The 227,978-nt window shown below is 61.9% G+C and carries 206 protein-coding genes and 4 pseudogenes (1 of these 210 running past the window's edge); 88 read left to right on the forward strand and 122 right to left on the reverse strand.

Annotation, left to right across the window (positions count from 1 at the left end; translation table 11 throughout):
• Positions 1-411: hypothetical protein (locus FQ755_RS37875; protein WP_222105803.1), on the forward strand; the 411-nt coding region annotated here is incomplete at its 5' end.
• Positions 412-608: 197 nt separating this feature from the next.
• Here FQ755_RS37875 and solA read toward each other — a convergent pair.
• Complete coding sequence (solA, locus tag FQ755_RS30295; RefSeq protein ID WP_222105804.1) at positions 609-1,781, reverse strand: N-methyl-L-tryptophan oxidase; 1,173 nt, start codon at positions 1,779-1,781, stop codon at positions 609-611.
• Positions 1,782-1,907: 126 nt separating this feature from the next.
• Between solA and FQ755_RS30300 the strand changes: the two genes are divergently transcribed.
• The 3 genes from FQ755_RS30300 (at position 1,908) to FQ755_RS30310 (ending at position 4,829) form a co-directional block, all read left to right on the forward strand.
• Positions 1,908-2,624, forward strand: coding sequence for a GntR family transcriptional regulator (locus FQ755_RS30300; protein ID WP_260858931.1), 717 nt, complete (start codon positions 1,908-1,910; stop codon positions 2,622-2,624).
• A 75-nt stretch (positions 2,625-2,699) separates the two neighbouring features.
• Positions 2,700-3,947 carry an MFS transporter gene (locus FQ755_RS30305; RefSeq protein WP_144159750.1) on the forward strand — a complete coding sequence of 416 codons (1,248 nt, stop codon included), beginning with the start codon at positions 2,700-2,702 and terminating at the stop codon, positions 3,945-3,947.
• Positions 3,948-3,962: 15 nt separating this feature from the next.
• Positions 3,963-4,829 carry an amidohydrolase family protein gene (locus FQ755_RS30310; RefSeq protein WP_144159753.1) on the forward strand — a complete coding sequence of 289 codons (867 nt, stop codon included), beginning with the start codon at positions 3,963-3,965 and terminating at the stop codon, positions 4,827-4,829.
• Between the two features lie 99 nt (positions 4,830-4,928).
• Here the strand turns inward: FQ755_RS30310 and FQ755_RS30315 are convergent, their stop codons facing one another.
• Both FQ755_RS30315 and FQ755_RS30320 read right to left on the reverse strand, forming a co-directional pair.
• On the reverse strand, positions 4,929-5,807 hold the full coding sequence (locus FQ755_RS30315) for a cytochrome c oxidase assembly protein (protein ID WP_144159756.1): 879 nt from the start codon (positions 5,805-5,807) through the stop codon (positions 4,929-4,931).
• 140 nt (positions 5,808-5,947) lie between these two features.
• On the reverse strand, positions 5,948-6,259 hold the full coding sequence (locus FQ755_RS30320; protein ID WP_186308698.1) for a hypothetical protein: 312 nt from the start codon (positions 6,257-6,259) through the stop codon (positions 5,948-5,950).
• 598 nt (positions 6,260-6,857) lie between these two features.
• Here FQ755_RS30320 and FQ755_RS30325 point away from each other — a divergent pair.
• The 3 genes from FQ755_RS30325 (at position 6,858) to flhC (ending at position 9,066) form a co-directional block, all read left to right on the forward strand.
• Complete coding sequence (locus FQ755_RS30325; RefSeq protein WP_144159762.1) at positions 6,858-7,388, forward strand: GNAT family N-acetyltransferase; 531 nt, start codon at positions 6,858-6,860, stop codon at positions 7,386-7,388.
• Positions 7,389-8,132: 744 nt separating this feature from the next.
• Positions 8,133-8,453 (forward strand): flagellar transcriptional regulator FlhD, encoded by a 321-nt coding sequence (gene flhD / locus FQ755_RS30330; RefSeq protein WP_144159765.1) that lies wholly within the window; start codon positions 8,133-8,135, stop codon positions 8,451-8,453.
• Between the two features lie 13 nt (positions 8,454-8,466).
• Positions 8,467-9,066: a flagellar transcriptional regulator FlhC gene (gene flhC / locus FQ755_RS30335; RefSeq protein ID WP_144159768.1), complete on the forward strand. Its 600-nt coding sequence runs from the start codon at positions 8,467-8,469 to the stop codon at positions 9,064-9,066.
• Between the two features lie 205 nt (positions 9,067-9,271).
• On the opposite strand, the gene FQ755_RS30340 is transcribed toward flhC, so the two are convergent.
• The 9 genes from FQ755_RS30340 to FQ755_RS30380 all read right to left on the reverse strand — a co-directional run bounded on the left by FQ755_RS30340 (position 9,272) and on the right by FQ755_RS30380 (position 22,025).
• Complete coding sequence (locus tag FQ755_RS30340; RefSeq protein ID WP_260858932.1) at positions 9,272-10,597, reverse strand: Nramp family divalent metal transporter; 1,326 nt, start codon at positions 10,595-10,597, stop codon at positions 9,272-9,274.
• A gap of 61 nt (positions 10,598-10,658) precedes the next feature.
• Complete coding sequence (locus FQ755_RS30345; protein WP_144159774.1) at positions 10,659-11,861, reverse strand: acyl-CoA dehydrogenase family protein; 1,203 nt, start codon at positions 11,859-11,861, stop codon at positions 10,659-10,661.
• 101 nt (positions 11,862-11,962) lie between these two features.
• Positions 11,963-12,619: a methionine ABC transporter permease gene (locus FQ755_RS30350; RefSeq protein ID WP_144159777.1), complete on the reverse strand. Its 657-nt coding sequence runs from the start codon at positions 12,617-12,619 to the stop codon at positions 11,963-11,965.
• Complete coding sequence (locus FQ755_RS30355) at positions 12,612-13,817, reverse strand: methionine ABC transporter ATP-binding protein (protein ID WP_144159780.1); 1,206 nt, start codon at positions 13,815-13,817, stop codon at positions 12,612-12,614. Before FQ755_RS30355 ends, FQ755_RS30350 begins: the two co-directional genes overlap by 8 nt.
• Positions 13,818-13,880: 63 nt before the next feature.
• Positions 13,881-14,729: a MetQ/NlpA family ABC transporter substrate-binding protein gene (locus FQ755_RS30360; RefSeq protein WP_144159783.1), complete on the reverse strand. Its 849-nt coding sequence runs from the start codon at positions 14,727-14,729 to the stop codon at positions 13,881-13,883.
• 328 nt (positions 14,730-15,057) lie between these two features.
• Positions 15,058-16,626, reverse strand: a complete 1,569-nt coding sequence (locus tag FQ755_RS30365) for an efflux transporter outer membrane subunit (RefSeq protein WP_144159786.1) — start codon at positions 16,624-16,626, stop codon at positions 15,058-15,060.
• A gap of 11 nt (positions 16,627-16,637) precedes the next feature.
• Entirely contained in the window at positions 16,638-19,823 is a 3,186-nt protein-coding gene (locus FQ755_RS30370; protein ID WP_144159789.1) for an efflux RND transporter permease subunit, read from the reverse strand.
• A 64-nt stretch (positions 19,824-19,887) separates the two neighbouring features.
• On the reverse strand, positions 19,888-21,108 hold the full coding sequence (locus FQ755_RS30375; protein ID WP_144159792.1) for an efflux RND transporter periplasmic adaptor subunit: 1,221 nt from the start codon (positions 21,106-21,108) through the stop codon (positions 19,888-19,890).
• Between the two features lie 50 nt (positions 21,109-21,158).
• The gene (locus FQ755_RS30380) at positions 21,159-22,025 is read right to left on the reverse strand and encodes an alpha/beta hydrolase (protein WP_144159795.1); all 867 of its coding nucleotides are present in this window, start codon (positions 22,023-22,025) and stop codon (positions 21,159-21,161) included.
• Between the two features lie 191 nt (positions 22,026-22,216).
• Here FQ755_RS30380 and FQ755_RS30385 point away from each other — a divergent pair, with 191 nt between their 5' ends.
• Both FQ755_RS30385 and FQ755_RS30390 read left to right on the forward strand, forming a co-directional pair.
• On the forward strand, positions 22,217-23,221 hold the full coding sequence (locus FQ755_RS30385; protein ID WP_144159797.1) for a LysR family transcriptional regulator: 1,005 nt from the start codon (positions 22,217-22,219) through the stop codon (positions 23,219-23,221).
• A 205-nt stretch (positions 23,222-23,426) separates the two neighbouring features.
• Complete coding sequence (locus FQ755_RS30390) at positions 23,427-23,729, forward strand: DUF4148 domain-containing protein (RefSeq protein ID WP_144159800.1); 303 nt, start codon at positions 23,427-23,429, stop codon at positions 23,727-23,729.
• A gap of 193 nt (positions 23,730-23,922) precedes the next feature.
• Here FQ755_RS30390 and FQ755_RS30395 read toward each other — a convergent pair whose 3' ends face one another.
• Complete coding sequence (locus tag FQ755_RS30395; RefSeq protein WP_144159805.1) at positions 23,923-24,993, reverse strand: purine-nucleoside phosphorylase; 1,071 nt, start codon at positions 24,991-24,993, stop codon at positions 23,923-23,925.
• A 213-nt stretch (positions 24,994-25,206) separates the two neighbouring features.
• Here FQ755_RS30395 and FQ755_RS30400 point away from each other — a divergent pair, with 213 nt between their 5' ends.
• Positions 25,207-26,187: an aldo/keto reductase gene (locus tag FQ755_RS30400; protein ID WP_144159808.1), complete on the forward strand. Its 981-nt coding sequence runs from the start codon at positions 25,207-25,209 to the stop codon at positions 26,185-26,187.
• A gap of 47 nt (positions 26,188-26,234) precedes the next feature.
• Here the strand turns inward: FQ755_RS30400 and FQ755_RS30405 are convergent, their stop codons facing one another.
• The 6 genes from FQ755_RS30405 to FQ755_RS30430 form a co-directional block, all read right to left on the reverse strand.
• Positions 26,235-27,170: a cation diffusion facilitator family transporter gene (locus FQ755_RS30405; protein ID WP_144159811.1), complete on the reverse strand. Its 936-nt coding sequence runs from the start codon at positions 27,168-27,170 to the stop codon at positions 26,235-26,237.
• Positions 27,171-28,235, reverse strand: coding sequence for a selenide, water dikinase SelD (selD, locus tag FQ755_RS30410; RefSeq protein WP_144159815.1), 1,065 nt, complete (start codon positions 28,233-28,235; stop codon positions 27,171-27,173).
• A gap of 139 nt (positions 28,236-28,374) precedes the next feature.
• On the reverse strand, positions 28,375-33,210 hold the full coding sequence (locus tag FQ755_RS30415; RefSeq protein WP_144159818.1) for an NAD-glutamate dehydrogenase: 4,836 nt from the start codon (positions 33,208-33,210) through the stop codon (positions 28,375-28,377).
• A 138-nt stretch (positions 33,211-33,348) separates the two neighbouring features.
• Positions 33,349-33,894, reverse strand: a complete 546-nt coding sequence (locus FQ755_RS30420; protein WP_144159821.1) for a DUF3455 domain-containing protein — start codon at positions 33,892-33,894, stop codon at positions 33,349-33,351.
• A gap of 156 nt (positions 33,895-34,050) precedes the next feature.
• Positions 34,051-34,833: an alpha/beta fold hydrolase gene (locus tag FQ755_RS30425; protein WP_144159824.1), complete on the reverse strand. Its 783-nt coding sequence runs from the start codon at positions 34,831-34,833 to the stop codon at positions 34,051-34,053.
• Positions 34,830-35,864 carry a M14 family zinc carboxypeptidase gene (locus tag FQ755_RS30430; protein ID WP_144159827.1) on the reverse strand — a complete coding sequence of 345 codons (1,035 nt, stop codon included), beginning with the start codon at positions 35,862-35,864 and terminating at the stop codon, positions 34,830-34,832. The genes FQ755_RS30425 and FQ755_RS30430 overlap by 4 nt, the downstream gene beginning before the upstream one ends.
• A gap of 277 nt (positions 35,865-36,141) precedes the next feature.
• Here FQ755_RS30430 and phnC point away from each other — a divergent pair, with 277 nt between their 5' ends.
• From phnC to phnE, 3 genes are all read left to right on the forward strand, one after another.
• On the forward strand, positions 36,142-37,044 hold the full coding sequence (phnC, locus tag FQ755_RS30435; RefSeq protein ID WP_144159830.1) for a phosphonate ABC transporter ATP-binding protein: 903 nt from the start codon (positions 36,142-36,144) through the stop codon (positions 37,042-37,044).
• Between the two features lie 74 nt (positions 37,045-37,118).
• Positions 37,119-38,084: a phosphonate ABC transporter substrate-binding protein gene (gene phnD / locus FQ755_RS30440; protein ID WP_144159833.1), complete on the forward strand. Its 966-nt coding sequence runs from the start codon at positions 37,119-37,121 to the stop codon at positions 38,082-38,084.
• Complete coding sequence (gene phnE / locus FQ755_RS30445) at positions 38,081-38,905, forward strand: phosphonate ABC transporter, permease protein PhnE (RefSeq protein WP_144159836.1); 825 nt, start codon at positions 38,081-38,083, stop codon at positions 38,903-38,905. The genes phnD and phnE overlap by 4 nt, the downstream gene beginning before the upstream one ends.
• 174 nt (positions 38,906-39,079) lie before the next feature.
• Here phnE and tssM read toward each other — a convergent pair whose 3' ends face one another.
• From tssM to tssH, 9 genes and pseudogenes are all read right to left on the reverse strand, one after another.
• Entirely contained in the window at positions 39,080-43,138 is a 4,059-nt protein-coding gene (gene tssM / locus FQ755_RS30450) for a type VI secretion system membrane subunit TssM (RefSeq protein ID WP_144159839.1), read from the reverse strand.
• A gap of 37 nt (positions 43,139-43,175) precedes the next feature.
• Complete coding sequence (gene tssL, locus FQ755_RS30455; RefSeq protein ID WP_144159842.1) at positions 43,176-44,474, reverse strand: type VI secretion system protein TssL, long form; 1,299 nt, start codon at positions 44,472-44,474, stop codon at positions 43,176-43,178.
• Between the two features lie 2 nt (positions 44,475-44,476).
• Entirely contained in the window at positions 44,477-44,758 is a 282-nt protein-coding gene (locus FQ755_RS30460; RefSeq protein WP_144159845.1) for a PAAR domain-containing protein, read from the reverse strand.
• Between the two features lie 23 nt (positions 44,759-44,781).
• On the reverse strand, positions 44,782-47,199 hold the full coding sequence (locus FQ755_RS30465) for a T6SS phospholipase effector Tle1-like catalytic domain-containing protein (RefSeq protein WP_144159848.1): 2,418 nt from the start codon (positions 47,197-47,199) through the stop codon (positions 44,782-44,784).
• Positions 47,196-47,729, reverse strand: a complete 534-nt coding sequence (locus FQ755_RS30470) for a DUF3304 domain-containing protein (protein WP_409937787.1) — start codon at positions 47,727-47,729, stop codon at positions 47,196-47,198. Before FQ755_RS30470 ends, FQ755_RS30465 begins: the two co-directional genes overlap by 4 nt.
• A 73-nt stretch (positions 47,730-47,802) precedes the next feature.
• The gene (locus FQ755_RS38405) at positions 47,803-48,873 is read right to left on the reverse strand and encodes a type VI secretion system Vgr family protein (protein WP_409937788.1); all 1,071 of its coding nucleotides are present in this window, start codon (positions 48,871-48,873) and stop codon (positions 47,803-47,805) included.
• Positions 48,874-48,885: 12 nt separating this feature from the next.
• Positions 48,886-50,091, reverse strand: a pseudogene (gene tssC / locus FQ755_RS38410) (type VI secretion system contractile sheath large subunit); the annotation flags it as partial.
• Positions 50,092-50,129: 38 nt separating this feature from the next.
• On the reverse strand, positions 50,130-50,666 hold the full coding sequence (gene tssB / locus FQ755_RS30480) for a type VI secretion system contractile sheath small subunit (protein ID WP_144159854.1): 537 nt from the start codon (positions 50,664-50,666) through the stop codon (positions 50,130-50,132).
• 96 nt (positions 50,667-50,762) lie between these two features.
• Positions 50,763-53,438, reverse strand: a complete 2,676-nt coding sequence (gene tssH / locus FQ755_RS30485) for a type VI secretion system ATPase TssH (protein ID WP_144159857.1) — start codon at positions 53,436-53,438, stop codon at positions 50,763-50,765.
• A gap of 303 nt (positions 53,439-53,741) precedes the next feature.
• On the opposite strand from tssH, the gene FQ755_RS30490 reads away from it, so the two are divergent.
• From FQ755_RS30490 to tssA, 6 genes are read left to right on the forward strand one after another with little or no spacing between them, the layout of a single operon-like run.
• On the forward strand, positions 53,742-54,395 hold the full coding sequence (locus FQ755_RS30490) for a TagK domain-containing protein (protein WP_144159860.1): 654 nt from the start codon (positions 53,742-53,744) through the stop codon (positions 54,393-54,395).
• Positions 54,392-55,252 (forward strand): type VI secretion system accessory protein TagJ, encoded by an 861-nt coding sequence (locus tag FQ755_RS30495; protein WP_144159863.1) that lies wholly within the window; start codon positions 54,392-54,394, stop codon positions 55,250-55,252. Before FQ755_RS30490 ends, FQ755_RS30495 begins: the two co-directional genes overlap by 4 nt.
• Positions 55,239-55,796, forward strand: a complete 558-nt coding sequence (gene tssE / locus FQ755_RS30500; RefSeq protein WP_144159866.1) for a type VI secretion system baseplate subunit TssE — start codon at positions 55,239-55,241, stop codon at positions 55,794-55,796. Before FQ755_RS30495 ends, tssE begins: the two co-directional genes overlap by 14 nt.
• Positions 55,797-55,838: 42 nt before the next feature.
• Complete coding sequence (tssF, locus tag FQ755_RS30505; protein WP_144159869.1) at positions 55,839-57,719, forward strand: type VI secretion system baseplate subunit TssF; 1,881 nt, start codon at positions 55,839-55,841, stop codon at positions 57,717-57,719.
• A complete protein-coding gene (gene tssG / locus FQ755_RS30510; RefSeq protein ID WP_144159872.1) occupies positions 57,719-58,762 on the forward strand; it encodes a type VI secretion system baseplate subunit TssG in 1,044 nt (347 codons plus the stop codon). Before tssF ends, tssG begins: the two co-directional genes overlap by 1 nt.
• A 15-nt stretch (positions 58,763-58,777) precedes the next feature.
• Positions 58,778-59,872, forward strand: a complete 1,095-nt coding sequence (gene tssA, locus FQ755_RS30515; RefSeq protein ID WP_144159875.1) for a type VI secretion system protein TssA — start codon at positions 58,778-58,780, stop codon at positions 59,870-59,872.
• Between the two features lie 199 nt (positions 59,873-60,071).
• Here the strand turns inward: tssA and FQ755_RS30520 are convergent, their stop codons facing one another.
• From FQ755_RS30520 to FQ755_RS30530, 3 genes are all read right to left on the reverse strand, one after another.
• Positions 60,072-60,425 (reverse strand): RcnB family protein, encoded by a 354-nt coding sequence (locus tag FQ755_RS30520; RefSeq protein WP_144159878.1) that lies wholly within the window; start codon positions 60,423-60,425, stop codon positions 60,072-60,074.
• A gap of 182 nt (positions 60,426-60,607) precedes the next feature.
• The gene (locus FQ755_RS30525; protein WP_144159881.1) at positions 60,608-61,801 is read right to left on the reverse strand and encodes a phytanoyl-CoA dioxygenase family protein; all 1,194 of its coding nucleotides are present in this window, start codon (positions 61,799-61,801) and stop codon (positions 60,608-60,610) included.
• A gap of 135 nt (positions 61,802-61,936) precedes the next feature.
• Positions 61,937-62,899, reverse strand: a complete 963-nt coding sequence (locus FQ755_RS30530) for a LysR family transcriptional regulator (RefSeq protein ID WP_144159884.1) — start codon at positions 62,897-62,899, stop codon at positions 61,937-61,939.
• 116 nt (positions 62,900-63,015) lie between these two features.
• Between FQ755_RS30530 and FQ755_RS30535 the strand changes: the two genes are divergently transcribed.
• Positions 63,016-63,873: an oxidoreductase gene (locus FQ755_RS30535; RefSeq protein ID WP_144159888.1), complete on the forward strand. Its 858-nt coding sequence runs from the start codon at positions 63,016-63,018 to the stop codon at positions 63,871-63,873.
• Positions 63,874-63,970: 97 nt separating this feature from the next.
• Here the strand turns inward: FQ755_RS30535 and metE are convergent, their stop codons facing one another.
• Positions 63,971-66,265: a 5-methyltetrahydropteroyltriglutamate--homocysteine S-methyltransferase gene (metE, locus tag FQ755_RS30540; RefSeq protein WP_144159891.1), complete on the reverse strand. Its 2,295-nt coding sequence runs from the start codon at positions 66,263-66,265 to the stop codon at positions 63,971-63,973.
• A 154-nt stretch (positions 66,266-66,419) separates the two neighbouring features.
• A complete protein-coding gene (locus tag FQ755_RS30545) occupies positions 66,420-67,259 on the reverse strand; it encodes a helix-turn-helix transcriptional regulator (RefSeq protein WP_144159894.1) in 840 nt (279 codons plus the stop codon).
• Positions 67,260-67,360: 101 nt separating this feature from the next.
• On the opposite strand from FQ755_RS30545, the gene FQ755_RS30550 reads away from it, so the two are divergent.
• Positions 67,361-68,254 (forward strand): SDR family oxidoreductase, encoded by an 894-nt coding sequence (locus tag FQ755_RS30550; protein ID WP_144159897.1) that lies wholly within the window; start codon positions 67,361-67,363, stop codon positions 68,252-68,254.
• An 18-nt stretch (positions 68,255-68,272) separates the two neighbouring features.
• On the opposite strand, the gene FQ755_RS30555 is transcribed toward FQ755_RS30550, so the two are convergent.
• From FQ755_RS30555 to FQ755_RS30620, 14 genes are all read right to left on the reverse strand, one after another.
• Entirely contained in the window at positions 68,273-68,605 is a 333-nt protein-coding gene (locus tag FQ755_RS30555; protein ID WP_144159900.1) for a DUF2322 family protein, read from the reverse strand.
• A gap of 70 nt (positions 68,606-68,675) precedes the next feature.
• Positions 68,676-68,963 (reverse strand): cupin domain-containing protein, encoded by a 288-nt coding sequence (locus FQ755_RS30560; protein WP_260858933.1) that lies wholly within the window; start codon positions 68,961-68,963, stop codon positions 68,676-68,678.
• A 339-nt stretch (positions 68,964-69,302) separates the two neighbouring features.
• Positions 69,303-69,599, reverse strand: coding sequence for a cupredoxin family copper-binding protein (locus FQ755_RS30565; RefSeq protein ID WP_260858955.1), 297 nt, complete (start codon positions 69,597-69,599; stop codon positions 69,303-69,305).
• A gap of 87 nt (positions 69,600-69,686) precedes the next feature.
• Positions 69,687-70,631 (reverse strand): metallophosphoesterase family protein, encoded by a 945-nt coding sequence (locus FQ755_RS30570; protein WP_144159906.1) that lies wholly within the window; start codon positions 70,629-70,631, stop codon positions 69,687-69,689.
• Between the two features lie 170 nt (positions 70,632-70,801).
• Positions 70,802-71,617 (reverse strand): anti-sigma factor family protein, encoded by an 816-nt coding sequence (locus tag FQ755_RS30575; protein WP_144159909.1) that lies wholly within the window; start codon positions 71,615-71,617, stop codon positions 70,802-70,804.
• A complete protein-coding gene (locus FQ755_RS30580; RefSeq protein WP_144159912.1) occupies positions 71,617-72,156 on the reverse strand; it encodes a sigma-70 family RNA polymerase sigma factor in 540 nt (179 codons plus the stop codon). The genes FQ755_RS30575 and FQ755_RS30580 overlap by 1 nt, the downstream gene beginning before the upstream one ends.
• Before the next feature lie 78 nt (positions 72,157-72,234).
• Entirely contained in the window at positions 72,235-72,807 is a 573-nt protein-coding gene (locus FQ755_RS30585) for a hypothetical protein (RefSeq protein ID WP_144159915.1), read from the reverse strand.
• A 235-nt stretch (positions 72,808-73,042) separates the two neighbouring features.
• On the reverse strand, positions 73,043-74,245 hold the full coding sequence (pcaF, locus tag FQ755_RS30590) for a 3-oxoadipyl-CoA thiolase (RefSeq protein WP_144159918.1): 1,203 nt from the start codon (positions 74,243-74,245) through the stop codon (positions 73,043-73,045).
• Between the two features lie 210 nt (positions 74,246-74,455).
• Complete coding sequence (gene denD / locus FQ755_RS30595; protein ID WP_144159921.1) at positions 74,456-75,436, reverse strand: D-erythronate dehydrogenase; 981 nt, start codon at positions 75,434-75,436, stop codon at positions 74,456-74,458.
• Positions 75,433-76,224, reverse strand: coding sequence for a 2-oxo-tetronate isomerase (gene otnI / locus FQ755_RS30600; RefSeq protein WP_144159924.1), 792 nt, complete (start codon positions 76,222-76,224; stop codon positions 75,433-75,435). Before otnI ends, denD begins: the two co-directional genes overlap by 4 nt.
• A gap of 63 nt (positions 76,225-76,287) precedes the next feature.
• Entirely contained in the window at positions 76,288-76,944 is a 657-nt protein-coding gene (locus tag FQ755_RS30605; RefSeq protein ID WP_144159927.1) for an aldolase, read from the reverse strand.
• Positions 76,941-78,272: a 3-oxo-tetronate kinase gene (otnK, locus tag FQ755_RS30610; protein ID WP_144159930.1), complete on the reverse strand. Its 1,332-nt coding sequence runs from the start codon at positions 78,270-78,272 to the stop codon at positions 76,941-76,943. Before otnK ends, FQ755_RS30605 begins: the two co-directional genes overlap by 4 nt.
• A gap of 11 nt (positions 78,273-78,283) precedes the next feature.
• On the reverse strand, positions 78,284-79,177 hold the full coding sequence (ltnD, locus tag FQ755_RS30615; protein WP_144159933.1) for an L-threonate dehydrogenase: 894 nt from the start codon (positions 79,175-79,177) through the stop codon (positions 78,284-78,286).
• Between the two features lie 118 nt (positions 79,178-79,295).
• The gene (locus FQ755_RS30620) at positions 79,296-80,000 is read right to left on the reverse strand and encodes a FadR/GntR family transcriptional regulator (RefSeq protein ID WP_144159936.1); all 705 of its coding nucleotides are present in this window, start codon (positions 79,998-80,000) and stop codon (positions 79,296-79,298) included.
• 270 nt (positions 80,001-80,270) lie between these two features.
• On the opposite strand from FQ755_RS30620, the gene FQ755_RS30625 reads away from it, so the two are divergent.
• Entirely contained in the window at positions 80,271-81,104 is an 834-nt protein-coding gene (locus tag FQ755_RS30625) for an IclR family transcriptional regulator (protein WP_144159939.1), read from the forward strand.
• A 29-nt stretch (positions 81,105-81,133) separates the two neighbouring features.
• On the opposite strand, the gene FQ755_RS30630 is transcribed toward FQ755_RS30625, so the two are convergent.
• The 4 genes from FQ755_RS30630 to phnF all read right to left on the reverse strand — a co-directional run bounded on the left by FQ755_RS30630 (position 81,134) and on the right by phnF (position 84,545).
• Positions 81,134-82,336: a M20 aminoacylase family protein gene (locus FQ755_RS30630; protein WP_144159942.1), complete on the reverse strand. Its 1,203-nt coding sequence runs from the start codon at positions 82,334-82,336 to the stop codon at positions 81,134-81,136.
• A 147-nt stretch (positions 82,337-82,483) separates the two neighbouring features.
• Positions 82,484-83,041 carry a phosphonate metabolism protein/1,5-bisphosphokinase (PRPP-forming) PhnN gene (gene phnN, locus FQ755_RS30635; RefSeq protein WP_144159945.1) on the reverse strand — a complete coding sequence of 186 codons (558 nt, stop codon included), beginning with the start codon at positions 83,039-83,041 and terminating at the stop codon, positions 82,484-82,486.
• A gap of 2 nt (positions 83,042-83,043) precedes the next feature.
• The gene (locus FQ755_RS30640) at positions 83,044-83,790 is read right to left on the reverse strand and encodes a DUF1045 domain-containing protein (RefSeq protein ID WP_144159948.1); all 747 of its coding nucleotides are present in this window, start codon (positions 83,788-83,790) and stop codon (positions 83,044-83,046) included.
• On the reverse strand, positions 83,787-84,545 hold the full coding sequence (gene phnF, locus FQ755_RS30645; protein ID WP_144159951.1) for a phosphonate metabolism transcriptional regulator PhnF: 759 nt from the start codon (positions 84,543-84,545) through the stop codon (positions 83,787-83,789). Before phnF ends, FQ755_RS30640 begins: the two co-directional genes overlap by 4 nt.
• A 178-nt stretch (positions 84,546-84,723) precedes the next feature.
• On the opposite strand from phnF, the gene phnG reads away from it, so the two are divergent.
• The 13 genes from phnG (at position 84,724) to FQ755_RS30710 (ending at position 97,288) form a co-directional block, all read left to right on the forward strand.
• Entirely contained in the window at positions 84,724-85,203 is a 480-nt protein-coding gene (gene phnG / locus FQ755_RS30650) for a phosphonate C-P lyase system protein PhnG (protein WP_144159954.1), read from the forward strand.
• 23 nt (positions 85,204-85,226) lie between these two features.
• Positions 85,227-85,853, forward strand: a complete 627-nt coding sequence (gene phnH, locus FQ755_RS30655; protein WP_144159957.1) for a phosphonate C-P lyase system protein PhnH — start codon at positions 85,227-85,229, stop codon at positions 85,851-85,853.
• On the forward strand, positions 85,853-87,064 hold the full coding sequence (locus FQ755_RS30660; protein ID WP_144159960.1) for a carbon-phosphorus lyase complex subunit PhnI: 1,212 nt from the start codon (positions 85,853-85,855) through the stop codon (positions 87,062-87,064). The genes phnH and FQ755_RS30660 overlap by 1 nt, the downstream gene beginning before the upstream one ends.
• Positions 87,061-87,987: an alpha-D-ribose 1-methylphosphonate 5-phosphate C-P-lyase PhnJ gene (locus FQ755_RS30665; RefSeq protein WP_144159963.1), complete on the forward strand. Its 927-nt coding sequence runs from the start codon at positions 87,061-87,063 to the stop codon at positions 87,985-87,987. Before FQ755_RS30660 ends, FQ755_RS30665 begins: the two co-directional genes overlap by 4 nt.
• Positions 87,984-88,766, forward strand: a complete 783-nt coding sequence (gene phnK, locus FQ755_RS30670; RefSeq protein ID WP_144159966.1) for a phosphonate C-P lyase system protein PhnK — start codon at positions 87,984-87,986, stop codon at positions 88,764-88,766. Before FQ755_RS30665 ends, phnK begins: the two co-directional genes overlap by 4 nt.
• 8 nt (positions 88,767-88,774) lie before the next feature.
• Positions 88,775-89,542 carry a phosphonate C-P lyase system protein PhnL gene (gene phnL / locus FQ755_RS30675; protein WP_144159969.1) on the forward strand — a complete coding sequence of 256 codons (768 nt, stop codon included), beginning with the start codon at positions 88,775-88,777 and terminating at the stop codon, positions 89,540-89,542.
• Positions 89,543-89,578: 36 nt separating this feature from the next.
• Positions 89,579-90,712 carry an alpha-D-ribose 1-methylphosphonate 5-triphosphate diphosphatase gene (locus tag FQ755_RS30680; RefSeq protein WP_144159972.1) on the forward strand — a complete coding sequence of 378 codons (1,134 nt, stop codon included), beginning with the start codon at positions 89,579-89,581 and terminating at the stop codon, positions 90,710-90,712.
• Between the two features lie 344 nt (positions 90,713-91,056).
• The gene (locus FQ755_RS30685) at positions 91,057-91,839 is read left to right on the forward strand and encodes an ABC transporter substrate-binding protein (RefSeq protein ID WP_144159975.1); all 783 of its coding nucleotides are present in this window, start codon (positions 91,057-91,059) and stop codon (positions 91,837-91,839) included.
• A gap of 315 nt (positions 91,840-92,154) precedes the next feature.
• Positions 92,155-93,270 carry a succinylglutamate desuccinylase/aspartoacylase family protein gene (locus tag FQ755_RS30690; protein WP_144159978.1) on the forward strand — a complete coding sequence of 372 codons (1,116 nt, stop codon included), beginning with the start codon at positions 92,155-92,157 and terminating at the stop codon, positions 93,268-93,270.
• A 436-nt stretch (positions 93,271-93,706) separates the two neighbouring features.
• Complete coding sequence (locus FQ755_RS30695; protein ID WP_144159981.1) at positions 93,707-94,864, forward strand: porin; 1,158 nt, start codon at positions 93,707-93,709, stop codon at positions 94,862-94,864.
• 221 nt (positions 94,865-95,085) lie between these two features.
• Entirely contained in the window at positions 95,086-95,481 is a 396-nt protein-coding gene (locus FQ755_RS30700) for a DUF6232 family protein (protein WP_144159984.1), read from the forward strand.
• Positions 95,482-95,613: 132 nt separating this feature from the next.
• Entirely contained in the window at positions 95,614-95,970 is a 357-nt protein-coding gene (locus FQ755_RS30705; protein WP_260858934.1) for a hypothetical protein, read from the forward strand.
• Positions 95,971-96,190: 220 nt separating this feature from the next.
• Positions 96,191-97,288, forward strand: a complete 1,098-nt coding sequence (locus FQ755_RS30710; RefSeq protein WP_144159987.1) for a hypothetical protein — start codon at positions 96,191-96,193, stop codon at positions 97,286-97,288.
• A 126-nt stretch (positions 97,289-97,414) separates the two neighbouring features.
• Here the strand turns inward: FQ755_RS30710 and FQ755_RS30715 are convergent, their stop codons facing one another.
• The gene (locus FQ755_RS30715; RefSeq protein ID WP_144159990.1) at positions 97,415-99,868 is read right to left on the reverse strand and encodes a glycogen/starch/alpha-glucan phosphorylase; all 2,454 of its coding nucleotides are present in this window, start codon (positions 99,866-99,868) and stop codon (positions 97,415-97,417) included.
• A gap of 769 nt (positions 99,869-100,637) precedes the next feature.
• On the opposite strand from FQ755_RS30715, the gene FQ755_RS30720 reads away from it, so the two are divergent.
• Positions 100,638-102,005: an MFS transporter gene (locus FQ755_RS30720; protein WP_144159993.1), complete on the forward strand. Its 1,368-nt coding sequence runs from the start codon at positions 100,638-100,640 to the stop codon at positions 102,003-102,005.
• A 99-nt stretch (positions 102,006-102,104) separates the two neighbouring features.
• On the opposite strand, the gene ltaE is transcribed toward FQ755_RS30720, so the two are convergent.
• The 3 genes from ltaE to FQ755_RS30735 all read right to left on the reverse strand — a co-directional run bounded on the left by ltaE (position 102,105) and on the right by FQ755_RS30735 (position 104,357).
• Positions 102,105-103,112 carry a low-specificity L-threonine aldolase gene (gene ltaE, locus FQ755_RS30725; RefSeq protein WP_144159996.1) on the reverse strand — a complete coding sequence of 336 codons (1,008 nt, stop codon included), beginning with the start codon at positions 103,110-103,112 and terminating at the stop codon, positions 102,105-102,107.
• A 156-nt stretch (positions 103,113-103,268) separates the two neighbouring features.
• Positions 103,269-104,000 carry a peptidoglycan DD-metalloendopeptidase family protein gene (locus FQ755_RS30730; protein ID WP_144159999.1) on the reverse strand — a complete coding sequence of 244 codons (732 nt, stop codon included), beginning with the start codon at positions 103,998-104,000 and terminating at the stop codon, positions 103,269-103,271.
• Between the two features lie 45 nt (positions 104,001-104,045).
• Entirely contained in the window at positions 104,046-104,357 is a 312-nt protein-coding gene (locus FQ755_RS30735) for a cupin domain-containing protein (RefSeq protein WP_144160002.1), read from the reverse strand.
• Positions 104,358-104,663: 306 nt separating this feature from the next.
• Between FQ755_RS30735 and FQ755_RS30740 the strand changes: the two genes are divergently transcribed.
• Both FQ755_RS30740 and FQ755_RS30745 read left to right on the forward strand, forming a co-directional pair.
• Entirely contained in the window at positions 104,664-104,984 is a 321-nt protein-coding gene (locus tag FQ755_RS30740) for a hypothetical protein (RefSeq protein ID WP_144160005.1), read from the forward strand.
• A 145-nt stretch (positions 104,985-105,129) separates the two neighbouring features.
• Entirely contained in the window at positions 105,130-105,867 is a 738-nt protein-coding gene (locus tag FQ755_RS30745) for a DUF2968 domain-containing protein (RefSeq protein WP_144160008.1), read from the forward strand.
• A gap of 124 nt (positions 105,868-105,991) precedes the next feature.
• Here the strand turns inward: FQ755_RS30745 and gndA are convergent, their stop codons facing one another.
• The 5 genes from gndA to FQ755_RS30770 form a co-directional block, all read right to left on the reverse strand.
• A complete protein-coding gene (gene gndA, locus FQ755_RS30750) occupies positions 105,992-107,398 on the reverse strand; it encodes an NADP-dependent phosphogluconate dehydrogenase (protein WP_144160011.1) in 1,407 nt (468 codons plus the stop codon).
• Between the two features lie 148 nt (positions 107,399-107,546).
• Complete coding sequence (locus FQ755_RS30755; RefSeq protein WP_144160014.1) at positions 107,547-108,161, reverse strand: DUF938 domain-containing protein; 615 nt, start codon at positions 108,159-108,161, stop codon at positions 107,547-107,549.
• Positions 108,162-108,332: 171 nt separating this feature from the next.
• On the reverse strand, positions 108,333-109,190 hold the full coding sequence (locus FQ755_RS30760) for an NAD-dependent protein deacetylase (protein ID WP_144160017.1): 858 nt from the start codon (positions 109,188-109,190) through the stop codon (positions 108,333-108,335).
• Positions 109,187-109,420, reverse strand: coding sequence for an oxidoreductase-like domain-containing protein (locus FQ755_RS30765; RefSeq protein ID WP_260858935.1), 234 nt, complete (start codon positions 109,418-109,420; stop codon positions 109,187-109,189). The genes FQ755_RS30760 and FQ755_RS30765 overlap by 4 nt, the downstream gene beginning before the upstream one ends.
• A gap of 92 nt (positions 109,421-109,512) precedes the next feature.
• Entirely contained in the window at positions 109,513-110,271 is a 759-nt protein-coding gene (locus FQ755_RS30770) for an SDR family oxidoreductase (protein ID WP_260858936.1), read from the reverse strand.
• A gap of 344 nt (positions 110,272-110,615) precedes the next feature.
• On the opposite strand from FQ755_RS30770, the gene FQ755_RS30775 reads away from it, so the two are divergent.
• The 4 genes from FQ755_RS30775 to FQ755_RS30790 are packed head-to-tail and all read left to right on the forward strand — an operon-like array spanning position 110,616 to position 114,799.
• The gene (locus FQ755_RS30775; RefSeq protein WP_144160023.1) at positions 110,616-112,967 is read left to right on the forward strand and encodes a TonB-dependent receptor; all 2,352 of its coding nucleotides are present in this window, start codon (positions 110,616-110,618) and stop codon (positions 112,965-112,967) included.
• Positions 112,968-113,017: 50 nt separating this feature from the next.
• The gene (locus FQ755_RS30780) at positions 113,018-113,632 is read left to right on the forward strand and encodes a MotA/TolQ/ExbB proton channel family protein (protein ID WP_144160026.1); all 615 of its coding nucleotides are present in this window, start codon (positions 113,018-113,020) and stop codon (positions 113,630-113,632) included.
• A complete protein-coding gene (locus FQ755_RS30785) occupies positions 113,629-114,027 on the forward strand; it encodes an ExbD/TolR family protein (protein ID WP_144160029.1) in 399 nt (132 codons plus the stop codon). The genes FQ755_RS30780 and FQ755_RS30785 overlap by 4 nt, the downstream gene beginning before the upstream one ends.
• A complete protein-coding gene (locus tag FQ755_RS30790; protein WP_144160032.1) occupies positions 114,020-114,799 on the forward strand; it encodes an energy transducer TonB in 780 nt (259 codons plus the stop codon). Before FQ755_RS30785 ends, FQ755_RS30790 begins: the two co-directional genes overlap by 8 nt.
• Before the next feature lie 20 nt (positions 114,800-114,819).
• Here the strand turns inward: FQ755_RS30790 and FQ755_RS30795 are convergent, their stop codons facing one another.
• Positions 114,820-116,229: a DUF2252 domain-containing protein gene (locus tag FQ755_RS30795; RefSeq protein WP_144160035.1), complete on the reverse strand. Its 1,410-nt coding sequence runs from the start codon at positions 116,227-116,229 to the stop codon at positions 114,820-114,822.
• Positions 116,230-116,450: 221 nt separating this feature from the next.
• Positions 116,451-117,827 carry a M23 family metallopeptidase gene (locus FQ755_RS30800; RefSeq protein ID WP_144160038.1) on the reverse strand — a complete coding sequence of 459 codons (1,377 nt, stop codon included), beginning with the start codon at positions 117,825-117,827 and terminating at the stop codon, positions 116,451-116,453.
• Positions 117,828-118,307: 480 nt separating this feature from the next.
• Here FQ755_RS30800 and FQ755_RS30805 point away from each other — a divergent pair, with 480 nt between their 5' ends.
• Positions 118,308-118,838 carry an outer membrane protein gene (locus FQ755_RS30805; RefSeq protein ID WP_144160041.1) on the forward strand — a complete coding sequence of 177 codons (531 nt, stop codon included), beginning with the start codon at positions 118,308-118,310 and terminating at the stop codon, positions 118,836-118,838.
• Between the two features lie 383 nt (positions 118,839-119,221).
• Here FQ755_RS30805 and FQ755_RS30810 read toward each other — a convergent pair whose 3' ends face one another.
• The 11 genes from FQ755_RS30810 to FQ755_RS30860 form a co-directional block, all read right to left on the reverse strand.
• On the reverse strand, positions 119,222-120,340 hold the full coding sequence (locus tag FQ755_RS30810; RefSeq protein WP_144160044.1) for a WzyE family oligosaccharide polymerase: 1,119 nt from the start codon (positions 120,338-120,340) through the stop codon (positions 119,222-119,224).
• Positions 120,341-120,689: 349 nt separating this feature from the next.
• Complete coding sequence (locus FQ755_RS30815) at positions 120,690-121,430, reverse strand: WecB/TagA/CpsF family glycosyltransferase (RefSeq protein ID WP_144160047.1); 741 nt, start codon at positions 121,428-121,430, stop codon at positions 120,690-120,692.
• Between the two features lie 32 nt (positions 121,431-121,462).
• Positions 121,463-122,155: a heparin lyase I family protein gene (locus tag FQ755_RS30820; protein ID WP_144160050.1), complete on the reverse strand. Its 693-nt coding sequence runs from the start codon at positions 122,153-122,155 to the stop codon at positions 121,463-121,465.
• 103 nt (positions 122,156-122,258) lie between these two features.
• Positions 122,259-123,449, reverse strand: a complete 1,191-nt coding sequence (locus FQ755_RS30825; protein ID WP_260858937.1) for a glycosyltransferase family 4 protein — start codon at positions 123,447-123,449, stop codon at positions 122,259-122,261.
• A gap of 9 nt (positions 123,450-123,458) precedes the next feature.
• Positions 123,459-124,775, reverse strand: coding sequence for a flippase (locus FQ755_RS30830; protein WP_144160053.1), 1,317 nt, complete (start codon positions 124,773-124,775; stop codon positions 123,459-123,461).
• A gap of 57 nt (positions 124,776-124,832) precedes the next feature.
• Positions 124,833-126,077 carry a UDP-N-acetyl-D-mannosamine dehydrogenase gene (wecC, locus tag FQ755_RS30835; protein WP_144160056.1) on the reverse strand — a complete coding sequence of 415 codons (1,245 nt, stop codon included), beginning with the start codon at positions 126,075-126,077 and terminating at the stop codon, positions 124,833-124,835.
• 79 nt (positions 126,078-126,156) lie between these two features.
• The gene (wecB, locus tag FQ755_RS30840; RefSeq protein ID WP_144160450.1) at positions 126,157-127,284 is read right to left on the reverse strand and encodes a non-hydrolyzing UDP-N-acetylglucosamine 2-epimerase; all 1,128 of its coding nucleotides are present in this window, start codon (positions 127,282-127,284) and stop codon (positions 126,157-126,159) included.
• A 125-nt stretch (positions 127,285-127,409) separates the two neighbouring features.
• Complete coding sequence (locus tag FQ755_RS30845) at positions 127,410-129,689, reverse strand: polysaccharide biosynthesis tyrosine autokinase (RefSeq protein ID WP_144160059.1); 2,280 nt, start codon at positions 129,687-129,689, stop codon at positions 127,410-127,412.
• 143 nt (positions 129,690-129,832) lie between these two features.
• On the reverse strand, positions 129,833-130,267 hold the full coding sequence (locus tag FQ755_RS30850) for a low molecular weight phosphotyrosine protein phosphatase (RefSeq protein WP_144160062.1): 435 nt from the start codon (positions 130,265-130,267) through the stop codon (positions 129,833-129,835).
• On the reverse strand, positions 130,264-131,406 hold the full coding sequence (locus FQ755_RS30855; RefSeq protein WP_144160065.1) for a polysaccharide biosynthesis/export family protein: 1,143 nt from the start codon (positions 131,404-131,406) through the stop codon (positions 130,264-130,266). The genes FQ755_RS30850 and FQ755_RS30855 overlap by 4 nt, the downstream gene beginning before the upstream one ends.
• 121 nt (positions 131,407-131,527) lie before the next feature.
• Entirely contained in the window at positions 131,528-132,943 is a 1,416-nt protein-coding gene (locus tag FQ755_RS30860; protein ID WP_144160068.1) for an undecaprenyl-phosphate glucose phosphotransferase, read from the reverse strand.
• A gap of 445 nt (positions 132,944-133,388) precedes the next feature.
• Between FQ755_RS30860 and shiA the strand changes: the two genes are divergently transcribed.
• The 3 genes from shiA to FQ755_RS30875 all read left to right on the forward strand — a co-directional run bounded on the left by shiA (position 133,389) and on the right by FQ755_RS30875 (position 136,659).
• Positions 133,389-134,708: a shikimate transporter gene (gene shiA, locus FQ755_RS30865; protein WP_144160073.1), complete on the forward strand. Its 1,320-nt coding sequence runs from the start codon at positions 133,389-133,391 to the stop codon at positions 134,706-134,708.
• 405 nt (positions 134,709-135,113) lie between these two features.
• Positions 135,114-136,517, forward strand: a complete 1,404-nt coding sequence (locus FQ755_RS30870) for an OFA family MFS transporter (RefSeq protein WP_144160076.1) — start codon at positions 135,114-135,116, stop codon at positions 136,515-136,517.
• Between the two features lie 10 nt (positions 136,518-136,527).
• Positions 136,528-136,659, forward strand: a complete 132-nt coding sequence (locus FQ755_RS30875) for an oxalate:formate antiporter (protein ID WP_144160079.1) — start codon at positions 136,528-136,530, stop codon at positions 136,657-136,659.
• Positions 136,660-136,707: 48 nt separating this feature from the next.
• On the opposite strand, the gene FQ755_RS30880 is transcribed toward FQ755_RS30875, so the two are convergent.
• From FQ755_RS30880 to FQ755_RS30940, 13 genes and pseudogenes are all read right to left on the reverse strand, one after another.
• On the reverse strand, positions 136,708-137,925 hold the full coding sequence (locus FQ755_RS30880) for a sensor histidine kinase (RefSeq protein ID WP_144160082.1): 1,218 nt from the start codon (positions 137,923-137,925) through the stop codon (positions 136,708-136,710).
• Positions 137,926-138,087: 162 nt separating this feature from the next.
• Complete coding sequence (locus FQ755_RS30885) at positions 138,088-138,513, reverse strand: DUF3830 family protein (RefSeq protein ID WP_144160085.1); 426 nt, start codon at positions 138,511-138,513, stop codon at positions 138,088-138,090.
• 157 nt (positions 138,514-138,670) lie between these two features.
• Positions 138,671-140,263 carry an aspartate:alanine exchanger family transporter gene (locus FQ755_RS30890; protein ID WP_144160088.1) on the reverse strand — a complete coding sequence of 531 codons (1,593 nt, stop codon included), beginning with the start codon at positions 140,261-140,263 and terminating at the stop codon, positions 138,671-138,673.
• A 273-nt stretch (positions 140,264-140,536) separates the two neighbouring features.
• Positions 140,537-141,298 carry an ABC transporter permease gene (locus FQ755_RS30895; protein ID WP_144160091.1) on the reverse strand — a complete coding sequence of 254 codons (762 nt, stop codon included), beginning with the start codon at positions 141,296-141,298 and terminating at the stop codon, positions 140,537-140,539.
• The gene (locus tag FQ755_RS30900; protein ID WP_144160094.1) at positions 141,295-142,221 is read right to left on the reverse strand and encodes an ABC transporter ATP-binding protein; all 927 of its coding nucleotides are present in this window, start codon (positions 142,219-142,221) and stop codon (positions 141,295-141,297) included. The genes FQ755_RS30895 and FQ755_RS30900 overlap by 4 nt, the downstream gene beginning before the upstream one ends.
• Positions 142,222-142,416: 195 nt before the next feature.
• Positions 142,417-142,959, reverse strand: a complete 543-nt coding sequence (locus tag FQ755_RS30905; RefSeq protein WP_186308700.1) for a PaaI family thioesterase — start codon at positions 142,957-142,959, stop codon at positions 142,417-142,419.
• Between the two features lie 93 nt (positions 142,960-143,052).
• A pseudogene (locus FQ755_RS38415) lies at positions 143,053-143,243 on the reverse strand (GNAT family N-acetyltransferase); the annotation flags it as partial.
• Positions 143,244-143,426: 183 nt separating this feature from the next.
• Positions 143,427-143,792 carry a response regulator gene (locus FQ755_RS30915; protein WP_144160100.1) on the reverse strand — a complete coding sequence of 122 codons (366 nt, stop codon included), beginning with the start codon at positions 143,790-143,792 and terminating at the stop codon, positions 143,427-143,429.
• A 21-nt stretch (positions 143,793-143,813) separates the two neighbouring features.
• On the reverse strand, positions 143,814-144,773 hold the full coding sequence (locus tag FQ755_RS30920) for a chemotaxis protein CheX (RefSeq protein WP_144160104.1): 960 nt from the start codon (positions 144,771-144,773) through the stop codon (positions 143,814-143,816).
• A gap of 38 nt (positions 144,774-144,811) precedes the next feature.
• Positions 144,812-145,351 (reverse strand): hypothetical protein, encoded by a 540-nt coding sequence (locus FQ755_RS30925; RefSeq protein WP_144160107.1) that lies wholly within the window; start codon positions 145,349-145,351, stop codon positions 144,812-144,814.
• A gap of 8 nt (positions 145,352-145,359) precedes the next feature.
• Positions 145,360-146,082, reverse strand: coding sequence for a methyl-accepting chemotaxis protein (locus FQ755_RS30930; protein ID WP_144160110.1), 723 nt, complete (start codon positions 146,080-146,082; stop codon positions 145,360-145,362).
• 61 nt (positions 146,083-146,143) lie between these two features.
• Positions 146,144-148,525: an ATP-binding protein gene (locus FQ755_RS30935; protein WP_144160113.1), complete on the reverse strand. Its 2,382-nt coding sequence runs from the start codon at positions 148,523-148,525 to the stop codon at positions 146,144-146,146.
• A 305-nt stretch (positions 148,526-148,830) separates the two neighbouring features.
• Positions 148,831-149,082: a hypothetical protein gene (locus FQ755_RS30940; protein WP_260858938.1), complete on the reverse strand. Its 252-nt coding sequence runs from the start codon at positions 149,080-149,082 to the stop codon at positions 148,831-148,833.
• A gap of 174 nt (positions 149,083-149,256) precedes the next feature.
• Here FQ755_RS30940 and FQ755_RS30945 point away from each other — a divergent pair, with 174 nt between their 5' ends.
• From FQ755_RS30945 to FQ755_RS30955, 3 genes are all read left to right on the forward strand, one after another.
• Positions 149,257-149,772, forward strand: coding sequence for an arsenate reductase ArsC (locus FQ755_RS30945; RefSeq protein WP_144160116.1), 516 nt, complete (start codon positions 149,257-149,259; stop codon positions 149,770-149,772).
• A 234-nt stretch (positions 149,773-150,006) separates the two neighbouring features.
• On the forward strand, positions 150,007-151,431 hold the full coding sequence (locus FQ755_RS30950) for an inorganic phosphate transporter (protein ID WP_144160119.1): 1,425 nt from the start codon (positions 150,007-150,009) through the stop codon (positions 151,429-151,431).
• A 70-nt stretch (positions 151,432-151,501) separates the two neighbouring features.
• On the forward strand, positions 151,502-152,509 hold the full coding sequence (locus tag FQ755_RS30955; RefSeq protein ID WP_144160122.1) for a flippase-like domain-containing protein: 1,008 nt from the start codon (positions 151,502-151,504) through the stop codon (positions 152,507-152,509).
• 14 nt (positions 152,510-152,523) lie between these two features.
• Here FQ755_RS30955 and FQ755_RS30960 read toward each other — a convergent pair whose 3' ends face one another.
• From FQ755_RS30960 to FQ755_RS30970, 3 genes are all read right to left on the reverse strand, one after another.
• Positions 152,524-153,273, reverse strand: coding sequence for a glycosyltransferase family 2 protein (locus FQ755_RS30960; protein ID WP_144160125.1), 750 nt, complete (start codon positions 153,271-153,273; stop codon positions 152,524-152,526).
• 169 nt (positions 153,274-153,442) lie between these two features.
• Positions 153,443-153,934, reverse strand: a complete 492-nt coding sequence (locus tag FQ755_RS30965) for a GNAT family N-acetyltransferase (RefSeq protein ID WP_144160128.1) — start codon at positions 153,932-153,934, stop codon at positions 153,443-153,445.
• Between the two features lie 22 nt (positions 153,935-153,956).
• On the reverse strand, positions 153,957-155,276 hold the full coding sequence (locus FQ755_RS30970; protein WP_144160131.1) for an Nramp family divalent metal transporter: 1,320 nt from the start codon (positions 155,274-155,276) through the stop codon (positions 153,957-153,959).
• Positions 155,277-155,478: 202 nt separating this feature from the next.
• On the opposite strand from FQ755_RS30970, the gene FQ755_RS30975 reads away from it, so the two are divergent.
• Positions 155,479-156,492, forward strand: a complete 1,014-nt coding sequence (locus FQ755_RS30975) for a beta-propeller fold lactonase family protein (protein ID WP_144160134.1) — start codon at positions 155,479-155,481, stop codon at positions 156,490-156,492.
• 51 nt (positions 156,493-156,543) lie between these two features.
• Entirely contained in the window at positions 156,544-157,560 is a 1,017-nt protein-coding gene (locus FQ755_RS30980) for a sterol desaturase family protein (RefSeq protein ID WP_144160137.1), read from the forward strand.
• Positions 157,561-157,634: 74 nt separating this feature from the next.
• Here the strand turns inward: FQ755_RS30980 and FQ755_RS30985 are convergent, their stop codons facing one another.
• Entirely contained in the window at positions 157,635-158,402 is a 768-nt protein-coding gene (locus tag FQ755_RS30985) for a hypothetical protein (protein WP_144160140.1), read from the reverse strand.
• A gap of 31 nt (positions 158,403-158,433) precedes the next feature.
• Positions 158,434-159,309: a hypothetical protein gene (locus tag FQ755_RS30990; RefSeq protein ID WP_144160143.1), complete on the reverse strand. Its 876-nt coding sequence runs from the start codon at positions 159,307-159,309 to the stop codon at positions 158,434-158,436.
• A gap of 490 nt (positions 159,310-159,799) precedes the next feature.
• Between FQ755_RS30990 and FQ755_RS30995 the strand changes: the two genes are divergently transcribed.
• Both FQ755_RS30995 and FQ755_RS31000 read left to right on the forward strand, forming a co-directional pair.
• The gene (locus FQ755_RS30995) at positions 159,800-161,884 is read left to right on the forward strand and encodes a putative bifunctional diguanylate cyclase/phosphodiesterase (protein WP_144160146.1); all 2,085 of its coding nucleotides are present in this window, start codon (positions 159,800-159,802) and stop codon (positions 161,882-161,884) included.
• On the forward strand, positions 161,881-162,657 hold the full coding sequence (locus tag FQ755_RS31000; RefSeq protein WP_144160149.1) for a hypothetical protein: 777 nt from the start codon (positions 161,881-161,883) through the stop codon (positions 162,655-162,657). The genes FQ755_RS30995 and FQ755_RS31000 overlap by 4 nt, the downstream gene beginning before the upstream one ends.
• A 257-nt stretch (positions 162,658-162,914) precedes the next feature.
• On the opposite strand, the pseudogene FQ755_RS31005 reads toward FQ755_RS31000, so the two are convergent.
• The 3 genes and pseudogenes from FQ755_RS31005 to FQ755_RS31015 all read right to left on the reverse strand — a co-directional run.
• Positions 162,915-163,313 (reverse strand): annotated as a pseudogene (locus tag FQ755_RS31005) (polymer-forming cytoskeletal protein); the annotation flags it as partial.
• Between the two features lie 54 nt (positions 163,314-163,367).
• Positions 163,368-163,736, reverse strand: a complete 369-nt coding sequence (locus FQ755_RS31010; RefSeq protein WP_144160155.1) for a hypothetical protein — start codon at positions 163,734-163,736, stop codon at positions 163,368-163,370.
• Positions 163,729-164,685, reverse strand: a complete 957-nt coding sequence (locus tag FQ755_RS31015; RefSeq protein ID WP_144160157.1) for a M23 family metallopeptidase — start codon at positions 164,683-164,685, stop codon at positions 163,729-163,731. The genes FQ755_RS31010 and FQ755_RS31015 overlap by 8 nt, the downstream gene beginning before the upstream one ends.
• Before the next feature lie 684 nt (positions 164,686-165,369).
• On the opposite strand from FQ755_RS31015, the gene FQ755_RS31020 reads away from it, so the two are divergent.
• Complete coding sequence (locus FQ755_RS31020; protein WP_144160160.1) at positions 165,370-166,662, forward strand: aspartate carbamoyltransferase; 1,293 nt, start codon at positions 165,370-165,372, stop codon at positions 166,660-166,662.
• A gap of 275 nt (positions 166,663-166,937) precedes the next feature.
• Here the strand turns inward: FQ755_RS31020 and FQ755_RS31025 are convergent, their stop codons facing one another.
• Complete coding sequence (locus FQ755_RS31025; protein WP_144160164.1) at positions 166,938-167,867, reverse strand: Gfo/Idh/MocA family protein; 930 nt, start codon at positions 167,865-167,867, stop codon at positions 166,938-166,940.
• 177 nt (positions 167,868-168,044) lie between these two features.
• Here FQ755_RS31025 and FQ755_RS31030 point away from each other — a divergent pair, with 177 nt between their 5' ends.
• On the forward strand, positions 168,045-169,787 hold the full coding sequence (locus FQ755_RS31030; protein ID WP_144160167.1) for an IlvD/Edd family dehydratase: 1,743 nt from the start codon (positions 168,045-168,047) through the stop codon (positions 169,785-169,787).
• Positions 169,788-169,926: 139 nt separating this feature from the next.
• Here FQ755_RS31030 and FQ755_RS31035 read toward each other — a convergent pair whose 3' ends face one another.
• Together FQ755_RS31035 and FQ755_RS37645 are read right to left on the reverse strand one after the other, a co-directional pair.
• Positions 169,927-170,109 (reverse strand): hypothetical protein, encoded by a 183-nt coding sequence (locus FQ755_RS31035; protein WP_144160170.1) that lies wholly within the window; start codon positions 170,107-170,109, stop codon positions 169,927-169,929.
• A gap of 137 nt (positions 170,110-170,246) precedes the next feature.
• Complete coding sequence (locus tag FQ755_RS37645) at positions 170,247-170,876, reverse strand: hypothetical protein (RefSeq protein ID WP_186308701.1); 630 nt, start codon at positions 170,874-170,876, stop codon at positions 170,247-170,249.
• Positions 170,877-171,746: 870 nt separating this feature from the next.
• On the opposite strand from FQ755_RS37645, the gene FQ755_RS31045 reads away from it, so the two are divergent.
• From FQ755_RS31045 to FQ755_RS37650, 6 genes are all read left to right on the forward strand, one after another.
• Complete coding sequence (locus tag FQ755_RS31045; RefSeq protein ID WP_144160173.1) at positions 171,747-172,454, forward strand: 2Fe-2S iron-sulfur cluster-binding protein; 708 nt, start codon at positions 171,747-171,749, stop codon at positions 172,452-172,454.
• Positions 172,455-172,466: 12 nt separating this feature from the next.
• Positions 172,467-173,468 carry an FAD binding domain-containing protein gene (locus FQ755_RS31050; protein WP_144160176.1) on the forward strand — a complete coding sequence of 334 codons (1,002 nt, stop codon included), beginning with the start codon at positions 172,467-172,469 and terminating at the stop codon, positions 173,466-173,468.
• Positions 173,465-175,708, forward strand: a complete 2,244-nt coding sequence (locus tag FQ755_RS31055) for a xanthine dehydrogenase family protein molybdopterin-binding subunit (protein ID WP_144160179.1) — start codon at positions 173,465-173,467, stop codon at positions 175,706-175,708. The genes FQ755_RS31050 and FQ755_RS31055 overlap by 4 nt, the downstream gene beginning before the upstream one ends.
• 139 nt (positions 175,709-175,847) lie before the next feature.
• Positions 175,848-176,435: an NTP transferase domain-containing protein gene (locus tag FQ755_RS31060; protein WP_144160182.1), complete on the forward strand. Its 588-nt coding sequence runs from the start codon at positions 175,848-175,850 to the stop codon at positions 176,433-176,435.
• Between the two features lie 194 nt (positions 176,436-176,629).
• On the forward strand, positions 176,630-177,352 hold the full coding sequence (locus tag FQ755_RS31065; RefSeq protein ID WP_144160185.1) for a PIG-L deacetylase family protein: 723 nt from the start codon (positions 176,630-176,632) through the stop codon (positions 177,350-177,352).
• 4 nt (positions 177,353-177,356) lie between these two features.
• Entirely contained in the window at positions 177,357-177,509 is a 153-nt protein-coding gene (locus FQ755_RS37650; RefSeq protein ID WP_186308703.1) for a hypothetical protein, read from the forward strand.
• 82 nt (positions 177,510-177,591) lie between these two features.
• On the opposite strand, the gene FQ755_RS31070 is transcribed toward FQ755_RS37650, so the two are convergent.
• The 3 genes from FQ755_RS31070 to aepX are packed head-to-tail and all read right to left on the reverse strand — an operon-like array spanning position 177,592 to position 181,531.
• Positions 177,592-178,656: a 2-aminoethylphosphonate aminotransferase gene (locus tag FQ755_RS31070; RefSeq protein ID WP_144160456.1), complete on the reverse strand. Its 1,065-nt coding sequence runs from the start codon at positions 178,654-178,656 to the stop codon at positions 177,592-177,594.
• Positions 178,656-179,831, reverse strand: coding sequence for a phosphonopyruvate decarboxylase (gene aepY / locus FQ755_RS31075; RefSeq protein WP_144160188.1), 1,176 nt, complete (start codon positions 179,829-179,831; stop codon positions 178,656-178,658). The genes FQ755_RS31070 and aepY overlap by 1 nt, the downstream gene beginning before the upstream one ends.
• Positions 179,828-181,531 carry a phosphoenolpyruvate mutase gene (aepX, locus tag FQ755_RS31080; RefSeq protein ID WP_144160191.1) on the reverse strand — a complete coding sequence of 568 codons (1,704 nt, stop codon included), beginning with the start codon at positions 181,529-181,531 and terminating at the stop codon, positions 179,828-179,830. Before aepX ends, aepY begins: the two co-directional genes overlap by 4 nt.
• Before the next feature lie 649 nt (positions 181,532-182,180).
• Here aepX and FQ755_RS31085 point away from each other — a divergent pair.
• Positions 182,181-183,722, forward strand: coding sequence for a methyl-accepting chemotaxis protein (locus tag FQ755_RS31085; protein ID WP_144160459.1), 1,542 nt, complete (start codon positions 182,181-182,183; stop codon positions 183,720-183,722).
• Between the two features lie 311 nt (positions 183,723-184,033).
• Positions 184,034-185,806 (forward strand): peptidoglycan D,D-transpeptidase FtsI family protein, encoded by a 1,773-nt coding sequence (locus tag FQ755_RS31090; RefSeq protein ID WP_144160194.1) that lies wholly within the window; start codon positions 184,034-184,036, stop codon positions 185,804-185,806.
• Between the two features lie 105 nt (positions 185,807-185,911).
• Here FQ755_RS31090 and FQ755_RS31095 read toward each other — a convergent pair whose 3' ends face one another.
• Positions 185,912-187,024 carry a lactonase family protein gene (locus FQ755_RS31095; RefSeq protein ID WP_144160197.1) on the reverse strand — a complete coding sequence of 371 codons (1,113 nt, stop codon included), beginning with the start codon at positions 187,022-187,024 and terminating at the stop codon, positions 185,912-185,914.
• A gap of 169 nt (positions 187,025-187,193) precedes the next feature.
• Between FQ755_RS31095 and FQ755_RS31100 the strand changes: the two genes are divergently transcribed.
• Positions 187,194-188,480: an MFS transporter gene (locus FQ755_RS31100; protein ID WP_260858939.1), complete on the forward strand. Its 1,287-nt coding sequence runs from the start codon at positions 187,194-187,196 to the stop codon at positions 188,478-188,480.
• 77 nt (positions 188,481-188,557) lie between these two features.
• Here the strand turns inward: FQ755_RS31100 and FQ755_RS31105 are convergent, their stop codons facing one another.
• From FQ755_RS31105 to FQ755_RS31125, 4 genes are all read right to left on the reverse strand, one after another.
• The gene (locus FQ755_RS31105; RefSeq protein WP_144160200.1) at positions 188,558-189,622 is read right to left on the reverse strand and encodes an Ldh family oxidoreductase; all 1,065 of its coding nucleotides are present in this window, start codon (positions 189,620-189,622) and stop codon (positions 188,558-188,560) included.
• A 114-nt stretch (positions 189,623-189,736) separates the two neighbouring features.
• Positions 189,737-190,651 carry a GntR family transcriptional regulator gene (locus FQ755_RS31110; RefSeq protein WP_260858940.1) on the reverse strand — a complete coding sequence of 305 codons (915 nt, stop codon included), beginning with the start codon at positions 190,649-190,651 and terminating at the stop codon, positions 189,737-189,739.
• 142 nt (positions 190,652-190,793) lie between these two features.
• Positions 190,794-191,624 (reverse strand): class I SAM-dependent methyltransferase, encoded by an 831-nt coding sequence (locus tag FQ755_RS31115; protein WP_144160203.1) that lies wholly within the window; start codon positions 191,622-191,624, stop codon positions 190,794-190,796.
• A 286-nt stretch (positions 191,625-191,910) separates the two neighbouring features.
• Entirely contained in the window at positions 191,911-192,198 is a 288-nt protein-coding gene (locus FQ755_RS31125) for a hypothetical protein (protein WP_144160206.1), read from the reverse strand.
• Between the two features lie 213 nt (positions 192,199-192,411).
• On the opposite strand from FQ755_RS31125, the gene FQ755_RS31130 reads away from it, so the two are divergent.
• The 4 genes from FQ755_RS31130 to FQ755_RS31145 all read left to right on the forward strand — a co-directional run bounded on the left by FQ755_RS31130 (position 192,412) and on the right by FQ755_RS31145 (position 196,023).
• Complete coding sequence (locus FQ755_RS31130) at positions 192,412-193,041, forward strand: TetR/AcrR family transcriptional regulator (protein WP_144160209.1); 630 nt, start codon at positions 192,412-192,414, stop codon at positions 193,039-193,041.
• Positions 193,042-193,121: 80 nt separating this feature from the next.
• Entirely contained in the window at positions 193,122-194,168 is a 1,047-nt protein-coding gene (locus FQ755_RS31135; RefSeq protein ID WP_144160212.1) for an aldo/keto reductase, read from the forward strand.
• Between the two features lie 11 nt (positions 194,169-194,179).
• Positions 194,180-195,043 carry an SDR family oxidoreductase gene (locus FQ755_RS31140; RefSeq protein ID WP_144160215.1) on the forward strand — a complete coding sequence of 288 codons (864 nt, stop codon included), beginning with the start codon at positions 194,180-194,182 and terminating at the stop codon, positions 195,041-195,043.
• Between the two features lie 158 nt (positions 195,044-195,201).
• Positions 195,202-196,023 (forward strand): alpha/beta fold hydrolase, encoded by an 822-nt coding sequence (locus FQ755_RS31145; protein ID WP_144160218.1) that lies wholly within the window; start codon positions 195,202-195,204, stop codon positions 196,021-196,023.
• Positions 196,024-196,068: 45 nt separating this feature from the next.
• Here the strand turns inward: FQ755_RS31145 and FQ755_RS31150 are convergent, their stop codons facing one another.
• Positions 196,069-196,968: a LysR family transcriptional regulator gene (locus FQ755_RS31150; RefSeq protein WP_144160221.1), complete on the reverse strand. Its 900-nt coding sequence runs from the start codon at positions 196,966-196,968 to the stop codon at positions 196,069-196,071.
• Between the two features lie 105 nt (positions 196,969-197,073).
• Between FQ755_RS31150 and FQ755_RS31155 the strand changes: the two genes are divergently transcribed.
• Together FQ755_RS31155 and FQ755_RS31160 are read left to right on the forward strand one after the other, a co-directional pair.
• Positions 197,074-197,607: a nuclear transport factor 2 family protein gene (locus tag FQ755_RS31155; RefSeq protein ID WP_144160224.1), complete on the forward strand. Its 534-nt coding sequence runs from the start codon at positions 197,074-197,076 to the stop codon at positions 197,605-197,607.
• A gap of 221 nt (positions 197,608-197,828) precedes the next feature.
• Entirely contained in the window at positions 197,829-198,470 is a 642-nt protein-coding gene (locus tag FQ755_RS31160; RefSeq protein WP_144160226.1) for a DsbA family oxidoreductase, read from the forward strand.
• 11 nt (positions 198,471-198,481) lie between these two features.
• Here FQ755_RS31160 and FQ755_RS31165 read toward each other — a convergent pair whose 3' ends face one another.
• Both FQ755_RS31165 and FQ755_RS31170 read right to left on the reverse strand, forming a co-directional pair.
• The gene (locus tag FQ755_RS31165) at positions 198,482-199,225 is read right to left on the reverse strand and encodes an SDR family oxidoreductase (protein ID WP_144160228.1); all 744 of its coding nucleotides are present in this window, start codon (positions 199,223-199,225) and stop codon (positions 198,482-198,484) included.
• A 269-nt stretch (positions 199,226-199,494) separates the two neighbouring features.
• Entirely contained in the window at positions 199,495-199,764 is a 270-nt protein-coding gene (locus tag FQ755_RS31170) for a hypothetical protein (protein WP_144160230.1), read from the reverse strand.
• On the opposite strand from FQ755_RS31170, the gene FQ755_RS31175 reads away from it, so the two are divergent.
• Together FQ755_RS31175 and FQ755_RS31180 are read left to right on the forward strand one after the other, a co-directional pair.
• Positions 199,754-200,083, forward strand: coding sequence for a hypothetical protein (locus FQ755_RS31175; protein WP_144160233.1), 330 nt, complete (start codon positions 199,754-199,756; stop codon positions 200,081-200,083). The genes FQ755_RS31170 and FQ755_RS31175 overlap by 11 nt on opposite strands.
• Positions 200,084-200,381: 298 nt before the next feature.
• Entirely contained in the window at positions 200,382-201,125 is a 744-nt protein-coding gene (locus tag FQ755_RS31180; RefSeq protein ID WP_144160236.1) for an SDR family NAD(P)-dependent oxidoreductase, read from the forward strand.
• Positions 201,126-201,130: 5 nt separating this feature from the next.
• On the opposite strand, the pseudogene FQ755_RS31185 reads toward FQ755_RS31180, so the two are convergent.
• A pseudogene (locus FQ755_RS31185) lies at positions 201,131-201,307 on the reverse strand (transposase); the annotation flags it as partial.
• An 18-nt stretch (positions 201,308-201,325) separates the two neighbouring features.
• Between FQ755_RS31185 and FQ755_RS38420 the strand changes: the two are divergent.
• Complete coding sequence (locus tag FQ755_RS38420) at positions 201,326-201,712, forward strand: GNAT family N-acetyltransferase (RefSeq protein WP_260858957.1); 387 nt, start codon at positions 201,326-201,328, stop codon at positions 201,710-201,712.
• Here FQ755_RS38420 and FQ755_RS31195 read toward each other — a convergent pair.
• The gene (locus FQ755_RS31195) at positions 201,705-202,199 is read right to left on the reverse strand and encodes a GNAT family N-acetyltransferase (protein ID WP_186308704.1); all 495 of its coding nucleotides are present in this window, start codon (positions 202,197-202,199) and stop codon (positions 201,705-201,707) included. The two genes, FQ755_RS38420 and FQ755_RS31195, sit on opposite strands and share 8 nt — an antisense overlap.
• A 16-nt stretch (positions 202,200-202,215) precedes the next feature.
• Entirely contained in the window at positions 202,216-202,590 is a 375-nt protein-coding gene (locus FQ755_RS31200) for a hypothetical protein (protein WP_222105805.1), read from the reverse strand.
• Between the two features lie 183 nt (positions 202,591-202,773).
• Here FQ755_RS31200 and FQ755_RS31205 point away from each other — a divergent pair, with 183 nt between their 5' ends.
• Positions 202,774-202,962: a helix-turn-helix domain-containing protein gene (locus FQ755_RS31205; RefSeq protein ID WP_260858941.1), complete on the forward strand. Its 189-nt coding sequence runs from the start codon at positions 202,774-202,776 to the stop codon at positions 202,960-202,962.
• A gap of 314 nt (positions 202,963-203,276) precedes the next feature.
• Here the strand turns inward: FQ755_RS31205 and FQ755_RS31210 are convergent, their stop codons facing one another.
• A complete protein-coding gene (locus FQ755_RS31210) occupies positions 203,277-203,945 on the reverse strand; it encodes a glutathione S-transferase family protein (RefSeq protein WP_222105806.1) in 669 nt (222 codons plus the stop codon).
• A gap of 163 nt (positions 203,946-204,108) precedes the next feature.
• On the reverse strand, positions 204,109-205,617 hold the full coding sequence (locus tag FQ755_RS31215; protein ID WP_144160248.1) for an MmgE/PrpD family protein: 1,509 nt from the start codon (positions 205,615-205,617) through the stop codon (positions 204,109-204,111).
• Between the two features lie 254 nt (positions 205,618-205,871).
• On the opposite strand from FQ755_RS31215, the gene FQ755_RS31220 reads away from it, so the two are divergent.
• Complete coding sequence (locus FQ755_RS31220; RefSeq protein WP_144160251.1) at positions 205,872-206,585, forward strand: GntR family transcriptional regulator; 714 nt, start codon at positions 205,872-205,874, stop codon at positions 206,583-206,585.
• A 48-nt stretch (positions 206,586-206,633) separates the two neighbouring features.
• Here FQ755_RS31220 and FQ755_RS31225 read toward each other — a convergent pair whose 3' ends face one another.
• Together FQ755_RS31225 and FQ755_RS31230 are read right to left on the reverse strand one after the other, a co-directional pair.
• Positions 206,634-207,824: a porin gene (locus FQ755_RS31225; protein WP_144160254.1), complete on the reverse strand. Its 1,191-nt coding sequence runs from the start codon at positions 207,822-207,824 to the stop codon at positions 206,634-206,636.
• Between the two features lie 905 nt (positions 207,825-208,729).
• A complete protein-coding gene (locus tag FQ755_RS31230) occupies positions 208,730-209,368 on the reverse strand; it encodes a winged helix-turn-helix transcriptional regulator (protein WP_260858942.1) in 639 nt (212 codons plus the stop codon).
• 166 nt (positions 209,369-209,534) lie between these two features.
• Here FQ755_RS31230 and FQ755_RS38425 point away from each other — a divergent pair, with 166 nt between their 5' ends.
• From FQ755_RS38425 to FQ755_RS31245, 4 genes are all read left to right on the forward strand, one after another.
• Positions 209,535-209,963, forward strand: a complete 429-nt coding sequence (locus FQ755_RS38425; protein WP_260858943.1) for an NmrA family NAD(P)-binding protein — start codon at positions 209,535-209,537, stop codon at positions 209,961-209,963.
• Positions 209,960-210,628 (forward strand): NmrA family NAD(P)-binding protein, encoded by a 669-nt coding sequence (locus FQ755_RS38430; RefSeq protein WP_260858944.1) that lies wholly within the window; start codon positions 209,960-209,962, stop codon positions 210,626-210,628. Before FQ755_RS38425 ends, FQ755_RS38430 begins: the two co-directional genes overlap by 4 nt.
• The gene (locus FQ755_RS31240) at positions 210,628-211,269 is read left to right on the forward strand and encodes a permease (protein WP_144160257.1); all 642 of its coding nucleotides are present in this window, start codon (positions 210,628-210,630) and stop codon (positions 211,267-211,269) included. Before FQ755_RS38430 ends, FQ755_RS31240 begins: the two co-directional genes overlap by 1 nt.
• Before the next feature lie 200 nt (positions 211,270-211,469).
• Positions 211,470-212,522 (forward strand): alpha/beta fold hydrolase, encoded by a 1,053-nt coding sequence (locus tag FQ755_RS31245; protein WP_260858945.1) that lies wholly within the window; start codon positions 211,470-211,472, stop codon positions 212,520-212,522.
• An 11-nt stretch (positions 212,523-212,533) separates the two neighbouring features.
• Here FQ755_RS31245 and FQ755_RS37655 read toward each other — a convergent pair whose 3' ends face one another.
• Positions 212,534-212,695 carry a hypothetical protein gene (locus FQ755_RS37655; RefSeq protein WP_186308705.1) on the reverse strand — a complete coding sequence of 54 codons (162 nt, stop codon included), beginning with the start codon at positions 212,693-212,695 and terminating at the stop codon, positions 212,534-212,536.
• An 8-nt stretch (positions 212,696-212,703) separates the two neighbouring features.
• The gene (locus FQ755_RS31250) at positions 212,704-213,651 is read right to left on the reverse strand and encodes a GlxA family transcriptional regulator (protein WP_144160265.1); all 948 of its coding nucleotides are present in this window, start codon (positions 213,649-213,651) and stop codon (positions 212,704-212,706) included.
• Positions 213,652-213,876: 225 nt separating this feature from the next.
• Between FQ755_RS31250 and FQ755_RS31255 the strand changes: the two genes are divergently transcribed.
• The 5 genes from FQ755_RS31255 to FQ755_RS31275 all read left to right on the forward strand — a co-directional run bounded on the left by FQ755_RS31255 (position 213,877) and on the right by FQ755_RS31275 (position 221,885).
• Positions 213,877-214,971 carry an alpha/beta fold hydrolase gene (locus FQ755_RS31255; protein WP_144160268.1) on the forward strand — a complete coding sequence of 365 codons (1,095 nt, stop codon included), beginning with the start codon at positions 213,877-213,879 and terminating at the stop codon, positions 214,969-214,971.
• A gap of 320 nt (positions 214,972-215,291) precedes the next feature.
• The gene (locus FQ755_RS31260) at positions 215,292-216,440 is read left to right on the forward strand and encodes an alpha/beta fold hydrolase (RefSeq protein WP_260858946.1); all 1,149 of its coding nucleotides are present in this window, start codon (positions 215,292-215,294) and stop codon (positions 216,438-216,440) included.
• Between the two features lie 72 nt (positions 216,441-216,512).
• Entirely contained in the window at positions 216,513-217,397 is an 885-nt protein-coding gene (locus FQ755_RS31265; RefSeq protein WP_144160271.1) for an NmrA family NAD(P)-binding protein, read from the forward strand.
• 251 nt (positions 217,398-217,648) lie between these two features.
• Complete coding sequence (gene dinB / locus FQ755_RS31270; protein WP_144160274.1) at positions 217,649-218,824, forward strand: DNA polymerase IV; 1,176 nt, start codon at positions 217,649-217,651, stop codon at positions 218,822-218,824.
• Between the two features lie 190 nt (positions 218,825-219,014).
• A complete protein-coding gene (locus tag FQ755_RS31275) occupies positions 219,015-221,885 on the forward strand; it encodes an EAL domain-containing protein (protein WP_144160277.1) in 2,871 nt (956 codons plus the stop codon).
• Positions 221,886-221,967: 82 nt separating this feature from the next.
• Here FQ755_RS31275 and FQ755_RS31280 read toward each other — a convergent pair whose 3' ends face one another.
• On the reverse strand, positions 221,968-223,059 hold the full coding sequence (locus FQ755_RS31280; protein WP_144160280.1) for a sensor domain-containing diguanylate cyclase: 1,092 nt from the start codon (positions 223,057-223,059) through the stop codon (positions 221,968-221,970).
• A 334-nt stretch (positions 223,060-223,393) separates the two neighbouring features.
• On the opposite strand from FQ755_RS31280, the gene FQ755_RS31285 reads away from it, so the two are divergent.
• Positions 223,394-223,651, forward strand: coding sequence for a DUF2866 domain-containing protein (locus FQ755_RS31285; RefSeq protein WP_144160283.1), 258 nt, complete (start codon positions 223,394-223,396; stop codon positions 223,649-223,651).
• Between the two features lie 73 nt (positions 223,652-223,724).
• On the opposite strand, the gene FQ755_RS31290 is transcribed toward FQ755_RS31285, so the two are convergent.
• The gene (locus tag FQ755_RS31290; protein ID WP_260858947.1) at positions 223,725-224,150 is read right to left on the reverse strand and encodes a GFA family protein; all 426 of its coding nucleotides are present in this window, start codon (positions 224,148-224,150) and stop codon (positions 223,725-223,727) included.
• Positions 224,151-224,328: 178 nt separating this feature from the next.
• On the opposite strand from FQ755_RS31290, the gene FQ755_RS31295 reads away from it, so the two are divergent.
• Entirely contained in the window at positions 224,329-225,240 is a 912-nt protein-coding gene (locus FQ755_RS31295) for a LysR substrate-binding domain-containing protein (protein WP_144160286.1), read from the forward strand.
• Positions 225,241-225,243: 3 nt separating this feature from the next.
• Here FQ755_RS31295 and FQ755_RS31300 read toward each other — a convergent pair whose 3' ends face one another.
• From FQ755_RS31300 to FQ755_RS37660, 3 genes are read right to left on the reverse strand one after another with little or no spacing between them, the layout of a single operon-like run.
• The gene (locus tag FQ755_RS31300; RefSeq protein ID WP_144160289.1) at positions 225,244-225,879 is read right to left on the reverse strand and encodes a 2-hydroxychromene-2-carboxylate isomerase; all 636 of its coding nucleotides are present in this window, start codon (positions 225,877-225,879) and stop codon (positions 225,244-225,246) included.
• 12 nt (positions 225,880-225,891) lie between these two features.
• Positions 225,892-226,731, reverse strand: coding sequence for a CmcJ/NvfI family oxidoreductase (locus tag FQ755_RS31305; RefSeq protein WP_144160292.1), 840 nt, complete (start codon positions 226,729-226,731; stop codon positions 225,892-225,894).
• Positions 226,715-226,942 carry a hypothetical protein gene (locus FQ755_RS37660; RefSeq protein ID WP_186308706.1) on the reverse strand — a complete coding sequence of 76 codons (228 nt, stop codon included), beginning with the start codon at positions 226,940-226,942 and terminating at the stop codon, positions 226,715-226,717. The genes FQ755_RS31305 and FQ755_RS37660 overlap by 17 nt, the downstream gene beginning before the upstream one ends.
• Before the next feature lie 101 nt (positions 226,943-227,043).
• Between FQ755_RS37660 and FQ755_RS31310 the strand changes: the two genes are divergently transcribed.
• Both FQ755_RS31310 and FQ755_RS31315 read left to right on the forward strand, forming a co-directional pair.
• The gene (locus FQ755_RS31310; RefSeq protein WP_144160295.1) at positions 227,044-227,313 is read left to right on the forward strand and encodes a hypothetical protein; all 270 of its coding nucleotides are present in this window, start codon (positions 227,044-227,046) and stop codon (positions 227,311-227,313) included.
• A gap of 187 nt (positions 227,314-227,500) precedes the next feature.
• Positions 227,501-227,978 carry the 5' portion of an oxidoreductase gene (locus tag FQ755_RS31315; RefSeq protein ID WP_144160299.1) on the forward strand. The gene runs 377 nt beyond the window's last position, so the window shows 478 of its 855 coding nt (coding positions 1-478); it begins with the start codon at positions 227,501-227,503; its stop codon lies off the right edge, out of view.

Consider the following 227,978-nt stretch of genomic DNA (forward strand, 5'->3'; position numbering starts at 1 on the left):
CGCGGGGCGCGCCCGGCGTTGGCCTCGCACTGGCCATTTCCGCCGTTCGCCTGTCTGCAGCTTCGGGCGACCGGCGCGACCTATATCATTCCCACCGCGATATCGCCGGTGTCGCGTGCGCTGATGTTCGCGGATAGCGTGAACACGGCGACTGGCGCGATCGCGACTAACTCGCTGCTGCGGGGCGCATTGCAACGGGCGAACGCACCGCGTGACAAATCAGTGCCGAGCGATGCGCAACTCGACGACCATGCGCTCGATCTGCCACTGCCCGGAACTGCAGGACCGTCACGCGCCGGTAGCCGGCGCTACATCTATGTGCGCGCAAAGTCATGCCGGTGGATGATGGGTGGGCGACGATCGGATCATGCAATCTGCACGCTACCTCGCTGTACGGTCATACCGAGATGAACGAAACGATTGGTAATCCTAAATAAGTATGCGCGCTACGCAGTCCGCAAATCAAAACGAGGCCTGCCGGCAGGTAATCGAATCAGACCGGAACGGTCTCGCCTGCAGCCTGGACCCGCGGACCTAAGGCACAGCGCGCGCGCCGCGCGCTCCAAGGTTAGAACAAGCGCAGCGCGAGCCCCCTTTCCCGCGCATCCTCAGGCAAAGCGGCTCAGCGAAAACGCCGACAGATCGATCTCGCTCGTACCTGTGAGGCAGCGCTGCGCCACCGCCTCACCGATCGCCGCCGAATGCTTGAAGCCGTGGCCGGAGCACGCCGACACCACCGTCACATTCCTGAGCGCGGGATGATCGTCGATGATGAAACCGTGATCAGGCGTGACCGTGTAAGTGCAGACCCGCGCCTTGGCCAGCTCCGGCGTCACGCCCGCGAAATTGCCCGCCACCTGCGCGCGATACATCTCATCCGCATCTGCCTGGCAGACCGAACGATCGAGTGTTTCGATCGACTCCAGCGGCGCATATTGCTCGGTCGCGATCTTCATGCTGCCTTCACCCGGAATCGGCGGAAAGCCATAACAGCTGTCGGTTTCCCGCGAACCATGAACGAGAATGAAGCTCGGCGACACGGCGGGGAAAATCACCGGCTCGGCCAGCTTGAACCAGAACAACGTCTGCCGGCAGACTTTCAGCAACCGGCTGAACGGCTCGCCTAACAGCTCAGCAGACCACATTCCGGCGCAGACAATCACTTTGCCGGCGACCAGCGTCCGATCGCCTGCCTGGATGCGAACCGCGTCGCCCTCCGGCTTCAATGCGGAAACTGTCGCGCCCGTCATCAAAGTCGCCCCGAGTGCCTGTGCGCCCGCCAGTTGCGTGGCGATACAGCGCTCCGGCCGCACGAAGCCGCCTTCGGGCTCGAAGTACCCCACCGCGCCATCACGGATCGGCCCGAATTGCGGGAAGCGCGCGCGAATCTGCGCCGACGTCAGAATCTCGTGATCGATGCCATAGGTACGTGCCAGCTCGATGGTGGTCGCCACGAAATCGGCCGCGCCATGCAGCGCCGGCGCCATCTCCGTCGACGACATCACGAGGACCCCGCACTGCTCGAACAAGGCTTCACCGCTTTGCGCTTCCAGCTCGCGCCAGATCTGCTGGGACCGGCGCACCAGCGGCACATACGCCGCGCCCTCGCCGACCGCCAGCCGCGTGATACGCGTGTCGCCGTGACTCGATCCCTGATCGTGCGGCGGAGCGAAACGGTCTATGCCAACGACTTTCGCGCCCGCTTTAGCGAGTTGATAAAGCGTCGCCGCGCCCATCGCGCCCAGCCCAACGACCGCAACATCGCATCGATCTTCAAGCACAGCAGCCCCCTTTATCCATTGACGATATTCGCGATCATACCTTCGTTCAGGGAAAACCCCGATCCTCAGCGAGTCCAATTCATACAATCATATATATGAATTTACGAGACCATCGAGCGCCTTACCGTGGACGACCGCATCCCCCGCTATCACCGTCTGCGCGACCAGTTGGCCGCGCGCATCGCCGCGCTCGAATGGCGGCCGCACGATCCACTGCCGACGGAACAGGAACTGGCGCTGGCGTATGGCCTCGCCGTGGGCACCGTGCGCAAGGCCGTCGATCTGCTTGAGCGCGAGGGACTCGTCGAACGCTTTCAGGGCCGCGGCACCTTCGTGCGCCGCGCGACCTTCGACCGGTCGCTGTTCCGCTTCTTTCGCTTTCAGTCGCCCACAGGCGAACGACGCGTCCCCGAGAGCCGCATTCTCGAACGCACGGTGACGAAAGCGCCCAAGGCAGTCGTGGCGCGCTTCAATCTGAAGACGGGCGCCAAGGCGATCCGGCTCGCGCGTTTGCGTCTGATCGACGACGCGCCCATCGTGGCCGAGCAGATCTGGCTGCCTTATGAGCCCTTCGTGGCGCTGGCCGATTGCCCGATCGAAGAATTCGGCGCGCTGCTCTATCCGTTTTACGAGCAACGCTGCGCGCGCGTGGTGGCGCGCGCCGACGAACGGCTGACAGTCGAAACCGCCGGCGAAACCGACATCGCGGCGCTGGGCGTGTCCGCGCACAGCCCGATCGTGGTCATCGAACGGGTGGCGTATGGCTACGACGGCATTCCGCTCGAATGGCGTCTGTCACGCGGCGCCGCGCAGCACTTCATGTACGAAATCGAAATTCGCTGAGCGTGCCGGAACGCAGTCGCGCAGTTTTTGGGGTTTAACCAGCAGCAGCGCCGCGATGCGGCGCGTGGAGTCCAGATGTTTTCCTGGTATAGCGAAGTATCGAAAGACGAGCGGCGCACCTTCTGGGCGTGCTTCGGCGGCTGGGCGCTCGATGCGCTCGACGTGCAGATGTTCAGCCTCGTGATCCCCGCAATCATCGCCGAATGGGGCATCAGCAAAACCCAGGCGGGGCTCGTCAGCGGTGTGACGCTGATCGCTTCGGCGCTGGGCGGCTGGATTTGCGGCGCGGCCGCGGACCGCTATGGCCGCGTGCGCACCTTGCAGATTACCGTGGCGTGGTTTTCCGTCTTTACGCTGCTGTCGGCCTTCGCGCAAAACTTTCCGGAATTCATTGTCCTGAAGGCCTTGCAGGGGTTTGGCTTTGGCGGCGAATGGGCAGCGGGCGCCGTCCTGATGGCCGAGACGATCCGCAACCAGCATCGCGGCAAAGCCATGGGCGCCGTGCAAAGCGCGTGGGCGATAGGCTGGGCCGCAGCCGTGCTGCTGTATGCGGGCGTGTTCTCGTTCCTGCCGCCTGCGATGGGCTGGCGCGTGATGTTCGCAGTCGGCATCGTGCCTGCCCTGCTTGTCATCTACATCCGGCGCAATATCAAGGAGCCCTTAGCACCCGCACCGAAGGTGAAGAAGGATACGGGCGCTATCGAACGCGTGCCGCTGCTGTCCATCTTTGCGCCGGACGTGCTGCGCATGACGTTGATCGGCGGTCTGCTCGGCGTCGGCGCGCATGGCGGGTATTCCGCGCTGACCACCTGGCTGCCCACCTTCCTGAAGACCGAACGGCACCTCTCCGTGCTCGGCACCGGCGGCTATCTGGCGGTGATCATCCTCGCCTTTTTCTGCGGCTGTCTGGCGGCGTCGGTCCTGCTCGATGCCATTGGACGGCGGCAGACCATCCTGCTGTTTTCGGTCTGCTGTGTGGCGACCGTGATCCTGTATGTGTTCCTGCCCATGTCGAACCAGGCAATGCTCGCGCTGGGTTTTCCGCTCGGCTTCTTTGCTGCCGGCATTCCGGCGAGCATGGGCGCGCTCTTCAACGAACTCTATCCGCGCGGCACACGTGGAACCGGCGTAGGCTTCTGCTACAACTTCGGACGCGTCGTCTCGTCGGGTTTCCCGGTTCTCGTCGGGCATCTCGCGAGCCGGTTTACGCTGGGCTTTGCGATTGGCATTTCCGCTGCCGTCGCCTATGCAATTGTTGCCCTGTCGATTTTCCTCTTGCCGGAAACGCGCGGACGTACCCTCACCGACGAACCCGCAGCCTGACGTCGACGAATGACCATGTCTAACGGCACGACCGCCTCGCCCAGCAACCTTCGTGGACACCCGGTCACAGGTATCGACGGCCACGCACACGTATTCGTGCGGGGCCTTTCGCTTGCCTCGGGACGGCGCTACGCGCCAGCCTACGAGGCCACGCTCGACGACTATCGCGCGATGCTCGCAAGCCTCGGGCTATCGCACGGCGTTCTGGTGCAGCCGAGTTTTCTCGGCACCGACAATCGCTTCCTGCTGTCGTGTCTCGACGCTTATCCCGCGCAATTGCGCGGCATTGTCGTCGTGGATCCGGCGCACGATCTCGTGCAGATCGACACGTGGCATGCGCGCGGTGTGGTGGGCGTGCGCGCCAATCTGATCGGCACGGCGCTACCGGACTTCGGCTCGCCGGCATGGGCCGCGTTTCTCGAACGTATGGTGGCGCTCGACTGGCATTTAGAAGTGCAGATCGAAGCGCATCGTCTGCCTGACATCGCCCCGGCTTTACTCCATAGCGGCGTGCGGATTGTCGTCGATCATTTCGGGCGTCTCGATCCCGCTCTCGGCCTCGATGATCCCGGCTTTGCCAGCCTGCTCTCGCTAGGCGCGACACGGCAGGTATGGGTGAAGGTGTCGGGCGCGTATCGCGTGAGTCCCGATCCGCATGATCCGGCGGCAGCCCTCGCCATCGCCACGCGCGCGTGGCCGGCGCTGCTGCGCGAATTCGGTGTCGAGCGTCTGGTGTGGGGCACGGACTGGCCGCATACGCAATTCGAAGACGTGCAGAACGCGCGTCTGACGCTCGATCATCTGCACGCCTTTGTGAACGAGCCGGAGCAGTTGCAGGCGGTGCTAGTCGATACCCCGGCGGCGCTGTTTCAGTTTGCGTAACGCGCAGCGCAGAAGATAACCAGCCACCACTTCCCGCTATTCCAGCCAGGCGACGGCGGTCGGCAGGACGATCTTCCGCATGAATGGCAATGCCTGGGCTTAACTTGCGGCCTTGGGCGAAGCCGCACCCGCCTCGCTCCTGACCGCGTTGCGCCGCGCCTTGGGCGGCACGCGGGACGGCAAAGTGGACAGGCGCATCACGTGCCGCAACGCCATCATCGCGCCAATCGCTTCGAGCACGCCGGCGGGCACCCACATGATCAGGCCGCCCAGGCTCTGATCCAGCGCGGGCGGCACGGAGGTGAAGGCCCGGCCGCATAGCGTGAAGATCGGATAAAGGTCCTGCGAGGAGAAGGTGATGATCGCGCCCACCAGAATCTGCGGCGTCATGGTGATGACCGGCGAAAGCACCCGCAGCCCCGGCCGGGTACGGCTCGGCGGACACGGACGGTGATCGAGCAGCATCCACCAATACAGCAGCCCGCTCACCGCCACCGACCAGTTCATGAACGTGTAGATGCGCCAGTCGAGCATGGCCACGAACTGAACCGACGGAATCAGCCAGAACACCACCGAAATAACGAAGGCCAACGAGATGAAGGCCGGATTCAGCACGACTGCTGCCAGAACCCGCGCGGGCTTCGTGCGCTGCCAGCGCCGCAGCGCGCTGCGCCAGCGCAGCGGCAAACCGGCGCGTAGCGCACTGCCCGGATAAGCGGCCATCAGGACCAGCGGCGCGAGATGATGCAGCACCAGATGCTGAAGCCGATGGACGAAGAACTGGTGCTCGGCGTAGTAATCGAGCCGGGTGTGCAGCGCAATATAGAAGAGCCCCAGCCCGATCCAGAACGCCGCCTGCCGGACCACGCTGATACGGATGCGGCGCGCGCCGCGCGCGAACAGCACCGCCACGGCGACGAAAACGGCGACGAGCACAAACGACGGCTCCCACGGATCAAGCAGGCTAATCAGCGACATGGCGAATTCGACGGTAACGGCAGGGCTGCGCGGGCCGATTCATGGCGCACATTCTCATGTGCCAGGATCGGGCCGAGCGACTTGCATGTTAGCAGGTGCCCGGCGAAGCGCCCGGCAAGGCAGCCGCCGACCGTGAAATCTTACTTCACCCGGCTAAATGGCGTGTCGCCCGCCATGGTCGGCAGGATGATCAGGTCGTGCTGTCTGTCGTAGGCGATGTCTTCCGTGTGGCCGCCCGTGTCGACTTCCAGCGAGCCGTTGCGGTACGAGGCCGAAATCACCGCCCCTTTCATGCCGCCGCCCGTGGTGTTGGCGATAATGAAACCGTCGTCGTTTCTCGTGATTTCGACGCTCTGGCTGGTCTTGGTACTCTGCCATTTGCCGACGAACTCGTCGCCTTCCTTGCTGCCGCAACCGCCGAGCACAAGAAGCGCCACGACGGCCCATATCACTGCACATCCCCGAATCATGAGGTCCCCCTCTGTTTTATGATCGTTCTATTCCCGTCGCGCGCCGCCGTGCGAGCACAAACATGTATTTCAATTGAATGAAAAATCAATGAAAAAGCAAATTGCATTCCAAACAATGTCCCGAATAATACCTAAAGACGACTCGACGTGGTTCACGCGAACCAATGAAATTTACTCATACAGCATATGCGCCACCCCGCTGCCAGGGCTGGGCATGTACACGCTGCGATCACAATAGTGCGCTAGCCCTGCTGGTCGCTGCGTGCTTCACCCATTGTTTCGACAAGGCGAAAAATGTCGCGAAAATTCTCAAATTTTTCTCAAACGAGATCGCTATGGGCAATTCAATGTGCTCTAATTTTTTAAAAATTAAAAATCCCCTTAACCTTGATGCATTTCGTAATCAGTCAACCTCTTGCGATGGTGGCCAATCGTTAGTGATCCTACATTTTATTGTGACTGATTGAAGGCGTGGTTGCCGCAGGCGCCGCGCGGCCTGCCAGCCAACATCGCCACACTCGAAGCGCCCCTCCGCTAACATACAAAACCCTGATAAAACGTCCGCTTTCGGAGACACCCCATGGACCGCGTCCCGCTGATCCGGCAACTCACTCCCACCGATCGCGACATATTCTTCCAGTTGCGCCTGCGCGCGCTGCAGGCGCATCCGGATGCATTCGCCCAGAGTCATCAGGAAGCGCTCGAGAAAGGTCCCCAGCAACACGACGCCATGCTGCAAGGCGGCGCGCACGCGGCGGACGGCAATTTCCTGCTTGGCGCCTTCATGGGGCAAGAACAGACGTTGACCGGCATGGTGGGACTCAAACGCCAGGAGCGGCTCAAGGAGCGCCACAAGGCCTCGGTCATCGGCATGTACGTCGCGCCCGAAGCGGCGGGGCGTGGTGTCGGGCGCGCGCTGCTCATCGACCTGCTTGCGCGCGCCGGCTGCGTGGAAGGGTTGCGGCAGATCCAGCTGGTGGTCGCGAGCCATAACGATGCGGCGCGCCATCTATATGAATCCGTCGGTTTTCGCTGCTACGGACGGGAAACCGGCGGCCTGTGCGTCGACGGAATGCTCAGCGATTCGGACCTGATGGCTCGGTTTATCTGACAACCGGGCGTTGTGCGCCCGCTACAAGGGCCGCCCAATATAGGGTTGTCATATCCGTCCATATAATAGAGGTCTCAGGTAAGGCAGCTTGTTGCGTCGTCCGGAAACATGCAGACGACACTGAAAATCCGCCAGACACTGCCCCTTCCGTCCCTAAATGCACCCTTGCACCCTCGTCTAGTCAACCAGGCGAGCTGACCATAGACGGACCCAACCTGTTACACGTTACATCTCACCCCGAATTTGTAACCGCACCTGTACCAAAGTGTTACAGCCGGATTTGTCCCCGCAAACGGCCTGGTGGGATGTATTTATTACTGAGATTTCTTCATTCTTTCTTTTGCCTTTCTATTCTAATTGCCTATTAGGGTTATCACAGGCAATCAAAGCGATTTCCTCATATCAATCGGTCAAAACGATCTTTCTCAAGCCCAGCGGGCGTCCGCGAGGGACAGGTGGGTGCCGCAAAGTCGTTGCGCGGCCTTGTATTACGGAACCATGAAAGAGTTACCGGAAAATGTTGTATTTTTGTGAGATATTTTTTTGAGAAGGTATTGATTTCCTGAAATGCACTTCATACAATTGCTTCCAAGGTGTTACGAGTTGTAACACCTTGTATCAAGAAGTCAGGACCGTACAAAGAAGTGAACGTAGCCGGAGGTCATCAGTGTCCGGCTAGGATACAAAAAGCATAACGGCGCAAAAAAGCCGATACAGCAATTCGGGGCTTCGGAAACACACAAAATGGACCGTAGCAGCGAGACGCGGGAATCTATCCGCGAGATCAATTTGTCTTACATCATGCTCGCGCAACGTATGTTGCGCGAGGACAAGCCGGTCGGGATGTTCCGCCTGGGCCTGTCGTCGGAACTGGCCGATTTGCTTGCCGGGCTGTCGCTCGCGCAAATCGTCAAACTGGCCTCTTCCGACCAGCTTCTGTGCTTCTTCCGTTTCAACGACCACGCCATGTTGTCAGCGTTGACGCAAACGACGAAGCACGCAGAAGTATCGCCGACTCATGCGGCTATCCTGTTGGCCGGCCAGCCAGCAGAGCAATTCGCTTAACGAGGTGACTGCGATGCTCAAGCGAAGCCTGACGGAAGACGCACAGGAAGTTTTTCGCGCCATTGCTCTGATCGAGCTCGGCGCGCGCATGCAGGTGCTCGAGAGCGAATTGACGCTGTCGCGCGACCGCATGATTCGCCTCTATCGTGAGGTGAAGGGCGTTTCGCCGCCCAAAGGCATGCTGCCGTTCTCGGCGGACTGGTACATGACGTGGCTGGCCAACATCCACGCCTCGCTGTTCTATAACACGTACCTGTTCCTGAAAAAGGAAGCACGTTGCACGCATCTGGACGCGCTGACGAAGGGTTACCGGCTCTATCTGGAACACTGCAAGCACAGTGAGACGGAACCGGTGCTGGATCTGACGCGTGCGTGGACGCTGGTGCGTTTCTTCGACGCCGATATCCTGCAACTGACGCCGTGCTGCCGTTGCACGGGCAAGTTCGTCGCTCACAAGCACGACTTGCAGCACAACGTCGTATGTGGCGCCTGCCAGCCGCCGTCGCGCGCCGGCAAGACCAAGAAAGCCGCCGCTGCGGCCAAGCTCGAAGCGCAAGAGGCCCTGGAGGCTCAAGAGGCGCTCGAAGCTACGCAGATCGCGCAAGCCGCCTGAGCCTGCGGTTGTTGGCCCGTGGCCGGCGTCGGCCCGCTGTCGTGCAGTCGGGCTCAAGCCGGTTCATCCAGTAGTTCTAGAAGTTCATTGCCCCGCAACATCGTGACCGCCAGAGGTTCTGCCAACCTCTGGTAGTGCGCCTTCCCTGTTTGCTCAAGCCCATCATGGCCTGCACTGTCGTGCCGTGCCCAGTTCCGGGCGGCGCTCAGCCGAGCCATCCTATGGTCTGCACCACCAGCCACAGGTTCGCGGCGGTAATCACGACAAACAGCGCCCACGCCAGCAACCGCGTCGGCAGTCGATTGGCGAATTCGCCCATCAGCGAGCGATCGTTGGTCATGCGGATCAGCGGATAGAGTGCGAACGGCAGTTGCAAACTCAGCACCACCTGGCTCGCCACCAGCAGCGTGCCGACCGCACCGTTGCCGAGCGTCTGCACGCCGATCAGCGCGGGAATCAGTGCCAGTGCGCGGGTGATGAAGCGGCGCTGCCAGCAGGGAATCTTCAGCTTTAAAAAGCCTTCCATGATCACTTGCCCGGCGACAGTGCCGGTGAACGTCGAGCTTTGCCCGGACGCGAGCAGCGTGATGGCGAACAGCACGGCCGCAAAACCGGTGCCGACGATCGGCGCCAGCAGCCGGTAAGCGTCCTCGATTTCGGTAACCTGGTTGTGCCCGGTGGCGTTGAACGCCGCCGCCGCGAGAATCAGGATCGCCGCGTTGATCAGCAGCGCGATCACCAGCGCGACGATCGTATCCAGCCGCGACAGGCTGATTGCCGACGCAATGCTGCGCGAGTCACGCTTGACGGCGCGCGTCTGCACGATCGACGAATGCAGATACAGGTTGTGCGGCATGACGGTGGCGCCGAGAATGCCGATCGACAGATAGAGCGGTTCGCGCGAATCGATGGCATGCCACGACGGCACGAGCCCCGCCATCACCGACGGCCAATGCGGATGCACGAGCACCAGCTGCACGATGTAACCCACGCCGATGGTGGCGATCAGGCCGAGAATGATCGCTTCGAGGTCGCGGAAATTTTTGCCCTTCAGGCCGAGCACGATCAGCGTATCGAACGCGGTCAGAATCACGCCGGTGGTCAGCGAGCACTTGAACAGCAGATGAAACGCGAGCGCGCCGCCCAGCACCTCGGCGAGGTCGCAGGCAATGATCGACACTTCAGCCAGCAGCCACTGCACGCGAGCGACGGCCGGCGAGTAACGGTTGCGCGACAGTTCCGCGAGATCCTGGCCGGTTGCAATGCCGAGCCGCATGCTCAGGCATTGCAGCGCCATCGCCGCCAGACTCGACAGCATCACCACGAACAGCAGGCTATAGCCGTAACGCGAGCCGGCTTCGATATCCGTGGCCCAGTTGCCCGGATCCATGTAGCCAATCGAAATCAGCAGGCCTGGGCCGGCGAACTGCAGAATGCGCTTCCATAACGGAGCGCCTTGCGAGACGGCGACTGTGCCCTGCACCTCGGATGGGCAGAACGGCGCGGTGGCGGTAGTCGGTAGATTGAACAAGCCGGTGACCTCTTGAGATAGACGTAGCAGCGGCGCCCAGCTCGGGGGGCCGCAGTCGACCTCAAGTGTACAAAGAAACGTCCGGCAATGTTCCATTCAACGCGTAACGACCGACGTCGCGCACGCGGTAGTCGAGCGGGTCGTGCAGCGTATGGACACGCGCATTGCGCCAGAAGCGGTCGAGTGCCAGCGGCGCATGAGTGGCGCGCGCCCCGCAGGCGTCGAACAGGTTCTGGCTGACATCGAGGGCTGCACGGTGCGCGAGAATCTTCGCTTCCGAAGTGGCGAGCGCCACATGGGCGCGTTCTTCGGCGGTGAGCGAAGCGCCTTTTTGCCAGGCGGCGTCGAGCGCCTGGGCGGCGCGCCCGGCCAAGGCCTCGGCGCCGATCGTCTGCAGACGCATCTCCCCAAAGCGTGCAATCAGGTAGGGGTCGTCGGTGGCTTTCTCGACGCCCGAGTTGATCCAGGGCTTGCCATTCTGCGTCACGTAGCGGCGCGCTTCTTCCAGCGCGCCCTGCGCAATGCCGACGAACAGGTTGACCAGCACCTGTTGCGCAACCAGCGTGCGTAATGTGGCGCGTGGCGTAGGCGGATTTTCGGAGCGGTGCAGGACCTCCTCCGCTTCGATCTTCACCTGCGCAAACGAGACGCTGCCGCTATCGGTTTGCCGCTGGCCGATCGGGTCCCAGTCCTCGTTCACCGTAATACCGTCGCGCGCGGTGGGCACCACCGCGAAAATCGGCTTACCGGTTTGCGGGTCGTGGGCCGAGACGGTCATCATCTGCGAGCCGCGCGTGCCGGAGCAAAAACCTTTCTGGCCGTTCAGGCGGAAACCGCCGTCCTGGGTTGCGCTCGCAATCAACCGCGTGTCGAGCGGATTGACGGCATTGCCCCACCACCAGCGCGCTTCGACCGTGCCGCGCAAATAGCGCGCCCGTTGCGCCTGATTGCCCCACAGGTCGACGCTCACCACCTGCAGACACTGAAAGCCGAGCAGATGCGCGAGCGCGCTATCGACACGGGCAATCGCGCGAATCGTTTCGTAGATCTGTGGCCACGCTGCGCCCGCGCCGCCGAATTCGCGCGGCACGGCGAGCGTAAGCAGACCGGCGTCCGCGATCCACTGCTTTTCCCTCGCGGCATGACCGCCTTCGCGATCGCGTTGCGCCGCGGTGGCGCGCAATGCTTCCAGCAGGCTCGACAGATCGCGCGGGGCCGCTGACGTCCGTGCGTCAAGCCCTGCGGGATGGCCCAACTCGTTCATGCAATCTCCAGATCAGCCGCGCTCGCAGCCAAGGCGAGCGTCATCGTGTCAGTATCGAATACGGCTGCATTATGCGCGTTTTCGTCGCGCAGATAGCCGGCTCACGCGCGGCGGCTGAGCCGCCGCACGAAGCGGTCGCCGACAAACTGCACGGCCGTCACGATGACGATCAGCAGGACGATGACCGTGACCATCACCGTGGTGTCGAAGCGTTGATAGCCGTAGCGGATGGCGAGATCGCCGAGGCCGCCGGCGCCCACCGCGCCCGCCATCGCCGACGAACCGATCATCGCCACCACGGTAATCGTAAAGCCGCCGAGAATCCCCGGCAGCGCTTCCGGCAGCAGCACATGCCAGATGATGTGGCGGCGCTGCGCGCCCATTGCCTGCGCAGCTTCGATCAGACCGCGATCCACCTCGCGCAGGCTCACCTCCGCGACGCGCGCAAAAAACGGAATGGCCGCGATGCTCAGCGGCACGATGGCCGCCCACACGCCGATCGTCGTCCCCACCAGCAAGCGCGTGAGCGGCAGCAACGCCACCAGCAAAATGATGAACGGCGTCGAACGGAACGCGTTGACCAGCGCGCCGAGCGTCGTGTTGATCGAACGTCGCTCGAAAATACCGCCGCGCGTGGTGGTCACCAGGACGAGCGCCAGCGGAATGCCGATCAGCGCGGCAATCACGGCGGACACGCCGACCATCACAAGCGTGTCGCGGATCGCCCCGGCGAGTTCGGAGAGCCACATGTCAGACATAACCGAGCACCTCGACGTAATTGGCATGCTGCCGGGCGCGGTCGACGAGCGCTGCGATTTGCGCATCGAGCGGCGCCGCGGCGGCGTCAGCGCCGTGTTGCGCGGCCGGCGTTGTTCCCACGCCCGAAGCAGCCCCGGGAATCTGCGCGGCCACCACCAGGCGCCCTTGCGCATGCCCCTGAATCCGGTCGATGCCACCGTGCACGAAGCTCACGCGACCGCCCGCCACGCTCAGCGCCTGCGCCAGCGCGCCGAGGTCCGGCTCGCGTTCATTCGTGCCGGTAAAGCGCACGTCGAGCAGCAACTGCGCCTCGCCGCCTTGCGTCAATTCATGTAACGGCTTGACGCGCGCGGCGAGATCCGCCGGCAGGTCGTGCACCAGCGTGCGCAATAGCGCGCGCGTTGCGTCGTGCTGCGGCGCGCCGAATACCTGCCAGACCGGCCCCGTCTCCACTACGCGGCCGCGCTCGATCACCGCCACCGTATCGCAGACTTCGCGGATCACTTCCATCTCGTGCGTGATCAGGATGACGGTCAGCCCAAGGCGGCGGTTGATATCGCGCAGCAGCGCCAGAATCGCCTGGGTCGTTTCGGGGTCGAGCGCCGAGGTGGCTTCGTCGCACAGCAGAATGTCGGGGTCGTGGACCAGCGCGCGAGCAATCCCCACACGCTGCTTTTGGCCGCCCGAAAGACTCGCCGGATAAGCGTTGCGCTTTTCGCTCAGTCCAACCAGATCGAGCAGCGCATCCACCTTGCGCTCGATGGCGGCCTTCGAGGCCCCCGCAATCTTCAGCGGCAAGCCGATGTTCTCGCGCACGGTCTTGGCCGAGAGCAGGTTGAAATGCTGAAACACCATGCCGGTGCGGCGCCGCAAGGCGACGAGGCGGCGTTCATCCAGCTCGCCCACGCTGATGCCGTTCACGCTGATCGTCCCGGAACTGGGTTTCTCCAGCCCGTTGACGAGCCGCAGCAAGGTGGATTTGCCCGCACCGCTGCGGCCGATAATGCCGAACACCTCGCCGCGCGCCACCTGCAACTGGATGTCGGCGAGCGCGGCAACGGCGCCCGGCGCATTGCCGAACACCTTGCCGATGCGGTCGAACACCACCGCCGGGCCTTGCGCCTCAGGCGACGCGGGCCGCGCCGACCACGCCGGCGCGGCCGCGATGAAACCGGGCGTATCGAATAGGGAGGGCATCGAATCCGTCCTTGTTAAAGCATCAGCGCCATCGTCGTGCCGACGAGCCGCAAGCTCATGCGGCTACCACGCGACCGCGTAGAGATTGCCGAACGCCTTGTCGAGCTCGGCGCGCACTTGCGGCGAATGCTGATAGATCGAAATGAACTTGAGGATGCGCGGATCGTTCGCGCTTTCCGGGCGCACCACAAACTGAATCGCAAAGATCTTGTTTTCGACGCCGTCGAACAGCAGCGCGCTATTCGGATCGGCGGTGCCGGCGAGCTTGATGAAGCTCGGATAACCCTCGGCGAGATCCACGTCGTCGAGCGAGCGCGCCAGTTGCGACGCTTCGAGCTGGACGATCTTCAGATGCTTTGGATTCTCGACAATGTCGAGCGGCGTCGCACGATAGTCGACCCCCGGCTTCAGCTTGATCAGCCCGGCACGCTGCAACAACTGCAGGCCACGGCCGCCGTTCACCGGATCGTTGGCAATTGCCACGGTGGCGCCGTCTTTCAGTTCTGCGAAACTTTTGACCTTCTTCGAATACAGGCCGATCTTCATGATGGTGCCGGGGGCAATTGCCACGAAGTTATAGCCGCCCTGCTTCTTCGCGTTCTCCAGAAACGGAATGTGCTGGAAATAATTAACGTCGATGTCCTTGTTGGCGAGCGCCGCGTTCGGCGTATTCCAGTCGGTGAATTCGATGATTTTGACGTCGAGCCCTTGCGCCTTCGCTTCGCGCGCCGCTTCCTGAAGCGCGCCGATCTGCGGCGTGGTGGCGATGCCGATTTTCAGCGTCGGCGTGTCGGCGGCAGCATTCGACGCCGCACCGGCGAACATCAGTGTCAATGCCACGGCGACGGCACCGCTCAGGCGCGCAAACGATGCCTGCGATTTCAGGCGCGCGATGGAATTGGAAAAACGCATGATGGACTCGTTCAATGAAGTGTTTGCGACACGCGAGCGAACGCCGCGGCATGCACGAATACACGCAGCAGGTCAGCAGCCGGCAGGATCAGAGCCGCACGCGCGGCCGGAAAGGCGTGATGCGCCGCTGGATTAGCGCGGACAACGGCACGGTTGACAGGTCATCGCCTCTCTCCAGATGAGGTGCGGACCATGATAGACGCCCCATAAGCGGCGGTCTACGAAGGGATTTTGCAAAGGAAATCGCGCCAGGCGATATACGAAAAGAAAAAGGGCCGAGCGCGCCGCTCAGCCCTTCTTCACACTACAACTACCGCGGCAATGGCCGTTACTGCTTCGCCACTTGCTGCGGCACATCCTTCACAGCGGCCGTGGTGGCCACTACGGCGGAAGCCGGCGCGGCCGCCACCGGCACAGCCGAAGCCGCGCCATCGGCACCCCAACCGCCGCCCAGCGCGCGAATCAGGTTGACCGTCGAGACCGCCTGCGTGCCCTCCAGATGGCTCGCCTGCAGCTGCGTCTGCAGCACTTGCCGCTGGCTGTCGATCACGTCCAGATAGCTCACCTGGCCTTCCGTGTACTGCGTCTGCGACAGATGCGAAGCGCGTTGCGATGCATTTACCGCGTCGTTCTGCGCCTGGATCTGATCGTCGAGCAGACGCAGGTCGGAGAGGTTGTCCTCGACTTCCTTGAACGCCACCAACACCTGCTGACGATACTGCGCCACGTCTTCGTCATACTTGCTGCGCGCCTGGGCCAGATTCGCCTTGCGACGCCCGCCGTCGAAGAGCGGCAAGGTCAGCGCCGTGCCGGCAAACGGTCCGAGCAGGAACGTCCGGCTCGACCACATGAACAGATCGCCCAGCGTGGCCGACTCGAACCCAGCCGCACCGGTAATATCGAGCTTCGGGAAGAATGCCGACTTCGCCAGCCCGACCCGCGCATTGGCCGCAGCCATGGCGCGCTCGGCAGCCGCCACGTCCGGGCGACGTTCGAGCAACGCCGACGGCAGACCCGGCGGCACGCGTGCCGTCACCGGCGCGAGCGGCGTTTCCGGGAACGAGAAGTTGGCCGGCGCCTTGCCGAGCAGAATCGCGAGGCTATGCTCGGAGGCCGCCCGTTGACGCGCCACGCCCACTGCATCGGCACGCGCGCTTGCCAGTTCGTTGCGGGCCTGCGCCAGATCCAGCTCGCTGATATCGCCTTCGGTAAAGCGACGCTGAATCAGCTTGAGCGTGTTTTCGCGCAACACCACCGTCTGACGATACAGGGTCTGGTCTTTATCGAGTTCGCGCAACTGGAAGTAGTTCTGCGCGACATCGGCCTGCAAGGCCAACTGCACCGAACGGAACAGCGCCTCGCTCTGCTGCGCATCCGCCTGGCTCGCATTCACATTCGAACCGACGCGGCCAAACAGATCCGCTTCGTACGACACGGTGCCGTCAGCGCGCCACAAAGTCGTGGTTTCCGAACCATTGCTCTGCGGCAGGAACTGCGAAGCCGACGACAAGGTCTCGCGCGTCGGGCCAAAACCCGCGTCGAACTTCGGGAACCAGTCGGAGCGTGCCGCCTTCAGCGACGCCCGCGACTCCTGTACGCGTGCCGCCGCTGCCTTCAGGTCCTGGTTGGCATCGGCTGCCTGCTGCTCCAGATCGTTGAGCGCGGGGTCGCCGAAAATGCGCCACCATTCGCCACGATGCACGTCGTCGGCAGGTTGTGCCTGCTTCCACGTACCCGCGTCTTGCGGCGCGATGACCGGGGCTTCCTTGAACGCCGCGGATGTGTCGACGTCCGGACGCTTATAGGTCGGCTCCACCGAGCAGGCTGCGAGCAGTGCGACCAGCAAACCGCTGGCTGCCGCCCGGCCCCACCCTGGTAATGATTCAAACCGTTTCATTGTTTTTCTCCTCAAGCATCCGTGACCGGCAACGCGTAGTGCGGCGAGTCTTTTTGCGCGACGTGAACCTTGCCGCCAGCCAGCGTGCGCAGCACCACATAAAACACAGGGGTCAGCATCAGGCCGAACAGCGTGACGCCGAGCATGCCGAAGAACACCGCGATCCCCATCGCATGACGCATTTCCGAACCGGCCCCGCTCGACAGCACCAGCGGCACCACACCCATGATGAAGGCGATCGACGTCATCAGAATCGGCCGCAAACGCATGCGGCTCGCTTCGATAGCCGCCGACAACGGCGTGTGGCCATCGTGTTCGAGCTCGCGGGCGAATTCGACGATCAGAATCGCGTTCTTCGAGGCGAGCCCCACCAGCACCATCAAGCCGATCTGCGTAAAGATGTTGTTGTCGCCATGCGTGAGCCATACGCCGGTCAACGCGGACAACAAGCTCATCGGCACGATCAGGATCACCGCGAGCGGCAGCGTCAGGCTTTCATACAACGCGGCCAGCACGAGGAACACCAGCAGCACGCTGATCGGGAACACCCACATGCCCGCATTGCCGGCTATGATCTGCTGATACGTCAGGTCGGTCCATTCGAGCTTCACGCCACGCGGCAAGGTTTCCGCCGCGACACGCTCGGCCGCGGCCTGCGCCTGGCCCGACGAGAAGCCCGGCGCCGGTCCACCGTTGATGTCGGCCGCGGTGTAGCCGTTGTAGCGCACCACCATTTCCGGACCGAAGGTCGGCGTCACCGTCACCAGCGAAGACAGCGGCACCATTTCGCCTGCGGCGTTACGCGTCTTCAGTTGGCCGATGTCGTCGGCACGTTGACGGAACGGCGCATCAGCCTGCACCCGCACCTGATACACACGGCCAAAGCGGTTGAAGTCGTTCACATACAGCGAGCCCAGATAGATCTGCATGGTGTCGAATACGTCCGTCACCGGCACACCTAGCTGCTTGGCCTTCACACGGTCCAGATCCACGTTGAGTTGCGGCACGTTGATCTGATAGCTGGAGAAGGTCGGTCCCAGTTCAGGCGTGGTGGCGGCCTTCTTGATGAAGGCTTCCGTCGCCTTGTTCAGTTCCGCGTAGCCCAGTGCACCGTGATCTTCCAGCTGCATCTTGAAGCCGCCCAGCGTCCCCAGACCCAGCACCGGCGGCGGCGGGAACACGGCCACGAACGAATCCTTGATCGCGCCATACTGCTGGTTCAATGCGCCGGCAATCGCACCGGCGGAAAGCGCCTTGTCACCACGCTCCTTGAACGGCTTGAGCGTGACGAACACGATGCCCGCGCTCGAACTATTGGTGAAGCCATTCACCGACAGGCCCGGAAACTCCACCGCGCTTTCGACACCCGGTTGCTTCAGCGCTATCGCGCTCATATCGCGGATCACCTTTTCGGTGCGGTCGAGCGAGGCGCCATTGGGCAACTGCGCAAACGCGATCAGGTATTCCTTGTCCTGCGCCGGCACGAAGCCGCCAGGCACGACGTGCGTGATCAACACCGTCGCGCCGAGCAGGATCGCGTAGATTGCGAGCATGCCGCCCTTACGGCGCAACACACCCTGCACGCCCTTGCCATACGAGGTCGAACCGCGATGGAACACCTTGTTGAAGCCGCGGAAGAAGCGACCAAACACGACGTTCATCGCCCGCGTCAGCCAGTCTTCCTTCGCGCCATGACCACGCAGCAGCATCGCAGACAACGCGGGCGACAGCGTCAGCGAGTTGAATGCCGAAATCACGGTCGAGATCGCGATGGTCACCGCGAACTGCTTGTAGAACTGGCCCGTAAGACCCGTCATGAACGCCAGCGGTACGAACACGGCCACCAGCGTCAGCGCGATGGCGATAATCGGTCCGCTCACTTCCTGCATGGCTTTGTACGTCGCATCGCGCGCACTTAGGCCGGCCTCGATATTGCGTTCGACGTTCTCCACCACCACGATCGCATCGTCCACCACGATCCCGATGGCGAGCACCATGCCGAACAGCGACAACGCGTTGATCGAGAAACCGAACGCCAGCAGCAGCGAAAACGTCCCCACGATCGACACCGGCACCGCAATCAGCGGAATGATCGACGCACGCCACGTCTGCAGGAACACGATCACCACGATCACCACCAGCGCAATCGCTTCGAGCAGCGTGTGAATCACCGCCTCGATACTGGAGCGCACGAACTGGGTCGGGTCATAGACGATCTGGTAGTTCACGCCCGCGGGCATGTCTTCCTTCAGCTCCTTCATCGTCGCGCGCACCTGGTCCGAGATCTGCAGCGAGTTCGCGCCCGGCGCCTGGTTGATGGCGAGCGCCACCGCCGACTTGTTGTCCAGCAGCGAACGCAGACCATATTCCGACGCAGCCAGCTCGATGCGGGCAATATCGCGCAGGTAAGTCACCGCGCCATCCGGCGCCGTCTTGACGACGATGTCGCCAAACTCGCCGGTAGTCTGCAGACGGCCACGCGCATTCACCGACAACTGCAACTGCGTGCCCGGCAGCGACGGCGACGAACCCACCTGACCGGCCGCTACCTGAATGTTCTGCTCGCGAATCGCGTTGACCACATCGGTGGCCGTCAGGCCGCGCTGCGCGACTTTCTGCGGATCGAGCCAGATACGCATGGCGTAGTCGCCGGAGCCCCACAACTGCACTTCGCCCACGCCCTGGATACGCTCCAGGCGGTCCTTGACGTTGAGCACTGCATAGTTGCGCAGATACGTCATGTCGTACTGGTTGTTCGGCGAGATCAGGTGGACCACCATCGTGAGCGTCGGCGAGCTCTTGATGGTCGTCACGCCGAGCCGCTGCACGTCGTCCGGCAGACGCGGCAGCGCCTGGTTGACGCGGTTCTGCACGAGCTGCGTCGCAAGGTCCGGATTGGTGCCGAGCTTGAAGGTGACCGTCAGTGTCAGGTTGCCGTCGCTATTCGCTTGCGACTGCATGTACAGCATGTTCTCGACGCCGTTGATCTGCTCTTCGAGCGGTGAGGCCACCGTTTCGGCGATCACCTTCGGGTTCGCGCCCGGATACTGCGCGTGCACCACCACCGAGGGCGGCACGACTTCGGGGTATTCGGAGATCGGCAGCTTGAAGAGCGAAATAATGCCCGCCAGCAGGATCAGGACCGATAGCACGCCCGCGAAGATCGGCCGGTCGATGAAGAATTTGGATATGTTCATGAGAGGCTCTTGAAATTAAAGCGCTGGGAAGCGGCGCGCAGAAAGCACCCGTTGAGCACGCAGCTCACGAGTTCTTCTGCGTCTTCGCATGTCCCTGCGTCTGTGCCACTGATGCGCTGTCCGCATCGTCGTCGCCGTTCATCGGCACGGCGTGCGCCCGCACGGTCTCGCCCGGACGCACACGCTGCGTACCGTTGACCACAATGCGATCGCCGCTTTGCAGGCCTGATTTGACAACGCGCAGATTGCCCTGCATCGAACCGAGCTGCACCTCGCGATAGACCACCTGGTCGCTCTTGTCGACCACGAACACGAACTTCTTGTCCTGGTCGGTGCCTACCGCCGCGTCGTCGATCAGCAGCGCCGCGTGTGGCGCGCTGCCGCTCACCTTGACGCGGGCATACAGGCCCGGAATCAGCGTGCCGTCCTGATTGTCGAAACGCGCGCGCACGCGGATCGTGCCGGACGAGGTATCGAGCTGGTTGTCGACCGAATCGATCACACCCGTGCGCGAATAGCCCGATTCATCGGCGAGGCCCAGTTGCACCGGCACCTTGGTGCCGTCTTTCTCGCGGCCGATGTATTGCAGATAGGTCTGCTCGTCCGCGTCGAACGAGGCGTAGATCGGCGAGACCGAGACCAGCGTCGTCAGCGGCGGCGAGTTTGCACCCGCGGACACGACGTTGCCCACCGTGATCTCGGCACGCGAGACGCGGCCCGATACCGGCGCGATCACCTTCGTATAGCCAAGGTTGATCTGCGCGCTTTCGAGCGCGGCTTGCGCGGCCTTGACATTGGCGCTCGCGCCGCGCGCGGCGTTCTGCTTTTCGTCGTAGTCGCGCTTGGCAATGGCGTTATCGCCGATCAGGCGTTGCGCGCGTTCCCAGTCGCTCTGCGTATAACCGGCCTGCGCCTGCGCGGCGGCCAGTTGCGCGGCAGTGCGGTCCACTTCCGCCTGATACGGGCGCGGATCGATCACGAACAGCGTGTCGCCCTTCTTGACGAGCGCCCCGTCCTTGAAATTCACCGAGACGATCGTGCCCGACACCTGCGGACGCACGGCCACCTTCTCGACCGCTTCGAGGCGGCCCGAATAGCTTTGCCAGTCGGTGATGGTCTTCTGGATGACAGCCGCCACGTCCACTTCCGGCACGGTGCTCGGCGCGGCCTGGGCGGGCGAGCTCGCATCGACGCGAATCGCGCCGAACGTACCCAGCCCCGCAATCACGACAACACTCAGAACAGCTAGCGCCAGACGATGGCGCTTGGTAGAGAAAATAGACATGAACGGCTCCCGTCTTTGTTAAGTTAGTTAGTTAATTGGATTGAAATGGCTTAGCGTTGAGCGCGCGCGTCGAAACGCCACTGAAAAAAGCGCACCGCTTCCTGCAGCGCGGCCGTGTGGTCGGCCAGCGCGGCGTGCGAGACGCTCGGATAACGCACCACCTGGGTCAGCACGCCGGCGCCGATCAGGTTGCTGGCATATTTCTCGGCTTCGACGTGCAGCACGTCGTTTTGCGCGGTGGCAATCAGCGTGGCGGGCAAACCCGCCAGACGCGACGCTTCCAGCGGTGCGGCATACGGATGCATGCGCTGCGAGGCTTGCGGCAGATACGCGCGATAGCAGGCGGCGCATTCCCTCGCGGTGATGTCGGAGCCGAGCCGCTGTTCGTCGCCGAGGCGCGTCAGGCTGGGGTCCAGCATCGGCCCGAACAGCGCCTGCGCGCTAATCCGCACATCGCCGCGATCGCGCGCGATAAAAGCGAGGCAATTGGCAATCTGGCCGCCCGCGTCGTGGCCGGCAAGGCCGATGTGCTTGACGTTGCCGCCGAACGCCCGCGCGCGCGTCTGCACCCACAGCGCGGCGCGATGCGCATCTTCGGGCGCGGCGGGAAACGGAAACTGCGGCGCGAGAGAATACCCCACCGACACCACCAGCGACGGTAAGTGCTCCGCGAAATAGCGCGCGGCGAAGTCCGCCTGATCGAGCGAGCCGCGCACGAAACCGCCGCCGTGAAAATAAAGCAGCACGGGCAAAGTGCCTTTACTGGCCGGCCGATACAGACGTAAGGTGATGTCCTGCGCGTGCCCCTCGATGGTCACGTCGGTTACTTCGAGCGACGCGCGCAACATTGGTGCATCCGCCACCTGAGCAAGGTCGGCAGGCACCAAAGAGGAGTACGGCGGTTTGACTGCATTCATATCGAACGGCGCAACACGCATGTAACTGGAATGGTGCGAATTGTGGGTTCGGCAGACTCCTAAATAAATGCCTATAATCCGGCAACACAATTCGGCGTGCCCAAACAATCGATTTCGCGCCCGGTCAATCGGGACTAATCCCTGCCTGTTCGATTGCGTTTGCGGGCCGCCCGCCCCTTTGGAGGTTAGCCATGGACCGTCTTCAGGCCATGCAGGTGTTCACTCGTGTCGTGGACACGAACAGCTTCACCCGCGCCGCGGAAACGCTCGATCTGCCGCGCGCCTCGGTCACCACCATCATCCAGAACCTCGAATCGTTTCTCGGCACGCGCCTCATGCACCGCACGACGCGGCGCCTGTCGCTGACGCCGGACGGGGCGGCTTACTACGAGCGCTGTGTGCGCATTCTCGCGGACGTCGAGGAGACCGAAGCCAGCTTCCAGAGCGGCAACAAGAAGCCGCACGGCAAGCTGCGCATCGACATGCCCGGCTCGATCGGCCGCCTGCTGGTGATTCCTTCCCTGTGTGAATTCCACACGCGCTACCCGGATATCGACCTGCAACTCGGCCTGACCGACCGCCCGGTCGATCTGCTGCAAGAGGGTGTCGACTGTGTGGTGCGGGTCGGCGCGCTGCAGGATTCGTCATTGGTGGCGCGCCGGATCGGCATTTTCGAAGGCGTGACCTGCGCCGCGCCCGCCTATCTGGAGAAGTACGGCACGCCGCACACGCTGGAAGATCTCGAGTCGCACAGCGCGGTAAATTATTTTTCGAGCCGCACCGGACGCGTGCTCGACTGGCAATTCATGGTGAACGGCAAGGAAGTCGAGGTGAAGATGAAGGGCACGATGTCGGTGAACGACGCGGACGCCTACGTCACCTGCGGCATCGAAGGCTTCGGCCTGATCCAGCCTCCGCTCTTCATGGTGCTGCCGCATCTGGAGTCGGGCCAGCTGGTTGAAGTGCTGCCCGAACATAAGCCGCTGCCCATGCCGATTTCGGCGGTGTATCCGCATAGCCGGCATTTGTCGCCGAAGGTGCGCGTGTTCGTCGACTGGATTGCGGAACTGTTCGACCGTTGCCCGTTGCTGAGCGGCCGCACCAGCCTCGACACGCCGTGCACGAAACGCACGTTCGAGCAGCGCGAATCCGCGCCGGCGCTCGATACGCCGGTGATGACGGAGTGGGTCGCCTGATCCGCCCCGCAATATCAGGCGGTTCTAACTAAAGTCTGAAGAAAGGCAACCGCGGCCGCTGTGCCGCGATTGCCCCGCGATTGTTCCGCTTCCCTGACAATTCATTTCGCTGATCGCAGATTTATCCGCCGGGCGGCGAAGTCTACATTTCACCCTGTCGCAGCGCTGCAAGGCGCCGCCGTTAAATCGACCGACAGGGTGAATCATGAAACGCAATTTCTTCGCAGCCGTTGTTCTCTCGCTGGCCGCCAGTGCGCCGGCTTTCGCGGGCGGTGGTGGTATTGGCCGCGCCGGCAGCTACGGTGGGCCGACCAACGTGGGGCCGAGCCAGGTCACGCGCGCGGAAGTCAGGGCGCAAATCGACACCGCTTACGAAAATGGTACGTTGCCCGCGCTGAACAAGCCCACCTATCCGAATCTGAGCCTCGAAGGCCAGCGCCAGGCTGCAAATTTCGCAGCGGACGGCAAGCCCGACGAAGGCGCCTCGCGTCTTGCGCGCGGCGAATAATCGAACGAGGCAGGAGCGCGATCATGAGCCCATCAGAACTCGATCACTGGAATAGCGACACCCCCGTGTGGATTCCGTTTCGGTCGACGCAGCGAACGCAGCAGCCCCAACGTTGAGCCAATGCGTTCGATGCAGGCAGCGAGCGGACGTGTCGCAGCGAACGTGTGCAGCCGACACGCCCGCTTGACGCGCCTCATTGCTGCGGCACGCCCTCACGCCACTGACTCCAGTGCGTCACGATCTGCTGCACCAGCGGATTGCCCGCCCGAAACAGATTGTCGATTGCAATCGTGAAGCCGCCTTGCGCCGCGTAGTTGAGCAGGTTGTCGACGCTCGTCTGACCTGCATACGGCCGGTCGAAGTCCGAGCCGGCGCGCAGCACCGCCACGCGGTTGAGGTCGACGCGATGCACGCTTGCCGCGCGCTTGAGCGCCTCATACGTCGCGTTGTCTTCCTGCTGAGTGGTGCAGTACACGCCTTTGCCGTCGGTCAGGAGCTTCGTCCAGTCGCGCGCACGCTCGCCGAGCAAGGTGCCGGACCACCATGTGTCGCCCGCGAGCGTATCGCATTGGATCACCGAAGGCGGCAAGTTGGCCGGCGCATAGCCGTAACGGGCGCGCGCGGCTTGCGCTTGCGCGCTGTCCGTCAACGTCGCGTTGCGCGACAGGGCAAACGCCGCATCGGCCAGTTGCGGATTCAGTTGAAACGCTTCCGTGCGATAGTCGAGCGGCGGCTTCTGCTGTGGATTTTGCGTGTTGATGCCAAGATAGCCCGTGTTCCAGTTGGGCGGAATTTCACGCGCGTCGATTTCCCACTGAATGCCGAAGTCCACCAGATACTTCGCCCACGCCGCCGAGCCCACCGTGCCACGCATCGGATCGATGCCGGCAATCCCGGCCACCATGAAATACGTGTGCCGCAAATCGAAGCGCGACGAAAACGTCAGCGCCATCAGTGACGCGGCCGCATTCGCGTGTCCCATGCCGGTCGTCATCACGCACACGTCCTGGCGGTTGCAGTGAACTACGGGATAATCGGGCGAGAGGCCGTCGACGGGAATGTCCTGCCACGGTCCGAGATGATCGAGCCAGACCTGTCCTTCCGGGCCGAACATGGAGACGATCATCACCTTGACCGGGCGGCCGTGTGAAGCGTCGGCGCCTGGTGTCGAGGCGGCGTCATCGGCCTGCGCCGGACCGGTGGAGACAGCGGTGCAAGCCGCGAACAGCAATGCGGTGCTTGCCGCGAGAATACGAGTCAGCATCGGTGTCCTTCCTTTGTTCTGGTATGCGGTTTGGGAGGGCTTTGTATAGAAGCGCGGACGCTGCCCATGCTTCAGCCCGTGAAGTCTGCGCCAATATCGAATATGCTTCAACACGGTATGCACACTGGCTCGCCGAGGCCATTGCATCGCACCCGATTGATTCTCGCTGACTCGCCTAATTGCAAAATCTGCCTTACTCACAGGAGCATGACCATGGACTATGTGAAACTCGGCCGCACCGGCCTCGACGTCTCCCGGCTTTGCCTCGGTTGCATGAGCTACGGCGCATCCGATCGCGGCACCCATGAATGGACCTTGAGCGAAAGCGACTCGCGCCCGTTCATCAAGCAGGCGCTCGATCACGGCATCAACTTCTTCGATACCGCCAACGTCTATTCCGACGGCACCAGCGAAGAGATTGTCGGCCGCGCGCTGAAAGATATGGCCAAGCGCGACGAGATCGTGCTGGCCACCAAGGTCCATGGCCGCATGCATGCCGGCCCGAATGGCATGGGCCTGTCGCGCAAGTCGATCATGGCGGAAATCGACGCCAGCCTGAAGCGTCTCGGCACCGACTACGTGGACCTGTATCAGATCCACCGCTGGGACTACACCACGCCGATCGAAGAAACCATGGAAGCGTTGCACGACGTGGTGAAGGCGGGCAAGGCGCGATATATCGGCGCCTCGTCCATGTATGCGTGGCAGTTTTCCAAGGCGCTGCATGTGGCAGAGCAGCACGGCTGGACCCGTTTCGTGACGATGCAGAATTACGTCAATCTGCTGTACCGCGAAGAAGAACGCGAGATGCTGCCGCTGTGCGAAAGCGAAGGCATCGGCGTGATTCCCTGGAGCCCGCTCGCGCGCGGCCGGCTGACGCGCGACTGGAACACCAGCAGCGCCCGTTCGGAGACCGACGAATTCGGCCGCACGCTGTATGCGCAAACCGAAGACGCGGACCGCCGCATCGTCGAACGGGTTGGCGAAATTGCCGCCAGCCGTGGCGTGCCGCGCGCTCAGGTTGCGTTGGCGTGGGTGCTGCAAAAGAGTGCGATCAGCGCGCCGATCGTCGGCGCAACCAAACTGCATCACCTCGATGACGCGGTTGCGGCGCTCTCGCTCAAGCTCAGCGAAGATGAAGTGAAACGGCTCGAAGAACTGTACGTGCCGCACGCGGTGACGGGTTTCAAGTAAGCGCTTCGCCGCCGCGCGCGATCGACGGGCCTCGTCAAGGCATCAAATCACAGATGTGAAGCGGCCCGTTGATCGTGCGGCACTTCCGGTTCGAAGAACACCCAGCGGACCTGCGGAAAGGTGGCCTGCAAATCCGCTTCCACCACGTTGATGGCGTCGACCATCGCGCGGCCGCTGGGATAATCGATCATCTCCGCCTGCACCGCGACCACCACGTCGCGGCCCCACTGGAGCGTGATCATATTGACGATGCTGCGGATTTCGCTGCGCGCGAGCAGATGCGCTTCGATGGCACGCCGCACTTCCGGGCCGGCCGATTCGCCGACGATCATCGACTTCACTTCGCGCGCCACCAGCCACGCAATCACCATCAGCAACAAACCGACGCCGATCGAACCCAACGCGTCGAAGGCCGGATTACCGGTGATCATCGTCAGCAGCACGGCGACAAAGGCAATCGCCAGACCCGCCAGGGCGGCGATATCCTCGCCCGCCACCACCAGCAGATCCGATTCGCGCGTTTCGCGAAACCAGCGCCACATGGTCTTGTCAGGATGCGTCTTGCGAATTTCCTTGAGCGCCCCGCTCAAGGAAAACGCTTCGAGCACCACCGAAACGCCCAGCACGGCCAGCGCCACATAGGCATGCGACAGGGCTTCGCGCGCAAACAGACGATGCACGCCCTCGTACACGGAAAACGCGCCGCCGACGAAGAACAGCAGCAAGGCCACCAGCAACGAATAGAAATTGATCTCACGGCCCGCGCCCATCGGATGCAGCGGACTGGGCGGCTTGCGCGCCTCGCGCAAGCCGAATAGCAGCAGGAGCTGGTTGCCGCAATCGGCGGTGGAGTGAATCGCTTCGGCAAACATCGAACCGGACTGCGTGAAGGCCGCCGCGGCGAACTTGCACACTGCGATTCCAAGGTTGGCGGCGAGCGCGTAAAAAATGGCCTTAGGCGATTCCTGGTTGTGCTCGGCCATTTACGCGACCTCGACACGCGGCGCGCCGTCGCGCATTTCACCGATCACCGTCGCTCTATCGAAACCGTCCGCGCGGAAAATCGCCAGCACGCCATCGACGGTATCCGGCGCGCAGGACACCAGCAGGCCGCCCGAGGTTTGCGGATCGGTCAGCAACGCCTGGGCCACCAAAGGCAGTCCATCGGCGAGACGGACGTTTTCGCCATAGGAAGCCCAATTGCGACCCGATGCTCCCGTGACCACACCCGCGGCGGCAAACGCTTCGACGCCCGCGAGCCACGGCAGATCCGCGTAACGCAGATGCGCGCTGAGTCCCGCGCCGCGCGCGAGTTCCAGCGTGTGGCCAAGCAGGCCGAAGCCGGTGACGTCGGTCAGCGCATGCACGCCGGCCAAGGCCGCGAGATCCGTACCAGGGCGATTGAGTTGGGTTGTGTTCGCAATCATCGCCGCGTAGCCCGCGTCGTCGAGCTGGTTTTTCTTCAGCGCCGCGGACAGCACGCCCACCCCCAGCGGTTTGCCGAGCACCAGCACGTCGCCGGCTTTAGCGGCCGCGTTACGCTTGATACGCTGCGGATGCACGAGGCCCAACGCGGCCAGGCCGTAAATCGGTTCGACGGAGTCGATCGAATGACCGCCCGCCACAGGGATGCCCGCCTGGGTGCAGACATCTTCGCCACCGCGCAACACGGCCGCGATCACATCGTGCGGCAATACGTTGATCGGCATGCCCACGATGGCGAGTGCGAGGATCGGCTTGCCGCCCATCGCGTAGACGTCGGAGAGCGCATTGGTGGCTGCGATACGGCCGAAATCGTATGGATCGTCGACGATCGGCATGAAGAAATCGGTGGTGGCGATAATCGCCTGCTCGTCGTTCAGACGGTAGACGGCGGCATCGTCGGCGGTTTCGGTCCCGACCAGCAGGTCGGGGAAAGCCGGCAACGGCACAGCGCGTTTGAGCAGGTCGGAGAGGACGCCGGGCGCAATCTTGCAGCCACAGCCGCCGCCGTGCGAGAGACTCGTGAGGCGCGGCACAGCAGGATTCGAAGCAACGTGATCGGTCATGGCGGTCGGGGCGCGGGAATCTGGCGCGCGTTAAGAGTGAAAGGCAATAGTCGGTATTATGGGCAATCCTGGGCCCAGACGTCCAACTGTCGCCGCGCCGTCCCGTCACGACGGCTGGCCGGCAGCCTTTCAGCAAACCTCAAGCCCGCTCCAGCAAGGTCATTTCTCCCACGATCACCAGCAGCACGGAGAGGCTCGCGCCGCCCGACGCGCGCAAATCCGCCAGCAGACGCGCATAGCGTTCGAGCGCCGCCACCCGTTGCTCGCGCCATGTTTCGATCAGTTCATCCGGCGACGCTCCGTCTGCCGCGCCCGTCAACACGCTCGTCGTCAAGGCCCGCTTTAGCCGCGCCAACTCGGTGAGCGCGGCCGCGCGGGCCAGCGTGTCCCAGTGCGTCGGCGTGGGCAGCGCATTGGCGCGCTCGCTGATCCAGCCGTCGTTGAGCAGCGTGCCGAGCGTGAAATACACGCCCGCGACCCGTTCGAGACTCTTGCTGCACGTAGCCGCCACCTCGGCGATATCGAGCATCGACGCGGATATCTCGCCGCTCGCCACGCGCACCGCCAGTTCGCTGTCCACGCCCGCGTCCACCAGAATGCGCTGTCGCTCCGACAAGGCTTCCAGATTTTCGGCCGGCAACAGCGCCGGCCATTGCGACGCCAGCCGCTGGGCGGCATCGCGACAACGCGTCAGCAGGTCCGGCACGTCATTGACCGCGCCGGAATGCAGTTGGCGCAGAAACCACAACGCCGCGCGCTCGACGAGCCGCGCCACCTCGACGAACATGCGCGCCTGCACGTCGTCGGCCACGCGGTTATCGAGGGCGTCGATGCTGCGCCACACGTCGTCGAGATCGAACACGTCGCGCGCCATGATGCAGGCCCGCACGATCTGGCCGGGCTGGGCGTCGGTCTCCTCCATCAGGCGGTGGATGAATTCGCAGCCCACCCGGTTGATCAGCGCGTTGGTCAGATACGTCGCAAGAATTTCGCGCCGCAGTGGATGGCGCTGCATCGGTTCTCGAAAGCGCTGCCGCAGCGGCTTCGGGAAATAGTCGATCAACATGCTGCTTACCAGCGGGTCTTCCGGCATGTCGGATTCGAGCAGCGCATCGTAAAGCCACATCTTGCTATAAGCCAGCAACACGGCTCGCTCCGGCGAGGTCAATCCCTGCTTCGCCGCCAGCCGTTCGGCGATTTCTTCGTCGGTGGGCAAAAACTCGATCACGCGATTCAGCCGCCCGGCCCGTTCGAGCCAGCGCATGAAGCGCGTCTCCGCATCGAACAGTTCGACGCTGTAGCGCCCGGCAATCGAAAGCGCCTGGGTCTGGTAGTAGTTGTCCTGCAACACCAGCAGACCGACTTCATCGGTCATGTCGGCGAGTAAGGCATTGCGCTGCTTCTCGGTCATCTCGCCGTCGGTCACCACGAGACCCAAAAGAATCTTGATGTTTACTTCGTGATCCGAACAATCGACCCCGGCTGAATTGTCGATTGCATCCGTGTTGATACGTCCACCGCGCAAGGCGAACTCGATGCGCCCCAGATGCGTGAGCCCGAGATTGCCGCCCTCCGCCACCACTTTGCAGCGCAGATCCGCGCCGTTCACGCGCAGCGCGTCGTTAGTGCGGTCGCCAACCTGCGCGTGCGTCTCGCGGCTCGCCTTGACGTAAGTGCCCACGCCGCCGTTGTAGAGCAGATCGACCGGCGCCTGCAAGATCGCGCGAATCAGTTCGTTCGGCGCGAGCGCGGCGGCGTTGATGCCGAGCACGGCCTGCATCGCCGCCGAAACCGGAATCGTCTTGGCCGTGCGTGGAAACACGCCACCGCCGGCGGAGATCAAGGCAGGGTCATAGTCCGCCCAACTCGAACGTTCGAGGACAAACAGGCGTCCGCGCTCCGCCAGACTGGCGACGGGATCGGGTTGCGGATCGAGAAAGATATGCCGATGATCGAACGCGGCCACCAGCCTGATATGCGGCGACAACAACATGCCATTGCCGAACACGTCGCCCGACATATCGCCAATCCCGACCACGGTAAAGTCCGTCGCCTGGGTGTCGACACCCATCTCGCGGAAATGCCGCTTCACCGACTCCCACGCGCCGCGCGCGGTAATGGCCATTTTTTTGTGGTCGTAGCCGACCGAACCGCCCGACGCAAACGCGTCGTCGAGCCAGAAGCCGTATTCCTGTGAAATGGCGTTAGCGTAGTCGGAGAACGTCGCTGTGCCTTTGTCCGCTGCGACCACCAGATAGGGGTCGTCGGGGTCGTGCCGCACGACGTCGGGCGGCGGCACGATTTCATTACCCACGCGGTTATCGGTCAGATCCAGCAGACCGCGCAGGAAGGTCTGATAGCAGTCGACACCCTCGCGCAGCCACGCTTCGCGCTCGCCAGGCGGCGGTGGATTCTTCACCACGAAACCGCCCTTAGAACCGACCGGCACGATCACCACGTTCTTCACCATCTGCGCTTTCATCAGGCCCAGCACTTCAGTGCGGAAATCTTCGCGCCGGTCGGACCAGCGCAAACCGCCGCGCGCCACCCGTCCGCCACGCAGATGCACGCCTTCGACGCGCGGCGAGTACACCCAGATCTCGAACATCGGCTTAGGCTCGGGCAAACCGGGCACATTGGCCGGATTGAACTTGAACGACAGGTACGGCTTCGGCCGCCCTGCCTGATCCAGCCGATAATAGTTGGTGCGTTCGGTGGCCTTGATGACGCCGAGAAACTGGCGCAGGATGCGGTCCTCGTCGAGATTCGGCACCTGGTCGAGCGCGGTGTCGATCCATTTAAGCAGCAGTCCTACACGAGCCTCGCGGCTCTCACCCACGGCCGGATCGAAGCGCGCCAGGAACAGTTCGACCAGCTTGCGGGCAATCGCCGGATTGCCCGTCAACGCGCGTTCGATATACGCGTCGCTGAAGGTGGAGCCGACCTGCCGCAGATATTTCGCGTAGGCGCGCAAAATCGTCACCTCGCGCGCGGCAAGCGGCGCCCGCAGCACGAGCCGGTTGAAGTCGTCGCTTTCGATCTCGCCGGTCCACACCTGCTCGAAGGCGTCTTCGAAGAAGCTCTTCACGCGTTCGATGTCGAACTCCGCGTCGTCCGCGAGTTCGAGACCGAAATCGTGAATCCACGCCGGGGTGGCATGGTGCGTTTCGATCAGATACGGCCGCTCTTCATCGACGCGCACGCCCAGATGCTCGAGCATCGGCAAACTGCGCGACAAGGCAATCGGTTGTCCCGCGCGATACACCTTGAAGCGAAATGCGCGCGGGCCGGATTCGATGGGCCGATACAGGTTCATCGCAATCCGCTCGCCGCCCTGCAGACGCTCGATCAGTTCGATATCGCGCACGGCCGTGCGGGCCGGATAATCGTCACGATAGCCGGCCGGAAACGAGTCCGCGTATTGCTGTAGCAGACGGTTGCCCTGCTCTTCGCCGAAGGCATCGAGCAGGGCGTCGGCGAGATCGTCCTGCCAGCGGCGGGTCACCTGCACGAGGCGCGCTTCGAGTTCGCGGGTGTCCACGTCGGGCATCGCGCCCGGTTCGGCATGGACGACGAAATGAATCCGCGCGAGAGGCGACTCGGATAGCAAAGGCGTAAATTCGACGCTGGCGCCGTTGAACGCTTCGGTCAACAGATGGGCGATGCGGCGCCGCAAGTCGGTGTTGTACTTGTCGCGCGGCACGAACACGAGACACGACACGAAGCGGTCGAAGCGATCGCGCCGCACGAATAGCCGCGTGCGCTGATGTTCCTGCAAACGCAATACGCCGAGCGCGATGTCGTAAAGCTGGTCCTCTTCGGCCTGGAACAATTCGTCGCGCGGATAGGTTTCGAGCACCGTCACCAGCGATTTCGCCAGATGCCCCTTCGGCAGGAAACCGGCGCGCCGCACGATGTTGGCGCACTTGCGGCGCACGATGGGAATTTCCGCCGCCGACACGAAATATGCCGTCGACGTATACAGGCCAATGAAACGCCGCTCGCCGATGGTCTTGCCATCCGCACCGGTCAGCTTGAGACCCACGTAGTCGAGATAACCGGGCCGATGCACGGTCGCGCGCGAGTTCGCCTTGGTCAGAAAAATCGGCGAGGCGCCGGTGATGATCTGCGCAGCGGCAGCCGGCAAGGGTGTGACGTCGGCCGCGCCGACCGGCCGCAACGCATCGCGCAGAATGCCGAGGCCCGATTCCGGCAGTGCCCGCAAACCGAAGCCCACGTCATGTGAAACCAGTTCGTAATCGCGCTGACCCAGAAACGTAAAGTGGTTATCCACCATCCATTCGAGGAAGGCCCGCGCTTCCGCACCGTCGACGCCGGTTTCGCTCGCCCGCATATCCTTGATCGTGGCGCGCGCAATCTCGACGATCTTCGGCCAGTCTTCCACCGCGGCGCGCACGTCGCCGAGCACTTTTGCGATATCGTCGCGTAACGCGTCGAGCCTGGCGGCGTCGCCGCAGCGGTCGACTTCGAAGTGAATGAACGAGGCCAGTTGCGATTGCGTGTCGCCGGTGTCTTCGGCGCCTTGCCCGACGCGCACGATACTGCCGTCGGCGCCGCGCCAGATGCGAAACACCGGATGCACCACCGAATGCAGCGCAAGGCCAAGACGGTTGACGGCCATCGACACCGAATCCACCAGGAACGGCATGTCGTCGTTGACGATCTCGATGACCGTGTGATCGGAATGCCAGCCGTGCTGTTCGAGGATCGGGTTATAGACGCGCAGCCGTTCGCTGCCAGGCACGAAACGCTGCGCCGTTTGCCAATGCGCGAGCGCGGCGCCATACAGGTCGGCGATCGCGCGGCTCTGCAGATCGTCGGTGTCGACGAAATCGTAGTAGCGCCGCAGAAAAGGTTCGACGATGGAGAATGCCGGCTGCGGCAATCGCCCACGCGCGAATTCGACGACGTCGTTCAGCAGGTGCGCAACGGATTCTTCGTTCTTCGCTTGCATGATCTCCTCCACAACGGGCGGCAATCGACTGCATCGTTAGAAGAGAATTATGCGCCCGATAGTTGAAAGTCAATGTGCATCCGCACATCGACTCTCAACCTGACGTGCTGCCAGGCGGCAGGCCTCCGCCGGATCGCCCTAGCCGAGGAACACGTATTCGGCGGTATACGGACTGCGGCCTTCCTGTCCCTCCTGCGTGCAAGCACCGGTGGGCGCGACGCCGCCGTGTGTGTTGAGGCGTTGCACATAATGCACGTTGGCGAGCATGCCAGGCCCCGCGGCGTTGGTGGCGCGCAGCAGCAGTTGCGGGATGCTGCCCGGCATGTCGGTGCTCGGCGCCTGTTGCAGAACCTGGCCGGTGATCTTGCTGCCATCCGCCGCAGCCCACGAGGGGCCGGCGCTATGCGTGACGATCAGTTCGCCCGATGCGTCGTACAGTTCCGCGCTCGGCGCCTTGAAAGACCACGACAACTGCCGGTTCGCATCGAGCTTGCACACGTAGATCTGCGTGCCGCTCGCCTTGAGCGCGGCGATTACATGGGTCGCTTCGCTGGGAGTCAGCGCCGCGGGCACCGCGCTCTGCGCGAACGCGCTGCCAGGCACGACAGCGGCGCAGACGAGCGCGAACGACGCGCCGCATAAAACGCGCGCCAGCGAGCGGCGCGAGGCAAAACGTGAAGACATGCAGGATCTCCTGGTGGGTCTGGATGAAGCGGAGTGTGCTCGGGGTGTCCTGTTACGGCCAGCGACGATGTTACGGGTATTGATCAAAGCGTGCAGCGCGGGGCAAAACACGCGGTTCACAGCGCGCGGTTCATAACACGCTTCACAACACGGGCTTCACAACATCTTCCCCGCGGCGTCCGGCGCATCCACCCGCGGCAACCATGCGGCTACCGCATTGCTGGTCCACTGCGGATCGTCGTGCGGCAAGTCGTGGCCGGCCCATGGATGCTGGAGATGCGCCGCGCCCCATGCCGCCGCCAGCCGCGCTGAGCAAACCGGGTTCACCAGCCGGTCCGCAGCCGACGACAGAATCAAGGTCGCGCAATGCGGCACGCTAGCGCCCGCATTAAAACGCGCCGCCGCCCATAACTGGCGCAGCGCATTGGCGCGGCTCACCGGTGCGCTTGCGCGAATCGCGCTCCATGCCGCGAGATCGTCCGCGCGTCCTGCAGGATTATTGCAGGTCAGGCGGTGGATGACGGCCTCCGCTTCGCGTCCGCTTCGCCAGTTGCGCGCCGCGCCCAGCAGCGCGAGCCACGCCTGCGGACGCAGCCGCTCGGTGATGCCGCTAAACGGCCGCATGCTCGTATTGATGAGCACCAGCCGTTCGATCTCGCCGGGATAGCGCTGCGCCCAGGCGGTAGCCACCATCCCTCCCAGCGACATCGCCAGCACCCTATAGGGACCCGGCACGCTGCTCTGCGATAACGCGAGCCGCACGAAACCCACCATCGACGCGACATCGGCAGGTGCACGTTGATCGACGAGCGCGCCGTTGCCCGGCAGGTCGAGTTGCAACAGGCTATCGGTCTCGACGGCGTCGTGCAGAATCGACGGAAAGCGGCCCCAGTGACGCGTTTCGCGTGTCAGCCCGCGCAACAGGACCCACGTGCTCATGCGCCGGCCGCCCGATACCAATGCTCGATGGCGTTCTGCAGCAATTGCTGACGGCGGCTGCCCTGTGGCAGCCAGCGCTGCGACGCAAACGCGGCGCGCGTGAGGAAATCGAGCAGATTCGCATGACGCCGCAAAACGCGCGCGGTGCGATGCGCTTTCACCGGATTGAACATGCCCTGGCGCGAAAACAGTTGGCGCGGATTCTTCTTGATCCACAACCATGAACCGAGTTCGAGCGTCATGGGCAGGAACACGTTTTCCGCTGGCGCGCGGTCGTATGCGCAGTCCCATAGATCGCCGTGCAGCAGATATTGATGACTCTGCGGCTCGAACGCATAACCGTGATGCGGATGCGCGCGCTCGAACATGGTCTTCAGCATGTACATTTCCGGCAGATGCGGCATCAGCTTGCGGGTGCGCGCATACGGAAACCAGATGCTGTCGCTCCAGCCATAGCCCGAGTGACAATCGAGCGCGAAACTCAACGGCCGCGAGGCCAGTTCGTTGTCCACCAGCTTCAGGAGCGCCGCGGCCTCGACCTCCATGGGTGCGCCGCGCCGTCCGCGATACCACGGCAGCCATGCGCCGAGGCGCTGGCCGCCCGCCAGCAGAGGCACGCGCGCGTCCGCATTCTGCGGAGCATTGCGCATCAGGTCGACGCCGTTCGGATTGGCGCGCGTCGCCGCCCACATGCCGCCTGGATTGCAGATGGGCATAAAGATCAGACGAATCGACTGTAACTGCCGCACCAGCAATTCGTCCCATTCGAGCCGCGACAGAAGCGAGCGCATGTAATCGAGCACGAGCTGCGTACCGATGCGCTCGAGCCCGTGAATGCCGCCGAAAAAGCCGATTGCCGGCGCCTGCGGGTCGCTCGAACCGATGCTCGCTGTCAGCACCGGAAAGGTCCTGCCGTGAACCCGCGCTTCGCACAGCGTGCGAATCTCGAAGTTGGCACTGCCGGCATCGAGAATCGCCTTTAAATCCTCGTACTCCGCAAAGCTGTCCGGTAGAAAGCTAAGAGCCTGCATGGTGACGCCGGGTGGATAAGCAAGGTTATTGGGGACGGCACGCGTGACTTCAGCAATATAGCCTGTCGCGGTACATATTAGATGACGACATGTGCATTCCACGGCTTGCGTCACACGACTGACATATTTCAGATCATTCAAGGCTCCGCGTTCCGGCACGCATTTTCATAAACATATAGTCGTCTAGACGTTGAGATACCTTCACTCAACCGTCACAGAGCGTTCCTAAAATGTCCCACACTTTCCGGCACTTGCTGGATGCCTCAACAGGACAAGCATGGAAGCAATCCGTATCGAGCGGTTGAGCAAGACGTTCAGCAACGGCCGCAAGGCGCTCGACGAAATCGATTTGCGCGTCGCGCCCGGCGAGATGGTGGCGCTGATCGGCGCGTCGGGCTCGGGTAAATCGACGCTGCTGCGGCACATTGCGGGCTTCGCCGTCTCCGATCCACAGCCGTCGCGGATTGCGATTCTGGGCCGGCCGATTCAGGAGAATGGCCGTCTCGTGCGTGAAGTACGGCGGATTCGTCGCGACATCGGCTTTGTGTTCCAGCAGTTCAACCTCGTCAACCGGCTTTCCGTCGAAGCCAACGTGCTGATCGGCGCGCTCGCACGGCTGCCGTTCTGGCGGCGCATCACCGGCCGTTTTCCTCGCAGCGAACGCGCGCTCTCGCTGGCGGCGCTCGGTGAAGTCGGCATTGCGGAACATGCGCGCGAACGCGCGGCGACGCTCTCCGGCGGCCAGCAGCAACGTGCGGCGCTGGCGCGTGCGCTGGTGCAGCGCGCCCGCATCGTGCTCGCCGACGAACCGATTGCCTCGCTGGATCCGGAATCGTCGCGACGCGTCATGGACATGCTGCGCAACCTGAACCGCGACCACGGCCTGACCGTGCTGGTCTCGCTGCATCAGGTGGACATCGCGATGCAATACTGCCCGCGCACCGTCGCCCTGCGGCGCGGCAAGGTCGTCTACGACGGACCGTCCGCCGCGCTCACGCCTGCCCTTCTGCAACAGCTTTACGGTGACGAAGCCCGAGAACTGCTGGAAGAACCCGCCAGCAGCGACGCCGCGCTGTCACCTCAGCAGGCCACCCCACCCGATCCCACGAATCCGGACACGGACGCGCCCAGCCCGCAACAACGTTACGCATTTGCCCTGGACCCGGCGCGCCTCGCCTGATCCGTGATTGCCCATATACGCCGCATCGCACTTCTATCTTCCGTCAGCCCTCTTAAGACTACTGGACCCATCCGATGAAATTCCTGCGCTCACTAATTGCCGGCGCGGCAGCGCTCGCCTGCGTCGCCGCCCATGCGGAAGGCCTCAACCTTGGCATCATCTCCACCGATTCATCCGCCGTGCTTTCGCAGCGCTGGCAACCGCTGGTCGACGACATGAGCAAGCAAACCGGCCTGCACGTCAAAGCCTTTTTCGCCACGGACTACGCCGGCATCATCGAAGGCATGCGCTTTAACAAGGTACAGGTCGGCTATTTCGGTAATGCTTCGGCGATGGAAGCCGTGGACCGCGCCAATGGCGAAGTGTTCGCCAAGGTCACGTATGCGAACGGCGACACCGGCTACAAGTCGGTGCTGATCACCAATGTCAACAGCCGCTTCAAGACGCTCGACGATGTATTCAAGAATACTAAGGATGTCACGCTCGGCTTCGGCGACCCGAACTCCACCTCGGGCACGCTGATTCCCGGCTACTATCTGTTCGCCAAACACAATACGCCGGTCAACACGTCGTTCAAGGCCGTCTTGCCGTCCAGCCACGAAGCGAACCTGCTGGCGGTCGTGAACAACAAGATTGACATTGCGACCAACAACACCGAGATGCTCGACACGCTGAAGAAAGATCATCCGGACAAGTTCGCGCAGGTGCGCGTGCTGTGGACCTCGCCGCTGATCGCAACCGATCCGCTGGTGTGGCGCAAGGATCTGCCGCAAGCCACCAAAGACAAGGTGCGCACGTTCTTCCTGAACTACGGCAAGACCGATCCGCACGAAAAGGCCGTGATGGCGGCGATTACCGGCTATAGCGGCTTCGCGCCGTCGTCGGATGCGCAGTTGCTGCCGATCCGCCAGATCGCCCTGTTCCAGCAGAAACAGAAGATCCAGGCCGACACGCATCTCTCGGACGACGATCGCAAGACCCAACTCGCCGCGCTCGATGCGAAGCTGAGCGCGCTGAACGCCGACACCTCGAAGCAATGAACGCCGCCGATCTGACTGCTGCCCGCCCTGCGTCCGCGTCGGCCGCGCCCGCAAGCGCCGACGTGGGCAAGCGAAGCTGGCTAACGCTGCTCGGCTGGATCGTCGTGATCGTCGTGCTGGGGGTCGGCTGGCACGGCGCGGATATGCGGCCGCTCGATTTGTGGTCGGATGCGGGCAACATGGGCCAGTTCGCCAAGGACTTCTTCCCGCCGAACTTCAGCGAATGGCGCACGTATGTGCACGAAATGTACGTGACGTTGTCGGTGGCGGTGTGGGGTACGGTGCTCTCGCTGGTGTGCGCCGTGCCGTGCGGGCTGATGTGTGCGCGCAATATGGCGCCGCAGTGGGTCGTGCAACCGGTGCGCCGCCTGATGGACGCCTGCCGCGCCATCAACGAAATGGTCTTCGCGATGCTGTTTATCGTCGCGGTCGGACTCGGACCGTTTGCCGGCGTGCTCGCGTTGTGGGTCCACACGACCGGCGTGCTGGCCAAGCTGTTTGCCGAGGCTGTCGAAGCCATCGATCCGCGCCCGGCCGAAGGCGTGCGCGCCACCGGCGCGACGAGTCTCGACGAGATCGTCTACGCGGTGCTGCCGCAAGTGCTGCCGTTGTGGATTTCCTACGCGCTGTATCGCTTCGAATCGAACGTGCGCTCGGCGATGGTGGTGGGCATGGTCGGCGCGGGTGGAATCGGCGTGGTGCTGTATGAGGCGATTCGTTCGTTCGACTACGCATCCACCTCGGCGGTGCTGATCATGGTGATCGCGGTGGTGACGGCTATCGATCTGGTTTCCGCGTGGCTGCGGGAGAAGGTGATCTGAGGGCTGTTTTTGCGACTCTGGCGAACCTCGTGAACGTATGCGGCTTCCATGATCCCGTCAGTGGTTGCCCAACTTTTCTCGACATTTTGCCAGTGCCAGCCGTCAAATACTTCGTTCCCCAGCCACACGCCACCTGCCGCTATGACCGGTAACCGCGCGCAGTCTTCGCCCTGCTCAGTGGAATGCGCCAGGAATCGAGGGCGCCGCCGGCAGCGGCGCGGGCGGCAATCCCGGTGGTGGGCCACTGTCGGCGAGACTGAACATGGCCATGGAACTCGGGCATTGAAACGCCCTCAACACGTCGCCGGTCAATGGATTAGCAATGCTGCCGGCACTCGCAATGTCGAGTACCGCCTTACGCCCATCGAAATCGAATTCGACGCGTGTGCGGCCCGGGGTCGCTGTATTGATCAGCGTCCCTTTGCTTAGCAGACGTAGCAGCGCCCACGGCCCGTCGGTTGCGATCGCCGAGGTTTCCGGCCGAATCCGCGGATTGGCCGTGATCTCTGCATGCGCACCTCCGCGTGGCCCGGGCCAAACTATGGAAAACGGCCGGACCGGGCCGTGCTGATACTGTTCGCTCTGACCGTCGATATCGAGCACCAGCCCGGTGATCGATGGATCGAGTTCAGGTATGGTGATATCGGCCTTCCATGCGAGCTTCGCTTGCCCCGGCCCCGTGAAGAACACATCGCGGATCGCCTTCGCGCGCTCGAACGGCACGAGACTGGGTCCCTGTACCGGTTCGGTTGCGCCCGGAAGCGTCCTGTAACGCCAGGGCTTCGCCGACGTATCCACGAAGGGCGCCAGCGTCTTCACAAAGAAGTCGTCGATCACGCCGCCCTGCGCGAATAGACGCGTGAAATCATCGGCGCTTACGTCCTGGCTGCTTCCCGAAGCAAAAGGATAGTTGCCATCGACCGTCAGCCGACACGCGTCGCCGATCGTCGCAACCATCTGTCGTGATAGCAGTTCGCCGATTCCCTGATTGACTTCCCGCGACCCCTGAATTGCCAGGTTTCTTATGACTTCGCGAAACGGAGCGGGCAATGTGTCAGCGGTCAGCTTCAGTTTCACTGCGGCATCGCTGGCCGGAGGCATGCTGTTGTTGGTCAGGGCGTTGTCGGCAACGGTCAATGCGGTGTAGTAGTCGTTCAACTGGCTTGTGAGGCTGTCCAGTTGAGGCGGACCGCTCTGTACGGCGGCCTGGCCGCCTGCCTGCGCTGCGGCCTGCACGTCGCCGCTGCCGGTGACCACCTCGCGCAGGGCCCCAAAGTGGTCATCGACCAGCTCACGCTCCAGACGCTCTTCGGCGCGGATGCCGAGCGCCTGATCGGTCTTCTGGCCCAGTTGACCCGCGGCCTTTTGCAGGAACGACTTGTCATCGACGGCAGCCGCGCGTGTCAGCGTGGTTTCTCTGACCGCCGCCCGCGCCAGCCGGGAAAGCGGCGAGTCGGGCGCCGCGAAGCTGCGTAAAACCTGCAGGTTAAACGCGAGACTCGTCCCCGTTACCGTCCGGACATCCGCCAGGAACGTGTCCCAGCGCTGCGCGTACTCGATCAGATACTGCCGACGGATTTCTCCGGTAAGCGGATCGTCGTCCAAACCGGCATCACTCGCGATTTCAGACGTTTTTTTTTGAGCATCGCCGAGCAGGCTATGACCCATGACCCACGCATCGTCGTCACGCGCCAACTGGACAAACTCCGGAAGGCGTTTGTCGAACAGATTGCGATAGCCGTCGTAGGTAAACAACCCCGGGATGCCGCGTGCCAGCGGTTCGCCACTGGCACGCGTGAAAACCGTGCCGGCCTGCGGCCCGACCGCACGCAGCAGGGTGAATTCCTCCGGCGCTTCCTTCAGCATGGCGGCCTTTGCACGCTCATAAAGGCGCTGGGTTGCGTTGTTCGTGTCGAGGAAAGCGCGGGCCTGCTGGATCAGGGCGTCATTCCTGACGAATGGCGACTGCACCACACGGTCGCCGGAGAACAGTTGCTGGACATGCTCGACCATCGAGGCGCGGCCACCGAACACCGATGCGCTGTCGGTCCTCGCCCAGTCCGATAACACCCATGCCTTGATTTCGTCCGCGTTGTACTTCGCCTTGTCCTGCAGCATCAGATACACGCGCAACGTCTGATAAGCGGTGTTCGCGTCCTTGCTGGCAACAGCATCGGAAAGGACGGCTTCCATGCGGCGCACGATCTGCGGAAGGAGCAGATTGTCTTCAAGCGCATCGTAGGTATGCCGGCTCTCAGCGGCTATGTCGGGGCCTACAAAGAGGCCGTACCGATACGCGCTGTCCGGCGCCGACAGATCGAGTCCGGAATATGTGGGCAGATAGCGGGCGTCGTTCAGCGTATCCGGCACGGCCTCGGGCTTCGGGGTTTTGTAAAGCTGCGCGACCTTGGCTGACAAAGCCTGCGTCTTGCGTGCAATGGCGTCGAGATACGCCCGGTTGTTCCCAAGGCTTACCCACACGCCCGTGGCAAGCCATGCAAACAGCAGCAGCAACAGAGCATGGCCAATCAGGCGCAGGAGACGGAAGCGGAATTCCCAGCGCAGGTTGGGCCGCACGAGATGCGCTTCACGAAAGATGACCTTGGTCAGCAGATCCTGCAGGAAGTAGCTCTGGTGGCCGGACGCAGTGGGCTGCGGCGCCTCGGGTTTGCGCTCCAGCGCACTCCATAGACGTTGCACGATCGTTCGCCGCTCAGCAACGACTGCACTGCCGGCCTGCGCCGCGCTGGTGAAATAGACACCACGCAGTGTGGCGTGCAGTTGCGTCGCGTCGTAGCGGGAATCGAGAAACACGCTGTCGATCAATTCGCCTAGTGGGCTAACCAGCGCTGCAAATTCCTCGTTCAGCGCCGCCAGCTTGCGGCGCTTTCCGGAATCGTATTCATCCTGCAGACGGGTGTTGACACCCTCGGCCAGACGCGTGGCAAGCAGCCCCAGTTCGGCCTGGCAGCGCGCGCGCAGTCCTTCTTTTGCGATGGTCTCCTTGCCGTAAGGCAGTGTGAAGCCCCACGTCTGCGAACGGCCTTCCCCCGTCAAGGACCCGAAGTATTCCCCGAATCCGCTGAGGCGGTCCATCTTCGTGACCACCAGATAGATCGGGAAGCGGATTCCAAGTTCGGTACGCAATTCGGCAAGACGTGCCCGCAGTGCGGCGGCTTCGGCGATGCGCTCGCGGTTGTCCTGGCTGACCAGCTCGGCCAGGTCCACGGTCAGGATAGCGCCATTGATCGGCGCGCGCGGACGGTGCTTGCGCAATAGCCGAAGGAAGCCCAACCATTCGGCGGTGTCGACCTCGCGAGCGAGTTCAGCCGCATCGACCCGTGGTGGTGCAGCCGCGGTCGTCTCTGTTGGCGTCCCGGCGTCGTCGGCTTTTTTGCCGGTGTCGACGGCGCCGCTTGCCGCGGCAACTGCGGCGCGGGCCGGCACATCTTGCTCGACGTCCAAGGATGTCGCACCGTGCCGCGTGTATCGCCCTGCCGTATCGATCAGCACCGCGTCGTTGGTCAACCACCAGTCGACATACCTGGTGCCGTCGGTTCCGCCGAGCTTGCTAATAGCCTGCTGCATCTGTTCTGCGACAGGAAACGCCAGGCCCGCATTCAGCACCGCCGTGGTCTTGCCCGCGCCTTTCGAGCCGATCGCCACATACCACGGCAGTTCGTACAGGTAACGCTTGCCCTGGAACAGGCGGCCAGGTCCACGTGCACCGGTGCGCATCGATTTCAACCGTGTCAACGCGCTGCTAACGATCCGGCTTATCTCTTTCATCTGCCCAGCAGCGGGCGATTCTTCCTGTTTGCCTCCAAATTCCAGCACTCGTGCGGCGAACTGCTCGTCGGTCCGCATCCGATGCCACAACCGGAAAATCCAGTAAATGGCAAACGCGCCCAGCACGACCGCAATCGCGATCGCACGCGTGAATTCTGCCTGGAAGGGTTGCGCGTGACCCAGCGAAAGCAGCGGCGCGGCGTACCAGATGAGCAGACAAAACAGCGCCACGAAGACAACGCCGGTCGACCAGCCCGCGAGCCATAGCAGCAAGCCCGCGAGAAGCATGGTGATCGTCAGCACACGCATGGCGATACTGGCGAGCGGCCTGAGGTCGCCGAACGCAACAAGCGGCCCGACAAACCAGATGACCAGACCGACGACGATCAACGCGATCAGTGCCAGAAACTGTCGCGACACCAGAAACGATAAAAACTTCTTCATTCTCAAATTCCGAAAGCCTGCGATTCCGCCTGAGCGGTCACTCTGCGACGTTGATCTCGACGCGCCGGTTTTGCGCGCGTCCCTGGGGCGTTTTGTTATCGGCGATCGGATCGCTGTCGCCTTTGCCGACGGCTTCGAGACGGTTGGCCGGCACGCCTGCGTCCTGTATCAGTTGCATCACCTGCGTCGCCCGCTCCTCCGACAGCGCCTGATTCGAATCGAACGTGCGACTCCGGATCGGGGTGTTATCGCTATGGCCTATGACGGTGACCTTGCCCGGAACCTTGACGATCTCGGCGGCGATCTTGTTGATGAGCGGCTGCATGGACGTATTCACGGTTGCCTTGCCTGGGACGAACATGTCATCGCCGTGGAAGGTCACTGCGCTGTGGTGCTCGTCTTCGTCGACGCTGACCGTGCCCGCCGCGATCTCGTCCTTGAGCAGTTCCTTCAGGTGCAGAACCGGCGGCGCAGGAGGCGGTGTCATGCGGGCGACATCCGCAATCTGCTTTTCCACGGCCGCGCTACCTGTTAACAGGTCGTATTTCGCGTAGCCGTACATCGCAAGCAGGATCAACAACAGCACGACGGCGCTGATCCAGACCGGGAAATCGTAAAACGGCCGGCTGCGGCCGCGCGTGTCGCCTTCCCAATGCGGAGAGAGCGCGGCAGGAACCGGGCCGCGCTGCGCCGTAATTTCGGAGTAGATGCGCTGGCGCACGGCGTCGTGCTTGCGATGACCGTCGGTCTCGTGGCGATAGCGCCCCATGAAACCGAGGCTCAGGATGCGGTAGATGACTTCGAGCAGGTCGATATGTTCCTTCGGATCGCTCATCAGGCGGCCGATCAGGAGGTATATCTTGTCGCCGCCCTGTCGGTCTTTGTGGAAGGTCGAAGCGAGTCCGTCTTTGATCCATTCAACGCCGCTTTCGCCGCTTTTCCCCCAGGCGGTCTGCGTGGCCGCTTCGTCGAGCGCCGTGCACAGGCAGTAGCTCGCGCCGAGCATGTGGTCGCGGCGGATGTTGGCCTGTTCGCATAGCTTCTCGAAGGTACGGACTTCCTGTTCGAGCAGGCTCCTCCATACGTTCGCGTCTTTCGACGGAAGGTTATCGGGCATATCGACGAGACCGCGCAGCAGAACACGCGACGCTTCCCGCAGCGGATTTTGCGCGGCCCTGACCATATCAAGCCGACGTTCGAAGTTCTCCGCGAGTATGAGAGGCTCTCGCGGAGACGCCTCGTTTTTCCGGATCAGCGCGTCGGGCAATGTCTCCGTGTTGTCTTCTGGGATCGGCGCCGTTTCCGCAGACCCCATCGATTTACGCATCGTCGTCATGGTTATCGCCCCACCTTTGCCGTTGACGCAGCAATAAGCCTGCAACCACACTCCGTGCGGTGACTATGCAAGGCTACTTGTCGCCCCCCAACGCTCAAGGTTGGATGTGCTTCAATGATCCTGTTGATTCCATGCGGACGGCCGTCCGGATACTGTTGCGGACAATCAACCAGATCATGCAGGCGGGCAATCTTCTTTCCGCCAATCTTGTGGGTATCCGAGCCGGTGATGATCCGGCCACCGTGATCGGTGAGGTCACCGACCACTGCTATGCTGATCGACATAATGTTCAGTTCAGGAAGGAAGGTCACAACTGCGGAAGACTATTGAAGTCCACCCGCACAGGTGGCGTGATGTTGAGAGAATCGTTGAGAGTCGACCATCCGGACGCAATGAAGGCACCCAGGTCCGCTTCCTCCTGCCCATCCCGCTGCGCGACAATCGAGGCAAAGTTGTCCTTCAACCCGGAGTGACGTACGCGCGTGTCTTTTCCTACGAAAAAGGTGCGCGCCCAGCCATATCCTCCGGGGACATATTCATGGAAATACGGCGCCCGAAACCATGCACGACTGTCGTGAACGTAGTCGTCCAGCAGCCTGATCGCCGCGGGCGCAAGCTTTTGTATGGCCTCGTTTGAGGTGTGCTCAAGCAGGAATGGCACCATCTGTGGCGGTGGCGTCAAGACAAAGTCGAGGACAGGCTGGTATGGCGCCACGGCGCCGAGAAGCTGGATGACGCGATCGCGGCCCCCCATCCAGACAGATTTCGAACCCTGTCTGGCGTGCTGCGCAACTCCCTTGCGGTCGACTGTCAGGTAGTAGGCATGGGCGTTCTGCTCTATCGACACCGACGGAGCACCTGCGAACGGCTTGACCGACGCAGCAACCGGGACCGACCAGGAGACCTGCCTGAGCGTGCGCTGCTGGGGCCGCAGATACGAAAGCAGCAGGCGGAATTCTTCGGCGGCTTCCAGCAGATCGGTCTTATCGTTCGTCATGATGTCCAGCGGGCCTTCTCCCGGGCGGCTATGCTTGCCTGGACCTGCGGTCGCCTCAAGAATCGCCTTGTCCTTCAATTTGATCTGGTCGCCGAGTTTCGCCGCCTGAACAGCGAAGGGATTGGCGAGTGCAGGAATGGCGGCCACGCTGAGCGCCGCAGCCTCCGCTGCGACCTTTCTTGCCTGAAGCGCAGCTTTCTCCTTCTGCAGCACACCAACCTGACTGGAGGCTGCCGCCTTGCTGGCGAGCTGGGTTTCCAGCCCGTACGGCGTGTACTTGTCTTCTCGCGCGGATTCGAAGAACGGCTGTGCAGTGACGTAGTTCTGCGGGTTGCCGATGTCGGCGCGCAACGTGCGCCACGCGAGCGACTGGGCCATACCCGTGCGAAGCGCGGTTTCGACGCCGTCTTCCGGTTTCAGACTGACCGAGCTGACTGTCGAAAGCCAGTCGTTGAAGGCTCTCGCCACGGTCGGCGACAGGGCGAAGTCTTTGACAAGGTCATCGCGACGACTAATTTCCGACTGCACCATCAGCGGAACTCCCGCCTTCAATGCCTCGATATACATGTTGTGCAAGGGGACCTGGCTTAGTTTGTCGCCTTCGCCTACGCCTTTTTCGCGTGACTTCCCTTCTTCCCCTTTTGCGTAGCCACCGCCGACGTCGGAGTGAACGCCTGGGTAAGCCACTTCGATGCGACGTGCTTCACCGCCCGGGTATTGATTACCTTCACGAATCGCATCGAGTGGAAAGCTCATGCGTTGTTCGTGGATCGAAAAAAAGTGGACGCATTTCTTCACCGAAGCGGGTACGTCCAGCGCGCCTTTGGCACACCACATCCAGTGGCCGTCCAGGTCGTTGACGCTGAGCGTGGCAGTAGCGGTGTCCGGAATGCCAACGGATGCCACGGTATCGAACAGCCCGAGGAAGTTGACCTTGTAGGGAATCGCCCCGGCGATCATGCCACCTTGAGCCCAGCTATTGATCAGACGGCTTACAAATACGCGCGCAGCCGCGGCTCCACGCGAGAAGCCGAAGACGTTGACCCACACTTGCCTGATCGAACGGTTGAGCTGTCCGCCCGGGGCGCTGTTCTTTTTCTGAACCGCGGAGAGTTCGTTATGCAGACGGGTCAGGATTGTCTGCGACCTGTGCCCGTAGTAGTACTTCGCGCCTCTCTGGACGCCATTGGCCGGAAGAGCGACAGGCGGAACTGCGGATGCCTCTCGCGCGAGATGGGCGAGTGTGCCATTGGAGGCAACCATTTCGTCGTCCATGGCTGCGCAAAGTTCGCGGGCATCAGGGTCTTGCATTAGAGGAGGACCTACCATCGCCTGATACAACGCGTTGATCAATCGTGTATAACCCCACGCTACACGCATGCCAAAGCCGTAGGCCACCGCCTTGCCTAGGGAAGTAAATTCCATTTCACCGATTTCAGGAAACGGGGTGCCGACACCGGGAATGTAGTATGGATACACACCTCGTGACATATCGAGTGGGCAAGCACGAAACAGCCTCGCAAGATTGGTATGCGTCGGCGCGTCCGCATTCCGCACGTCCCAGTTCATATTGTTGTTTGTGCCGTCGAAGAACAGATTAACGTGCAAAACTTGAGGGCAGCCCGGTGGGCCATCGTTCAATGCGCTTATACCGCGCGCACGTGCATTGCTGCTCTCGCTCAGGCGTCCTTGTTCATTGATAGCGTCTGGCCAACTGATAACACTCATTGTTCGGTCTCCGGATGATTACGTTGCGGGTCGAGGACGCCCTGCACAATGTACGGGTCGTGTTCGTCTGGCTTCTTTGGGACTTCCTGCTTATCCAGAATCTGCACGCGAATCCTGTCACCTGGCAGGAAGTGCACCCAGAAACCATAGGTGTGCGGGCCGTAAGGCGGTACGTCAGTCGTCGCCGTATACCATTGGCCTGGCGTTTTTCCGTCCTGGACCTTGTCAACCTTCCAACTGACGACAAGCTTCATTCCCGGACGCCAGTTGCGCGGGATGCCAATGCAGCACATTCCGCCACTTTCCGTTCGCTCTTCGCCTGTCCTCCTCGGAAGCATGTTTGCACCTCCCGCAGAAAGATCCTGGCCTTCATTTTCAATATCGAACCGGTCGACGTAGTAGTCGGTGTAATTGAATCCCTTTACGTCCGCCGGATTGCTCTCGTTCGCATCCGTGCAGCCACTCGTAGCAGCTAGCAGTACTGCGGCCGCGAGTCCGACAAGCAGGCTCTTCCACTGAGTCATCTTCATTGTTCGGTCTCCGGATGATTACGTTGCGGGTCGAGGATGCCCTGCACGATGTACGGGTCGTGTTCGTCCGGTTTTATCGGCCATGCCGGCTTGTCCTGAATCTGTACACGGATGCGGTCGCCGGGAAGAAAGTGCACCCAGAAACCATAGGTATCTCTTCCGTAACCCGCGTGATGCTGCCCAGATTCAATTGCGATAGCGCATGATCACTCGATAGCTGCACCTGGATCTTGCCCTTGGTGTCGTCCATCAGAAAATGATTGGCACGACCGCCGCCCAGCTCGCGCGAGCGGAAGCCCGACAAAGCCTGGTTATCCGGCAGCTTCCACGCAGGCATCTGGAACGCGTTAACGACCCGTCCGGTGATAATGGGCCGATCTGCATCACCGCGTAGGTGATCGACAATCACTTCCTGTCCGATGCGCGGCAAATGGGTCCCGCCAAAATCATTACCCTGCCACAGCGACGACACACGCAGCCAGCAGCTGGAGCGCTCGTCATTCTGCCCAATACGATCCCACGCGAACTGCACCTTCACGCGTCCACACGCGTCTGTCCAGATTTCCTGATTGGCAGGCCCCACCACGACGGCGGTCTCGGGGCCGTAAGCTCGCGGCTTCTCGATTGTGCGCGGCGACCGAAATGGCTCGTTGGCCGGCTGGATCACAAAGTTCGTCACGCAGCGATAGCGCTGGTTGTTATCTGCCGCGCCACGCGCCTGCGATTCCTCGTCGACGTTCTCAATCTCAAGGGTGCTCGAGACAACCAGATATTCCCGGTTCGCCACGCTCTGCGGGTAACGGGTCAGATTAAAGGTCTGGCCCGTTACGATCCCTCGCAGATTACCGGAACCGCTAGCACGCAGTCCCTGGCAACGAAATGCCTGCACGCGCACCCGCGCCAGAAAGTCAGCTTCCTGTTTTGGCCGGTTATGTTCACCAGAAAGGCCGGTAGCGCCGGCCTGGGGCTGCGCATAATCCGCCCATACGTAATGTTCCTGATTAGCGAACGCGGTATCGCGCGGATCCTCCTGTTTTGCACCCAGATCCGCGCGAGGCCACGTGTAGTCGTAATCGACGCTAGACACCGCGCCGGTCGTCAGGGCGTTTTTCACGATCAACGCGTGAATGTGTTCCTCGTCGATCCGGCGGCCGGTGAGGTAATGCGCGAAACGCGAGCAGGCGAACAGGTACGGCAGGCGGGCCGACAGATTCGCATTCGCAGTGGCATCCGCATCGGAGTACTCAGCAGGCTTTTGCATCGACTGCGCGCCGATGAAGGTTGCGTGATCGGTATTCTTGCGGTGAATCAGTGGGATGAAGCCATTGCGCGCTAGCTCTGCCTCGCGGCGATCAGAAATGGCGATTTCGGTCGGGCACTTCATGTCGACGCCACCGTCGTCGGTCGGGAACGTGTGGCACGGCAGGTTTTCAACCGTTCCGCCCGACTCCACGCCACGAATCAGCGTGCACCAGCCATATAGCTTGAACGAACGGTTGATGTTCACGCCCATGGCGTAGGCTGCGTTGGCCCACGCGAAACGGCGATGATCCGCACCGTTGGTCTCTTCCTCGAAATCGAATTCGTCGACCGGGTTGGTCTTCGCACCGTAGGGCAGGCGCGACAGGAAACGCGGCATTGCAAGACCCACGTAGCGTGCGTCTTCGGTGTTGCGCATCGAGTTCCACGGCGCGTATTCGAGGTTCTGCGCGAAAATCTTGGTCAGATCGCGCGGGTTGGCTAATTCCTGCCACGAGTCCATCTGCAGCACGGACGGCGACGCACCGGAAATGAACGGCGTGTGCGATGCGGCCGAGACCTTGGCGATGGAACCGAGCAGGTCGACATCCGGCGGCGTGTGATCGAAGTAATAGTCGGCCACGAGGCAACCATAAGGCTCACCGCCCAGCTGACCGTACTCTTCTTCATAAATCTGTTTGAAGAGCGGGCTTTGATCCCAGGCGGCGCCCTTGTAGCGCTTCATCGTGCGACGCAACTCTTCCTTCGAGACATCCATGAACCGGATCTTCAGCTTTTCGTCGGTCTCGGTGTTCGACACGAGGTGATGCAAACCGCGCCACGCTGACTCAAGTTTCTGGAAGTCGTCGTGATGCAGGATCAGATTGATCTGTTCCGACAGTTTGTGATCGATCTGGGCAATGATCGCTTCGATGCTCTTGTAAGCGTCATCGCTGATCGTGATCGACTGTTGCAGCGCCTGTTCGGCGAGCGTCTTCACCGCGAACTCGACGGCTTCGCGCGCCTGTTCGGTCTTCGGCTTGAATTCCTGTTCGAGAAGTTGCGTGAAATCGTTGTAGGTCTGCGTGCCCGCGGCCGCCACCTGTGCTTGCTGTTTTGCCATATTGGATTCCTTGTTGCGCGTGGATTCTGTGGGTTCGATCAGACGGTCCCGGTCACGTTCTCGATGTCGCCGGTCGCTTCCGGCTTCGGCGCCGCAGCGAGTGCCTTCAGCAGCGTCGGGTCTTGCAACAGCGTGTTCACCAGGCCTTCCGCGCCGGACTTACCGTCCATATAGGTCTGCAGATTGGCGAGCTGCGTGCGGGCCTCAAGCAGTTGGGCGAGAGAATCGACCTTGCGCGCGACGGCGGCCGGCGAAAAGTCCTCAATGCTCTCGAAGGTCATATCGACCATCAGATGACCGTCGCCGGACAACGTGTTGGGCACCGAAAACGCAACGCGCGGTTTGATTGCCTTCATGCGTTCATCGAAATTGTCGATATCGATGTCGAGGAACGTACGATCGGCCACTGGCGGCAGCGCCTCGGTCGGTTTGCCGGATAGATCAGCCAGCACGCCCATTACGAACGGCAACTCAATCTTCTTCTCGGAACCGTAAACCTCGACGTCGTATTCGATCTGAACCCGGGGGGCGCGATTGCGCCCGATGAATTTCTGCGAACTGCTGGAACTGGACATGCTTGAATCCTCGACCTGGAAAATGAAGTGGTTTAAGTTTTGATTGCGGCAATCCGCCTGTCAGAGCGTCTGGGGACCTCTTTGTAAAGAGTTAAATCAGGTGCTTGGCTTCACGAGAAAGTGGAGACGGGCGAGACCGTCGCGAGCTTCGTCAATGGCGTCGATCTCGATGCGTGAGAGCGGGGCTTTGCTGGCGAATGCGTCAAGCCACAATGCGGACAGCCGGGGCAGGACGTGCTGTTCGATGAATCCGATCAAAACCCGTGCGCCGGTCTCCTGGACCAGACAACGTCCGACAATGTGATCCATCACCGCGTCTGTATAGACGAGCGCAATGTCGTGGCCGTCCGCCATGCGTTTGACCACGCGGTCCAGATGCAGACGGACGATGCTCCCCAGCGTATCGGGCGCGAGGGGCAAATAGGGCACAACGGCAAGACGCCCGAGGAACGCGGCGGGAAATGCCTTGAGCAACTCCGGCGTCAGCGCGCTACGCAGACCCTCGCTATCCGGTGTCAACGCCGGATCGGCGCACATGCCGGCGGTCAACTCGGCTCCCACGTTGCTGGTTAGCAGGATCGTGGTGTTGCGGAAGTCGATGTAGCGGCCGTCGCCGTCTTCCATGTAGCCTTTGTCAAACACTTGGAAGAACATCTCGTGGATGTCCGGATGTGCCTTCTCGATCTCATCGAGCAGGACAACTGAATACGGACGACGACGCACGGCTTCGGTCAGCACCCCGCCTTCGCCATAGCCAACGTAACCGGGCGGCGCTCCTTTCAGGCCCGAGACCGTGTGCGCCTCCTGATACTCGCTCATGTTGATTGTGATCAGGTTCTGCTCGCCACCATAGAGTGCCTCGGCGAGCGCGAGCGCGGTCTCGGTCTTGCCGACTCCCGAAGGCCCCGCCAGCAGAAATACACCGACCGGTTTATGCGGATCCGTCAGCCCAGCGCGAGCGGTCTGCACACGTTCACAGATCTGGCGCAGTGCGGCCTGCTGCCCGATCACTCGATTTTCCAGCGTGGCCGGCAGCGACAGCACGGCTACCACTTCGTCCGTCACCATGCGGCCAACGGGAATCCCCGTCCAGTCGGAGACGATTGCGGCGACGATTGCCTCGTTGACTTCGGGGAAAATCAGCGGGGTATCCTGCGTGACTTGTGCCAGCGTCTGTTCCAGGCCGCGCAATGTCTCGAGCGCGGCGGTATCGACCGAGCCGGCATCTCCGGCTTCGCTCACGGCGACCGCTCGTGCGCGAAGCAGCGCATGAGCTGCCTCAGACTGGTTTCGCCAGCGCACCTCCAGTTGCTCGGCCTCGCCGGTCAGCGCCCCGATCCGCGCCTCGACTCTTTCAAGTGCCGACCCGGCGCCGACGCCAATACTGGCCTGGCGCCTCAATAGCTGCTGCTCGACCTGGGCAGCATGCAAACGCTGCCGCACGTTCTGCAACTCGCCAGGCGGCGCATGCTGTGACAGCGCAACGCGGGCGCACGCCGTATCCAGCAGGCTGATCGCCTTGTCGGGTAGCTGACGCGAGGGGATATAGCGATGCGATAACGTGACGGCCGCGCGGATCGCCTCGTCGAGGATCTCCACGCCATGATGTTGCGCAAACGTTTGACTGAGGCCTCGAACCATGTCGACTGCGGCCGCCTCTTCGGGCTCCATGACCTGCAGCACCTGGAAGCGCCGCGTGAGCGCTGGGTCCTTCTCGATATGACGCTTGTACTCGGCCCAGGTGGTTGCGCCGATCGTGCGCACCGTACCCCGTGCGAGCGCCGGCTTGAGCAGGTTAGCCGCGTCCCCCGTACCGGCCTGGCCGCCTGCGCCGATCAGCGTATGAATCTCATCCACAAAGAGGATAATCGGCACGGATGACTTCGCCGCTGTTTCGAGCACCCCCTTCAGCCTTGCTTCGAATTCCCCCTTCATACTGGCGCCCGCGAGCAGCGCGCCCACGTCGAGACTCATCAGGCGAACGTCTGCAAGCTTGGGCGGCACGTCGCCGTTTGCGATTGCCTGTGCGAGACCTTCGACCACGGCGGTTTTACCGACGCCAGCTTCTCCGGTTAAAAGTGGATTGTTCTGGCGGCGCCTCATGAGGACGTCAATCATCGTGCGGATTTCGAGTTCACGCCCCACCACCGGATCGATCTCCGCACTTCGCGCCCGCGCGGTCAGGTCGACGCAGTATTGTTCCAGCGACGAACCTTGGCCCGTTTTCGGCATTGCGCCCGATGCCTCCCCTGGTACTGCGGACGAAAGGTCGGTGCCGTCATAGGCGGACTCCACCGCTTCTGGCGAGCCATCGATCCATGCGGGTAACGACTCTTCCAGCGTGTCCGCCGGGATCCGCTGAAACGCTGGCGAAATACCAAGCAGGATGTGCCGCAGTTCAGGCGTCTTCACCAGCGCGGCGATCAACCAGGCGCCGCGCACACAACTGTCGTTGAAGCTGAGAGTAGCCAGCAGCCACGAGCGCTCAATCGCCGTTTCGATATGGTGAGAGAAGTCGCTGATCGAACTGGCTCCGGCGGGCAACGCTGCGAGCGCCCTCGCCATGTCCCGCTCGAGCACCGCCAGATCGATATCCAGGTGTCGCAGGATGCGATGGAGGTCGCTATCTGACAGTTGCAGCAACTGATGCAACCAGTGCACCAGTTCAACGTACGGATTGCCACGCAGCTTGCAGAAGGTGGTGGCGGACTCGACGCTCCTGAACAATGTACCGCTGAGTTTTCCGAATAATGCGTGCCGCTTGATACTCATGATTATTTATTTATAAGATATCGAAATGCCCTGGATGTTTGCAATCCATATTTTCCGATAAATATAAAGGGGCGCGATTGTTTTGTGAAGCCCTTTAAACAACGGGTTTCACAGAATAATTGGAGGATTTACTCTGCGAAATCTAGGAGTAGTCCTATTGTCGAAATTCGCGTAGGCACGCTAGGCGAAACCAAGCATTTACAGCCTCTCCAGACCGATTGAACAATCGGCGCTTTATGCTGATAATCACCTTGTTGTTCAAATCATCCAATCTCAAAAAATCGTCTTTATTGAGATATAACAATGAGCTGGAAACACAATTTTATGGAACCGCGCTGGGCAGAAAAGATTGCCAATGATTTTGAGATTGAGCGCAATCTCCGGCATGCCGGCATACACGACTTATCTTCGGGACAGAACATTTACCCGGATCAGGCCATCGAAAGGGAATTCCACGCAAAGTCTCACGCAGAAAGCGATGACGCCATATACGGGCTGATTGGCACCGATAGCATGGCGTCCGCCGGCAGGTCAGATGAAGCGCACCCGGACGACGTGATTGGATCGCTTCACAAGCAGTATTGGCGCGCGCTCAACGATCCGCTTGCGCCGCTGGGCGTCGATTGGGCGGTGCCGGTCAGCTCAGCCCATCGATCGCTCCCGGAATCGCAACGGGAAGAGCCGCACGAATGCGACTCGATCGAGACGCTGCTGTCGGGCGCTCGCGGTATTGACGACGCGTTCGGCGTGCTCGGAACCGGCGAAGCACTCGACGTGACCGCGGCTGCGTCCGCGCCGGAAATTCTGCTCCTCTTCGCTCCGCCTGAATTCAAGGCAGCGCCGTCCCGCCTGCCGCCAGCGCTTGCGCGCCGCGAACATCACGCAGTCGGCATCGACAGCCCGCTCACGACGCAAACCGTCTCCACCGTCTCAACAGATCTGGGTACTGACGCATGAACGGATCCATCCACACCCCCGTCGGCACGGCCTCAAAAATCTCGCTGGCGGCGCGTCTCGCCGAAACCGAAGCCAAGGTGCGCGCGTATCCGGCACGGGCTGAGCATCGCTGGGAACTGTTCCAGTTACTTTGCGTTATGGCGCAGTGGACACGTGCAATCCAGCAACTCCAGGTCTGCAGCCGGCAGCAACCCGACCAGGCTGCAATGGCTCACGCGTGTCGGGATCTGATTCGCGCCGAACGCTGGCGCAACAGGGTCTTTGGCGGTAGAGAGGCCCCCGGCTTTCTGTTTGAACCACCTGCCTGGATAGGCGGCATGCTCGACGCGCTACGGCTCACTGCAAGCGGCGACGAAGAAGCCGCCGACTGCGCGCGTGAAGCCGCACTGGACGCGGCGCCGCTAGTGCATGCAACAGCACCGCAAGCGCACGTGGAATGGATTGGTGACAGCGACACGCGTCTTGGGCCGGTATTCGAAATCATCACGGCAGGGCACTATCGCTGGCTGCCGCTCGCGGATATTGCCTCGTGGCATGTCGAGCGGCCCGCCACATTGCTCGAACTCGTCTGGACCCCCTGCACGCTGAAGTTGATCGACAGCACGACCGTGCGTGGCTTTACACCTGCGCGCTACCCAAGCCCGCCTCAGGACGACCAACTCGACGATGCGTTGAGGCTCGGTCACCGCACCGAGTGGCACGCGGTCGGGCACACCGCCGTCATAGGCATAGGGCAGAAAACCTGGGCGACCAGCGCCGGCGACTTCAGCATGTTCGAACTGGCGGCCGTCGACTTCACGCGCCCAGCAACTGCGTCGGCCAATACTTCCAAGGACGTCAGCAATGTCGACGGCTAAACAGAACCGGAGTTCTCATGCGGGCGTGCCGATCGCCGCTCCGCGCCGGGCCAACACTCATCTCCTGCCAACGTTGCTTGACCGGCTGCGCGACGACGCGCCGCAACGGCAAACCGAAGCGCCTGAAGAATATGCGGTCACGCGCACGCAAATGCGCGACATCCTGCAGCGCGATCTGGCCTTCCTGCTCAACACGACCAGCATCGAAGACCAGATAGACCGCGTGCGTTATCCCGAAGCCGCTGCGTCGACGATCAACTTCGGCGTGCCGGCATTGGCTGGTGCCTATATCGCTGCACGCAAATGGGTGGATATTGAACAGATCATCCGGCGTGCAATCCTCGAGTTCGAACCGCGCCTGATCCAGGATTCGCTCGCCGTCGTGCCGCTCGTCGGTAACGACGCGCGGAATCACTACAACCTGATGATGTTCGAGGTACACGGAATGATCCATATGGACCCGTACCCGCTCGAATTCCTGGTGCAAAGCTCGCTAGACCTGGAAACAAGCCGCATGAATGTGGCTCACGTGCGTGTGAACTAGCCCGCTTCAACCCTCTTGGCAAACCAGAATAAAGACCTCAGCATGGACCCGCGACTGCTCGACTACTACAACCAGGAACTGATTTACATGCGCGAGATGGCGGGCGAGTTCGCGCAGGCTCATCCGAAAATCGCCCGGCGCCTGGGCATGCAAACGGGAGAAGTTGCCGATCCGTATGTCGAGCGACTCATTGAGTCGTTCTGCTTCATGTCGGCACGCATGCAGATCAAACTCGACGCTGAATTTCCGCGGTTCACCGAACGGCTGCTTGAAGTCGTCTACCCGAACTACGTCGCCCCGACGCCTTCGATGGCCGTTGCGCGACTCTTTCCGAGCAGCAAGGAAGGCAAACTCACGGAGGGCTTTCGCCTTCCGCGGGGTTCGGCCTTCACCGCCCGCGTACCAGATGGCGAGCAGACGGCATGTCAGTTCCGCAGCGGTCAGGACGTCACTTTGTATCCGCTGGAAATCGTCGATGCCAGGCTCACCGGCATTCCGCCTGACGTACCGTCGCTTGACCGGTATGTGCCGGCGCACAGCCAGGTGCGCGGTGCATTACGTTTGCGTCTGCGAATGACCGGCGACGCCACCATTGCGGACCTGAAAAGTCTTGACCGCCTGCCGGTCTACCTTGCCGGCGACGAGCAGGTTGCATCGCATCTGTTCGAACTGCTGCACACCGCCAGCGTCGCATCCCTGACCGGCACGCCTGGCGAGATTGGCCGGGCACCACATGCGGTAACGTCGAACGCAGTGGCTCATGAAGGGCTCGATCCTGATCAGGGCCTGTTACCTCTCACGTGGTCGAGCTTCCATGGCCACAATTTGCTGCATGAGTATTTTGCGTGCCCCAGCCGGTTCTACTTCTTCGCGCTTACGGGTCTCCAGGCGGGCCTTGCGCGCGTCACCGGCAAGGAGGCCGAAATCATCGTCCTGCTCGACCGGGCGCCCGATGCGCTTGCACATCTCGTGGACGCGTCCCGCTTCGCGCTCTTCTGCACACCGGTCGTGAATCTGTTCCGGCAACGCACAGACCGCATTGAACTCTCGCAGAGCGACACGGAGTTCCACCTCGTGCCCGCCCGTCTCCATCCACTCGATTACGAGGTTTTCTCAGTCGAAACCATGTCGGGACAGGTGGCAGCAACGTCAGAGCAACTGCCTTTCCGCCCGTTGTATCAGACACTCAATAATGACGAGGGCAACTACGGACGCTATTTCTCGATTCGCCGCGAGCGTCGGCTGATGTCCGATTCCGCGCGCCGCTATGGTACGCGCACGCCCTATGTGGGTACGGAAACCTTCGTGTCCCTGGTGGATCAGAATGAAGCGCCGTACCCTGAGTCGATCCGCTATCTGTCTGTCGACGCATGGCTTACCAACCGTGACCTCCCCAACCTCGTGCCGCGCGACGGCAAAGACGACCTGAGCGTATCGGAATCCTCGCCGGTCGAAGGCATCGGACTGATCCGCGCACCCAGCGCGCCGAAACCGCCCTATGCCGAGCGTGAAATGGCCTGGCGTCTGATCCGCCAGTTGAACTTCAACTATCTGCCATTGGCAGACCTTGATCACCGTGAGGGCGGTCAGGGTCTACGTGATCTGCTACGTCTGTTCCTGACCGGTGAGGACGAAGCGCAGCAGCGCCAGGTCGAAAGTCTGGTGGGGGTGAAGACCCGACCGGTGACCCGGCGTCTTCCCGGTGGCGGACCGCTCGTATTCGGCCGCGGTATCGAATGCCTGCTAACGGTCGACGAAAGCGGCTTTTCCGGCACCAGCCCGTATCTATTCGGTCTGATTCTCGAGCATTTTCTCGCGCGGCACGTCTCGATCAATGTCTTTACCCAGACAGAACTGCAGTCGATGCAACGCGGGCAAGTGGCGCGCTGGCCGGTCCGGATGGGTGCAAGGGGGGCCACCTGATGGATCGTGCCGCATTTCCCGCCGCAATACACGATATCGCACTTTCGCCCGAATTCATTGAACGGCTGCGCGCTGAACCATGGCGATATGGTTTCCTGAGTTTGCTGCGGCGGCTCGGAGCCGATTCGCGCATGCCGCTAATCGGACGTGCGCAACGCCCGTTGGCAGAACCCTTTCGCCTGGGGCAGCAGCCGAGCCTGGCGTTTGCGCCCCGCGAAATCGCGGAAGTGGGAGAGATCAGCGGGCGTCTCAACGTCACACTGTTCGGCCTTGGCATGCTCGGTCCGAATGGGCCGTTGCCTATCCACGTCACGGAGATCGCGCGGGATCGTAAAGAGAGCCGCCGTGACAGCACGCTTGCCGATTTCCTTGATATTTTTCACCACCGATATCTGACACTTCTATACCGCGCCTGGTCGTCCTCGCAAGCGGCGGCCGGCATGGATCGCCCGGACGACGAACGCTTCTCGTTCTATATCGCAAGCCTGTTTGGACAAAACACCCATGAGATCGGGCGCAGCCGGCTACCCGCCCACGCCCGCATGTCCGCTTCGGCTCATCTGGTTCGTGAAGCGCGCAACCCGGATGGACTGCGAGCCACCCTCGCGCAGTTTTTCAGCGTACCGGTTGTGATCGACGAATACGTGTGGAACTGGATCGAAGTCGATCCCACCGAACACAGCAAGCTTGGCATGCCCGGTTCACCCTCGGTGATGTCCGAAGGCGCGATGCTCGGTGAGCAGGTGCCGGACCGCCAGCACAAGTTCCGGATTGTCATTGGTCCGCTAGATATCAACGAATATCTGCGTTTCACGCCGCAAGGCGATGACCTTCCACGGCTGGTGGAATGGGTGCGCGCCTTCGTCGGCTACGAATTCGCGTGGGAACTCGAACTGCGGATCAAGGCACAGAGCGCACCGCCTGCGGTAATCGGCGGGCCCGAACGGCTTGGCTGGTCCGGATGGCTCGGCCGCTCGCCTACCGGCGAACCGATTACTGGCATGCGCTTCGATCCCGAACAATACACGCTCATCAGACACTAGCTTTTTGACGAATCCATGAATGCGAAGAAACAGAACCCATCAAAATCTCGCCAGCAAGAGGCGCCCAGTCATGACTGGCTGGCGCCGATCAGCGCAGACGCGGCATGCGGAGCCGATCTTGAATACGACCCGGAATACGTTGTGCTGTCTGCGAGGACGGTGCAGCAACCGGACGCACAGTACGGCAATTTTGTGGGTTCGCCCGAACCCGTCGCCTGGGGCGATATTGATCGGGATTGCCGCAGGTTGATGCTGCGCAGCAAGGACATCCGGCTTGCCGTGCTGTTCACGCGCGCGAGGACGCGGTTAGCCGGGAGTGCCGGTTTCATGGAAGGTATGTCTTTACTGGCAAGCTGGCTCGACACGTATCCCGACGCGATCCATCCACAACTTGCAGTCGACGCGGATCGCGACGCCGCGCTAGAGATCCGGGCGAACGCGCTCCAGGCGTTGACCGACACGGATGGCCTCTTGTCCGACCTGCGTGAAATTCCGCTTGTAAAGTCGACCGCCACGCGCCTGCAGGTCCGCGACGTAGAACGCGCGTTTGCGAGACCGCGCGCGGCCGACGCACTTTCACACGATTCGGTAAGTCAACAACTGGACGACCTTCGCGCGCAAACGCCTGCCGTGCTAAGCGGATTTGATCGGGCACTCGCAAGCCTTGAAGCGATTGAGGGATGGTGCAAACAGCACCTCGATTCATTCGCGCCGGACCTGTCTGCCCTGAGCCGACTGCTGCGCCTGCTTGCGCGTCCAGCGGAAAGCGCTGCCGTGCCAAACGAAGTACTGGAGCACGCGGTCGTCGAGGACGCCGGCGTTACCGATGCGCACGCGTCATGCGACGACACGATCGTGGAACACATCGCCGTGGCATCCGAAATCCCTGAACCGGATCAGTTCACGCGAAGCACACGCGTGGCAAGCGATGATCGGCAGGCCGCGCTGCAACGCATACGCGAGGCGCGTCACTGGTTCGAAACCCACGAGCCTAGCAGCCCGATTCCCTTGCTGCTTAAACGGGCAGAACAGTTTGTCGGCAAACGATACGCAGAAATCGTGCGGGCCGTTCCCCTTGAACTGCTGGCGCAATGGGACGCAGAGATATAAGCCCGGATTGGAAAGATATCTTTTGGCTTGCGATCTATACGCGGTCGAGCGCCTTGCGCGCCCAAAGGTGCAAATGCGACGATCGAGACGAAGACGCGCCTGCGCGTTGGTAAGCACGCGCAGGCCGCGATGTCAGCAAACTTTAACCGCGTGTTCGGCGCGGAATCGGCTAAGGCCAACCAAAGCGCACCAAAGCCGCTTAATGCCCACTAAGCAGCACGCTTGCAATCACACCGGTCGCGACAGCAGCGAGAACATAATCGCCGTTCACGCCAACCCACTGATAGCCACGCGGCGGCGCTTGCAGGCCGTGTTCGTGCCAGTCGTCGACCACGTAATTGCGGTCGCGGTATTCCGCCGGCAGACGCTCGCCCTTGTGCCAGTCGCTGTGCGGAATCGGGCCGCCGTCACGGTGGACGTCGGCTTCACGCGGTGCACCCCTGCCGTGCGACGGCGAGCCGCCGCGATGGTCATCATGCTGTTGTGCGAATGCGGCAGCGGATGTGCCGAGCATCGAAACAATCACAAGCTGCGCGATGATTTTTGTTTTCATAGCTACGCCTCAAAGAAAATGGCTAGATGGCGGTTGCGTGGCCGAGGTGACATCTGATCGGCCGCACAGCGTGGTCTTTGCCCTGCGGCATGTAACAGACTAACGCCGGAAGATAATGGCACAAACACGCCTGCTTTGCCAAAAACGTTAAGGCGTCGCGTGACGATTCACCGCAAACGTCTTTAAGCCTCACGCCGCGCTTCCTGACGGCGAATCTCACTGATAAATGTGTCAGGCGTCCACGCGTCCCTGAGCGCGCGGCGAAAAAGTTGCTGTTGACTTTCAGGCGCGAGCCCACCGACCGGCGGATCGCGGTCCAGATTGGTAGGAAACGCATACCCCTGCGCGCACGACGCGATTACCGCATCGACCTCCGCCTCGCTAAAACGCTGCATGGCGACATTGCGCTGCAGAACCGGATACAGCGCCTCGCACATCTTCCGGCGATTTAACGATTCCATTGCCCGGCCGTATGCCGAAGAAATCTGCAACAGATTGGCCATGCGTTGAATCGACGCGGTCTGATTCGAGCCGGCCGCGTGGAAAAGCGCGGGATTGAAGAACAGCGCGTCGCCCTTTGCGAGCGGCAACTGCACATAATGGCTCTCGAAGTAAGCTCGAAAATCCTCGCGACGCCACGCCAGATAGCCTTCAGCATAGCGCTGCGAAAACGGCAGCAGCTTGGTCGGTCCACTGGCTACGGGCATATCGCTGTGCGCGACCGCCCCTTGCAACGTGAGAAACGGCGACATCGCATGCACATGCGCGGGATAACGTTCGGCCTGGGCCGCGGTCTGAAAGCCAAGGTGATAGTCCCTATGCGCCTGCTGCGCCGCGCCGCCCGGCCGCACGACGTTGACCTGGGACGTCACCTGGAAGTACGGACCTAGCCACGCCTCGGCCGCGGCAACCAGCCAGGCATTGGCGTAATAGCGGGCGAAGACTTCCGGCGCGCGCAGGCAGAGCTTTTCCTGCGCGTTCCAGATCCGGTCATTGGCGCCGGCCTTTGCAAAGTGGTCGCCCGCCACCGCGCCTGCTTCGCGCTCGTCGTGGATGATGGCCTCGAAAACTTTTGTCGCTTCGTCGATCGGCGTGGTGTCGGCGAACGCGTTCGCCAGCACCAGGACGCCTGCGCCATAGTTCAGCACGTCCGCCCACTCGGTCTGCAGATCGAGGCGGCGCGACGCGTCAGTGAGGGCGCCGCTAAGTTCGCGGCAGTCGTACACCGGAATATGTTGGCGTATTTCCGTAGCAAAGCGCAGATTTTCATCTTCCGCATACGCTTGCAGCACGGCCGCAAAATCGTCCAGCGAGCAGTCCTGCTCGCGATACCAACGGGTTTTTCGCGCACCGGCGCGCAGATCGTCGTAATTCATGGTGTCTCCTGTCGATCGAAATGCGCGCTTTGGCACCAGAACGCATTTTCCCGATCACGTGCAGCATGGGCGCTGCTATCGTCCATGAAGCATAACGCTCGACCGAGTCACTGCGCTACCATCGAATCCACTTATTCAGCGCGACCGCCGGGCGCCACGCGCGCTGCGCTCACCACGCAGTTCGGACGCCTCGAAGTAAAAGCGCTTGTTTCCCGCTACGCGTGCCACCATAAAGTCGATAAAAGTCCGCACCCGCAGAGGCTGTTCGGTGCGATGCCGATAGTAGATATAAAGCGCCTCGCGCTGCGTGAAATGCTGAACCAGCAACGGCACGAGTTGCCCGTTGCGGATATAGGTGGTTGCCGAGAAGCTGCCGAGTTGCCCCACCGCCAGTCCTGAGAGCACGGCCTGGGTTTCCGCGTCGGTATCGTTGATGCATAGAGTGGTCGCGATGTCGCGGTAGACGATCTCGTCACCGATCAGAAACTCCCAGGGCGCCTGCTTGCCCGTGTTGGCGCGCCGGTATCCCGTGCAACGGTGCTCCGCCAGTTCTTCGATGCTTTGTGGCGCGCCATATTGCTCGATATACGCCGGCGACGCGCAAACAATCAGCTGAATCGGCAAGAGCTTACGCGCAATCGTGCCGGCCGCCGGCGGCGAACCGCCGCGAAAACCGACGTCGGTGCGGTCGCCGATCAGATCGGTGAAAAGGTCGTCGAATTGCACATCCAGGTGAACGTCCGGGTACAAAGCCGAAAACTCGAGAAAAAACGGCCATAGAACAGCATGACTCAGGGCTCGTGGCGCGCTCACCCGCAGCGGCCCCGCCATCTCGTCTTTGGCGCGGCGGGTATCGGCAAGCGCCGAAGACAGGATGGCCAGCGCGGGCTGCACATTGTCCAGCAGCGCCCGCCCCTCCTCGGTCAGGCTCAGCTTACGCGTGGTTCGGTGGAATAGCCGGACGCCCAGTTCCTTTTCCAGTTGCATCACCGCGTGGCTCGCCGCCTGCGGCGAGATGCCCTGATCTACCGCTGCCTTGCGCAGGCTGCCGAGCGTCGCGGCGCGCACGAAGATGGTGATTGCGCGAACTTCATTCATGGGCGGCCCAATTCGCAAATAAAAGTTGCTTATCAGTCTAACAATCAGGGGCTAGTTTGTGTCAATCGGGGCTCCTATTATTCGTTCACGTTCAACCCCACTGCAGGAGAAACATCATGGTCAATGTCACGGACAACAGTTTCAAGCGGGTCTGGTTCATCACGGGCGCGTCGCGCGGCCTTGGCGCATTGATCGCCCAGGCCGCACTCGCCGACGGCAATGCCGTGGTCGCCGCCGGCCGCAACGTCGCGGCGATCCGCGAGCGCCTCGGCGATTCGCCGGCGTTGCTGCCAGTTGCGCTGGACGTCACCGACGATGCGCAGGCCAGGACCGCCGTCAAAGCCGCACTCGATAAATTCGGCCGTATCGACGTGCTGGTGAATAACGCGGGCTTCGGCTTGCTGGGCGCCATCGAGGAATCCAGCGACGCCGACGTGCGCCGCATGTACGACACCAATGTGTTCGGCCTGCTAAATATCACGCGGGCGGTTTTGCCGACGCTGCGCGCGCAGCGCTCGGGCCACGTGATCAATATGTCGTCGATCGGCGGCTATCGGGCGGTGGCGGGATTCGGCGCCTACAGTTCCACCAAATTTGCGGTCGAAGGGCTGACCGAGGCCTTGCGCGCCGAACTGGAACCGCTCGGCATCCATGCGACGGTCGTGGAGCCCGGCTACTTCCGGACCGATTTTCTGGACGCGTCGTCGTTGATGGTCGCAAAGGAAATCATCGCGGACTACGACGCAACCTCGGGCAATGTACGCCGCCGCGCCGTCGACCTGAACCACAATCAGCCGGGGAACCCCGAAAAGCTGGCGCAAGCCATGCTGCAACTGGTCGATGCGCCGACGCCTCCGCTGCGACTGCCGCTTGGCACCGACACGCTAAAGGCCATCGCCGAGAAAAATGCTTACGTGACGCGGGAAACGGAAACGTGGCAGGCGCTATCGGCATCCACCGACTTTGCGGCCTGAAAATATTCAGGCCACGTTGGCGGTCCATCTAAACTAATAGGAACAACAAAGCGCGTCATGTTTAATCATGACGCGCTTTGTTCGTCATCCGAAACAATCACGCAGACACGGCGTCGCGCTGCTCCACCCGCAGTTTCTGCCGCAATCTCCGCGCCGCTGTAATCATGTTGGTAAGCGCGGCTTCCGTCTCCGGCCAGCCGCGCGTCTTGAGGCCACAATCCGGGTTGACCCATAGGCGCTCGGCTGGAATCACCTCGCACGCGCGCTCCAGCAAGCGCTGCATCGTTTCGACAGCGGGCACGCGCGCCGAATGGGTATCGAACACGCCAGGGCCGATGCCGTTCGGATAGGCAAACGCGCCGAAGCCGTCGAGCAATTCCATCGAGGACCGCGACGTCTCAATTGTGATGACGTCCGCGTCGAGCGCGGCGATGGACGGCAGGATGTCGTTGAATTCCGAATAGCACATGTGCGTGTGGATCTGCGTCGCATCCGAGACGCCGCTCGATGCAATCCTGAACGCGCGCGTCGCCCAGTCCAGATACGTCGTCCATTCGGCCTTACGCAGGGGCAAACCCTCGCGAAACGCCGGCTCGTCGATCTGGATGATGCGAATACCGGCCTGCTCCAGATCGCGCACTTCATCGCGAATCACGAGCGCCAACTGCAGCGCCGTAGTCGAACGCGGCTGGTCGTCGCGCACGAACGACCATTCGAGCATCGTCACCGGACCGGTCAGCACGCCTTTCACCAGCCGGTGCGTCAGCGACTGCGCGTGGCAAGCGGTATCCACCGTCATCGGCTCGGGGCGAAACACGTCGCCGTAAATGATCGGCGGTTTCACGCACTGCGAGCCGTAGTTCTGCACCCAGCCGGTTTCGGTGATCGCGCAACCCCACAACTTTTCGGCGAAGAATTCGACCATGTCGTTGCGTTCCACCTCGCCGTGCACGAGCACGTCGAGTCCGAGCTCTTCCTGCTTGCGGATGACCGAGGCGGTCTCGGCACGCATGCGTTCGAGGTAATCGAGCGCGCGCAACTCGCCGCGCCGATACGCGGCGCGCGCCTGACGGATCGCCGTCGTTTGCGGGAATGAGCCGATCGTGGTGGTCGGCAGCAGCGGCAGTTGCAGCGAATGCCGCTGCACGCGGCTGCGGTCTTCGAACCGGCTCTTGCGGCTCGCCATCTCGTCCGTCACGGCCGCGATCTTTCTCTGCACGAGCACGTTCATCACCGCGTTCGAACTGCGCCGTGCGTCGAGCGCACGGTCCGCGGCCGCCAGTGCTGGCTCGGCTGCCGCAGGATCGCGCAATGCGAGGGCAATGGCGCCTAATTCGTCGAGCTTTTCGGTTGCGAAGGCGAGCCACGTTTTCACGTCCGTATCCAGACGCTTTTCCGGACCCAGCGAAACGGGGATGTGCAGAAACGAGCAGGACGGTGCAATCCACAGGTTTTCACCGCGCTCGGCGTGAAGCTGCCGCAGCGAGCCGGCGATTTCGCCGAGATTAGCGCGCCAGATATTACGCCCGTCGATGACACCCACCGACAGCACCTTGTCCATAGGCAGTATCTTCTGCCACGCATCGATTTGTTGAGGATCACGAATCAGATCGATATGCACGCCGTGCACCGGCAGCTTCGCAACCCGCGCTGCATGATCCGCAACGGTGTCGAAATACGTCGCCAGCAACACCTTGACGTCTGCCGCGCCCAGCACGTCGTACACGGCAGAAAACGCTTCGAGCCATTCATCGTCCAGATCGAGACACAACGCGGGTTCGTCAAACTGCACCCATTCGATACCGCGCCGCTGCAGCTTGTCGAGAATCCGCAGGTAACGGATTACGAGCTTCGGCAGCAGCGACAGGCGATCGAAACCCGGCGTATGGCTCTTGGACAGCCACAGATATGTGATGGGTCCGATCAGCACCGGCTTGACCGGCAGATTCAAAGCAAGCGCCTCGTCGATCTCGTCGAAAAACCACTCGACTCCGTCGTTGAAGGTCGTCTGCGGTCCCAACTCAGGCACCAGATAGTGATAGTTGGTATCGAACCACTTGGTCAGTTCCATCGCCGGCTGCGCCTTGTTGCCACGCGCCAGTTCGTAGTGCTGCGCGAGAGACAGCGCCATCGGCTCGAATTCGAACCGCTCGGGCAGCGCGCCAAGCAGCGCGGTCAGATTCAGCATCTGGTCGTAGTACGCGAAATCGCCGACTGTCACGAAGCTGAGGCGTGCCGCGCGCTGCTGTTCCCAATGACGAGCCCGCAATTCTCTGGCGACGCCGCGCAGATAAGCGTCATCGGACTCCCCGCGCCAGAACGACTCCTGAGCGAACTTGAGTTCGCGATGGGCGCCAATGCGCGGAAATCCATGAATGTGAGTGCGAGCCATAGCGGATCCTTGACTGAATGGCCCGTAGTGTGAAAGTCGCGCCATGATTCATCAAGCGACAAGTTTTCATTATTGTATGAGCCACATTCATGTCACGCGTCGCGGCGCGCGCTGGCTACCGCGATCATGCAACGGGTGGCCAGCCGCCGCGGCATCAAGGCGACGTAACGGCCTGCGTTTCGATCAATGACCGGACCCGCTCCACATCCTCCGGCGTCGCCGGGTTGTAAATCACCTGACTGAGATCGGGCCGGCCGTCGACGGCGAAATTCGAATATTCGAATGCAATCGTACCGGCAGTCGGATGCTTCAAATGCTTGACGCCCTCGCCGTGAGCACGCACGTCGTTGTCGCGCCACATCCGCTCGAATTCGGGGCTCACGCGGCACAGTTCGTCCACCAGCTCCGCGACCTGGCTCGTCGCCCCGGCGCGCGCCACGTCGACCCGAAAAGCACCCACGACAAAGCGCGCGGCCGCCTCCCAGTCCGGCTGCGCCGCGCGCACGCGAGGGTCGCAGAAGGCGATGCGCAGAACGTTGCGCTGGTCGGGCGGCAGCGCGCCATAGTCGGTTAGCGTGGCCGCCGCCGCGCGGTTCCACGCAACCACGTCCCACGTCGCGGTTTTTATCACGGCCGGGCTGAACGCCAGCGCGTCGAGCACGCGTTGCAGCCTCGGCGTTACGCCTTCCCTCGCCTTGTAGAGAACCTCGGGCGGCCGGCCGAGGCCGAGCAGGAACAGATGCTCGCGTTCGACATCCGTCAGCATCAAGGCGCGCGCAATGCGATCGAGGACGTCGGCGGAAGGCGCGCCACCCCGGCCCTGTTCGAGCCACGTGTACCACGTCGCGCTGACGTTGGCGCGCTGGGCCACTTCCTCGCGCCGCAGGCCAGGCGTGCGCCGGCGCGTCAGCTCGATGCCGAAAGCCGCTGGATCGAGTTTCGTGCGACGGTCTTTCAGATAGGTTCCAAGCGGATTGTCGTTTGCAGCCGGCATGCTGATCCTGTTAGTCGGTATACCCGTGTAACGTCACTACTTTACCCCGATAGATTATGCGCCGAGAGTAGCCTCCATTCATCGTCGATCCGGAGGATCTCATGCGTGTTTTTGTAACTGGGGCGACTGGCTTTGTCGGCTCTGCGGTGGTTGAGGAATTGATCGATGCGGGGCATCAGGTATTGGGATTGGCACGCTCCGACGCAACCGCGGCGTCGCTTGCCGCGGCAGGCGCCGAGGTGCAGCGCGGTTCGCTCGAAGAGCTCGACAGTCTGCGAACAGGCGTGCTCGCTGCGGACAGCGTCATCCATACGGCCTTTAATCACGACTTCACGAAGTTTGCCGAGAACTGCGAGACGGAACGGCGTGCCCTCGATGCGATCGGCGCTGCACTCGTGGGAACGCAGAAGCCGCTAATCGTCACCTCCGGGGTGGCATTGCTGACGCGCGGCCGTGTCTCGACCGAAACCGATGTGCGTGCGCCCGACCCAGCCTTTCCTCGCGCACCGGAAGAGGCGGCGCGCGCTCTCGCAGAGCGCGGCCTGCGAACCGCGACGGTACGCCTCGCACCCTCGGTGCATGGCGACGGCGATCATGGCTTTATTCCGCGGCTCATTGCGATTGCGCGCGAGAAAGGTGTGTCGGCTTATGTGGGCGAGGGGCTCAACCGTTGGCCGGCGGTTCATCGCTTCGACGCTGCCGTCGTCTACCGGTTGGCGCTTGAAAAATGCATCACAGGTGCCCGCTATCACGCCGTCGCGGAAGAAGGCGTGCCGTTCAGGCAGATTGCCGAACTGATCGGACAGCGGCTGAATGTACCGGTTGTCAGCAAACGTCCCGATGAAGTGGCCGGGCATTTCGGCTGGTTCGGCATGTTCGCGGCGATGGACGTGCCGAGCTCCAGCCAGTGGACCCGCGACACGCTGGACTGGCAGCCAGGCGGGCCGGATCTGCTAACGGATATCGGCCAGCCTGGGTATTACGCCGGCTCGTGAGACGCTAGCCGAGCGCGTTCAGGCCGCGGCGATGACGTCGATGCGCAGCGCCTCTGCCCCGGCCGCGATGGCAAGCAGGAGGTCGACGTTCGGGTGCGCGCCCGGACGGTTGCGCGCATCGGCGGTGTGCTCGGCGAACACGGCGAGGCCATGCTCGGCGGCTTTAGCGTCGAGCGTGCCGAAGCTCTGCTGCAGATAGTTGTACAGCGCAAGCGAGCCCTGCTTGCCCGGCTTGTTCTCGATGCTGGCCACCACGGCGCCCTTGCCGTCGATCAGCTCGATACGTTCGATGCCGTCGATGGCCGGCAGTTGCGCGAGATTGTCCCTGAATACGTTGCCTGGCTGGATCACTGAAAATACTCCGTCGGTTCTGAAAATGGCATGACGGGCGGTATTTTAGCGGATGGCGTATGAGGCTCGCTCAAATCTGAACGCCGCCCTCAGGACCAAAAAAGATCACCCAGGTGCGGAAATCCTCGCTGAACTGCTCGAATCGGTGCTCCACGTGAGCGGGTACGAACAACAAATCACCCGCGCTAAATGCGCATACCTGGTCCGCGCGGCGGAACATGCCCGATCCGGATGAGACGATATAGAGTTCATCGCGCGTATGCGGCGACTGATTGTCGACGCCGCGTGGCGCGTAGAGTTCGACCGAGAGATCGCCGCGCTCAAACAGAACGGCGAACGGCGCCGGCAGTTCGGCCAACGCGCGCGATGCTTCGCTTTCCGAAATACGCAGTACGTTGTTTGGAATACCCGTCATAGCAGAACCTCATTTTCTGAGCCCAATTTGCCGAACTTATTTTCGCTGATTTTGCATTCGTCCTAAAGCCCCACTTCCCACTGCGCCGTTTCACCGCGGCCGCCAATGCCCGCACGCCGCGCGAAGCAAAACTCTCCCGCCTTGCGCCCAACGTAACCGTCCCGGTGATGTCCCGCCTCAGCATCCGCGTACCGTCGCAGCCGGCGAACCTCACGCGCCAGGTTGCCCGGTGTAAAGCGTGGCGGCCGGTCCGCGCATGCTTAAGCTGACCGCGCGTTCCTTCTACTGCACGGTGACCGTCGCCTTCATGTTCGGGTGAATGCCGCAAAAAATCCGGTACACACCCGGCTTGTCGAATTTGAACTGATAGGTTTCGTTCTGATCGAGCGCGGCGGAGCGGAACAGCCCGGCATCGTTGACGACAGTATGCGGCTCGCCGTCGAGATTCTTCCAGGTCACCAGCGACCCGGCTTTGACCGTAAGCGCCATTGGCGAGAACATGAAGTTCTTAATCATAACGGCATTTGCTTGCCCGGCATAGACAAGTTGCCGGCTGGCGGACGCCGCCATCAGCAGCATGGCCGCAAGATTAACGACCAGCGTTTTTCTCATCGTATTCCTAATCATCATGATTTAACCTCTGTAACTTTCTTAAAGCGCGCGAAGTCAAACGAGTGTGGCGTCGTCCAGTGTCGCCTTGAGCGGATGCTGTGCGATCCTGATGCTGGTTACGCCCAGCATGCGCGGCAGTTGATCGCTTGCTACCGTCAACGGCATCGGTCCAGGCCCGTTGCCCGCGATGGGTTGCGGATACGCGGTGGATCGTGCCGTATGGAAAGTGATGTTGCCCTCCACCTTCGAGACGATCTGGTGGATATGTCCATTGAGCACCGTGACCGAGCCGAAGCGCTTCAGATAGCTCATCGCCTGACCGGCGTCGCCGGTGCCCCAACCCCACGGCTCGTAGATCGTCCACATCGGCATATGGGCGAATACGACGATCGGGGTACTCGACGAGCGGCCCTTCAGATCATCCTCAAGCCACGCAAGCTGCTCGTCGCCGAGGCCGCCCAGGCCGTTCGGCTTGAAGTGCATCACGTTCACGAGACCGATGAAATGCACGCCCTGGTGATCAAAGCTGTAATAGCCTTTATTGCCCGATGCCTGGCCGAAGCGGCTGAAGTATTCGGTGCCTGGGCCGTCGGTCACATCGTGTTCGCCGGGCACCGTATGTAATTCGGTGATGTTTAACCCCGACAGCAACTGGGCGGCGAGATCAAACTGCTCCGGTTTCGAAAGATGCGTAATGTCACCGGTGTGTATCGTCAGCGCGGGCTTGACCGGCATCGCATTAACGAAGTCGATGGTCTGCCTGAGCGTGCCGGCCACATCGGGATTAGCCTCCTTGTTAAAGCCGATGTGGGTATCGCTGATCTGGAGAAACAGCGGTACACCGGATATCGATGAGGAATTCTTATCACTGGCGGCGAGCGCCAGTTCGATCGGCGTGAGTATTCCGCCGGCAAGAACGAACACGGTGCCTACGCCGCCAAACGCGAGACATTTCAATGCGCGGCGACGTGACGAACCAGTTGGAAGATCTGACGACATGGTGACCTCACGAGAGAAGCTCAGCAGAGAGTCCACCGGACCATCCGGTGGAATTCCTGACTGGATTCAATGAGGAGACCGCAGCATCATCTGGTTTATTCCAGGCTTCACCGGCATTTTTCTATCGGGTAGGCCTTCGTTTGCAGCGCGACGAAGCCCTTCGATACGCGTTACGAAGCCGTATGCGCGCGCAGATTTGAAATGAAACCATTGAGCTCGCCTTCACCGGCATCGGTGATGACCCAGTAGTTCATCCCCGCAGCGCTCCAGTGGGCGAGGTGATAGCCCTGCCGCTCGTCGATGCGCACGACATTGCCGGCGTCGTTGCCGGGCCAGACGTACAGGTTGATCGGATGCAGCTTGTAGCGGTAGACCATCACCGCGACCGCGTGCCCGCTCACGTAATCGAGCCGGCCGCCCACCAGCGGATAGCCCTGCTGCGCGAGATCGATCACCGGCGGCGCAAAGTCGATCTTGCCGTCGAACCATGGCTTGACCGTATGACGATCCGTCGAAATCACGTCGTACAGGTGATCGAACTGCAACGAACGGACGTGACTGTCCACCAGTTCCTGCGTGAGCCGTGTATCGCCGGAGGGGACCGAAAGATAAAGCCCCGCGCTTGAGGCCAAGGCCACGAGACTCACCACCATCGCGCCGACCGGCGCCCAGCCAGGCAACCCGCGCGCGCCACCGGTACTGCCTGCGCCGCGTGTCGCGTCGAATCCGCCGAAGCGTTGGCCCACTCGCTGCCACAGCGAGCGCCGCATCGGCAGCGCGGCGCGGATGCGTTTTTCCAGTTCGGGCGGCGCATCCAGCCGCAAATCGCCCTGCCGCAACTGCGTGCTGACCTGACGCTGCTGCTCATAAGCACGCTTGCATTTCTCGCAGCTATCCAGATGACGCTCGAATTCGAGCGACTCAGACAAGCTCAGTTCCTCGTCGATATAGCCGGGCAGTAGTTCAAACGCCTGTTCGTGATCCATCACGCCTCCTGATCCGTCGGTGCGAGCAGAGCCGCGAGTTGCTGACGGCCGCGTCCGAGGCGGGACATCACCGTACCCATAGGAATCCCCACGATCGCGGCGATTTCCTTGTATGACAATTCTTCCAGTTCACGCAGCACCACCACCTCGCGGTATTCCAGCCGCAAACTGCGCAGCGCCTGATGCACCCGCTTACGGCTCTGATTGCGAATCAGCGTTGCTTCAGGGCTGTCGTCGTGACTCGCGTGACCGGTCTCGAGGCTATGCAGGTCTTCCTCGAATTCGGTGGTGTCCGCCGCGTACTCCCGGTTCTGCTGATGCCACGTATAAAACGTGTGACGGACGATGCTCAACAGCCAGGCGCGGGCATCCTCGCCCCGGAAGCCGCCGAAATAACGGAACGCGCGCAGATACGCCTCCTGGACGACGTCCTGGGCGTCCTGGTCGTTATGCGTCAGCCAACGCGCGACGTTGAAGGCCGAGTTCAGATGTGGCAAGACAAGCGCCTCGAAGCGCTTCGCAATGATTGGATCGGCCATTGTTGAATCCCTGCGGTACCCTCTTTCTGTGACCGACCTTGATAAGACCGCGCGCAGGGAGTTTTTATTCCCGAACTTTTAATCCTGCGGCGTAACCTGCACCGCGGCTGCCGACACGAACACGGCATGAACCATATCGCCGACCTTCACATCCTTGAGATTGAAGTCCGGCCCGACCTGCAAGGTCTGCGTCTGCGCGGCGCCGCGCAGCGTCACAAGGCGGTTCTTGTAGTCGATTTTCCGCACGGTGGCGAGCACCTCGATTTGCCGCGCCGTCTCGAAGCCACCCGAGGCCGGCGTGTAAACCTGCGTGTCGACCCGCGCGCGAATGCCGTTGTTGCCGCCGGTGACTTTATCGGCTCTGACCAGCAAGGCGTTTTTATACAGCACGTCGACCCGGTCGCCCACCTTGAGATTTTCGAAACCGGCCACCTGCTGGCTCACCATCACGTTGAGGACATTACCTGCGGGTCCCTGCAATGTCAGAGTACGCATGCCTGGATCGATACCGACGATCTCCGCCCTGACATGCTCCGGCTGCGCAGAGCCGACTAACCCGCGCGTGGCATCCGCGAGCGGGTTCTGTGACCACACAGGTTGAGCGGCGGCCACCGCCAACACCAGAACTGCTCCAATGTTCGCTGCTTTCATTGATGCGCTCCTTGAAATTATCAGATCCGACACGACGGCAAAGTAAATACTGAATGCCGATATGCAGCACCACTAAATAAAATCAATCTTGTGGACGAACACTCTTCGACTCACACCAGCGAAGTGATTGTACATGGCGGTCTGGAAACTGCGGGGCCGGATTCCGGACGACGGCCCCTAAAAAGAAAAAGCCCCATTCGCTGCCGAATGGGGCTTCGATGATTTCTTTACTGCATCAAACGCGTTCGATCGCCATCGCAATGCCCTGGCCCACGCCAATGCACATCGTGCACAAAGCGAAGCGTCCTTGCGTGCGCTGCAGTTGATACATGGCCGTGGTGACGAGCCGTGCACCGCTCATGCCAAGCGGGTGGCCAAGCGCGATGGCGCCGCCATTCGGATTCACACGCGCGTCGTCGTCCGCCACGCCGAGCGCGCGCAGCACTGCCAGCCCCTGCGAAGCAAACGCCTCGTTCAACTCGATCACATCAAATTGGTCGATGGTCATGTTCAGACGGGCCAGCAGCTTTTGCGTGGCCGGCGCCGGGCCAATGCCCATGACGCGCGGCGCGACGCCAGCGGTAGCGATGCCCAGCACGCGCGCGCGCGGCGTCAGACCGAAACGCTTCGCGCTCGCTTCATTGGCGAGCAGCAACGCGGCCGCGCCGTCGTTCACGCCCGAAGCGTTACCCGCCGTCACCGTGCCGTCCGCACGCACCACGCCCTTCAGTTTTGCCAACGCTTCGAGACTCGTTTCGCGCGGGTGTTCGTCTTGCGACACCACCAGCGGATCGCCCTTCTTTTGGGGGATCGTCACCGATACGATCTCCTGTGCGAGCGTGCCGTCGCGCTGCGCGCGCGCGGCCTTTTGCTGGCTGCGCAAGGCGAAGGCGTCCTGATCGGCACGGCTCACCTTGTAGTCGGTGGCGACGTTTTCACCCGTTTCCGGCATGGAGTCCACACCGTATAACTGTTTCATCAACGGATTGACGAAGCGCCAGCCAATTGTCGTGTCGAAGATGTCGGCCTGGCGCGAGAACGCGCTGGTCGCCTTGCCCATCACGAACGGTGCACGGCTCATACTTTCGACGCCGCCCGCCAGCATCAACGCCGCTTCACCCGATTTGATCGCGCGTGCGGCGATGCCCACGGCGTCCATGCCCGATCCGCACAACCGGTTGATCGTGGAACCCGGCACCCCTTCCGGCAAGCCCGCGAGCAGCAGCGACATGCGCGCCACGTTGCGGTTGTCCTCGCCGGCCTGGTTGGCGCAGCCGTAGATCACGTCGTCAATGGCACTCCAGTCCACTTCCTTGTTGCGCTCCATCAGCGCCTTGAGCGGCACCGCGCCCAGGTCGTCGGCGCGCACCGACGACAACGAACCCGCATAGCGGCCAATCGGCGTGCGAATCGCGTCGCACAGGAATGCTTCAGTCATAGGATGTCTCCAGTCGGATGCTGCGCCGCTTGCGCGCGTGGGCATGAACCATCGCGCGGTTTAAACGGCCCCAATAAACAGTTCGGTTGGCAGTTCAGATTGTTCATAATACGAACACTGGATCGTATAACGAACATTTAGCCATGATAATAGGCGTGGCGCGGAAAGCATGTCAAGTACGCGTAACCGCGCTCGCCGCGCCACGCGAGTTCAGACCGGCCGAAGATGCTCGTCCTCGATGTAGCTGCGAATCACGTCCGCAAAGCTCGCCTCGCCCTTCAGGCCCAGTTGTTCCGCGCGCGTGGTGTCCCACCGGCCCGGCCAACTGCCGACAATCTTCTCGAGAAACGCGTCCGGTTGCCACAAGATCCGTTTGACCGCGGCCTCGCCCGCGACCTCACGCAACGCGTCGACCATCTCATCGACGGTCACCGAAATACCCGGCAAATTCAGCGCACGCTGCTTGCCGAGCGCCGCGCCATCGAGTTCGAGCCCCGCGATCAGGCACGCAATCGCCCGGCGCGGCGACAACAGCCATAGACGCGTGCTGCCCGGCACCGGACAGATCGCCGTCTCGCCATTCAACGGCTCGCGCACAATTGCGCTCGCAAACGACGACGTCGCCGCATTTGGCTTGCCGGGCCGCACGCTAATGGTCGGCAAGCGCAACACACGTCCGTCGACGAAACCGCGCCGCGTGTAGTCGTTCAGCAGCAATTCCGCGATCGCCTTTTGCGTGCCATACGACGACTGCGGATTGAGCGCCGTGTCGTTGCGCACCACGTCCGGCATATCGCCGCCATACACCGCAACCGAACTGGTAAACACCACTCGCGGACGATGCCCGCGAATGCGGCAAGTTTCGAGCAGCAGACGCGACGCATCGAGATTGATGCGCATGCCAAGGTCGAAATCCGCTTCCGCCTGGCCGCTGACGATGGCAGCCAGATGGAAGATGGCCGAAGTCTGCGTATCGATTACGCGTTCGAGCACGCTGCGCTCGGCGATGTCGCCCACTTCGGCACGCACCCGGCTATCGGTAAAGCCAGTCGCCGCCATGACGTCCAGCAATACGAGTTCGGTAATGCGCTGTGGCTGGCCGCCCACGCCCTTCACTTCGCCGCGCGCCAGCAGTTCACGCGCGAGACGCTGGCCGAGAAAACCCGCGCCGCCGGTGATGAGTACTTTCATGCTGTTTTGTCCTTAAGCGTTTGCCTGAGCCAGCCCAATCCCGCCGACGTCCCCGCTCGCGGGCGATACTCGCAGCCAATCCAACCGTCGTAACCGAGCGAGTCGATCAGTTCGAACAGGTACGGGTAGTTCAGTTCGCCGAAATCCGGTTCGTGCCGCTCGGGCACACCCGCAATCTGGATATGGCCGATGCCCGCCATATCGCGTTTCAGCTTGACCGCCAGATCGCCCTCGACAATCTGGCAGTGGTAACAGTCGAACTGCACCTTCAGGTTCGGCGCGCCGACTTCCGCGCAGATCGACTGCGCGTCGTCCTGGCGATTGAGAAAGAAGCCGGGGAAATCGCGCGTGTTGATCGGCTCGATCACTACGGTGACGCCGTCGGCCTCGGCAGCTTTAGCGGCATGCGCCAGGTTCCGCAAATACACCTCGCGATGCCGCTCGCGCGATTGATCCGCGGCGATCAGCCCGGCCATCACGTGCAGCTTGCGATTGCCGAGCTGGCGCGTGTATTCGAGCGCGGTATCGATGCCGCGGCGAAACTCGTCTTCGCGGCCCGGCAACGAAGCGATGCCGCGCTCGCCCGCGCTCCAGTCGCCCGGCGGCGCGTTGAACAGCGCCTGCGTCAGGCCGTGCTCATTGAGCCGCGCCTTGATCTCGGCGGCCGGGAAGTCATAGGGGAACAGAAACTCTACGGCCTTGAAGCCGTCGTGCGCCGCAGCGGCAAAACGATCGAGAAAGGCGTGCTCGTTGTACATCATGGTCAGGTTGGCGGCGAAGCGAGGCATTGCGACAACTCCTTTTATAGTTACCGCTCGTTGAACATTGAACGGCCGGACGTGAAGCGCGCGCTACCAGCGCGCGCCAAACACCTTGCGTAACTCCTCCAGCGCGGCCGCGTCAAGCGGCGCGGGTCGCGGCTGCGTCATTAGCCATAGCCGCGCGGTCTCTTCAAGTTCTTCCAGTGCATAAGATGCATGCGCCACCGAGCGCTCCCATACCACAGGCCCAAGCCGCTCCAGCAACACGCCGCGCACGGTGTCCGCGAGCGCCGCGATCTGTTCCGCGACCTGCGGATCGCCTGGCGGCCGGTAACGAATCAGCGGAATGTGGCCCACCTTCATCACGTAATACGGTGTGAGCGGCGGCAGTACGTCCTCCTCGCTCCATACACCGGCCAGCGTCAACGCTACCAGATGGGTCGAATGAGTATGGACAATGCCGCGAGCCTGCGCGTTGCGCGCGTAGATGCCGCGATGCAGCGCCAGTGTCTTCGATGGCTTGCCGCCCGACACCGCATTGCCCGCCCGATCGACTTTGGCGATGTCGGCCGGATCGAGGCGGCCGAGGCAGGCATCGGTCGGGGTGATGAGCCAGCCATCGTCGAGGCGCGCGCTGATATTGCCCGCGCTTCCCACCGTGTAGCCACGTTGATACAAACTCGCCCCCGTGGTGCAGATCTCTTCGCGAATCCGCGCCTCGCCATCGATATGGATTCCTAAACTCATGACACCGTCCCGTCGAGATGGCGTAGCGCCTTGGCGAAGAAGTCGGTCGCGCCGAAGTTGCCGGATTTGAGGGCGAGCGCAAGCGGAGTGTCGCCGATGGTCGCCGTCGCCGGCACGCCCGGGTCGATCTGCGCGCCGATGCGCAACGTATGCACGCCGAGCGCCTGGACCACCGCGCCCGAGGTCTCGCCACCCGCCACCACGAATTTACGCACGCCGAGTTCATGCAAGCCGCAGGCGATTGCGGCAAGCGTGCTTTCCACCAGATGTCCCGCCTGCTGCGCGCCGAGTTCGCTCTGCACCGCCTTGACTTCGTCGGGCGTCGCCGTGGCGTAGATCAGCACCGGCTGTCGATTGCCGAGGTGCCCGCGTGCAAAGTCGAGCGCCTGTTCGACGACCGGCTCGCCGCGCGCGGCCGCCAGCGGATCGATGCGGAACGCGGGCTGGCTTTCGCGCCAGGCCGCCACCTGCGCATTGGTCGCTTTTGAGGCGCTGCCCGCCAGCACGGCCGACAACCCCTCGACCGGCGGCAACTGAGCCGCATCCGCTTTGTCTGCCAGCAAGCCGGCGCGGCGAAAGTTCGCCGGCAAGCCAAGCGCAATACCGGAGCCGCCGGTGATCAGAGCGAGATCCGCGCATGCCTCGCCGAGCGTGTACAGGTCCGCGTCCGAGAGGGCGTCGGTGATCGCCATGCGTGTGCCGTCGCGCTGCAACGCATCGAATACCTCGCGCACTTTCGCGGCGCCGTGGGCGACGCAGTCATAGCGCACGAGCCCGACCTTGTAGGGTGTCTGCCGCTGCAGGACGTGCACGAGATTCGCGTCGGTCATCGGCGTCAGCGGATGATTCTCCATGCCCGACTCGTTGAGCAACACGTCGCCGACAAACAGATGACCGCGATAGATCGTGCGGCCGTTCTCCGGAAACGCGGGACAGGCGATCGTGAAGGCCCCGGCCCTCGCCTCCGACTCGCCGGAGGCGCCCGCATCCGACAGCGCGTCGAGCAAGGCATCCGCAACCCGGCCGATGTTGCCCGCATCCGTCGAATCGAAAGTCGAGCAGTACTTGAAAAAGAACTGCCGACATCCTTGCGCGCGCAACCAGTTGAGCGCGGCAAGCGCTTGCGCCACGGCGTCGGCGGCCGGGATCGTGCGCGATTTCAGCGCCACCACCAGCGCATCGGCTTCGACCCGTTCGCCGGATGCCGGCACGCCAATGCTCTGCACCGTGCGCATACCGCCGCGCACCAGCATGTTGGCGAGATCCGTGGCGCCCGTGAAATCGTCGGCAATGCAGCCGAGCAGCGGCCGAGCAGATGATGTCGTCATGGCAGCTCCGACTAAGACTTCGCCGCCGGCACGTCGATGCCGGGGAAAATCTTGATCACCGCCGAGTCGTCCTCGCCGCCATGTCCAGCGGAGGACGCCATCATGAACATCTGATGTGCCGCCGCCGAAAGCGGCAGGGGAAATTTCGAACGGCGCGCGGTGTCGAGCACGAGCCCCAGATCCTTGACGAAGATATCCACCGCCGAGAGCGGCGTGTAATCGCCCTTGAGGATATGCGGCACGCGATTTTCGAACATCCACGAATTGCCGGCGCTGTGGGTGATCACGTCGTAAAGCGATTCCGCATCGACGCCCTCACGCAAGCCGAGCGCCATGGCTTCAGCAGCCGCCGCGATATGCACGCCCGCCAGCAACTGGTTGATGATCTTCACCTTCGAGCCGACGCCATGCTCCGAACCCAGCCGGTAAACCTTGCCGGCCATGCCGGCAAGCACGTCCTCGCAGGCGGCGTAGGCCGCGGCCGGACCTGCGGTCATCATGGTCATCTCGCCGGATGCGGCACGCGCGGCGCCACCGGACACGGGGGCGTCGAGCATCTGCAGACCGGCCGCCTCGACGCGCCGGCCCAGTTCAATGGCGAAGTCGGGCGCAACGGTGGCGCTCGCGATCACCACATTGCCCGGCTTCATGGCGGCTACCGCGCCTTGCTCGCCGAACAACACCGTCTCGGTCTGCGCCGCGTTGACCACCAGCGTGACGACAACCTCGCACTGCGCGCCCAATTCGGCCGGGTTCGCGCAGGCGATGCCGCCGTCCGCCGCGAAACTTTCCAGCACGGCGTGGCGCAGATCACATGCGTGCACGCGAAAACCTGCTCTCAGCAGCGAGCGGGCGACGCCCAGCCCCATTGCGCCCAGCCCAATGACTCCGACATTTCTCGACATGCTGTACTCCGAATCAAATTCGTAGAGAGCGACGTTGCTGCGCCGTCACGTTGCCAAGCCTGCCTGATCGGCCGCGTGCCTGCCTCGCCAGCCGCATGCGCGAGCATGTTTCATCACATCAACAGATGCCGGCTTCCGCCAGACGACGCGCCGCGTTGTACATATGCGTGCGGGCGGCGTTGCGCGCCGCCATCGGATCGCCCGCGCGAATCGCGGCCACCACGGCCGCATGCTCCTCGCGTACCTGACGCGAAAAGTCCTCGCGCAAGGCCTCATTGCGGCGCGTGACCACCGTGCCTGCTTCGAGATACTGATTCAGGAACGCGAGCGTCTTGAGGAAATACGGATTGCCGGTGGCCACGGCAATCGCACGGTGAAAAGCCACGTCTTCGGCGACGCCGTCTTCGCCTTCGGCGACGGCTGCGTCGATGCGGGCAAGGGCCGCGTCGATCGACCTCATGTCGGCATCGCTGCGCCGCATCGCGGCCTCGGACGCTACCTCGGCTTCGATCGCCCGGCGCAGCGCGAGAATCTGCCACACCGACCCGGCTTCCACCGCCTCCGCGTAATCGATACGCAGTGGTCGGATCGCGCCGTGCGCCGCGATGAACACCCCGCTGCCTTGGCGCGGTTCCACCACGCCTTCGTTCTTCAGGCGCGAGATCGCCTCGCGGATTACCGTGCGGCTTACCCCGAACTGTTCGGCCAGCACGGCTTCGGTGGGCAGCTTGCCGCCGCGCGCAAAGCTACCCTTGTCGATCTGCTTGAGCAATTGCTGCGCGACGGTATCGCTCAGGGCGCGGGCGGGAATCTTTTCAAACATCCGGGTCTCGATTGATCGGGTTATCAGGTCATCATACAAATTATGCCAGCGCTCGACATCCCCGAAAACCCTGGTGATGGGCGGCCTTGCAAGCAGGGTTCCGTCCCGGAGACTAAATCGGCGAGGTTGGCGAAATGCAGGGCATAAGCTATCTTCACGGCTTTCCGCGCCGGTCGCGCAACTCGAGGTTTGACCCGGGCGCGGCCTAAAGAGCGCGAGATCCGGCGCAAGGTCCGTCGCACCGTCACCCCTGTTTTCCCGAAGAGGCCCATGAGCAAAGCTCCCCAAGCGTCTCCTGCCGATCCGGCCAGCGCCCGCCACATTGCGGACGCTCCGGACAAACCGGGCGATTCGTATGTGCAGTCGTTCGCACGCGGTCTGGCGGTGATCCGTGTCTTCAACGCGGAACGGCCCGAACAGACGCTCACCGACGTCGCCGCCGCCACCGGTCTCACGCGAGCTGGGGCGCGCCGCATTCTGCTGACCTTGCAGACGCTCGGCTATGTTGAAGCGGAAGGGCGCCTGTTTCGCCTGACACCGAAGATCCTCGATCTCGGCTTCGCCTATCTGACCTCGATGCCGTTCTGGAATCTCGCCGAACCGGTGATGGAAGAACTCTCGGCGCATGTCCACGAAAGCGTCTCGGCGGCGGTGCTCGACCGCAGCGAAATCGTGTATGTGCTGCGCGTGCCGACTCATAAGATCATGACCATCAACCTGTCGATCGGCAGCCGTTTGCCCGCCTACTGCACCTCGATGGGCCGCGTCCTGCTGGCCGCGCTCGACGACGACACGCTCGAGGCCACGCTCGCCTCGGCGCCGATGTACGCGCATACGCCGCGCACGGTGGTCGATAAGGAAGAGTTGAAGAAGCTGATCGCCCAGGTGCGCCGCCAGGGCTGGGCGGTCGTCGATCAGGAACTGGAAGGCGGTTTGATCTCGCTCTCCGCGCCAATCCGCAACCGCCAGGGACGCGTGATTGCCGCGATGAATATCAGCGGCAACGCCCAGCGCAATTCAGCGAAGCAAATGGTGAAGGCGTTCCTGGAGCCGCTGCAGTTAGCGGCGCAGAACGTGTCGGATCTGGTAGCGCGGCGCGGCTAACGACCAGGGTTGACGGGCGGAGGGCGCCCTTACCGTCCCAGATACCGCTCCACTAGCCGCGTCCAGAACGCGGCGCCGACGGTCAGATTGTGGTCGTTGAAGTCGTAGTGCGGGTTGTGCACCATGCAGCCGTCCTCGCCCACGCCATTGCCGATGCGCAGGAATGTGCCCGGCCGCTTCTGCAGCATGAAGGCGAAATCTTCGCTGCCCATCAGGATGTCGGTCTGCGCGACCACTTTGTCGTCGCCCACCAGTTCGCGCGCCACTTCAATGGCGAACTCCGTTTCCGCATCCGAATTCACCACCACCGGATACCCTTCGACGTAATCGACGAGAGCCTTCCCGCCATAGCTCTGCGCCTGGCTCTCGGCCAGTTCGATGATGCGTCTCTTCAGCAGCGCGCGAATCTCCGGACTAAACGATCGCACGCTCAATTCGAGCGTGGCCGTGCTGGAGATGACGTTATTCGCGGTGCCGGCGTGCATGGAGCCGACCGTCACCACCGCCGGTTGCGACGGATCCACATTGCGCGCCACGATGGTCTGCAAAGCCATCACAATGCTGGCCGCAATCACCACCGGATCGACCGTCAATTGCGGACGCGCCGCGTGGCCGCCGACGCCTTCGATGGTAATGATCGCCTTGTCGCCCGCCGACATGAACGGCCCTTTGCGAAACAGCAGCACGCCCGGTTCGGCGCCGGGATGGTTGTGCACGCCGAACACGGCATCGCAGGGAAAACGCTCGAACAGGCCGTCTTCGATCATCTTCCTCGCGCCGCTATCGATGCCGATTTCTTCAGCCGGCTGGAAATACAGATGCACGGTGCCCGAGAAGCCGCGCGTCTTCGCCAGATGTTCCGCTGCGCCAAGCAGCATGGTGGTGTGGCCGTCGTGGCCGCACGCGTGCATCTTGCCGTGGGTGCCGCTCGCGTAAGGCAGACCGGTTTCTTCGATGATCGGCAGCGCGTCCATGTCCGCGCGAATCCCGATGCTGCGCGTGCCGTCGCCCACCTTGAGCGTGCCCACCACGCCGGTGCGTCCCACGCCGCGCGTGACCTGCCAGCCCCATTGTTCGAGCTTGTCCGCGACGAGCGCGGCAGTCGCGACCTCTTCGTAGGCCAGTTCCGGATGCTGGTGAATATGGTGGCGAATTTCACGCAACCGCGCGGCGGCGGGCGCGAGATGTTCGAGTTCGGTGAAATGGCCGGCCGGTTGGGATGCTTCGCTCATCGTGGACTCCGAATGGGTGACGCCGCGGCTCACGCCGCGAACTGGAAAGCGCTAACGCCAGATCTGCGCCATTCTGCCCGAATCTCCGCCGGCTTCTTTAACGCGTGGCGCAAGCGGGCGCGAGCCGCAAGCAACGGCGCGCCATCTTCATAGCCCAAACGCCACCGCGCCGCGCACCACGTCGACGAAGGCGCGGCCCGCGTCTTCGAGCACACCGGAATTGTCGATGGTGGTGAGATGAACCCCGGCGGGCGTGACGAACGGGGCGCGTCGCGCGAGCCGTTCGGCCACCTGTTCGGCGTTTTCGCGTGCGCGCGCGCCGAGCCGGGCTTCGAGCACGTGCGCAGCCGCGTCGATATAGACCACGTCGAGCGCCGGATAGCGCCGCAGCGTTTGCTCCAGATACTCACGCGAACCGTTGATGACCACCGTACAGCCGCGTTCGAGCCACAGGTCGATTTCAATGCCGATGCCATACCGCAGCCCATGACTCGACCATTCGAGCGCGAAGAGACCGAGCGCGGAGCGCACCTCGAACTCTTCGACGCTCAGCTCCACATGCGCCTCGCCGTTGCCGCTCGGCCGCGTAATGTAGCGGTGCGCAAACAGGAAAGGTTCGGTCTTGAGCCGGCTGCGCGCGAAACCCAGCAGCGAATCCTTGCCCGCGCCGGACGGGCCCATCACATAGATCAAACGGCCATTCATCGTTAAACCACTCCCCCAGTTCGAAACGGCAGACGCTGCCACAGCACAAAAGGCGCACCCGGTGCAGGTTCGACAAACAACGCCGCGCTGTCGACCACCAGCGGACCCAGCGCGGCAATCCGCTCGTGCCACCACGCGACCAGCGCGGCGCGCTCGTCGGCGGCTGCGAGCGAACTCGACAGCGTCATGTGAAAACGGAATTCGTCGAAGACGTATGGATAGCCCCATTCCAGCAGCAGGCTGCGCTGGCGCTCGGTCAACGGCGCCGCGAGGCGGCGCGCCAGATCGGCGGCGGAGGGTTTCGCGCGCAAGCCGCCTAGCGTGCGCAGCGCGCTGGACGCCAGCTCGCGCATGGCGGCGTCGCCTGCGGGCGCGGTGGGCCGCAGCGCGACGAAATCGCCGAGCGTGGCGGCTTCCACCGGTAGCTGAAACGGCGCTTGCCGCTGCGCCCAGCCGCGTGCATCGTCGAGCACGCCATCCGGCGTAACGCCGTCAGCGAGTCGAAAGGGAGCGACCAGCGTGCCGTGCCAGCCATAGCGGCGCGGCGCTGTCGTCAGTTCGTTCAACGGACGCGTTAACCCCTGCGGTTGCGGCGGAATACACGAAACACCGCTCTCCACATCGCCGCCTAGCCATTCCGAGCCCGCCTGCCACCATGCGGACGCGCGCGACGGCGCGTAATACACCGCGAAACGCGCCTCGGCCGACCATTCGCGCGCTTCGTTCACCACGCCCGGCGCCCCGCTCATAGGTCGTTTTCCACCATCAGTTGCACGCGATCCGCCGCGAAGTGCGTCACGCCGTATTTGACCGGCGCGCCATCCAGATCGACGTCGACGTTCTCGACCCACAATACCGGTTGCTGGCGGTTGATATTCAGGCGCCGCGCCACTTCCGGCTCCGGCAGCACGCTGCCGATACGGCTCCATTTGCGCAGATAGTCGGACACGCCCAGCTCGGCCATTGCCTTGGTGATGCCGCCGGTGCGCTCCAGCACATCCGGCAAATCCGGAAAACGCGCCGCGGGATACCAGTTGCGCGCAAAGGTCAGCGGCACGCCATCCGATTCATGCAGCGATTCGATGCGGTACACGGCGGCGCCCGCGCGCAGGCCGAGCGCCTTGGCAACGTTCGGTTCGGCCTTCACACGCGCCGCCGACAGCATCGCGCCGCCTGCCGCATGATGCTGCTGACGCAGGTTCTCGGTAAAACGTGTGCGACGGCCAATCGAATAGTCGATGGCACCGGGCTGCACGAAGGTGCCGCGCCCCTGCTCCACGCTCACGAGGCCGAGCGCCGCGAGTCCGAGCATGGCGCGCCGCACCGTATGACGGTTGACGTCGAAGCGTTTGGCGAGTTCGCCCTCGCTCGGCAGGCGTCCCTCTGCGCCGAAACCGCTTGCCGCGATCTCGGCGGCGAGGATCTGTTCGATTTGCCGCCACACGGCAACACCCGCGCCTCGTTCAAGCTGCGAGCCTGGCGTGACGCTGTCGTTCGATGTCATGGTGCTGTCATTCCCTTCGGTTCAAATATTCGTTGTGACGTGCATTGTAGTGCGCAAGCCGTGATGGAAATATGAAAACACGAGCTTGCCGCGGACACAAGCGGTTTACCTCTAAACGTCTAGACGTTTAGATGAATAGATGGTCAAATGACGACTCGCTGGATCAACAGGAACCCCGATGAGTGCCTCTTCCGCCTCGCCTTCCTCCGCCATGCGGCGCGCATGGATGGCCGTGCTGGCGCACACGCCGCGCGCCGAACTCGAAGCCGCACTGAGCCACGCGCTGGAAGGCGCCCGGCCGCCTGAATTCGACTGGCTGCGGCCGCCCGAAACCGGTCTCGCCATGGTGCGCGGCCGCGTCGGCGGCAGCGGCGACGCCTTCAATCTCGGCGAAGCCACCGTTACCCGCGCCACGCTGCGTCTGCGCAACGAGGGCGGCGTGACGCCGGTGGGTGTGGCCTGCCACCTGGGCCGCGACCGCCGCCGCGCCGAACTCGCCGCGCTCGCCGACGCGCTGCTGCAATTGCCGGAGCATGCGCATCTGCATGGCCGGTTGATCGAACCGCTCGCCGCCCAGCTGGCGGCGCAACGCGCAGCACGCCGACAGGAAGCCGCGTCGACGCGTGTCGAATTCTTCACGATGGTGCGAGGCGACTAATGGACAACCTGACTGAAAACGCGATGAACTCCTCACAGATTGCCCTTTCCGCACTCGCACCCGGCTTTAGCGATCCGGTCCACGACACCCAGGCGGTGTTTCGCACACTGCTCGACGCACTGTCGCGGCCGGGCACGGTTGGCGTCGTGGAGAACGTCTTGCCGGCGTCACAGGCAAACGGCACGCATCGTTCGCGCGCCGACCTCGCTGCGTTGGCGGCTCTGCTCACGCTGTGCGATTACTCGACCCCCGTGTGGCTCGCCGAACCCGACGCGGCGCTCGCCTCGGCGCTGCGCTTTCATACCGGCGCGCCGCTCGTCGACGAGGCGCAGGACGCCGCGTTCGCCTATATCCATGACGCCGCGCTGCTGCCGCAACTCGAGCACTTCTCGCTCGGCGCGGCGGAGACGCCCGAGCAGTCGGTGACCCTGCTGATCCGCGTCGAGGCGCTCAGCGGCGGTCCGCAGGTCGTATTGAGCGGCCCCGGCATCGAACACACCGCCAGCATCGCGCCGGTCGGCCTGCCTGAACATTTCTGGCGCGAGCGCGCCAGCCTCGCGCCGCTATTCCCGTGCGGCATCGATTGCTATCTCGTCTGCGGCAACACGCTGATCGGTCTGCCGCGCACAACTCAAGCAAAGGTGAACTGATGTACGTAGCCGTCAAGGGTGGAGAACGCGCGATCGAAGCATCGTGGCGTCTGCTCGACAAGTCGCGCCGCGGCGATACGCGGCTCGCCGAGTTGAGCGTCGGACAGATTCGCGAGCAGTTGCGTCTTTCAGTGGCCCGCGTGATGACCGAAGGTTCGGTATACGACGAAGACCTCGCCGCGCTGGCCATCAAGCAGGCTGCCGGCGATCTGGTGGAAGCGATCTTCCTGTTGCGCGCGTATCGCACCACGTTGCCGCGCTTTGGCTACACGCAACCGCTCGATAGCGAGACCATGGTGGTGGAGCGCCGCATCTCGGCGACCTTCAAGGATCTGCCGGGTGGCCAGTTGCTTGGGGCTACTTACGATTACACGCAGCGTCTGCTCGATTTCAAGCTGATGGCGGATGCACAGGCCAATGGCAGCGCGTCGGATACGCAGGCGTCGCGCACCGTCCGGCCCGGCGCTGCGACCGGCGAAACTGCGGAAGCCGCCGAAGCCGAATCCATGCCGCGCGTCGTCACGCTGCTCAACCAGGAAGGCCTGATCGAACAGGAAACCTCGCTGCCCGGCGCGCCCGAACCGCGCGACCTGACGCGCGAGCCGCTCTCGTTCCCCGCCAACCGCGCGACCCGTTTGCAGAATCTGGCCCGCGGCGACGAAGGCTTTTTGCTGGCGATGGGCTATGCGACGCAACGCGGCTACGCGAATTCGCACCCGTTCGCAGGCGAGATCCGCTTCGGCTCGGTGACGGTGGAAATGGAACTCGACGAACTCGGCGAAGCGGTGGAGATCGGCGAAATCGACATCACCGAATGCCAGATGATCAACCAGTTCCACGGCAATACCGAAGTTCCGCCCACCTTCACGCAAGGTTACGGCCTCGCCTTCGGCCATTCGGAGCGCAAGGCGATGGCCATGGCGCTCGTCGATCGCGCGCTACGTGCCGAAGAACTCGGCGAAACGGTGGGCTCGCCGACTCAGGACATCGAATTCATGCTGTCGCATAGCGATAACGTCGAAGCATCCGGCTTCGTCCAGCATCTGAAGCTGCCGCACTATGTGGACTTCCAGGCCGAACTCGAACTCGTGCGCCGTTTGCGGGCGCAACACGCCGCTGCGCAAACTGCACAGGTGTCCGAATCAACTGAAGCGCCGCAGCCTTCGCAACCGACGCACACCGGTCACGACCAGCAGGAGCAAGCCGCATGAACGCGCCCGAAACACAAGTCGCCAGCGCTTCCTACGACAGCGCGGCTGAAGGCTATAACTTCGCCTATCTCGACGAACAGACCAAGCGCATGATCCGCCGCTCGCTGCTCAAAGCAGTCGCGGTGCCGGGTTATCAGGTGCCGTTCGCCTCGCGTGAAATGCCGCTGCCGTTCGGCTGGGGCACCGGCGGTATCCAGGTGACCGCGGCGATCATTGGTCGCAGCGACACGCTCAAGGTGATCGACCAGGGTTCGGACGAAACCACCAATGCGGTCAACATCCGCCGCTTCTTTGCGCGTACCACCGGCGTGGCGACGACCCGCCGCACGTCGGAAGCGACGATCGTGCAGACGCGTCACCGGATTCCCGAAACACCGCTCACCGACAAACAGATTCTCGTCTATCAGGTGCCGATGCCCGAGCCGCTCTACCGGCTCGAACCACGCATCGCCGAGTGCAAAAAGCTGCATGCGTTAGCCGATTACGGCCTGATCAGCGTGAAGCTCTACGAGGACATCGTGCATCACGGCAGCATTGCCACGACGTATGACTATCCGGTGATCGTCAACGAGCGCTATCTGACCTCGCCCTCGCCGATCCCGAAGTTCGACAACCCGAAGATGCACATGAATGCCGCCCTGCAGTTGTTCGGCGCCGGACGCGAGCGGCGCATCCACGCGATTCCGCCCTACACCCGCGTGCGCAGTCTCGACTTCGACGACCATCCGTTCGAAATCCAGCGCTGGGAACATGCCTGCGCGCTGTGCGGATCGAAGGAGAGCTTCCTCGACGAAATGATCGTCGACGACGCCGGCAAGCGCATGTTCGTCTGCTCGGATAGCGACTACTGCCACGACCGCCGCGAGCAGCAGGCGGGCGAAGCCGGCGAGGCCACTGCCAACGCCGCAGGAGAATCCGCATGAGCGCGCACACGAGCCCGCTGCTGAGCGCCCGCGCGCTCAGCAAGCAATACGGCGGCCGTAACGGCTGCAGAAACGTCAGCTTCGACCTGTATCCGGGCGAGGTGCTGTGCATCGTCGGCGAATCGGGTTCGGGCAAGACCACCTTGCTCAACACTCTCGCATTGCGCACCGAGGCCGATACCGGCACGCTGCACTACCAGGCCACGCACGGCGACACGCTCGACCTGCGGACCTTGTCCGAGCCGCGCCGCCGCCTGCTGATGCGCACCGAATGGGGCTTCGTGCAGCAGAATCCGCGCGACGGCCTGCGTAGCGGCGTCTCCGCCGGCGCCAATATCGGCGAGCCGTTGATGGCGGTCGGCGCGCGTCACTACGGCCAGATTCGCCATACCGCGACACAATGGATGGAGCGCGTCGAACTGGACGCCACGCGTATCGACGAACTGCCGGCGGCATTTTCCGGCGGCATGCAGCAGCGCTTGCAGATTGCGCGCAATCTCGTCACCGGACCGCGCCTCGTGTTCATGGACGAGCCCACTGCCGGCCTGGATGTCTCCGTGCAGGCACGTCTGCTCGACCTGTTGCGCACGCTCACTAGCACGCTGCATCTTTCCGTGCTGATCGTCACGCACGACATCGGCGTGGCGCGTCTGCTCGCGCATCGGCTGATGGTGATGCAAGGCGGCGAGGTCGTCGAAGCGGGCCTGACCGATCAGGTACTCGACGATCCGCAACATCCGTACACGCAAACGCTGGTTTCTTCCGTTCTGCCGGTTTGAGGTCCACGATGTCATCCATCGAATCAGGCGCGTTCGAACGCGCATTCATCGACAACGCAGCGCTGATGCTGCGCGCCGTCAACATCGGCAAGACCTTCACGCTGCATGCCCAGGGCGGTGTGCAGATCGACGCACTCGCGGGTGTCTCGCTCGACGTCGAACAGGGCGAGTGCGTCGTGCTGGTGGGGCCGTCGGGCGCCGGCAAGAGCACGCTGTTGCGTTGTCTCTATGGCAACTATCTGGCGAGTTCCGGCGCCATTGCGATCCGCTCGGCTGCGCACGACGCGCAACACGTTGCGATTACCGGCGCCGAGCCGCATGACGTACTGCGCCTGCGGCGCGATGTGGTGGGCTACGTGAGCCAGTTTCTGCGTGTGATTCCGCGTGTGACGACACTCGCGCTGGTGGCCGAGCCGCTGATCTCGCGCGGGGTGGCCGAGGACGAAGCCAGCGCGCGCGCCGCCGCGCTGCTGGCGCGCCTGAATGTGCCCGAGCGGCTGTGGTCGCTGGCGCCCGCAACTTTTTCGGGCGGCGAGCAGCAGCGCGTGAACATCGCGCGCGGCCTGATTGCCGGCCATCCGCTGCTGTTGCTCGATGAGCCGACCGCTTCGCTCGATGCGGAAAACCGCGACGTGGTGGCCGATCTGATCGTCGAGGCACGCGAAGGCGGCGCGGCGATCGTCGGCATCTTTCACGACGAAGATACCCGCGCCAAAGTGGCCACGCGCCGCCTCGAACTCCAGCCGCCGTCGCGCCAGCCTGCGGCGCTACACTGACATACCCACACAGCAGACTGACTACGGAGCATGTCGATGTTGATCAGAAACGCTCGCATCGTGACGCGAGACGACGTATTTACCGGCGTGGTGCGGATCGAAGACGGCAAGATCCACGACGTCGAACGCGGCACGACTTCCGCGCGTGAAGCCGAGGATTGGGAGGGCGATTACCTGCTGCCGGGTCTGATCGAACTGCACACGGACAACCTCGAAAAGCATCTGGCGCCGCGCCCCGGCGTGCAATGGAATACGGACGCCGCTTTCGTGATCCACGACGCGCAGGTGGCCGCGGCCGGCATCACCACCGTCTTCGACGCGCTTGCGATCGGTTCGCGCGTGAATGCCGGTCTGCGTGGCCGCGATCTGCAAACGCAATGCGCACAGGCCCTCAGCCGTTTCTCCGAACGTAACCTGCTGCGCGCCGAGCACTTTCTGCATCTGCGCTGTGAGATCGCGACAGCCGACGTAGTCGAAATTTTCGATTCGCTTTGCGGCCATCCGCTGCTGCGCCTCGCCTCGGTGATGGACCACACGCCGGGCCAGCGTCAATGGCACGACCGCGAACAATGGCGCCGCTTCCAGGAACGCAACGGCAAGCTCTCCGATGAGCACGTCACGAACGCGCTGGCCGAACTGAGCATCGAACAGGAACGTTACGCCGACGCACACCGCCACGAGATCGTCGCGCGCTGCAAGGCGCTCGGCCTGCCGGTGGCGAGCCACGACGACACGCTCGTCGAGCACGTCGAACAGGCCGCCGCCGAAGGCATCGTGCTGGCGGAATTTCCGACCACCCGCGTCGCCGCCGAAGCGGCCCGCAAGCACCGCATCTCCACGATCATGGGCGCGCCGAACATCGTGCGCGGCGGCTCGCACTCGGGCAACGTGTCCGCGCTCGAACTGGCCAGGGCGGATCTGCTCGACATCCTGTCGTCGGATTATGTGCCGTCCAGTTTGCTGACGGCCGTGTTCGATCTGGTGGAGAAGGCCGGCTGGGCGCTGCCGCGCGCGATGGCGACGGTGTCGGCCGAACCGGCGCGCACCGCGGGCCTGCACGATCGCGGCGCGATTGCACCAGGTCTGCGAGCAGACTTCGTGCGCGTGACGATGCTCGATACGCTGCCGGTGCCGCGCGCCACGTATCGGGAAGGCGCGCGCATCGTCTGACCTTGTTGATCCGGTGGTGGAACTCGTACAATCGCGCGTGCCGCGATCTCGCCCTATGCAGGCAGCATGGCCGAAATCAGCGGAAGACGCGTCGTCCGGCCCCGACGGCGGCCATTGGGCTGATTGAGCGGCAGGTCAACGGAGAACGCCAGGTGCGCGGGGTAGCCGCCATCCGGTGTTTTACTGAGTACGTAAACTTTTTGACCTGATAAGCTTTGCCCGCGCTGCAGGCCGCCCGGTCCGCGGACGTGAACTCTGCCCGGCCGCCGGTCACGCCGGGCACTATCTCGCGGCGGCACAACCGCCAGCGGGAGCAATACGAACTACCACCGAGGAGTAAAACAGTGAAAAAACTGCTAGCGGCTTTGACGATCGCTCTGCTTGCCACCGTTTCGATTGGCGCACATGCGAAAGACTGGACCACCATCCGTTTCGGCGTTGACGCCAGCTATCCCCCGTTCGAATCCAAAGGTTCGGACGGCAAGCTCGTCGGTTTCGATATCGACCTCGGCAATGAAATCTGCAAGCGCCTGAACGCCAAGTGCGTGTGGGTCGAAAACGACTTCGACGGCATGATCCCGGCTCTGAAGGCGAAGAAGTTCGACGGCGTGCTGTCGTCCATGTCCATGACGCCGCAACGCGCGGAACAGATCGCTTTCTCGTCGAAGCTGTTCAACACGCCGACGCGCCTCGTCACGAAGAAGGGTTCGGGCCTGCAGCCGACGCCGGAATCGCTGGCCGGCAAGACGGTTGGCGTCGAACAGGGCACGATCCAGGAAACCTACGCGAAGACCTACTGGGAGCCGAAGGGCGCCAAGGTTGTCTCGTACCAGAACCAGGACCAGGTCTACACCGACCTGCTGTCGGGCCGTCTGGACGCTTCGCTGCAAGATGCAGTGGAAGCCGACCTGGGCTTCCTGAAGACGCCGCGCGGTGCGGGTTATGAATTCGCCGGCAAGGACATCGTCGACGAGAAGGTTCTCGGCAACGGCGCCGGCATCGGCATGCGCAAGGAAGACACCGATCTGAAGGCCAAGGTCGACAAGGCTATCGCCGACATGATCAAGGACGGCACGTACAAGAAGCTCGAGAACAAGTATTTCACGTTCGACGTGTACGGCAGCTAAGCGCCGTCGGCGCGGCTCGCCGCGCCGCTTCTGAATCGATGCAGACGGGCTCCGCAAGATGCGGAGCCCGTTTCGTTTGGAGCGCCGTTCGGATCGCCTCCCGGGCGGCAGCCTGAATGGCCATTCAATGGCCGCACGCGCCGCAAGCGCGCAACCGCTCACGCGAGGCACGCATATCGGCTAAGATCGAGCGATTGCGCCGCGTCGCGCGCCAGCCATGTCCGCGTCGCCGCAAGCCGCTCACATAATCGATTTTCCGAACTGAAATCAACGACATAGCGCGACACCTCGTGAGGCCGCCGCGCTTCAGACACCATGCAAACCCAAACCCATCCGCTGATTTCCCCGACACTCGGCACCGCGCGCAACCTGACGAGTTTTCACTACGGTCCCGGCGGCGGGCAAAAAATCTACATCCAGTCGTCCCTGCACGCCGACGAGCTGCCCGGCATGCTGGTGTCGTGGGCCTTGCGTCACAAGCTGGCCGCGCTCGAAAGCGCGGGCAAGATCAAGGGCGAAGTCATCGTCGTGCCGGTGGCCAATCCAATTGGCCTGAACCAGCATTTCCTCGGCCTGCACACCGGCCGCTTCGAAACCGGCACCGCGCAGAACTTCAATCGCAATTTCCACGATCTGTCCGCCCTCGTGCAACCGGTGATCGAAGCGCGCCTGACCGACGACGTCGACCAGAACCGCCAGGCGATCCGCACCGCGATGCGCGAAGCGCTGGACGCCATTGAGCCGGCCACCGAACTCGACTCGCAACGCCTCGCGCTGCAAAAACTCTCGTATGACGCCGATGTCGTGCTCGACCTGCATTGCGACTGGGAAGCCGCGCTGCATCTGTACACCAACCCGGACCTGTGGCCGGAAGTCGAGCCGCTCGCGCGCTATCTGGAAGCCAAGGCCTCGCTGCTGGCGCTGAATTCGGTCGGCAATCCGTTCGACGAAATTCACAGCTTCTGCTGGTCGGATCTGCGGGGCCGTTTCGGTGACCGCTTCCCGATTCCGAACGGCTCGGTCTCGGTGACGGTCGAACTGCGCGGCCAGCGCAACGTGTCGTATGAATATGCCGAACACGATGCGCAAGGCATCGTCGAATACCTGACGCACCGCGGGGTTATCGACGGCACCGCCGCGCCGATGCCCGCGCTCGAGTTTGCCGCGACGCCGCTCGCCGGCGCCGAGCCGATCGTCGCGCCCATCAGCGGCGTGCTGGTGTATCGCGCCGAAGTCGGCAGCTGGGTGGACGCGGGTCATGAGATCGCCGATATCGTCGATCCGCTGACCAATCAGGTCGTGACGCTCAAAAGCAGCGTCGCCGGCGTGTTGTACGCGCGGCACCTGACGCGTTTTGCGACCGCGGGGCTCGAATTCGCCCGCATTGCCGGCGCCAGGGCGTTCCGCTCGGGATCGCTGCTATCCAATTGATTGATAACCGATTTAGCCCGGCTGACGGTAGCGGTAAAAACACCGCCAGCGGGCTGTCTCCTTAAATGAGACTACGGCGGGATAATTAGCCTTGCCTGGTATTTGATTTACATCGAACCAATGCCACATATTCGTTTCGAATAAAAGCCTCAGACCGCGATTTTCTCTGTTTCTCTCCCGGCCAGTAAAAGTACCAAGGAATGGGGTTATATGCGTTGTTTTTCGCAATAATCTCGATTCTCCCCGTTACACAAACCGCGCCCGGGCGCACGACATTTTCCGGGTCGGCAATTCAAATGTCGCATTCACACTACAGATTCTCCAAATAATCCAGCTGTCACATTCCTTTACCGTCCGCTCCCTTAAATTGGCGACCATCGCGTGACCTGCCAGAAGAGCCAGGCTCGTGATCGCCTCTTTTAATCCGGAGAATCTCTTGAACAAGAAAGTTTTAGCCACCGCTATCCTCGCAGCCTTCGCTGGCGCAGCTCATGCACAAAGCAGCGTTACGCTGTACGGCCTGATCGACGCTGGTGTCACGTATGTGAACCACGCCGGCACGGGCGCCAAGAGCCTGTACCAATATGGTGACGGCGTCTCGCAAGGCAGCCGCTGGGGCCTGCGCGGCTCTGAAGACCTCGGTGGCGGTCTGAAGGCCATCTTCGACTTGGAAAACGGCTTCAACTCGGGCACTGGCGCACTGGGCCAAGGTAGCTCGCTGTTCGGCCGCCAGGCTTACGTTGGTCTGTCGAAGGACGGCATCGGCTCGCTGACGTTCGGCCGCCAATACTCGTTCTCGACCGACTATCTGGGTGGCATCTATGCTAACGGCGGCGAAACCGTCGCAGGCAACTATGGCTACCACATCAACGACCTCGACCAGTTGACGTCGAGCCGTATCAGCAATGCGGTGAAGTTCAGCAGCGCGAACTACTACGGCCTGACGTTCGGCGGCATGTACGGCTTCTCGAATACGGCTGGTTCGTTCCAGGGCGGCCCGTCCGGTTCGTCGACCTCGGGTTCGTCGGCATACAGCTTCGGCCTGAACTACGCGAACGGCCCGTTTGCTGTCGGTGCAGCGTACACGGACATCCGCTTCCCGGCAGCAGCGTCGCCGGCAGCGTTCCCGACGTCGGTGGCGAACGGTTCGGCAACGATCACGGGCGGCACGGTGAAGGATCTGGCTACGACGGGCGTCGGCGCCAAGTACTCGATCGGACCGGCAACGATGTGGGCGCTGTGGACGCACACCAACATCGAAGAACTCGCTGGCCACATGACGACGTTCAACGCGTATGAAGCAGGCGCGAAGTACGCCATCACGCCGGCACTGACGGGCGCATTGGGCTACACGTACATGCAAGCCAAGGACCTGACCAACGGTCACTGGAACCAGGTCGACGCCAGCGTCGACTACGCACTGAGCAAGCGCACCGACGTGTACCTGCTTGGCGTGTACCAGGCTGCCAAGGGCAAGCTGGCAAACGGCACACCGCTGCAATCGCAGATTGGTGTGAGCACGAGCAGCTACCTGCCGGTCGCTGGTGCCGACACGCAGCTGGCCGTTCGCGCTGGCATCCGCGTCAAGTTCTAAGCGGCAGTTGCGTCTCCGGGCAGCCGCAGGCCTCCCGGAACGCGCCGTGTGAGCTGAAGATGAGCTGAAAACGCCCGAACGGGCGCCCGTCATGGGCGCCTCGTCCGGGCGTTTGTGCGTCTGCGGGTGTATCTGAAAGGCCCTCTGCGTCACCCAGCCCCTTTCTCCTCCGGCCTCGCTTCTGTTACCCTGCGCGCTTTGCTACCGCTCGCATCCGCCTGATGGAAACCCCTTTCAACGACCGTGGCGTCTCGGTCACGCGCAACGCACTCTCCGCCGCCGGACAGGTTTTCCCGCTCCGCGAGATTCTCGCCGTGCGGGTCGTCACCGTGCAGAAAAACAAGATTTTGCCCGTCACCATTTCGGTAATCGGAGTGATCGGCGCGATTGCCGGCGGCGTGTTCCGCTCGCCGGCGGGCATTGTCTGCGGGGTCATGCTGGCAGTGGTCGGGTGGCTGACGTGGATCACCCAGGACGTCACGCACCGCCTGATCGTCGAAACCGCCAGCGGCGAGCGTGAGGCGCTATCGAGTGTGGATCTGGACTTCGTGGAACGCGTGGCGCAAACCGTGCGCGCAACCCTCGCGGCGGCAGCGAGCGCGGCGCCGAAGGCCTGATCCGCAAGCCGGCTGCGCGTTAACACAAAATTAACCCGCAGACCACGAGCTTTTGCACCCGCTTGAGACACGCGCGGCTACAGTGGATTCATCTCCACCACACGCCGCTCCGCCCGGTCGCGGCGATTCACGATGTTACAGTCCACCGCCGCGCCCGCCGCTCCTGCCACCGTGCCTCCGCGAGGTTTGCGCTCGCCGGCCCCTGCGGCGCCGGTCCGCGTCCCGCTCGTCACACTCGACGTCACCGTACCCGGCACCTCCTCGGCCATCGGCAGGCGGGCGCTGCATGCCGCGCTCGGCACCAATCTGCGTCTTTATGTGGTCACCATCGACAAGCGCAACGAGCGCATCACCTTCCGCGTCGAAGTGATCTTCCGCACTCTCGATGAAGTGATCGGCGCGCTGGCCGGGGCACTCGACCGCGCCATCCTCGGCCGCGCGGTACAAACCGTGATTCGCCGCCCATTGGATCTGGCCAACGACTTTTGATCCAGATCAAGGATTTACACGCTTTTGCAATTCGATATAGCGAGGCAGGTAGAGTCGGCGGTTCTTTTATCCCGCGGTCCCTCCCGCAGGCCTCGCAAGCGCCTTCATTCCATTGCCGGCAAGGCAAACGGCCCTCGCGACTGTCGCCATTGCTGCACGCTTCACCGTTCACGATGCACCGCCTCCGCCAGGGACTCGCTCTTTTGCAAAGTGTGCCCTCATGTACGAGTTGTCCCGAAATTGTCTGCGCTTTTTCCGCTGCATTCCGTCCCTGTCCGGGCGTCTGAACACCCTCGCGACGGCTGCGCTCGTCGGCGCGGCCACGCTCGGCGGCTGCGCCGTCACCTTTCCGGTTCCCACGCCGCCCGCTCCCGCCGCCACGTTGATCAATAACGGCGCGGACGGTCTGCTGGTACCGCTGCACCTTGAACGCGCCGACGAAGGTCACGCGCGCCTCGGCTTGCCGGTCCAGCTCGACGGCAAGGCGGTGTATATGGCATTCGACACCGGCATCCAGGGTGTGCGCGTGCTGGCGTCGGTGCTGCCGCGGACAAACTACACCGCCACGCAACCGGTAACATCCTTGACGTTCGCAAACGGCGCCGTGGTTTCCGGGCCGTCGGTGAAGCTGCCGTTCAGCATGGCCGGCACCCAGCCGGTGGAAGTCGAAGCGCAGGCCGTCAACGACGTGCGCTGCCAGCGCAACCAGAAAAAATGCCTCGCCATGGACGGCTACACCGGCGAATTCGGCTTTGCGTTCTCGGGTATCGTCGGTGCGGGCGCCGCGCAACCCGACGACGACTGCTGCACGCAACCGCTACGCGCCCTGCCGGGCAATATCGGCCAGCGCTATCTGGTCCGTGCCAATTTGGCTAAACCGTTTGTGATTCTCAGTCCGTCGGCGGCGCTCACGCGCGATTTCACGATGGTACCCATGACGGCTGCGCAAAACGGCGCGTCGCAGTGGCCGCTCGGCTGCGTGCAGGTGGGCGACAAGCTGCGCTTCTGCGCGCCGGTAGTGTTCAGCACCGGCAGCACCGAGATGATTCGCGTGGAGACCGACAAGGCGCCGGCCTGGACCGGCGACGGCGAGGAAAACGACGTGCTCGCGCAAGGCAACTACGATGTCGCGCTGGGCGTCGGGTCGTGGGCGCATCGATATGAAAGCGCGCAGGTAACGATCGCCAAGGCGAAACCCGGCGCCAACCGGATCGTCGTCGGTTTGATGGCCATGCAGAATCTGGATGTGCTGTTCGACTTCCCGCGCGGTCAGCTTGGCGTGCGCGCCAGCAAAACTTCCGAGTCGTTCGCGCCGTAACGCCGCTGCGCGCGCCTCGCCGCAGCGAACCTTGATACGACGCCGCCGGGCCGCATGCTTTTACATGCGGCCCGGCGGCATTTTTACGTCGTCAAAACCCGCGGTATCTTCACGGCGGCGGCATCCTCACGACATATCGAGCGGCTTCACATGCCAGATATTGCGTGCATATTCGCCGATCGTGCGATCGGACGAGAACTGGCCCATGCCGGCCACGTTTTCGATCGCGCTTTCGGTCCACGCGCGCGGATTGCGGAAGCGCTCGTCGACTTCCTTTTGCGCCTCGGCGAATGCCGCGAAATCCGCCAGCACCATGTAGTGATCGCCCCAGTCGACCAGCGTGTGGAAGATGTCCGCGAAGCGCAGCGGATCGTCGGGCGAAAAGAAGCCCGAGCGAATCTGGTCGAGCGCCATGCGCAATTCGGGGTTTTCTTCGTAGAGCTGGCGCGGACGGTAACCGGCGGCGCGCAAGCCGTCCACTTCGTCGGCGGTATGGCCAAAGATGAAAATATTCTCGCGCCCAACCGCGTCGCAAATCTCGATGTTCGCACCGTCCATGGTGCCAATGGTCAGCGCGCCGTTGAGCGCCAGCTTCATGTTGCCAGTGCCCGACGCCTCGGTGCCAGCCATTGAAATCTGTTCGGACAAATCCGCCGCCGGAATGATCAGTTCGGCCACGCTCACGCCGTAGTTCGGCACGAACACCACCTTCAGGCGATCGCCGATCAGCGGGTCGTTGTTGACCTTTTCGCTCACATCGCCGATCAGCTTGATGATGGTCTTGGCCATCCGGTATGCGGAGGCCGCCTTGCCCGCGAACATCACCACGCGCGGCACCCAGTCGCGCTGCGGATTCTCGCGAATCTGGTTATAGCGCGTGATCACATGCAGCACGTTCAGCAGTTGCCGCTTGTATTCGTGGATGCGCTTCACCTGCAGATCGAACAACGCCTCCGGGTCGAAATGGACCTTCGAATGATGTGCGAGATGCTGGGCGAGGCGCAGCTTGTTCTGCCGCTTCGCTTCGCGGAAGGCATCGATGAACGCGCTGTCGTTGCGCAGATCGCGCAGCTTTTCGAGTTCGAACAGATCGCGGCGCCAGTGCGTGCCGATCTGCTCGTCGATCAGCAACGATAGCGACGGGCTCGCCTGCGCGAGCCAGCGGCGCGGCGTGATGCCATTGGTGACGTTGGTAAAACGATCCGGGTAGATGCGCGCGAAGTCGGCGAAGATGTCGCGCGTCATCAATTGCGAGTGCAGCTTCGAGACGCCGTTGACCTTCTGGCTCGCCACAATCGCGAGGTAGGCCATGCGCACGCGCCGCTGACCGTATTCATCCACCAGCGAAATGCGCCGGATCATTTCGGCGTCGTGGCCCGACTGTTCGCTGACGTGCTTGAGAAACTGCGCGTTGATCTCGAAGATGATCTCGAGATGGCGTGGCAGCAGGCGCGCCAACGTCTCGACATCCCACGTTTCCAGCGCCTCGGGCATCAGCGTGTGGTTGGTGTAGGAGAACATCTGCTGGATCTGGTGCCACGCCTTGTCCCACGGCACGTGATGTACGTCCACCAGCAGGCGCATCAGTTCAGGAATCGCCAGCACCGGGTGCGTGTCGTTCAGATGCACCGCCACCTTTTCGGCAAAGCGGCCAAACGTGCTGTGGGTGCGCTGATAGCGGCGGATCAGGTCCTGCATGGTCGCCGAGACGAAAAAATACTCCTGACGCAGGCGCAGTTCGCGGCCGGCCGGCGTGGAATCGTCGGGATAGAGCAGGCGCGAGACGTTTTCCGACATCGTCTTGGCATCCACGGCGCTGCGGTAGTCGCCGCGGTTGAACGCGGACAGGTCGAGCTCCTGCGAGGCCCGCGCGGACCACAGGCGCAGCGTGTTGGTCGCGCTGGTCGCGTACCCAGGGATGACCGTGTCATAGGCCATGGCGTTGACATGCTCGGTGTCGATCCATTCGACGTGCTCGCCGCGTTGCACCGTGCGGCCGCCGAAGTGAACCAGATACTGGATCTCCGAGCGCGGAAACTCCCACGGATTGCCGGCGCGCAGCCAGTAATCCGGCGCCTCGACCTGCTCGCCATTGACGATCTGCTGGCGGAACATGCCGTATTCGTAACGGATGCCGTAACCGAAACCAGGGATGCCGAGCGTCGCCATCGAATCGAGGAAGCAGGCCGCGAGGCGCCCCAGCCCTCCGTTGCCGAGCGCGGCATCCGGTTCCATATCGGTCAGGACTTCCATGTCGACGCCAAGGCTGGCCAGCGCCTCGCGCATCGGCTCGTAGATGCCGAGCGCCAGCAGCGCGTTGGTGAAAGTACGGCCGATCAAAAATTCCATCGACAGGTAATACACGCGCTTCACGTCCTGCTCGTATTGCAGACGCGTGGTTTTCATCCAGCGTGCGACCAGACGGTCGCGTACCGCGAGCGCCGCGGCGTGCAGCCAGTCGTGTGGACGAGCGGTGACGGCGTCCTTACCGACACCGTACATCATGCGATTGGAAATAGAGCGCCGTAGCGCATCGACAGTACTGTTGAGCTGGTCGAACTCCAGATCCACGGCTGTCATTGAAGCCTCCGGTAAGTGCGACACAGCACACGCGAACCGCACAGTTGACGGACGGGAGGCGCGTGCCTGTCAGGCGGGTAAATATGCAGAGTAGGACATTTCCGAGCCTCCTGTCATCCGGAACTCGGACCCTCGATACTGCGCGAAACTCGCCCCGCGCGGGGAGATAAATGCCCGTGTGGGGTACGTCCGGCACAGATACGGTGCAGGCACGCCTTCATCCACCTGCCCGCCTGCACAAGTTTGGCGGAGGAAGAAGGCACGGATGCGACCAAGCGGACTGCACACGCACGTGGCGCGCCTGCCTGCGTTATCGTGGTCGAACGGCTGTCGGGATGGACGCATGATTCATGCTCGCTGTATTTGCTATCCGAGGGCGAAGATGCTCGGAGGCGGCGGCGAGGATTGACCGTTAGTTGCGTTTTTTTCATGCCATCGCGCCGCCAATATCCGCTGTCTCCGGCGCCGTTGCATTGCGCGCCCCCGCCCTGCGCGGCTGCCAGCAGAATTTTCCGGGCTCTGTAACAATCTCCTTAACTCGTCGCGCGCCGTATGCGTCCGTCCGGTCGGCCGTTGCCGGCACGCTCGATACAAGTAAGCGGACTGTCGAGTCTGCGTCACCCCGCTTTATCCTATTAATCCGCGCGATCGCATCGATCCCGCGAGGCGCTCGCCTACCGCCTCGGGGAGCCCGCGCCACCCGTCGAGCCAGCCCTTGTCCGCGAAGACCCCGCTCCCCTCCGACACCGCCCCTCCCGGCGATGGCCCCATGTCCGCCAGCAATCGCCGCGCGATGGCGGCCCTGACGCTGGCCGTCGCGCTCGCCACGCTCGACACGGCCATCGCCAATACCGCGCTGCCGGCCATCGCCGCCGACCTGCACGCCGCGCCCGCCGCCTCGGTGTGGATCATCAACGCCTATCAGCTGGCGATGGTCGCCACCTTGCTGCCGCTCGCGGCACTCGGCGAGATCGTCGGCCACCGGCGCGTCTACATCGCAGGCATCGCGCTGTTTACGCTGGCATCGCTCGCCTGCTCGCTGTCCGGCACGCTGCCGCTGCTGGCCGCGGCGCGGATGCTGCAGGGCTTGGGCGCAAGCGCAATCATGAGCGTCAATACCGCGCTGATCCGCTACCTGTTCCCGCCGCATCGGCTGGGGCGCGGCTTGGGACTCAACGCGCTGGTGGTGGGGGTGTCGTTCGCGGTCGGCCCGACGGTGGCCTCGCTGATTCTCTCGATCGCCACCTGGCCGTGGTTGTTCGCGGTCAACGTGCCGCTGGGCGTCGTCGCGCTGGCGTTCGCCCTGCCCGCGCTGCCGCAAACCACGCGCGGCACGCATCACTTCGACCGCGTCGCGGCGCTGCTCAACGTGATCACGTTCGCCGCGCTGATCTTCGCGCTCGGCGAGGCCGCGCAGCGCGAGCCCGCCCTATATGTGCTGGGCGCGGCGGCGGTGGCCGTCGTCTTCGGGCTCTTGCTGATGCGGCGCGAGGCCGGGCATCCCGCACCGATGCTCCCGGTCGACCTGTTCAAGCTGCCGGTTTTCGCGTTATCGGCGGTAACCGCGGTCTGTTCCTTCGCGGCGCAAGGTCTCGCGTTCGTTTCGCTGCCGTTCTATTTCGAGGACGTACTGCATCGCAGCCAGGTGGAAACGGGTTTTCTGATGACGCCGTGGCCAGTGGTCGTAGCGCTGGCGGCGCCCTTTGCCGGCCGCCTGTCGGATCGTTATCCGCCGGGCCTGCTGGGGGCGGCCGGGCTGGCGGTGTTAGCCGCGGGGATGGCCTCGCTCGCGCTCTTGCCGGCGCATCCGCAAGTGTGGGATATCGGCATCCGGATGGCGGTCTGCGGCGCGGGGTTCGGGTTTTTCCAGTCACCGAACCTGAAGGCGCTGATGGCGAGCGCGCCGCCTGAGCGCAGCGGCGGCGCGAGCGGCATCATCGCCACCGCGCGCCTGCTCGGCCAGACGACGGGCGCGGCGCTGGTGGCGCTGAGCTTTGGTATTGCCGGCCGGCATGGACCGGCACTGGCGCTGGCGACCGGCGCGGTGTTCGCGGGCGCGGCCAGCATTGCCAGCGGCTTGCGGCTGCTCGCGCCGTCGCACCGGGCGCCGGCGAGTGCGCCCTCGTCGACGCGGTGATTTGCAACGATGCCGTGAGCGTCTAAGGGATAGACCCGGCGCGCCTGGGTTACGGCCGCCGGATTACGCCCTCTGGGTTAGGCCCTCTGAGTCACGCTCTCAATGCGCGGCGAAGTAGCCCTTCACCGCGGTCAGGAAGGTATCGATGTCCGCCCGCGAGACGTCCATATGCGTGACGAAGCGCGACGCGTACAGCATTTGCGTGAGGATGCCGCGTTCCTTCAGCCACGCTTCGAGTGGCGCGCAATGCTGCGACGGAAACTGCGCGAACACCATATTGGTGGCTTGCGACAGCACCTTGACCTGATCGATCTGCGCGAGCCCTTCGGCCAGATGTGCGGCGTTGGCGTGATCGTCGGCGAGACGTTCGACGTTGTGATCAAGCGCATACAGGCAAGCCGCGGCCAGCACGCCGGCCTGACGCATGCCGCCGCCCAGCACCTTGCGCCAGCGATGCGCGCTCACCAGCAAGTCCTTGCTGCCGACCAGCACCGAGCCCACCGGCGTACCCAGCCCTTTCGAAAAGCAGATCGACACCGAATCGAACGGTGCGCACAGCGCGGCCAGCGGCTGGCCGGACGCGACCGCCGCGTTGTAGACGCGCGCGCCGTCCAGATGCGTGGCCAGCTTGTGCTGACGCGCGAGCTGCACGGCTTCGGCCACATAACCCGCCGCCAGCACCTTGCCGCCGATCGTATTCTCCAGCGCCAGCAACCGCGTGCGCGCGAAGTGATCGTCGAGCGGTTTGATGACCGCGGCGATCTTTTCAAGCGGCAGCGAGCCGTCAGCGGCATTTTCAATCGGCTGCGGCTGGATGCTGCCCAGCACGGCGGCGCCGCCGCCTTCGTATTTGTAGGTATGCGCCGCCTGGCCAACGATGTATTCGTCGCCACGCGCGCAATGCGCCATCAGCGCAGCCAGGTTGCTTTGCGTGCCGCTCGGGAAAAACAGGCCCGCTTCCTTGCCCGCGCGCTCGGCAACGGCAGCTTGCAGATGCAACACGGTCGGGTCGTCGCCCCAGACGTCGTCGCCGGTTTCGGCGGAGGTCATGGCCGCCAGCATGGCCTGACTCGGACGGGTGACGGTATCGCTACGCAAATCGATCATCTGACATTCCTGTGTGAGAGCGCCTTGGCCGGGGAGCCGTGTTTGCTCGTCCCCGGCATGCGGTGGCGGCGCATGAATCAGCGAGTGTATTCAATTACGAGGGCGCTGAAAACCATACGAAAATCCGCGCCTCCCGCACACCGCGTCTCGTCACACTCAACCGCCCGTTCGCGGCAGCCATGTGAGCGGATCGACCGGGTGGCCGTCCTGGCGCACTTCGAACTGGATGGAGCCGACGCCCCGGCTATCCGCGCCCACCGAGCCGATCACCTGGCCTTGCGTGACGGCGTCGCCTTCCTTGACCAGCAGCGCGCTGTTCTGGCCGTAAGCCGTGATCAGCGAGTCGCTATGCTTGATGATGATCAACGGCCCGTAAGCCTCGATGCCGCTGCCCGCATACACGACGCGTCCCGCCGCCGCGGCCTTGACCGGATCGCCGACCCTGCCGCCAATCACAATGCCCTTGCTGCTACCCGGGATGAAAGACTTGAGCACCGGCCCGCGCAGCGGCCAGTTCAACGCGCCCTGCTGGGCGACCGAGCCGCCCGGCGGCGCAGGTGGGATGGTGCCCACCGGCGGCGGCGCGACCCTCAGCACCTGGCCCACACTGACGCTGGCATTGGGCTGCAGGCCGTTCCAGCGCGCCAGGTCTTGCGGATGCTGGCCGTATGCAGCGGCGATGCCCGGCAGCGTATCGCCGGGATTGACGCGGTAATAACCGGCGGCTACCTGCCCCGTCGGTACGTTCGTCTGATAGCTCCCCGATGCGCCGTTGTAGGACGAGGAGTTATCTCCGCCCCACGGCGAGATCGTGCATCCGCTCAACGCGGCCGCGACCGATACCGTAATCAGAAACAGTGAAGCTGCACGTTGCGACTTTTCTGTCATATTTAATCCCCGGCACGTGAGTCGATCAATTTTCAAGCTCAAATTTCAAACACTTCCCTCGGACTCGACCACGAGAATGCGCGCTTCGCCCAGCGGATGCGCGACGTGCTCGGTGCCGATCGAGGCGAAAAACACATCGCCCGTCTCCAGTAGCACGGAACGCTCCTCCCCCGCTTCGCGATAGCGCATCTCGACCCGGCCGTCGAGAACGGCAAACACCTCTTCGCCGTCGTTGACGTGCCACTGGTACGGCTGATCCGTCCAGTGCAGCCGTGTGGTGATGCCTCGCATGTTGGCGATATCGAGTGCGCCCCACGGACGCTCGGCGGTAAATGCCCTGCTGCGGATAATCTTCATGATGAACGAAATGCCTGGCGGATCAACGAAGCTAAATCATCGTGCTGCACCGCCCGGAAGCGGCCGCGCAAGCCGCGCCAGACCGGCTCGCGCACTGCACCGAACACGCTTCCCGGCAAGTTTTGCTCGTGTCACCATTATAGGGCGCGCCCTCCACGCGCCGCGCTTCGCGGAACCCCGCCGCGCACGGCCGTATTTCGTGTGAGCATTGAATCCCTCCTTGCCTCGCCTATACTGGGTTTTGCTGACGCAACATACAGAAGGCGATTCGCTCGCCGCCATGCACTGTCCGTGAGGAGTTCGGGGATGAACAAAGCCATGTTTCTGGCCGTGCAGTTAAACGTCGAAGATGTCGCCGCATCCCCGGGGTTGGTCGAGTTACTCAACACTCACCTCGTGTTCGCCGCAGACGTCGCCGAAGCGGCCGATGCCCTTGTCCAGCTTGCCAGCATTGCCCGTCTCGCGAGCGGCGTCGAAGCGAGCGTCGAGCTTCCCGCTGTGGCGCTCGAACGACTGCGCGAAGCGCTCGACAATCTGAGCGGCTACGACGAATCGTGGCTGCTCGCGCTCGAACCCAGTAGTTCGCTTTTCGAAAATATCGGGCGCCGGCATCGCACATTGCACTGATTCGCACTATTTCGCACTGCTGCGGGTTCGCGGCCCGCGTCGCTCTGCCTCTCGCTTTCGTTCATCGCACGCACCGCCTTGGCCCGGCATGCTTCAACGTCGGCGCCGCCTGACGGTAGCGGGCGAGCCTTTCTGAGGAACTGCCGTGAAAAGTCTCCTGAACCGACGCAGTGCATTGCTTGCCACTGGCCCATCCCACCTCGTCCCGGTGGCCCACGATCACACGGCCGCCGCCCCCGACGACCCTGCCGCGTCTCTCACGACGGCGCCGGCAAGCGAGGCCGCCGAGACGACCGAGACCGTCCGTCCGGTAACCACGTTGCGGCCCGTACCGGTGGTGCCGTCACAGGTCAGCGGCAGGCCTGTCCAGATGGCCGACACCACCGAGGTGGAGTGGCTCGCCGAGGAAGAAGCGTTGACGCCGTTCCGCGTGTTCCGGAGCTTCGATTACTCGGTCAGCCTGTTGTTCCATGCGCGTGAACTGGCGTATTACGTGGCCATGTATCAGGAAGGCGTTCTGTGGCGGGCCTTGAAAGCTACGGAGCTGGAAGTGGCCGAGGCCGCTTTTCACCACTTTGAAGAACAGGCCACGCGTTTGTCGGACGGCGAAACCCGCCGCGCTCAACTCGCGGCGCAGAATGAACAGCTCGCGCGGATGATCGCGCAATCGGAGGCGCAGGCAGAACGTTTGCGCTGCGACCTGCAGCGCAACGCCACCCAGGAACAGGCAGTGACGGGCCGGCAGCATCAGGTACGCAAGGAGGTCGCGCAACTGGAGGCGCAGCGGGTAGCGGCGCAGGCGCAACTGAACAAGGCGCATCGGCAGATTCATCAACTCAATCTGACGAGCAACGAGGGCGTGCCGCATTTGCCTGGGCGTTGAAGCTCGCTTTGATGGCGCAGCTTACCGCCGCGCTGGTGCGCCAAAACAAACAGCCCGGCCATCCATTGCGGATGGCCGGGCTGTTTGATTCAAAGTCCCGATAAAGACCTGACTAACGCCAGACTCAGGACCAGTTGGCGTGGAAGCTGCCTTCCTTATCGACACGTTCGAAGGTGTGGGCGCCGAAGAAGTCACGTTGCGCCTGCACCAGGTTGGCCGGCAAACGTTCCGAGCGATAGGCGTCGAAGTACGCCACCGCCGACGCAAACGCCGGCACCGGCACACCGGCCTTGATGGCGGCGATCACCACGTCGCGCAAGGCGGACTGGTAGTTCGAGGCGATATCGTTGAAGTACGGATCGAGCAGCAGGTTGGCGATCTGCTTGTCCTTCGAATAGGCGTCCGTGATCTTCTGCAGGAAGCGCGCGCGGATGATACAGCCCGCGCGGAAGATCTTGGCGATGGTGCCGAAGTCCAGATCCCACTTGTATTCCTGCGAGGCCGCGCGCAACTGCGCGAAGCCTTGCGCATACGAGATCACCTTGCTGAAATACAGCGCGCGGCGCACCGATTCGATAAATTCGGCGCGGTCGCCGTCGAACTTGTGCTCCGGTCCCTTGATGACCTTGCTTGCCGCCACGCGTTCGGTCTTCAGCGACGACAGCACGCGCGCGAACACCGACTCGGTGATCAGCGGCAGCGGCACGCCGAGGTCGAGCGCGTTCTGGCTGGTCCACTTGCCGGTGCCCTTTTGCGCGGCGCGGTCGAGGATCACGTCCACCAGATCCTTGCCCGTTTCGTCATCTTTCTTGCTGAAAATCTTCGAGGTAATTTCGATCAGGTAGCTGTCGAGCTCGCCCTTGTTCCATTCCGTGTAGACCTCGCCCAGTTCCTTGTTCGAGAGGCCCACCACTTGCTTGAGCACCGCATAACTTTCGGCGATCAGCTGCATGTCGCCATACTCGATGCCGTTGTGCACCATTTTCACGAAATGGCCGGCGCCGTCCGGGCCCATGTAGGCGACGCACGGTTCGCCATCCGGCGCCTTGGCGGCGATTTCCGTGAGGATCGGGGCAACCAGGTCGTAGGCGTCGCGCTGGCCGCCAGGCATGATCGACGGGCCTTTCAGCGCGCCTTCCTCACCACCCGACACGCCCGTGCCGATGAAATGCAGGCCGGCCTTGGCCAGTTCCTGGTTGCGGCGGATCGTGTCGGTGAAATGGGTGTTGCCGCCGTCGATCAGGATGTCGCCCTTTTCCAGCAGCGGTTTGAGCGAGGCGATGGTGTCGTCGGTGCCGGCGCCAGCCTTGACCATCATGAGAATGCGGCGCGGTTTTTCCAGCGACTCGACGAATTCTTCCAGCGTGTAAGTCGGCACGAGCTTACGGTCGGGATACTCTGCGATCAGTTCTTCGGTTTTCTCGCGGCTGCGGTTGAATACGGACACCGCATGGCCGCGGCTTTCGATGTTGAGTGCCAGATTGCGGCCCATGACCGCCAGCCCCACTACGCCGATTGCCTGTTTGCCCATTTGAATTCTCCAGATTCCAGATTGTCGTGACGCCACGCCGGAATTGCCGTCGGCGGATGTCGAGGATGAAAGCATAAAAGAAATGCCCGATTGCCGCTCGCTAGCGGCCCTCCCGGGCTCAGGTCTTCCTTCAGACCCGCTTCGCGCACTAGCGTTTCGTGAGCACCAGACTGAAATTGTTGGCCGGCATCTCGACCGGCTCCCCACACGCGAAACCCTGCGCCTCGCCGAGCGCCACCACGGCTTCCATATTGCGCACGCCGAAGGCGGGATTGCGGCTGCGCAACTGCTGATCGAAGGCTTCGTTGCTCGGCGCCGTGTGCGCGCCGTGACGCCGGTACGGCCCATACAGATACAGTACACCGCCGCTGCCCAGGAGGCGCCCCGCGCCGTCGAATAATGCCTGGGTCGCCGTCCACGGCGAGATGTGGATCATGTTGATGCAAATGATGGCCTCGGCCGCATCGACGCCCCAAGGCGTGCGCTCGACGTTCAGATCGAGCGGCGCGCGCACGTTGCTCAGGCCGGTCTCGGCGGTCCACGCGGCGATCGAGGCGCGCGAGCCGGCGTCGGGGTCGCTCGGCTGCCAGACGAGTTCAGGCAGCGCCGCCGCGAAGTGCGTCACGTGCTGGCCGGTGCCGCTGGCGATTTCGAGCACGAGGCCGCTCGCAGGCAGCACACGCCGCAGGACAGCGAGAATCGGCTCGCGATTACGCTCGGCGGCGGGGGCATGCTGGCGCTGCGAAGGATCGGATGAGGTCATGTTCAATCAAGGGCTCGGGCGGATTCACTCGCCCCTTGCTGGATGCGCGGTCGGCTTGCCATTATCAATGATCCGAGACCGATATGGCGAGCGATGGCGTCGACGGGCGAGAGTTGGCGGTTCGTGATCCATCTCACCGGCGGCGCCCTCCCCGGACTTGTGGGCATCCAATCAATCCAGCGCAAGGCGCGCGGCTAGCGCCGTCAGCGTCTGCGCGCACGGCGCCGCTACTTTCAGAGACAAAAGAGGATCGGCGCGCGTGCGGCCCAGATTGATCGCGGCAATCGGCTTGCCCATCTGCTGCGCCCAGACGCAGAAGCGATAACCCGAATAGACCATCAGTGACGACCCGACTACCAGCACCGCGTCCGCCGCCTCGAGTGCGCGGGTGGCGTCGTCGACGGTCACGCGCGGCACGTTCTCGCCGAAGAACACCACCGCGGGTTTCAGCATGCCCGCGCAATTCGGACAGGCCGGGATGCGAAAGCCGCCCAGATCGTGCCATTCGAGGTGCGCGTCGCCGTCGGCGGCGGGCTCGGCCACGACATCGAGCAACGCCGGGTTGTCGGCTTCGAGGATGTGCTGGATGGCCGCGCGGGCATGCCGCGTGCCGCAATCCAGACAGGTCACCGCGCCGATGCTGCCGTGCAGCTCGATCACCTCGCTGCTGCCCGCGCGCTGATGCAGGCCGTCGACGTTCTGCGTGACGAGCCTCGGCACATGGCCGGCCGCTTCGAGCCTGGCCAGCGCGCGATGGGCGTCGTTCGGCTGCGCCTCGGCCACCACCGGCCAGCCGATCATGCTACGCGCCCAATACCGCTGACGCGAGGCGAGCGAGCCGAGAAACTCCTGCAGGGTGATCGGCGGCGAGCGTTTCCACTCGCCGTTCTCGTCGCGGTAGCCGGGAATGCCGGAGTCGGTGCTGATGCCCGCGCCGGAGAGCACGAAAAGCCGTGGGTGGCGCTGCACGAAATCATGCAGTTCGTCGAGCGCGGGGGTGTCGAGCAGGGCGGGCTGGAGATCGGTCATGAGCGCGGACGGTTGCGGCGGCCCTTGGGCTGACGCGCCTGCCACTCGGCAAGCGCGGTCGCGTAACGCTCGAGCGCGTCGTCGTAAAGATCGAAGACACAGGGATTGCAACCGCTCTGACAGCAATCGTCGAGGCCGGGCCGCACGGGCGGCAGCGGGCGCGGATCGTCGGGCGGCTGGTCCTGCTGCGGCCTGGCGCGCGATGTGTCCTTCGGCAATGCTTGCGGCACGGCTCTATCCGGGTGACAGGGAACGGTCAGTATAAGTTGATCCGCCGCGTGGCGTGCGGCGTGAGCCACGGCCACGGCCGCGCCCCCACGCGTCAGCCGCGCCCGACGAACGGCATCTTGCTCGCCATGATGGTCATGAACTGCACGTTGGCGGAGAGCGGCAGCTCCGCCATATGCAAGACCGCGTCGGCGACCAGTTCCACATCCATCAGCGGCTCGATCGCGATCTCGCCGTTGGCCTGCGGCACGCCGCGCGCCATCCGCGCAGCCATGTCGGTGGCGGCATTGCCGATGTCGATTTGCCCGCAGCAGATGTCGTACTTGCGACCGTCGAGCGAGACGGATTTGGTCAGCCCGGTGATGGCGTGCTTGGTCGACGTGTAGGCAATGCTGTTCGGACGCGGCGCGTGGGCCGAGATCGAGCCGTTGTTGATGATGCGGCCGCCCTGCGGCGTCTGCGTTTTCATCAGGCCAAAGGCCGCGCGCGTGCAGAGGAATACGCCGGTCAGATTGGTGTCGACGACCGCGCGCCAGTCCTCCACGCTCAACTCGTCGATCTCGACCGGCGGCGCACCGCGTCCGGCGTTGTTGAACAGCACGTCGAGACGGCCGTAGTGCTGACGGATTGCGTCGAAGAGCGCCGTGACGCTCGCCGCATCGCCGACGTCGCACGCCACCGCGAGCGCGTCTTCGCCACGCTGCCGTGCCTCGTCGGCGAGGGCATCGAGCGGCGCCTGGCGGCGTCCGGTCAGCACCACACGATAGCCGTGCTGGAGCAGTCTGCGCGCCGTCGCGAGTCCAATGCCGCTGCCCGCGCCTGTTACCAGCGCCACCTTGTTTGTAGCCGTCACAACGTGTCTCCTTGCAAATGCGCCATGAGATGAATCGCGTCCGACAACGTACCACGTCTGCGGCGACGACGGCAGTGAAGTCCGCAGCGGACTCGGCCTGGTTTCCCGTGGCGGGCTGCCGCCAGCGCAAGGCTCTCGCATGCGGACCGGGAAGATTTCCCGCCGCCGCCCCCCCCTTCTGCTACCCCGACGGCGCGTGTCGATTAACCACACGCACTCAAATACGCGATTGCGGAATTTATTTGTTATGTTATAACATCTCGCAAATCGTCTCCGGACCCGCCCGCCACGCGGCGCGACACACCGGCTGCGGCAAGAGGATTCACCACCCGCACAACAAGAATATGAAACATCACACACTCATTTCGCGCGCCGCCTTGCTGTTGTTCGCGCAGACGGTATCCCTGCATGTCCTCGCCGCGTCGGCGGGTGCTCCCGTGACAGGCACCGTCACCGATACGCAAGGGCATGCGCTTGAAAACGCCGCCGTCTCGATCCAGGACGCCGACGGCCACACGCTCGCGCAAACCCATACGGGCCATGACGGCGGCTTTGTGTTGCCCGACGTGCAGCCCGGCACGTATGCGGTCACGGTCGGTGCGGCGGGGTTCGGCGCCAATACCAGCATCGCCACCGTCGACGGCGGCACGCCTCATCCGCTCAAGGTGGCGCTCGAAAAAGGCAGCGCGATCGACGTCAACGTCCAGGCGCAGCGCCTCAACGTGGCCCGCAACGGCCTGCAACCGGATGTCGGCGCAAGCGTCTACCGTTTCACGCAGGCGGATATCCAGAACCTGCCGCAAGGCGACGAGACACCGATCAACCAGGTGCTGCTGCAGGCGCCGGGCGTCGCCAACGATTCCTACGGACAACTCCACGTGCGCGGCGACCACGCCGACCTGCAATACCGCATCGACGGCATCATCATTCCGGAGCCGATCAGCGGCTTCGGCCAGTCGCTCGACACGCATATCGTCGATCAGGTGAACCTGATCACAGGCGCGTTGCCGGCGCAATATGGCTATAAAACCGCGGGGATCGTCGATATCACGACGAAATCCGGCGACCTCGGCAACGGCGGCGCAGTCGACGTATACGGCGGCAGCCATCAGACGCTGCAAAGCAGCGCCGACGTCTACGGTTCGCAAGGACCACTAAGCTATTTCTTCACCGGTACGTTAGGCGAGAACAACCTGGGCATCGAAGCGCCGACTTCGGACGGCAGTCCGCTGCACGACCATACGCGTCAGGGCAATGCCTTCGGCTATCTGTCGTACATCATCAACCCGCTGACACGCGTGACCTTGATGGCAGGCACGGCCGCCAACCAGTTCCAGCTGCCGAATACGCCCGGCCTGCCGACCAATTTCACGCTGGCCGGCCAGACGGGCTTCAATTCCGCCGACCTCAACGAAACGCAATCGGAGCTGAACAATTTCGCCGTGCTGGCGCTGCAGGGCACCAACGGCGGCGCGCTCGACTATCAGGTATCGCTGTTCACGCGCTATACGCGAACCCAGTTCAATCCCGATCCGATCGGCGATCTGATGTTCAACGGCGTGGCATCGACGGATTTCCGCAGCAATCAGGCCGAAGGCGTGCAGGCCGATACGACCTTTCGGCTCAACGACTCGCATACGCTGCGCGCGGGCGTGTGGGTCGAGCAGGAACATGCGGTGTTCAACGACAGCGTCGCCGTGTTTCCGACCGACGCCAACGGCAACCAGATTTCGAATGTCCCGTTCAACATCAACGACTCCGGCGCGAATACCGGCTATCTGTACAGCGCCTATGTGCAGGACGAATGGAAGCTCACCAGCAAACTGACGCTGAATTACGGTCTGCGTTATGACGGCATGGCCGAATTCGTGCACGCGAGCCAGTTGAGCCCGCGCATCGGCCTGGTGTTCACGCCGACCAATGCGACCACGCTGCACGCCGGTTACTCGCGCTATTTCACGCCACCTGACTTCGAACTGGTTTCGCAGTCGACGGTTTCGCGTTTTGTTGGTACTACCAATCAAAGCGAGGTCAGCAAGGATAGTCCTGTCCAACCCGAACGCAGCCATTATTTCGACGTGGGCGTGACGCAGCGCCTGACGCCGGCCCTCACGGTCGGGCTCGACGCGTACTACAAGATCGCCTCGAATCTGCTCGACGAAGGCCAGTTCGGCACTGCACTCATCGAGACGCCGTTCAACTATCAGTACGGGCGCGTCTACGGACTCGAATTCACTACCAATTACAAGCAAGGCAACGTCTCCGCGTATCTGAATCTCGCGTATAGCCGCGCTCAGGGCAAGGACGTCGATTCCGCGCAGTTCAACTTCGGCGCGGCCGAACTCGCGTTTATCGCCAACAACTGGGTGTTTCTCGACCACGACCAGCGCGTGACCGCGTCGCTCGGCGCGGCTTACGAACTCGGCAAGACGACGTTTACGGTGGATGCGATCGTCGGTAGCGGCTTGCGCAGCGGCTTTGCCAACACGGACAAGCTGCCCTGGTACGGTCAGCTCAATCTGGCCGTCATCCAGCATTTCGACGAGCCGGTGGTCGGCAAATTCGAAGCCCGCCTCGTGCTGATCAACGCAATCAATAGCGTGTATGAATTGCGCGACGGCTCGGGGATCGGCGTCGAGGCGCCGCAATTCGGTCCGCAACGCGCCATTTACGCCGGGCTCACAAAACGGTTCTGATTTTTACTGGCTTTAGCAGGGCCGTGGCAGGAAATCGAAGGAGTTAGAGCATGAACGACTGGACCAATCTCGCCGAGGCGGCCCGTCTCGGCGGCTGGGTGATCTATCCGCTGACCGTGCTGGCCATCGTCGCACTCGCCATTACGCTCGATCGGGCCTACGCGTTCTGGCGCTTTGCGCGGATGCCGGACCTCGCGGTTGCGGGCGGCAACGCGGCGCTTCATGGCGGCTTGCCGCAACGGCACGCCTTTAGCCGGATTGGCCGCCTGCTCGACGATTCCCACGCGCCGTTGTGGCGCATCGAAACGCGCGTCGAAGCCGCCGCCGCGCAGATCGAGCGCGATATGAGCCGCGGTCTGTGGCTGCTCGAAACCATCGTCACGGCGGCGCCGTTGCTGGGGCTGCTGGGCACGATCGTCGGCATGATGCATTCGTTCAAACTGATCGGCGGCGACGGCCTCGTCAATCCTTCGGGCGTGACAGGCGGCGTCGCACAGGCGCTGATCGCCACCGCAATCGGCCTCGTCATCGCGCTGGTCGCGCTGTTTGCATTCAACTTCTTTTCGCGCCGCATCGACCGGTTAATGGACGAACTCGAATCGTTCGCCAACGAAGCCCTCAGCGACCTGCGCCTCGTTAGCGAAAACGCCGGGCTGCCGTCATGAAACTGCGGCGCTCACGCCGCTCGAAACGCGGCCGCATCGAGATCATCCCCATGATCGACGTGATGTTCTTTCTGCTGGCGACTTTCATGCTGACTTCGCTGGCGATGCAACGTCTCGACGCGGTACGCATCGACCTGCCGCAAGGACACGCGCAACAACTTTCGCAGGACAAGCCGTTGACGCTTTCAGTGAATCAAGCCAATCAGGTGTTTATCAACCAGCAGGCCGTGCGGCTCGATCAGGTGACACCGATGATCGCGCGCCTGCTGCGCCCCGACGCCAACGTGGTGGTCGCCGCCGACGATCACGCCTCGCACGGTGTCGTCGTGCAGGCGATGCTGGCCGCGCGTGAGGCGGGGGCCGAGCACTTTCTGGTTGCCGTGCATCGTGAGTAATGGTGTGCAGCGGGGGGTGCAGCGCTTGCTGATGCTCGCTGACCGGGAGCGTGTGCGGTTCTCTGGCGCGGTTGTGTTGGCCGCGGTGGCGTGTCTGTGGTTGCTTGCGCGCTCGGTGGGTTGGCTGTCGGGCCATGAGATCGTGCCGCCGGCAGCGACGCCTGCGCCGAAGACGATCGAGATGCAGCTTGTCGAATTGCCAACGCCGGCTCCAGCACCCGCGCGCGTCGCGCCCTCCGCTCCACCCGCTCCAGCACAAGCGGCGTCGCCGCAGCGCACGCTAACTCACGCTGCGATCCAACTGCATGCACCGATGCAGCAGCGATCGTCAGTGCATGCCGCCCCGGCTTCGGTTCAACAGCCGCATGAAGAAACGCACTCGCCAATCGAACCGCCGGCACATGATCAGGCGCAAGCGTCGGCGGCCGTGGCGCAGGCCGCGTCGAGCGCCACCTCGACCACGTCGAACAACACGAGCCCCGCGCCACTTTCCACGGCCTCCGGCAGTACCCAGGCGCGCCTGCTTTCGCAACCCATGCCGGTCTTGCCCGACGATCTGCGCGAGCAGGGATATCAACTCACGGCCGTCGCACGCTTCAAGGTCCACGCAGACGGTACGTTCGACGTCGAGCTAGTCAGGCCGACGCAAAATCCGCGGCTCAACCAGATCCTGCTGGAGACCTTGCACCGCTGGCGCTTCTTTCCCGCCATGGAAAACGGTCATCCGGTTGAAAGCGACCAGGACGTGCGCGTGCATTTTTCGGTTAGCTAAGTTCCGCGACGTGGCTGCGCTTACATGCGGAAGTCCGCGGCCATGTCCTCGTCGCTACGGGCCTCGAGTTCACCGTTTCGGCAGGCTTTCATAAATGCATCGTAGTCCTTCTCAACCTGATCCGCGTAGCCCGACGAATATTCGCTCAGCGCCTCGCCGAACTGGTCGCCACGGCCGATATACGCGCTGATTTCGATAGCCTTGCCGCTCGCCTTTGCATGGGCTCGCGCCATGACCCAGCCGCATAGCTTGGCGTAACCGAGCAGCAAGTCGTTATCGAACAGTTCGATGTTCGCCGACAGTTTCATGTCGCGCAGTTGTCGAAAGTAAAAATGCCGGCCCGACGGACCAGTTGCCCAGCCGAGAAAAATGTCGCTAGCCGCCTGCAATACCCGTTGCCCGCGCACCACGCGTTCGCCATCATGATGCAGGCTCGCGCCCTTGAAATTCTGCGCGATGACCGACTGGCGCGCTTCCTTGATCTGCAGGAACAGCGGCTTGCCCATGTGATCCGTATTGAGCAGCACCAGACAGCGCGTGCCCACGCTGCCGACGCCGACCACCTTGAACACCAGGTCCTGCATCGAAAAATGACTGAGCAGTTCGCGCCGGTCGTGAGTCAGCGTTTTCAGATATTCGCCGTACATCGGCCCGATCAGCTTGCGCCAGTCGCCGAGTGTGAACCAGTCATCCTCGGTCTCGAACATCGTATTGGCACCATGCACGTGAAAGAGTCCAGGCGGCGCGTCGCGGATGATCAGCTTGTCGCCATCGTGTTCGCACATCTTGTCGAGCATGCTCTCCTGGGTACGTCCGGCCGCCTTCTCCATGCCGCGCCTGACCGTGCGGCGGCGCTCAGGCGTCAATGCCGTTTCCGCCATCCGTTCGAAGGTAATGCGTTCGTACCACAATTCGAGCGAGCCGCATTGCGAATACTGCATCATGCGGTCGCGGTATTCGCTCACCGCGGTCATCACCAGTTCGGTGGCAAAGCCCCGGCCGAGGCGCATGTGCCGCGCGGCGACCACGAGACTCGCTGTCAGCCGCTTGAGGTCCCATTCGAACGGGCCGAGCGCCACTTCGTCGAAGTCGTTCAGATCGAAGATGAGTTGCCGCTCGGGTGTCGCGAAGCCGCCGAAGTTCATCAGATGGCCGTCGCCGCAAATCGGCATCACGAGGCCCGTGTCGGCAACGCGGCTCAGATCGTGAGCCTGGATGATCGCACTGCCGCGAAAGAAAGTGAAAGGTGACACCGACATACGGCCGTAGCGTAACGGCACCAGCTTCTGAACACGCCCTTCGCTGCTCTCTTTGAGCAGATCGACAGGATTACGATGGATCTCGCCCAGCGCGCGATGGCTCGAGCGCTTCGAATGCTCGCGAGCCGCCCGGCCGATGGCTTCCCGCTCCGCGATGGTGCTGGCTTTCATGCTCTCTCCGTTTATGGTGACTCGCCGTAGCCGGCCTCGCGCCGCTACCGTGCCGACGCCGCCCACAGGCGGGCGCGCCGGATTGCACTATTCGTTGTTATTCGAAGACCACACTGCTGCGACGCTCGCTCGCGCCATCGCATTGCTGTATTAAATCCTGTGGTCGACGCGGGCGCAAGTGCCGCGACGCGGCCGCTGTCACGCGAGTGTCACCGGCACGCTCATCCATGCAAAGCTGCGAGATGATCGCTCGCAATGCTCGCTACCTGCTCAAAGGCGGCTCGCGGACGGCCGGCCAGCGGCGCGGCGCTAACCCGGCTGGTAAGAGTCAGCGGGTCAACGGGCTGATTGTTCAGGCGTACTTCGAAATGAAGATGCGGCCCGGTTGCGACGCCCGTCTGCCCGACCGCACCGAGCGGATCTCCGCGGCGAATTTGCGCGCCAACCCGCAAACCGCCGGCGAACGCCGACAGATGCGCATAGTAGGTGGTATAGCCGCCCGCGTGGCGCACGACCACATGCTTGCCGTAGCCGCTATCCACGCCGATGAACTGCACCGTTCCCGCCGCGGCGGCGACAACCGGCGTACCCTGCGCCGCCGTCAGATCCACGCCGGTATGAAACGCAGGTTCGCCGGTTACCGGATGAATGCGATAACCGAACGGCGAGCTGACGCGAACATAGTTCAACGGCATGGCGAAGGGCTCGGCGATGAGACGCTGGCCGTCGAACGAGTAATAGTCGCCCGCGTTCCGACCCGGTGCGGCAAACCACACCGCCCGATAGGTCCGGCCCGCGAGACGGATCTCGAGCGCCGTCACGCGCCTGTGCGGCGAACCTGCCGTGGTCCCTTCGGGGCTTTCATAGACGACGCGATAGTAGTCGCCAGCTTGCGCAGGCCGTGTAGCGTCCAGTTGCCCTTCGAGAATCTGCTTGAGTTGCGCCGCGAGGTCCTCAGGCAAGCCGACGGGCGTCCACGCCGCGCTTGAGCCAGCCTTGATCTGTCCGGCATAGGTGCCGGCGTCCGCCGTGGCCATGACCAACGGCGCGGCGCCTGAAAGCGCTGCATGCTCGCCACTGCTCACGACGCCGGCACTCGCAGGGCGGACGGCGGCGACCCGCCCAGACCATTCGTGCGGGCTTGAAGGCGCCTCAAGCGGCGCACAAAGAGAAGAGGCGGTCCGACACAACGCCACCAGCACCGACTCATTCAGCGGCAGCACGGTCACGGGGCGTCCCCGCAACGTGTCGCGCGCGAAAGGCTGCGTGTATGCGCCATCGGAGAAGACGTGCACGGCGGATAGCAGCGGCAGGTCGCTCGCGCCCGTCCGGCTCACAGCGTCGGGCAGCAGGGGTTGCGCGCCCAGCATGGCCCACTCCATTGCAAGTCCACTCGGACCGGCCGAGGCGGCCTGGCTGAGGGGTTTCGCCGCCACGCCGGAGACATCAGGCGTGGTCAACGCGGCAATCGCGCTGCTAAGCAAGGCCACACTGGCGACGACACCCCTCGGGGATTTGCGTTTGAGATGAGCCTGGCGGCTCGCATCAATGGGCGTGACCTGCTCGCGCGCGAGGATGTTACGTAGATACAGCCACATACGTAGAACTCTCGCAGTCGAATCAAGAAGGCTGCGGGCATGAGCGACCGTGCGACAAAACTTGGCAGCGGCGCAGGAAGATGGGAGACAACCTTCAGGAAGGCGATGACATCGGACTGCGTAGCCCGGCAACAGGAATACCCAGTGTACTGACAGCAACTAGTCGAAAAAATAGGACGATTCCTGTCTTGCTCGAACCCCTCCTATCTCGATTTAACGGCGTAGCCGGAGGTTCTACCGCACAGCAACCCAATGCGGCGACGCGTCGACCGGTTTGCAATTTTTCCGAAGACTTATTTTCACATCTAAATCACGTAATTTTTATTTCGGATTAATCCGATTGGGCGCCCTGGCGCGGGCAATTATTCTCGCCCACGCCTATAGATTGTTGGCAAAAGAAGCGAATCCAGATTTAACAAATAAACACAACCGCAGACAAGGATTTGCAAAAAATTAACGCCTTACTCACTCGCCAAATTCATGATGAAAATGAAGAAAATTTACACCGCCGCGACGATAATCGTTCTGGCGACCCTCTCGCAGGCGCATGCACAAACTGCCCCGCAGAATATCCAGCCCCAAGGCAGTGAATTTTCCGGTCCCTACGTAGGGTTCAAGCTCGGCGAGAATTTCTCCAGCGCCTCCGGTCACATTGCCCGCCCGGAACACAGCACCACGTTCCCCGGCCTGACCGCGGGATACGGATTTGACGTCGGACCACTGCTGCTCGGCGCCGAAGCATTCGCCGACCTGCACCATGGCTCGGTGACCTACAAGGATGCGGGGATCGACGCCAGGATTGGTGTACCCATGAATCATTTCATGCCGTATGCCCGCGTCGGCTTTACGGGCTCATGGCCGGAAACGCGTTTGCACGTTGGACTCGGCGTTGAGTACAAAGTACTCAAGCAGGTTGGTATTTCGGGAGAATGGACGACCGATACGTCCAACACGAGCGGCACTCGTCGGAAAAATGACAGTGTTACTGTTGGATTGAATTATCATTTTTGATTATTTATTTTTTTATGATGCCGGGTTGTGATTGATCGGCGAGGGGAAATGGCGCTTGCTTTTTTGGGGCAAGCGCCGGTTTTGGGTGGACTGTAGATTTGCTGATGAGTGACTTAATATCTATCAACATTCAGCGTGTATCGCCGGCATCACAAGTACCATCAGATAGAAAAATCAGAAAACGCCTGGCTTACTGTATTTCAAGCACGGCTTGCCCGAAGCGCGCCGCGCAAAGCACCAGCGCAAACTTGATATTTGACACCATATATCTTCTCCGTATGCTGTCCAGGTCCTGCAACACGCGAAACCAACCAATCCGGTCCACAGTTTTGCGTCCAGAAAAATGCCTGATCTTCGACGATGAGAATCAATCTACTTCAAGCTCAAATCACACGCGTCCTCATCGATCGACGCTTCCTAATCTTTGGAAGTAAAGAATAAACAACGACAGATATAATATAAACAAGCCACGTGCCCATCGCATGAACTATTATCTTATACAATCCAAGCTCAACAGACTCTCTGAAGCAAAAGAACGAAAAGAAAATTGTTGGCCATAAGCAAATGAAAAATATTGATCTTCCATTGAAAATCAAATAATCAAAACATAAGAATACGGAAACAAGCATTGGAGCACCAATAAAAATGAACAGCCATCCGCCCATCAAATATAGCGAGCCAATTCCTGTTGGCGCAATTATAAGTCCCTTTCCATATCCATAAATTTGCTCGGTAAAAAAATACGCCACAGTATCAAGGTATATGGGCTTTCCCGGCCACAATGCGCGAGGCACTATGGCATATGCCTGATTAAAAAAATAATCAAATCCAACAAAATGAATCCGCCTGTTATCAAATATCTCCGAAAGCGAATCCACCGGGAATACTGTGTCCTTTGTATAGGTCACAATCAATTCCAAGGCTCCGTTGCCAAAATCATTCCCATAACGAACCATAGCGAGAAAGGTAATAGCGGCCACACCACCAAGAAGATACATAGCCAATTGCTTTTCCCGCACAATTTTCATTGCGTAAGCAATCAGCAAAATAGGCATTACCGCAGCAATCAGATAATTTCTTTCACCTCCCAATGTAAGGAATAGAATAACTCCGTACACAATCGTCGCGATCAACGAAAAAATCATGCCGCGCAAGCCCGGTTTTCTGAAAAGGCGCAAAACAGCAATGGAAACGATGACGTAAGACAGAATAGTGAAAGCACCGGTATCCGTGTTTGATTCGAATCGAGAGCCATAATTGCCAACGGACAGCGTTATGCCTTTTGTTGCGGCGAGGCCCACGACACATCCAGTCGCGATGATGCCACCAACGACCATGTATACACGCCCTTTGAGTGAATTGGCGAGATCCGAAAGCAACTGGAGCCTATGTAGCACCGGGCGCAATCGAAAAGCCTTTTTTAAAAAAATTGAAATCAGTATGCTGGATACGAAAGTCACCGTCACATAAAAAAATCGAGATTCGAAATTGGATATTTCCATTCCGTATCAAGAACATAATTACAGATAACGTAGTATGGAACCCATAAAATACAGATTATGTAGAATGCTCCCACTCCAAAAAATGTAAACCCGGGATGGCTTCGCCACTCTTTGAAAAATAGGACAGTGAATATTGTACAGATAATAAATAACAGAATAATCATGATACGTACACGAAACCTTTCGCCGCGACAGGCGAGCAGTTCGTGCTCGACAGCGAAACCTAAGCACGAACCTCGGTAGAAAAATTAAAGCACCCGGGCGGCGGATCCAAACTTATAACGAAAAACAAGTGAGGCAGACTTCACTCGTTCGCGGGTACCGTCATCCAGATTTCCGGAATGTCTGCTCAACTGCGCCCGGGCATAAGCCAGGCTTTTCCCAACATCAACGCGAATTTGCTATTGGTCACAAAATAACGTCTAAACATTCTTTTAGGTTCCTGAAACACGCGAAAAAGCCATTCCAGTCCCGACCTTTGCATCCATGGAGGAGCGCGCCGAACCTTACCCGCCACAACATCGAATGTACCGCCGACACCCATGACAAAATCGACGCCGAGTTCTGATTTCCAGCGATTAATGAAGTTCTCTTTCTTCGGCGACGTAATCGCAACAAACAGCATCCGGGCCCCCGAAGCTCGGATATCGTTCACGACCGCTTGCTCATCGTCCCAAAAATAACCGTGATGATAGCCAGCCACTTCTAAATCGGGATACCTACTTACGCATCTCGCCGCAGCGCATTCGACAACCTCATTCGTCGCGCCCAGAAAATAAACCGGGAAGCTACGCGTAGACGCCTCCTGCAACAGACGATCAAACAGGTCGACGCCAGCCACGCGCTCCTGGACTTTCTTCCCCAGAACCCGTGCCCCCCAAACGACACCCATCCCATCAATGTTAATCATGTCGCAAGCGCGGATGGATGCGGCGAGCTCATGGTCTGTCTGCATATTCACGAGTTTTGCAACGTTCACTACGACGTGCTGCGTGAACTGCTTTTCGAAAACCCGCGTGGAAATGAAGCCAACCGTTTCGTCCATCGACGCCACATCCATCGGACAACCAAATAATTCGATGCGTTTCATACTGAATCAATGAATTTTATCCTGAACCCGCATTAGCGGTGCGCGACAGATACGGGACCGTACAACAGAACGATGGGACCAGGATCTTTTTGTTTCCATCCTCCTGGGATGTAAAGCCCCATTTTCAAATATGAAACGTTATCACCTGGATATGCGTTTTCCACTCCCCTAGATGCATATACTGAAGTCCCATCCTTCCACAATTGCGTTGACGCGTGGTCTCCAGTCGCATCGGGAACATAGCGTAAAGCCCAATGAACCCATTTCCCCTGATCTGCAGTCGCACAACAAATGCTGAATACCGTTCCCTGGTCGGACTGGCTACCACTGTGTTCCGCAAATGTGTAATTGCCGCCGGTAATCGTAAGCATGATTGGCGGAGAGCCACTAGCTGGTCCCTGATGGATCTGAGTAATGATCTGACTGGAATCGAACGCATACGCTGATGGAATATATGTACTCCACCTGACGAGGTAGTCGGTCCCCTGTGCAAATCTGACAGATTCGGGAAAAACCAACTCGGCTCGCGGCAATCCATTGGCAACCTGAGAGAAATTTTCGTTCTTCGCAATACTCACCTGCAAAGCCTTGCGTTCGCTCACGACTGGGTCGTTCACGACCGTAATGTCTCCAGGATTGGCACGCTGAAGAATCATCGCTGGATCAATTCCGTCCTGCCAATCAACTTGGTACATCGAATCAAAGGTGCTTTCCAGAGCACTCATGCTAGGGTCAGTCCAGCGCACCGTTAATTGCTGAGCGCTCGACAGACCACAGAAGGCTAAAAGCATCGCTCCGAGTACCGATTCCAACCACCGCCTTATACAGTCACTCACCTTTTACCTCGCGATAACACTGAATATACCGATGAACAATAGCTTCTGAAGAAAATAACTTTCTGGCCCGATCCCGGCCGGCCGTCCCCAGGCTTGCGGCAAGCATCGGATTCTCAATCAGAGTCCGAATATAAGCTGCAAGCGCTTCGTGATCGTTGGCGGGAACCAGATATCCCGTCACACCCTCCTCCACCAAGTCCAGAAATCCGCCGAGCCGCGTACCAATAACAGGTACACCGGAAAACATGGCCTCAAGCGTCGCAATCCCGAAAGATTCGTAATGACTCGGCATGCAGAATATCTGCGCATTTCGATAGAACGCGAGTTTTTCGTCTCCGTCGATCCATCCTAAAAACATCACACAATCATCAATTCCATACTCGCGCGCAACTTGTTGCCAGTGGCCAATATCGCCTCCTCCAGCTAACTTCAATTGCACGAGGCACCCTTGCTTCCTGAGAAGCCCGACTGCCTTCATCAGCTCTCTAATTCCCTTTGCTTCCGTGAGGCGCCCTGCAAAAGCGATATAAGGAGCGACATCGCCCTCGGGCGACCGTGCGACTTCTCGACTCGCAACAGCCTCTACGAGGCTTGCTGTATTACCTATGATGTGGAGAGTAACTTCGTCTCCCCCTAGACGATGCACTTCCTTGCCAATTGCCGTGGACACAGCCACCGTGGCGTCTGAATTGCGCACAAACCATGAAACCGCGCGTCGAGTCACTTTTCCGGCACGTGATTCAAAGAGATCGAAATTTCCTGCATGGAGATGAAAAATTGTTTTCTTACCGCTCAATCTCGCGATCAGACACAAAACAAACTTGCGATAGAACGAACCACGCACGGAGACATGAAAATGAACAATATCCACTCGTCGCATCATCGTCACCACGAAACGCGGCAGATCAAACAGGGCAAAACCAAACAGATGTTTCTTACGTTGAAATCCGTGCGTCTCAAAGAATGAAAACGAGATAGCGTCTCGCTGAAATCGGTCTTTTAGAGTGGCAAGTTCGCAAAGAACCGACGCAATGCCGCCTCGCTGCCCCCATCCCGGCCCGACATGAAGTACCTGTATCGAGGAACGAGCGGAAGATTGGATCGACACGCTATCAATAAAGTCGGCCATGCTTTCCCTCGCATCGGCTGGTGAGATATTTGTATATGCACCTACGTCGAACATGTCCCTGACTCATCGTTTCATAAGTAGCGAAAAATACGTACGCAATTGCGGTTCGCGGACAATCAAAATGACGTAGACCACCAGAATCAAAGCCTCGGCGATCAGGAACGACGTAGCGGCACCTTGCGCACCGGCACCCGGAATAAATCTGAAAGCCAGCACGATGTTCAGGCAACCCGCCGACAACATGACGAGGGAGCGCTTGCGGCTCTGTCCGAACGGCACGAGCACCTGAAGCCCGAGGAAATAAGCAAGATTGCCGAACAGCGTCGAAAAACACAGGACGAGCAGCACGGACGAGGCGCCATGAAAATCGTTGCCGAGAATCAGTCTGGTCAACGGCCCGGATAGTAGGAAGAACACCCCCACGCTGCCGATGGAAGTCACTACAGTTGCAATGGCACCGATCACCGTGAGTTTGGCGGCCGCCCGCTTATGTTCCTTGAAGAGCCTCGAGATGCGTGGGTAGAGCACGGCGCTGATCTGGGCCGGCACGAGATTTCCGACCGTCTTGATCTTGTCGGCAGCAGCGTAGATACCCACCTGATACGGGCCGGCAAGCGATGCCAAGATAATCGCGTTCGCCGCACCGAACAGTGTCACAGAAGCGGTGGCGACGAACATGTCCGCACCATGCGCGAGCCTGTGGCAGATAGAGCGCCAGCAAAGATCCGGTCTTTTCAATAATCCTAAACGCCAGGCGACACCGATGGATAGAAATGCGCCGACGGCGGGTCCTGCAGCCTGAATGGTCGCCGCGATGGCCACGTCGTCGGGGCCGTGCACTAGCAGAAACGTCAACGGTAACGTGACCAGGCGGTTCGCGAACACCATTACGGCGATCACGTAGAATCGCTCCAGGCCCTGAAACAACCAATACAACGTGAAGACGTTGGCAATAACTGCCAGCCAGGACAGCAGGACCACCGCTCTCGAAGACGCAAGATGCCGATCAAAGTGCATCAACGCTAACAAGGCGACGAACGACATCAGACAGAGGCCTACCTTCGCACCTGCGATTGACCAGATCAGCTCATTGAGCGCACAGGGATGGTCGCGGCAATCGACGACCGCTTTCGGTCCGCTCAGGTTAAAGCCCCATTCCGTGAACAGTGTTCCGTATGCGGCAATCGCCATCGCATAGGCCAGAATACCGAAGTGAGTCGGACCGAGCACGCGCGTTAGGTAAGGAAACGTGGCGAACGATGCCAGGTAATTGCCCACGAACGTTACGATCATCACGAAGACATTTCGCCCAAGGCGTGAGCGTCCTCGTGATTCGCGTCCATCCTGTTCGATGTTTCGCGGTGCGACGGAACCGTTCATACGGTGCTCCGCTTAAGCACCGTACGCGTCTCTGTGACACTTCGCGCTTTCACCCGCTTATCCATGCGACAGCAAGCCGCGCGTATCGATCACCACCTTCGCCTGCAGCCGAACCGGGTCGACCCGCTTGAACTGCGCGTGATCGACCAGAATCACCACCACATCGGCTTCAGAGAGCGCTTCGTTCAGTTCGTAAAGACGCACTTTCCCGTCGAGCGAGTCTGGCAACTTCCTGATGTTCGGCTCAACCACTACCACCTGCCCAGCAAAGCGCTCCGAGAGTTCGTGCGCGATTTCGAGCGCTGGGCTTTCACGCAAATCGTCGATATTCGCTTTGAACGCCAGACCTAGACATGCGATCACCGGCTCACGAAAACGTTTCGCTGCGCGCTCGACCCGATCCATCACATAGCGCGGCTTGTCGTCATTGACCGTACGTGCTGTGCGAATCAAACGTGCCTGCTCAGGTGCTGAATCCACAATGAACCACGGGTCCACCGCGATGCAATGCCCGCCCACGCCCGGCCCCGGTTGCAAAATGCTCACGCGTGGATGGCGATTGGCCAGGCGAATCAACTCCCACACGTTGATATCGAGCTGATCGCAGATTAACGACAGTTCGTTCGCGAATGCGATGTTCACGTCGCGGAATGAGTTTTCGGTGAGCTTGCACATCTCAGCCGTGCGCGCGTCGGTAAGAATGCAGTCGCCTTGCACAAAATTTTTATACAGCTCCCGAGCTTGATCGCTGCAACGCGGTGTCATGCCGCCGATCACCCGATCATTCTCTACCAGTTCGCGAATCACATGCCCCGGCAAGACGCGCTCCGGACAATGCGCCACGCGAATGTCCGATTCCTCGCCCCGCTGCTGCGGAAAGGTAAGGTCCGGACGTAGCTCAGCCATCCAGTTCGCCATTTTTTCGGTAGCGCCTACAGGTGAAGTCGATTCAAGCACGACAAGATCGCCCTTCTTCAGCACAGGCGCAATCGCCCGGCTAGCGGATTCGATATAACTAAGGTCCGGCTTGAATCCGTCGCTGAACGGCGTCGGCACAGCTATAAGAAATGCATCCGCAGGCTCGGGCGTCAGCGTTGCGCGCAGGTAGCCCTGTGTAACCGCCGCGTGAACCAGCATATCGAGCTCCGGCTCGACTATATGAATTGAACCTCTGTTGATAGTGTCAACCGCATGCGGATTGGTATCGACGCCAATCACCTGCTTGCGTCGCGCAGCAAACGCCGCCGCGGTGGGCAAGCCAATGTAGCCGAGTCCGACGACCGAAATGACATTGAAATCCATGACATGTTGCCTTTAATCGTGTTGTTGAATGTGCTGTTGAACAAGATCGATTTGCGAGTGCATACCGGCAGGCGCCGGCTTATGAGGTCGCCGTAAGTATGTTGACGATGCGCTCGGATGCTCGGCCATCGCCATAAGGATTGACGCCGCGACTCATCGCGTCATATGCAATCGGGTCGTCCAGCAGGCGCAGCACGCCGCTTACAATGGCTTCGGTGTCAGTGCCAACCAGCTTCACGACGCCGACGTCAACTGCTTCCTGACGCTCAGTGGTCTCGCGCATGACCAGCACAGGCTTGCCAAGTGACGGCGCCTCCTCCTGCACGCCACCTGAATCGGTCAAGATCACGTGCGCACGATCCATCAGCAAAACAAACGGCAGATAGTCGAGTGGTTCGATCAGATGGATATTTGGAATGTCGGTGAGCAAGCGATTCACCGGGCCGCGCACTGCGGGATTCAGATGAACCGGATAGACCACCTCGAGTTCGGGGCGCTCGCGTGCAATCCGCGCCAGCGCGGCGCAAATTCGTTCGAAGCCGTCGCCAAAGCTTTCGCGCCGATGCCCGGTGACGAGCAGCATACGGTGCGACGGCTTCATAGGCGGCAGACACCGCTCAGCAGCGGCGCGCAGTTCGGCGTTCTCCGCGAGCATTCCACGCACCTGCAGCAGCGCGTCGATCACGGTATTGCCTGTCACTGCGATTTGCGCATCGGGCGTGCCTTCCGCCAGCAAGTTCTGACGTGCCCTTTCGGTCGGCGCAAAATGCAGTGTGGCCAGTGCGCCGGTCAGTTTGCGATTGGCCTCCTCGGGCCAAGGCGATAACAAATTTCCGGTACGCAGGCCCGCTTCAACGTGCCCAACCGGGATGCGTTGATAGAACGCAGCGAGACTCGCCGCCATGGTCGTAGTGGTATCGCCGTGCACCAGCACAAGATCCGGCCGGCAGTCGCTTAGCACATCGCGCATGCCAAGCATGATGGCGCTCGTCAGACCATAGAGATCCTGTCCTTGTTTCATCACGTTCAGGTCGAAATGCGGCCGAATCTGAAACAGGTCCAGCACCTGATCCAACATCTCCCTATGTTGACCGGTCACGCAGACGAAGCAGTCAATCCCGTCAGTCTCTTTGAGCTTTTTGACAAGCGACACCATTTTGATGGCTTCGGGTCGAGTCCCAAAGGCAAGCAGTATTCGTTTATTCATTGAGGTACGAAGGCAAGAAGGATCCACACCTTCCGATGCCAAGGTTGGCGGCAGGTTGGCTTTTTCCATCTGATGTAGTAAGCGGTGCTGTGATGAGCGGGAATCGATTAATCGACACCAGTCCATCACCGACCTCTCTTCACGCGTAGCGCATCGCCGATACGTCGGAACAGACCGCGCTTTTGCGGCGTGACGCCGTAGTCGTAGCTCGTATACCGATAGTCACCGTGTTTGCTGCCATATGCATAGCGCGCCGATCGCACCGGCAGGCCGTTCAGGACTACTCCGGTCGGCTTCGCCCCGCCCGCCCGCAGCCGCTTGATCGATTCGTTCAGATCGCCGATACGGGTTTCGCCCGCGCGCGCCACCAGCAATACCGTGCCGGCGTGTTTGCCAAGCACCGCTGCATCGTCGACAGCCAGCATCGGGGGCGCATCGATCAGCACATAATCGTAGTTGTCACGCAGCATCTCGACCAACCGACCGGTGCGCTCCGACAGCAGCAATTCCGCAGGATTCGGCGCCGTCGTACCGGCCGCAACAAAGTCGAGGCGTGGCTGCGCGATCCGTTGCACGGTCTGGTGATCGGCCTCTTTGCCCGCAATTAAATCGGATAGTCCCGGCATGCGCCCAACGCCAAAATACTGATTCAGATAACCGCGGCGCAGATCACCGTCGATTATCACCACCCGTTTTCCCGTCGATGCCAGCACGCCACCGAGATTGGCGGTCACGAACGATTTGCCCACACCAGGCGCTGCCCCCGTAACCAGCACGACCTTGCTCAGATCGCTCAGCATGGAAAACTGCAGGGCTGTGCGCAGACTGCGCAGACTTTCGACCGCCTGATCCTGCGGCGCTTCCGTAGCAAGCAGTTGTACGTGACCCGGCCGGTCGGCCAACCGTTTGTGAAGTTCCTTTTGAGCAATCGACATCGGAATGGACGCGAAGACGCCCAACCCGGTGCCCCGTTCAATCTCATCGGCAGTGGTTACGCCAGCAAACAGCAATTCGCGCACGAATGCGAACACGAGGCCCAGCACCAGCCCGACCACGGTTGCGCCAGCAATCACGACCGGACGGTTCGGTTTTACGGGCTGATCCGCCACAATTGGGCTGTCGATCAGGCGCACACTTCCCACCTTGCCGGCCTTGACGAGCTGCAGTTGCTGCGAGTTGTTCAGAAGTGCCGTATAAAGATCCGTGTCGACCTTGACGTCGAGCGTCAATTCGGCTGCATCCCGCTCGATATCCGGCAATCGTCGTAAAGATCCTTCCATCACGTCTTGCTGCTGGCGCAGAATGCCGATCTGCCTGTCGAGCGCGACGATGTCCGGATGTTCATCGTTGAAGCGTGTAGCGAGTTCAGCGCGCTTTTGCTGCAGCATCAGCAATTGCGTTTTCGCATCCGCGCCTTGCTGAAGCGCGAGCTTCGCTTCCTCCGAAAGATCGACCGTGCCGCGCTGGTTGCGCATCGTCGTGTAGCGCTGCTCTGCATCTCGAAGTTGCTTCAGGAGCACCGGCAACTGCGTGTTGAGAAATGAAAGCGACTGGGCTGCGTCGGCGGACTTGCGCTCGATGTTCTGGCGCACGTATTGGTTCCCGACTTCCTGCAATGTACGGCTGACCTTCTCGGAATCACCGTCGGTCAGCGTCGCGACGATCACGCCCGACTGCTTGACCTTCTCCTGGACGTCGAGATTGCTCTGCAGAGTGGCGATCGTGTCAACGCGCGAGTTACGGATCAGCTTAAACCGGGTTCCGGGTTGTGCATTGAACGACGTTACCTGGAGGACAATGGGACCGTAACCGGTACTGAAGGTCGATGCGACGCCTACCTGGCCGTGTACTGGTTGATCAAGATCGGAACCGGAGAGTCGATAGCGGCCATCCGCTTCCATTGTCAGCGAGAACTTGTCGCCTTCGATCTCCTTGGGCACATCAAAGCGCGCAACGTCCACACTTTCTTGCCCCCAGGCATAGCCGCCGATTCCCAGCACGCCCGGCCGCGTGATGCCCGTGTTGAAACGCGACACGAATTCGCCCACAAGCGGAAAGCGCTTCGGCGATGCATCGATGTAGAGCCGCAATGCATCGACCGAACGCGCGACAACCAGGCGCGAGGTAATAATCTGCGCCTCGGCCGCAGCCGACGATTTGACGTCGAACAGTGACGACACCGTACCCAGCAGGCTGCTCGCCGCTGCATCAGGGCTGTCCTCCACCTGTACAAGAATGTCCGCCTGATATTGCGGATGCGAAAGAAATGCCCACGTTACGCCAAGTAAGGCGAATACTGCCGTGATCAACAGGATCGACCAGCGGTTCGACACGATCGTGTCGATGACGGTGACGAGATCGAGCTCGTCCTGTGTATCGGGGCGGTCCCCAGCGGCAGATGACATGGCAAATTAGTGACAAAAAAAGACCGGCGTGCGGCGTGCACATTCCGGAGTTAGCGGGCGGACAAATCGGCCGCGGGCCCTGCGTGTTCGTGGGTGTCGTTGATGCAGGGGTTCTGCGTTGCTGTCGCGTTACAGTGCCCCTCTCAGGACGCCAGACGACTTATTACATCGAGCCAGCGCGAAACTCCTCGTTCGATCTGCGCCACGGATGTATCGAAGGTGGCACGATCCTGCCGGTACGGATCGACTACATCGAGGTCGTCGCAGAGACGATAGACGCGTCCTCTCGCGAATGGGTACGCCGTCTCGATGTACTCGCGCTGTGCCTGTGTCATCGTCAAGACAAGCTGCGCTTCGCGAACGACTTGCAGGTTCAACGCCATCGCACTGTGTCCGCGCAGATCGATTCCGCGCACATCCATTAACTCGACAGCGACAGGGTCTGCGCCATGCCCCAGCAACGCACCCGTTCCTGCGGAAACCACCGTCGCACGCGGCAACTCACGCGCAAACAGCGCGCGCGCGATTGGGCTACGGCAGATGTTGCCTTCGCAGATGATGAGGAGGTTGTCGATCACTTGGCCACCACTCCCGCAGTCAAACCAGCGTTAATCAGCGGCATCAGCAAGCTCAAAACACGGTTGAAGCGCACCAGACCGCTGCCGTCGACATAGACCACATCTTTCGGCTGCAGATCGAACTCTTTGGCGATCAACATGGCCACCGGAGAGCGACCGTCGAGGTGAAACACCTGCGGCGTGCCGTTTAGCGAGCCACGAATCACGAACATCTGAGCGGCGTCGGCCGTGCTCGAATTAACGCTGCCTGCTTGCGACAGCGCGTCAGCAAGCGTGATGCGACCGGTTCGGCGGGGGATGGCCGACACCGGTTTGTTGACCTCGCCCATCACGTACACGTCGTTCTCGTCGCGCGGCACCACACGCAGCAAATCGCCCGCCTTAAGATACAGGCGCGACGGACTCACCCCTTGAGCAAGCATTTCCGTCAGGTTGACCGGATGAGATACGCCGTTGCGCACCAGCACGAGATTGCTCTGGTCGGCCGTGTCGCTAAAGCCGCCGGCCCGGCTGACTGCTTCATACAGCGTCATCGGCACGTCGTTCACTGCGAGTACGCCGGGGCTATGCACCTCGCCGTCCACGTACACCTCGTGCGCACGGTACGAAGACATGCGCACCGTCACCTGCGGCTTAACAAAGTATTTCGCCAACGCTGCCGTCAAACGGCGTTGTACCTCGTCGGTACGCAGACCGGCCACGGCTATCGTGCCGGCATACGGGAAGGAAAGGTTGCCGCTTTGATCGACCACGAAGCCAGCCATAGGATCGCCCGGGTGCGACGAAGACTGTGTCTGCGATGTGCCGAGCGCCGCAGCAAACTCGGGGTGGTCCCAGACGACAATCTGCAATACATCGCCGGCACCGATCGTGTACGCCTGCGGCGCCTCCGACAACAGCTGGGCCTGTTGCAATTGCCGCTGTGCTTTCGATTCGAGCATGCGTTTGAGCAGCGTGCCGTCGATTTCGGTCACCGGAATCTCCGGTGTACTTTGCGTGGCATTGGTCGAGGCTGCAACTGTCGTTGCGCCGCCGGTTTGCGCGGTGGCCGCCGCGGCGTTGCCGCTGACTGGCGAAGTGTCCATGCGCATGCCCGGCGCGACTGCGCAGGCGGACAGCAGCGTCGCGATTGCTGCCATCAAGAGCCCTTGACGACCAATGGCCCGGGTATGGGTCACAGCTAACATCCTGTTCAACCTGTTTCGTAAGTTAATTGCACTTCTTTCGTTACCCGCATAATCATGGGCGTAGAAACGTGCCTCAATACGCATTGCGATGCGTGAATCCTTTCATTACCGTTGCGGCCACGATTCGCATATCCAGTCCAAATGACCAGTTCCGTAAGTAGTACAGATCATGCTCGACGCGGCCTTGCATCTTTTCGACTCGATCGGTCTCACCGCGAAATCCATTGACCTGCGCCCAGCCGGTAATACCCGGCTTGATGCGATACCGGTGAATATATCCATCGACGATCTTCTGATAATGATCATCGTGTTCAATTGCATGCGGGCGTGGCCCAACCACCGACATTTCGCCACGTAGCACATTCAGAAACTGCGGCAGTTCGTCGAGACTCGTGCGCCGCAGAAAACTCCCCACCCGGGTAATTCGCGGATCGTTTCGCGTGGCTTGCCGGATCACACCGGCTTCTTCGACGTGCGCACGCATGGTGCGAAACTTGAAGATCCGGAAGACCTTGCCGTCAGCGCCTTTGCGCCGCTGCGTAAACAACACCGGTCCTTTTGATGACAACTTCACCGCTATGGCAATAGCAGCTAACAGCGGCGACAATGCGATAAGCGCAATTGCCGCAAAAAGCCGGTCGAACGCCGCCTTTTGCAGACGTGCCCGAACCGATAAAGGTGAAGCCATCAGGTTGATGGCCGGCGCGCCTATCAGGTCGACCATCTCGCCGTCGAACATGGCGAGGCTCGGCACGTCAGGAATGAAGCGGAGATTGACGAGGTCGCCACCGAACTCGTCCAGCATGCGCAAAACGGTCGCCTCGTCGGACATTGACAAGGCCAGCCACACCTCCGCCACGTGTTCGGCGCGCACCCATGCGGCGAACTCATCCAGCCGGCGATACACCCGCATATCACGCTGAGCAGGCTCGATACCACCCGGGGTGACAAATACACCTACTGCGCGAAAGCCCGAGGCCGGAGATGCCGCGACGTTGCCCAGCACCTGCTCAAGATGCGCGCCGGCGCCGACAACCGCGACAGTCCGCAGGTTTCGCCCCGCACGCCGCAGTCTGGCCAGAGCCGCGTACAACACCGAACGCGACACGACCAGACCAACAGCCGTGCTAACGGTCCATGAGGAGAACCAGACACGCGAAACGGCCGTGGTGCGATGAAGCGCAAACATCAACGCCAAACCGCTGACTTGCACCAGAATCCACGCCAGCGAAAGCCTGCTCGCCAGTCCTATCTTTGAGCGCCCTCGCCACGAGCCGTACACCCCAAATGCAGGAAACAGTACGACTGCGAACGCGACGGCAAACGCTACAAATGCCCCTTCCGCAATTGAATGCGTAACGTGAACAAACGGAAAGAACGATGCGGCAACAGCACCTGACGCAATCAGTAAGATGTCGAGCAATCGGGCGAGAACTTTTTCGAGTTCCAGCGAGTCGCGCCCACCCCATTGTCGAATGGCGGTATGCATGTATTGCCGCCTATCCTTCTCGCAGCAGGTTAGCTGCACCGGGTTCCGGCGCAATCGCTAACCACTGCATATCCAATTTAACCGCTACAAATCTACTTTCCATGTGACCGAAAAACATTGCTTCCCGCTTTACCGAATAGCTGCGTAAAAGGCTGTCACGCAGGCTACTCGAGCGACGTCACAGTGTTGAAGAGTGTATTTTGCACCGGACCTCCGGCTGAAAGGCCTAGGAAGTTTCCCAAACAACGGACATCCAATCTGAACAATTTAGGAGAAGGCGATATGCGATCACGCGGTGCCTGACGCTCGTTGCGAAAATCGCACCATCTCTGTGTTAACGCGTAAAACGTGCGGCAACCACGTAATTCGACTCAAACGTGGATTGTCTAAAGTCCGGTGTCTCATTATTCTTCGGGGAGCCTTTATCGCAAATCGAAGACACTCCATGCCCACCCCGATATCAATACCCTCCCAGGCCGACAGTCCCATCACCGCCAGCAAAGCCCGCCGGGCCGCTCTCGGCAGCTTTATCGGCGCGGTGGTTGACTGGTACGACTTCCTGCTCTATGGCATCGTCGCCGCCCTCGTCTTCAACACCCAGTTTTTCCCGCACGTCAGTCCGGCGATGGGGACGCTTGCCGCCTTCGCGACGTTCGGCGTCGGCTTCCTGTTCCGCCCACTCGGCGGTTTCATCTTCGGCCACTATGGCGACCGCCTCGGCCGCAAGCGCATGCTGGTGCTGACCGTCATGATGATGGGCCTGTCGACCGCCGCCATTGGCCTGTTGCCGTCGTTTCTCCGTATCGGCTGGTGGGCGCCGGTTTTGCTCGTGACGTTGCGAGCGATTCAGGGTTTCGCGGTAGGCGGCGAATGGGGTGGCGCGGCCTTGATGGCGGTCGAAAGCGCGCCCGAGAGAAAGAAGGCGTTTTACAGCAGCGGCGTGCAGGTCGGCTATGGAGTCGGTCTCGTGCTTTCGACGGGTCTCGTCTCGATCATCAGCCATTCGATGGACAACGCCACCTTCCTCGCCTGGGGCTGGCGTCTGCCATTCCTCTTTAGCATCGTGCTCGTGTTGATCGCGCTGTGGATCCGCTCGAACATGGATGAGTCTCAAGAGTTCGTCGAAAAGGTCGTCGAAAAAGGTACCGAACGCACAGGACTGCCAATCATCGAAGCGTTGCGCTCGCATCCGCAGGCGTTTCTTTTAATCATCGCGCTGCGTCTAGCCGAGCTGTTCACGATGTATATCGTGACCGCGTTCGCACTCAATTACTCGACCGCCAACCTCGGCATGCCGCGTACCTTCTTTCTGAACATCGGCTTGCTGGTGGGCGCGCTCAGTTGCGTGACGATCCCTTGCTTTGCCATGGCCGCAGACCGCTTCGGCCGCCGCCGCGTCTACATGCTAGGCGCGCTGGTCGGCATGCTGAGCGCGGTGCCGTTCTTCCTCGCGCTCGACGCGCGTTCGACGGTATGGATCGTGATCTTCGCGGTGATGCTCGCTAACGTCGCGCACGACATGATCGTCAGCGTGCAGCAGCCCATGTTCACCGAACTGTTCGGCACTGCCTACCGTTACAGCGGCGCGGGCGTCGGCTATCAGGTGGCGAGCGTGGTGGGCGGCGGCTTCACTCCATTTATTGCCGTGGCGCTGGTCAGCCTCGCGGGCGGATCGTGGCATCCAGTGGCGGCCTACCTTGGCGTCGGATGTCTGATTTCGCTCGTGGTCTCCGCGCGTATGAAAACGGGCCGGCCCGCTTCCTAACATCTGGCCGCTTTGATGCTGCGGCGCGCAACCGCGCCGCGCGCTGTCGTCCGATGGTGTTTGAAAGCACCCCTGCAGGCCTTTAAAAATGCCACTGTGCGCAGTATTCGGCGTTTTTGATGCGCTGCCAGAACCCGCGCAATCGTATCTGCGGCCCGACGCCTAGTTGATACCAGGCGAACACCTTATGCATTGACGTCTCATATTGCCAATGCAAAGGACACCACCTATCGTGTGGCTGAAGGCACACGCGTTGCTATGCATTCGTGATAAATATGAAAACAAAGTGCCTATATCGCGCGACGGCGTAGCGCGCATTTTGCGACGCGGCGCGGTTCGCGCGGTGACCAATAAGCGCCAATAAAGCGCCGATAACAAACAAGACACGCAAAACGGAGACGCATCATGAGCAGCATTACCGAGCCAAGGGGAAAGTCTGGCTCCGCGCCATTCTTTTCCAAACAGGCCACCGTTGCAGGCCCCGGTTTTTCACGCTGGATGGTACCGCCCGCCGCCCTCGCCGTGCATCTATGTATCGGCCAGGCTTACGCGTTCTCGGTGTTCAACGGGCCGCTTACGAAGGTGATCGGCCTCACGCAATCCGCACCCGACGACTGGTCGCTCACCGCGCTTGGCTGGATTTTTTCGCTGGCAATCGTGTGCCTCGGTTTTTCAGCGGCGTTTGCCGGAAAGTGGCTTGAACGGGTCGGTCCGCGCCGCACGATGTTCACTGCCGCATGCTGCTTCGGCGGCGGCTTTCTGGTCTCGGCGGTCGGGGTCTGGATGCATCAGATCGTGTTGCTATATCTCGGTTATGGCGTGATCGGCGGTATCGGCCTCGGGCTTGGTTATGTATCGCCGGTATCGACGCTGATCCGCTGGTTCCCGGACCGTCGCGGCATGGCAACCGGTATGGCGATCATGGGCTTCGGTGGCGGTGCGATGATTGCCGCGCCGCTGTCCGTCGCGTTGATGAACCATTTCCGCAGTGCGAGCGGTAACGGTGTCGCGGGAACCTTCGTTGTACTTGGCATTGCGTATTTCATCTCGATGTCGATCGGCGCACTCGCGATTCGCGTGCCGCCGCCCGACTGGAAACCGGATGGCTGGACGGCGCCCGTCGGCACCCAGAACAAGATGATCTCGCGCAATCACGTGCATATCGATCAGGCGCTGAAAACCCGGCAGTTCTATTTGATCTGGCTAGTGCTGTTTCTGAACGTGACGGCGGGTATCGGCATACTCGGTCAGGCGTCGGTGATGATTCAGGAAAGTTTCAAGAATACGGTGACAGCGGCTGCAGCTGCGGGCTTCGTCGGGCTGCTGTCGCTCTTCAACATGGGCGGGCGTTTTGTGTGGGCCTCGGCGTCCGACTGGATCGGGCGCAAGAACACCTACCTCATCTTCTTCGCGCTCGGCGCCGTGCTGTACTACTTCGTTCCGGGATTCGCCGCGTCTGGGCAGATCGCCCTATTCGTGCTGGCTTATTGCGTGATTCTCTCGATGTACGGCGGCGGTTTCGCGACTGTGCCCGCCTATCTGGCGGACATGTTCGGCACGGCCTTCGTGGGCGGCATTCATGGCCGTCTGCTGACGGCATGGGCGGCCGCGGGCGTTGCCGGTCCGGTGCTGGTGAACTACATCCGAGCCTACGAAGTGGCGCACGGCGTGGCCAAGGCGGATGCCTACACGATGACCGTGCACATCATGGCGCTGCTGCTTGTCGCCGGTTTCGTGTGCAATCTGCTGATCAGGCGCGTGGATGACCGGCACCATATGAGCGAAGCACAGGTCAAAACCGGTCAATAAGGAGGCCGAAATGAGCACAACTGAAACCACCCAGCCGGCTTCAACAGCCAAGCTCGCCGTATTCTGGCTGTACGTGCTGATCCCGCTAGCATGGGGTGTGGTCAACACGCTGCTGCAGGCGATGAAGCTGTTTGGCAGGTGACGCCGGTTCCACCGCGATTCGATTAGCGAGCCTAGCAGCCCGGCTCGCTCACCCGGCCACCTCCAGCTTCATTGGGAATGTGATATCGAAGCGCGTCCCCTCGCCTTCATGCGAATCGAAGCGGATCTGCCCGCCCAGCACCCGCGTCAACTCGCGCACAATCGCGAGCCCCAGGCCTGCACCGGGGATGTCTTCGTCAGTGGCGCGCTCGAACTCCTTGAACACGCGCTCACGGTCCGACGCGCCGATGCCTACGCCGGTATCCGCCACCCGCAAGCGCCACTGGTCGCTGCCGTCAGCCGTCATTGCCAGTTCCACCTGGCCTGCCTTGGTGTACTTCGAGGCATTCGTCAGCAGATTGAGCGCAACCTGCTTTAGCTTGAGACGGTTCGAAACGATCGCACCCAGGTTTGCGTCGAACGTACCGTGCAAGCGCAGCCCCTTGGCTTCGATAGCGGGACCACACGACGCCAGCAGTTCGTCGAACAATTCGCGCAGATCGAATTTCTCGACCGTGAGATGATTGGTATCGCCAAGCACTACCGAATATTCGACCAGTTCGTCCACCAGTTCCTTCATGTCCGCGGCCTGGCGATTGGCGAGCGCGAGCGCCGCTTCCACCTTGGCGGGCGAGCGCGACATCAATTGCAGCGCCATCGAAAAGACATTGAGAAAATTACGCAGATCGTGCACCACGCTACGGGTGAGTTGCATGCGCGACTCATACAGATCGCTGACGAGCCGCTGCTTTAAAGTCAGTTCGTGATTCGCGCGTTCCACCCGGCCGGTGTACTCGTCGATCTTGCGGTCGCGCTCGGTGACAACCTCGCGAATCGACGTCAGCGTAACGAAACTGACAGCTTCGTCGATAAAGTGGCGGGCCCGCTCTTCGTGACGCCGCGTGAAATACGGTCTTGATTCGCTGAACTGGACAATCTGACCCGCCAGCATCTGCCGAAACAGATCGAGTTCGCGCACCAGTTCGTCGATGCGGTAACCCTGTTTCCAGCGCAGTTTGCCGTGCTTGCGCGCATTGCGCTCAATGGCCGGCTCGACCTGGTCGAGGTCCTGATCCTCAAGCGCGCTGCAGATTTCCTCGAGGATGGCCGGCACATGGTCCGAGAGTTGTTCGTAGGTCAGCTTGTCGGCATCGCTCAGTTCGGTGTCGTCGAAAACAGCCCTCATCCACCGTTCGGTCAGATTGACCTGGTCCAGACGAAGACTTTCTGCGAATGCGCGGAGTGGACGTACTTGCGTATCGGGCATGAATCAGGGCCTGCCGCCACGAAGAAGGAGAAAAAATGCCCCGTCAGCGTATCACGCCCGGCGCGCGTTATGAGTCGGAGAACTTACCTCTGACAATTGGAGCAATCCGTATAGGATAAGTCCAAAGTGGCCGACGCGCGATTATGCTGGCCCTGCGCCTCGTCATGCGAGTTCGAACAGCACGTCCTGCGCGCCTTTCCACAGCACCTTGGTGCCGAGTTCGCGCAGATGTTCTTTGCCTTCGACGATCGTCAGAAAATGATTGCCCGCCAGTTGCCCCATCTTGCTGGCGAAACAGCATGAACCGTAGGCAAGGATGATTTCCGTTTCGCTATAGCCGCCGGGATAAAACAGAATGTCGCCCACCGACGGGTGGCTCGTATGGTTCTCGAAACCCACGGCCTTGCCGCCGTTTTCGAGTTTGAAATCGCCAAGCGGCACCCAGCAGCCTTCGCCGCTCCAGCGGACATGGATGATTTTCTGGCGATACGGCAGAAGTTGCAGAAAGGCGGCCACCGTTTGTGGTGCGTCCGGATGGGTCTCGGCGATAAATTCGTGGCCGCAGGAGGATATGCGAAGTCGCGTCATTGCTGTCTGTCCACTTGATCGGGTTGAATGGGATGGTCGGCCGGCCGTCATTTTGCAGGCGAGGGTTGCTTGTCAACAGATACAGTTTAGACCGCGACGGTCAGGCCAATTGCCGACGATGCGCGACTCGCAAGAGGCCATCGCGCCGCGCATCGCTTCAGTGCGCGAGCAAGGCCGGCACGATATCCACAAAGAGAATCTTGACGATCGTCATGCCCGGAAAAATCATCGCATAGCCGATATCGGGCTCATCCGTGGGCGCCAGCTTGTTAGCGTAAGCAAGAATAGCCGGATTGCCGCAGGCCCCGGCGACGATGCCCGCCACCTGATCGAACGACATGTGGCAGACGAACATCCCCAGCAGAATGACCGGCACGGCGAGCGCAAGCAACACGACGGCGCCAAGCCCCAGCATCAGCAACCCCGTTTCCGACACCGTCGCGGCAAAACGAGGCCCCGACGCCATGCCAACCTGGGCCAGAAACAGCGTCAGCCCCAGGTTGCGCAGCACAAGATTCGCAGATAGCGGAATGGTCCAGTTCAGGCCAGCCGTGCGGCGCAATTTGCCGAGAATGAGCGCGACGATCAGCACACCTGATAATCCAAGGCCTATTTTCCCGATGCCTGGCAGAGGAATGCTGATCGCACCGACGAGGAATCCGAGCGCCATGCCAATGCCGATAGAGATATAGCTAAACTCCGCGGTCCCCTTGATCGAATTGCCGAACAGCTTGCGCAATGCCGCGAAATCAGCGGGATTTGCCAGCAAGCCCACCCGGTCGCCGAACTCGAGCACGAGGTCCGGGCGTGCCAGCAAATCGGTGTCGCCGCGACGCACGTGAGCAATGACCGCAGCATCGACGCCCGGCAGATCGAGCTCACCAAGCGCCTTGCCGACAATCGCGGCACGGGAAGCGAATACGCGTAGATAGTCGAGATGCGCCCGGTCCTTGAGCATCCGGCCCGGCTCCGCTTCGCCCAGCCGCTTGCCGGCAAGTTCGAGCGTCGTGCGATTCGGGCCCACCATCAACAGCACGTCATGTTCGGCAAGCACCGCATCAGGCGTGGCCGGTTCGTTATGATGAGCGCGCCGCCGCGCGACGATCTGCACATCGTCCGGCAAACCCGCTGCCAGTTCGGCTATCGTCTGGCCCGCAAACTGTGGATTGCCAAGCGCGACCTCCAGTATCTCCATGCCGCCGCCCGCTGGCGCGGCAATCTTCGGTTTGAGCACGGCAAACGCGATGTACAGCAAGATGATCGGGCCTGCTACCCCAAACGGATAAGCCACCGAATAGCCCACTGCTGCGTCCTCATTGCCGAGCTCGGCAATGGCCGCCTGCAACGTAGCGGTGCTCGTGCCCGCTCCCGCGAACAACCCCAGGGCGTGGCCAAGGCCAAGTTGATAGACCTTCATGCACACGAGGCTGACCACGCCGGACAGCAGTACACCGACCAGTGCGATGAGATTCGCCCTTCGTCCGTAAGTGCTCGTGAAGCCGAGAAAAAACTGCTTGCCGTACTGTGCTCCCACCGCGTAGAGGAAGAGCGCCAGTCCCAACGTGCCAAGCATTGCTGCGGGAGCCGCCTTCGGCGCAAACCAGCCGACCGCCAGCGCGACAAACAACACCGCGCCCACGCCGAGAGAAAAGCCCTTGAGATTGATTTCTCCCACCCCGTAGCCAATTGCGATCGTGAGGAACAAGGCGAACATCGGCTGCTGCTCAAGCAACGTCTTGACGAACTCCATGGTGGCCTCTCGTCCCGGTTGGGTCCCGGTTGGGTAGAATCGTTTGGCGCACGCCGGGCATCGACCTTAAATTGCCTGGCAATCCAAACTGAACAGATCGACACGCAGGCACCAGCACGATACTGACGGCCGCGCTACCTTTGACTGATTCCCGGGCTTCGCGTGACTGCGTCCTTGCTACGTCCTCACGCACCACCGCAGCCGGACGGTCTCGCCAAAGACCGACCAAATAACTTTAGTATCTCCGGCGCGTGTTTTCAATAAACGGTGACGCTAGGTTTTCAGCCGATACCCCGTCTTGAAGATCCATGCAACGATCACGAGAAATATCGCCAGAAACAGCGCGGTCATGGCGAGGCTCACGGCGACGTTCACATCGGCGAGGCCGTAAAAGCTCCAGCGGAACCCGCTCACCAGATACACGATCGGATTGAACAGGGTCACCACTTTCCAGAACGGCGGCAGCATGTTAACGGCATAAAAACTGCCGCCGAGAAACGTCAGCGGCGTAATGATCAGAAGCGGCACAAGCTGCAGCTTTTCGAAACTATCCGCCCAGATGCCGATGATGAAACCGAACAGGCTGAAGGTCACCGCCGTCAGCACCAGGAACAGCACCATCCAGAACGGGTGCTGTACCTGCAACGGCACGAAGAGACCGGCCGTAGCGAGAATGATCAGCCCAAGCAAAATGGATTTGGTCGCAGCCGCGCCGACATAACTCACCACGATCTCGAAGTACGAAACCGGTGCGGACAACAGCTCGTAAATCGTGCCGGTAAAGCGTGGAAAATAAATCCCAAACGACGCGTTCGAAATGCTTTGCGACAGCAACGACAGCATGATCAGACCCGGCACGATGAACGCGCCATAGCTGATGCCGTCCACTTCCTTGATGCGCGAGCCGATTGCCGAGCCGAACACGACGAAATAAAGCGAGGTTGAAATCACCGGCGCAATGATGCTTTGCATCAGCGTGCGCCAGGTCCGCGCCATCTCGAACCGGTAGATCGCCTTGATAGCGTAAATGTTCATTGATTACCTCTTAGCAGGCTGACAAAAATGTCTTCAAGCGAACTCTGCGTGGTCTGCAGATCCTTGAAGCGGATGCCTGCGTCGTCCAGCGCCTTCAGCAAGGCAATGATGCTGTTGCGCTCGCGTTCCGTGTCATACGTGTAGATCAACTCGTTGCCGTTGTCCGAAAGCGTGAGGCGATAATCCGCAAGTTGAGCCGGCACCTCCTGCAACGGGCTTTCGAGCTGCAGCGACAACTGCTTCTTGCCGAGCTTGCGCATCAGTTCGGACTTCTCTTCAACCAGCATGATCTCGCCACCGTTGATCACGCCAATGCGGTCGGCCATCTCTTCGGCTTCGTCGATATAGTGAGTGGTCAGGATGATCGTCACGCCGCTTTCGCTCAGCGAACGCACCAGTTTCCACATATCGCGGCGCAATTCGACGTCGACGCCGGCGGTCGGCTCGTCGAGAAACAGCACGCGCGGTTCGTGCGAAAGCGCCTTGGCGATCAGCACGCGCCGTTTCATGCCGCCCGAGAGCGTGATGATCTTGTTGTTGCGCTTGTCCCACAGCGACAGATCCTTGAGGACCTTCTCAATGTACGCGGGATTCGCCGGCTTGCCGAACAGTCCCCGGCTAAACGACACCGTGGCCCAGACCGTTTCGAACGCGTCCGTGGTCAGTTCCTGCGGCACGAGTCCGATCAGCGAGCGCGCCGCACGATAGTTGTTGCTGATGTCGTGACCGTCCACCAGCACGACGCCTTCACTTGCTTTGACGATCCCGCAGACGATGCTGATCAGCGTCGTCTTGCCCGCGCCGTTCGGTCCCAGCAGTGCAAAGATCTCGCCGCGACGAATCGACAGATTGATGTTTTTCAGTGCATGGAAGCCGGTTGCGTAGGTCTTGCAGAGATTCGTGACGGAGACGATAGGCTGCATGGAGGACACCGGTGCTGATGCAGAGGCCGGTTGTGTGTGCCGGGCCGTAGCCCGAAGGGATGATTCAGAATCGATGATGGTCCTCGCTATGGAAAGGGAAGTCGCCGGGCGCGCCTCGTGGAACGCGCTGCGGGCAGCGCTTATTTCAGCTACCTGCCCCCGGCGGATAACGCATTGTGCCGCAGAGCAGGTCAGCTATCGTTTGGGAATCTCGAACACCAGACAGGTGGTGGTGGCGTGGGCGTACAACGTGCCGTCGGGGCCCACCAGACGGGCCTCGGCAGTGGCCAGTTGACGGCCGCAATGGATCACCTTGCCCTCGGCGCGCACGCGCGTCACGCGTGGAGTAAGCGCCTTCACATAGTTCACGCTCAATTCGGCCGTGGTATAGCCGCGGCCCGGCGGCATCAGGGTATGCACGGAGCAACCGAGCGCCGAATCGAGCAACGTTGCAAACCAGCCGCCGTGAATCGTGCCGAGCGGGTTCAGATGCTGCGTGAGCGGCGTACCCTGAAACACGGCGCGCCCTTCGCTAACTTCGATGAGGGTGAAATCGAGTGTCTTCGCAATCTGCGCATAGGGCAGCTCGCCATGCAGCATGGCCTGCAGCACTTCGAGACCGGTCTTGCCGGCCACCTGTTCGGGGCTCGCCAGCCCGGGGCCGGGCCCCGCCTCCAGACGGCTGCGCACTTGCGCCTCCTCGGCGAGCCATGTCTCGATCGTTTGCTCGGATGTCAAATCGGTTCTCCGGTTTTTATGGCGACCAGCGTCGCTTCCCCTGCTGTCGGGCCTCAGGTGCGGGGTGTCGCCCCCATCGCTCGACGGGGCTTCTCAGCCCTCCGTACACGCCATTTTCGGCTCCAAGCCGGCGCGCACCTCGGGCCACCCGGCGTCAATGATACTGAAGCGTACGGAATTGCGCTTACGGCGGTCCGGCACACGCAGTTCATGACGTCGAATGCATGGCGTAACAGCAGGAATTTGGCCTCGGTATCGATGCCGGTGCGCTGACCCGACGCCGATGGGTCCACGTCGGAGGCCTGGCGTAGCGCCAGATTATGCAAGAACGCAGGGCGCAAGAGAAACGACGGCATCGAGGAGCCGTCGTTCGTGCTGCAGGCAGAGAGGAGAAGGGTGCGCGGTCGGCTCACGACCGCGGAAAGCGGGACATCAGGCGCAGCAAGCGCCGCGCCGCTTCGACTCGATCAGCTAGCCAGCTTGCGGAACGTCTCGAGCACAGCATCGCCCTTGAACGGCTTGACGATCCAGCCCTTGACGCCCGCCGCCTTGCCGCGCTCTTTCATCGCCGGGCTGCTTTCCGTGGTCAGCATGATCACGTTGACCGTGCTATTGCCGAGTTCGCCGCGAATCTTCTCGACCATCGTCAAGCCGTCCATATTCGGCATGTTGACGTCGCTGATCACGAGCTTGATGCCGGGGCTGCTCTTGAGCTTGGTGAGACCATCTTTGCCGTCTACCGCCGTATCGACGTCCAGCCCGTTCTTTCGCAGGAAGCCCGCGACCTCGTCACGCACGGTGCTCGAGTCGTCCACAACCAGAATTTTCGACATGTCTGTTTCCTATGGCATCAATCAAAATAAATCGAGCTCGCCAGCGCCGATCGTTTCTTCGGCAGCTTGTTCGAACTCCTGAAAATCTTCCGGCGACCAGCTCAGGCTAAAGGCAAAGCGCTGATGCAGCTTCACGATGCGCCCTGATTGCTCGTCTTTCAGGCGGTAGGTAAAGCACAAATGCGGGCTCTCGGAACCGAATGAGATGTACTTCTGCTTATGGTTGATCAGCAGCGGCACCTGAACCTGGTTTTTCGACAGCGCATCCGCATCGCCGACATAGCGATTCTTGAAAGCGCCCCAGATCATGTTGGTCAACTCGCCGAGCAGACTGTTCAGATCGCGGAAATCGGCCGTACCCTCGGACGTCTCACGGCGGTTGAGCAGGTCGAGGATCGGCTCTTCTTCCGCCTGAATCATCATGTAGCCGCGGCACCAGGTGCTCTCCAACGGGATCAGGCTGAACACCTCGCCGAAGATGATGCGGTCGCGCACGATGCACGGCGCGTCCACCTCGACGCCCATATCGCTAAACAGACTGCCCAGCACCGAGCGGGTCAGCTCCGAGATACCGCGCACCAGCGCGTTCGGATATTCGCGGTTGAAAATGTATTCGTCGATCACCTTGCGCAGCGACGCCATGTCGCTCGCCACATAGGTGCCGCATATCATCGCATCCAGGTCCGCCGGCAGATCACTCGGCGCGTCATGGGTCTGGCGTCGCATGATGATCGGCAACTCAGGCCGCGCCACGTGAATCTTGCGCGCAATTGCGGCGCTCTCCTCGCTCGATCCGCCGTAGCTTTCGGCGAGGAAAATGGCGCCCAGATCGAAATTCAGGCGCAACGCCGACGCAACGCGGCTTCTCGCCACCTTCACGCCAATCAGATTGTTCTCGTCGCAGAAATTCCTGATGACTTCCACGTGCGCCGGACAATCCTCAAGGACCAGCACCTTGCTGACTGGCTTGTTCTCGTTCATTTTGCTTCCCTGCTTCCCGCAACGTTCAAATACAGCATTCAAAACAGTTCGAGTTCACCACCGGTATCTTCGACTGTGCTTAGATCCGCGACAAAATCGATCGGCGCATGCGCGCACACGCAGATCGTCGCTCCCAGATTGACGGCGCCGTTGATCGTGACCGCATACGACGCCAGAAACTCCGGCTTGAGCGCCTCCAGATACGGCATGCAGCGCGCGCTCAACACATACGGCGTCGACATGCCCAGGTCCGGAAAATAGTTGAGCAACTCCTGATTCACCGCGCCGCAGCACAGGTTGCAGATTTCAAAAAATACTTCCAGAAACGCGCGCTCGGATTCTTCCTTGACGAAGTACCGATGGGTCGTTTCGTCCTCTTCGAAATGCACGATCAACAGCAGCCGGAACGCGATGCCAGAAATGGTTAGCACGACCAGGTTCGCGTCGGGCATGCTGGGCGCGCCATGATCGCCCACGGGTACGATTTCGCAGACGTCACCCGCGTCCATCGTCAACCGCGACCTGGCCGCCTTGAAGAAGATGCGTTCGATGCTGTCCTTCGCATGCGCACTGATCACGTCGATGCCTAATGAAGCGTGGATTGAAACTGATTCGCCAGCGACTCGACGCTGGACAAGGAGGCCGTAATCATCTTGCCGCCGGCCTGAATGTCCTGGAAGGTTGCCGTGGTGGTCAGGTCGTTGCGATGCAGACTATCGCGGTAGCTTTTCGACAGTTCTTCGGAGCGCGCCGCCAGTGCCCGGACCTCGCTCGCCACCACCGCAAAGCCGCGGCCCGCCGTGCCGGCACGCGCCGCCTCGATCGAAGCATTCAGCGAAACGATCACCACATGCCGCACAATCGACGACAGCTCGCGGTTCTTCGCGTGCATGTCCTGGTTCTGCGTCATCAATGAAATCATCTGTTCATGCCAGCGCTCGAAGGTGCTTGCGAGACCCTTCAGACGCGCGGCTTCGGCCGCCAGTTGGGCTGCCTTGTGAGCCAACTGGTCTTTGCCTTCGAGGGCCGCCTTCAACTCCGCACGCACTTCGTCAGCGCTCTCGGACTGCCGCTTGAGATCCTCACGCAACTGCGCAATAGAGGCCTCCAGATCCTGCTTCTGCTGCTCCTGCAAAGCGAGCAGTTCGCTTTGCGCGGCATTCGCCTCGCCGAGCGTGTGCGCCTGACGCTCCGATTCGGAGCGCAACCGGCGCGTCGTCTTCGCAATTGCCAGCCGGCGCGCCGTCAACGCCACCAGAGCGGTGACAACGACGCCGCCCAGCGCGCCTATCAAATACGGTTGAATCACAACTCATCCTTCCGAGTGCCCATCACAACGATGAGCGTGAAGTTAGCGGCTGCCTTGCGACTTAGTCCGCCAGCGTATCCAGTTGCAGTTCGTTCGCGTCGCCGCGTGCCGGCACGCCAAGCGTGTCCACCGCGAGCTTTTCCGGCAGATTGACGATGGTCTGGAACTGGCGGAAGTCCGCGCCCTTGTGGTCGTCGGTGAAACGCAGCGCGATGCTGCCATGCTCACGCTTGAGAAAATCGCGCACCGCGTCCATGCCGACACCGCGTCCCGATACTTCGGTAACCTTATCGGCGGTGGAAAAGCCCGGACGGAAGATCATTTCGGCGATTTCCTCGTCGCTCACATGCTGGTCGGCTTCGATCCAGCCCTTCTCGATCGCCATGCCGCGAATCCGCTTGAGCGCGAGACCGCGGCCATCGTCGCTCAGCGTAATTTGCAGCGCGCCTTCGTCGACACCCACTTCGATATTGATGACGCCCGCAGCCGGCTTGCCGTGCGCGCCGCGGACCTCGGCGCTTTCAAGTCCGTGGTCGACCGAATTGCGCAGCAGATGCATGAATACGTTTTTCAGCGCACTGCCGGCTTCGCGGCGCAAACGGTAGCCGTTATCGGCGATACGCACGACCGGTGCATCCTTGCCCAACTCGGCAGCCAGCGACGGCAGCGACTCGATCACACCGGCGAGGGTCTCGCCCACCGTTTCCGTGCCGAGCACGCGCAAGGTCTTGCGCACGTCTTCGCGCATCGACTGCAGCGCGTGCAGATCATCGGACTTGGCGGCTTCGATCACGCGCAGACTCTCCTGGATATGCGCGATGTCGACCATCAGATAGCGTTCGGCGCTTTCGCGACGGCTCGCGCTCTTACGGCCAAGGCTGACTTCGTTGATGGTCGCGTAACTTTCAACTGCCGCGCGAACACGCGCGAGTTCCTGCATCAGGCTGTCCTGGTCCCACGTCTCGTCAGCTTCGGCGTGACGCAGTTCGTGATAGCGCTGCTCCGCCTCGTGCACGATGTTGGTCAGATGCTGCAGGTTGTAGGTTCGCGCATTGCCCTTGATGGTGTGCATGTTGCGGAACAGTTCGCCAATCGCCTCGCGGTCCGCCTGCGAGTGCTGGCGGATGATGCGCTCGTTCTCACTGATAAAGCCTGCCGAGCTCTCGAGGAAGTGATGGAATTTCTCTTCGCTCACCGCGAGAATTTCACCGATCATTTCCAGTCGACGCTTCTGCTCGCCCGCTTCGGCGGCCAGCGCGCGCAGCTCGGTGACGTCGCGCACGCACAGCATCAGGCGCACGATCGTATCGCTGTCGTCGGTAATTGCCGACCAGTTCAGGTCGAGGATCTTCACGCGGCCATCCGGCATGCGCTTAGAAATTTCCGTGACCAGCAGATGCTCGTTGAACGCAAAGTTGATGGCGTCTTCGCCCAGGCACGCATAGCTCGCCGCATCGACTTGCGACAGCACGTCGGCGCCGAGATCCGTGTCGGCGAACACCAGGTCCATCAGACTGCGGCCGGCAATGTCGTTCGTCTCGAAGATGGCTTCCAGATACGCGGAGTACTCCGAATGAATCACCGCTCCTTCGACGACAGTCAGGATACCCTGCTGCATGTTCTGCAACATGGCCTGAATGTCGGCGGTCTTCTGTTTAAGCTGGAGCGAGCTTTCCTGAATCTTCTCGATCATGCCGTTGAACGCCACGATCGAATGGCCGATTTCATCCATGCGGCCCACCGGCACCCGGCGCGTGAAGTCCTGGCTGGAGGCGATCTCGCTCATCATGGCCTGCATGCGCGTCAGCGGACGCGTAATCTGGCGGTACAACAGCGAGCCGATCGAGGTCAGCAGAATGATCGCAATGCCGGTGACAATGGCAATGGCAGTGGTGGTTGTGGAAAGCGTACCGTTCAGCGCCGTAATCGCCTCGTCCTTCTCGCGATTCTTTTCGATGCGCAGCGTTTCGACAATGCCTTCGAGTTCGTCACGATACTGCGCCACGTTCGCGAACAGATAGGCCTGCGCCAGATCGTTCTTGCCGGCCGCTTTCATCTTGGCGGTATCGTCGATGGCCGAAAAATAATTTTCGATGCTCTCGGCCGCCTGCGAGACAAGCCCCTTCTGCGCCTGCCCCGCCGCGTCACGAGCCTGCAGCGCCAGCGCCTGTTGCAAGGCTGCTTTCTTGGCCTTGAGTTCGTCCTGCGCCTGGGCGACGACATTGCCGTCCGGTGCATAGACCAGCGTCATGATCGCGAGCTGCACGTCCTTGACCTGTGAGACGAGGTCGGCCGAAGCGAGCGCGCTTGGCACCACACCTTCCGTCACCTGCTTGACCTCGACGGCGCTGTGCCGGGTCTGGTAGACCGCATACCCGCCAATGGCGGACAGCGCGACGAACATCAGAATTACCAATAGCGTGATGCGATGACGGATAGTCATGTGTGTCATTCCCCGGGTGAAGCGTGCGTGGCGTGCTCTTCTTGAGAGCTGTTCGACCTTGTGTGGTTGGCCGATTTGTCGAGCGTCACGATTATCGAGGATGGTATGTGACGGATATATGACTAAAGATAGAGCCCCGATTTAATCTGCTGAGGATTGCGCCGGAAAGAGCAACTAATTGTTGCGCATATCAAATCGCCGTTATTTTTTGAGCCGTTTCGCTAAAGTTTTATCCATTTGCGCCGTTAACCGTCAGCCCTTCAACTTGAACCTGCCGTGAATCCAGCACGAACTTGCGCTGCGCCCTAGTTCAGCACCCTAAGATGACGCCAACGTACATCCATGTCTTTTAGTAGCGCGATGTAACTGATGGCGCGTTCCGTGCCGAGGCTCGCGCTAGCTGCTTCATTCGTCTCGTTCCACAGGCGCTCGAAACGATTCGCCGCTTCCACCCTGGCGAGCGGCTGGTTCAGCAGCACCACAAAGGCAAACGACAACTCTTCGACGCTTCGATGCATCGGCGAATGCAGGTAGATCGATTTGGCAGAGCGATTCAAACGTCCCTCAGACAATAATTTTTATGTGAACGTAGACAAAGCGCTGACGCACCCACCCCGGCGGCGCACGTGCCGCGGCAGATCGTCTTAAGAATACGTCTGTCATCGGCACGCAAAACTCTTCCCGCACAATTCTCAACAAAGATTGTCACCAGAATATTACGGGGTCGTTCAATGAGCCAGAAGTGCAATGTGTTGTTCCTGTGCCGCGCCAATTCCGCGCGCAGCATCATGGCCGAAGCGCTGCTTCGCGAGTTGGGCGCCGAACGCTTCGAAGCCTTCAGCGCCGGCATCGAACCCGCGCACGACGTTCACCCTCTCACGCTCGCGCAGTTGCGTCCCACCATCAGCGATCTCGGCAAAATCAGGCCGAAAAGCTGGGACGTCTATATGCAGGCCGACGCTCCGGTCATGAACGTGGTGATCGCAATGTGTGAAGAGGCCAGCGAATCGCATGCGCCCGAGTTTCCCGGCAAGCCGGTTTTCTGCCAGTGGAATTTCGCGGACCCGCTCGAAGTCGACGGTGACGAGGCCGAACAAAAGCGCGTCTTCGAGCAGGTATTCCGGCAGATTTTGCGCCGCATCAGCGTGTTCGTTGCGCTTCCGCTGCATTCGATGCAGGCGCCCGAGCAACGTCACGCGGTCAATGCAATGGATGAACACGCGCCGCCTTCGATCGCGGTCGAATGAGCACCGCGCAGCGCGCCACGCAGTACGAATCAATCCGGCGCGTCGGCGCTTGCACCGGAACCCGGCGGGCATGCTCCCTGCTGCCAAAGTTCGGCGTACCACGCGAGCCGCCATGGCGGTTCGCTGTCACTGACTTAAAAGGTTCATCGGGGCGACCTAGCATGAAATGTTCGCATTCACGGAGCAGCTGACCGGCATCCGCGAGCTTGCCCCCCACCGCTTCAGGGAACGCAAATGCTCGTTCACTTCATGCCCTCGTCGGGTATCGTGATTGCCATGCTGGTCGTCTGCCTCGTGATGGTGCTGGCATTCGAGGCCACCAACGGCTTCCACGACTCCTCCAATGCCGTTGCCACCGTGATTTACACGCAGTCCTTAAGACCTGTGCCCGCTGTGATCTGGTCGGGTCTGATGAATTTCATCGGCGTGCTGGTGGGCGGCATTTCCGTCGCCTATGCACTGGTCGAGATACTGCCGCCCGATGTATTGACGCCGCCCGACGGATCGCCCGCAGTGCCGATGCTGGTGTCGATCTTCGCCGCGGCCTTGTTCTGGAACATTTTGACGTGGGCGTTTGCGATTCCTAACAGCAGTTCGCACTGCATCATCGGCGCGCTGATCGGCGTTGCGGCCGCGGATGCACTGCTGAAAGCGCGCAGCATGACGCAAGGCGTGGACTGGAAGCAGATCGTGATCGTGCTGAAGGGATTGGCCATTTCACCGATCCTCGGCCTGCTGCTCGCGGGCGGCCTGTACGCCATCATGCGGCTTGTGGTGCGGCGCGGCCACCTGTTCGAACCGCCGAAAGAAGGCGAGCCTCCCGTGTGGTGGTTGCGCGGTTTGTTGATCCTGACCTGCACCACCGTCAGTTTTTCGCACGGCACCAATGACGGCCAGAAAAGCATTGGCCTGATCATGCTAACGATTATCGGCTTGCTGCCGGCGGCTTACGCACTCAATCCGCAGGCGACCGGCCAGATGACCGCGCTTAGCCAGAACGCGAGCGCCGCGATTCCGCTGATTCAGCAATACGGTGATGACGTAAAGGACCAGGCGCTCAGGTCCGCCACGCTGCTGCAGAATGCCGGGCCACAGCTGGAAGGAGAAGCACGCGCGTTAAAGACCAGCGACAAAGCGGCCGATTCGCCGCAGACGGTGGCCGTGCGCGCACAACTGCGCGGGGCCGTGTACGATGTGCTGTCCGAACTCAAGCACGTCGGCGAGCAGCCAGGCGCCAGCGCGGCGGACAAGTCGAAAGCCAGTGATTTGCTGAAGAAGATGGCGCCGCCCGTGCAATACGCGCCCTGGTGGGTGCGCGTGCTGAGCGCGCTGTGCCTCGGCATCGGCACGATGATTGGCTACAAACGCGTAGTACGAACGTTAGGCGAACGGCTCGGCAAGCAGCATATGACGCCGGGCCAGGGGGCCAGTGCGGAACTGGTCGGCTCGGTGCTGATCGGCACGGCTGGATTTACCGGGCTGCCGGTCAGTACCACTCACATCATTACGTCGGGAATTGCAGGGACGATGGTGGCGGGAGGCCAAGGTGTGCAAGCGGGTATGTTATGGCGCATCGCACTCACCTGGCTGGTCACGTTGCCTGTCACGATCCTGCTTTCCGCATGTTTATTTTACTTCCTTGCGAACCCCAATCTCTGACGACGAACACGAGCGCGGCGCCGGTTCCGCGCAACACGCCCAGCCACCCGCAGGTGTCTGGGCGAAACTCATGAGCCGGCTTCACGTGCGTCACGCGGCCACGTTGCTCGCCGTGCTCGGCGTCGGTCTCGCGATGGGGGCGCCATTCGTTTTGGGCGCACATGACGTGCTGGCCGGATTGCGCAGCGTCTCGCTGCAATTGTTCGCGGTGCTGGCTGCGAGTGCGGCCTTGAGCGCGGCAGCCAAGGCCGGCAAGCTGCATCTGATGCAAACGGCGCTTGGACTCAGATTGCGCTTCACGCGCACGCTGACACTTACTGTCGTCACCGATTTCGCGTTTCTCGTCTCGCCGCTGGGCGCAGCGGGCTATGGCGTCAACATGGGCTTGCTGCAGCGCTCGGGCGCATCGTGGGCGCTCGCCACGACCGTGGTAGGCGCAGATCAGGCGCTCGACCTGACCTTCTTCGCCGTCGCCGTGCCGTTCTCGTTTCTGCTTGCGCTCGGGCCGCTCACTCAGGTGACGCCGAACTTCCCGCTGCCCGTCGTCCTCAGCAGCCTGGCTGGCCTTGCGCTCGTAGCCAGCGTGTTGTGGCTGTGCCGCCGTCCTGCCGCAGCGGCACTCGACGCCGCCGGGCGGCGCATTGTCTGGCTGCGGGCGCGCCGGGCGCGCTGGACCCGGTTTCGCCAAAGCGTGCGCCAGCAATGGGGGCTGCTCCTAACCGGGGCGCGCTGGCGCCTCGTTGCCTTGCTGCTGCTGACCACGCTGCAATGGCTGCTGCGCTACAGCGCGCTGTGGTTCATCCTGCGCGAGCTTGGCTACCGCCTGCCGCTCGGCTTCGTGCTCGCCGTGCAGGCCGTGGTCCTGCATGCCGCGCTGTGGACAGGTGTGCCGGCCGGCGGCGGTGGTGGCGATCTGGCGTTAGCCGCGACCTTCGCGCCGTGGGTTCCGCGCGCGGCGATGGCAACCGCGTTGGTGCTATGGCGCTTCGCAACGCTTTATTGCCCCTTGCTGCTCGGCGCGATAGGTTTTATCGCGCTGGCATGGCGGCGGCGTGAGCCCGCACCCATAGCGCCGTGACGCGTCACCGCAAATCACGCAGCCGTATCGCGCGGCTTCCTGATGCGCACCGAAAGCCGCGCGCGTCCCGGATGATCGACCCGCAGCGCAAATAGCCGCAGCGTCTGCGAAATCAATGCGAGCGGATAGGTGGCCTTCATCAGATCGGAGATCATGCGCCATTCCGCGCGTACGCCCTTCCAGTAGCCGAGCTTTTCGGTCTTGCGCGCCTGCGTGACGTGCGGCCAATGGGTGACCGCAATCGACAGCCGGCGCGCGATGATGCGCCGGTTCATGAACACCTCGATGCCAAAGCGCGGCAGGCTGTGAATTTCCTTGAGCGCTTCGTCAAGCAACTGCTTTCTGACGACGCGTTCGCCGGAGACGAAATCGAGGCCGATAAAGCGGAAAATCAGCAGACTGTTTTGCCGCAGGCTCATGCTGACATCCGCGCGGCCGCTCAGCACGGGCGCGGCAAGCGCGCTGATGTGGTCGGGCGCGAGGCCTTTGAGGTCGGCGTCGAGCAGCATCAGCCACTCGTGTTCCGCGGCGGCGATGCCTGCCGCCATCGCCGCGCTCTTGCCGCCGTTCTCCGCGCATTGGATCAACCGCACCGAAGGAAAACGCCGCACGACGTCGGCGGTGCCGTCGGTCGAACCGTCGTCCACCACAATGACTTCAGCTAACAGCGGATGGACCGACGCCACCGCCAGCACAGCAGCAATACGCGGGGCTTCGTTGTAGGCGCAGATGATGCAGGAAACTCGGTGACCTCTGGATGGCATAGAAGTAGTCGTCGTATGGCGGGAGCAGGACAGCCCAATGATGCGGCTTTGAAAACAGCGAATAGCCGATTTTGACGGCGCTTTGTGACGGTATCATCTGTTTCGGGATTGCCAGCAGAGAACCACACGAAGAAGTCGCCAGCGTGACAGCATCCGTCACGCGCTGACGTCATGCGTCCCGGCCCGAGCCCGGCTGCCATGCATAGACGACGTCGGGACAGCCTTCGTCGTTGTCGCTACCGTCGCCGAAGGCAATCGCCACGAAGCCGTGCCGCTCGTAGAAGGCGCGTGCCCTGGCGTTCTCGGCAAAGCAATGCAGATGAACCGGCGAGCGCGCATCCGCGAGCACCTGCCGCAGAAGGGTCGTGCCGATGCCTTGACCGATCGTCGGCGGCAGGACGTAGAGGTGATCGAGCCACAGCACGCCGTGCGCTTCGGAGGTCGCGGCGAGGCCGACCACCAGACCTTGTGCGTCGATTGCCACCGTTGCGCGTCCGGTTGGAATCAGCCAGTCGCGAATCCACCGGTATACCGCGTGGTCGGTGTGCGCAAGCGGCGCGAACGGCATCAGCTCGCGGCGAGCCCTGAGAAAGACCGTGGCGATGTCGGCGAGATCCGCGGACATCGCCGCGCGGGTGATCACGTCTGATTTCAACTTCATGGCGGTTCAGGTTTCGGCCATCTTATTGGGGCATGCCAGGCACCGTGACCCCGAGCGTTTGCAGCAACAACACGAAGTTCAGCACGAGGACTGCAATCGCCGAGGCGCTGGCCGCCGCGATCATCACCGAGCGGTTGCGATACCGGCCCATCACCCGCTCGCGGCAGGTGAACCATACCAGAGCCGCCATCGGCACCGGCAGCGCGAAACTCAGCACCACCTGGCTCAGCACGAGCGCGCGCGTCGCATTGACCCCCAATGCGACTACCACGAACGACGGCACCATCGTGATCAGACGTCGCAGCCACAGCGGAATCTGAAAGCCGACGAAACCCTGCATGATCATCTGGCCCGCCATGGTCCCCACCACCGAACTGGAAATGCCCGAGGCGATCAGCGACAGCAGAAAAATGCCCGCCGCGCCGATACCGAGCAGCGGCGCCAGCGTGTGATACGCCGTTTCGATTTCAGCGACTTCCGGATGACCCGCGTGAAACGCCCCCGACGCCATGATGACCATGGCCATATTGATCAGGCCCGCAATGGTGAGGGCGATCACCACTTCGATGTTGGAGAATTTCAGCAGCGTGGCGCGCTCGCCCTCGTTTCTGGCGGTGACGCGATTTTGCGTCAGGCCCGAGTGCAGAAACAGCGCGTGCGGCATGACGGTCGCGCCGATGATGCCGACCGCGATCGTCACGGCGCCCGCGTCCGGCAATTGCGGTGTAAAAAGGTGCCGGAAGACACCGGACCACGCCACCGGCGCAATGAACAGCTCGGCCAGATACGAAAGACCGATGATGCCCACCAGCGCGCCAATCGCCAGTTCAAGCGGCCGAAAGCCGGCCTTTTCGAACCAGAGCAGGCCATACGTGACGAGAGCGGTAACGATCATCCCGGCCAGCAGCGGCATGTGAAACAGCAGCGCGAGGCCGATGGCGCCGCCCAGAAACTCGGCCAGATCCGTCGCCATGGCGGAGATTTCGCTTACCGCCCACATGACGTAGACGAGCGGCGTGGGCAAATGGTCGCGGCACAGCTCGGCGAGATTGCGCCCTGTCACAATGCCGAGTTTCGCTGAAAGTGCCTGAAACAGCATCGCCACGACATTGGCGAGCAGCACCACCCACAGCAGCGCGTAGCCGTAGCGGGCGCCCGCCTGGATGTTGGTGGCGAAGTTGCCCGGGTCCATATATGCAACCGAGACCACCACCGCCGGCCCCGCGAACGGCAGCACCATCGCCGCGCCGCGGCGCCGGCCTTCCAGCACCTCGCGAATAGCGAGCGCGGTACGCCCTGTGAGGGTCGTGGGAGCGGTTTTGTCGCGAACGCGTTCGTCCATGCGTGCCTTCGTAGTTCGCCCGGACAGTAAAAGAACGTATCCGCGCGTTTTAAATCGGCCCATGCGTGCTAATTTCTCACATTTGCCGCGCGCGTGCGTCATCGAAATCCACACGCGATGCGTTAATGAAGTGCAGCCAAGCTGCACTTCCATGAAGGCACAGCTTTTCGGTGTCGCTTTACACCTTCGGATACTTTACAGAATGCCTTACTCGCCGGTTACATTTCTTTCGAGAGCAACCCTGGCCGCTGCAGCCGCCTTCTCCCTGATCGGCCCCCTGAATTCCGCTTACGCCGCCGACCGGGTCATCGTGCTGGACTCGGGCGAGGCCGAACTCTCGCTGATCGACGAAGCCAGCCACAAGGTCGTCGGCACCGAGCCGACCGGCAAAGAGCCGCATCACCTGATGATCACGCCGGACGGCAAATCGCTGATCGTCGCCGATTCGATCTCCAATAACCTGATGTTCGTCGACCCGCACAGCGGCCAGGTGCAACGCACCGTCGAAGGCATCGAAGACCCGTATCAACTCGGTTTCTCGCCGGATCACAAGTGGTTTGTCACGGCCGCCCTGCGCATGGACCGCGCCGACATCTACCGCTATGACGGCACGAATATGACGCTCGTCAAGCACATTCCGCTCGCGAAAACGCCAAGCCACATGACGTTCGCCTCGGATAGCCGCACCGTCTTCATGACGCTGCAGGACTCGGGCGAACTCGCCGCCATCGACCTCGCCACGCAAACCGTGCTGTGGAAAATGCACGTGGGCAACGAACCGGCCGGCCTGTGGATGACGCCTGGCGACAAGTATCTGCTGGTAGGCATGACAGGCGAGGACGACGTGACCGTGGTCGACTGGCGCAAGCAGCAAATCGTCAAAAAGATCCACACGGGCCGCGGCGCGCACAACTTCCGCAATCTGGACGACGGCAAACATGTGGTGGTGTCGAATCGGGTCGAAAGCACCATCAGCATCATCGATTACGACACGCTCACGAATGTCGGCGACATCACCGGCCTGATGCCGGGACCGGACGATATGGAACTTACCCCGGACAAGCGCTATCTATGGGTGGGGTTCCGCTTTGCGAAGCACGTCGGCATCATCGACCTGAGCACGCGTAAGCTGATCGACACCATTGCGGTGGGCCGCTCGCCGCACGGTATCTATTTCGACAATCGCGCGCCGGTGATCGCGCCGAACCCGGACTAAGCGGCGTATTGCTGCAAGCCTTTGCACGAATAGCCACACACGAGGATTCTGATGTTCCACGAAATCGTCGCGCAACTCGACAACATGGTGTCTGCTTTGCAGACGCTGCTGTACGTCGACGTGGTGCAGCCGTTTTTCTACCGCTTCGGCCTGATGGGTTACGACGAGGACACTTACGATGCGCTGTACTGGGTGATCATCGGCGCGTTCGAGATCGTCGTCACGTATCTCGCCCTGCGGCCGCTCGAGGCGCTGCGTCCCATCGAAAAGTGGCAGGACCGCAAGGCATTGCGTGCCGATGTGATCTATACGTGGATCGCCAAGCTGGGCATCATCAATATCGCGTTCTTTTTCATGCTTCAGCCGCTGTTCGATCATTGGCAGAGCCTGATTGCGATCTACAACATCCCGAACATCGATATCGACAGCATTTGGCCAGGCGTGACCGATCAGCCGATCGTCTCGTTTCTGATCTACCTCGTGATACTCGATTTCGCCGGCTACTGGTATCACCGCTGGCAGCATCGCTTCGGCGTCTGGTGGGAACTGCACGCGGTGCATCACAGCCAGCAGCAGATGTCGTTGTGGAACGACGACCGCAACCACTTTCTCGACGACATCATCCAGGCGGCGTTTTTCGCGGCGATCTCGCTGTTTATCGGCGTGCAGCCGAATCAGTTCGTCGTGCTGGTCGCCGTCAGCAACTTCATGCAGAGCATCCAGCACGTCAATGCGCGCTTGCCTTATGGGTGGCTACTCGAACGGATTATCGTCAGCCCGATTTTTCATCGCCGTCATCATGCGGTGGGTTACGGTCATGAAGGCACCGCCTACGGTTGCAACTTTGGCGTGCTGTTTCCGTGGTGGGACATGATGTTCCGCACGGCTTCGTGGAACCGCGCCATCGAGCCGACCGGCATTCGCGACCAGTTGCCGGCTCCGCTCGGCGATGGCCGTTCCTATGGCCGGGGGCTGCTCGCGCAACAATGGCTGGCGCTGGGCCGCATCGCCGCACGCGTGACCGGACGTCGTGCTTACGCGCCGGGCACCACCGACGCCGCAAACTGAGTCACCCACGCGAGGCGTCTTGCTGCCTCGCCGCCGCGTATCTATGTATAAATTCTTACGCAACCCTAAGCAAATCAGTCCGGCCGCAACGATTGCGCGGTACTGAGCAGATTGATCGGGCTCACGCGAATGATGCCGCCGCGTGGGCTGTCGATATCCGCAATCAACGCAAACGAAGTAGACACCACCACCGGCAGCACGACCAGCAGCGTCAGACCGATCCTGGCCGTGCGCGCGCCATAACCGACCAGCAGATTGCAGCACACCGCAATCGCCACCATCAGTCCCCACGCTGCGATCGGAATACGATTCCACCACGCGGCCTGGGTGTATCCCTGCGAATTCAGCACGTCATTCATGCCGGCGACTGCCAGCGCGGTGACGGGATTCGGCTGTGCGGCGGCAGCGTCGCGCACCGCACCCCAGAGCGCTGTTTGCAATTGCGACGTCGTGGAGTTGATCTCATCGAGTGCGTTTGAATCGCGCGTTTGATAGAAAAGGATACGTTGCCCGATATAACGTGTCAGTAGCGTGCGCACCTGCTGCGCGTCGGCGGCCGGCAGCAGATCGGCCCGCACGTATTCCGTGCCGATGGCATTGGCCTCCTCTTCCTCGTAATTCTTGCGCTGATCATAGCGGCCCACCGCCATTGAAAAGCTGAAGCCGATCATCAGTGCGAGCAGCGTCAGCGTGGCCGCCTGAACCACATTGAAGTCCTCGCGCGCTTCCGCCGTGAGACTTTTCACGCGCCGAAGCACACTCGCTCCGATCCAGGCCGACAAAGACATCGCCACCAGCGTCGACACAAACACCACCGACGGATAGTCCATTGCGTTTCGCATACGCGCTCCCCCGACGAGTCAGAACCCGGGTTTAAGAACCCGTCTTTAGATAATATCGGCCATCGGCGGTTACTTTCGGACCAAACCGGCATGCGCCGGCGGAGCCGTGCGTGACCACGTCGAGCGTCTCCGGCTCGCTGAGCCTGAACTCGATAAGGCACTTGTCGGCGTGGCCGTCGTAGGCGGCGAGGTTGCTCACCTTCGTGGTGGCGTCGAACGGCACGCCGTCCGGTTGATCCGCCACGGCAACCCGCGCAATGGCGCCATAGAACCGCACGTTCGCCAGCACGGTGCCGGTACTGACCGCCGGTTGGCCGTCACTGCTGACGCCTGGATAGACGAAGCTGGCGACGAGACGGTAGACGCCGCGGCGCCCTTTGAGCGGCGTCAGCACCACGCTGCTCCATGCACCCAGCTTCAGATAGCGCGCGAACCGCACGCCCGTCGCGGGCAGACCCTCCACCACCTGTTTGTCCGCGACGCCGGCCAGGCGTTGCTGTGCCAGCGTAACGACGCGGTTCAGCATGATGTCGTCGGGCGCTTCCTTGCCGCGGCTTGCAGCAGTGCGATAAAACGCGCGCGCATTCGAAAACGCGCCCTCGCTCGCCTGCACGTCGCCCTCATGGATCAGCGCCATCGCCACCCGCGCGTGCGCCGAGTTGATCGCCTTCGGTGAATTGTCTTCTTCGGCTTGCAAGGTCGCGGCATCCGCCAGCATCGATTCCATATCCACCAGCGCCTGCGCGTCCTTGATGCGCCCCGCATCGAGCGCGGCCACGCCGAGTGCCGCGCACGAGGCATTGGTGCGGCATTGCACGTCCTTGCCGGCGAGCACATAGCGCCGGTACAACTCGGCACGCGAACCGCTCTCGAACGCCTGAGCGGCTGCGAGAGACGGCACCAGCATAACGAGAACAGCCGCAACAGCCAGAGGTTTTGCTCGCATGAAAACGGAAGGGTTGGTAATCACGTACTCGATAACGAAGCCTTGGTCGGTAGCGCGCCCGTCACGTGAAGCTGCTTTCGCGGGTTCAGGCGCTATTAGCGATGCTGACAGAAAATTGCTGAATGCGCGAACCCGTATCGAAACTTCCTGCTGTAAAGAGACGCGCATAGCGTCCACTCAAATACGCGCGCTGCATAATCTCGCAGATAAGCCTGGTGGCCCAATCGATCCACGCCAAACTCCCTCCGCTACGCGCCAGGACTCGCGGCCAGCATCGCGTTTTGCGATCCTGGCCGCGATTGCAGGGAATACCTTCGCTCGTGGATTACCCTGACGACAGCCCCGAAATACCTCCGCGAAATCCTGCATTGTTGATGTAATTTCGTTAAATAAATCGTGCCCGCGGTCGACAACAGGTTAAGCCGTCTCTCCTTACACGGCTGGACTAAACATGCTCGGCACTTACAACTTTTGGTTGGCGGCGGTCTCCTTCGTCGTCGCGGCGCTTGCGTCGTATACCGCTCTCGATTTGACCGGACGCATCGCGATGTTGACCTCGTCGCGCCTGCGTCACGCGTGGCTCGCGGGCGGCGCGGCCGCGATGGGCGTCGGCATCTGGTCGATGCATTTCATCGCCATGCTGGCGCTGTCATTGCCGATTCCGCTCGGCTATGACCTGACACTGACCGGCGACTCGCTCGCCATCGCCGTGGTGGTGTCGTATTTCGCGCTCTTCATCACCACGCGCGCGCAACTGACGCCCGTCCACCTTGTGAGCGGCAGCGTGCTGATGGGCCTCGGCATTGCCGGGATGCACTACACCGGCATGGCGGCCATGCGCATGCAACCCGGCATTCACTACCGGCCAACGTGGTTTGCCATTTCGCTGGCGATTGCGGTCGCCGCCTCGATGGCCGCGCTGCTGATCGCACGCCGGCTGCGCGACGAAGCCGCGCGCAACGTCAAACGCACGCGCTTCGGCGCGGCGCTGGTAATGGCCGTGGGTATCAGCGGCATGCATTACGCCGGCATGGCGGCGGCCGATTTCCCGGTCGGCGCCATCTGCGCAGCAGCCAACGGCGTCGACACCGAGTGGCTCGCCACCGCGGTGATGCTGTTCAGCTTCTCGATTCTGATCGTCACGCTGATGCTGTCGCGCTTCGATGCACGCACCACCTTTCTGGTCAGCGCCGTGTCGAACCTGAACGGACAGATCGTGCGCCTCGCCACCGTCGATACCCTGACCGGCCTGCCGAACCGCGCGACCCTTACCGAGCGGATCGAATCGGCCATTCAGATGGCGTGCCGCCGCAACAATGTGTTCGCGATCCTGTTCATGGATCTAGACGGCTTCAAGACCATCAACGATTCACTCGGCCATTCGGCGGGCGACCAGGTGCTCGCCGCCTTCGCGCACCGTCTACAGGCCTGCGTGCGCGCCACCGATACCGTCGCGCGGCTGGGCGGCGACGAATTCGTGGTGTTGTCGGAGAACCTGCGCGAGCGGCAGGATGCGGGCCTGATTGCCGACGCCGTGCTCGACCGGATGCGTGAAGGCGTGTGGAGCGACAACGAGCCGTTGCAGGTCATGCCGAGCATCGGCATTGCGCTGTTCCCGCAGGACGGCGACAACTTCGACACCCTGCTCAAGCACGCGGATGCCGCGATGTACGAAGCCAAGCGCGCGGGACGCAGCACCTACCGCTTCTTCGAAGCCAGCATGAACGAGGCCGCGACGCGCACGCTGCAAATCCAGCACGCGCTGCACGAAGCGCTCAGCGCGGACTATTTCAGGCTGCATTTCCAGCCCAAGTTTCGCGGCGACAGCAACGAACTGGCCGGCGCCGAGGCCTTGATCCGCCTGAACCATCCGCTGCTCGGCGTGCTGGCGCCGCTGGAGTTCATCCCGATTGCCGAACGCTCGGGACAGATCGTGCAGATCGGCTACTGGGTGGTGCGTGAGACGTGCCGGCAGATCCGCCGCTGGGTCGATGCCGGACTGCCGGCGATGAAGGTGGCGATCAACCTGTCGCCACGCCAGCTCTCGCAGCCGAATCTGGTCGCCAACGTGCTGGAGATCGTGCAGGCCGAACAGGTGGACAGCGAACTGATCATGTTCGAGATCACCGAAACCGTCGCCATGCAGGACGCGCCCCGCACGATCGAAATGATCCGCGAGTTTCAGACGAGCGGCTTCGAGATTGCAATCGACGATTTCGGCACGGGCTATTCGAGTCTCGCCTACCTGCAACGCTTTCGCGTCAAGCAGCTCAAGATAGACCGCTTTTTTACCAACGGTCTCGACGACCATGGTCCCGAAGGCACGGCAATCGTGTCCGCGATCATCGCGCTCGCGCATTCGCTCGACATGGACGTGGTGGCCGAAGGCGTCGAAACCGCCTCGCAGCTCGGCAAGCTCAAGGCCATGATGTGCGACGAAATGCAGGGCTTTCTGCTAGGCAAGCCGCTCGAACCGGAGGCCTTCAGCGACCTGCTGAAGGAACGCATGGTTCTGGCGCAGACGGAGATTTCATGAGATTCGACGTAGCGACATTCAATTCGCTTTGCCTGATGACGTTCCTGTGCAGCGGTATCGTCACGGCTGCCCTCGCGCGCATTTTTGCGCGTGTCGCGGCGTTTCGCTTCTGGTCGGCGTCGTTCTTTCTGATGAGCGCGGCGGCGGCCTGTTTCGGTCTGCACTCGGTATGGCCAACCACGCTGCTGCTGATCGCCACGGCAACTCTGGCACTGCAGGCGCGCATTCTGGTGTGGACCGGCACGCGTGTGCTGTTCGGCGCATCTGCCTCGCTGCTCCAGGGCTTCGCCGTCACCGCGCTGTTCTGCGTCCTGTTTTCGCTCGCGCACGCACTGAAAGCACCGCCTGTTTTTCGCGGCGCGCTGCTCACGCTGTTTTTCCTGCCGTGCCGCGCGCTGACGCTCTATGAGGTATGCCGCCGACGCCGCCCCGATCTCGGGCCGGCGCGCATGCTGGTGGCAATTGCCAGCGCCATTGCCAGCCTCAACGCGGCGGTGCCGCTGACGCTGGTGCTGCTGAACCGGGGAAATGCGTCGTTGCTGCTCGGCAACCCGCAGACTACCTCGGCGGTGTATGGCGTCGTGTTTGCAGGCGATCTGCTGCTGATCATCGGCCTGATCGTGCTTGCCTTGCAGCACCTGCTTGCCGAACAAGGCATGCTCGCCAATCTCGACAAGGGCGCCGCGCAGCGGCCCAATTCGCTCAACCCCGCCCCGCGCGGCGAACTGGCGCCGGAGTTGCCGGACCGGCCCGCACAGAAAGCGTCCGTATAGCGGGCTCAGCGGACTTCTGTGGGTCTGCGCTAAAGACCGCTAAAGGCGCTCGGGGTAACTGAAGGTGGCTGAAGGAGAGTAATGCTGGTTAAAGGAGGCTAAGGGCCGCCAAGACGACTTTAGCCACCTGAAGCGTCTGTACTCGCGCCGACGTTCGCACTTACGTCCGCGCTGTTATCCCGTTTCTCTGCCCGCGGCGAAATCCCGTTTGCCTTGGTACGCGGCGGCTTGGGATCGGCTGCCTCGCTACCGCTCGGCGGCGAGGTCAACGTCGAGATCGGTGCTGGCAGCGGATCGCGCCGCGTCAACTTGCCGTCGACCGAAGCACCGCAATCCATGCGCAATTGCTGGTAGTAGATGTTGCCGGTCACATGCGCGTTGGGCTGCAATTCGACGAAATGATCGGCAATCACATCGCCAATGATCTTGCCGTTCACCACCACATCGTAGCCATGCACGTTACCCTCGATCGAGCCGCGATCGCTCAGCACCAGCAAGGTCTGCGTGTTCGCCTTACCGGTGACGTTGCCGCACACATGGCCGTCCATGCGCAGGCCGTCGCTGAATTCGAGGTCGCCGGTAATGCGCACGTCGTGGGCGACCAGGGTGGCGAGCTTGGTCTGCTGAACGCTCGTGGTTTTCTTCTTGCCGAACATAAATAACCTCTCACTAATATCAGGAAAACGGGGGGTGCGTGACCTATCGCAGGGTCAACGGCGTTTCTGGCTTTGGCTGCGCAAGAACATCAATTCGGTATTCAGACGGGCCGCTTCGGCGGCTGAGGCGTCAGCAGTCTTCTGCACTGCTGCACGCGCAGTGGACTCCTGCGCCAGCGCGAGCCGGGTGCGTTCAAGCTCTGCCTGCATACTGTCATGCGAAACCGGCGCGCTCGCACATTGGGACGGCGGCACGGCGCGCTGCGTCGCGTACCAGTTCATCGCCGCGGCGCCCAGCGCCACACTGCAGGCACATACGCCGCTCCAGAGCGCCACGCGCAGCGCGCGCGAGCGCACCGGTTGGAGTGCATAGACGCGCTGCGTGAGACCACCCGCGTCGCGGGCCGAACGAAGATCAACCATGAGGATGGGCGCCGAACAACGCAAGATAGGCGGTCGGATCGACCGGAGAGCCGTTCACCAGCACTTCGAAATGCAGATGCGGACCGGTCGAGCGGCCGGTGCTGCCGATGTCCGCGACATGTTGCAGCGGCAGAACCAGATCGCCTTCGTGCACGAGAATGCGCGACGCGTGCCCGTAGCGGGTAATGAGACCGTTGCCGTGGTCGATCTCCACCGCGTTGCCGTAGCCGCCCTTCGGCCCCGCGAAAATCACCCGGCCGCCGGCCGCGGCGAGAATCGGCGTACCCGAGGGCGCGACCAGATCGACGCCCGGATGAAAGCTGAGCCTGTGTGTGAACGGATCGATGCGATTGCCGAACGGTGAGCCAAAGCGGGCGCCCTCGGCCGGCATGCGACCCGGAAAAGCGTTAAACGCGACTTCATGCACCTCGGTCTCATGCTCGAGCGCGGCGAGTGTGGCGCTCAAGCATTCGAGTTGCTGGCGCGTCGAAGCAGCATCGCTACGCGACGGCCGCGTCACCGCTTCGACACAGCGCCTCGGCGGCAGCGACGGACCGCCTTCGCCGTCGGCGTCCGACGTCTCCTGATCCGCCGGATCGGCAGGCGCATGCGGCGGCGCTTTCGGCGTGTTCAGACGCGACTCGAAATTGCGCAGCGCGCCGACCTCGGTCGTGAGCCGCTCGATGCGCGGCTCGATCTGCGCCATCGACGCATTGAGCTTGCCAAGCTGATCGATTGCATAGTTATGCTCGACGCGGCTCACCATCTGACCGCCGCGGGCCGCCGCATCATGCGCGGGTAGATAGATCCCGATAACGACACCCGCCGCCAGCGACAGCGCCGCCGCGCCCGCTGCGGCCGCAAGCGCGATCGTGATGGCCATGCGCCGGGTAACGAAGCGAATTTCGCCGCTGCTGAGCCGGCTGCCGGCGCCAAGGATCGACGACATCAGCGGCTCCCCGCACGCGCCGCGACACGCCATGCAGACGCGCAACGACACGCCCGATCGCGGCACGCAAACGGAATAGTAAGGACAACGAAAGCGAAGGCGGGATTAGCCGGCATGCAACGTATGCGCCGGACAAGCGCCGACGTGAGATGAAAAACAGAACCGCCGATTATCCCTCTGTCCGCTCAGGCATCATCTCAAATTCGAAACGCCGACGAATGGGACATGCGCAGCTTTACGTGAAACTCACGCGCGCTTCATCACATTCAATTAATATGGATACCGAATTAATTGAATTGCCACCTCGGCATATAGACCTACATAAGCACCAAACGCCGCAAAGAGGCGTGATAGATGGCGCCGTCGGCGAACGGCGTAACGACAGGAACTCAAGCCGGCAGATGACGCGGGACGGCTTTGACTGTTCCGTCGCCACCTCTGACGAACGGTCAAACCAGCCCCGGCCAGATGAGCGGCCATTTTTGGGCTTTTGGCGCTAACGACCGCGCAGGCCGGCGCCACGCCCGCGAATGCAAGCCGGGCGACGGTCAAGCGAAGCGGCTGGCCGCTTTGCATGCCGGGCGGTGCAACCGGCCATAGCCTTTTTGCCAAAACTGCTTGACTTCTCGCACAGCCAAACTAATATACGCACCGCGTACATCAAACTGCCCAAGAGGTGCCTCCATGAGCGTCCCGCAACAAGCCTTTCTCCGCGACGCCATGCGTCGCCTGAACATGACCCGCGACACCTTCGCGAGCCGTATCGGTGTATCGCGCCGGGCTTTGGACACGTGGCTGCTGCCGGACGATTCGGCGGAATCGCGCGCCATGCCGGAGATTGTCGAGCGCTTCGTGTCGGAGATCGTCGTCAGCGGCGAAGCGGGCGATAAGTATACGCAAAGCGTAGACTCACAGTCGCTCGCCAGCCAGATGCTGTTCGAAGGCAGGCCGCAGTTGCTGTCCGTGGATCAATTCTCGCGCGACTCGGTCGAAGCCCTCTTTCGCGTCGCGGACATCATGCAGCCCATCGCGCGACGCCGCAAAATCTCCCGCGTGCTCGAAGGCGCGGTGCTCGGCAACCTGTTCTTCGAGGCCAGCACCCGCACGCGCGTGAGCTTCGGCGCGGCGTTCTGCCGGCTCGGCGGCTCGGTGTGCGACACCACGGGTTTCACGTTTTCTTCGATGGCCAAGGGCGAGTCCATCTACGACACGAGCCGCGTGATGAGCGGCTATGTCGACGCGCTGGTGATCCGCCATCCGGAGCAAGGCTCGGTGGCCGAATTCGCGCGCGCCACCAACGTGCCGGTGATCAACGGCGGCGACGGTCCCGGCGAACATCCGAGCCAGGCCCTGCTCGACCTGTACACGATCCAGCGCGAATTCTCGCGGCTCGGCAAGATCGTCGACGGCGCGCATATCGCGCTGGTGGGCGACCTGAAATACGGGCGCACCGTGCATTCGCTCGTCAAATTGCTGGCACTGTATCGCGGCATCAAGTTCACGCTGATCTCGCCGCCGTCGCTGGAAATGCCGAGTTACATCGTCGAACATATCTCGCGCAACGATCACGTGGTCGAGCAGACTCACGACCTGAAAGCAGGCCTGCGTGGCGCGGACGTGGTGTACGCCACGCGCATCCAGAAAGAGCGCTTTGCGGATGAATCGTTCGAAGGCTATACGCCGGACTTCCAGATCAACCAGGCGCTGGTGGATAGCGTCTGTGGGCTCGATACGCTGATCATGCACCCGCTGCCACGCGACAGCCGGCCGGGAGCCAACGACCTGAGCGTCGATCTGAACCACGATTCGCGCCTCGCCATCTTCCGTCAGACCGACAACGGCATTCCGGTGCGGATGGCGATTTTCGCGGTGCTGCTGGGGGTCGAAAAGCTGGTGCAGCATTCCATGCGCGACGCGGCATGGCGTCCGCCGGTATATCTCGGCCCGGACGATGCGGTGTTTCACGGCATCGATTGAAGCAAATCAGCCGCTAGACAACCGAACTCGCGCGTATGCAGGTGCGCGTGCAGGCGCTTCGACGAGCGCTGAATTCTGCCGCGCCGCCTGATCCATCTCCGTCACCGCGAGGCTCACCTACCCCACGCGTTTGCTGCGGCGATACCGGTCGAACAATACCGCGAGCAACAGAATGCCGCCTGACCGAGAGCGGTCGCGGCTTTCTGTTCGTTGATGAACCATGCGTGTTCCGACATCTTCACCAGGAAGCCGATCTTGAGTGGTAACGGCGCCGCTCAATCGACGAAGGCTTCGACCGCGTGCCGATGGCCTAACAACAAGGCGTCGGCCACGTGTTCGAGCGGGCGCAGGTCTACGTCGCTCGCACCGCTGCTGACCAGTTCGAAAAAGCGCTCGTACAGGCCGGGGTATTCGCGTTCCGGGCCTACATTGACGGCCGCGCCGTCGATATGCAACAGTTTGCCGCCCTGCGAAAGACGCAGAACGCCGCTGCCAGTCGTCACCTCGATCTGCCACAGTTCTTCGGAACCGTGGCGCCAGTCGAACTCGGCGCGGATCGGCGTATCGCGGTCGTCGGTGAAATTGAGGTTCGCGGCAATCGGCGTCTGCCGGTTGGACGGCACCCACAATTCCGCGGACTTCAGGAAGAACGCGCGCGGCAAAATCCGCGTCACGATCGACAGCGCATTGATGCCCGGATCGAAGACGCCCAAGCCGCCGGGCTGCCAGATCCAGTCCTGATTCGGATGCCATTTACGGACATCTTCTTTCCAGAGCACCTGCACCGACTTGATGTCGCGCTCGGCAAGCCACGCGCGGGCCGTCTCGACCCCGGGCGCATGGCGCGAATGCCACGTCGCAAACAGGCTGCGGCCGCGCTCGTTAGCCAACTCGGCGAGCAGCTTAACCTCGACGACGCTCGCGCCCGGCGGCTTTTCCAGCATCACATGCTTGCCGGCGAGAAGTGCGTCGCGCGCCTGCTCAAAGCGTACTTGCGGCGTCGCGCAGAGCGACACCGCGTCCAGGTCTGGTTCGGCCGCGAGCAGTTCCTGAATGGTCTTATAGTTGCGCACGCCTTCGACCTGCGCATTGCGGCTCGCGCCCGCAATGAGCCTGAAGCCCGCGTTTGCCGCGATAGCCGGCAAGTGCTGATCGCGCGCAATCTTGCCCACGCCCACGATGCCCAACCTGATTTGCTGCGCCATGATTCGGCCTCACTGATTGACGCTGCGTACTGGCACGCGCCTTCCAGCGCGAGACACAGCCGTCCATTCATTTTCGAATAGTCACACTATATTGCGAATGATCGGGCACCAATATTCGTGAATACCCTAGTGAACAGGCTAAATAGTCTTACTATAATGTGGGATTAGGAGGGCACCATGCCAGACAACAAACGAGCACTGCGCTCGGCGCAATGGTTCGGCACCGCCGACAAGAACGGCTTCATGTACCGAAGCTGGATGAAGAATCAGGGCATCCCCGATCACGAGTTCCAGGGCAAACCGATCATCGGAATCTGCAATACATGGTCGGAATTGACGCCGTGTAACGCGCACTTTCGCAAGATCGCGGAGCACGTCAAGCGCGGCGTGTTCGAAGCAGGTGGCTTTCCAGTGGAATTTCCAGTGTTCTCGAATGGCGAATCGAATCTGCGCCCCACGGCCATGTTTACGCGCAACCTGGCCAGCATGGACGTGGAGGAATCGATTCGCGGCAATCCGATCGACGCCGTGGTGCTGCTCGCGGGCTGCGACAAGACCACCCCCGCGCTACTGATGGGCGCGGCCAGCTGCGACGTGCCGGCCATCATGGTGAGCGGCGGACCGATGCTCAACGGCAAGCATCATGGCCGCGATATCGGCTCGGGCACGGTGGTCTGGCAATTGAGCGAGCAGGTCAAGGCCGGCAAGATCTCGTTGCACGAATTCATGTCCGCTGAAGCCGGCATGTCGCGCTCGGCAGGCACCTGCAATACGATGGGCACCGCCTCGACGATGGCCTGCATGGCCGAAGCGCTCGGCGTCACGCTGCCGCACAACGCGGCCATTCCCGCCGTCGATGCACGCCGCTACGTGCTCGCGCATATGTCGGGCATGCGCATCGTCGACATGGTGCTGGAGGACCTCAAGCTGTCGAAACTGCTCACGCGTGAAGCATTCGAAAACGCGATCCGCGTGAATGCGGCAATCGGCGGCTCGACCAATGCGGCGATTCATCTGAAGGCGATTGCCGGGCGCATTGGCGTCCCCCTCGAACTGGACGACTGGACCCACGTCGGCCGTGGCACGCCTACTTTGGTCGATCTGCAGCCGTCGGGCCGCTTCCTGATGGAAGAGTTCTATTACGCGGGCGGTTTGCCAGCCGTCGTCAGGCGTCTGGGCGAAGCCAGCCTGCTGCCGCATCCGGATGCGCTGACCGCCAACGGCCAGTCGCTGTGGGACAACAACCGCGAAGCGCCGATCTACAGCGACGAAGTGATCCGTCCGCTCGACAAACCGCTCGTCGCCGATGGCGGCCTGTGCGTGCTGCGCGGCAATCTCGCGCCGAACGGCGCGGTGCTCAAACCGTCCGCGGCGACGCCGGCCCTGCTCAGGCATCGCGGTCGGGCCGTGGTATTCGAGAACTTCGACGACTACAAGGCGCGCATCGCCGATCCGGATCTGGACGTCACCGCCGACTCCGTGCTCGTCATGAAGAATTGCGGGCCGAAGGGTTATCCCGGCATGGCCGAAGTGGGCAACATGGGCTTGCCGCCGAAGCTGCTGGCGCAGGGCGTCACCGACATGGTGCGCGTCTCGGATGCGCGCATGAGCGGCACTGCCTACGGTACCGTGGTGCTGCACGTCTCACCCGAAGCGCGCGCCGGCGGCCCGCTCGCGGTAGTGCGCGAAGGCGACTGGATCGAGATGGATTGCCACGACGGCCGCTTGCACCTCGATGTCAGCGCGGAAGAGCTGGCTGCCCGCCTCGCCGACTGGGCGGAAGGACAGCAGAAGACAGCGGCCGATTCCAGCGGTTATCGGCAACTTTATGTCGAACACGTGCTGCAAGCGGACCAAGGCTGCGATTTCGACTTCCTGGTGGGCTGCCGTGGCGCCGAGGTGCCGCGCCACTCGCATTGAACGAGAGCACGAGTCGCTTCGACGAGGCGGCTCGCGCGAAGTCATGCTCCAGGCAAAAATCAACGCACGAAGTAAAGCGAGGTCCTCTGCAAAGAGCACCTCGCGTTTCACGCTTAACTGACGTCTATTACTCTGCTTATTACGGACGACGATGGTCGTCGCGATGATCATTGCGGTGGTCATCACGATGATCGTTACGATGATCAGCACGATGGTCGTCGCGGTGAGCTGCGTCGTCGCGATGCGGCACTTGAGCTTGAGCAAGCGGCATTGCGCAAATCGAAACACCGGCCAGAACGGCAATAGCAAAGACTTTTTTCATCAAAACCCTCAGTTTTTTAAAGAATTATCTGATCGATTGCCTTTTGGAAGGCATGACCTGCATTGCATCTACGTTTGTTCTATAGGAAGCAGCGCTGCGGCTACCTGATGGAACTCGGGAGTGACGGCCAAGCAGACTTAGCTTGTCGTCTTCTTTTCTGGCTGCTTGGCGGCCGGCTTGGCCGGCGCAGGCGCGGCCGCTGCGGGCTTGGCGGGCGCCGCCGCAACCTTTGTGGCGGCCGGGGCCGCCCCAGGATGCGCGGCCGCCATAGCTGCGGTAGGTTGTTTGCCGTTCTGAGCCGTGGCCCGGGTTGCCGCGCCGCCGTTCTTCACAGCGCCGGCGTGGGTCGGCAGCGTGCCGCCGTTATGCGCGGCCACGCGTTGCAACTGGGCTCGTCGTGCCTGCAATTGCGCGCGCTGATCGCCACGGCCATATAACACGCGATGCCGATGTCCGTTAGGATCGGTTGCCCAGACATAGGTATTGCCGCCTGAAACCTCGATATCCTGATCTGATGCAACGGCGATATATTTGTCGTTGGGCGCCGGCTGGTAATTGCTGTCGCTGTTATCCGCGCTGCTATTGCTGTCATCGCTGCTGCTGTCGCTATTGCTGTCGCCGTTCGTAGATTGCGGCGTGAGCAGTTTGCCGATCACAACATTGACCTGATTGGTATCGATCACGGCTTGGCCCTGATCGTTAGTCGCGCAAGCGCTTAATGCCGCGACAACGCCCGCTCCCCACGCGATTCGCACGATGTTTTTCATATCACCCCGGTTCATTTTTTCTGGCCAATTGTTTGTTGTATTGAACCGCGCCGCAGGGCTTCAGGTCACGCATTGAAAGCCCACTATCGCACTGGGTCTGGCAGTCCGATTGAGATGTCTGCGGTGCAGCCGAAACTGACACGGCACTTTTCGACATTAACGGCGCACTGAATGCCGACCTTGCGAGTCCGCTTCAGCAATCCGCTTTAAGTCAAGTGCTCTATAACCCCTAGCCGCTTATCGGTATAAAAATAGCAACCTTGGTAACGCGACAAGACGGTTATGTCATAGCTGGAATAGCGACATAATTCCGGTTTACTTTAGGCCGGACGACATCACAAAAAATTACTATTGATTACCATGCGTATCGGGAATTTTTCAGACCAGATCCCATTAATTGAACAGCAACTGAAATCTCAGTTTGGCAATCTCGCATGGGTCATTTTGCGCTGGTTATCTTTTACTCCGCCGATGTCTGCTTTAGCAGAAAAAACCTCGAGAACAATATCTCTGTCACAACGCCGCTTCATTATGCGACTGAGTGAATCAGGCACGGTTAGCGGCGCGGCAATACTCACATCCCGACTACGTCGCATTCCTAAAGTTAGGGTTGCGAAATAATTTTCGGGCAATCCATCCATGTGACCCCGGCGCGACAGCACTCCGCGATATCGCACAAGACTGTGTTGCGCTTTCCCCGCGAAACAGCGCGCAATCCTGTTTTACATTGGATATATAGTGAAGCGCACCCTGCCGCGTGCAGCACGGCCAGGGCATCGAAATTGCTATCTGATTCGTTGTGCTCGCATGCGTCGAACGTCCGCCGCGTGGCGAGATTGCATCGACCTTTCATGGAGCAAACAGAACGTTATGTCCAGGAATCGAGTCCCAGCGGGTTCGGACGAAGAACCCAACACCACGCCTGACAAGCCCGCACGCCGCCGCTTTCTGCAATCCGCGGCAGCGGCCACCGCTGTCGGCGTAGCGCCCCATGTCCGCGCACAGAGCCAGCCGGACGTCGTCACCCCACCCGCTCAGCCGCGCGCGCCCGAACCGCCGCGACCGGTCACCTTGAACATCAACGGCCGCCCTTACACGCTGCAACTGGAGCCGCGCGTGACGCTGCTCGACGCGTTGCGCGAATACGCCGGCCTGATGGGCACCAAGAAAGGTTGCGATCGCGGACAATGCGGTGCGTGCACCGTGCTAATCGAAGGACGGCGTGTCAACTCCTGTCTGACGCTTGCCGTGATGCACGAAGGCGAGACCATCACGACCGTCGAAGGCCTCGCGAGCAGTGGCGCGCTAAGTCCCATCCAGCGGGCGTTCATCGAGCACGACGCGTTCCAGTGCGGCTACTGTACGCCCGGGCAGCTCTGTTCCGCGACAGCGCTGCTCAACGAATTCCAGAGCGGCACTGCCAGCACCGTCACCGCCGACGTCCGTACCCGACCGCCCCAACTCTCCGACGACGAGATCCGCGAACGCATGAGCGGCAACATCTGCCGCTGCGGCGCGTACGCCAATATCGTTGCCGCCGTGCGCACCGTGCACGGCGGCGATTCCGGCAACGCCTGACGGAGCACCGGCATGGACGCGATTTCCTATGAACGCGCTGCGGACGTGAGCAGCGCGCTGCGCGCGGCGCAGCAACCCGGCGCGATGTTTATCGGCGGCGGCACCAATCTGCTTGATCTGATGAAAGGCGGCGTGGAGCACCCTGTGCACCTCGTCGACATCACCCGTCTGCGCGGCCTCGACGGCATCGGCACGCTGCCGGACGGCGGCTTGCGCATCGGTGCGCTGGTGCGCAACAGCGACGCCGCGAATCACGCGCTGGTGCGCCAGCAATATCCGCTGCTGTCGCAGGCGTTTTTGTCCGGAGCGTCGCCGCAGTTGCGCAATATGGCAACCGTAGGCGGCAATCTGATGCAGCGCACCCGTTGCGGCTACTTCTACGACACCGCGTTTACGCAATGCAACAAGCGCCAGCCGGGCAGCGGCTGCGCGTCGATAGAAGGACAGAACCGCACGCACGCGATTCTCGGCGCCAGCTCGCAATGTGTCGCGGTGAATCCGTCGGACATGAGCGTGGCACTCGCGGCGCTCGACGCCGTGGTGCGCGTCAGCAGTCTGCGTGGCGAGCGCACGATTCCGATTGCGGATTTTCATCGCCTGCCCGCCGACCGTCCCGAGGTGGATACGACCCTGCAGCCGGGCGAACTGATCACGGCTGTCGATCTGCCGCCGCCGCTATTCAGCGATCATTCGCATTATCTGAAAGTGCGTGATCGCGCGAGTTATGCATTCGCGCTGGTCTCGGTCGCCGCCGGCTTGCAGATGGACGGCAATACCGTAAGGACTGCACATATTGCGCTGGGCGGCGTCGCGCATAAGCCCTGGCGCGCGAGCATCGCCGAGCAGATGCTAAGCGGCAAGCCGCTTAGCGATGCGTCGCTGCGCGAAGCCGCGGCGGCCACCATGGGCGAGGCGCAGCCGCTCAGCGGCAATCGCTTCAAGGTGCTACTCGCGCAACGAGCCATGGTGCGCGCCGTCAATCAGGCCGCCGGCCGCACGGGAGGTCTCGCATGACTACCAACCTGAATGCCCCACTGGTCGGTCAACCGATGGACCGCACCGACGGCGTGCTGAAAGTCACCGGCGAAGCACGCTACGCGGCGGAATTCCCCGAGGCGCGCATCGCCCACGCAGTGCTGGTGACGAGCACGATTTCGAGCGGCACGATTGCCTCGATCGACGCCAGCCGCGCGCAAGCGCTGCCGGGCGTGCTGCTGGTGATGACGTATCAGAACGCGCCGCGCCTGCCCAACAATGGACGTCCGCCGCTCGCGATACCGGCGGGCCGTCGACTCTCGCTGTTGCAGGACAACCAGATTCACTACAGTAACGAGCCCGTCGCCGTGGTGGTGGCCGACACGCTCGAACGCGCCACCGACGCCGCCCAGAAACTGCGCATCACCTATCAGGCAACCCCCGGTGCGCACGATTTCACCAGCGCCAAGTCGAGCGCGCATGCGCCGATCAGTCCACAAGGCCGCCAGACCGACACGCAGCGCGGCGATTTCGAAGCGGGTCTCGCGAGCGGCGCAGTGCGTATCGACGCGGTCTATACGACGCCCGTCGAGCATCACAATCCCATGGAGCCACATTCCACCATGGCGCATTGGGACGGCCCGCAATTGACGCTGCACGATTCCACCCAGGGCGTGAGCGGCACGCGCACGGCGGTGGCGAAGACGCTCGGCATTTCGCCCGACAATGTGCGGGTAATCTCGCCGTTCATCGGCGGCGGCTTCGGCAGCAAGGGCTCGTCGTGGTCACATGTGGTGCTCGCCGCGATGGCCTCGCAGCAGGTCGGCCGCCCGGTGCGCCTCGCACTGACCCGTCCGCAGATGTTCGGTTCGGTCGGCGCGCGTCCGCACACCGAGCAGCATTTCACGCTCGCCGCACGGCACGACGGCACGCTCACCGCGATGCGGCACGACAGTTTCTCGAACACGTCGATGATCGAGGACTGGACCGAGACCTGCTGCATGATCACGCGGGTGCTCTATGCGGTGCCGAATCAGGTGACGACCCACCGGCTCGTTCAGTTGAACCTGGGTACGCCGACCTTCATGCGCGCGCCCGGTGAGACGACCGGTTCGTTCGCGCTCGAATCCGCCATGGATGAACTCGCGTGGGCGCTCAAGATGGATCCCGTCGCGCTGCGGCTCAAAAACTATGCGGAGGCAGATCCGCAGGAGAACAAACCATTTTCGAGCAAGGCGCTACGCCGGTGCTATGAAATCGGCGCGGAGAAATTCGGCTGGTCGCGCCGCACGGCCACACCGCGTTCGATGCGCTCCGGCAGCACCCTGATCGGCCTCGGCATGGCGACAGCCAGTTACCCCGCCAACCGCAGCCCCGCCGGGGCGATCGCGCGAATTTTGCCCGACGGCACCGCGATGGTCGCTTCAGGCACGCAGGATCTCGGCACCGGCACCTACACGGTGATGACCCAGGTGTCCGCCGACGCGCTCGGCTTTCCGCCCGAAAAAATCCACTTCGAGCTAGGCGATTCCTCCCTGCCGCAGGCGCCGGGCTCGGGCGGATCGCAGTCGGCGGCAAGCGTGTCGCCCGCCGTCCGCGATGCCTGCATGCAGGTGCGCAGCCGCCTGATCTCGCTCGCGGTGGCCGACAACGCCTCGCCGGTACACGGCATGGATCTGTCCGACCTCAGCGTGGAGAACGGCTGGGTGGTGAGCCGCTCGAATCCGTCGCTGCGCGACCCGGCGGCCGCGATTCTGGCGCGCGCCGGCGGCCAGCCCATCGAGGCGGTGGTGAGCCTCAAGCCGGGCCAGGAGCGCAGCGAATATTCGATGCACTCGTTCGGCGCGGTATTTACCGAGGTCCACGTGGATGCCGACCTGGGCACGATCCGCGTGCCGCGTATCGTCGGCGTGTACGACGTTGGCCGGGTGCTCAACGAAAAGACCGCGCGCAGCCAGATGATGGGCGGCATGGTGTGGGGCGTGGGCGCCGCCTTCGAAGAAGACACCTTGCTGGACGAGCGCTATGGCCGCTTCGTCAACATGAATCTGGCCGAGTATCACGTGCCGGTGAATGCCGATATCGGCACGCTCGACATCAGCTTTATCAACGAGCCCGATCCGCACATCAACTCGCTCGGCGTGCGCGGCATCGGCGAGATCGGCTTGACCGGGGTGGTCGGCGCGCTGGCCAACGCGGTCTATCACGCAACCGGCGTGCGGGTGCGCGATCTGCCGATCACGCTCGACAAGGTGCTGATGCCGACCACGCGGGTCTGACGCGGCCGGACGACGGACAGAAGGGCAGGACAGAATGGCGTCGGGTGACGCAAACGGCGCGGGCGCACCGAGATTGGTGCTTGCCTGAGCGCCGGTTGCGCCGCACAATCGACGTCATTTCCTTTCCAGGTGCCGCCCCATGGCCTATGCTTCGCTCGCCACCGGCGTGCTGCTCGCCGCCGGTTACGGCTCGCGCTTCGACCCGGAGGGCCTGCACAACAAGCTGCTCGCGCAAATGCCGGACGGCGCCATGGTCGCCCACGAAGCGGCGCACCGGCTCCTGCTGGTGGTGACGCGGGTGCTCGCGGTGGTGCGGCCGGGCTCGGAGGCGCTCGCCCGCATGCTCAACGAAGCCGGCTGCGACGTGGTGTTCTCCAGCGACGCCGAGCGCGGCATGGGCGCGAGCCTCGCGGCGGGCATCGAAGCCAGTTCGGACGCGGAAGGCTGGATCGTCGCGCTGGCCGACATGCCGCGCATCGCAATTCCTACGGTGGAAGCGGTGGCGCGCACGCTGGACGGCGGCGCGTCGATCGTGGTGCCGTTTTATCAGGGGCAGCGGGGGCATCCGGTCGGCTTCGGCCCGGAACACCGCGACGCGCTGATGAGCCTCGACGGCGACACCGGCGCGCGTCATCTGCTGGCCACGCAGCAGATTGCGCGGCTCGACGTCGACGACCCCGGCATTCTGCGCGACGTCGACACGCCCGAGGATCTGCACGGCCTGTGAACGGCGGCGGGACACTCCGGCGCTAGCGCGCTACCGGCCGCGTTAGGCGCGCGCTTAACGCGCCTCTCAGGCACACGGCTTGCGCGGCCACCTTCCGCACGGGTCGCATCAATACGGTCTAAGCTGATGTGACGCTGTCCCGTCGTTATGCGGATGCGGCCACTCGCGCGCCTCCGAGAACCCATTGCGATCCCATGAGCGAAACCAGCCCGCGCCTATTTATCGTCTCACCCCATTTCGACGACGCCGTGTTCAGTTGCGGCGCCTTGCTCGCCACCCATCCCGACGCCGTCGTCTGTACCGTGTTCGCCGCCGCGCCCGAGCAGAACATGCAGACCCAATGGGATAGCGAGGCCGGTTTTGCCGGCGCGCACGAATCGGTCAATGCACGCACGCTCGAAGACAACCGCGCGCTGGAACTGTTCGACGCGGTTCCGGTGCGTATGCCGTTTCGCGACGGCCAGTATCAAGATTCGCCGTCGATCAACCGGCTGGCGGCGGCGCTCGAAGAAACCATTTACCGTTCCACGGCAAACACCCTGTTGATGCCGCTCGGTCTGCACCACGCGGATCATGTGCTGGTGTACGACGCATGCTGCGAAATCCTGCCGCGGCTGTCGCACCTGGCGTGGTTCGCTTACGAAGACGCGATCCACCGGCTGCAACCGGGCGTCGTGGCCGCGCGTCTGGACGATCTGGCGCGGCGCGGCATCGAGGCGACGCCGGCCCATCCCGCCGCCGACCATACGATCGACGAGGAACGCCAGGCGTCGCTCAAGCGCGAGGCGGTCGCCGCATACGAAAGCCAGTTGCGCGCGTTCGGGCCGCAGGGCTACGAAGACGTGTTCAATGCCGAACACTACTGGCAGTTGAACGTGTCCCGAACGCCGGTTCACCGCTCCCATCCCACGAGGTGACGTCATGACTTACCGCATGCATACCAATCCCGTCCCCGATCCGATTGCGGATCCGACCCGCGACCCGGAAGGCGATCCGCTTTCGCCGCCCTCGCCGGGTCATCACAACGACGAGCCGCAGCGGCCGGAAGGGCCGCCGGATAAGGATCCGGTTTGAGGGAGTAGCGGTTAAGGACGAAGGGTTGGGGTGCTTTGTAATTGCAAGCCGCCGCTCTCAGGCGAGCAGCGGCACCCCGCCTTTAACGCGTCAACGCGGCAAACCCTTGCAGCAGCCGCTCGACATCCGCCGGATGAATATTGCCCATGGTCGAGATCCGGAACAGTTCCGCCGACAGTCCGCCCTGCCCCGCATAAATCACGAAGCCGCGCGCCTTCAGCGCGTCGTGCAATTGCACGTAGCTGACGCCCGCAGGGAGGCGATACGCCCGCAGCACCACCGACGACTCAGCCGGCGGCAACACGCTATCGATCCCCAGCGCAGCCAGTCCCGCGCGCGCCTGTTCGGCCAGCGCCGCGTAGCGCGCATGACGCGCGGTCCAGCCGCCTTCGTCCGCGAGTTCGCGCAACGCTTCGACGAGCGCGTAGTAGGCGTGCACCGACGGCGTGAACGGCGTATTGCGCTGATCCTGCAGTTTCGCCAGGCGCGCGATGTCCAGATAATAGGTCCGGCTCGCTGCCTGCTTCAGCGCCTCGCGGCGCACCATCACGAACGATGCGCCCGGCACGCCATGCAGACACTTGTTGGCGGTCGCCGCCACTGCCGCAATGCTGCCGTCGGCGAAGTCGATCGACTCGGCGGCAAAGCTGCTGACGCCGTCCACCAGCAGACGCACGCCACGCGCACGACACACCGCCGCCAGCGCCTGCAGATCGTTCAGGCGGCCCGTGGTGGTCTCATGATGAATCACCGCCACGTGCGTGAAGCCGCCGGCATCGAGCCGCGCGGCGATGCGTTCGAGATCGGGCGCCTGCATCCATTCGTGCTTCAGCGCCTCATGCGCGATGCGGTACTGGCTCGCGATCTGCGTAATGCGCTCGCCGTACACGCCGTTTTCGATCACCAGCAGCTTGCCGTTCTCCGGCACGAGGCCGGCGATCATGCTTTCCACCGCCGCCGTGCCCGAACCGGTCATCAGCACGGCTTGCCACTCGGCGGCATCGAGCTTGTAGATGTCCACGAGACGCGTGCGCGCTTCTTCCTGCAGATCGAAGAACTCGCCTTCGCGATGGCACAGGTCGGGCTGCAGCAGACTCTGCCGCACGCGCTCCGTCAACGTCACCGGCCCGGGATTGAGCAGCAGCATCATCGAACTCCTTGAGCGGCGCCGAGGTGGCGCATCAGGCGCGTCTTCACGTCCGGCGGAGTAATGGTGGGACGCGGCAGACCATCGGGCGTGCCGCGACGGATCGCGAGACGCACGAAGCGCGGGCCGTCGAGTTGTGGCGACGCGAGCACGCCGTCGAGCGTGGCGAGCTCGTCGCCTTCGACCGCCGAGGCGTAACCGCAAGCCGCGGCGACACCCGCAAACGACACCTGTGCCGACACGGTGGCCTGGCCGCCGGTCGAATCATGCGCGCCGTTATCGAGCAGGACATGCGTGAGATTTGCCGGGCCATATGCACCGATGGTCGCGAACGCGCCCATGCGCATCAGCGCGGCGCCGTCGCCGTCGATGGCGACTACGTGCAGATCCGGACGCGTCAGCGCGAGACCGAGTGCGAACGGCGTCAGGCAGCCCATCGAGCCGACCATGTATAGCTGGTTCGCGCGGTCGTCGAGTGCGTAGAGTTCACGGCCGCAAAAGCCGGTGGAAGCAAGCACCACCGTCGATTCCAGCGGCGTGTGCGCGATCACGCGCTGCAATGCGGCCTGACGCGTCGGCAGCGCATCCGCCGCCACGCCGCGCCACTGCGCCTGCGGCGCCACCGGCGTGCGACGCGCGCCGCTTGCGCCCTGCTTCAGTTCATAAGGCGCGACGCTGCCCTTTTGCATCACCAACGCATATGGGCGGCCGGTTTCGTCCATGTGGGCAATGGCGCGCTCGAGCGCCGGGCCGATGGCATCGGCTTGCGTCGGGAAGGTCTCCCACGGAATCTCCATGGTGTCGAGCATCGCCGGCGTGATCGGACCCATCAGCGCATGCTGCGGTTCGTCGGCGACACCGGGTTGGCCGCGCCACGTGACGATAAGCAGTTGCGGCAAACGGAACGTCCACGTGAGCGATGTCAGCGGGCTCACCGCATTGCCGAGCCCGGAGTTCTGCATCATCGTGACGCCACGACGGCCGTTCTGCGCGCCGAGCGTGACGCCGGCAATCAGCGCCACCGCATCGCCTTCATTGGCCGCCGAAACATAATGCAGCGACGGGTCCTGCAGCACGTAGTTGATAAACGGCGTCAGATACGAACACGGCACGCCGGCATACCAGTCGAAGCCACGCTCGCGCGCCGCTTCGACAAACTGTGCAGCCTCGATCATTGCGCCTCTCCGCCGGCGGCGCCGGTCGCGAGCGGCGCCTGCGCGTGGGCGAAATCGCCGGCCCGGCGGAAGTCTTCCAGATCGTTGACGCCGCGCCAGTGGCCGTGCACGTATTGCACTTCGATGGCTTCGCCGGCTTCGATCAGCGCGTTGAGCAGCGCGGGCATGTCGAGCTTGTCGAAATCAGGACGCGCACGCAGCGTGGCGAGCACGGTTTGCAGACGCTCACGGCCTTCGCCGCGCACGTTCAGCAGACCGACCCAGCGGCCGTCCGGCAAGCTGGCTTCGCCCGAAGCCGCGTCCTGCAGTTCGCTCGACACGCGCTTGAGCAGCACCTTGTTGCCGAACAGCCCGCGATCGTCCGGCGCCGAGCACCACGCGAAGTCGCGCACGCTTTTGTTGACCGGCTCGGTGAGCGTCGAATCCACCACCACGCTGAACGGCGCTTCGCTTTCCACCAGATCGCGCACGATATAGCTGCGGAACAGCAGGTCGCCGTAGGAGATGACCGTGTCCGACTTCAGCGCGTCGACGGCGCAGGCGAGCGAGGCCAGTTCGCCGGTTTCGGCGTGGCGTTCGTTGACGACCAGCTTGATGCCGGCGGTTTCGATGGCGTCGGCGCGATAGCCGCCGACCACGGTGATGTCGTTGACGCCCTGCTTCTTGAATGCGTCGACGAGCCAGCGCAGCAGCGGCTTGCCTGCGATCGGCAGCATGACCTTGGGACGATCCGCCGTCACGGCTTCGAGACCGGCGCCACGGCTGGCGGCGAGCACGACAGCCGAAGCCGACGCGCGCGAAGCCGACAGGTAGCGGTCTTCCGCTTCCGAGTATTCGTCGGCGTCTTGCAGGCGGAAGATTTCGCTGACGGAGGCGACGCGGTCTTCGATGTCGACGAGCGTTTCGCTTTCGTGGATCTGTTTGGCCACCGCCTGCATAGCCGAAGTCGCGGCGCGGATCAGGTGATTTGCCCAGATTACGGTGCTGATGCCGGCTTCGCGGAACACGTCGGTGGGCGTGCTGTAATACTTCGTCGGCACGATGACGAGCGGACCGCGGCCGGCCCATTCGCGGGCGAATTCGAGAATTTCGTCGGGACGCGACAGCTTGCTGTGAATCAGGATCGCGTCGGCGCCGGCCTGACGATAGGCTTCGGCGCGGCGCAGGGCTTCATCCATGCCCCAGCCGGCGATGAGCGCTTCGACGCGCGCGACGATGGAGAAATCTTCGTCGGTCTGCGAGTCTTTCCCGGCTTTGATCTTGCCGCAGAACTCGTCCATTTCGGCGAGCGGCTGACGTTCGCCGTTGATGAAGCTGTTGGTCTTGGGAAACTGCTTGTCTTCGATACAGACGCCGGCGATGCCGCGTTGTTCGAGCTTGCGCACGAGCCGGCGAACGTTGTTGAAGTTGCCGTAGCCGGTATCGCCGTCGAGCAGGATGGGCAGATCGCTGGCGTCGGCCATGAATTCGAGGTTATCGACCACCTGGGTCCAGCTTGCCTCGTTGTTGTCGCGCACGCCGAACTGCGCGGAAATCGCGAGACCCGAACCCCAGATAGCCTTGAAACCGGCTTCGCGGACAATGCGCGCGGAGAGGCCGTTATGGGCTTCCATCATGAATTCGAGCTGATTGCTGGTAAGCATCTGGCGCAGACGGCTGGTGCGCGAGGCGGCAACGAAAGCGGGTTCGCGGGCGTTCATAAGGGTGGATTCTCCTGCTTGTCTGGGTGCTGTTGTTTCGCTTGCCGCGGGGCGTGGTATTGCGTGGTGTTGCGCGCGACGGGCGGAATTCGGTTTGGGTTTTATTACCGCCGGCTACGGGTGAGGTTCGCGAGTTTTCATCGCTGTGTCACCCGATTCTGAGCCTGATCGGCGCCTGAAAGAAAGTGACTATAACGGATGCGGGTGATTTTCGCTTTTGTCCGGACCTTCTGTCTGCCATTTATGGCGAATTTTGTGGAAATGTGGTGTTTTTTGCTGTCCGTTGTATCGTTGTTTGCTTGTTTCTTATTCTGATTTTGGGTTTTCTGGATTTTTGAGTTTGGATGTTTTTATTGGTTTTACTGCCGGTTTTTTTATTCATTTCATCTGGCTGGTTTTATGCGGCTGCTGGCTTTTCTTGCATTCTTAATGGTCTATTGGTGTTGCCCCTGTGCGAAGCGGCATCCATAAACCGCCAACGCAGCAAGGAGAGGCCAACAGCCCGATAAAACCAGACAAATTAAAAACCGGGATAAATCAGACAAATGAAAAGGCGCAAACCAAGGGTTCACCCCTACTACACCAAAATCCCCGCAAAGCCGTTAAACAGCATAAGCAAACAAAGATGGAACTCCGCGCAATGCACACCATGACCTTGAACAAAAAACTCGGGTCGATGATCGTCGTGTTATGGATCGGCCTGATCCTGATCGGCGGCTTCGGCGCGTGGCAGAACCGCGCATCCATGATCGCCGAGCGTCGCGATCAGCTGACATCCGTCGTCCAGGAAGCCGTCAGCATCATCAACCATTACTACACGCTCTCCCAGCAACACACCATCGCCGAACCCGAGGCCCAGAAGCAGGCGCTCGCCGCCCTCGCCGCCCTGCGCTACGGCAAAGACGGCTACGTCTCCGTCAACGATTCGCAGCCGGTCGTGCTGATGCATCCGTTCAAGCCCGAATTGGACGGCAAGAACGTGGCGCAATTCGCCGATCCGGCCGGCAATCACCTGTACGTCAATATCGTCACCGCCGGCAATCATGAAGGCGGCGGCTTCGTCGAATATCTGTGGGCCAAGCCGGGCCACGATCAGCCGGTCGCCAAAACCAGCTTCTCGCTGCGCTTCGCGCCGTGGGACTGGTACGTCGTCAGCGGCATGTATATGGACGACGTCCAGAGCGCGTTCTACTCCAATCTGGCCTTGTGGCTCGCCATCACCGCCGTGCTCGGCGGCGCGGCCACCCTCGTCATGGTCCTCGTATTGCGCAGCGTGCGCCGTTCGCTCGGCGGCGACCTTGAAGTCGCCGTCATCGCCGCGCAACGCATGGCGAGCGGCAACCTCGCCGTCGGCGTGCCGGTCAATCTGCGTCACACCGGTAGCCTGCTGCATGCGCTGCATACGATGCAGGCCGGTCTCGTCGAAACCGTCTCGCGCGTGCGCACCGGCACCGAGAACATCAACGTGGGCGCGACCGAAATCGCCGCCGGCAATACCGATCTCTCGCAACGCACCGAAGAACAGGCCGCCGCGCTGGTGCAAACCGCGTCGAGCATGGACCAGATGACGGTCAACGTGAAGCAGAACGCCGAAAGCGCCAACCAGGCCGCGCAGCTCGCCGGCCAGGCGGCGGACGTCGCCACGCGCGGCAGCCGTGTGGTCGACGACGTGGTCCGCACCATGGGCGAAATCACCCATAGCTCGCGGCAGATCGGCGACATCATCGGCGTGATCGACGGCATCGCCTTCCAGACCAATATCCTTGCGCTCAATGCGGCCGTCGAAGCAGCCCGCGCCGGCGAACAGGGCCGCGGCTTCGCGGTGGTCGCCGCGGAAGTGCGCAGCCTCGCGCAACGTTCGGCCACGGCTGCCAAGGAAATCAAGGCACTGATCGAAACCTCGACGCACGCCGTCGAAGCAGGCGCGTCGCTGGTCGCCAACGCCGGTTCGACGATGGGCGAGATCGTGCAGTCGGTGCGGCGCGTCAACGAGATCCTCGAGGAAATCAGCCACGCCTCGCGCGAACAAAGTGCGGGCATCGAGCAGGTCAACCGCGCGGTCGGAGAGATGGATCAGGTCACGCAGCAAAATGCCGCGCTGGTCGAACAGGCCGCCGCCGCTGCCCATTCGCTGAAGGACCAGGTCGGCTCGCTGCGCGAGGCCATTTCGAGTTTCGCCCTGCCGGCCTGAACGGCAGACTCGATACCGCGTGCTGACTGAAAAGCCCAGCTCCGAAAAGAAGGCGCCCGCGCACCGCTTCATTGCGAAACGGTTCTAAACCGGGCGCCTCTAAACACGCCGCGTCGGAGAAGACGCACTCATTGAACGAATCAGCCGCACGGATTTTTTAATCCGCGCGGCTTTTTTTACGCCTCACCGCTCTTCGCCTGCCCGGATCTCGCATTTACATTACGTTTTCATTACAATCATGGCACGCGCGCGCGCCGCCGCCCGTGCCTGTTGCCCCGCTGTTGCTCCGCCTGTTGCCGGTATCCGTGTCCATGATCAAGAAAACCAAATCGCAGCCGCACGACCCATACGCGCCGGTCGCCCGCAACCCGGTGCTCGCCTCGCCGCTGCCGGCGTGGCGCTCGAAATTCGTCGTCCTCGTGGTGTTCGCCGCATTTGGGATGCTGGCGGCGCGCGCCTTCTGGGTGCAAGTCGTTAATCAGGATTTCTACGTGGTGCAAGGGCAGAAGCGCTATCAGCGCACGATCGCGCTCGACGCCACTCGCGGACGGATCGTCGACCGCAATGGCTCGATGCTCGCGGTCAGTCTCGCTACGGTCGAAATCTGGGTCACGCCGAAGCTGCTCGACGAAAGCAGTATCGTGCCGCTCGCCGGCCTGCTCGACATGCCGCTTGCGGAAGTGCGCCGGCGGGTCGCGGGCGACAAATCGTTCGTGCTGCTCAAGCGCCAGGTGGATGCCGACACCGCCAGCCGGCTCGACAAACTGGCGCTCGCGGGCGTTACGCAGATCGTCGACTCGAAACGCTTTTACCCAGAAGGCGAATCGGCGGCGCACGTCGTGGGCTTTACGGATATCGAGGACCAGGGCCAGGAAGGCGTCGAACTCGCGGCCAACCTGCAACTGAACGGCGCCGCGGGCGAGCGCGAAGTGATCCGCGATCGCCTCGGCCGCGCGGTCTCGGAGACGCGCCCGCTGGTGCCGGCCCATAACGGCGCGACGATCCGCCTGACCATCGACCGCCGCATCCAGCAACTCGCCTACGCGCAACTGAAGGCGGCGGTGGCGAAACACAGCGCCGAAGCCGGCAGCGTCGTCGTGCTGGATGCGCGCAACGGCGAGATCCTCGCGCTCGCCAACTATCCGAGCTTCGACCCGAACGACCGCACGCGCCTGAGCGGCCGGCAATTGCGCAACCGCGCCGTCGTCGATACTTTCGAGCCGGGTTCGACCATCAAGCCGGTCGTCGTCGCCTTGTCGATGGATCAAGGCAAGATCGGGCCGCAAACACTCGTCGATACCTCGCCGGGTTGGTATCGGATCGGGCCGTCGATCATTCACGACACCTCGAATCACGGCGTGATGACGGTCGCGGAAGCGGTCCAGAAGTCGAGCAACATTGCGCTGGCGAAAATCGCCCTCAACCTGCCCGCCGAAACGATCTGGAACAAGTATCAGGAATACGGGCTGGGACGCCGGCCCGAACTGACCTTCCCCGGCGCCGCGGCGGGCAAGGTGCGGCCGTTCAGGCGCTGGCGGCCCATCGAACAGGCCACCATGGCTTACGGCTATGGGCTGTCGGCGTCGTTGCTGCAGCTCGCGCAGGTGTACACGGCGTATGCCGGCGACGGCACGCTGCATCCGGCGCGGCTGCTGCTGAAAGAAGAGACAGCGGCCGCTCCGGCGAGTGACCACGCCGATGCATCCGATGGCGCCAACACGCTTTTTGCCGCTGCAGACCCCGCCCATCCGGTGACGACACCCGCAACCGCGCGCGCCATCCGCTCGATGCTCGAAATGGCGACCGGAACGGGCGGCACAGGACAGGCGGCGCTCGTCGGCGGCTACCGGGTTGGCGGCAAGACCGGGACCGCGCGCAAGCAGATCGGCACCTCATACGCGAAGAATCGCTATCGCGCGCTGTTCGTCGGCATGGCGCCGATGAGCGATCCGCGTTTGATCGTCGCGGTGATGATCGACGATCCGGCCGGCCGCGCGTTTTACGGCGGCACCGTGGCGGGCCCCGTGTTCGGTGCGGTGACGGGCGGCGCGCTGCAATTGCTGGGTGTGCCGCCCGACGCCTGATGCTCGCCTCAACCGCGCAAACTGCGAGGGATAGCGCCGTCAAACGACGCCTGCCGAGGCCGCCCTTCTAACGACCACTCAGCCAACGACAACTCAGCCCGCGATTCAGCGCTCCGGGCCGAACACCACGCACACCGGGCTGCCGGTATCGATCACCGTCGCTTCGGATTGCGGCAGCAGCGTCGCGGCATCCAGAGCGCGGCTCACGATGGTATGGCTCAGTTCGTTGGCCACCAGCAGACGGCGGCCGTCGGGCGTCAGCGCGATGAAGCGCGGGCAATTGCCGAGTGCCGGCGCGAACGCGACGGGCGTGCCGGCGTGGCCGTCGGCGTCGAGCGGCACGCAGGCCACGGAATCGTGGCCGCGGTTCGACACATACAGCATGCGGCCCGACGGATGCACGACGATACCGGCCACCCGGTTCGAACCGCTGTATTCGGGCGGCAGTGTCGAGACATGGCCGACGCAGGCAAGGCCGCCGGTTTCAGCATCGAACGACAGCGTGGTGACGGTGGAATCCAGTTCGTTGGCCACGTAGATCAGCGCGGCTTCCGGATGAAACGCCGCATGGCGCGGACCGGCCGATTCGCGGCTCTGAAAGCGCTTGATGCGGGTTTCCGCCTGATCGACGCCGAGACGCACCGCGAACACCGCGTCGAGTCCCTTGTCCGGCACGATGTGCCACGCCGTAGCCGCCGCGCGGTTGACGAAGCGCGGCGCGTGATGCGGATGGGCGCCGTTCTGCTCGATACGATGCGGCCCCGGCTGGCCCGGCATCCCGACCAGCAGACGCACCGGCTCAAGCATGCCGTCGGCGGCGATACCCAGCGCGGCCAGCGTGCCGGTCGCATAGTTGGCGATCACGAGTTCGCGCCCGTCGAGCGACAACTCCAGATGGACGGGATTGATGCCGTTGCAGGACTGCCGGTTCAGAAAGCGCAGCGTGCCATTGCCGGCATCGACGGCGAAACTGCTCACCTCGGCCTGGTCGCCGTGGACCGTGTAAAGCCGGTCCCGAGCGCGATTCAGCGTAAGGAACGAGGGATTTGACAGCCCCTCGACCACCTGCCGAAGTTGCCAGACGCCTGACGCCGCATCCACCCGATAGACACTCAGACCCTTGCCGAGGGCTTTGCGCGCCGCCGTCGTGCGGCTACCGACGTAGGCCAGCCAGCCCGGCGCGTCGTTCGTGTCGTTGGTCGTTTCGTTCAAAGCCATCTCTCCACCGTTTTCGATCCGCCGCCGACGCCTTCGCGGCTGCGGCCCGCGAATTCATCATTGACTTTTGTGTTTACAAAACGCATTGTACCGATTTTCGCGCCCGCTTCGCGGCGCGCCGGATCGAGCCGCGAACAGGACAGCGTGGCCTACAGGATTGGAGACACAAGTGAGCTTCAGGCGCGGCTGGGTACTGCTTTTCCTTTTTTCCCTCACGACGATCAACTATATGGATCGCGTGGTGCTGTCCGTCGCAGCCAGGCCCATCGCCAGCGAATTTCATCTCTCGCCCATCAGCCTCGGCTATCTGTTCTCGTCCTTCATCTGGACCTACACGCTGTTCCTGATCCCGATGGGCCAGTTCGTCGACCGCTTCGGCACGCGGCGTGTGGCGGCGGCGGGCATCGGCATCTGGTCGCTCGCCACCATCCTCACCGGCGCCGCGAGCGCCTATAGCCTGCTGCTGGCTTCGCGGCTGGTGATGGGCGCAGGCGAGTCGAGCAGCAATCCGGTGTGTGCAAAAACCGTGCGCCAATGGATTCCGGCGCGCGAACGCGGCGCGGCCAACGCGGTGTTCAATGCCGGTTCGTTTGCCGGGCCGGCCTTTTGCCTCGCGCTGATCGGCGTGCTGATTTCGGCGTTCGGCTGGCGCTGGGCCTTCGTGATCTCGGGCTCGGTGGGTTTTATCTGGCTGGCGCTGTGGCTCTGCTTCTTCAATACGCCCGAACGCACCCGTTGGCTGCCGCAGGAAGAGCGCGCGATGATCCTGCGCGAACGCAACAACGGCATGCTGACGCTCGATGAAGGCCAGCCCGACGGCCTGCTGCGTCTGCTGCGCTCGCGCACGCTGTGGGGCATCGCGCTGACCGAAGGCTGCAACATCTACGCGCAGTACCTGTTCCTCACCTGGCTGCCGTCGTATCTGCAGGCGACGCGCCACGTCTCGATCACCAGCAGCGGCTGGCTGAGCGGCGTGCCGTATGGCGGTGCGGTGGTGCTGGCGATTCTGGCGGGCTGGCTGAGCGACCGCTACGTGAGGGGCGCGGGCGTCGCGTCGGGACGGCGCCGCCATGCCATCGCCATTTCGATGCTGTGCGGCGCGGCCATTCTGCTGGTGCCGCTCGTGACCGGCTTTGCGTCGCTGGTAGTCGTGCTGACGCTGTCGCTGAGCGGCATCGCCGCGACCAACGCCACCAACTTCTCGCTGCTCTCGGACATGCTGCCGAACCAGCGCGATATCGCCAAGGCGATGGGCTTCGTGATCGTCGGCGGCAATGTGTTTGGACTGCTCGCGCCGATCGTCACCGGCTACGTGATCTCGATCACCGGCAAATACGATTACGCCTTCGCGATTGCCGGTGTGCTGCAACTGACCGGCATCGTCATCACCCTGACCATGACTTACCGGCCGATCACGGCCGGCGCCGCCACGCCGCCGCTTCGAGCCCGCGTCTGAAAACCGGCGCCTGAAAGCCGGCGTCTGAAAAACGGCAGGCGGCCTCGAAGCGGCTGCGTCCGCCGGTGCGTTGTGGGTCAATCGCGTGCGATCAGCGGCACGCCGGCTTCTGCGGCCACCTTGTCGAGTCCCGCGAAAGTGTCGGCGGGCAACAGAATGCCGTCCGTGAGCTGCTTTTCGTGCGCGCGCGCTTCTTTTTCGCCGGGATAGAACACCTCGTCGACGCCCTCGGCGAGCGGCACCGCTTTGAGCGTCTCGATGTAACGCTCCATGCGCGCATCGAATTCCGCGAGCGGCTGAAAAGCGGCCACGTTGAGCGCGATAAACAGATGCCCCGCACGGCTGCGGTTGACCGGATCGTAGGGGCCGTGCACCTCGTCGAGGAAACCGCTGCCCGACAAGACGCCCGACAGCACGTCGACAATCGCGCCGATCGCGTAGCCCTTGTGGCCGGCCATCGGCAGAATGAAGCCTTTGAGCGCCTCTTCGGGATCGGTGGTCGGGCGGCCCTTGCCGTCCACGGCCCAGCCAAGCGGAATCTCTTCGTGACGGGTTTGCGCGAGGAAAATCTTGCCGCGCGCCACGCCCGAATTGGCGACGTCCATGATGAGCGGCGCGTAACGGCCGGCCGGCACCGCCACCGACCACGGATTGGTGCCGATCAGCTTCTTCAGGCCGCCCCACGGCGCCATGTTCGGGCCGCCGTTGGTGGTGGCGAGCATGATGCAACCCGCTTCGGCGGCCATGCGCGTGAAGTACATGCAGGTGCCGAAATGGTTCGAGTTGCGCACCGACACCGCGCCGATGCCATGCGCCCTGGCGCGCCGGATCGCGTCGTGCGCGGCGTGTTTGGCGACCACCGGTCCGATGCTGTCGCCGCCATCCATTACGGCAATCGCACCGGCGTCGACCGGAAAGCTCAGGTTGGTCTGCGAGCGCATCGCGCCCGAGCGCAACCGCGCGTAGTACCAGCCGAGGCGCAGCACGCCGTGCGATTGATGGCCCCAGAGGTCGGCCTGGACCATCGCGTCCGCGGCGACGTAGGCGTCCTCGGGGCTCGCGCCCGTGGTCTGATAAACGGCGGTGACGAAATCGCGCAATGTATCGGGCGCGACGCGCTGGAAATCGTGGGTGTCGGTCATGCTCACTTGGCAAACTCCTTGGATCAAACTTCGCCGCCGGGTCGGGTGGCGGGAACGACTGGCATGGCCGGGCCGGCGGCGCGGCCGCGTGGCTTATCGGCCGCTCATGGCTGGTTAGCCGCTGCGGCCCGTATCGAAACTTTGCGTGCGGGGACTCTTGAGACGGCGCGCGCCGTCGAGATGGTTGCGCATCAACGTCGCCGCGCTGAGCAGATCGGAGCGCGCGATGGCATCGAGAATCGCCAGATGCTCTTCCGCCTGGCCTTTGCGCGGCTTGCGCACACTGGTCTGGCTGTATTCGACGAGACGGCGCAACTGGTTGATACGGCGCACCGCGTCGTGGATAAAGCGATTACCCGACCACCTGGCAAGCGACTCGTGGAAATGGCTATTGGCGTCGAAAAGTTCGGCGGCCGTCATCAGCGACCAGCCGCCGTCGACGATGCGCTGCTGCGTCTCGCGGATTTCCTCGAGTTGCGCCGGCTCGCAGCGAAACGACGGGCTCAGCAAGCCCGTCACCTCGATCGACTGGCGAAAGGCAAAACTTTCGTCGTAAGCCTCGGGCGAATCGATCATGCCGAGAAAGCGCCAGCCGTGGCCCACGCCCTGCTCGATCCAGCCTTCCCGGGCGATGCGCGCAAGCGCCTTGCGCAGCGTGGTGCGGGCCACCTCGTAGCGGCGCATCAGCTCGGCTTCACCGACCTCGTCGGGCAGCGCGCCGGTCAGCCGGTCATTGGCGATCTGCAGATAGAGCGGCTCGTCGGGCGAAGAGGAGAATTGCTCGGCGATGCCGGTAAGCGAAGCCGGCTCGCAAGCCAGAAAGAAGCCGCGATTGGCGTCGTGCCGGACCACCCCGAGTTCGGCTAGCCATTTCAGCGCGGCATTGACCGGCGAACGCGACGTGCCGATCTCGCGGGCGAGTTGGCTTTCGGCAAGGTGAGCACCGACCGGGCAGGCATCGCGGCGCACCAGCGCCACGATGTCGCGTGCGATGCGCACTTGCAGCGAAGTGGGAGAAATACCGCTCATGTCGATTGGTCGCGCTATGCGCGCTGGCCCACCCTTGCGAAGGATCGGCCACGACCGCATAAATTGAATTATGTGATCATAAAAGACTATTTACGCTTGAGCAAGCGACATGCACGCTGGCGGCCTCGGGCGACGGTACACGTCAGACTTTCTCGCAGATCACCTGGACAAGCGCCGCCCGCCCTTCCTCCAGATTGCGTCGGAGATTGACGGTGGCCTGGCCGAATGCCGGTCCCATCACAGCGCCGAGCGCGAGCACCGGCGGCACGGACGACTGCGCCCGTTCCGCCTCGCGCTGCAGAAACCAGTGGATTCCCGCTTCCGTGGAGTCGATCCACGACGCGACGCGGAACCCCTGGTCCTCAAGGGCCGCGCGCATCTCGTCCGCCGTCACGAGAAAACTGATTTCCGGCCCGCTCGCCCACGGCACCGGGAAATGCAGCGGTTCACCGGAAACGGCGATCACATCGAAGATGGCGAAGTGGCCGCCCGGACGCAACACGCGCGACGCTTCGCCATATAGCGCAGCGCGGTCGGCGATGTTCATTGCCACGTGCTGCGTCCACGCGAGATCGAATGCGTCTGCGGCAAATGGCAAGGTCAGCGCGTTGCCGTGCCGATAGCTGACCTTGCTCGCGAGCCCGGAGCGCCCGGCGAGAAAGTTGGCGGCGTCGACGAACGATTGACTCAGATCGACGCCCTGCACCGTGCAGCCGTAGGTTTCGGCGAGGTAGCGCGAGGGGCCGCCCAATCCCGAGCCGATGTCCACCACCCGCGTGGCCTCCGTGATCGGCAGCGCCTTTGCCAGTTCGACGGTGGCCGCGAGGCCCCGCGAGTGGAACTGGTCGAGTGGCGCGAGATCTTTTACCGAGAGTTGCTTCTCGCCAAGCCCGCTCTTCACCAGCACGGCGCGCAACTGTTCAACCAGGCTTGCGCGCTCGTAGTGTTGGCTAATGCCGTCTGCTTCATTCATCGTGCTACTCCTTCTTTATCGGCGCGTTAGCGCAAGATCCGGCGCCGGCGGCGTGCTAGCCGGCGCTGAGCTGATCGATGTGAGCGCGCGCAAACTCGCCCACGGGCTTCGGACAGTTCGGCGGTCATCTGCTCGTGATCCGTCTCGACGGGCCGGACAGGTCGATGGTTATGCCGATATGCGCTTCGGGATGCTTGAGCAACGCGGCGATGGCGCGGCCCTGGTCATCCGCGGCGATTCGAGCATTACACATTCAGACCCAGCCGGACACCTGCGGCGCCTGGATTTACTTCTGGATCAGGCGACCCAACGGCATGAGCGGGCCGACCGGCATCAGGTCATACGACATCAGCCCCTCGGCGACCAGCGGCAGTGTATCCAGCGTTGCCTTGGCCTGTTCGACGGATTCGACATTCATCAGAAAGATCGGGCCAGCCTTGTCACGGAACCAGAACTGCTCGACCTTGCCGTCGAGGTAGAGCTTGAGCGTGGCGGGCACTTCGTCGGACATGTGCTGCTGGATTTTCTCGGGCGTGAGGGCCGGCGTCGGGGAAGCAATAGCGAAAACTTTCATGGTGATCTCCTGAGTCAGTGAGGGGTTGCGACATGCAACGGGGACCACTTTAGGGCTCGGACGGCAAAACCGGTATCGTCGTAAATGCCAACTTTGAGGTCATTTGCGCCAATCTCCACGGATACTCGGAATGGCCCATTTCAAACCAGTCGTTGCAGATAGATTGTGGTCACCATATAATCGACTCCATTGAATCGGTTGAGAGCTTCATTCATGAGAGTCAGTCGTGCACAGGCAGAAGAGAATCGGCGCGCAGTCATCGAGGCGGCCGGCCGGCTGTTCCGCGAGCGAGGTTTCGACGGCGTGGGCCTGAACGACCTGATGGGTGCTGCGGGCCTCACGCAGGGCGGCTTCTATAAACAGTTCAAGTCGAAAGACCACCTCGCGGCGCTCGCCTGCGAGCGCGTGCTGTCGGACAGCACCGAGCGGCTGACGCAACTGGTCGAAAGCAGCGGCGAAGACGCGCTGCCCGTCATCGTGACCCAGTATTTAAGCCCCGAGCACCGTGACCAGATCGCGGAAGGATGTATTTTTCCCGCGCTGGGTCCCGACGCGGCCCGCCACAGCCCGGAAGTCATCCGCAGTTTTGAAACGGGGATCCGGTCGTATCTGGAAGTCATCGACCGCGCCGTGCAGACTTCGTCCGATCCGGCGGCGGAAAGCGACGCCGCTGTCGTGCTGTCGACGATGGTAGGCGCGCTGGTGCTATCGCGTCTTGCGGAAGACGAGACACTTTCCAGACGCATCCTCGATGCCGCTATCGGCAGCCTCCTTCATCGCAATGGCAGCAACGATCGCAACGACGAGCCTGCAATAGAAACGGCTGATCCAGACCGTCCATAACAATTTCATCACTCGGCGGCGCTTCGTTGCATCGGTGAACTTTAGCCAGTCTTCAAACCTGATATTAAGGAGTACGATTGATGCGTTATAAACTCTTCGGCAAGCACACGGGCTTGCGAGTCTCCGAACTGGTGCTGGGTGCGGGCAACTTCGGCACACGCTGGGGACACGGCGCAGAACCGGACGAGGCTCGCCGCATCCTCGACGCCTATGCGGACGCCGGCGGCAATTTCATCGACACGGCCAACGGTTATCAGTTTGGTCAATCCGAGGAAATCTTGGGCGATCTGCTCGCCGGTCGCCGTGAAGACTTCGTGCTGGCCACGAAATTCGCCATGAGGACGGACGATAGCTCGGGCATCCTCGTCACGGGCAATAGCCGCCGGGCCATGGTCGCCTCGGTCGAAGCGAGCCTCAAGCGGCTCAAGACCGACCGCATCGATCTCTATTGGGTGCATGTATCGGACGGCGTCACGCCGGTGGAAGAGATCGTGCGGGGTTTCGACGACCTCGTGCGGGCCGGCAAGATCCTCTACGCGGGCCTCTCCGATTTCCCCGCCTGGCGCGTGGCGCGCGCCGCGACGATTGCCGAGTTGCGGGGCGCTGCGCCCATCGCGGGGCTTCAGGTAGAGCACAGCCTGGTCGAGCGCAGCACCGAACAGGAGTTGCTGCCCGCAGGCCAGGGGCTTGGTCTTGGCGTGGTGGCCTGGTCGCCGCTTGGCGGCGGCATGCTGACCGGCAAATATCGCCGGGGCGAGAAAGGCCGGGCGGAAGGTTTCGGCGGCAAGGTATTTCAGGCCGAAAACTCGCCGCAACGCACGGCCATTCTCGACGAGGTGATCGCCGTTGCGCAGGAAGCGGGCGTCACGCCGAGCGAAATCGCACTCGCCTGGGTCGCGGCCAAAGGCCCGTTTCCTATCATCGGACCACGCACGCTCGCACAACTGGAAAACAATCTCGCCGCGCTCGACGTGACGCTGTCGAGCGAGCAGATGGCCCGCCTCGATGCCGTGAGCGCCGTCCCATTCGGCTTTCCCTATACGGTGATCAACGACGAGCCGACCCGTCAGTTGTACACCGGCGGCAAAGCCGCGCAATTCGATGCCCCAACCGAAGCCGTCGCCTAAGGAACCCGACCATGACCCAGATTCTCGTTACCGGCGCGACTGGCGCGCTAGGCCACCAGGTGGTCGAATTCTTGCTGCAACGCGTTCCCGCCGGCGACATCGTCGCGCTGGCGCGCGATCCGGCCAAACTGCAGGCGTTCGCGGAGCAAGGCGTCCAGGTCCGCAGCGGTGACTATCTCGACCCCGCTTCGCTCGAACGCGCCTTCGCCGGCGTCGACAAATTGCTGCTCGTTTCAGCGCGGGCTTTCACGGATGCATTCAGGCAGCATACCAACGTCATCGAAGCGGCCAAGCGGGTCGGCGTGCGTCATCTGCACTACATCTCGCTGCAGCATGCTGAGGGCAGCACGGTGGAAATCCCGCAGGTGACGCAATGGGAAAAAGAAACCGAGGCGCTGCTGCATGCCTCCGGTCTGCCGGTGACGATTCTGCGCAACACCATGTATTTCGACACGCTGCCGTTCGGCAAAAGCGTGGAGAAAGCCGGCCTCAGGGCGCCTGCAGGCCACGGCGTGGGGGCTTTCGCCAGCCGCCGCGACCTTGCGGAAGGCGCCGCAGCGGTGCTGGCGAGCGAGGGCCACGCAGGCAAGCTGTATACCCTCACCGGTGGCGAGGCCGTCGATATGGCCGAGATTGCCTTGGCGATGTCCGAGGCAAACGGACGAGAAGTCGAATATCGTGAGGTATCTGTGGCCGAGTTCGTGGCGGCGCGCATCGAGGAAGGATTTCCCGAGCCGGTCGCCAACTTCCTCGCGGCCTGGTTTCAGGCCATTGCAGCAGGTGAATTCTCCGAGGTCACGACCGATCTCGAACGCCTTCTGGGGCGGCCGCCGCAAACGGCGCGTGACTTCTATCGCGTTTCGCAGCATGCTTGAGAGCCGTGCTTCTTTCACGACGGATGCGTTTCGAATCAATCGAAACGTAATCTGCACCGCTTAGCAATTCCAGAATAGCCGGCGTTGACGAGGCGTCCGGTTCCTTGCCGGGCCGTACAAACGGGCCGGCCTACATCTGCACGTCATAGGAGAAACACATGCCTTTTGTGACTACGAAAGATCGTACCGAGATCTTCTACAAAGACTGGGGGCAAGGTCAGCCCATCGTGTTCCATCACGGCTGGCCGCTCAGTTCGGATGATTGGGATGCGCAGATGCTGTTTTTCCTTCAGCATGGCTACCGCGTAATCGCGCATGATCGCCGGGGTCATGGGCGGTCCACCCAGACCTCTGGCGGTCATGACATGGATACCTACGCCGCGGACGCCGCAGCCGTCGTCGAGCATCTGGACCTGAGAGACGCCGTCCATATCGGCCACTCCACCGGCGGTGGCGAAGTGGCGCGCTACGTGGCCCGCCACGGCAAGGGCCGGGTCGCCAAAGCGGTGCTGGTGAGTGCCGTCCCGCCGCTCATGCTCAAGACCGACAGCAATCCTGAAGGCACGCCCATCGACGTGTTCGATGGCCTTCGTGCGCAACTTGCCGCCAACCGCTCGCAGTTTTTCCGCGACGTGCCGCTGCCGTTCTATGGCTTCAACCGGCCGGGCGTGAAAGTGATCGACGGCGTGGTGGACAATTGGTGGCGTCAGGGCATGATGGGCGGCGCCAACGCCCATTACCAGGGCATCAAGGCTTTCTCGGAGACCGATCAGACCGAGGACCTGAAAGCGATCGACGTCCCGACCCTCGTCATGCAGGGCGACGACGATCAGATCGTCCCTTACAAGGACGCTGTCCTGCTGCAGGCCAAGCTCATCAAAAACGCAACGCTGAAGGTCTATCCCGGCTTCCCGCACGGCATGCTCACTACTCACGCCGATGTGATCAATCCGGATCTGCTCGCCTTTATCAAGGGCTAATGTGATGCCGCCGGCGCGAGGGTTCTGATGCATCGCGCCGGTTTGCTATCCCTTGCGTAGCTCCTTGACGAGGTCGACAAACGCTCGCAATCCGGCCGGCACCAGCCGATGGCTCGGATAGTAAAGACAATGGCCCGCCAGCGTCGGCAGCCAGTCCAGCAGGATCGGCACGAGCAGGCCGTTATCGATGGCTCGCTGGGCCGCTTCGGATGTCACGTAGGCAATGCCCACGCCCTTGATCGCCGCGTCGACCATCAGCCGGATGTGATCGAGCGTGATCTGTCCGGTAACATCGACCCGCAACGGCTGCCCATATCGTTCGAACTCCCAACGATAGGTTTTTCCGCTAGGCATGCGAAATCGAATGCAGCGATGCTTCGCCAGATCGTCCGGCGTTTGCGGTTCGCCGTGCGCGCGCAGATAAGCGGGCGAGGCGACAGCCAGGAATTTCACTTCGTCGCCGAGCTGCACCGCCACCATATCCTGCGGCACGGCTTCGGCAAGGCGCACGCCCGCGTCGAACCCTTCAGACACGATATCGATCAGACGCCCCTCGGTCACGATATCCACATGCATGTCCGGATAGCGCTCGAGAAATACCGGCACGACGCCATTCACCAGCAGCGCGGCCGCTGCTTCCGACGCATTGATCCGCAGATTGCCGGAAGGCCGGTCGCGGAAGCTGTTGACGTCACCGAGCGCGAGATCCAGTTCGCCCAGCACCGGCGTCAGGTTGCGGAATAGCCGGGCGCCGGCTTCGGTGGGGGCCACGCTGCGCGTCGTGCGGTTAAAGAGCCGCAAACCCATGCGCTCTTCCAGCGCCCGCATCATGTGGCTCAACGTGGAGGGCGAGATTGCCAGTTCGTCGGCGGCGGCGCGAAAACTCGCATGACGGACCACCGCCGTGAAAGCAATCAGTTCGGTCAGGCTTGGTCGTTGATTCATGGGTTTTTACCACTAAGTCATGCCGATTCTACCGCATAGACCCAGCAATCGCCCTCGCCTATAGTCATCCGCAGACGGACCTCATCCCTTTCACAGGCGGACTCGATGACTCGGCATCTCACCTCGCTATGGGTGGCAGCGCTATTCGCCACGACCGGGCTGCCGGGCCCGGTGCTCGCTCAACCACCCTCCTCCATGACGGACCAGGCAGACATGACCTCTTCAAACAGAACCGCAGTCGAAACCATGCTCAACGCGTGGATGGCCGGCGACACCAGCGCTTTCCCCGCGCTTTTGTCCGACGATATTGAATGGACGATCAAGGGCAACTCGGTGGCGGCCGGCACTACCCACGGGCGCGCAGAGTTGATGGCAAAGGTCCTCACGCCATTCGGCGCCCGTTTTGCGCAATCCGGCGACCGTTTCCGCCCGCGCCGCATTCATGCCATCTACGCAGACGGCGACCTGGTGGCCGCCTCGTTCGATGCGGCCGGCATCGCCAACGACGGCACGCCTTACTCGAACAGCTACATATGGCTCGTGACGATGAGCAACGGCAAGATCGTCCGGGCAACCGCGTTCTTCGACGGCGCAGCTTTCGACGATTTGTGGCGGCGCGTCAAGCCGACGCAGAACTAACTGTTTGTCCGCGCCGGCCGCTATAGCAATCCACGACAGCGCGTCATCCGATTCGGTTAATTCCTGGCTCGGCTATTGCGAACGTGTTCCGCTTGCAAAGGGCGGTCTAACGCTGCTGCGTGCATGACGTGCGGGAACAATTGAATTGCCGCACGTCATGATGATTTCGTGTCAAAACTCGTCCAGAATGGAGGGTGTCGCCGATTTCATCAGGAAAAGCCATGAAACAAGCCATCAAAATCGATTTTGTCTCCGACGTTGCATGCCCGTGGTGTGCCGTTGGCCTGTCCTCGTTGCAGATCGCCCTGTCACGGCTGGGCGATACGGTCGACGCAAAAATCGCCATGCATCCGTTCGAACTCAATCCGCAGATGGTCGACGAAGGCGAAGATCTGGTCGAACATATCGGCAAGAAATACGGGCGCACACCGCAACAGGTTTTGCAGGCGCAGGATGAACTTCGGCAGCGTGGCGCGGATGTGGGTTTCACGTTCGGCACCCGCACGCGCATCTACAACACGTTCGACGCGCATCGCCTGATGCATTGGGCCGGTATTCAGGGCAAACAGCTTGAACTCAAACAGAGGCTATTGCAGGCCTATCACGGTGAAGGCAAGCCTACGAGCAACCATGACGTTCTGGTCGAAGCCGCGGAATCTGCGGGACTGGACGGCGCCGAAGCGCGCGCCGTTCTGCAACGCGGCGACTATGCCGCTGAAGTTCGCGCTGAAAAAGAGAAATATCAATCGATGGGCATTCATTCGGTCCCGTCGATTATCTTCAACGACCGTTATCTGCTGACGGGCGCACAACCTGCCGACGCATTCGAAAAAGCGATTCGGCAGATTGTGGCCGACGCCTGAGCGACGTCACCTCAAACCAGGACGTGGCCACCGTCGACAACGATGACCTGGCCCGTGCTGAAGCCCTGCTGCATCAGGTAAAGATAGGTCTGCGCAACATCGCTCGCCTCTCCGACCCTTCGCACAGGCATCTTTTCGGCGATGAAATCGTAAAGACCCTGGCGGTCGGCTTCGCTCATGTTGTCCCACAAGGCCGTGCGCAACACGCCCGGCGCCACGGCATTGACACGCAGCGGTGCGAGTTCGACGGCCAGGGTGCGCGTCAGCGACTCGATCGCGCCCAGGATGCTCGACGGAATCGTCCATGCAGGCAGCGGACGCGACGATGCCACGCCGCTCGTCAGCGTGATGGAACCGCCGGCGCGAAGATGAGGCGTCGCGTATTTGACGGCCTTGAGCGCGCCCCAATAGCGCACTTCGAAAGCGCGCTGTGCATCCTTGATGCTGAGCTCTGCGAGGTTTTGCAGCAGCAGCGATTCGCCTGCGGTGTAGACGAAGTGATCGAAAGCGCCGACGCGCGCGAAAAACGCGCTCACCTGTGCCTCGTCCGTGAAATCAAGCGGCTCGCCGCGCGTGCCTTCAGGCAACCGTGCAAGCGCGGCCTCGACGCGTTGCGGATTGCTCGACGCGATAATGACCTCGGCGCCGGCACGCGCAGCCGCGTCCGCCACGGCAAAGCCAATGCCTGATGTGCCACCGGCTACGACAATCCGGCTTTGTTCAAGAGTGATGCTGGAAAGTGAGTTGTTTCCCATGCTCGAAGTTTTCGTAAGAAAGAAGTCCACACGATGACATCGAGCGTAAAACAGCACCTGCTGTCCAGGCGGAATCGATGCGCCATCGCGGCCGCGAGAGAGTGTACGTGCTTTACGAACATCGCGTCGTAAGCGGTGTCAGCGAAGCATCCGCTATGACGTGGGCGCCATCTGACGGTCAGGTTCGCGACAGACTTGACGGTTTTTTGCGTGCGCAAAGGCGCGGCGAATACGCCGGACGCCATCGGCCTTGTGAATGCCGTGACTTGTTATGCGCTGGTCGACAGCAGTCCTGTCGTGAGACCGCTTGCCAGCATCAATTGGGCGAGCGCACCTTGCGCGCCTTGCAACTGGGTTTCGACCTGACTGATCTGGCTGGTATTCGAGCCTTGCAGCGCTTCGCTTAGCGCGCTTTGCGCACTTTGCAACTGGGCCTTGACCGCGTTGATCTGGCTCGCGTCAGCACCGCCCGCCGCACCGCCGGCACTCGACGACACCTGCGCCAGTTGGGCTTCGAGCGACGCGATCATGGCATTCATCGCGTCGAGTTCACTTGTTGATGAGTTGCTGGAAGCGGCTGAAGCGCCGCTACCGCCTCCGCCGCCACCTCCATGGTGTGCGCCCGATGTCGCCGTGGTGGAAGAAGAGGTTGGCGGCGTCGATGAGGTTGAGGACGTCGACGCGTCGCCGGTCGACGCAACGGACGATCCCGCGGTGCCCGAAGGCGTTCCGGTCGCCGTGCTCGTCGTTGTGGCCGTGGCGGCCGCCGTGGTGGCCGCTGTGGTAGCGCTAGTTGGCTGGATCTGCATGGGATCTCCCGGTTGGCTTGGCAGGGCGGCGGTAAATTCAGAGAATTGACCCATTACCGCCCTATCTTCTGCGTAACGGCAAACTTAAGGGTTTCTTGAGACCGTTTGGCAGATTTTTTTGCTTTCATTTAGCCGCGCGGGAATTGTGGACGGAAACTTCCGTTCCGTAAGTCGACGCTTGCGCGTTTCGAGGCGATGTAGGTCGCCAAGAGACGTTCGACACGAGCCGAGGGATCGCCGACAATCAACGGACTCTGTCAAAGGCAGCCCCGACTGTCAGGCCGGTTTAGGGCAACGAATACGGTCTGCCAATCCGCAACAAACTTACCTGGCGTATTAGCACCTCCATGACGACTTCATCTCCCGTCGCGCTTGTCACCGGCTCGACTTCCGGCATTGGGGCCGCCATTGCGCGGCGACTTTCCAAGGACGGATTCTCAATCGTCCTGCATTCGCGCAGTTCAGTCGCAGTAGGGCAAGCACTGGCCGATGAGCTCGGCTCAGCAGCGTATGTGCAAGCCGATCTGGCCAATGACGCGGACAGGGTGAAGCTCATCCGCGAAGCGCTTGCCGTGTGGGGCCAACTCGATGTGCTGGTCAACAACGCAGGAATCAGTCGCGTGATCCCTCATGCGGATCTGGCAGCGGCCACGCCGGATGTCTGGCAGGAACTGCATGAAGTGAATGTGGTTGCCCCGTTCCGCCTGGTCGCCGAAGCGCAGTCCGCGCTGCGTGAAGCAGCCACGCGAGGAAGGCCCGGTTGCGTCGTCAACGTGAGCTCACATGCTGGCGTGCGGCCCAAAGGCGCATCCATTCCTTACGCGGCGACTAAAGCGGCATTAAATCACGTGACCCGCCTGCTCGCTGTTTCGCTTGCCCCAGAGATTCGCGTGAATGCGGTGGCGCCCGGATTGGTGGATACGCCGCTAACGGCGGACTGGACGCAAGCTCAGCAACTTTGGAAGGAACGTGCCCCTATGCGTAGGGCCGCTAGTCCCGAAGATATTGCTCAGGCTGTTGCGCTGTTAGTCGCTTCGGATTATTTGACTGGAGAAATTCTGCTTTCGGATGGGGGATTGAATCTTACTTAGAGGTGTTAACAAAATGCGTTTTTCAGCTGTCGCCAGCAAATGATGCAGCAGGCCAGCTTCAGGAAAGCTCCATGGATAAAAGCGAGGCGCTCGAAGCGGGCACGCAGTCGACAAATGTTGTGAAGCCATGCGATGGTGCGCTCGACAACCCAGCGTGTTTTGCCCAGTCCGCTGCTGTGCGGCTCGCCGCGTTGGGGGCAGTGAGTGCCTGGATAGGCTCATTCAGCCGCTCCGGTCCGCACCGGCTATTTGTAGCTACCGAAGAGGAGCGATTGCTCGGATTCGCAGGAAGCCAGCAATATCGTAGTCACCCAGCTTTCCGAAAAACGATCGAGACGAGCATCTATGTCGACCCCGAAGCATTAGGTCATGGCGTGGGGTCAGCGTTGTATGAGAATCTTTTCAAGGAAATCTCGGGAGAGGGCCTGCATCGCGCCGTCGTTGGCATCGCCCTCCCAAATGAAGCCTCAGTAAGGCTGCATCGAAAAGTAGGGTTCACCGACGTCGGGACATTCGCAGAGTATGCGATCAAGAACGGCTGCTATGTGAGTTCGGTCTGGATGCAGCGGGACCTCACCCCTATCTGATCCGCCGTTCCATGACGATGAGTTCGGCGGGAAATCGCGGGTTGTGCGCACGACGGAGTTCCGTGAAACCCTCGCGCTGCCAGAAAGCGATTCCGCGCAAATTCGTGGAGAGGGTCGCGAGTTGTATCCGGCTGCAATCCCACTCCAGTGCCAGCGCCATGACCGACGCCAATGCGGCTTTTCCGTAGCCACGATTCCTATGCAATTCAGAAAAAAGCAATAACCCGATCCATGCGCAATCGCTCGTCGGATATGAACGGATCAAGTCGATGCAACCGACCATATCGGGTCCAACGTAGCAGCCGAACACCGATTTCTGGGAGATATCCGTCTTGGGGGGCGCCCCGAAGAAGAGGTCGTCAACATCCGCTTCAGACGGCGAACGAGATTCGTGAAGTTCGACATACGATGGCGCCTCCATGAAGATGCGCAGCGCATCGGCGCGATCAACATGCGACTCGCTGGTGAGTGGGCGAATATCTATCATTTTCGGCAGTGATCTTTCAAACCGGTGCCTGACGCCCGGAAGACGGCTCCCTTGCGGCCACGGGCGCAAGGCAAAGCACAACCACGAGGAATCCAACCTGAGCCAGATAAAATGGCGCAAGCCATTGATTGCTCTGGTCGACATAGTACGTATTATGTATAACATCGCTCACGATAATCGCGGCGGTCAACCAGACTCCCATGCGCGGCTTGATAAACAAGAGCACGGCGGCGAGCGGGTCAAGAATAGTCAGCACATCCCAATAGACCTTGCTCACCAGGGCAATCTTGTTTCCGTAGCCATAATCCCAAAGCAAGCCATGCTGAAAAATGGCGTAGACGTGATTGAAGGTTGCGGCAAGAAGACATAGGGCGAACAGAATCCGGATCATGATCGGCGCTCGGTGCATTCTGACTCTCTTGGGAAGATTTTTGCTCAGCTTATCAGAGGGAAATTGCCGCGACGCAACTCCAGGAACTTGCACAGGCGGCGGCGATGTCGCGCGCGACGTTTGCTGCCTACTTCAAAACGGTTGCCGGCATGTCGCCCCTCTCATATCTGACGAAATGGCGAAATGCACCTTGCACAGCGCGCGCTTCTGGAGAGCCGCACGCACGTCAATGTGCTTGCGCGCTCACTTGGATACGCCTCCGAGAGTGCATTCAGTCACGCGTTCAGACGTGTCGTTGGACGCTCACCGAAAGACTTTCGGGTACAGGCGGCGAAGGAAATTGAGGCGGGGAGTGAAATCGAAATCCGCTGACGTGTAATTGATGTCCAACGCCATGCGCGCCGCATTATGTGCGCAACCGTTGAAGGCGGGTATCTCTGTTTCCTGGCTCGAAATTTAGCCTTGTTTGTAATTTGTTTTTGCTTCGGATTACGAAATGATTGAGTGACTCTCCGAGGAAAAGTCCGCGCTACGTTGGGGCAAGCACACTGACCCGGAAGAATATTGGCACGCATTACGTCGTCATTGCGACACGCACACCTGTCGGTCCGAACAGCCCTAAGGACATCAAACAGGCTCACGTCGCCTGAGCCGGTCAATTAACTGATACTTTGAATGCGCAACCCTCACTCCCCGCCCCTTGAATTAGCCATAAAAACCGCTAGTTGAGCGTCAAAAGCACGCTTGTAGGCGGGCCGCGCCTCGCCGCGCGCGACGTAAGCGGAGAGATTCGGATATTCGTCCAGCAAACCTGACGGTCGCACTCTGAGTAACACCGACACGATCATCAGATCGCCCGCGCTGAACGCGCCATCGAGCCATTCGGCGTTGCCCAGGCGCTCGGAAAGCTCGCCCAGCCGGTCACGAATGCGGTCCTTGACGAGCGGCAGGCGCTGCTCATGCCAGGGCTTGTCGCCCTCCTGGTACATCGCGGTCTGGAGATCGAGGATCGGGGCCTCGACCGTGTTGAGCGCGGCAAACATCCAGGTGATCGCGCGAGCCCGGGCGTTTGCGTCCTCAGGTAGCAGGCCTGCGTGGCGCTCTGCAATATGGAACACAATCGCCCCTGACTCGAATAAGGCAAGCGCGCCTTCCTGATAGGTCGGAATCTGCCCGAAAGGATGTAGCGCCCGGTGCGGGGGTTCCTTCATGGCTTCGAACGAAACAAGACGAACCTCGTATGGCTGTCCCACTTCTTCAAGCGCCCAGCGAACCCGCATGTCACGCGCCAGCCCGCGGCCGCGATCAGGCGAGCACTCAAAGACGGTGATAACCGGGATCAGTTGAAGAGGCATGGCGACTTCTCCTTTGCTGGATGTCTCGGACGAGCACCAGGACGCACAATCCCGGCGCTCATCTACCCGACGTTCGAGACAGGGCTAAATCGACATCCCCAAACGACTTTTTCTCAAAGCCGGGCAAATCCACGTCCCGACCGAAGCACTCCCGGCAAACGCATCACTGCGGCAACGCCGCTAGCGCGATTTGGCCCGCGTCGTCCAGTTGCTCGACATGCCAGCACTTTTCGATCAGTGCATGCGTTTGAGCTGGCGACAGAATGCCGTCGGCGAGGTCGGTAAACTTCTTCTCGAGTTGCTGGTCGGTCATCGGCACTTCCGTACTGCCGATTGCGTGCTCGATAAACTTATGCAGCTTGCGGCCATCCTTGAGCGTGATGGTCATGTCGACCTGTTCCGGTTTGATCGAGGGATCGACAATCGTGTTCACCTTCTCGCGCAAGGCGACCGTCACCGGGTCGCGCACTTTGGCATCGCTGAACTGCTTTTCGCCGCCTGCGCCGTCGATGATAGCAATTGCGACTGCATGATAAATGCTGAACTTGCCTTCGAGTCCGGTCTGCGGCGTCTTCTTGCCGGTCAGTTCGATCACGAGCGGATGCACGCGAAGATCGATTTTGTCGATCTGCTCGGCCGTCAAATGATATTGATTACGAAGCTGGATCGCCGCATCGATTGCCGGATGAATGACGATGCCGCAGGCAAACGGCTTGTACGTATTCAGTGTCGACTCGTAATGCACGCCGAGGCCTTCGGTGATTTCGCGGTAATCCTGCTTGGTGCTGATGGTGTTCGCCCAACCGCGCTTCGCTTCGATCATGCCGTCCGAACTGGTGTAGTCCTTTGCAGCCAGCAGCGCGGCGAAAATGCCGTTCGCGGCCGCACGCCCCGGATTAAAGCTCTTGTTCATCGAACCAAACGATTCGCGCAGGCCAACCGGTTGAGACGCCGCAAGGCCCAATGCCCACACCATCTGCTGAACGCTCAAGCCCATCAGTTTGCCCATGGCCGCCGCCGAACCGAATACGCCGCAGGTGCCGGTGATGTGCCAGCCGACATCATAGTGATTGGGGTACACCGCATTGCCGATGCGCAGTTCCGTTTCGACGCCTAGCACCAGCGCGTTCAAAAAATCCTTGCCTGAGACAGGATGGTATTGCGAGTACGCCAGAATCGCAGACGCGACCGGTCCGGCCGGGTGGATGATCGTTTTCAGATGCGTGTCGTCGTAATCGAAGATATGACTGCTGACGCCATTGATAAACGCCGCATTCATGATGTCGAAGCGCTCGGTGCGGCCTAGCAAGTTCGCCTGTGGTGGCCCCGAAAACGGCGTGAGCGCGGCGACTGCGCGGTTGACGGTTTCGTCGTGCGAACCGCCGACGGCAACGCCCACCCAGTTCATCAAGGTCCGCACGCCTTCCTTGCGAACCGGCGCGGGCAAGTCCTGATAGCCGGTCTTGACGATGAACTCGGCGAGGATGCGGGTGACCTTCGGCGGCCGGTCATTGGTGCTGCCGGCAGACGCGGAAGCAGGCGCAGGCGCGGCCATGGACGCCGCCTTGGCACCGTCGGGCGTATCGGCGAACACCGCCTTGCTGACGGCTGCAGATGCCAAAGCGCCGACAGCACTGGTTTTCAGAAAGCGGCGTCGATCGAGGTCGGACATGCGGTTATCTCCTTCAGGTTTGATATGTAGTGCGGCTGGATGTGGCGAAGTTTGCGGCCACGCAAAGTGTCGACACTTATTTCATTTTAATGAGATAAATCGAAAAAATGCAATCGTCATGGCATAAGATGTACACACTTCGAGATGCACCTTGGCGAGCTACGCCTCTTCTTCATAGGCGGCAAAGCGGCGGCCGTTTGCTAGAATCCGCCACCAGCCGGGTCGGCGACCCCGGAAGCAACGGGAAAAATTCGATGAGCCAGAATGTCGACAGAAGCAAGTTCGAGGAAGACGGCGAATCATCGCGGGTCGGCGAGATCGTCGACTGGGTGGCGCGCGGCGTCATTGAAGGCCGCCTCTTGCCGGGCGATGACCTGAACTCCGTCGATCTCGCGAAACGGTTCAACGTCAGTCGCACGCCGGTGCGTGAGGCTCTTTTCGTATTAAGCCGCGAAGGTTTGGTCGACTGGTCGCCGCGCAGACGTCCGCGAGTGTCGGTCGTCAGGCTGGCGGAGGTGCGCGAGATCTATCAGTTGCGCGCGATTCTTTACGCGGAGGTGTCTACCGCTATCGTCGAACGGGCCACCGAAGCGGACATCGAATCGCTGTGGCGTGCCCATGCAAGTCTTGCCCGGGCCGCCGCTCAAGGCAACGTCGACGGTTATTTTTGGGCGAATGTGGCCTTTCGCGATGAAGAACTTCGCGTATGCGGTAACGGCATCTTCAAGGAAGTGCTCGATTCAATGCGTATGCGCACGAACCGGTTGCGCCGCCTGAGCACGTCGTTGCCGGGTCGTTTGCAGCGCTCGTGCGCCGATCATCAACGCTTGTGCGAGGCGTATGGGGAGCGGGATAGCGTGCTCGCGGCGGCGCTAAACCGGTCGATCGTGTTCGGCGCGCTTCAGGCGATCGAACAGGCGTGGGAGCATGTGCCGGTTAGTGCGGAGGTCGCCGCTGCCGGCGAGTGATTGACGGGTTTGTGGCGACGCTATCGTCAGGTGCACAAACCCATGCCATCAGAACTTGTGACGAATCCCAATGCGCGCCACGAACTGATTGCCGTTCGACGAAATGGCGGTGGTATCGGTAATGGCCGCGACGGCCGGGCCGCCCGTCGAGTCGTCGCCGAGCGCGCGTTGATAAAGCGCCATCACATACACGTCGGTGCGTTTGGACAACAGGTAATCGAGCGTCGCGTTGTATTGCAGATACTTGCCGCTTTCGACCGCCTTTCCGTTCTTCTCCGTGAGCGAATTGCGATCCACGTAATCGGACGCCACGAGCAACTGCCACGCAGGCGTGATCCGATAAACGACATTGACCTGCACGTCATTAAAGGTGGCCGTGCTACCCGTCGCGTAGCCGGCGGCCGGACCCTTGGCGCCGGTCGGCATCGGATTACTGCCCAAATCCATGAACTTGGCATTCGTATAGGTGGCGCCGAGCGTCGCCGGCCCGAATGCGTAGGACGCGCCGACATCGATCAATTGAAACGTGTTCGCGCTCATGAAGCCGGAGTAAATCGGCGTCATCAAGGTTTCGGGCAGGCTCGACGCGGCTGTGCTGAACATGCCGGTACCCGGATTGCGCGCGTTCAGGTAGGCGGCGCCGAGGGCAACCGGCCCCCGGTTATACGAAGCGCCGAGCGACCAGATCTGGTTGTTGGTGAAATTGCCGGCCGTGCCGCCAAGACTATAAGTGCCGCCAAATTTTAGGCCTGCAAAATTTGGGCTTGCATACTTGATGGTGTTGTTATCGTGGTAATCGATGTTCGAGTTATCGAGGTCACCCGGATGCGCGCCATAGACGCCAGCACCTAATTGGCCGGCCGCGAGCGGGGCGGCGTAATCAAAAATTGAGTCGTACTGACGACCGAACGTGACCGTTCCATACGGAGTCGCAAGGCCGACCCAAGCCTGGCGGCCGAACATCAGGCCGTTCTGGCTCAGCGCGCCGCTGTTGCCGTTAAAACCATTTTCGAGCTGAAATACCGCCTTCATGCCGCCGCCGAGGTCTTCAGCCCCCGTCAGCCCCCACCGGTTGCCCTGCATCACGCTCCCCGCCAACTGGTAGACATGGCCGCCCTTGTTGTTGGTGATCATGTCGAGCCCTTCGTCGATGATGCCGTACAGGGTGACACTGCTTTGTGCATGTGCGGCGCCGGCGAGTGTGCCGAGCACGGCGAACGCGATAACTGTTTTTTTCATCTGATATGTGATTGTTGTTTATATGTCTCGAAACGCTGATCAAAGTGTCGTAGTGCTTCGCTCCGAATCCGCGTTATCCGCGCTCAGGCACCTTCGCGACCCGATGTGGCAAAGCCCCGCCGCGACCTGGTCTAACGTCGCCCAAGCCCGCTCGACACGAAGGCGTCGGCGTCCCGCTTCACGGCATCCGCTTTATCCGATAACGAAAAGTTGTCCTAATTACTTTCCACTTTCCATATCGATCCTTCTCGTACAGAACCCGCCACTCCGCTAACCAGGCGAAGCAGCATCGGTCACTAATTCCGCCCCAAAGAGGCAACTGATACGGGGTAAAGCGTTCGCACCACATGACAGGAGTCCGTAGTGTCAATCTGTTACCGACAACGTAACGGAGCAACAATGCCACTACTCAGAACGCTCTTAAATCAGGGTAAATTCGAAGGACAATGTCCTATCGCGTAGCGCGATAACTTTGCTATGCTTTGCGGCGAGGCGCCCTCCGGGAGGGGCGCGATGGCAGGCCTTCGATTTGTCTAATGAATAGAGCTGACTGACTGGGCGCTGCATCGAGCGCCGCGTCGTCGCGGACATTCAAATGTGAAATGCCCGCACCTTGGCCGAGGTGCAGCATTTTCTCAAACGAACTCGCGGCGCCCCAAGCATGCGTCGGTCCAACCGAGACACCGATCTAAACGAGCATGTCCTTCACGGATAGTTTCGTTCAACGTCACGCGGTACGCGCGGCGAGTAAATCGACAACAGTCTTCGCCGCAGTCGCGCCCATCGTGCTGGCTCTCAATGACTCTGCGACCTTCCTCGGAACAACTGCGGCCGGTGTGATTGGCGCTATGGACATCCAGATGGTCGGCGGCCCCAAGCTACCGAAAGAACAGTCCAGCCGTTCCTCATTTCCGCCGCTTCGCAGCAGCGACAGGCGCATTGCGATGCGTGACGTTCGCGTCGACGGCTTTATGGCGGCGCTCCGCGTGCGACAACCGCCAGCGCATCAGGTCGTCAGCCCCTGGCCCTTCCTCGATGGCAATATCCTGGGCGCTCAACTGCTCGCCCGTATCCCGATCGATAAAACTCCAACCTACTTCAGCGCCCGTGTTTCGATTCACGATCTTCATTGGCGGAGCCGGCGCGCCGGAGACGTCGAGGCGATCTCCGATCTGGGCGAGCACCGGCATCACGGCGGCGATTTGCCAGCCACGCTGGGTCAACAGGTATTCAAACCGCTCCGGATTTACCTGGTAGCGCCGTCGCTCGACGAGACCATGGGCTTCCAGATGCTTTAGCCGGTCGCTGAGTGTCGCGTTGGTCACGCCAGACGATTGACGAAAATCGTCATATCGGCTGAGACCGAGGACGAGGTCACGCAGAATCAGCAACCCCCACCGATCGCCGATCACCGCCATCACGCCGGCGATCGAACACACCATTCCGTCGAAACCTTTCGAGCGCATAAGCCGTTTCCTTGAGATGCCCGAGGAGAGCCATCGAGTAAGTCTCATTATAAGAGCCATCGCTGCCTGCCAAATCATTGCTTGCACGCCAGGCTACTAACTCTTATTATAAGAGTTAGTAGCCTGGCTGGCGATGAAACTTCCGCCTGGAATACCCGCGAAGCTGCGCGGGTCCCGGCGAGATGTCCCTCGACTGAGCGCATCACTCCGATCGATTCGCTCAATCAAACCTTAGGAAACGACGATGTCCTCCCACACCCCCTCCCGCATTTTCGTGATTGGCGGCACCGGCGCTCAGGGCCTGCCCATCATCGGCGCACTCGTCGCCGACAGGAAGTATTCCGTTCGCGCTTTAAGCCGCGATTCCCACTCCCGGCGGGCAAAAGCGCTTCTCGCGCTCGGCAACGTGTCCATCCTGGAAGGCAGCTTCGCGGACGAAGCCGTGTTACGGGAAGGCTTTCGCGGATGCGATGGGGCGTACATCAATATCGACGGGTTCAATACCGGTGAGAAGACGGAACTCTATTGGGCCATCCGCAGCTACGAGATCGCCATTGAAGAAGGAATCAAATTCTTCGTGTACGGAAATCTCGACTACGCGCTCAAGAAGTCCGGTTACGACTCCAGATTCCGTGCAGGCCACTATGACGGCAAAGGCCGCATAGGCGAATGATCCTGTTTCAAAACCAGCAGAACCGGGCGCGGATGGGCGCGGCGGTGCTAACCACCGGGCCGTACATGGAGATGGCGATCTCGGCGATGACACCCATGTCGCCTTCCGTGGAAGACGGTGTGGTGACCTGGCGCGTTCCGCTCGGCAACGGCGCGGTTCCTCACGTTGCGCTTGACGATTGCGGACACTACGCCCGCTGGCTCTTCGACAATCCCGAACGGGCGAACGGCATGAATCTCGAAGTGGCCATCGAGCATGTCGAGTATCACAAACTCGCGGCGGCGTTCGAGAGCGTGACGGGGCATCCGGCGCGATACATCGACACGCACCTCGATACCTATTGGAATGGCCCGCTCAAGATGGCCGCGGGCCTACCGGCCGGATACAACGCCGATCCCAGCGACAAAAGCACCATGAGCTTCCGCGACAACTTCACCGGCTTCTGGAATATCTGGAAACACGGCATCGTTCAGCGAGATTACGCGTTGCTGGATGAAATCCATCCCCGCCGGATCAGAAGCGTCGAAGAGTGGTTCCGGCATGAAGACGCGGCGGGACGGGCGCAGGGGAAAGGAGGTCTCTGGGAAAGGGTGCAGCCGGAAAATCTGTTCCGGTTTCCACCGCTCCTGAAGTTGTCTGAAGATAAACGGACGGGGATCCTGTGATGAATCGCGAGACCAAAGTTCGTAAACGCCACGGAACACGCGTCCTGCTGGGTGCATTGGCGCTATGGGGCCTGGCGGTCGTCGCGGCCGCCGAGACGGGAGCCTTCAGCGCAACCTACCCGTTGTTGCTTGCGCCCATCATCGCGCTGGGGATTGTGGCGCTGGGGATTGTGGCGCCGGTCATTGTCTACGCCATGTCGAAGGGCTTTCGAACCTACATTGAAATCGTCGGGCTGCGGCCATTGACGACGTTTCATATCTGGCGGATTGGCGCAGCGTTGCTTTTCTTCTGGTACGGGGCGCACGATCTTTTGCCGCCCATCTTCGTCCGGATCGCCGGTTGGGGTGACCTCGTTGCCGGGCTTCTGGCTCTCGGCGTTACGTTGCTGCCGGAAAACCGTGCGCGATATCTTGTCTTCGAGATCTTCGGCTTCGCCGATTTTGTCGCCGCCGTCGGCACCGGCTTGACGATGTTCATTCTGCACGACCCGCGCATGGCCGGCATCCAGACCTTGCCGATGGCGTTGATTCCGTTTTACGGCGTCGGCATTTCAGGCGCCAGCCACATCATGGCGTTCGACCTGTTGCGACGCCGGGTTGGGATGAAACATAACGTGAAGTCCAACGCTGTACCCGCTTAGCCGGAAATCGCATTGCTTTATATATAAAGTACAACTGATCAATTCAAAGAACGTCAGCCATCATCAATAGTGTAAGGAAATCATCATGACGTTTCGACGTACTCGCGCGGCGCGCGATGCTTGGACTAGTATTCAGCGGAACAATCGTTGCAGGCACCGCATTCGCTCAATCGGGCTCACAATCGGCCTCAGCGGCCAGTGTGGCGGCCTCGCCATGGGACAGAGGAACGAATCCCGCCGCGACGCAAGCGGACGCCCGCTTCGACAATTACACATTCCGTGACGGAGAAACGCTGCCGCAAGTCCGAATTCATTACGCCACCCTCGGTACACCGCATCGCAATGCCAACGGCGAAATCGACAATGCCGTGCTCGTTTTGCACTGGACCGGAGCAGACAGCCGTGCACTGCTCAGCCCGACCTACACGAAAGCCCTTTTCGATTCGGGCCGTCCGCTTGACGCACATCGCTACTATCTGATTTTTCCCGATAGTGTCGGTCACGGTCAATCCAGCAAGCCGAGCGACGGCCTGAAAACAAAGTTCCCCAACTACGATTACAACGACATCGTCGATCTACAGCACAAGCTGGTAACCGAGACACTGGGCATCAGGCATCTCCACGCTATTCTCGGCATGTCGATGGGCGGCATGAATACGTGGCAATGGGCGGAAGCCTATCCGGACATGATGGACGGCGTGATGCCGGTGGTCTCGCTGCCGATCACGGTCTCAGGCCGTAATCTCCTCTGGCGGCGCATGGTGATCGATGCGATCCGCACCGACCCGGAATGGAAAAACGGCGACTATACCGAGACTCCGCGCGGATGGATCGTGGGGTACGGCATATTGCGCATGATGATCGACAGTGCGCCGGCGCTTCAGCGCGAAGTGCCGGATGGGCCGGCCGCGGACAAATTTCTGGGAGTCGATCGTTTCACAGCGGAACATGTCGACGCAAACGACATTCTTTATTCGCTCAAGTCCTCATTCAGCTACGACCCTGCGCCCGGACTTTCCCGGATCAGAACGAAACTTTTCGCGCTCAACTTTTCTGACGACGAGTTCAATCCGGACCAGTTGCAAGCGCTCGAAACGGTCGTGCCGAAACTCGCCCAAGGCCGTTATGTCGTGCAACCGGGGACGGCGTCATCGCCGGGGCATTACACGATGACGCGCCCTGATCTTTGGGCTCAGCATGTCGCCGAGTTCATGCGCTGGCTAGGAGATCCGCCGCCTTCGGCGAGCGAATAGCCCGTTCGCATTCACCGTCCCGCAATTTTCGCAAGCGGTGCCGTGGTCATGGCACCGTTCGACATCGAATCGCGATCGGCCTCTTGCGCGGCGACATGGCTCGTTCTCTTCGCATCGAGCAACTTGCCGATACGGTTCATGTACGCAATTACGCCGCATTCAGTATCGGGCAAGCGCTAGCTCAGTTCTCCACGTCCTCACGAGCGTTGCGGCGAATAGCCTGCGGCGGTTCACCGAAGGCCCGCAAAAAGGCGCGCCGCATTCTGTCCGGATCGGCAAAGCCGGTTTCCCGTGCGACGACGTCAATCGGCAGCCGTCCCTGTTCGACCATGAGACGTGCGGCTTCCAGCCGTAAATTCTCGACAGCCTTCGCCGGCGATTGCCCCGTCTCCTCGCGGAATGCCCGGCTGAACTGCCGCACGCTCAAATTCGCGGCTTCAGCGAGTCGATCGACCGTTAGCGCAGTATGCAGATTGCGTCTCGCGTAGACCAGCGCGGTTTGGATCCGGTCGCTTTTCGCATCGAGGTCCAGCAGCGTCGAATGCTGAAGTTGGCCGCCGGCGCGCCGATGGAACATGACCATTCGCTTGGCGAGCGTTCGCGCTATTTTCGAACCCAAGTCCTTTTCCACCATCGAAATCGCAAGGTCGGTCCCGGCGGTCATTCCCGCAGACGTCCATACCGGGCCGTCCACGATAAATATCCGGTCTTCCTCTACTTTGACTTTCGGATATGTCGCCTGCAATTCGTGCGCGTGAGCCCAATGAGTGGTGGCGCGCCGATCATCCAGCACACCGGCCTGAGCCAAAAAGAACGCCCCTGTGCACATTGACGCAACACGGCGAGTGTTCTTCACCGCACCTCTCAGATATTCGATCAGTGCAGAGCTCGCCGGATACGCACCGCTGATGACGCCGCCGATGATCACCGTATCGAACCCGCCTTCATCGAAACGGTCCGTCATCACCGAATATCCGAGCGAACTTTGAACCGGCCCGCCGCTTTCAGATATCAGACGTATTTCGTAGAACGGCTCTTTGGTTAGCCGGTTGGCGAGTTCGAACACGGTCAAGCCGCCGAAAACCATGACCTGAAAGCCTGGAACGACGATGTAGCCAATGCGCAGCATGATAGGTCCCGGAAAGTTGATTGGCATAACGCCATGCCATGCACGCTAACGCCTGACGCGAGCCGTCGCCTGCCATGGAGTGATTCTAACCATCGATACCAACGCCGATAAGGGCGGTCGCAGCAGCATGGCCAGAATTGTCGGATATACGTCCTTCTCGCCATTCCGAGGGCTTCTAACATGAGCGGATTCCCAAATCTCATGTTGGATCCATCGAGAAACCCCATGGAAAGCAATCTCTCTGCAACCGTTTCTACCTCTCAACCGGTCGTCACCCGCCGCGCGTTTCTCGCCAGCGGGACCGCTTTTGGTGCAAGCCTACTGCTGGATCGCAGGGCGCAGGCGCAAGGTTTTGGCGCCGGGGGCGCCGCTGCTATCAAGGAATACGACGTCAATACTAATGGTGTCTCATTGCACGTAACCGAGCAGGGTGATGGACCCGCAGTGCTTTTCTGCCACGGCTTTCCGGATACCTCTTACACGTGGCGCCGGCAGATGGCAGCGGTGGCGGCCGCCGGATATCGAGCCATTGCCCCGGACATGCGCGGCTATGGCCGTAGCTCGGCGCCAGCGGACGCAATCTTGTACACCCCGCTGCAAACCGTCGGTGACATGGTCGGCCTGCTCGATGCATTGAAGATTCCGAGTGCGGTTCTTGTGGGTCAGGATTGGGGCGCGACCCACGTATGGCAGGCCGCGCTGATGCGCCCCGATCGATTCAAAGCCGTGTTTTGCCTGAGCGTGCCGTTCGTTCCGCGCGGGGACGTCAGCGTCTTCGAGAAGATGCGCAAGTCCGGTCATCAAGACGATTTCTACATGTTCGAACAGATCCGGCCGGACGCCGACCAGATCTGGGCCGATGCCGCGGTGACCATTCCAGGAATCCTGTACTGGGCATCGGGCTCGGCTCCCGCAGACAAACGGTGGAGCCCGATGGATCCAGCACGAAGCCTGCATCGCGCGGCGCCCGGACCGTTGCCGTCATGGGCAGAGCCGGATTACGTCGCGCATAACGTGGCGGAATTTCAGCGCACTGGCTTTCACGGCGCCCTGAACTACTATCGCGCCGCCGAACCGTACTTCTATTTGTCCGCTCCGTGGAAGGGCGCCAGAGTCACGCAGCCATCATTTTTCATCTGGGGAAACGCGGATGGCCTGAAGGAGCTCTATCCGCTTACCGCGGACCAGATGCGAGCCGGCGCCCCCGGTCTTGTGGGATGCCTCGAACTCGACAACGCGGGCCACTGGGTGCAACACGAAGCGCGAGACGTGGTCAATGACCAACTCGTGAGGTTTCTGCGAACCGTATCCCCCGCCTGAGCCGCAACGGAATTGAAATGGAACTAACGATGACGACCGGCAAAAGCCCCCTCTACAGGTTGAACAATGGAATCGGGATGCCCGCGTTCGGGCTTGGGATGTTTCGCATCGAACCTGAGAAAACTGGCGTGCTGAAGGCACGTCTCCCATTCCAAAGTTCGTGCGCCCGGAACGGACTGCCGAGAACATCGAGGTCTTCGAGTCAGAGGAAGTTCAGGCAATCAATGCGCTCGACACCGGCGAACGCGGCGGCCCCGATCCGGAGCAGGTGAGTCCGCAGACCTTTCCTATAACCAATCGTGACTAACCCGGACCTTCTCATGTCAGCCATGTCGCGCCGCACTCTTCTCACCCATGGAACCGCTTTTGGCGTCAGCCTGTTGATGAGCAAGGGCTCTTTAGGGGCTGGATCTGCAACTGTCAGCAGCACTGCAAATCCAGCCGCCAATCCGGATAACGTCCCTGTCCTTGCGGTACGCAGCTTCAGTTCGCCGCGCCATACGACGCGTTATCTGGAAGCCGGCCCCTCCGACGGGCCGTTGATGATTTTCCTCCACGGCTGGCCCGAAATCGGCCTCATGTGGCGCGCACAGATCGAGGCGTTCGCCTCCGAAGGCTGGCGCTGCGTCGCGCCGGATATGCGCGGCTATGGAGGCTCGTCGAAGCCGGCGGCATCCGAGGCGTACACCTTGAGCGAGATCGTCGACGACATGGTCGAGTTGCATGAGCATTTGGGCGCGCGTCCCGCGATCTGGGTTGGCCACGACTGGGGAAGTCCGGTGGCCGCAGCGCTGGCGGCGCACCACGCACAGCGCAGTCGCGGCGTGGTACTGATCTCGGTTCCTTACTTTCCAGCGGGCTTCGCGCTACCCACTCTCGTGTCGCTGATCGACCGTCAGTTGTACCCCGCCGATCAATACCCGGACGGACAGTGGGATTATTTCCGCTTCTACCTGACGCATTTCGCCCAGACAGTGAGCGATTTCGACGCCGATATCCCCGCAGCGCTTGCGTCGATCTATCGGCGCGGCAACCCTGCGTCGATAGGCCAGATTTCGCCGTCCGCCTTGATCACAAAGAATGGCGGACGCTATGGTTCGGCGCATCGTGCCCCGGCAACGCCGCCAGACCCAGCGCTTTGGACTCCCGATGATTTTAATGCGCTGGTCGAAGCGTTCGACGTCGGCGGTTTCCGTTCGGTCAATGCCTGGTATCTGAACGACGCCGCCAACATGGCCTACGCACGCACCGCACCCGATGGCGGCCAATTGCGTCAGCCCGTGCTGTTCGTCAACGGTGACTGGGACGCGATCTGCGACATCAACCGCAGTCGCCTCGGGGAGCCGATGCGTGGCGCTTGCCGAGACCTTTCCGTAACCAGCCTGCCCGCCGGCCACTGGCTTCCGCTTGAGCGCAAGACCGAGCTTGTCGGGGCCATCCATTCGTGGCTTAAAACGAGTGGGTTGTAGCAGCCAGCCTGGCTGTCCGGTGTATCGTCATCGGCATAAAAATGCCTTTTCCATCAGCGTGGAGCGTTCGAAATGTCTGATCAGAAGATTTTCGTTGCCGGAGCCACAGGCGATACCGGCGGAGCCGCCACCGAGGCACTTCTAGCAGTGGGCGAAAAGGTCCGCACGCTGGTGCGCAAAGAGGACCACCGTTCGGAACGGCTGAGGTCGCTCGGAGTCGAGGTTCTGCTCGGCAACCTTTCCAGTCTTGACGACGTGGCACGCGCTCTGGAAGGCATTTTCTCGGCGTATTTCGTCTATCCGATCGAAGCAGGCGGCATACAGGCGAGTGTCTACTTTGCTCAGGCGGCCCGGGAGGCGGGAATCAGCGGGATCGTGAACATGTCACAAATTTCCGCGCGCAGAAACGCAACCAGTCACGCGGCACGTGACCACTGGATCTCGGAGAGGGTGTTCGACTGCTCGGGAACGCCCGTTACCCACATTCGCCCGACGTTCTTCGCGCAATGGCTAACCTATCCCGGCCAGGTTGCGAACGTCAAAGAGCACGGCGCGTTGCGACTGCCCTTTGGCGACGGCCGTCATGCACCGATTGCCGCGGAAGACCAGGGACGGGTGATCGCCGCCGTTCTTCGCGACCCGGCCCCGCACGCCGGCAAGATCTATCCGCTATACGGCCCGGTCGAGATGAACCACCATCAGATTGCCGATGAGATGGGCAAGGTCCTCGGCCGGGAGGTGAAGTATCAGCCGATCGACCTCGATGTGTTCGAAAAGCGCCTGAGCAGCGATTCGAAATTTAGCGATGCCTTTTCGCAGCATCTGCTGTCCGTGGCCGTCGATTATCAGAATGGCGTTTTCGCCGGTACCAACACGCTGGTCGAAGAACTGACGGGTACTCCGCCAATGACCGTCGAGGCGTTCATCCGCAAGCACATCGCTGTCTTCGAAGACTGAGTGGCATCGAAATGGCGAAGTCATGCGCGCGATGAAATACCGCTTCGCCGCTCAAAGCACCTGGCCTTGATCGGCTTCGACGTCGAATCCATTGCCAGCGCGGTTGGCTACGCCGACGCCGCGACACGGCGCGCGCAAATGCGCTAACGCCGCGGCTGCGGCTGAATCCGCACCGCGCAGCCGGCCGCATACTGTATGGATGAACAGGTACAATACGGCATGTCTTCGCCCCTGTTCTCCGCCAGCCATCCATGAGTTCCGGAATTCGCCGCATTGCGCACCTCGACATGGACGCGTTTTATGCGTCCGTTGAACTGCTGCGTTACCCGGAATTGCGCGGGCAGGCGGTGGTGATCGGCGGCGGCAGAAACGCCGTGCCGGAACTCCTGCCGGACGGCAGCCGCAGATTCGCGCGGCTGCGCGATTACGCGGGCCGGGGCGTCGTCACCACCTCCACTTACGAAGCGCGGGCGCTGGGCGTGTTCTCGGCCATGGGCATGATGAAAGCGGCCCAGCTCGCGCCCGACGCGATCCTGCTGCCCACCGACTTCGACTCGTACCGGCATTATTCGCGGCTGTTCAAAGCGGCGGTTGCAACGTTCACGCAGCAAGTCGAAGATCGCGGCATCGACGAAATCTATATCGACCTGACCGATCTGCCCGGCGAGCCGCGCGAGATCGCGGCGCGGATCAAGCGCGCGGTCAACGAGGCAACCGGCCTGACCTGCTCGATCTGCGTGGCGCCGAACAAGCTGCTGGCCAAAATCGGCTCGGAATTGGACAAGCCGGATGGCCTGACCATCCTCACGCCCGCCGACATACCCTTGCGCGTCTGGCCTCTGCCCGTGAAAAAAGTGAATGGCATTGGCCCGAAAGCGAATGAGCGGCTGGCGTCGTTAGGCATCACAACCGTTGGCGAACTCGCCGGCGCGGACCTCGGCCTTCTGCAGGAGCATTTCGGGCGCAGCTATTCCGCGTGGCTCGCGGAGGTCGCTCAGGGGTACGACGAGCGCCCGGTCGTCGTCAGTTCCGAGCCGAAGTCCATGAGCCGGGAAACCACCTTCGAACGGGACATGCATGCGCGCCAGGATCGGCCGGCATTGTCGGCCGCATTCACGGGCTTGTGCGCGCGCGTCGCGGACGATCTGACGCGCAAGGGCTACGTCGGGCGCACCGTCGGCATCAAGCTGAGGTTCGCCGATTTCAAAACCGTCACGCGCGACGTAACACTGCCCGAACCCACCGCCGACCCCACCGCTATCCGTCGTGCCGCCACCGAGTGTCTCAAGCGCATCGTGCTCAACCAGCGGCTGCGTTTAATCGGGGTACGTGTGAGCGCGCTCACCACCGCCAGCGCCACCTCGCCTGAACGCATGGCCGTGCAGCAGGAGTTACCGTTCGACGGGGACCGTCCTGCGGCTTATTGAATTCCTCATACATGCCGCGGGTAATCCCGCAGTAGAAAAATCCCCTCAAGCCTCAGCCTCCGCGTGCCGTTAGCAAGATAACGTATCCCATCAAACGGACCGGCCAGGCGTCCATGCCGCATGCAGACCAACAACATATCGATCAGGCGGGTTGAGGTTTTGTCCTTGTACTATCGAGGAGCGTTTTTCTATGGTTGACCCGTCCACGCACCGAAACCCGGCTGTCAACATAGCCCCGGGTGCGCCGACGATCGAGGCCCAGCTGCAAGCCATGCGGGACGGTTGCGAGCCCTGGGCCAGACAATGGGCGTGGTATCGCGCGGGCGAGCAGTTGCACCTCGCCGGCCAGGGCGACGCGCCGCCCGAATGGCCGCAAAGTATCTCCTATGAACGGCTGACGCAGCTGTGCGCCGAACGCGGCTGGCACCGCTGGCCGACGGGATTTGGCGAGAGCGTGCTGGGCTGGCTCGTTGCGCCCGCCGCCTTCGACAACGACGCGTCCTTGCGCGAATGCGCCCGCACGCTCGGTGAGCGCGCGCAGACCGACGCCCTTGCGCGGGCCCAGAACACGCAGCGCGTGCTCTACGAGATTGCCTATCTGGCGAGTTCGGTGCCTGATCGCGCGCAGTTTCTGCAGCGCGTACACGAACGTCTCGGCACGCTGATCGACGCCGAGAATTTCTACCTCGCGCTCTACGACCGCAAGAGCAACCGGATCACCTATCCGTATTATGTCGACGTGATCGACACCGATGTCATCGAAGCAGAAAACTTCGACATCCTGAATCCCGAGCGCCTGTCGATGACGGCATACGTGCTGACCACCGGTCAGCCGCTACTCGTCAATGCCGCGATGATCCGCGACGCCGAAGCCGAGGGGATGTTCTATCCGATCGGCGGCGACCGTCCCGAGTTCTGGATGGGCGCGCCGCTGAAAAACGCATCGGACGAAGTGTTCGGCGTCATCGCGATGCAGGTGTACGACGTCTCCCGCATCTACAGTGCCGAGGATCGCGCGCTCTTCCTCGTGGTCGCGCGGCACGTGGCCATGGCGCTGGACCGGATCCTGCACCGCGCCGATCTCGAGGAAAAGGTCGCGCGCCGCACTTCCGAGTTGTCGCGCGTGAACGAGGCATTGCGCCAAGGCATCGCCGAACGGGAACGCGCCGAACATCTGCAAGCCACGCTGTTCCAGATTGCCGAACTGTCCAGCCGCCCTGGCGACATGGTGGAGTTTTTTCGCAGTCTGCATCACATCGTCGGCGAGTTGCTGGACGCGCACAATTTCTATATCGCGCTTTTCGATACCGAAACGCAGATCGTCTCGTTTCCGTACTACGTCGACGAACGCATTCACGAAACGCCGATGCCGCGCCTCGGCAAGCGCGGCCTGACCGAATATGTAATCCGCCAGCGCCGTCCGTGCCTGATCGATTCGGATGAAGCGTTACGCCTGATCGTCGACGGTGAAGTGGACATGGTGCGCCAGAACGTGCTGCTCTCCTCGTGGCTCGGCGTGCCGTTGTTCGACGGCGACGACGTGCGCGGCATGCTCGCCGTGCAAAGCTACGATTCGCTCGTGCGCTATTCGCAGCGCGACCAGGAACTGCTGACGTTCGTCTCGCGCCATATCGACACGGCGCTTTCGCGCCGCCGCGCTGCCGATGCACTACACGCGGCCAATGCCGAACTCGAAGCCCGCGTGCAGATCCGCACGCGCGAACTCGACAACGCCAATGCCCGCCTCGTGCACGAGAATTCGCACGACGCTCTCACAGGGCTGCCTAACCGCAGCCATCTGATGCAGCGCCTGCGGACCGCGTGGTATGCGTATTGCGAGGACGGCCGCGAGGTCACCGTCATGTTCATCGATCTGGATCGCTTCAAGATCGTCAACGACAGCCTGGGTCATCATTTCGGCGACATGCTGCTCGTGCAGGCGGCGGCGCGTCTGCGCGGCTGCCTGCGAGCGACCGATCTGCTGGCGCGGCTTGGCGGCGACGAGTTTGCGATCCTTTCGCCGGATGCTTCGTTATGCGATGCAGTGGCCATCGCGGAACGCATTCTGGTGGCATTCGACCTGCCCTTCGACATCGACGAGCACGTAGTGTTTTCGTCATGCAGCATCGGCATTGTGAATGCCGACAGCCAATATCACACCAAGCCGGCCGATCTGTTGCGCGACGCCGATATCGCCATGTATCGCGTGAAAAACGCGGGCCGCGACAACTTCATGGTCTTCAATCATGAACTGCGCCGCGAGGTGCTGGACCAGGTGGAACGCGAAGGCGCATTGCGCAACGCACTCAAACGCGACGACGAACTGATGCCGTTTTTCCAGCCGATCGTCGACGTCGCCAGCGGCGAAGTGGTCGCGCTCGAAGCGCTGATTCGCTGGCGGCAACCCGATGGGCGCGTGATCGCCCCCGGCGAATTTTTGCCTGCGGTGGAAGGCTTGCGGCTGATCGGCCGCCTCGACCTTTACATGCTCACACGGGTCGCTGTCATTCTCGCCAAGCAGGAACACGCGAACTGGCCGCCCGTTCACGTGAACTGCTCGAGTTTCAGCATCACGCGGCCGGAGTTCGCCGACGAGGTGCTGGCCTTGCTGAAACGCTATGGGGTGGCGCCGTCGCGCGTCTGCCTCGAATTGACGGAAGGCGCGCTGGTGGCCGAGCCGGAAATCGCGCGCAGCACGATGCAGCGTCTCGCGGACAACGGCATGTCGGTGGTGCTCGACGACTTCGGCGCGGGTTTTTCGTCGCTGAGTTACGTGCATCAATATCGCTTCAGCGGCCTGAAGATCGACAAGTCGTTCATCCTCGAACTCACCAGGAGCCCGCGCAGCCGGGCCATCGTCAGAGCGATCGTGCGCATGGCGGAATCGCTCGGACTGACGCTGGTGGCGGAGGGTGTCGAAGATGCCGGCACACTCGCCGTGCTGCGCGACATGGGCGCGGCCCAGGCACAGGGTTATTTCTTCGACAAACCGATGCCGCTCGAAGCCCTGTTGCGCTCGCCGCATTGGGAGCGCCAGGCGACCGCGGCCCATCGCCCATGACCGCGCATTCCGTTTTTGCGCGGGTCAGAAACGGTAGTTGATCTTCAGGCTCCCCGCTTGCGCCGACGCATGGCCTGAAACGTCAATCGGCAAGCACTTCCACGCGGTTGCGACCGTTATGCTTCGCTTGATACATCGCGCGATCCGCGGCCTCGATCAGCGCCTGACCGAGCGCGGCCGCGTCGTGCGCGGCGCCCTTGATCGTGCGCGCCGCCACGCCGATCGATACCGTCAATGCAATCCGCTCGCCGTGGTCGTCCTGCAGATCCAGTCGCTCGACGGCATGGCGCACGCGCTCGGCGGCGATCAGCGCGTCGGTGCCATCGCCCTGCAGCAGCGCCGCGAACTCTTCGCCGCCGTAGCGCGCAAGCGTGTCGCCGAGCCGCACCTGCTGCCGCACACACGCCGCGACGGCTGCCAGCGCGCGGTCGCCGGTGAGGTGGCCGTAGGTGTCGTTGATCCGCTTGAAGCAATCGACATCGATAAACAGGCACGCCACCGGCACCGAATAACGCGCGGCACGCTGAATTTCCTCGCGCAGGCGTTCGTCGAAATAGCGGCGATTGGCGAGACCGGTCAGCGAATCGGTCATGCCCATCTGCTTTAAGCGCTCGCGGTGCGCGACATTATCGAGGCTGGCTGTGACAATACTGGCGAAGCGTTCGAGAATGTCAGTCGCCATGCCGACCCCGAACCGCGCCGCATCCTGGCTGCCGAGACACAGATAGCCGGACACCTTGCCGCCCGCCGCCAGCGGCAGCACGATCGCGCTGGCCGGCATGGCAGGCAGATCGAAAAACGTCGCCCGCGACACCTCATCCATCTCGTCGACACGGCCGAGCCACGGCCGCCCCGTCCCGCATAAGCGCGACGCCGCCAGTCCGCCCGCGCGGCTAACCTTCAGATGCGGCGCGTCGAGTGCACGCAGCGCTGCGTGATCAAGCAGATCGCGCAGCATCGGCGCGCGATCGTCGAGCCATAGCGTCACGCTCGCCAGCGCGAACTCCTGCGGCAAATGCACAAACAACGTGTCCAGAAACGAAGCGAAATCCTGCGCGCCGATCAGGCGCAACTCCACATCCTGAAAGCGCCGCAAGGTGCGCTCGTTGTGCTGCACGGTATCGACAAGCGCGCGCAGGCGGTCGGAAAGCGGTGTTTGGGCGGGATTGGTCACGTTTTAGGGAAGACAGCCCGTGGGCGGAGCGGGGTCGGCGGCCCCAACCGCCTTAATAACGGCTATTTTTGCGCGGTCTTGAGGGTCACAACTGCGTTCGCGCATACAGGAATGCGCGTTCTGCCGCGTGCACGGAGCCGGCGAAAGCACCCGCCCGAGCACATTCGCACTTTTTATGACGCGCTCTTAAGTCTGGCTTAATTTTCCGCTGCAACCATGTGACTCAACATCCCCTGTTGAGCCGCCTGAGCATCGGCGGCGTTTTTTTATCTTGAGGATGGGGCCGGCGCGTCGCGAGAGATGCAGCGTATTCCTGCGAGGGAAACCACACATCATGGTTGAAGACACGGTATTCGAACATCTGCGGTCCATGCCCGGTCACGACTGGGTGCGCCAGATCCAGTCCTGCACGGTCTCGGATCCGTTGCAGCCGCCATGGGGCCGCTCGTACCGGCTGGTGGAATGGACCATGAAGCACACGCCCGATTCATGCCGCCGCGTGGTGCCCGCCGAAAGCACCCCGCTCGAAATCGCTCAGGCGATGGCTTCGCATATTCCGGGACGCCGCTTCTGCCAGCACGGCGACAATTGACGATTGCCCGATGGCCTAAGCACGCGGTCGCTTAGCCAGTTAGCGGGCGGCGCGAAGCGGCATAGGGCTTCAATCAGCGCGCCGCGTCGAACCGCGCATGCGCGCGAATACCCTGCGTCAGCGCGGGACTGGCATCGTCGAAGCATCCCGCGGCAATCGATACGTACTCCACACCTGTTGCATCCACAAAGCCGCGTCCAAAACTTGCACCACCGCAGTTACGGCAGAACAGATGATGTCCGCTGCCCGTTGCGGACCGATAGTCTTCCAACTCGGATTCGCCGGCCAGCAGGCGAAAATCCTCCGGTTTGACCAACGTCTCCCACGCGCGCTGCCTCGCGCAGATCCAGCAATGGCAGCGTCGACGGCCATTGTTGAGGTCGATATCGGCCTCGAAACGCACCGCGCCGCACTGGCAGCTGCCTCTATATGTCTTCTTCATGGCTGGTTCTCCGCAATCCCTTGCTGGGAAAGGCTCATAGGTGATGTTGCGGCTCATTCTAGGGAGGGGCTCCTGCCAACGTCGTGTCAGGAGGGTCGCCAGCACGGCGGGAATCCAAGGGACGGTAAAGGCGCGCACGGAGTTGCTCGCCATTGAATGCGTCCCGCCTCGAATTGCACGGCGCGTGCGCCTGTGCTCCAATAGCCCACATCGAGACTTCACATGCGTTCAAGGAATGTCAATCCCGCTCGTCCGCCTGCCCTCGCTGGAACTGATTCGCGGCTTTGTCGCGGTCGGGCGTCGTATGAGCATTACCCTGGCGGCGCAGGATCTATGCGTTACGCAATCCGCCGTCAGCAGGCAGATTCATGCGCTTGAAGAACAGCTTGGGGTGAAACTGCTGGTGCGCGGCCACCGCGCCATCCACTTCACTGCCGAGGGCGAGCGGCTTTTTCGCAGCGCGGACGGCGCGGTGCAACAGATGCAGGATGTCGTCGGCGAAATCAGCACCGGCGGCGTGCCGCGTCCGGTGACGTTGAGCGCCAGCATCGGCTTTACCGGCCTATGGTTGCTGCCGCGGCTGAGCCGCTTTCAGCAGCGCCATCCGGGCGTGGATGTGCGGGTCAGCGCCAACAACGGACTCGTCGATCTGCGCCGCGACGGCATCGATCTGGCGATTCGCTACACCTCGCCTGCACTCGCGCCCAGCGGGGCGACGCGGCTGTTCGGCGAATCGATTGCGCCAGTGGCGCATCCCTCGCTCGGGCTCAAGACGTTGCGTCTCGAGCGCGCCTTCGCGCAGCACGCGCTGCTGGAATTCGACGACGCGCGGCATCAGTGGCTGCAATGGCCCGGCTGGTTTGCCGCGCACGGCATGGCGCCCGTGAAACCACACGGCGTCCTGCATTTCAACCAGTACGACCAGGTGATCCAGGCGGCGCTTGCCGGTCATGGCATCGCACTCGGGCGGCTCGAACTGATTCAGCCGCTGCTCGCGACACAGCAGTTGATCCAGCTGGCGCCCGCGCTCGAAGCAAGCGAAACCAGCCACGCCTACTGGCTGATTCACGGCGAGGACGAGCCGCGCGACGCAGTCCGCCAGGTCGCCGCATGGATCGAATCCGAGTCGAAGACCGGCGACGCCTGAGATTCAGCCGCCCGCGCGCAGTCGTCCTGCCGCCCAGACCAACGCGTCCTCCAGCCGGTCGTTGCCCCAGAACATCTCCGTGCCGGCAAAAAAGGTCGGCGCGCCGAAAATGCCCATCGCGCGGGCCCGCTCGGTCTGCTCGCGCAACTTCAGTTTGTTGGCGTCCGCGAGCGCGGCGTCGATGATCTGTTGCGCCGGCAAGCCGCGCTGCATCAGCACCTCGCTGACCGCCTCGAGCGTATCGATCTCCCGGTCCTGCGCGAAATTCAGGCGCATGACGTCGCGGCAAAACGCGCCCACCCACGCCTCGTCTGCACCCAGCACCGCCACCCGCAAGGGCAGCAACGCGCGGCGTGGAAACGCGGAGGGTTTGCGCCACGGCAGCGCATATTTCCGGCACTGCCGGTCCATGTCCTGCCACACGTAAGCACCTTTTTCCTTGTGCACTACGAACGGCGAGGTGTCATAGCCCAATGCCTTGAACACCGGACCGAGCAGAAACGGCCGCCAGCGAACCGTCACCTGATGCTGCGCCGCCAGCTCCTCGATGCGCATCACGCTCAGATAGCTGTAGTTGCTGCCGAAGTCGAACCAGAAGTCGATTGCCGGCAAACGTGGATCAAGCGTCAATGTGCTCATGGGCAGGATTCCTCATTCATACACGACCAGACAGCGCAACTCGATGCTCTCGCGGCCTGGCGCATCCGCCGGCGCCTGGGGGTGATCGAAGGCCGCGTGCGGCGTGAAACGCGCCACGCCGCTCAGTTGCGCGTCGAACTGCTTGAATACCAATGCTTCGTGGCGGTCCATCGCAGAGAAGTACGCCCAGCGGTGCAGCGGCGAATGCAGCGCCACATAAATTTCGCCGGTGCGACGCGGGTACCGCACGTCGCTGCTCACCAGATCCGCAGCGAGGACCGTGCGCGCATCGCAGACAGCGAGCGGCGTATCCAGCACCGGCCCTTTGATCGAGCGCCACACGTTGACGATACTGTAACGCCGCACCCGCGCGGCCACCGCGGGGTCGATCAGAACCCGATGCAGCCGGCTGCGCCCGGAGGCTTCCGTGTAGTCGTTATGGATGCGGCCGTTGGCGGCCGCCACGCCGTCCGCGCCGCGACGTCCGAAGGTCAGCGCCGCGCGTTGTGGCTCGCGCCGCCGCACCAGATGATCGAATACATGCGCCCGCTGCCCGCCCGTCACCGCAAGCGCGAGTTCGGACGCTTCCGCGTAGTAGATCGAGCGCACGGCTTGCTCATCGAAGAAGTCCTTGACGGCGCTGGGGGCGTCCCATAGCTCGAAACCCTCGCGGTCGATCGAGGTGCCGCCCGCGAGGCCGCGCGCGTCCAGGATCGGCATGTCATGCGTGACGTAGACGCAGTTTTCGCGCGGCACGCCAGCGGGCGGATCGAAGGCGTAGCTAACCGGACGTTCGTCGGTGGGGGCTAGATAGCTCAGGCCGGCGACGATCTCGTCACACGCTTCGGACATAGACGAGCCGTCGGAAGAAGCCCTGCTGCGCCGGTAACAAGGCACCGGTGGCGAGGACAACGATTCGGCAAAAGTAGGCATAAACACTCCGTATGGACGAACCGGCGAGGCATTCCGGCGCGAGCACGATCGCCGCGTCCGCTGACCTCTCCATTGCTCCATTGGAGCGAAATCGCCGCTCCGGCTCAAACGACATTTCGGTGCGCTTCACATGCGCTGCAGGAATGTGACTTCACCAATATGAAAGCCAAAAAATGCCACATAACGCCTTTATTTTGCAATCGTTGACAGTCGCCCGACGCGGATCGGCCTATGATCGGCCATCGATTCACGACGCTCAGGGTTACCCAAAATGACCTATCCCTACGACGTTTTGACCGCCGCCTGCCTGTTCATCATCGTGGCGTGCGCGGCGATCTTGCTGATCGTTTCCTGACTGCACCGAGCCGCCGCGTCGGGCGCATTTCACATGCGTTCCCTGTAGCACGCCGCATCGCACCGCCATCCCGGCCTGGCAGCCTCACCACGCCAAAACGCGAGATCAGCGACAATGATCTGGCAACTTTGCCGCTGACTCCGTAGATCCGCCGTTCAGGCCACCTGCCCGCATGTGCTCTTCAAGCCGGTGGGAGTCGGCACTGACAATACGGCCTGAAAGCCTCCGGTCAGGCATGTTTTTCGCCCCTTTACCCTGTGCACCTCGCGGCCGGCAACGCCGCGCGGCACTTCCACTCCCATTGCATCTGCATATCGAACAGGAGATTCCCAAATGATGAATCGAGATAATCCCGTCTGGCTGATTACAGGCTGCTCGACCGGCTTCGGCCGCGAACTGGCTAAACTGGTGCTGGAGCGCGGCTGGCGCGCGGTGGTCACGGCGCGGGACCCGTCGAAGGTGAAGGACATCGCCGAAGGCCACGCCGACCGCGCGCTGGTCCTGCCGCTCGACGTCACCCAGCACGCCCAGGTCGAAGCCGCCGTCGCGCAGGCCAAAGAACGTTTTGGGCGCGTCGACGTGCTCGTCAACAATGCGGGCTACGGCTATCTGGCCGCCATCGAGGAAGGGGAGGATGCGGCCGTGCGTGAGATGTTCGAGGCCAATGTGTTCGGCCTCGTCGACATGACCAAGGCCGTGCTGCCGATCATGCGCAAGCAGCGCAGCGGGCTGATCGTCAACGTGTCGTCGATTGGCGGCATCACCAGTTTTGCGGCCACCGGCTATTACCACGGCACCAAATACGCGGTGG

The sequence above is a fragment of the Paraburkholderia sp. BCC1885 genome, from assembly GCF_900996235.1.
Taxonomy (GTDB): Bacteria; Pseudomonadota; Gammaproteobacteria; order Burkholderiales; family Burkholderiaceae; genus Paraburkholderia.

What these genes read in the sequence shown, in the direction of transcription:
- FQ755_RS31125 (WP_144160206.1), bottom strand. Translation starts at nt 192,198, where the DNA reads ATGAAAGTTTTCGCTATTGCTTCCCCGACGCCGGCCCTCACGCCCGAG.
- FQ755_RS30915 (WP_144160100.1), bottom strand. Translation starts at nt 143,792, where the DNA reads ATGTCGAAAATTCTGGTTGTGGACGACTCGAGCACCGTGCGTGACGAG.
- FQ755_RS31020 (WP_144160160.1), top strand. Translation starts at nt 165,370, where the DNA reads ATGAGCGTCCCGCAACAAGCCTTTCTCCGCGACGCCATGCGTCGCCTG.
- FQ755_RS30710 (WP_144159987.1), top strand. Translation starts at nt 96,191, where the DNA reads ATGTACGAGTTGTCCCGAAATTGTCTGCGCTTTTTCCGCTGCATTCCG.
- FQ755_RS31305 (WP_144160292.1), bottom strand. Translation starts at nt 226,731, where the DNA reads ATGTCCGAAGCGTGTGACGAGATCGTCGCCGGCCTGAGCTATCTAGCC.
- tssE (WP_144159866.1), top strand. Translation starts at nt 55,239, where the DNA reads ATGTCGACGGCTAAACAGAACCGGAGTTCTCATGCGGGCGTGCCGATC.
- FQ755_RS30820 (WP_144160050.1), bottom strand. Translation starts at nt 122,155, where the DNA reads ATGAGTGCTCTGGAAAGCACCTTTGATTCGATGTACCAAGTTGATTGG.
- FQ755_RS30605 (WP_144159927.1), bottom strand. Translation starts at nt 76,944, where the DNA reads ATGAGTTTAGGAATCCATATCGATGGCGAGGCGCGGATTCGCGAAGAG.
- FQ755_RS30950 (WP_144160119.1), top strand. Translation starts at nt 150,007, where the DNA reads ATGCTCGTTCACTTCATGCCCTCGTCGGGTATCGTGATTGCCATGCTG.
- FQ755_RS30860 (WP_144160068.1), bottom strand. Translation starts at nt 132,943, where the DNA reads ATGCATACCGCCATTCGACAATGGGGTGGGCGCGACTCGCTGGAACTC.
- FQ755_RS30495 (WP_144159863.1), top strand. Translation starts at nt 54,392, where the DNA reads ATGAACGGATCCATCCACACCCCCGTCGGCACGGCCTCAAAAATCTCG.
- tssB (WP_144159854.1), bottom strand. Translation starts at nt 50,666, where the DNA reads ATGTCCAGTTCCAGCAGTTCGCAGAAATTCATCGGGCGCAATCGCGCC.
- FQ755_RS31015 (WP_144160157.1), bottom strand. Translation starts at nt 164,685, where the DNA reads ATGTCGTCGATCCTTGGCGCCGGCAGCCGGCTCAGCAGCGGCGAAATT.
- FQ755_RS31035 (WP_144160170.1), bottom strand. Translation starts at nt 170,109, where the DNA reads ATGAAAAAAGTCTTTGCTATTGCCGTTCTGGCCGGTGTTTCGATTTGC.
- FQ755_RS31165 (WP_144160228.1), bottom strand. Translation starts at nt 199,225, where the DNA reads ATGGGAAACAACTCACTTTCCAGCATCACTCTTGAACAAAGCCGGATT.
- aepY (WP_144160188.1), bottom strand. Translation starts at nt 179,831, where the DNA reads ATGATCGAGGCTGCACAGTTTGTCGAAGCGGCGCGCGAGCGTGGCTTC.
- FQ755_RS30420 (WP_144159821.1), bottom strand. Translation starts at nt 33,894, where the DNA reads ATGTCTTCACGTTTTGCCTCGCGCCGCTCGCTGGCGCGCGTTTTATGC.
- FQ755_RS31085 (WP_144160459.1), top strand. Translation starts at nt 182,181, where the DNA reads ATGACCTTGAACAAAAAACTCGGGTCGATGATCGTCGTGTTATGGATC.
- FQ755_RS31045 (WP_144160173.1), top strand. Translation starts at nt 171,747, where the DNA reads ATGTCCAGGAATCGAGTCCCAGCGGGTTCGGACGAAGAACCCAACACC.
- phnD (WP_144159833.1), top strand. Translation starts at nt 37,119, where the DNA reads ATGAAATTCCTGCGCTCACTAATTGCCGGCGCGGCAGCGCTCGCCTGC.
- tssG (WP_144159872.1), top strand. Translation starts at nt 57,719, where the DNA reads ATGGATCGTGCCGCATTTCCCGCCGCAATACACGATATCGCACTTTCG.
- FQ755_RS31170 (WP_144160230.1), bottom strand. Translation starts at nt 199,764, where the DNA reads ATGAATGCCATGATCGCGTCGCTCGAAGCCCAACTGGCGCAGGTGTCG.
- FQ755_RS31260 (WP_260858946.1), top strand. Translation starts at nt 215,292, where the DNA reads ATGTCAGCCATGTCGCGCCGCACTCTTCTCACCCATGGAACCGCTTTT.
- FQ755_RS30890 (WP_144160088.1), bottom strand. Translation starts at nt 140,263, where the DNA reads ATGGAGTTCGTCAAGACGTTGCTTGAGCAGCAGCCGATGTTCGCCTTG.
- FQ755_RS31180 (WP_144160236.1), top strand. Translation starts at nt 200,382, where the DNA reads ATGACGACTTCATCTCCCGTCGCGCTTGTCACCGGCTCGACTTCCGGC.
- FQ755_RS30580 (WP_144159912.1), bottom strand. Translation starts at nt 72,156, where the DNA reads ATGGCCGATCCAATCATTGCGAAGCGCTTCGAGGCGCTTGTCTTGCCA.
- aepX (WP_144160191.1), bottom strand. Translation starts at nt 181,531, where the DNA reads ATGAACGCCCGCGAACCCGCTTTCGTTGCCGCCTCGCGCACCAGCCGT.
- FQ755_RS30845 (WP_144160059.1), bottom strand. Translation starts at nt 129,689, where the DNA reads ATGTCATCTGCCGCTGGGGACCGCCCCGATACACAGGACGAGCTCGAT.
- FQ755_RS30530 (WP_144159884.1), bottom strand. Translation starts at nt 62,899, where the DNA reads ATGAATGAAGTTCGCGCAATCACCATCTTCGTGCGCGCCGCGACGCTC.
- otnK (WP_144159930.1), bottom strand. Translation starts at nt 78,272, where the DNA reads ATGACGACATCATCTGCTCGGCCGCTGCTCGGCTGCATTGCCGACGAT.
- FQ755_RS30990 (WP_144160143.1), bottom strand. Translation starts at nt 159,309, where the DNA reads ATGCTGGTGCCGTCTCTCGCAGCCGCTCAGGCGTTCGAGAGCGGTTCG.
- FQ755_RS30780 (WP_144160026.1), top strand. Translation starts at nt 113,018, where the DNA reads ATGAACGACTGGACCAATCTCGCCGAGGCGGCCCGTCTCGGCGGCTGG.
- metE (WP_144159891.1), bottom strand. Translation starts at nt 66,265, where the DNA reads ATGGCTCGCACTCACATTCATGGATTTCCGCGCATTGGCGCCCATCGC.
- FQ755_RS30815 (WP_144160047.1), bottom strand. Translation starts at nt 121,430, where the DNA reads ATGAAACGCATCGAATTATTTGGTTGTCCGATGGATGTGGCGTCGATG.
- FQ755_RS31160 (WP_144160226.1), top strand. Translation starts at nt 197,829, where the DNA reads ATGAAACAAGCCATCAAAATCGATTTTGTCTCCGACGTTGCATGCCCG.
- FQ755_RS37645 (WP_186308701.1), bottom strand. Translation starts at nt 170,876, where the DNA reads ATGAAAAACATCGTGCGAATCGCGTGGGGAGCGGGCGTTGTCGCGGCA.
- FQ755_RS31210 (WP_222105806.1), bottom strand. Translation starts at nt 203,945, where the DNA reads ATGCCTCTTCAACTGATCCCGGTTATCACCGTCTTTGAGTGCTCGCCT.
- FQ755_RS30630 (WP_144159942.1), bottom strand. Translation starts at nt 82,336, where the DNA reads ATGAGCGAAGCATCCCAACCGGCCGGCCATTTCACCGAACTCGAACAT.
- FQ755_RS30380 (WP_144159795.1), bottom strand. Translation starts at nt 22,025, where the DNA reads ATGAATGCAGTCAAACCGCCGTACTCCTCTTTGGTGCCTGCCGACCTT.
- FQ755_RS38425 (WP_260858943.1), top strand. Translation starts at nt 209,535, where the DNA reads ATGTCCTCCCACACCCCCTCCCGCATTTTCGTGATTGGCGGCACCGGC.
- FQ755_RS30390 (WP_144159800.1), top strand. Translation starts at nt 23,427, where the DNA reads ATGAAACGCAATTTCTTCGCAGCCGTTGTTCTCTCGCTGGCCGCCAGT.
- FQ755_RS30360 (WP_144159783.1), bottom strand. Translation starts at nt 14,729, where the DNA reads ATGCGTTTTTCCAATTCCATCGCGCGCCTGAAATCGCAGGCATCGTTT.
- tssA (WP_144159875.1), top strand. Translation starts at nt 58,778, where the DNA reads ATGAATGCGAAGAAACAGAACCCATCAAAATCTCGCCAGCAAGAGGCG.
- FQ755_RS30800 (WP_144160038.1), bottom strand. Translation starts at nt 117,827, where the DNA reads ATGTGGCTGTATCTACGTAACATCCTCGCGCGCGAGCAGGTCACGCCC.
- FQ755_RS30525 (WP_144159881.1), bottom strand. Translation starts at nt 61,801, where the DNA reads ATGAATTACGACGATCTGCGCGCCGGTGCGCGAAAAACCCGTTGGTAT.
- FQ755_RS30620 (WP_144159936.1), bottom strand. Translation starts at nt 80,000, where the DNA reads ATGTTTGAAAAGATTCCCGCCCGCGCCCTGAGCGATACCGTCGCGCAG.
- FQ755_RS31060 (WP_144160182.1), top strand. Translation starts at nt 175,848, where the DNA reads ATGGCCTATGCTTCGCTCGCCACCGGCGTGCTGCTCGCCGCCGGTTAC.
- FQ755_RS30400 (WP_144159808.1), top strand. Translation starts at nt 25,207, where the DNA reads ATGGACTATGTGAAACTCGGCCGCACCGGCCTCGACGTCTCCCGGCTT.
- FQ755_RS30575 (WP_144159909.1), bottom strand. Translation starts at nt 71,617, where the DNA reads ATGGATCACGAACAGGCGTTTGAACTACTGCCCGGCTATATCGACGAG.
- phnE (WP_144159836.1), top strand. Translation starts at nt 38,081, where the DNA reads ATGAACGCCGCCGATCTGACTGCTGCCCGCCCTGCGTCCGCGTCGGCC.
- FQ755_RS30465 (WP_144159848.1), bottom strand. Translation starts at nt 47,199, where the DNA reads ATGAGTGTTATCAGTTGGCCAGACGCTATCAATGAACAAGGACGCCTG.
- FQ755_RS30365 (WP_144159786.1), bottom strand. Translation starts at nt 16,626, where the DNA reads ATGAAACGGTTTGAATCATTACCAGGGTGGGGCCGGGCGGCAGCCAGC.
- denD (WP_144159921.1), bottom strand. Translation starts at nt 75,436, where the DNA reads ATGAAAGTACTCATCACCGGCGGCGCGGGTTTTCTCGGCCAGCGTCTC.
- FQ755_RS31150 (WP_144160221.1), bottom strand. Translation starts at nt 196,968, where the DNA reads ATGAATCAACGACCAAGCCTGACCGAACTGATTGCTTTCACGGCGGTG.
- FQ755_RS30935 (WP_144160113.1), bottom strand. Translation starts at nt 148,525, where the DNA reads ATGACTATCCGTCATCGCATCACGCTATTGGTAATTCTGATGTTCGTC.
- FQ755_RS30785 (WP_144160029.1), top strand. Translation starts at nt 113,629, where the DNA reads ATGAAACTGCGGCGCTCACGCCGCTCGAAACGCGGCCGCATCGAGATC.
- FQ755_RS30795 (WP_144160035.1), bottom strand. Translation starts at nt 116,229, where the DNA reads ATGAAAGCCAGCACCATCGCGGAGCGGGAAGCCATCGGCCGGGCGGCT.
- phnK (WP_144159966.1), top strand. Translation starts at nt 87,984, where the DNA reads ATGAGCGCGCACACGAGCCCGCTGCTGAGCGCCCGCGCGCTCAGCAAG.
- flhD (WP_144159765.1), top strand. Translation starts at nt 8,133, where the DNA reads ATGGACCGTAGCAGCGAGACGCGGGAATCTATCCGCGAGATCAATTTG.
- FQ755_RS30385 (WP_144159797.1), top strand. Translation starts at nt 22,217, where the DNA reads ATGGACCGTCTTCAGGCCATGCAGGTGTTCACTCGTGTCGTGGACACG.
- FQ755_RS31135 (WP_144160212.1), top strand. Translation starts at nt 193,122, where the DNA reads ATGCGTTATAAACTCTTCGGCAAGCACACGGGCTTGCGAGTCTCCGAA.
- FQ755_RS30895 (WP_144160091.1), bottom strand. Translation starts at nt 141,298, where the DNA reads ATGAACATTTACGCTATCAAGGCGATCTACCGGTTCGAGATGGCGCGG.
- FQ755_RS30565 (WP_260858955.1), bottom strand. Translation starts at nt 69,599, where the DNA reads ATGCTGCTGATGGCGGCGTCCGCCAGCCGGCAACTTGTCTATGCCGGG.
- FQ755_RS30545 (WP_144159894.1), bottom strand. Translation starts at nt 67,259, where the DNA reads ATGCCGGCTGCAAACGACAATCCGCTTGGAACCTATCTGAAAGACCGT.
- FQ755_RS31070 (WP_144160456.1), bottom strand. Translation starts at nt 178,656, where the DNA reads ATGCTGCTGCTCAATCCCGGGCCGGTGACGTTGACGGAGCGCGTGCGG.
- FQ755_RS30755 (WP_144160014.1), bottom strand. Translation starts at nt 108,161, where the DNA reads ATGACCTCATCCGATCCTTCGCAGCGCCAGCATGCCCCCGCCGCCGAG.
- FQ755_RS30395 (WP_144159805.1), bottom strand. Translation starts at nt 24,993, where the DNA reads ATGCTGACTCGTATTCTCGCGGCAAGCACCGCATTGCTGTTCGCGGCT.
- FQ755_RS30375 (WP_144159792.1), bottom strand. Translation starts at nt 21,108, where the DNA reads ATGTCTATTTTCTCTACCAAGCGCCATCGTCTGGCGCTAGCTGTTCTG.
- FQ755_RS31200 (WP_222105805.1), bottom strand. Translation starts at nt 202,590, where the DNA reads ATGATCCGGATTCTGTTCGCCCTATGTCTTCTTGCCGCAACCTTCAAT.
- FQ755_RS31265 (WP_144160271.1), top strand. Translation starts at nt 216,513, where the DNA reads ATGTCTGATCAGAAGATTTTCGTTGCCGGAGCCACAGGCGATACCGGC.
- FQ755_RS31220 (WP_144160251.1), top strand. Translation starts at nt 205,872, where the DNA reads ATGAGCCAGAATGTCGACAGAAGCAAGTTCGAGGAAGACGGCGAATCA.
- FQ755_RS30640 (WP_144159948.1), bottom strand. Translation starts at nt 83,790, where the DNA reads ATGAGCGGGGCGCCGGGCGTGGTGAACGAAGCGCGCGAATGGTCGGCC.
- FQ755_RS31090 (WP_144160194.1), top strand. Translation starts at nt 184,034, where the DNA reads ATGATCAAGAAAACCAAATCGCAGCCGCACGACCCATACGCGCCGGTC.
- phnF (WP_144159951.1), bottom strand. Translation starts at nt 84,545, where the DNA reads ATGACATCGAACGACAGCGTCACGCCAGGCTCGCAGCTTGAACGAGGC.
- FQ755_RS31225 (WP_144160254.1), bottom strand. Translation starts at nt 207,824, where the DNA reads ATGAAAAAAACAGTTATCGCGTTCGCCGTGCTCGGCACACTCGCCGGC.
- FQ755_RS30310 (WP_144159753.1), top strand. Translation starts at nt 3,963, where the DNA reads ATGTCTAACGGCACGACCGCCTCGCCCAGCAACCTTCGTGGACACCCG.
- FQ755_RS31000 (WP_144160149.1), top strand. Translation starts at nt 161,881, where the DNA reads ATGAGATTCGACGTAGCGACATTCAATTCGCTTTGCCTGATGACGTTC.
- pcaF (WP_144159918.1), bottom strand. Translation starts at nt 74,245, where the DNA reads ATGACTGAAGCATTCCTGTGCGACGCGATTCGCACGCCGATTGGCCGC.
- FQ755_RS30350 (WP_144159777.1), bottom strand. Translation starts at nt 12,619, where the DNA reads ATGTCTGACATGTGGCTCTCCGAACTCGCCGGGGCGATCCGCGACACG.
- FQ755_RS31030 (WP_144160167.1), top strand. Translation starts at nt 168,045, where the DNA reads ATGCCAGACAACAAACGAGCACTGCGCTCGGCGCAATGGTTCGGCACC.
- FQ755_RS30960 (WP_144160125.1), bottom strand. Translation starts at nt 153,273, where the DNA reads ATGCCATCCAGAGGTCACCGAGTTTCCTGCATCATCTGCGCCTACAAC.
- phnH (WP_144159957.1), top strand. Translation starts at nt 85,227, where the DNA reads ATGAACTCCTCACAGATTGCCCTTTCCGCACTCGCACCCGGCTTTAGC.
- FQ755_RS31065 (WP_144160185.1), top strand. Translation starts at nt 176,630, where the DNA reads ATGAGCGAAACCAGCCCGCGCCTATTTATCGTCTCACCCCATTTCGAC.
- FQ755_RS30920 (WP_144160104.1), bottom strand. Translation starts at nt 144,773, where the DNA reads ATGAACGAGAACAAGCCAGTCAGCAAGGTGCTGGTCCTTGAGGATTGT.
- FQ755_RS30875 (WP_144160079.1), top strand. Translation starts at nt 136,528, where the DNA reads ATGAGCACAACTGAAACCACCCAGCCGGCTTCAACAGCCAAGCTCGCC.
- FQ755_RS30855 (WP_144160065.1), bottom strand. Translation starts at nt 131,406, where the DNA reads ATGGCAGCAATCGCGACGCTGCTGTCCGCCTGCGCAGTCGCGCCGGGC.
- FQ755_RS31050 (WP_144160176.1), top strand. Translation starts at nt 172,467, where the DNA reads ATGGACGCGATTTCCTATGAACGCGCTGCGGACGTGAGCAGCGCGCTG.
- FQ755_RS30520 (WP_144159878.1), bottom strand. Translation starts at nt 60,425, where the DNA reads ATGAAAACAAAAATCATCGCGCAGCTTGTGATTGTTTCGATGCTCGGC.
- FQ755_RS30975 (WP_144160134.1), top strand. Translation starts at nt 155,479, where the DNA reads ATGCCTTACTCGCCGGTTACATTTCTTTCGAGAGCAACCCTGGCCGCT.
- FQ755_RS31230 (WP_260858942.1), bottom strand. Translation starts at nt 209,368, where the DNA reads ATGATTTGGCAGGCAGCGATGGCTCTTATAATGAGACTTACTCGATGG.
- FQ755_RS31250 (WP_144160265.1), bottom strand. Translation starts at nt 213,651, where the DNA reads ATGCTGCGCATTGGCTACATCGTCGTTCCAGGCTTTCAGGTCATGGTT.
- FQ755_RS30730 (WP_144159999.1), bottom strand. Translation starts at nt 104,000, where the DNA reads ATGACAGAAAAGTCGCAACGTGCAGCTTCACTGTTTCTGATTACGGTA.
- phnC (WP_144159830.1), top strand. Translation starts at nt 36,142, where the DNA reads ATGGAAGCAATCCGTATCGAGCGGTTGAGCAAGACGTTCAGCAACGGC.
- FQ755_RS31110 (WP_260858940.1), bottom strand. Translation starts at nt 190,651, where the DNA reads ATGAGCGGTATTTCTCCCACTTCGCTGCAAGTGCGCATCGCACGCGAC.
- FQ755_RS31105 (WP_144160200.1), bottom strand. Translation starts at nt 189,622, where the DNA reads ATGACCGACACCCACGATTTCCAGCGCGTCGCGCCCGATACATTGCGC.
- FQ755_RS30810 (WP_144160044.1), bottom strand. Translation starts at nt 120,340, where the DNA reads ATGGAAATATCCAATTTCGAATCTCGATTTTTTTATGTGACGGTGACT.
- FQ755_RS30315 (WP_144159756.1), bottom strand. Translation starts at nt 5,807, where the DNA reads ATGTCGCTGATTAGCCTGCTTGATCCGTGGGAGCCGTCGTTTGTGCTC.
- FQ755_RS31310 (WP_144160295.1), top strand. Translation starts at nt 227,044, where the DNA reads ATGATCGGCCATCGATTCACGACGCTCAGGGTTACCCAAAATGACCTA.
- flhC (WP_144159768.1), top strand. Translation starts at nt 8,467, where the DNA reads ATGCTCAAGCGAAGCCTGACGGAAGACGCACAGGAAGTTTTTCGCGCC.
- FQ755_RS30305 (WP_144159750.1), top strand. Translation starts at nt 2,700, where the DNA reads ATGTTTTCCTGGTATAGCGAAGTATCGAAAGACGAGCGGCGCACCTTC.
- otnI (WP_144159924.1), bottom strand. Translation starts at nt 76,224, where the DNA reads ATGCCTCGCTTCGCCGCCAACCTGACCATGATGTACAACGAGCACGCC.
- FQ755_RS30325 (WP_144159762.1), top strand. Translation starts at nt 6,858, where the DNA reads ATGGACCGCGTCCCGCTGATCCGGCAACTCACTCCCACCGATCGCGAC.
- FQ755_RS30690 (WP_144159978.1), top strand. Translation starts at nt 92,155, where the DNA reads ATGCAAACCCAAACCCATCCGCTGATTTCCCCGACACTCGGCACCGCG.
- FQ755_RS30425 (WP_144159824.1), bottom strand. Translation starts at nt 34,833, where the DNA reads ATGAGCACGTGGGTCCTGTTGCGCGGGCTGACACGCGAAACGCGTCAC.
- FQ755_RS30995 (WP_144160146.1), top strand. Translation starts at nt 159,800, where the DNA reads ATGCTCGGCACTTACAACTTTTGGTTGGCGGCGGTCTCCTTCGTCGTC.
- tssF (WP_144159869.1), top strand. Translation starts at nt 55,839, where the DNA reads ATGGACCCGCGACTGCTCGACTACTACAACCAGGAACTGATTTACATG.
- wecB (WP_144160450.1), bottom strand. Translation starts at nt 127,284, where the DNA reads ATGAATAAACGAATACTGCTTGCCTTTGGGACTCGACCCGAAGCCATC.
- FQ755_RS31285 (WP_144160283.1), top strand. Translation starts at nt 223,394, where the DNA reads ATGGTTGAAGACACGGTATTCGAACATCTGCGGTCCATGCCCGGTCAC.
- tssM (WP_144159839.1), bottom strand. Translation starts at nt 43,138, where the DNA reads ATGAAGAAGTTTTTATCGTTTCTGGTGTCGCGACAGTTTCTGGCACTG.
- FQ755_RS30585 (WP_144159915.1), bottom strand. Translation starts at nt 72,807, where the DNA reads ATGAAAGCAGCGAACATTGGAGCAGTTCTGGTGTTGGCGGTGGCCGCC.
- FQ755_RS30430 (WP_144159827.1), bottom strand. Translation starts at nt 35,864, where the DNA reads ATGCAGGCTCTTAGCTTTCTACCGGACAGCTTTGCGGAGTACGAGGAT.
- FQ755_RS30720 (WP_144159993.1), top strand. Translation starts at nt 100,638, where the DNA reads ATGTCCGCCAGCAATCGCCGCGCGATGGCGGCCCTGACGCTGGCCGTC.
- FQ755_RS31130 (WP_144160209.1), top strand. Translation starts at nt 192,412, where the DNA reads ATGAGAGTCAGTCGTGCACAGGCAGAAGAGAATCGGCGCGCAGTCATC.
- FQ755_RS31295 (WP_144160286.1), top strand. Translation starts at nt 224,329, where the DNA reads ATGTCAATCCCGCTCGTCCGCCTGCCCTCGCTGGAACTGATTCGCGGC.
- FQ755_RS30625 (WP_144159939.1), top strand. Translation starts at nt 80,271, where the DNA reads ATGAGCAAAGCTCCCCAAGCGTCTCCTGCCGATCCGGCCAGCGCCCGC.
- FQ755_RS31195 (WP_186308704.1), bottom strand. Translation starts at nt 202,199, where the DNA reads ATGATAGATATTCGCCCACTCACCAGCGAGTCGCATGTTGATCGCGCC.
- FQ755_RS30715 (WP_144159990.1), bottom strand. Translation starts at nt 99,868, where the DNA reads ATGACAGCCGTGGATCTGGAGTTCGACCAGCTCAACAGTACTGTCGAT.
- FQ755_RS30760 (WP_144160017.1), bottom strand. Translation starts at nt 109,190, where the DNA reads ATGACCGATCTCCAGCCCGCCCTGCTCGACACCCCCGCGCTCGACGAA.
- ltaE (WP_144159996.1), bottom strand. Translation starts at nt 103,112, where the DNA reads ATGATCGATTTGCGTAGCGATACCGTCACCCGTCCGAGTCAGGCCATG.
- FQ755_RS30415 (WP_144159818.1), bottom strand. Translation starts at nt 33,210, where the DNA reads ATGCAAGCGAAGAACGAAGAATCCGTTGCGCACCTGCTGAACGACGTC.
- ltnD (WP_144159933.1), bottom strand. Translation starts at nt 79,177, where the DNA reads ATGTCGAGAAATGTCGGAGTCATTGGGCTGGGCGCAATGGGGCTGGGC.
- FQ755_RS30735 (WP_144160002.1), bottom strand. Translation starts at nt 104,357, where the DNA reads ATGAAGATTATCCGCAGCAGGGCATTTACCGCCGAGCGTCCGTGGGGC.
- dinB (WP_144160274.1), top strand. Translation starts at nt 217,649, where the DNA reads ATGAGTTCCGGAATTCGCCGCATTGCGCACCTCGACATGGACGCGTTT.
- FQ755_RS30900 (WP_144160094.1), bottom strand. Translation starts at nt 142,221, where the DNA reads ATGCAGCCTATCGTCTCCGTCACGAATCTCTGCAAGACCTACGCAACC.
- FQ755_RS30740 (WP_144160005.1), top strand. Translation starts at nt 104,664, where the DNA reads ATGAACAAAGCCATGTTTCTGGCCGTGCAGTTAAACGTCGAAGATGTC.
- FQ755_RS30830 (WP_144160053.1), bottom strand. Translation starts at nt 124,775, where the DNA reads ATGAACGGTTCCGTCGCACCGCGAAACATCGAACAGGATGGACGCGAA.
- FQ755_RS30885 (WP_144160085.1), bottom strand. Translation starts at nt 138,513, where the DNA reads ATGACGCGACTTCGCATATCCTCCTGCGGCCACGAATTTATCGCCGAG.
- gndA (WP_144160011.1), bottom strand. Translation starts at nt 107,398, where the DNA reads ATGGGCAAACAGGCAATCGGCGTAGTGGGGCTGGCGGTCATGGGCCGC.
- FQ755_RS30355 (WP_144159780.1), bottom strand. Translation starts at nt 13,817, where the DNA reads ATGCCCTCCCTATTCGATACGCCCGGTTTCATCGCGGCCGCGCCGGCG.
- FQ755_RS30680 (WP_144159972.1), top strand. Translation starts at nt 89,579, where the DNA reads ATGTTGATCAGAAACGCTCGCATCGTGACGCGAGACGACGTATTTACC.
- FQ755_RS30490 (WP_144159860.1), top strand. Translation starts at nt 53,742, where the DNA reads ATGAGCTGGAAACACAATTTTATGGAACCGCGCTGGGCAGAAAAGATT.
- FQ755_RS31145 (WP_144160218.1), top strand. Translation starts at nt 195,202, where the DNA reads ATGCCTTTTGTGACTACGAAAGATCGTACCGAGATCTTCTACAAAGAC.
- FQ755_RS31255 (WP_144160268.1), top strand. Translation starts at nt 213,877, where the DNA reads ATGGAAAGCAATCTCTCTGCAACCGTTTCTACCTCTCAACCGGTCGTC.
- FQ755_RS31240 (WP_144160257.1), top strand. Translation starts at nt 210,628, where the DNA reads ATGAATCGCGAGACCAAAGTTCGTAAACGCCACGGAACACGCGTCCTG.
- FQ755_RS31095 (WP_144160197.1), bottom strand. Translation starts at nt 187,024, where the DNA reads ATGGCTTTGAACGAAACGACCAACGACACGAACGACGCGCCGGGCTGG.
- FQ755_RS30805 (WP_144160041.1), top strand. Translation starts at nt 118,308, where the DNA reads ATGATGAAAATGAAGAAAATTTACACCGCCGCGACGATAATCGTTCTG.
- FQ755_RS37650 (WP_186308703.1), top strand. Translation starts at nt 177,357, where the DNA reads ATGACTTACCGCATGCATACCAATCCCGTCCCCGATCCGATTGCGGAT.
- phnN (WP_144159945.1), bottom strand. Translation starts at nt 83,041, where the DNA reads ATGAATGGCCGTTTGATCTATGTGATGGGCCCGTCCGGCGCGGGCAAG.
- tssH (WP_144159857.1), bottom strand. Translation starts at nt 53,438, where the DNA reads ATGAGTATCAAGCGGCACGCATTATTCGGAAAACTCAGCGGTACATTG.
- FQ755_RS30880 (WP_144160082.1), bottom strand. Translation starts at nt 137,925, where the DNA reads ATGCCCGATACGCAAGTACGTCCACTCCGCGCATTCGCAGAAAGTCTT.
- FQ755_RS31205 (WP_260858941.1), top strand. Translation starts at nt 202,774, where the DNA reads ATGCACCTTGCACAGCGCGCGCTTCTGGAGAGCCGCACGCACGTCAAT.
- FQ755_RS30955 (WP_144160122.1), top strand. Translation starts at nt 151,502, where the DNA reads ATGAGCCGGCTTCACGTGCGTCACGCGGCCACGTTGCTCGCCGTGCTC.
- FQ755_RS30870 (WP_144160076.1), top strand. Translation starts at nt 135,114, where the DNA reads ATGAGCAGCATTACCGAGCCAAGGGGAAAGTCTGGCTCCGCGCCATTC.
- FQ755_RS38430 (WP_260858944.1), top strand. Translation starts at nt 209,960, where the DNA reads ATGATCCTGTTTCAAAACCAGCAGAACCGGGCGCGGATGGGCGCGGCG.
- FQ755_RS30535 (WP_144159888.1), top strand. Translation starts at nt 63,016, where the DNA reads ATGGTCAATGTCACGGACAACAGTTTCAAGCGGGTCTGGTTCATCACG.
- FQ755_RS30460 (WP_144159845.1), bottom strand. Translation starts at nt 44,758, where the DNA reads ATGTCGATCAGCATAGCAGTGGTCGGTGACCTCACCGATCACGGTGGC.
- FQ755_RS30970 (WP_144160131.1), bottom strand. Translation starts at nt 155,276, where the DNA reads ATGGACGAACGCGTTCGCGACAAAACCGCTCCCACGACCCTCACAGGG.
- wecC (WP_144160056.1), bottom strand. Translation starts at nt 126,077, where the DNA reads ATGGATTTCAATGTCATTTCGGTCGTCGGACTCGGCTACATTGGCTTG.
- FQ755_RS30405 (WP_144159811.1), bottom strand. Translation starts at nt 27,170, where the DNA reads ATGGCCGAGCACAACCAGGAATCGCCTAAGGCCATTTTTTACGCGCTC.
- FQ755_RS30705 (WP_260858934.1), top strand. Translation starts at nt 95,614, where the DNA reads ATGTTACAGTCCACCGCCGCGCCCGCCGCTCCTGCCACCGTGCCTCCG.
- FQ755_RS30665 (WP_144159963.1), top strand. Translation starts at nt 87,061, where the DNA reads ATGAACGCGCCCGAAACACAAGTCGCCAGCGCTTCCTACGACAGCGCG.
- FQ755_RS31290 (WP_260858947.1), bottom strand. Translation starts at nt 224,150, where the DNA reads ATGAGCCGCAACATCACCTATGAGCCTTTCCCAGCAAGGGATTGCGGA.
- FQ755_RS30945 (WP_144160116.1), top strand. Translation starts at nt 149,257, where the DNA reads ATGAGCCAGAAGTGCAATGTGTTGTTCCTGTGCCGCGCCAATTCCGCG.
- FQ755_RS31155 (WP_144160224.1), top strand. Translation starts at nt 197,074, where the DNA reads ATGACTCGGCATCTCACCTCGCTATGGGTGGCAGCGCTATTCGCCACG.
- phnG (WP_144159954.1), top strand. Translation starts at nt 84,724, where the DNA reads ATGAGTGCCTCTTCCGCCTCGCCTTCCTCCGCCATGCGGCGCGCATGG.
- FQ755_RS31025 (WP_144160164.1), bottom strand. Translation starts at nt 167,867, where the DNA reads ATGGCGCAGCAAATCAGGTTGGGCATCGTGGGCGTGGGCAAGATTGCG.
- FQ755_RS30775 (WP_144160023.1), top strand. Translation starts at nt 110,616, where the DNA reads ATGAAACATCACACACTCATTTCGCGCGCCGCCTTGCTGTTGTTCGCG.
- selD (WP_144159815.1), bottom strand. Translation starts at nt 28,235, where the DNA reads ATGACCGATCACGTTGCTTCGAATCCTGCTGTGCCGCGCCTCACGAGT.
- FQ755_RS30980 (WP_144160137.1), top strand. Translation starts at nt 156,544, where the DNA reads ATGTTCCACGAAATCGTCGCGCAACTCGACAACATGGTGTCTGCTTTG.
- FQ755_RS30370 (WP_144159789.1), bottom strand. Translation starts at nt 19,823, where the DNA reads ATGAACATATCCAAATTCTTCATCGACCGGCCGATCTTCGCGGGCGTG.
- FQ755_RS31215 (WP_144160248.1), bottom strand. Translation starts at nt 205,617, where the DNA reads ATGTCCGACCTCGATCGACGCCGCTTTCTGAAAACCAGTGCTGTCGGC.
- FQ755_RS31175 (WP_144160233.1), top strand. Translation starts at nt 199,754, where the DNA reads ATGGCATTCATCGCGTCGAGTTCACTTGTTGATGAGTTGCTGGAAGCG.
- FQ755_RS31140 (WP_144160215.1), top strand. Translation starts at nt 194,180, where the DNA reads ATGACCCAGATTCTCGTTACCGGCGCGACTGGCGCGCTAGGCCACCAG.
- FQ755_RS30570 (WP_144159906.1), bottom strand. Translation starts at nt 70,631, where the DNA reads ATGTCGTCAGATCTTCCAACTGGTTCGTCACGTCGCCGCGCATTGAAA.
- FQ755_RS31300 (WP_144160289.1), bottom strand. Translation starts at nt 225,879, where the DNA reads ATGAGCACATTGACGCTTGATCCACGTTTGCCGGCAATCGACTTCTGG.
- FQ755_RS30345 (WP_144159774.1), bottom strand. Translation starts at nt 11,861, where the DNA reads ATGAACGAGTTGGGCCATCCCGCAGGGCTTGACGCACGGACGTCAGCG.
- FQ755_RS30660 (WP_144159960.1), top strand. Translation starts at nt 85,853, where the DNA reads ATGTACGTAGCCGTCAAGGGTGGAGAACGCGCGATCGAAGCATCGTGG.
- FQ755_RS30825 (WP_260858937.1), bottom strand. Translation starts at nt 123,449, where the DNA reads ATGTTCGACGTAGGTGCATATACAAATATCTCACCAGCCGATGCGAGG.
- FQ755_RS30965 (WP_144160128.1), bottom strand. Translation starts at nt 153,934, where the DNA reads ATGAAGTTGAAATCAGACGTGATCACCCGCGCGGCGATGTCCGCGGAT.
- FQ755_RS30470 (WP_409937787.1), bottom strand. Translation starts at nt 47,729, where the DNA reads ATGAAGATGACTCAGTGGAAGAGCCTGCTTGTCGGACTCGCGGCCGCA.
- tssL (WP_144159842.1), bottom strand. Translation starts at nt 44,474, where the DNA reads ATGACGACGATGCGTAAATCGATGGGGTCTGCGGAAACGGCGCCGATC.
- FQ755_RS30700 (WP_144159984.1), top strand. Translation starts at nt 95,086, where the DNA reads ATGGAAACCCCTTTCAACGACCGTGGCGTCTCGGTCACGCGCAACGCA.
- phnL (WP_144159969.1), top strand. Translation starts at nt 88,775, where the DNA reads ATGTCATCCATCGAATCAGGCGCGTTCGAACGCGCATTCATCGACAAC.
- FQ755_RS30550 (WP_144159897.1), top strand. Translation starts at nt 67,361, where the DNA reads ATGCGTGTTTTTGTAACTGGGGCGACTGGCTTTGTCGGCTCTGCGGTG.
- FQ755_RS30985 (WP_144160140.1), bottom strand. Translation starts at nt 158,402, where the DNA reads ATGCGAAACGCAATGGACTATCCGTCGGTGGTGTTTGTGTCGACGCTG.
- shiA (WP_144160073.1), top strand. Translation starts at nt 133,389, where the DNA reads ATGCCCACCCCGATATCAATACCCTCCCAGGCCGACAGTCCCATCACC.
- FQ755_RS31010 (WP_144160155.1), bottom strand. Translation starts at nt 163,736, where the DNA reads ATGGTTGATCTTCGTTCGGCCCGCGACGCGGGTGGTCTCACGCAGCGC.
- FQ755_RS31115 (WP_144160203.1), bottom strand. Translation starts at nt 191,624, where the DNA reads ATGAATGAAGCAGACGGCATTAGCCAACACTACGAGCGCGCAAGCCTG.
- FQ755_RS31275 (WP_144160277.1), top strand. Translation starts at nt 219,015, where the DNA reads ATGGTTGACCCGTCCACGCACCGAAACCCGGCTGTCAACATAGCCCCG.
- FQ755_RS31055 (WP_144160179.1), top strand. Translation starts at nt 173,465, where the DNA reads ATGACTACCAACCTGAATGCCCCACTGGTCGGTCAACCGATGGACCGC.